This window comes from Haloglomus halophilum, assembly GCF_024298885.1.
GTDB lineage: Archaea > Halobacteriota > Halobacteria > Halobacteriales > Haloarculaceae > Haloglomus > Haloglomus halophilum.
Genome location: NZ_CP101166.1, coordinates 1,009,625 through 1,236,268, shown reverse-complemented (window position 1 = coordinate 1,236,268; position 226,644 = coordinate 1,009,625). Strand labels below are relative to the sequence as shown.

Here is a 226,644-nt window from a genome sequence, read left to right as displayed (position 1 = left end):
CGGCGACGAGCTGCGGACGGTCGACCCCTCGCTCGCCCCCATCTCGACCGCGGTCGGCGTCCTCGGGATGCCCGGCGTCACCGCGTTCTACGGCTTCACGGAGAAGGGCGAGCCCCAGCCGGGCGACACCGTGGTCGTGAGCGCGGCCGCCGGCGCGGTCGGCAGCGTCGTCGGCCAGCTCGCGGGCGCGCAGGGCTGTGACGTGGTCGGCATCGCGGGCGCCGAGGAGAAATGCGACTGGCTGACCGACGAGCTGGGCTTCGACGCCGCGGTCAACTACAAGAAGGAGGACGTCCGGCGTGCGGTGGCCGAGGCGGCGCCCGGCGGCGTCGACATCTACTTCGACAACGTCGGCGGCCCCGTCACGGACGCGGTGTGGCCGTCGCTGAACGACTTCGCGCGCGTCGTCGCCTGCGGGCAGATCTCGCTCTACAACGCGACCGAACTCCCGACCGGACCCCGCAAACTGACCGACGCGGTCCAGAAGCGCCTGAAGATAGAGGGCTTCATCGTCAGCGACTACGACCGCTGGGCCCACGCGCTGGGGCGGCTGGGCGGCCTCATCGCTGAGGACGAACTCCGGTACCGCGAGCACGTCATCGAGGGCTTCGAGAACGCACCCGACGCGTTCCTCGGGCTGTTCGAGGGCGTCAACATCGGGAAGACGCTAGTGCAGGTCGGGGAGGAGCCGTAGCACGACGGAACGGATACCGGCCGCTCACCGACTCGAGTGCGCGCCGCCCCGGCCTCGGGAGGCGGCGGCGAAGAGAAGGGGTGGTTTCCGCCGGGGTCGGCCGCGGGTCGGCTACCGGCCCAGTTTCTCGCGGGCGACCTTCATCCCGCCCGGCGTGATGATGACCTGGTCGTCGTCCTTCTGGACGACGTCGCCGCCGACCTCGTTGGCGACCTGCTTCAGTTCGTCGTAGATGTGCTCCATCGTGCGGTCGGAGGTGGTGTGCCGGGTGATGTCCGCGATGACCAGCCCGCCGTCGTAGACGGCGTCCTTGATGTCCACGACGTCCTGCTTGTCGCTTATCTCGGCGATGTGGACCTGGGTGTTGGCCTCGCTCGGACCGGCGTCGAAGTCGTCGATGTCGAGTTCGACGTACTCGTCGGCACTCCGCTGTCCTCCCCCGATGAGTTTGCTCATCAGTCCCATGACAACGGGACGGTCCCCATCGGGCTTAAATCCGCGTCAGACACGCGTCACATCGGCGTTCCACGGCGTTTCGGCCGAGGTCGCTCCCGGCGGATGCCCGTGTGTCCGGTGTCGCGCCACCCGACTTTTTGCGCCCACCGTGCGTTTCCCCGTCCATGACCTTCAGCATCTGCGTCCACGAGTCCTACACCGACGACGAGGGGGAGGAGCAGGACCGCTTCGGCGTCGCGGTCACGACCCGGCTCGCCGGCGTCGGGACGCTCTGTCCGTTCGTCAACGAGCACGGCGCGGTCGCCACCCAGTCGCTCGTCAACGTCTCGCTGGGGGAGCGCGGCGTCGCGTACCTCGCCGACGGCCTTGCGGTCGAGGACGCGCTGGAGGCGCTCCTCCGGGCGGACGACGGCCGCGAGACGCGCCAGCTCCACGGCGTCGACGGCGATGGCACGTTCGCGTTCTCCGGTGACGAATGCGGTGACTGGTACGGCGACCGCGAGGGCGAGGGCTACACCGTCGCAGGCAACCTGCTGACGGGGCCCGAGGTGCTGGACGCCGTTGCCACGACCTGGGAGGCGGCGGCCGACGACGACCCGCTGCCCGCCCGTCTCATCGCGGCGCTCGCCGCCGGCCACGAGACGGGCGGCGACAAGCGCGAGGAACTCACGGTGCAGAGCGCCGCGCTGAAGGTGGTCGACACGGCCCACCCGGACCCCGCGACGGCCCCGTACCAGCACGACCTCCGCGTCGACGCCTCGGAGACGCCCATCGCGGACCTCCGCGAGACGTACGAACTCGCGGTCCAGAGCCACGAGACCGCGATGGAACTGTACGAGGACTCATACGAGGACGACGCGATGGACGAGGCCGAAGGCGTGGAGTGAGCGGGCGGGCGCCCCGCTGTCCACTACACCGGCCGCCAGCCACGGAGGAACGCCACGCACAGGCCCCCGGCCCCCAGCCCGAACGGGATGGTCGCCGTGCGGAGCACCAGCACCGCGGCGGCCGCGGCCGCGCCGGCCGCGCCCGTCACGAGCGTCAGCGCGCCCGCGAGCAGGAGGTCGTAGGCACCCAGGCTCGCGGGCACGGGGACGACGCTCGCGGCCTGGGGCAGCGGGATGACCACGACGATGGGGAGCCACGCGACGGGCGCGCCGGCCCCCGAGAGCGCGACCCACAGCGCCGTCGCCGTCAGGACCTGTTCGAGCAGGCCACCGAGCGCGATGAGTCCGAGCAGGTCCGGGCGGTCGCGGAACAGCCCGACCCGCTCGCGGTAGCGGCCGACAGCGGCCTCGACGGCAGCGCGGTCCAGCGGCTCCGCGCGCCACAGCCCCGAGACGCGGACGACGACTGGCGCGAGGAGGGCGACGAGGCCACGGGAGAGCTGGTGGCGGAGGACGACGAGCACCACGCCGAGGACGAGGATGACCCCGAGCGCCCCCGCCAGGGTCAGCAGGACGACGCGCTGGGAGCCCCCGCCCAGCAACAGTGCCGCGCCCAGCGCCAGCGAGACACACACCTGCGAGCCCGACTTCACGTACTTCGCGACCGAGCGCACCGCGAGCGCGCCGCTGTAGGTGGTGTCGGTCGTCACGCCGATGAACCGCGCCATGATGGGTTCGGAGGTGACCGGCCCCGCCGGGCTGAGGGTGTCGAAGAAGTCACCCGCGAGTGCGAACTGCACCCCCTGGGCGGGCGTGAGTCCCTCGCCCAGTGGCCGGACGGAGGCCCACACGCCGATACCGTCGGCGGCCCCCTCGAGGACGACGAGCACCGCGACGACCGCCGCGGTCGCGAGCGTGATGGCCGTCAGGCGGTCCACAACGGTTCCGACCCCGACGAACAGGAGGTAGGCGACGAGCGCCGCCGCTCCGAGGCCAGCACCGACGGCGAACCGGACGTAGCCGCGCACGCTCGCCGCGTCGGGTGGTCGGCGCAAAAGGACATCGGCCGACGGCGAGCAGCCCCGGTCCGGGAGTCGAACTTTGTACCTCCCGCTTGCAGGGCCGGTATGCCCTCGATTCCGGAGGACTACCACGACCTGTTCGAGAAGCCGACCATCGCGCACCTCTCGACGCTCCTGCCCGACGGCTCGCCCCACAGTGCGCCGGTGTGGGTCGACTACGACGCCGGTGCCGACCGGTTGCTGGTCAACACCGAGCGCGAGCGCCGGAAGGAGAAGAACGTCCGCGAGGACCCGCGTGTCGCCGTCAGCATGACCGACCCCGAGGACCCTTACCGGATGCTCGCGCTCCGGGGCGAGGTCGACGAGCTGACGACCGAGGGCGCCCGCGAGCACATCGACGAACTGGCGCGGCGGTACACGGGCGACGAGTACCAGATACCGATCCAGACCGAGCGGGTCGTGCTGGAGATCGCCGTCGAGCACGTCTCGCGGATGGGAGAGTAACCACCCACGCGTCCCCCGGAAGCGGGCTATCGGGCCCGCGCTATCGAGAACGCCGATGGGGGGTCTCTCCGTCGGCCTCCGAGACGCCGGCTCACGACACTACTTAGTGTGGTGGCGAGTACTGTCGGTCGACGGATGCGCTGGATTGGTCCCCGACACGAACGCACCGGCCGCCGCCTCCTCGGGATACTCGCGCTCGCGCTCGTACTCCTCCTGGCGGCGAACCCGACAGCACTCCTGCTCGCGCCCGAGCACTCGGGCGTGGCAGCGGCCGCGACGCCCGGCCAACAGGTCGCTGGCGACCCGTGTGCCGGGCAGTGCTATCTCCCCGGCGGGGTCTCCGCCGCTTCGATATTCCCCCTCGGGAGTGACCGGCGGGTGCCGGAGCGGTCGGATCCGGAGGTGGTCGACCTGACGGACGACCGCGCCGGCGACCTGTTCGACGTGCTCTCCTCGGAGACCGCGAGGACCGTCCTCCAGCGGCTCGTCGAGGAGCCGCTGACGGCGTCCGAACTCGCCGACGACGCCGATACCTCCCTCCAGAACGTTCACTACCATCTGGAGAACCTGCGCGAGGCGGACGCGATCGCGGAGATCGGCGTCGAGTACTCCGCACGGGGTCGGGAGATGTCGGTCTACACGGCGACCCAACAGCCCCGCGTGCTCATCTACGATAGCACGCAGGAGGCCGGGCAGGAATCAGACTAAAACAGCGACTGAGACTGGAACACCCTCTCTTCCATCGGGCACCGACGACCGCTCATGCCCGCTATCGGCCTGGGACTGGCGGCCGTCCGCGAACACTGGCGGACCCTGTTGCTCGTCTCCCTGTTGCTGACGAGTACGGTCGCGGTGTTCGTCCCGCTCGGCGGTTCGGAGACGGACGGCCCGACGAACCTCCAGTACGGCCTCGAACTCTCCGGTGGGACCCGTGTCCGGGCGCCCCTGGTCGGCATGACCGCCGAGGTCGATCTCGCGGACGGCACCGGGCGCGAGGTCGAGACGACCGTGGCGAGTCGGCTGAACGTCTCCCGGACGGACGTACAGGTACACGCCTCGGGAGCTACGGACACCGTGGAGGTGTTCGCCGACGCCGACAACGGCAACGTCACCCGGGAGGAGTTCGCCGCGGCGCTGAATGCGGCCAGCGTCGAGGTCTCGACCGACGACATCCGTGACGGCGTCACCCAGCAGACCCGGCAGACCGCCGTGACGGTGCTGGAGAGCAAGATCAACGGGCTCGGGCTCTCGGGCGGGGCCGTCTCGACGACGACCACGCCGACCGGCGAGACGTTCGTCCTCGTCGAGGTGCCCAGCGCGAACCAGTCGCAGGTCCTGACCCTCATCAGATCGCCCGGCCGTGTCGAGCTGGTCGCGCACTTCCCCCAGCAGCGCCAGAACGAGAGCGACAACGGCACCCGGACCGTCTACCGCGACGTGTCGCTGCTGACACAGGAGGACTTCTCCAACCGGAACTTCCAGGCCAGACAGGCGGAGGGTGGCCGTCCGCCGCGTGTTCGGGTCGCGCTGAAGGACGAGCCCGCCCGGAACTTCTTGAACGCGATGCAGACGTTCGGCTTCACGAGTCCCGAGGGTGTCGACAACTGTGGCTACCAGCCCTCCTCGGGCGAGGACCCGGACACGTTCCCCGGCTACTGTCTCTACACCGTTCGTGACGACGAGGTCGTCTACGGCGCCTCGATGAGCGGCGGGCCGGACGGGTTGGCGCCCACGATCCGGAGCGGGGACTTCGTGAAGGACCCCACCTTCGTCATCACGGCCAACAACTACAGCGAGGCCCAGCAGCTCGCCATCGACCTGCAGGCCGGCGCCCTGCCGACGACGCTGGACATCGAGGGCGAAGGAACGACCTACTACGTGGAACCGGCGCTGGCAGAGGAGTTCAAACCCCTCTCGCTGGTCACCGGGCTCGTCGCGATGGGTGCCGTCGCCGTCGTGGTGTTCCTCAGGTACGGCGAGCCGGGGGTGGCGGCGCCGATGGTGCTCACCGCGGGTGCCGAGGTGTTCCTGCTGCTCGGGTTCGCCTCCGCCGTGGGCCTGGCCCTGGACCTCTCGCACATCGCGGGGTTCATCGCCGTCATCGGCACGGGAGTGGACGACCTCGTCATCATCGCCGACGAGATCCTGCAGTCGGGCGAGGTCAACACCTCCCGCGTCTTCGAATCGCGCTTCCGCAAGGCCTTCTGGGTCATCGGCGCGGCCGCGGCGACCACCATCATCGCCATGTCGCCGCTCGCCGCCCTCTCGCTGGGCGACCTGCGGGGCTTCGCCATCGTCACCATCGTCGGCGTGCTGCTCGGCGTCCTCGTGACCCGCCCCGCCTACGGTGACATCCTCCGCAACCTCGTCCTGGAGGACTGACGATTACGGGCCATGGGTCGTCGCTGGCGAGGCTCCATCCTTCCCGCGGGCGTACTTCCCTCGCACAGGGTGGAAACAAATCCACAAGGTGGCTCGAAAAACGAATGACCTGGAATACTGCGATTCTACGGATCTGTCCAGGCTGGCGGTGTGCGTGCTGTCGGCCATCCTCCCGGAACGTGGACTGGTTGGTCCAGTTCTTCCCACTGCCCGAGAACCGAGTCACCAGTAGATGCCGCGCTAACGCCTCTGTACGTACGCTATGGACGTTCGCAACTGGATATCCGAACACCGGCTTGTCAGCTTCATCGCCGTGACTTACGCCTTCACGTGGACCGTCCACGGGGCGCTCTTCCAGCTCGGCCTGCCGCAGTCGTGGACCTTCTCTATCCTGGCCGGGCTGGGCGCGTACGGGCCGGTCGTGGGCGCGGCGGTCGTCGTCTGGGCGAGCGACGGCGACCTGCGGTCGTGGGTCATGCAGGCGTTCCGCTGGCGCGTCCACCCGGCCTGGTGGGCTGTCGCCCTGCTGCTCCCGGCGGGAATCATCGTCGGCGCGACGGGTGTCTTCGTCCTGCTGGGCGGTGAGCTCGTCGTCACCGGCCTCGAGACGCTCGTGGTCTACCCGTTCCTGCTCCTGTACGTCCTCGTCATCGGCGGCGGCCAGGAGGAGCTGGGGTGGCGCGGGTTCGCCCAGCCGTACCTGCAGGAGCGTTACGGCGCGCTCGCGGCCGCGCTCGGAATCGGCGTCATCTGGGCGACGTGGCACGCACCCCTGTTCATCATCCCGGGGGCGACCCAGAGCGGGTTCGATTTCGCGCTCTACTTCGGTGGCATCCTCGCCGAGTCCGTCATCCTCGCGTGGGTCTACAACAACACCGGCGGGAGCGTCCTCCTGGCCGGGCTGTTCCACGCCGGTAACAACGTCGCGATGAACTGGTACCCCGTCAACAACGTGCTGTTCGTCGACGGCATTCAGGACGAGTGGGTCGCGTCCACGGGGCAGCTGGCCGCGTTCGTGGTGCTGGCGCTCCTCGTCGTCGCCATCGTGGCCGCGTACGGTACCCGGCGGCTCTCTCGCCACCCCGTCCCGACGCCGCCGTTGTGGGGTGAGTCACCGGCGCCGGCGACCGCTCGCGAGCACCCGCCGGACTGAGCACGGAGAGCGACGGAACGGTCTGTGTCCCTACAGACCCAGGTCGTACAGCTTCCCGTACTTCTCCCGCACGTAGTCGAGGAAGTAGTCGGCGGTGAACTCCTCGCCGGTCGCCTGCTTCACCAGTTCGTTCGTCTCGTACTTCGCGCCGTGGCGGTGGACGTTCTCGGTGAGCCAGTCGTGGAGGTCCTCGAACTCCCCACGCGATATCTTCCCCTCGAGGTCGTCGATGTCCTCCGCGGCGGCGGCGTACAGCTGCGCCGCCATGACCGAACCGAGCGTGTACGTCGGGAAGTAGCCGAAGGAGCCGTGCGACCAGTGGATGTCCTGCAGGCAGCCCGTCGCGTCGTCGTCCGGGCGGATGCCGAGGTACTCGTCCATCTTGTCGTTCCACACGCCCGGCACGTCCGCGACGTCGAGGTCGCCGTGGACGAGGTCCTGCTCGATCTCGTAGCGCAGGACGATGTGCATGTGGTAGGTCAGTTCGTCCGCCTCGACCCGGATGAGGTTGTCATCGTACACCTGGTTGGCGGCCTCGAAGGCGTCACGCGGGCTGAGGTCCTCGGCCGACGGGAAGTGCTCCTGGAAGGTCGGGAGGAAATGTTCCCACCAGTGCTCCGAGCGGCCGACGTGGTTCTCCCAGAGCCGGGACTGTGACTCGTGGACCGAGAGCCCCCGATGTGAGCCCAGCGGCGTGCCGTACTCGTCGTCGCGGAGGCCGAGCGTGTAGGTGGCGTGGCCGAACTCGTGGATGGTCGAGGAGAGCGCGTCGACGGGGTCGTCCGGGGCGAACCGCGTCGTGACGCGCGCGTCGAACTGGTTGCCCGTCGAGAACGGGTGCGTCGAGCGGTCGAGGCGGCCGTGGTCCCACGGGTAGCCCAATTCGTCCAGCGCGTCGCGCGCCACGTCCTCCTGGATGTCGGGGTCGTACTCGTCGTCGAAGGCGTCCTCGGCCAGCGTCACGTCCGAGTCGGCGATGGCGTCGATGATGGGGACCAGTTCCTCGCGCAGGCGGGTGAGGACGCGGTCGGCCACCTCCAGGTCGAGGTACGGCTCGTAGTCGGCGAACAGCACGGCGTACGGGTCGGCGTCGGGGTCGATGTGCTCGGCGTACTCGCGCTTGAGCTCGAGCAGCGTCTCCACCTGCGGGGCGAACCGCTCCCAGTCGGACTCCTCGCGGGCCTGCTCCCAGACCGGGAGGGCGTTGCTGGTCTCCTCGGAGATGCGCTCGACCAGCTCTCCCGGAACGGCGGCCTCGCGCTCGTACTCGCGGCGGATCTCGCGGACGACGGCGGCCTGGTCCGCGGTGAGGTCGGCGCTCTCGACCTCGTCCAGCAGGTCGCCCACTTCGTCGGCGGTGAGTTTCTCGTGCTGGACGCTGGAGAGCGCGGACTGCTGTTTCGAGCGGGCGGGCGTGCCGCCCTCGGGCATCATCACCTGCTGGTCCCACGAGAGGAGCATCCCGCTGTCGTTCAGGTAGGTGACCTGTCGGTAGCGGTCCAGCAGGTCGTGGTACGCGTCGGGAGCGCCCGCGTGGGGGCTCTCGCTGTCGGCGTCCGCATCGGAGGGCTGTTGCTCGGTCGCCATACCCGGCTGGACGGCCGCGTGGGGTATCAACCTCCCGGCAGGGGAAGCTCGTGTCGCGCCCGGGGACCCGGCCTCACCCGCCCTCGAACGTCTCCGCGACGCCCCGATAGATGCGGTAGCAGCGGTCCAGCACGGCCAGCGAGACGGACTCGTCGGCGGTGTGGGCCTCGCCAGGCTCGGCCGCGCCACAGACCACGCAGTCGGTTCCGGCGCGGTCGGCCAGCCACCCGGCGTCCGTGGCGTGGGGCTTGACGACGTGCTCGGGCGTCGCGCCGGGGGCGGGGTCGTCGCCAGCGAGCGGGTCGTTCGCGTGCCCGTGCGCCGTGCGAGCGGCCGCGAGCGCGACGCTCGCGAACCGCTCGTCCCGGCAGGCCATCGGCGGGAGGTCCTGGTCGACCTCCCAGTCGATGGACTCGCCCGCCGCCCGCCCGATGTCGGCGCGGTCGCCCGGCACGGTGCGTTCGTCGATTGTCACCTCGCAGCGTTCGGGGATGACGTTCCACGCGTCGCCGCCCTCGATGCCCGTGACGGCGACGCTGCCCGCGAGGTCGTGGCCCAGCACGGTCGCCGTGGGTGCGTCGAGGTCGCGGACGGCGTCGACGGCGTCGGCCGCGCGGTAGACCGCGTTGTCACCCTGCTCGGGCTCGCTCGCGTGCGCCGCCTGGCCGTGTGCGACGAGCGTGGACGCGCGCCGGCCCTTGTGCGCGACCGCAACGTCGGTCACGCCGTCGGCGGAGTAGCCGGTCGAGCCCTCGCCGACGACCGCCCAGTCGGGCGCGAACCCGTCCTCGATGGCCGCCCGGCAGCCCTCGCCGCCGACCTCCTCGCCGACGAAGGAGGCGAAGACGAGGCGTGGGCCGTCGTCGGGGAGCGCCGCGTCGCGGAAGGCGACCGCGAGCGCCGCGAGCGACCCCTTCATATCGGCGCTCCCGCGGCCGTACAGGCGGTCGTCGCGCTCCTCGAGGATGTACTCGGTCCCCTCGCCCCCGTCGTCGTCGACCACCTGCGAGTCGTCCGGCGGTACCACGTCGTGGTGGCCGACGAGCGCGAGTGTCGGTCGGTCGGCGGCCGATTCGGAGGGCGCCACCGGGTCGCTGTCGGGCGCCCGGGCCGCGAGGACGTTCCCGTGGTCGTCGCGGGTCACGGTGGCGTCGGTCTCCGTGCGGAGCCACGCCTCCAGCAGGTCGCCGGCGGCGGTCTCGTCCTCGTGGCTGGGCGTGGCGACCAGTTCACGGGTCAGTGTCCGAACCTCCCCGGGGGCCTCGGGCGCCTCGCCGGGGGGAGTACCGGCCGGTTCGGTCATGTGTGGCCCTGCCGGCCGGTACGAACAAAACGCTCCCGGCATCCGGAACCGGCGGGTGTCGAACGGCTCGCTCCGGAGCCGTCCCGTGTGATCGATTCACGAACTGCCGCGGTCACAAACGTTTTGGCACGGCGTGACATACCACGGCTCGTATGGCGACCGCCGATGAGAGCGTTTTCGACGACTTCCTGGCGGACCGTGGACACGAAACCGAGAGCGCTGGCTGGGAGCGCGACTATAACAAGAAGCGCTGCCCGGAGTGTTCCGGCATCCACGACCTCGAGGCGTCGACCTGTTCGGTGTGCGGCTGGACACCCACCTGACGGAAGCCGACCCGCACCGCGGACGGCTGCTCGGCCGCCCCACCTGGGTGGACCGAACCCTGTCTGTTCACCGGGCGCGTAGCCCCTTGCTACTTCCGGGCGCGTAGCGCCCTTCCACTGACGAACAGCGTTATACAGGAGGGGGGCCTGTGCCCGATAATGAGTCAGCCCCACGTAACTCGCCTCTTCGGTGGTCCCGGGAGCGGGAAGACCACCGCCTTGCTCGACAAGGTCGACGAGATGCTCGACGAGGGGGTCGACATCCGCGACATCCTCGTCGTCTCCTACACCCGGGCCGCCGCCCAGGAGGTCCGCGAACGGCTCGCCGAGCGGCTCGACCGCTCCCCGAAATCGCTGAAGGGCAACGTCTGTACGATGCACGCGAAGGCGTACGAGCTGCTGAATCTCTCGCGTGGCGACGTCGTCGGCGAGGAGCACAAGGAGGAGTTCTGCGAGGACTACGGCATCGAGTTCGAGGACGAGAACGACAGCGGCCGCCGCCGGTCGGCCCGGTCGACGACCATCGGCAACAAGATCATCGCCACCTCGCAGTGGCTCCAGCGGACCCGCCGGGACGTGGCCGACTGGTACGACGTCCCGTTCCAGTGGGACGAGGAGGAGGTCCGCCTCCCGCCGGACATCGACGAGAAGGCCCAGACCGGCAACAAGTACACGCCGACGTGGTCGAGCGACGACGACCGTATCGACGTGCCCGAGGCCATCCGGGCGTGGCGCTCGTTCAAGGGTGAGCAGGGCGTCGTCGGCTTCGCCGACATGCTCGAGCGCGTCCAGCAGCGCTCGAAGGTCCCGAGCGTCGACCACCTCGTCATCGACGAGTTCCAGGACATCACGACGCTCCAGTACTCGGTGTACGAGGAGTGGCGCCCCCACATGGACTCGGTGCTCATCGCCGGTGACGACGACCAGGTCGTCTACGCGTGGCAGGGGGCCGACCCGAACCTCCTGCTCGACGAGCAGGTCGACGACGACAACGTCCTCCCGAACTCCTACCGGCTCCCCTCGCGCATCCTCAACGTCGTCAACCGGCAGATCCGCCACATCGAGAAGCGCCAGGAGAAGGACCTCAAGCCCCGGAAACAGGGCGGCTCCTTCGAGGCCGTCCGGAACCCCTCCATCGTCGAACTCTCCCGGAACGTCCGCAACACCATCGAGGAGGACGAGGAGGGCACCGCGATGATTCTGTTCCGCGCGCGCTACCAGATGTTCCAGTTCGTCGATGAGTTCATCAAGCAGGGGATGCCGTTCGTCTCCCTGACGGACACGCGCCTGTGGACCGACCGCCTGCAGGGGTACGTCTCTGCCGTCGAGAAACTCGACGAGGACGAGCACATCACCGGCCTCGAAGCCCGGCGGCTCGCGGAGATGCTCGCGGACTCGGCGTTCGGCACCGGCGGCCGCGACGAGATGTTCGACGCCATCGACGACCTGCAGGAGCAGAACGGGGTCGACGACCTCGAGGAGATGCAGGTCGCGCCCGACTTCATCCAGGAGCACGCGCCGTTCGCGCCCGGTCCGGCCAGTGCCGGCGACATGCTCACGCGCGTCTCGAACTTCCAGGAACGCTCCGTCGAGTCCTACTTCAAGGGCGGCTACCGTGGGATGGACCCGAACCGCATCCGCGTGGGCACCATCCACTCCGCGAAGGGTCGCGAGGCCGACCACGTCTTCGTCGGGACGGACCTCACGGAGAAGGTCGTCGAGCAGATGTCCGCCTCCGTCACGGAAGAGGAGCTCCCGCCGGGCGTCTCCTTCGACAAGCGTGCGGACCCGGTGCCGGTCCTGACGGACAACGAGCGCCGTGTCTTCTACGTCGGGATGTCCCGGGCCCGCGAGCGCCTGGTCATCATGGAGAACCTCATCAGCGGGGCCCCGACGCTCCCGCTGGACGTCCTCATCGAGAACCAGCCCTCGGACCTGTCGCTGGGCGAGCTGGTCGAGCAGGCCCAGGAACCGCTTGCAGAGCCGGCCGAAGCGGAGTAAGGCGGTTTTCGGCTCTTTTCCACCAACCACGTCGGCAGCCGGATTGTTTCCGAAGTTCTCCTGTTCTCTGGTGACGACTGCGGCGACAACGGGAACCGCTACGAAGCCCTCGCGCTCTCTCGGGACGGCGACAACAGGGATACCTACGAAGGGCGAGCGCTGGTCAGTCGGGCCGTGTGAGCCTCACACCTCCCCAACCGCCTGCGCTTCTCGCTCTCTGCGGTCGCTGCGATGCTCGCCCCTCGCGCGCTGGGCGGCGGCTGGCCTGCGGCACAGCCGCCAGCGCGCGCCCGTTCGACTGACGACGGTTCGCGACCCGCCACAATCCACGGGCCGGGAGCGCGTGGCCGAACGAAGTGAGGCCCGCGCGACCTGGGGAAGGGCAGGGGTGCTGCGCCCGTGACACAGCCGGACCCTGGCGGACTCGAAGGGCGAGCGGGCTCAGCGCGGCCCCGGCGACGTAAGGACCGCAACGGAGCGAGCGAAGCGAGCGGAGTGAGGACCGCAGCGAGCCGCGGCCGCCTGAGCGCGCGAGGGCTTCGAGGGTAGTCCTCTGGTTGTCGCTGTTGCAGTCCTCTGGTTGTCGCTGTTGCAGTCCTCTGGTTGTCGCTGTTGCAGTCCTCTGGTTGTCGCTGTTGCAGTCCTCTGGTTGTCGCTGTTGCTGTAGACCGCGCGAGCGTTAGTGCCACTCCCGCAGATTCCCTACTCCTCTAGCCGGCCTTCGATGAACACCCAGGGCTCGCTCTCGTCGTCATCGTCGAGGCTGTCGGCGGCGCCCCACTCGCGCTCGACGGTGAACCCGGCCGTTCGGAGCTGTTCCCGCGTCGCCTCGGCGCCGGCCAGCTCCCACGACATCTCCACGCCCGAATCGAGCCAGTCGGGGTTCTCACCGACCCACTGCTCGCGACCCTCGCAGACGAGGGCGCGGCCGCCGGGGCGAAGCACTCGCGCGAACTCATCGAGGACGGCCTGATGCTCGTCGAGCGGAACGTGGATGAGCGACCAGTACGCCACGACCGCGTCGACCGCGTCGTCGCCGAACGGGAGCCGCGTCATGTCGCCCTGCAACAGGGGCGTCTCGGGGACGCGCTCGGCGGCGAGAGACAGCTGTTCGCGCGAGATATCCAGTCCCACGGCCGCCGTCGCCGCGTCGAGTCGCTCGAGAACGGGCCGCCCCGGCCCACACCCCGCGTCGAGTACCCGGTCCGGGTCGGCTGCCTCGAGGACCGCGTCGAGGGCCGTCAGCCCGCCCGAGTCACGCTGGGCCCCGTAGGACGCCCCGAGTTCGTCGTACGCCCGGCGAACCGCTTGCTTCTCGACCATCACCCGGAGCGGGTCGCGCTGCCGGTATGGGTCTTCGGGAGGCGTGGGGTGGCAGCTCGTGCAGGTTTCGGCGCCCGATGCAAGTATTGAATGTCGGAAGTTTCTCACCAGTAGTTCTGATTTCAGGCCTATTGCGAATATCTAGAAAATATCGGCCGCTATCTGCCTTTCTTCCCTTCCGCGTCGGGGATCAGCGGCTCGTCCTCGGTCGCGCCGTCGTCGCCCCCTGTTTCCGGTCGAGCGTCCTCTGCACCGGTTCCGGTGTCACCCGCGTCGCTGCCATCGTCGGGCTCTTTCACGGCGGTGCCGAGCACCTTTCCGGCGATCTCGCCGGGCAGGTCCATCGGCGTGGTGACGTACTCCTGGATACCGACCATCAGGGCGGCGAGCGCGAGGAAGAGCAGCCCCTGGTTGGTCTTCCCGTCGAGGAGGAACTCGACGCCGAGGTACGCCACGGGGAGGGCGAAGGCCAGCGTGAGCGCGAGGCCGACGGTGCCGAGGATGCTCCGTGCCATGCGAGCGGGTGGGAGGTCGGGGCGTTTCGGGCTGTCGGTCCGGCGGCCGGCCGTGACCGCACCCTGACGGTCAGTCCTCGCGGTCGGCGAGGATTCGGTCGATGGCGTCCTCGGCCGCCTCGACCACGTCCTCGGGCGGGCGGGTGGCGTCGATGCGGACGAACCGCTCGGGTTCGGCCTCGATGAGGCGCTCGTAGTTGGCCTGCACGGCGGCGAGGTGGCCGGCGGTCTCGAACTTGTCCGAGGCCCCCGCGCGCTCGGCGCCGCTGCGCGGGTCCACGTCGAGGTAGAGCGTGGCGTCGGGTGGCCGGGTGAACGCCTCGTGGATGCCCCGGACGTACTCCATCGGCCGCGCGATGTCGGTCTCCTCCAGCGCGGCGCCCTGGTAGGCGTAGCGCGAGTCGACGTAGCGGTCGGAGACGACGACCCGCCCCTCGTTCAGCGCGGGCCGGACCACGTCCGCGAGGTGGTCGGCGTGGTCGGCGGTGTAGAGGAACAGCTCGGCGAGCGGGTCGGCGCCGTCGTCGCCGAGCGAGCGCCGGACGGCCTCGCCGTACCACGACTCCGTCGGTTCGCGGGTGAAGACGGCGTCGGCGAGGGCGTCGTGGTCGCGGAGCGCCTCGTGGACCGTGGACTTCCCGGCGCCGTCGATCCCCTCCAGCGTGACGAGCATGGCCGGACGGTAGCGGGGGGTGGGCGAAAAGCCACCGCTCTCCCGGTCGCATAAGGCACCGGATATAGTGGCCATAATCCCCTTGTGACGTGCTGTGCCAGTACTGGTAGATGGCAGCGTCTTCGGATCGTGGCGGCTCGGGCTGGCTCCGAGCCGCGCAGGGGTCCCAGGTCTCCGAGGTGCTCGCGAGGGGCGGTGACCCGCTCGACGCGGCGGACCTCTACCGCATCCGGTCGGTGCTGCGCGGGGGCATCGTCGGCGCGGCGGTCGCCGCCGACGCGCTGGCCGTGCTCCTGTTCACCGGTGAGGTGCTCACCGGCCGTGTCGCGCTCGTCGCCGGCCTCGCCTGCGTGGTGGCGTTCCTGGCCGGCTACGCCGTGCAGATCCGGGCGATCGCCCGCTGCTACCGGACGCTCCCGGGCGGCGTCTCGCCCATCGCGGTCGCGACCGCCACCCTCCCCGCGGGCGTCGCGCTGGGTATCCTCTCGGCGCTCGCAGTCGTCGTCCCGTTCGGCGTGGTCCGGACGCTCCTCCTGCTGGGCGTCGGGGTGGGCGCCGCCGCGCTGGCGACCTGCGTGGCGCTGGGCGTTGTCTGTCAACGCGCGGCCGTCCGGCAGACCCGGCGGCCCAGCGAGGGCCCGACAGGTTCGGGCGGGCCGTCATCGCCGGTGGACGACTAGCGTACGGGGCCGGTCGTCCGGGGGGTACCGCTTCGCGTGCCTTTACGTCGCTTGCGGACGTACTCGGGGACATGAACGTGCTTGTCACCGGCGGCACCGGCTTCGTCGGCCGGAACCTGACGCGGGAACTCGCCGAGCGGGGCCACGACGTGACGGCGCTCGCCCGGACGCCCGGCGAGGTCGACCTCCACCCGGACGTGGAGACGGTCGTCGGCGACGTGTCCGCGTACGACTCCATCGTCCCCACGTTCGAGGGGCAGGATGCGGTGGTGAACCTGGTCGCGCTGTCGCCGCTGTTCCAGCCGAAGGGGGGCAACGAGCGCCACATGGAGGTCCACCTCGGCGGGACGGAGAACTGCCTGCGGGCGGCCGAGGAACACGGCGTCGAGAAGTTCGTCCAGATGAGCGCGCTCGGTGCGGACCCGAACGGGTCGACCCACTACATCCGGGCGAAGGGCGAGGCCGAGCAGGCCGTGAAGAACGCCGACGTGGACTGGACCATCTTCCGGCCCTCCGTCGTCTTCGGCGACGGCGACGAGTTCGTCGGCTTCACGAAACTGCTCGCACCGCCCTACTTCACGCCGCTGCCGGGCGGCGGGAAGACGCGCTTCCAGCCCATCTGGATCGGTGACCTCGCGCCGATGCTGGCGATGGCCGTCGAGGGTGAGGCGCCCGACGACGAGGACGAGGCCGACGGGCCGACGCCCGCCGTCCGGCGCGTCGAGGAGGCCGAGGCTGCGCGCGCGGACCCGCACGTCGGTGCGACCTACGAGATCGGCGGCCCTGACGTGCTGACGCTCGCGCAGGTCGCGCGGCTGGCCCACGCCGCCGACAACAAGCCGGTCAGCGTCGTCGACATCCCGATGCCGCTCGCGGGGATCGGCCTGAAGACGCTCGGGGCACTCCCCGGTGCGCCGATGGGCGGCGACCAGTTCCGGTCGCTGAAGTTCGACAACACCACCGACGACAACGACGTGGCCGTCTTCGGCTACGACGAGGCGGACCTGCGGACGCTGGCTGACTACCTCGGTGTCGACCCCACCGTCGCCGACGGCGACGGTCGTGTGACCGCGTGACCTGGGTGACGGAGTGACACGGCTGCTGGTCCGCCCTCGGGCGTGCTGTGGCCGTCCGACGCCTGACGCACGCTTGGAGCCGTAACACCCCCGTCTCGGCCGAAAACTTATCCTACGCCGGCGCCCCCCTGTGAGGTAGTGACCGTCAGATGAAACTCGCGATGATCGGCTTCGGTCAGGCGGGCGGGAAGGTGCTCGACCGCTTCCTCGAGTACGACCGCGAAGAGGGAAGCGAAATCGTCCGCGCCGCCGTGGCCGTCAACACCGCGAAGGCGGACCTCATGGGCCTGGACAACGTCCCGGAGGAGAACCGCGTCCTCATCGGGCAGGCGCGGGTCAAGGGCCACGGCGTCGGGGCCGACAACGAACTCGGCGCCGAGGTCGCCGAGGAGGACATCGACGAGGTCCAGTCCGCCATCGACAACATCCCCGTCCACGAGGTCGACGCGTTCCTCATCATCGCGGGGCTGGGTGGCGGGACGGGTTCGGGTGGTGGCCCCGTCCTCGCGAAGCACCTCAAGCGGATCTACACCGAACCGGTGTACGCGCTGGGTATCCTCCCCGGCTCGGACGAGGGTGGCATCTACACGCTGAACGCCGCGCGCTCGTTCCAGACGTTCGTCCGCGAGACGGACAACCTGCTCGTGTTCGACAACGACAACTGGCGCCAGTCGGGCGAGTCCATGGAGTCGGGATACGCCGACATCAACCGCGAGATCGTCGAGCGGTTCGGCATCCTGTTCGGCGCCGGCGAGATCAAGGAGGGCGGCGAGGTGGGCGAGTCCGTCGTCGACTCCTCCGAGATCATCAACACGCTCGCCTGCGGCGGTGTCTCCACGGTGGGCTACGCCAGCGAGACGCTGGACCGCGACCACAAGAGCGGCCTGCTCTCGCGGTTCACCGGCGAGGAGGAGGAGATCGATTCCACCTCGACCACGAACCGCATCACCTCGCTCGTCCGGAAGGCCACGCTCGGGCGACTCACGCTTCCGTGTGAGGTGGGTGGGACCGAACGGGCGCTCCTGGTCCTGGCGGGCCCGCCGAAGTACCTCAACCGGAAGGGGATAGAGCGCGGGCGGAAGTGGCTCGAAGACGAGACCGGCTCGATGGAGGTTCGGGGCGGGGACTACCCGCGCTCGAAGGACGACAAGGTCCGCTCGGTGGTTCTGCTGTCGGGCGTGACCAACGTCCCGCGCATCAAGGAGCTCCAGCAGGTCGCCGTCGAGGCCCAGGACAACATCGACGACCTCCGTGACGCCTCCTCGGAGAACCTCGACCGCCTCGTCCACGACGACGACGAGGAGCTCGAACCGCTGTTCTAAGGGGCCGCGGCTCCTCCCCTCGCCCGCGTGACCGACGCCGACCCCCACGTGCTCGTCCCGTTCGACCCGAGCGCACCCAAGACCCGCCTCGCGCCCCTGTTCGACGAGCGCGAGCGCCGCGCGTTCGCGGCCGCCATGCTCGAGGACGTGCTCGCGACCCTCGAGGCGCTGGACCTCCCGTACACCGTACTCTCGAAGACGGCCCACGACGCGGTGCTGGAGCGGTCGGCCGCCGTCGTCGTGGACGACCGGCCGCTGACGACCGCCGTCAACGCACGGCTCGCCGGCGACCTCGTGGGCGAGGCGGAGCCTCCCGTTCCCTCGCGCGAGCGGCCGGTCGCGGTCGTGATGGCGGACCTGCCGCTGGTGACGCCGGACGCCCTCGGACGGCTCCTGTTCGCCGAGGTCGACGGCCGCCACCCGGACGTGACCATGGCGCCGGGACTGGGCGGCGGGACGAACGCGCTCTGTGTCCGGGACGGGTCGTTCCGGGTGGACTACCACGGAGCCTCCTGCCGCGACCACCGCGAGGCCGCCCGTGAGCGGGGGCTCGACCTGGCCACGGTCGACTCGTTCCGGCTGGCGAGCGATATCGACGAGCGTGCCGATCTCGTCGAGGTCTTGCTCCACGGCGAGGGGACCGAGACGCGTCGTTACCTCCGGAACGCGGGGTTCTCGCTCACGACCGGTGACGGGCGCGTGCGGGTCGCTCGCGGCGGTGACGGCTCGGCGTGACGCCGGCCGACGCAGGGACAATCATTTTGATGCCTCCGAACCAACATAACACTGCGCGAGCCGTGCTCGCGCGGTGTATCCGGGCAGTGGCACGGGGGCGGTTCACGAGGAGGGCACCCTGCTTCCCGGGCCACCCGGGCATCCCGTTCTGCGAGTACCTGGCCGATGGTGACCAGCGGCACCGCTCCTCTGGTCGGTGGGTGTAGGGGACGTAGTTGGAGGGAGATGCAGAGACCGGAATTACGAATAGAGCTGTGTTGGAAGCCCCTGGTCGCTCGACCCTCCGGAGCCCGGAGCGCTCGGGGGCTTTCCAGAAGGTCAGGGAAGCGCTGTCGTCAGAGAATCCGGCGGAGCAATCCGATAACCACGCAGGACATCGTCAACACCGACCCGCCTCCACCCGATGCGCTCTGCCGAACCGAACGCTCTTGTCGGTCGCCCCCCCAGAGCGCGCCGTGGTATCGATACCCGGGACCGAGGAGTACGGGGTCGAGGTCTCCATCAGCGACCGCGCCGTCGAGGACCTGCTGACGACGACGCCGGCCGACGTGGCGGCGGCCCCGGAACTCAGCTTCGCGCGGAACGTCTTCCTCCCGCTGACGACCGCGTGTCGGTACACCTGCACCTACTGTACCTACTACGACCCGCCCGGGGAGGCGAGCCTCATGTCGCCCGCCGAGATCCGCGAGACGGTCGAGCGCGGCGCCCGCGCGGGGTGTACGGAGGCGCTGTTCACCTTCGGCGACGACCCGGACGACCGCTACGACGAGATCCACGCCCAGCTCGACGAGTACGGCCACGACTCCATCCACTCCTATCTGCGGGAGGCGTGCGAGATCGCGCTGGATGCCGGGCTCCTCCCACACTCGAATCCGGGCGACCAGACGCGTGAGGAGATGGCCGCCGTCGCCGACGTGAACGCCTCGATGGGGACCATGCTGGAGACGACCGCGGACGTACGCGCCCACGGCGGGCCGCGCGCGAAGAACCCCGGACAGCGGCTCCGGACCATCCGCATCGCGGGTGAACTCGGGGTGCCGTTCACGACCGGAATCCTGGTCGGAATCGGCGAGAGCCGGCGCGACCGCGCGGTCTCGCTGCTCGCCATCCGTGACCTGCACGAGCGGTACGGCCACGTCCAGGAGGTCATCGTCCAGCCCGTGAGCGAGAACGAGCGCTGGCGCGGCGGCGAACCGTCGCTCGAGGAGCTCCGGGAGGCCGTCGCGATGGCGCGTCGCTGTCTCCCAGAGGCGGTGAGCGTGCAGGCGCCGCCGAACCTCGCGCCGGTCCGCGACCTGCTCGACTGTGGTATCGACGACCTCGGCGGCGTCTCGCCCGTCACCGTCGACCACGTCAACCCGGACTACGAGTGGCCCGAGCTCCGGCAGTTGGAGCACCTGGCCGACGAGGCGGGCGTCCCGCTCCGCGAGCGCCTGCCGGTGTACGAGCGGTTCCTCGAGGACGGCGGCCGGGCGTGGGTCGCGCCACCCGTCCGCCGGGCGCTCCGGGCCGAGGACGATGCCGGCGCGCGCTACCGGGCGGTCCTCGGTGGGGAGGCCACCGAAGCCGCCGGGGACTGAAACGCGAATGGAATCAGAGTTATTGGCATCTCACTGGTGTTTGCCCTCGAAAATCAGGTTTGGTCTATTACCGTTCCAATTCGGAAGATGTCTGGCGGATTACTCGGTGTGCGACGTAACCTCGACAGCCGTCAGTCGTCGGCGCTGGCGGCCTCGCCCGAGGTGTCGCGTTCGGCCGGGCGCAGGAGTGGCGTGCCGTCGGCCTGCGGGCCCAGTTCGGGGCCGTGTGGTCCCTCGCCGTCGAGGACGCGGCGCTGCTCGTAGTCCGTCGAGCGCTCGACCGGGACCCGACCGACCGCACGGACCATCCGCGCGTACTCGTCGAACGAGCGGAACTCCCCGTGTCCGCCGCCCGCGCGCTTCGTGATCTCCTCCGAGAGGATGGTGCCCATGAAGTCGTCCGCCCCGCAGGAGAGCATCTTCAGGCCCTGCTCGTCGCCGTACTTCACCCACGAGGACTGGATGTGGTCGACGTTGTCGAGGTAGAGCCGCGAGACCGCGATCATCAGTTCGTCCTCGGTCGTGGTCGCCCCCCCATCGACGACGCCGCGCTCGTACAGCGGCGTCGTCTCGTGGACGAACGAGAGGGGGACGAACTCCGTGATGGCGCCGGTCCGGTCCTGCAGGTCCCGGATGCGGTCCAGATGCAGGGCGCGGTGGGCCTCGTTCTCGACGTGGCCGTACATGATGGTCGCGGTCGTCGGCAACCCGGCATCGGCGGCCGCCTCCATCGCGTCGAGCCAGTCGTCCGTGCCGATCTTGCCGGGGCAGATGACATCGCGCACCTCGTCGACGAGAATCTCGGCTGCTGTCCCCGGAACCGAATCGAGGCCCGCGTCGCGGAGCCGGCGGTACGTCTCGCGGTAGGAGCGGTCCGTCCCGCGTTTGGCGTGGTAGGCCTCCTCCGGGGTCATCGAGTGGAGGTGCGCGCCGTCGACCGACATCGCGCGCATCTGCTCGACGTACGTGCCGGGGTCGGTGTCGTATCGCTCGGGGGGCTTGTAGTTCACCTCGCTCGCCGGGTCGTCGTACGCGGCGAGGGCCTCGTGGTGCTCGGCGTCCAGCGCGAACGCCGGGTGCAGGCCGGAGACGGAGGTGACCTCGTAGATGCCCCGTTCGAGGGCGTCCCGGACGATGGCGCGGGATTCGGCGGGCGTCTTGGTGAAGCCCGCGTGCTCGACATCGCTGTCGGTCTCGAAGTTCGCCGCGGTGTCCTTGAAGTTGCAGAACAGACAGCCCGTGTTGCACGCCGTGGTGACGTTGTTGTTGAGGTTCGCGACGAACGTGACTTCCTCGCCGACGACCTCGGCACGCCGGCGGTCCGCGGCCTCGAGGACGAGTTCCTTGCGGGCGTGGTCGATGCCGTCCGTCGCGGTACCCGTCGTGAGGAGTTCGATGGCGTCGTCGACATCGAGGCGCTCGCCCGCGCGGGCCTTCGCGAGCGCGTTCTCGAACGACTGGTCCGTGACCGGCCGGTGGTCGAACCCGAACCGGCCACGGGGGACGCCCGTGTCGGCGGGCGCCTCGAACGTGTCCATGCCCCACCCTCCCATGCGGAGGTACAAAGGCACAACGGGTGCGGCGGAGTGGGGGTGGTTCCGGGGACGGCACCGCGACGGCGTCGCCGCTGCCGCGGAACTGGTCGGACCGGCTACCGGACCTTCGAACTGGTCGCGCGCGAGAGCATGTAGACGGCGACGGCCCCGAGGACGAGGTCGAGTGCGCCCAGCACGGCCACCGCGGGGACGATGGTGTCGAGGGCGGCGCCGTAGCCCAGCGACACGTCGATGACGGTCATCACGTCCGCATCGAGGATGATGGCGCGGGCGGCGTCCACGCCGTACGTCACAGGGTTGAGCGTGGCGACGGTCTGTATCCACCCCGGCAGCGCCTCCAGTGGGAGGAACGCCGAGGAGAGGAAGAGGAGCGGGAACTGCAGCAGGTTCGCGGCGATGATGGTCGACTCCTGGTCCTTCGTCACCACGGCCAGCGTGTTCGAGAAGGAGATGAACCACAGCGAGAACAGCACCCCGACGGCGACGATGCCGAGCGCGCCGGCGACGCCGGTGGCGACCTCCGCGCCGAGCGCGACGCCGAGCACGAGGATGATGCAGATCTGGATGCCAATGCGGAGCAGTTCGGCCAGCGTCTTCCCCAAAAAGACCGCCGTCCGGTTCATCGGGCTGACGAGCACCTTCTCGAACATCCCCTCCTCGATGTCGTTGACCAGCCCCACGCCGGAGGTGACAGCGGCGGCCAGCGACACCTGGATGGCGATGGCCGGGACGAGGTAGGTCTCGTAGGAGATGCCACCCGGCAGGGCGCGGCCGGCGATGTTGCCGAACACCTGCGTGAAGAGAACGAGGAAGATGATGGGCTGGACGAGCGAGACGACCAGCACGAACGGGTTGCGGACGGCCTTCAGGTTCCAGCGCTTGAAGTTGGTCCACACGTCGCCGACGAACGTGTTTGCCGAGCGCTCCAGCGTCGGCCCTTCGGCCGCAGTGGCCGCGGCGGTCGTGCCGCCGTCAGAGCGAAGCTCTGACGAGGCTCCGCCTTCGGCGGAACCGCCGTCGGTCGCCGCCGGGCCGTCGGAACCGCCATCGCCGGTCGTGCTCATGTCGTCACCTCCGCGGCCGCGGCGTCCTCGTCGGCCTCGTCGGCCTCGTCCAGCTGCTCGCCGGTGATGGCGAGGAACACGTCGTCCAGCGTCGGCGCACGGATGTTGAAGCCCGTTACGCCGATGCCCGCGTCCCGGAGCGCCACCAGCAGGTCCGTCCCGTGGGCGCGGGCGTCCTCGGCGGTGACGGTGAGCCCCTCCGCCGTGGTCTCGACGGTCGCGTTCGTGAACAGGTCCGTCTCGCGGGCGACCGTGGCGGCCCGCTCGCGAGGGCCGGCGTCCGCGTCCGTCCCGTCACCGTCGCTTCCGGCGTCGACACCCTCCGCGCCGGCGAGTTCGATATCGAGGATCTCGCCGCCGACGCGGCGCTTGAGCTCGTCCGGCGAGCCGGTCGCGACGATCTCGCCCTCTGCGATGACCGAGAGGCGGTCACAGAGCTGGTCGGCCTCCTCGAGGTACTGCGTCGTGAGGAAGACGGTCGTCCCCTGGTCGTTGATGCGGCGGAAGTAGTCCCAGAGGCGGTTGCGCGCCTTCGGGTCCAGCCCGGTCGTGGGCTCGTCGAGGAAGACGAGCGGCGGCCGGTGGACCAGGGCGGTCGCGGCGTCCAGTCGCTTCTTCATCCCGCCGGAGAACTCGTCGGCCTCCTTGTCGGCCACGTCGGCGAGATCCGCCAGGTCGAGCAGCTCGTCGATTCGGTCGGCCCGCTCGCTACGCGGAACCCCGTACGCCTCGCAGGAGAACCTGATGTTCTCGCGGGCGGTGAGTTCGGGGTCGACGCTGGTCTCCTGGGCCATGTAGCCGATGGATTCCCGCACCTTCCGGGCCTCCGCCGAGACGTCGAACCCGTTGACCCGGACCTCGCCGCCGGTCGGCGAGAGCAGCGTCGCGAGCGTCTTGATGGTGGTCGTCTTCCCGGCGCCGTTCGGGCCGAGGAAGCCGAAGAACTCCCCGCGCGGGATGTGGAGGTCAACGCCCCGAACCGCGCGGGTACCGTCGCTGTAGGTCACCTCGATGCCCTCGCCGGCGATGGCGTACGCCTGTCCGCCGTCGGCTGCCGGTTCGGGCCCCGTTCCTCGCCGCTGTCGTGGCTCGTGGCTCATTCGTGTGGTGGAGAGCTGCCGCGCGTGACGCGGGCGGCGCGCGTGATTGGTGGTGGTCGGTAGAGGGGCGCCGGCGGGTTATAGATGGGCGTTCACGACCGATGCCCCGCTACGAGGTCGTGAACTGTGTGCGGCCGGGCCGGTCGGTCCTCACCCGCCTCGGCCCCGTGTCCGTCGTCTCGTCGCCTTTCGCCCCGCCCGATTCGGCCGGTTCGCTACGCCCCGGGAATGAACGCCAGCACGCCGAACGTCTCCAGGGCCATCCAGGCGATGAAGCCGACGTAGATGAGCAGGAGTACGTACGACTCGGTGGTCGAGAGCGTGAGGTCCGTCCGGAGGAAGCCGAAGACGATGACGGTGGCCACCGTCAGGAAGCCCATCAGCGGGACGGCGACGCCGAAGTTGATGGGAACCGCGCCGACCAGCAATACGCCGACCGGAACCGCCACCAGCAGGTCGAAGATGTTGCTTCCGAGGACGTTCGCCAGGGAGGTCTCGCCGCGGCCGTCCCGCGCCGCGCGGACCGAGACCAGCGTGTCCGGCAGCGACGTCCCCGCGGCGATGACGGTCAGCCCCCAGAGGAACGATGGCGTCTCGAACAGGTCCCCGAAGCCGACCGCCGAGTGGACCAGCCCCTCGACCGCGACCGCGATGATGGCGAGGCTGAGTGCCATGAGGCCCCACTGTTTCGGGACGTTCATGTCGTCGGGTTCGGGTGCGTCGAAGTCGGTGGTATCCTGGTACTGCGTGAAGACGTAGACGCAGTACAGGAGCACGGGGATGACCGCCAGCGGCCGGGTGACGGTGCCGACGAGTCGGTCGTCGGGGACGGGGTAGTAGATGACCGCCAGCGCGAACATGATGACGACCGCCGACACGGCGACCATGTAGAACTGGGCCTCCTTGTAGACGATGTCCCGTGACGCGGACACCTCGTCGGAGAAGATCCCCGACGCCGCCGGGATGACCAGCAGGTTGAACGTCGCGGAGCCGACGACGGCGCTCACGCCGAGGTCGAACTCGCCGGCGCCGAGGGGCGGCGGCGCCGTGCTCAGGATGACGCTCACCAGTTCCGGGAACGAGGAGCCGATGGCGACGACGACAGCGCCCTGCACCACCGGCGGGAGGCCGTAGTGGCTGGAGAGGTTCTGGGCGGCCGACTCGAGGATATCGCTCCCCTTCCAGACGGCCACGGTGGCGACGATGGCGATGCCGAGCAACTCCGCGACTTCCACCAGCATCGCCCGGTGGTTGCGGTGGGGGGGCAAAAACTTCGGGGGTGTCCGGCGTCCGCTGCCGTCAGCACAGCCTGGTTCGCTCAGCTACCGGTTCATATCGCCGAATTCGGCGCTACTGCACGGTAGTCGGTTTCCGGCAGTAACCTTATCCCGAGTGGTGCGGTAGGCGGGGGCATGAGCGGGAGCGACCCGGCGGAGCACGAGCGCCTGGAGGTCTGGTGCGCGGGCGAGGACTGGTGTCCCATCACGTCGACCGCCACCATCCTCGGGCGGAAGTGGCACCCCGTCATCATCCATCGGCTGCTGCAGGAGGGGCCGCTCGGATTCAACGCGCTGAAGGAGGCGGTTGACGGCGTCTCCTCGAAGGTTCTCTCGGACTCGCTGGAGGACCTGGACGAGCACGGGCTCGTGACCCGCGAGATCGTGAGCGAGAAGCCGTTCCGCGTGGAGTACTCCCTGACCGAGCGCGGGCGCTCGCTGGAGCCCATCATCGTCGCGATGCGGGACTGGGGGCAGGAGTACCTCGCCGCGCCGGCCGAGGGCTGAGTACGGCCCCGGCCACTCGCCTGGGGCGTTCCCGGCCGAATGCTCTTGCCGGGGGCCGGCATACGCCCCGTCAATGGCGACCGAAACCATCGAGCAGGGTGAGTGCGACGCCGAGGAACTACTCGCCACCATCGAGGACGGGACCCGTGTGGTCGTCCGGACGAAGTCGTTCGGCGGCGAGCACGACGTGACGCTCCGGTTCGACGGCGACACCTACTACTGCGACACGCCCACGCGGCTCCACAAACACGACGACCGCGACGAGATGCTGAAGTGCATCCGGAAGTACGGCTACTGCGAGACGTAGGGAGAAGTCCTAAAAAGGCCTCATATTGACTGTGGCTGGCCATTTTTCTAGAAGGTGTGGGCATGGCAGATTTCATTCGCGAATTGGGATAATATCGCCATCATCCAGGAAGCCCCGACGGGCTCGACCGTCCGGGGCTCGCTGCGCGCTTCCCTCGCTCCCGTTGGTCGCTCGGTCCAGTGCTTGCGTCGCCCGGGCCGGGTCGAGCCCGTCGCCCCTTCCACTCCCACCCGTGGATAGTTTGCCGCACGGAGCGGTGGCCCTGCCCTTCCCCAGTTCACGCGGGCCTCGCTGCTCGCGGCTGCCGCCGCTCGCGGGGGCGCGGAGCGCCCCACACCGCTCGGCCACGCGGCTCACGGCCGGGTAGCGGTTGGTCGGTCGGCCGGTTCCGTGAACAGGAAGCGCGCGAGCGCCACCCGTGGCGAACCGCGAACGTAGTGAGCGTGTTCGCCGACATCCGACGGTGCTCGCGCGGGGAGGTGTGGGGGCACTAGCACTCCGACGGAACCACCACGCCTGAACGCTCGGTGCCACAGGCAACGGGGCGGGACTAAAAGGGGCCGCCCGCTCGACGAAGCACGACGACGCAAGCACCGCAGCGAACGAAGTGAGCGAGGAGCGCAGCGAGTCGCGCGAGTCGAGCGGGCGGGGGCTCTCGAGGTGATTCCGTCGTGGCTGTCGCAATCGTGGCTGTCGCAATCGTGGCGAGAGCGTGAGTGGCCGTTCGAGGTGAGTCTGCGGTCGCCGCGACCGTGCACACCTTAGCCATCCTCGGCTTTGTGGGGCGGCAAGACCTGCCAGGTTTAATGCCCGCCCCCGCACGAACCGTGGTATGGTCGTCGGAGACATCTCCACCGGAACGGACCTCCTCGTCGTGGGCGCGGGCCCCGGCGGATACGTGGCCGCCATCCGCGCCGCCCAGGAGGGTATCGACACGACGCTCGTCGAGAAGGACGCGTACGGCGGGACCTGCCTCAACGAGGGCTGTATCCCCTCGAAGGCGTACATCACGGCCGCCGACCGCGCCCACGGCGCGGCCAACGCCGAGGACATAGGTATCCACGCCGACCCGGCCGTGGACATGGCCCGGCTGAAGGGCTGGAAGGACGAGGTGGTCGACCAGCTCACGGGCGGCGTCGAGAAGCTCTGCAAGGCCAACGGCGTCAACCTCGTCGAGGGGCGCGCGGAGTTCGCGAGCGAGAACAAGGTCCGGGTCGCCCACCAGGGGGAGGGCCAGGGGAGCGAGTCCATCGAGTTCGAACACGCGATCATCGCCACCGGCTCGCGCCCGACGGCGGTTCCGTTCGACTTCGACGGCGAGCACGTCATCTCCTCGACGGGCGCGCTCGCGCTGGACGAGGTGCCCGAGCGCCTGCTCGTGGTCGGGGCCGGCTACATCGGCATGGAGCTGTCGACGACGTTCGCGAAGCTCGGCGCCGACGTGACCGTCGTCGAGATGCTGGATTCGGTCCTGCCGGGCTACGAGGACGACATCTCGCGCGTCGTCCGCAAGCGCGCGGAGGAACTGGGCGTCGAGTTCCGCTTCGGCGAGGCTGCCGACTCCTGGCAGGAGACGCCGACCGGCCTCCGGGTCACGACCGTCGACGAGGACGACACGGAGACGGAGTTCGACACGGACCTCGTCCTGCAGGCGGTCGGGCGCGAGCCCGTGACGGACACGATGAACCTGGAGGCGCTGGGCATCGAGACGGACGACCGCGGGTTCATCCCGACCGACGACCAGTGCCGGACGGCGGTCGACCACGTGTTCGCTATCGGCGACGTGGCCGGCGAGCCGATGCTGGCACACAAGGCCTCCAAAGAGGGTGAGGTGGCCGCCGAGGTCGTCGCCGGCGAACCCGCCGGCCTCGATTACCAGGCGATGCCCGCGGCCGTGTTCACGGACCCCGAGATCGCCACGGTCGGCATGACCGAGGCCGAGGCCGAGGAGGCCGGCTTCGAGCCCGTCACTGGCCAGATGCCGATGAACGCCTCCGGCCGCGCGCTCACGCTGAACGACCCCGAGGGGTTCGTCCGCGTCGTCGCCGACGCGGAGTCGGAGTTCATCCTCGGCGCGCAGATCGTCGCGCCCGAGGCATCGGAACTCATCGCCGAGTTCGCGCTCGCCATCGAGATGGGCGCCCGTCTGGAGGACGTGGCCTCCACCGTGCACACGCACCCGACGCTGGCCGAGGCGTCGATGGAGGCCGTGATGAACGCGCGCGGCGAGGCAATCCACACGCTGAATCGGTAACCCCTCCCGCAGTCGGAGGCGGGCTCAGACCCACCCGAGCGTCACGAGCAACATCCCCGTCCCTGGGGTCGCGAACCCGAGGCCGAACACGACGTACGCCGCGACGGAGACGAGGTTGTTCCCCTTCTCGAACTGCTCGGGCGACTCGTTGCTGAAGTCGGTCGTCACGCCACCCGAGCGGAAGCGGTGGGTAGCGTCGGCCCGATGGTCCCCCTCGAACGTGCCCACGCAGCAGGCGTCGTCGCCGTGCTCCAGCCGCACCTCGGTGAGTCGCTCCCGGGTGAGCGAGAGGTTCTCGTCGTCCATGAGCCCCGTCTCCCGGACCGACTCCGGGATGTCCGACTCGTCCTCGACCCGCTCTTTGGCGTAGTTGACCTGGAACGGGTACTCGAACATCTCCGGATGGGCCGCCAGTATCTCGGGCTCGAAGCGGATGCGGGCGTCCCCCTCGTCGACGATGAACTCGTTGGTCGTCCGCACCTCGCTGACATCCGTGTAGCCGCCGTGGTCGCCACCAGAATCCCGCTCCAGTTTGAGCACGTAGTTGACGCAGGGCTCGCCCGACAGCGGTCCGACCTCGCAGTTATCGGTCGCGACCGTCCCGGTGCAGTAGACCTGCTTGCCCTCGTTCCCCATCGGTGTCTTCGGTCCACGGGCGATGACCCGGCCCCGCGCGTACGTGACGAGGCCGAACGTGATCATCAGCAGGCCCCCCAGCGCGAACAGCCCCCCGAATGCCAGTTCCGCGAGCATAGCTAGCGAAGTTCGAGTATCTGATAAAAATCTAGGCTCGAACGGTCGTTCAGGCCTGCTGCGGCCCGAATTCGCGGTGCAATCAGTCGATGAGCCCGTACCCACGCCGGAACAGCGCCACGTTCGCCGCGATGACCGCAATCGTCAGCCCCGTCAGCACGACCAGCGAGGCGTTGGGGTCCACGTCGGCGTAGCCGAGGAAGCCGTAGCGGACGCCGTTGACCATGTATATCATCGGGTTCAGCAGCGACAGCGTCCGGTAGAGCGGCGGGAGCACGTCCAGCGAGTAGAAGACGCCGCCGAAGAACACGAGCGGCCGGAGGATGAACTGGTTGAGGACCGTCAGGTAGTCGAAGTCCTCGGCCCAGAGCCCACCCATCACGCCGAAGGAGGCGAACAGGGTCGTGACGACGAGCATGAACGCCACGAGGTAGAACGGCCGCTCGATGGGGACGAACGACCGGTCGATGGCGAAGGGCAGGAAGACGAGGCCGACGCCGACGATGATGAACCCGACCATCAGCCCCCGGAGCATCGAGGCGAGCGTGTAGGCCGCGACCTGCTCGCGGTACGACAGCGGCGAGGTGAGTACCTCGTGGATGTAGTCGTTCCATCTGCCGTGGAAGATGGAGAACGCGGAGTTCTCGAAGGCGTTGGAGATGGCGCCCAGCACGACGAGGCCGGGCAGGATGAAGAGGATGTAGTCGAAGCCGGCGATCTGGTCGATGCGGCCGCCCAGCACCACGCCGAAGACGGCGAAGTAGAGGATGTTGGTGATGGCCGGTGGGAGGAAGGTGTTGCGCGGCCGCCGGACGAACCGGAGGATCTCCCGCTTCAGCAGCGACCGGAAGCCGACGCCCCGGCCGCCCCGCTCGCTCGGGGCCGTGTCCGTGCTCACGCCGAGCGCACCACCGTCGGGCCGGGTGTCCGGGTCGTCACTCATCGTGCAACCCTCCGTCGGCCGCGGCGATTTCGCGCTCCGCGTCGTGACCGTTCTCCGCCCCGTCGCCTCCCTCGTCCCGTCGGGTCATGGCGACGAACACCTCCTCCAGCGAGGCCCGCCGGATGTCGATATCGACGACCCGGTGGCCCGCGTCCTCCAGCGTCCGCATCAGGTCGGGCGCGACGCGGCCGCCGCCCGCGGCCGTCACGGAGAGGCCGTCGCCGTCGAGGGTGGCATCCTGCACGCCGTCGATGGCCCGGACCGCGCTCGGGACGGCGGCGGGCCGCTGGGCCAGCGTCAGGCGGACGGTGTCGGTCCCGCGGGCCCGGAGCTCGTCCGGCGTCGCCACCTCGACCCGGCGCCCCTCGTCCATGATGGCGACGCGGTCACAGAGGCGTTCGGCCTCCTCGATGTAGTGGGTGGTCAGGAGGATGGTCGTCCCGCCGGCGTTGAGCCGCTCGATGAGTTCCCACAGGTCCCGCCGCAGTTCGACGTCCACGCCGGCCGTCGGCTCGTCGAGGATGAGCAGGTCCGGGTCCGTCACGAGCGCGCGGGCGAGCAGGAAGCGCCGCTTCATCCCGCCCGACAGCCAGTCGAACCGGGTGTCGCGCTTGTCGTAGATGCCGACGGTGCGGAGCGCCTCGTCCGCGCGCTCGGAGGCCTCGGCCGGCGGGACGCCGTGGTAGCCCGCCTTGTGTTCGAGCACCTCGCGGATGGGGAAGAAGCGGTCGACGTTGAACTCCTGGGGGGCGAGGCCGATGCGGTTGCGGGCCTCGCGGTAGTCGTCCGCCACGTCGTGGCCGAACACCTCGGCGGTCCCGCCCGTCGCCCGCGCGAGGCCGACCAGCGTGTTGATGAAGGTCGTCTTGCCGGCGCCGTTGGGGCCGAGCAGGCCGAAGAACTCCCCCTGCTCCACCTCCAGCGAGAGGCCGTCCAGCGCCCGGACGTCGCCGTAGTCCTTCACGAGGTCCTCGGTCCGGATGGCCAGGGTCATTAGCGAATGGAGGCCGCGAAGCCGGTTAAGCGGCCCGGAAACGGCATTTCGTCGTGTGTCGTGTCATCGAGACTCGGGCTCGTGGGACGCGCTTGAACGGCCGTCGTGTGACGGCAGCGGGCCTACGCTGGTGTCCACACAGGGTGGGGTATGCACGACGACAGGAACGGTATCGCACGACGTTCGGTCCTCCGGACGGCCGGCACGCTGGTCGGCCTCGGGGTCGCCGGCTCGGCGGCGGCCGACCACGGGAGGACCGACGCCCCGCCGGCCTGCGGTAGCGCGGACAACACCTCGCCCCGGCCCGGGCCGAGCGTTCTCTACGACAGCCCGGCGGTCGCGCCGCAGTTCGAGAACGGCCCTGGATGGAGTGCCGACCCGCTGCTCGTCTCGGGCGCGACCGGCTACGAGGACGGCGAGTTCCGCTACCAGGACTGGGTCTACGACGACCACGGCGCCGACACCAGTCCCACCCGAACCCCGCCGACGGCCCAGCCCTCGAACACAGTGTACGGGGGCGCGACCGGCGACTACGTCTATCCCACCGACGACGAGGTCTACCGCCACAACGCCGCCGACCTGCTGGAGGTCCGCTGCCGGGTCGTCGACGCGCCGGCCGACAGCGACCGCGACGAGGAGGTCGCCTACCGGATCACGCTGAACACGATGGTCGAGCCGGATGCCGCCATCGTCGCGCTCGGTATCGACACCGGCGCGGACAACGTCACCGTCAGCGGCAACGACGGGGCGGTCGAGGACTGGGGCTACGGCCTGGGCGACCTGGGCGCACCCGTCGAGCACCGCGTCGTGACGTGGGGGACCGGCGCCGAACTCGACGGGGAGGCGCTCGGCGACGACCGCGTCTCCGTCGACACGGAGCGCAACCAGATCGAGGTCCGGGTCCCCATCGAACCGCCCGCGACCGACGGCAGCGGCGTCGGTGGCGGTGGCGAGAGCGGCGCCGCCTGGCGCCACTACTGCGTCACGGGCATCCACGACGGTGACGGCGCGTTCGCGCCCGTGGCGAACCGCCCCTCGGCCGATCAGCCCGGCGGCGTGAACGGGAGCGACGCGCCCCCCGTCTTCAACGTCGGGTTCCGCAGTCCCGACCAGGAGCCGATGGGCGCGCCCCAGTTCGACGAGGATACCGGGCCGGGCGACCTGCTCGGCGAGGTCGAGGAGACACAGCTCAACGGCTCGCGCGCGGTCGGGTTCGGCCACTGGCGCGAGCACGGGCAGGCCAAGGCGCTCGCGGACCGCCTCCTCCTCGGGTTCCACGCCGACATCGACTTCGCGAAGCTCCGCGAGGGGGTGACCGAGGTCGACGTGCCGACGGAGGGGTTCGTCGACCGGCTGTACGCCTCCCGCGTCGACCTCGAGGGACTCGACTCGGGCACCGGAGCGGGTCCGTACGAGTACGGCGAGGGCATCGAGGACCGCGCGGGCAACACGGACCAGTCGGTCGCGGGCCGTGATTTCGAACTGGCCAGTGCCGGCCACGAGGACGTGCTCTCCGGGCGCGTCCAGCCGTACTCGGTGTACGTGCCCTCCGATTACGACCCCGACGAGGGCGCGCCGCTGCACGTCCACCCGCACTCGCTGTCGGGGACGTACAACCAGTACGAGGTGTACTCGCCGGACCTCATCCAGGAACTGGGCGAGGAACGCGGTGCGATGATCCTCACGCCCGAGGCCCGCGGTCCGGGTCAGTGGTACCACGACGTGGCCGAACTCGCCGTGTTCGAGGCGTGGGCCGACCTCCGGGCGCGCTACACCGTGGACGAGGACCGCGTCACCGTCGGCGGCTACTCGATGGGCGGCTACGCCACCTACCGGTTCGCCTCGCACTACCCGGACCTGTTCGCGAAGGGGTTCGCCACCGTCGGCCCGCCGGACGAGGACCCCGCCGGTGGCCCGACCGACGACCTCGTCGGCAGCCGGCACAACGTGATGCAGGTCAGCGACAACCTCCGGCACGTCCCGCTGCTCATGTGGAACGGCGCCAACGACGAACTGGTCCCGGTGACGGGCCCGGTCAACTACGCCCAGCAACTGCGCGACCACGGCTATCCACACGAGCTCGACGTGTTCCCGGGCTACGACCACTTCCTGTTCGCGGTGCGGGACAACTGGGAGCGGGGCAAGCGGTTCCTCGACGGGGCGTTCCTCGGTGACGGGACCGTCACGCGCGCCCCCGAACGCGTGACCTACCGCGCGGTGCCCGCGATGGACGCGGTGGCGCCCGAACTTCGTGACCTGGGGCTGGTCCACGACGGGGCGTACTGGGTCCACGACATCACGCCTCGCGAGGATGCCGGCTCGGGGCTGGTCGACGCCATCTCCCGGGTCGAGGGCTACGCCGAGCCGCTGGCCGAGGACTTCCGTGGCTTCGGCCGGGACCCCGACCCACATCTGAAGCGTGGGACCCGCGTTCTCGGGCGGCCGGACGCGGGCGCTGGCGCGAACGAACTGGACGTGACCCTGGAGGGAGCGGGGGAGGCGACGGTGTACGTCGAGGAGGCCGGCCTCGACCCCACGCAGCCCCTGACGCTCGTCGTCGAGAGCGACGGGCCCGCCACGCTGACGCTCATGGGTTCGTTCGGCGAGCGGGCGGTCGAGGTCGATGCCGGTACCACGGAGCGGACGCTCCGGCTCTGTGCCCGTGGTCAGGGCGGTCCGGGCGGCGGCGACGAGAACCGAGCCGCCGCCGACCTCCCGGTCGAGCCGCCCGGGGTGCCAGCGGACGAGGGGGCGGCCGCGGACGGGGGCCTGCTCGGCGGTAGCCCCTTCTGACTCTCTCACCCCCCTCGGACGGCCACAGAGGACTGGCTGTTCGTCCTGCGTGGGCCGGGCTGTCTCGCGTCACTGGGTGGCGCAGCCGCTCGACGTGCGTGTCGTGGGCGCCGGCGGCGTTCGCACGCCGCCGGTCAGCCCGTGAGCCAGTCCCGCAGGCGGGCCAGCGGTCCCCGGTTCCGGGACCCCGCCGCCGGTCGCTGGTCGATGATGGACTCGTACTGGTCGATGACCCGCTGGACGCGGTCGTGGCTGCGGTCCAGTTCGGCCTCCAGTTCGGCGACCCGTGCGCGCAGGTGACGCTGGCGGTCCTCCGGGGGCCCTGTCGCTGGGTCCCGGTGTGCGGTCGCGGTCGGTTCCTCGTCGTCGTCGTGCCCCCATCCGTCCCCAGCGGCCTCGGGGGAGCGTGACGCCATCCGCCCGTCGGTATGGTACGGTGTGACAAGAACCCCCGTCAGACACGCGACGGACGGCTGGCAGCTACCTCTCCGACGGGGTCGGGTTCAGAAGAGGTCCCGCAGGCGGTCCAGGAACGAGCGCGACTCCAGCGACTCGACGCGGGCCTCCAGCGACCCGACGCGGTCGCGCTGGGCCCGCAGCTCGCGGTCGAGGAACTCCGCCCACTCCTCGGCGTTCTCGAGGTCCTCGCGCGCCGCCTTCAGGTCGGCCTCGCGCTCGGCCAGCGCCTGCTCGCGCCGGTCGAGTCGGTGGCGCAGGCGGGCGATCTCCTCGTTGCGCTCGGCGAGGACGGCCTCCTTGCGCGCGAGCTCGGACTCCAGGTCCGCGACCCGGGCGCGCAACCGCGTGCGCTCGTCGGTCGGTCGCTGCTCCTCGAGACCCGTCGTCCGGACGAACTGCGTCTCGGACTCGGGGTCGGTCTCGGTCGAGGCCATGCGGGGTCGCGGGTACCCCTGTTACAAGTACCCACGGGAGGCGTCAGACGCCCGTCGGCGCTCCGCACGCCATCGTTTCCGGTAGGGCGCGCCGGCCGTGGGGCGTACTCGGGACCCGCGCCTCAGAACAGGCCCTTCAGCCGCGCGAGCAGGCCCTCCGCGTCCCCGCTTCCGCCGGCCGCGACCGACTCGCCCGCGAGGTGTGCGAGGATATCGTCCGTGTCGTTCGGGACCGGTTCGGGGTCCGCGCCCGCTTTCGCGGCCGCGTCGGGGTCCTTCAGGAGGTGGCCCGTCGTCAGGCAGACCACGTCCTCGCCGGCGTCGACCTCGCCCTGCCGGCGGAGTTTGCGCAGGCCCGCGACCGACGCGGCCGATGCGGGTTCGACGCCGACGCCCTCGCGCGCGAGGTCGCGCTGGGCCGTCGTGATCTCCTCGTCGCTCACCGAGACCGCGGTGCCGCCCGTCTCGCGGATGCCCGGGAGCGCCTTCGGGGCGTTGACCGGGTTCCCGATGCGGATGGCCGTCGCGATGGTCTCGACGTCCTCCCAGCGGCGAGTGTCATCGAGTCCCTCCTCGATTGCCTCGACCATCGGCGCCGCGCCCTCGGCCTGTACGCCCGTCAGTTTCGGCACGTCGCCGGGTGCGAGGTCGCCGCTCCGGACCAGCTCGCGGAAGCACTTGTACAGCGCCGCGGTGTTGCCGGCGTTGCCGACCGGGAGGCAGATGCGGTCGGGGAAGCGGCCGTGGTCGTCGTAGAACTCCTCCAGTATCTCGAGGCCGATGGTCTTCTGCCCCTCCAGCCGGAAGGGGTTGAGCGAGTTCAGCAGATACGCCTCGCCGCGGTCCGCGAGGTCCTGCACGCGGTCGAGGCAGGCGTCGAAGTTCCCCTCGACCTCCAGGATGCGCGCGTCGTGGAGCGCGGCCTGGGCGATCTTCCCGGCGGCGACCTTCCCGGCCGGCAGGAGCACCAGCGTCTCCAGGTCCGCGCGGCCGCCATACGCCGCGAGCGCGGCCGAGGTGTTCCCGGTCGAGGCACAGGCGAGCCGGTCCACGCCCAGACGCTCTGCGACCTTCACGCCGACGGTCATCCCGCGGTCCTTGAACGACCCCGTCGGGTTCATGCCCTCGTGCTTGATGCGGAGGTTGCGGACTCCGAGGTCGTCTTCGAGGCGTGGGACGCGGTGGAGTGGCGTCCCGCCCTCCGGGAGCGTCACCCCCTCGGAGAAGGGAAGCGCGGCGCTGTAGCGCCACACCGACTTCGGGCCCTCGAAGTCGTCGAAGCCGGGGTACGAGTCGTAGCGGGCCTCCAGCAGTGCTCCGCAGTCCGGGCAGGTGTAGATGATATCGTCGAACGGCGCGTGCGTCTCGCCGCAGTCGATGCAGGTCAGCCAGACGCCGTCCGTGGCGACATCGGGAACCTCGGGCTCGGCCGGGAGCGACAGGTCGGTCATGCCCGAGATTGTGCGGCACGCGTGGAAAAACCGATTGGTACCGGTGGCCGCGGCTCTTGTCGTGGCTCCCTCGCCGCCGACCCGGCGGCGCGGCGACAGGCTAGTCGTTTCGTGCCCCTGTATTGACCGTTCATTTAAATCGCCGGTGGGTCCCGGCACTAACTACACGGTCAATCACCATTGCTGGTAGTATGTATCATGGACCGCACACGCGTCCGGATGATGGCAACAGCAACGATAACCGCACTCGTGGCCCTCGGGCTCCTCGCGAGCCCGGCCGCTGCTGCGGGCGACGATGGCGGCCTCGGAATCGGTGACGGGCTCGGTATCGCCGACGGTGGCGATACCGGCGGCGTCGCCGACGGTGTGGTGAACGTCGACGGCGGGGCTGATGGCGTGACCGTCGAGGTCGCCGGCGGTGGCGGAACCAGTCAGGGCGGCGCGGACGGCGGCGTGACGGTCGCGGCCGGCCCGTCCGGTGGCAACGGTGAGGGCGGCGTCTCCGTCAGTGGCGGCCCGGTCGCGGCCAACGCCAACGGTGGCGGCGGTGTCGACGCCGAGGCCCAGGAGGGGACCGTCGGTGGCGGCGGCAACGTCTCCGTGGCCGGCAACACCGTCGGCGGCTCCGTCGAGTGTACGCTCCCGCCGGAGGGCGCGTCGAACCCCTGCGAGACGGCGACCGAGAGCCCCGGTGGCGGCGGCGCCCCCGGTCTCCCGAGCCCGCCGATCTCGCCCAGCCCGCCGGAGGACCCCGGACTCCCGAGCCCGCCCGAGGCCCCTGGTCTCCCTGGTGACGAGCTGCCGGGTCTCCCGGGCGACGACCTGCCGAGCCTCCCCGGTCCGGGCCTCCCGGTCTGAAGTCGGTACTCCCCGATAGAACTCCGAACGGCTATCCCTTCTTCGCGAACGCCGCATCCGATAGCGACGGGAGCCGCGTTCGGCCCGAGCCCGACGCGTCGGCTCAGTCGCCGTCGAGCGCGAGCGACGCGAGCAGCGCCTCCAGCTGGATCTGCTCGTTGGCGCCCGCGGTGATGCGGTAGTCGGCCTCGCCGACCCGGTCCATCAGCCGGACCGCGGCCTCATCGTCGATGTCGAACTCCCAGACCGACCGATGGAGCTGGTCGATGATGTCGCCGCCCGCGATCCCCGACTCCGTGAGCAGCTCGTCGAGTTTCGACCGCGCGGCGGTGAAGTCCCCGTCGAGCGCACGCTGGACCATCCCGTTGATCTCCTCCGGGCGCGCGGTCGAGGTGATGGCGTAGACGGCCTCCTCGTCGACGGTCTCACCCATCACCGCGGCGGCCTGCAGTCCGTTGATGGCCTTGCGCATGTCCCCGCCCGCCGCGTAGACGAGCGCGTCGAGGCCGGCTTCCGTAAGTTCGATGTCCTCGTTCTCGGCGATCTGCCGGATCTGTGCCTCGACGGCGTCGTCGCCCAGCGGCGAGAACCGGAAGACGGCACACCGGGACTGGATGGGGTCGATGATCTGCGAGGAGTAGTTACACGAGAGGATGAAGCGGGTGTTGTTGGAGAACTGCTCCATCGTCCGCCGGAGCGCGCCCTGGGCGTCACTCGTGAGCGCGTCCGCCTCGTCCAGAAATATCACTCGGTAATCATATCCACCGAACGACGCGCGCGCGAAGCTCTTGATGCGGTCCCGGACCACGTCGATGCCGCGCTGGTCGCTGGCGTTCAGCTCGAGGAAGTTCTCGCGCCAGTCGTCGCCGTAGATCTCCTTGGCGATGGCTACCGAGGCGGTGGTTTTTCCCACACCTGCCGGGCCCGCAAAAAGTAGGTGGGGCAAATCTTGCCGGTTGATGTACGATTTGAGCCGCTCGACGATGGTGTCCTGGCCGACGATGTCGTCCAGCGACTGGGGGCGGTACTTCTCGATCCAGACCTCCCGGCCGCGCTCGGACGCGGCGGGCGCGTCGGCGGCGGGCTCCCCGGGTTCGCTCATACCTGTCCCTCGCCGGCCCCGGACTTCAATTGTCCGAGCGAGGCGCGACAATCCAGAGGCTGGGAGCGCATGGGTCGCGGCTCGCCCGCGACCCTGGGCGACCCGGGGAAGGGCAGGGCGACGCGCTCGTGACACGAACCCCGCTCCTGGCGGAATCGAAGGGCGAGCGGTCTCGGCCCGGTGAGACGAAGTAAGCACGCGAGCGGAGCGAGCGCGCGCAGCGAGTCGCAACCGGTCGAGAGCGCGAGGGCTTCGGTAGCGCCTTCTGTGCCGCTCAAACTGGCGGATAAATCCAGAATATCTGACTTATTTCGATAGTGGATACGATCTGGGCTATATCGCGTGTTCTAAGCGACCTTCTCCTCGCCGTCCCACTCGGCGGAGTTGTCCTGCGGGTCGTAGCCGAGGGCCTCTTTCGCCCGCTCCAGCGAGTAGTACTTGCGGTCGTTGTCGGAGATGCCGTAGACGATCTCGTAGCCGTAGTCGGCCTCCAGCGCGCACGCGTGCAGGTGCGCACAGTCGGGATAGGACAACCACATCGCCTGCCCGCGCTCGTAGTCGATGGGGGGGTGACCTTTCGTGAGGTTGCCGATGCGGATACAGCAGACGGAGAGGTCGTGTTCGTCGTGGTAGAAGCGGCCGAGCGTCTCGCCGGCGGCCTTGGAGACGCCGTAGAAGTTGCCAGGGCGGGGGAGTTCGGTGCCGTCGAGGCGGAAGTCGTCCTCGGGCTGGTAGAGGTCGGGCTTGCGCTCGGTCTCGAAGTGGCCCACGGCGTGGTTCGAGGAGGCGTAGACGAACTTCTCGACGCCGGCCTCGAGCGCCGCGTCGAACATCACCTTCGTCCCGTGGATGTTGTTCTCGAGGACCGAGTCCCACGGGGCGTCGGGGCGGGGGTCGCCAGCGAGGTGGATGACCGCGCCGACACCCTCGCAGGCCTCCCTGGCGTCCTCGGGTTCGGTGATCTCGCCGACCATGTAGGGGTGATCGGGCTCCTCGGCCGGCGGGTTGTGATAGAGGAGGCGCCAGTCGTACTCGTCGCCGATACCGTCCAGGATTGCGCCACCGACGTACCCCCCGGCGCCGGTCAGCAGCACGGTGTCGTCCATTCGGTCGAGTCGTGGCGTGGCCGGAGTAAGTAACGTGTGGTTGGCGTCCACGCCCGTGCGCGACCGCCAGCCCCGTGTCCGGGGCGACTACAGGTCCGCACCGACGGCGTCGGCCACCGAATCGAAGCCGTCGCGGTCGAGCAGGTCGAGCAGGCCGCGGTTGATATCTCGCGCCAGCGTCGGGCCCTCGTAGACGAGGCCGGTGTACAGCTGGACCACGCGTGCGCCCGCCCGGATCTTCGCGTAGGCTCCCTCCGCCGAGGCGACGCCCCCGACGCCTACAACCGGGACATCCGTCCGCTCGGCGACGAAGCGGACCGCCTCGGTGGCGTGTCGTTCGAGCGGCGCGCCCGAGAGCCCGCCGTCCTCGGTCGCGTTCGGAGAGCGCAACGAGGCCGGCCGCCGCGTGGTGGTGTTGGTCGCGACGATGCCGTCGAGGTCGAGGTCGTTCACCACGCCGATGGCATCTTCGATGGCTCCCTCACCCAGGTCCGGGGAGAGTTTCACGAGGAGCGGGTCGGCGCCCGCGTCGCGGAGGGTCCCGAGGATGCTCGCGAGGCGGTCACGGTTCTGGAGGTCGCGCAGTCCCGGCGTGTTCGGGCTGGAGACGTTGACGACGAAGAAGTCCGCGTCCGAGACGCGCTCGTACGTGTAGCGGTAGTCGTCCTCGGCCGTCTCCAGCGGTGCGGATTTGGACTTCCCGATGTTGGCACCCAGCGGAACGTCCAGTGTGGCCGCGTGCGCCGAGACACGCGGGCCGATGGCGTCGGCGCCGTCGTTGTTGAAGCCCATCCGGTTGATGATGGCGTGGTCCTCGGGCAGGCGGAACATCCGTGGCCGGGGGTTGCCGGCCTGCTGTTCGGCGGTGACGCCGCCCACCTCGACGTGGCCGAAGCCGAGCGCGGCCAGCGCGGGGGCGACGCGAGCGTTCTTGTCGAGGCCCGCGGCGACACCGACCGGCGAGGGGAACGACTGGCCGAACGCCTCGACGGAGAGTCGGTCGTCATCGACCGTCAGCTGGCGCCGAAGGAGCGACTCGACCGATGTGTCCTGGACAGCCGCGAGACCACGCAGGGTGATCTCGTGGGCCGTCTCCGGTGGGAGCGAGAAGAGGAGCGGCTTCGCGATGTCGTAGAGCGAGAGTCCCATCGGTCGTTGGGCGGCGTGGCGCGAGAATAAGCGCGGCGGTCCGCGTCGCTTCGGTGGCGTGGCTCAGAACTCGTGTTCGACCTCGTCAGGGTCGGCCTTCTGGATGATGATTTTCCCGTCGCGCACGCGGACGAACACCTCGTCACCGATCTCCATCCCGGCGACCGCGAGTTCGTCCTCGTGCAGATTGACGTGGACGTTGTGGTACTCCCCGTTCTCGTCCTTCGCGCCACTCGGAGAGAGCTTCTTCTTGCGAACCATCGAGTACGTGGGCCAAGTTCACCACACGGCATACATAAGTGTACCGTGCCCCGCCCCTGGATTCGGCTCTCTTCACATCCACGTCCCTCGCGTGCCTGCACGCGCGTGCGAGCCGGGGGATGGAGCAGGGCAATCGCGGACGCCACGAGCCGGGGTCGGCGCAGCCACCTGACCTGGTGTCCCGGATGTGGCAGTCGCCCCACCGAGCCGCCGATCTCTGGGCTGAAATCGCCCGCCGAGCGGCGGATTCGGGGGGTATATTTATATTTGGTGGTGTTGACATCCCGCATGGAGGTCACAACCAATGGTCGAAGACGACAAGCGGAACTTCGCGCTCCGGGACGACATCGGCAACGAGACAAGCGTGTTCTCCGGACGGACACCACGGCAGGCCGCACTGAAGGCGGCCCGACGGCTGGACCCGGCCAAGAGTGAACAGCAGGCCGAGCATCACGAGCTCCGGCTCCGGGAGAAAGGTACCAAGAAGGTCCATATCTACGACGGCTGGGCGTGGACCGAGACCGCCCCCGACGACAAGCCCGGCTGGATGCCGACCGAGATCACCGAGGCCAACGTCTCGAAGAAGGGTATCGAACACCTCGACTCCATCTGATCCTCGCCGTCTCCTCTCCGGCGAACTCCCGAAGGGCTAACCCGACAGCGGCCGCACCGTCGAATGCGCGGCCCTCATCCGGCGGGACGGCGTGCCAGCGCGGGATGACCGCCCGGCCTCCAGCCGCGTGACATCACCTTCATACCAGCTGGTGAACATATGAGTCGCCCCCTCGTGGGGGTGGCGCGCGCCAGCGTGCCGTGGCGGCATGTGCCGTGTAACGCCGGCACACGGCGGGTTCACTCCGACGGGGTTAAGTGTAACACCGGCTTCGAATGGAATGCGAAGCGCCGCGGGGCACTCACCCTGGACTCGTTCCCGGGCTGCCCCCGTGGTCGGCCGGAACGTTCCGACGCCCTTATGGGGCACAGGGCGTTTCGGTTGAAGTACGCACCCGCCGCCCGAATCGACACAGGGCGGCGGGAGGCCATCGACGCCCTTATATGATAATGGGCGTTCGGTGGTAATGTGAACGGGGCGCCCTCACGGGCGTCCCGGACCTGAACGAGGTCCGGTGGGTTTATGACCCATCCCGGACAACGTTCAGGTCCGAAGAAGATGAGGATTCCACCCCTGCGGTCCGCCGTCAAGATGGAATCTGATGTTAGCCTTGACAGTTCGGTGACACTCGGTCGATCGTCACCGAACGTCCGATAGCATCCCGCCTTAACCCGCCTCGCCTCGTGCGAGGCACATTCCGGTTGATCCTGCCGGAGGCTATTGCTATCGGTGTCCGATTTAGCCATGCGAGTCGTGCGGGTTCAGGCCCGCGGCGAACTGCTCAGTAACACGTGGCCAAGCTACCCTCTGGAGACGGATAACCTCGGGAAACTGAGGCTAACCCGTCATACCGCTTCCGAGCTGGAGTGCTGGAAGCGGGAAACGCTCCGGCGCCGGAGGATGCGGCTGCGGCCGATTAGGTAGACGGTGGGGTAATGGCCCACCGTGCCGATAATCGGTACGGGTTGTGAGAGCAAGAACCCGGAGACGGACTCTGAGACAAGAGTCCGGGCCCTACGGGGCGCAGCAGGCGCGAAACCTTTACACTGCACGTCAGTGCGATAGGGGGACACCGAGTGCGAGGGCATAGAGCCCTCGCTTTTCTGAACCTTAAGGTGGTTCAGGAATAAGGGCTGGGCAAGACCGGTGCCAGCCGCCGCGGTAACACCGGCAGCCCGAGTGATAGCCGATATTATTGGGCCTAAAGCGTCCGTAGCTGGCCGGGGAGGTCCGTCGGGAAATCCACTCGCTCAACGAGTGGGCGTCCGGCGGAAACCCTCCGGCTTGGGACCGGAAGACCGAAGGGGTACGTCCGGGGTAGGAGTGAAATCCTGTAATCCTGGACGGACCACCGGTGGCGAAAGCGCCTTCGGAGGACGGATCCGACAGTGAGGGACGAAAGCTAGGGTCTCGAACCGGATTAGATACCCGGGTAGTCCTAGCCGTAAACGATGCTCGCTAGGTGTGGCACAGGCTACGAGCCTGTGCTGTGCCGTAGGGAAGCCGTGAAGCGAGCCGCCTGGGAAGTACGTCCGCAAGGATGAAACTTAAAGGAATTGGCGGGGGAGCACTACAACCGGAGGAGCCTGCGGTTTAATTGGACTCAACGCCGGACATCTCACCAGCCCCGACAACAGTCATGACGGTCAGGTTGATGACCTTACCCGACGCTGTTGAGAGGAGGTGCATGGCCGCCGTCAGCTCGTACCGTGAGGCGTCCTGTTAAGTCAGGCAACGAGCGAGACCCGCACCTCTAGTTGCCAGCAGTATCGCGAGATAGCTGGGTACACTAGGGGGACTGCCGCTGCCAAAGCGGAGGAAGGAACGGGCAACGGTAGGTCAGTATGCCCCGAATGGGCTGGGCAACACGCGGGCTACAATGGTCGGGACAATGGGACGCGACACCGAGAGGTGGAGCTAATCTCCTAAACCCGATCGTAGTTCGGATTGAGGGCTGAAACTCGCCCTCATGAAGCTGGATTCGGTAGTAATCGCGTGTCAGCAGCGCGCGGTGAATACGTCCCTGCTCCTTGCACACACCGCCCGTCAAAGCACCCGAGTGGGGTCCGGATGAGGCCTGGGTTGCCAGGTCGAATCTGGGCTCCGCAAGGGGGCTTAAGTCGTAACAAGGTAGCCGTAGGGGAATCTGCGGCTGGATCACCTCCTAATGACCGGGACCCACCCATCGTGGTGGGCCCACCTTTCGCTTCGGGCGTTCGACGAGGGTCGACCGAGCACCTAAGAACTGTCAAGGCTAACGAAGGGCCCATAGCTCAGTGGTAGAGTGCCTCCTTTGCAAGGAGGATGCCGCGAGTTCGAATCTCGCTGGGTCCATGTTTGCGGGGAAGCAAAGCGATGCCCTCAAGTGGCATCCTGCGCTTTCCCGTAACAGACCGATGCACCACTCCGTGCAAGCGTGAGTGGGAAGGGTTGATGCAGCTTGCCCACCCGCAACGCTGCAGATGAGATCGCGTGTACGTGTGATTTCCAGGCGCACACTGGACCCGTTCACAGGGTCCGAGTTATAGTCATCGTGGCTACTGTGCTGCCTGGTGGATGGCTCGGCTCAGACGCCGACGAAGGACGTGCCAAGCTGCGATAAGCCCTAGGGAGCCGCACGGAGGCGAAGAACTAGGGATGTCCGAATGGGAATCCCCACCGCAATTGCTTCGCGCAATGGGGAACGCACCGAATTGAAACATCTCAGTAGGTGCAGGAAGAGAAATCAACCGAGATGTCGTTAGTAACCGCGAGTAAACGCGATACAGTCCAAACCGAAGGCTTCGGCCAATGTGGTGTTCGGACTGACCCTCATCCAGCGACCCTCGACGAGAAGTCTCCTGGAACGGAGCGTGAGACAGGGTGACAACCCCGTATCGTCGTGCAGTAGCTGGTGCGTCAGCTCCAGAGTAGCGGGGATTGGAAATTCCTCGTGAAGCTGGCAGACATCGTCTGCTAAGACTAAATACGTTCTGAGACCGATAGCGAACAAGTAGCGTGAGCGAACGCTGAAAAGCACCCCGAGAAGGGAGGTGCAATAGGGCCTGAAATCAGGTAGCGATTGAGCGATGGGGCACGAAAGGCCCGACGGGAAACGACCTACCCGCGAGGGTACAGTAGAAACCTTCGGGAGCCGCTGTCTCATCGTGCGTTTTGAAAAACGAACCAGGGAGTGTGTCTGTTTGGCGAGTCTAACTGGAGTATCCAGGGAGGCGTAGGGAAACCGACATGGCCGCAGCATTGCGAGGGCCGCCGTATTCAAGTGCGGGGAGCCAAACGGACACGACCCGAAACCGGGTGATCTACGCGTGGGCAGGGCGAAGCGTGGCGAAAGCTACGTGGAGGCCCGTTAGAGTTGGTGTCCTACAATACCCTCTCGTGACCTACGTGTAGGGGTGAAAGGCCCATCGAACCCGGAAACAGCTGGTTCCGACCGAAAAATGTCGAAGCATTACCTCTTCCGAGGTAGTCCGTGGGGTAGAGCGACCGATTGGGGGCACCGACTCCGAGAGGAGTCGGACCTCCTGTCGAACTCCGAACTCACGGACGCCGTGGACGAAGGGAGTCCGCTGCGCGGGGTAAGCTTGCGTAGCGTGAGGGAGACAACCCAGAGCTGGGTTAAGGTCCCAAAGTATGGACTAAGTGCGATCGAAGGTGGTCCCGAGCCCTAGACAGCCGGGAGGTGAGCTTAGAAGCAGCTACCCTCTAAGAAAAGCGTAACAGCTTACCGGCCGAGGTTCGGGGCGCCCAAAATGATCGGGGCTCAAGTCCATCACCGAGACCTAGCCGCACGATTCACATCGTGCTCGCGTAGGTCGGCACTCCGGTTGGGTGGAAGCACGGGCGAGAGCTCGCGTGGACCGACCGGTGAGGAAAATCCTGGTCATAGTAGCAGCGATAGTCGGGTTAGAATCCCGACGGCCGAACGAGTAAGGGTTCCTCGGCAATGTTCGTCAACCGAGGGTTAGCCGGTCCTAAGTCACGTCGTAATTCGAGCGTGACAAATTGGGAAGCTGGTTAATATTCCAGCGCTTCTGTACATCGAAAGCCGACGCCTTGGGGTCGACCGGGCCACGCCTTCGCGTGGTCGAACTGTCAAAATCCGTGGAAGCCGTAATGGCACGAAGCGGACGAACGGCAGGATAGCGCAAGCCGGTTCAACCTAGGGCCCGTGAAAAGGCGAGTACAGAATCCGTACCGAGATCCGACACAGGTACTCGTGCCAGCGAAAGGCAAGGCCTGTCGGGAATAACCGACGTTAGGGAATTCGGCAATCTGGTCCCGTAAGTTCGCGATAAGGGATGCCTGCTCAGGAGATGAGCAGGTCGCAGTGACTCGGACGCTCCGACTGTCTAGTAACAACATAGGTGACCGCAAATCCGCAAGGACTCGTACGGTCACTGAATCCTGCCCAGTGCGGGTATCTGAACACCCAGTACAATGGGACGAAGGACCCGTCAACGGCGGGGGTAACTATGACCCTCTTAAGGTAGCGTAGTACCTTGCCGCTTCAGTAGCGGCTTGCATGAATGGATCAACGAGAGCGTCGCTGTCCCAACGTTGGGCCCGGTGAACTGTACGTTCCAGTGCGGAGTCTGGAGACCCCCAGGGGGAAGCGAAGACCCTATGGAGCTTTACTGCAGGCTGTCACTGAGACATGGTCGCTGATGTGCAGGATAGGTAGGAGTCGTTACAGAGGTACCCGCGCTAGCGGGCCACCCAGACAACACTGAAATACTACCCGTCAGTGACTGTGACTCTCACTCCGGGAGGAGGACACTGATAGCCGGGCAGTTTGACTGGGGCGGTACGCGCTCGAAATGATATCGAGCGCGCCCTAAGTCCACCTCATTCGGGTCGGGAACCCGAAGAAGAGTGCAAGAGCAAAAGGTGGATTGACAGTGTCGTTCCTAACGAGCGACGCTGACACGAAAGTGTGGTCTAGCGAACCAATGAGCCTGCCCGATGCGGGCCATTGACGACAGAAAAGCTACCCTAGGGATAACAGAGTCGTCACCGGCAAGAGCACATATCGACCCGGTGGCTTGCTACCTCGATGTCGGTTCCCTCCATCCTGCCCGTGCAGAAGCGGGCAAGGGTGAGGTTGTTCGCCTATTAAAGGAGGTCGTGAGCTGGGTTTAGACCGTCGTGAGACAGGTCGGCTGCTATCTACTGGGGGTGTACGGTGCCTGACGGGAACGATCGTATAGTACGAGAGGAACTACGATCGGTGGCCACTGGTGTACCGGTTGTCCGAGAGGGCATGTGCCGGGCAGCTACGCCACACGGGGTAAGAGCTGAACGCATCTAAGCTCGAAACCCACCTGGAAAAGAGGCACCGCTGAGGGCGCTCGTAGAAGACGAGTTCGATAGACTCGGGGTGTACGCACCGAGGCAACGAGGTGTTCAGCCCGCGAGAACTAACTGCCCAAAGCCACCAATCATACCTTCGGACTCCGTGAACGGGTCCAGGCGCTAACTGGAAATCACACATTCAATACACGCGATCTCGCCACCGATATTGGCATTACGACGGTTCGATTCCGTCGATCGGCGTTAAGGCGGCCACAGCGGCGGGGCCACACCCGTACCCATCCCGAACACGGTAGTTAAGCCCGCCAGCGTTCCGGCCAGTACTGGAGTGCGCGAGCCTCTGGGAACACCGGTTCGCCGCCTGCCATTCATTACTCACGGTGAGAGGCCTCTTGGCCTCTCTCCGGTTCATCACACGCCGAGTGACGACTCCGTCACTCGGTTCTCCGTCCTTGGTGAGCGACAGCTATGTCGTTCGTCGTTCTCGGCCGAACAGTGGCAACGCTCGGCTCGGGCGTGGCCGCCCGGAAACACTACCGGCGTTGTTAGTTGCGAAACTTTATAGAACACGCAGACCTGCGTGCGTATGTGACAACCACACAGTCCACACCCCCTGCGTTCGAGGAGACGGCCGAGCTGGACATGATCCGTCAGACGGCCCGCGACGTGGCGGCCGGCTACGACGACGAGTACTGGTTCGAGGTCTCCGAGGGGAAGAAACCGGAGGAGTTCTGGAACGACTGTGCGGACGCCGGCTTCCTCGGCGCCGCTATCCCGCAGGAGTACGGCGGCGAGGGGATGGGGTTCTGGGAACTGAGCGCCATCGTCGAGGAACTCTGCACCCAGGGCTGTATGGGTGCGGAGATGCTGTTCGTCGTGAACGTCTGCTTCGGCGGCATCACGCTCGTCGAGAACGGGAGCGAGGAGCAGAAGGAGGAGTGGCTCCCGAAGATCTGCAACGGTGACGCCAACTGGGCGATGGCCCTGACGGAACCGGACGCGGGCCACAACGCGCCCAACATGACGACGTTCGCCGAGAAGGACGGCGACGAGTACGTCATCGAGGGGACCAAGCAGTGGATCTCCGGCGTTGACTACGCCGACCGGATGTTGACGGTCGCGCGCACGGATTCGAAGGACGACGCGGCGAAGATGCAGGGGGTCACCCTGTTCCTCGTCGACCCGGACGACCCGAACCTGGAGAAGCGCGAGCTCGACGTCGGCATCCCCACGCCGGAGAAGCAGTTCGAGCTCTCGTTCGACGGCGTCCGCGTCCACGAGGAGGATGTCGTCGGCACGCCCGGCATGGGCCTCTACCAGCTGTTCGACACGGTCAACCCCGAGCGGCTGCTCGGCTCCGCGGGTGCCATCGGCACGGGCAAGTGCGCGCTCAATCGCGCCATCGACTACGCGAAGGAGCGCGAGGTCTTCGACCAGCCCATCGGCGCGCACCAGGCCATCCAGCACCCCATCGCGGACTCGTGGACGAAGCTCGAGGCGGCCCAGCTCCTGCTGCGCAAGGCCGCGTGGATGGTCGACAACGAGCCGGACCCCAAGAAGACCGCCGAGATCTCGAACATGGCGAAACTCCGCGCGACGGAGGTCGGCCACGACGCCACCGACGTGGCGGTCCAGACCCACGGTGGCAACGGCTTCTCGCGCGACTACGCTGTCATCGAGATGTGGAAGGGGTCGCGCCTCGGCAAGGTCGCGCCCGGCAGCACCGAGATGATGCGCAACCACGTCGCCGAGCACACGCTCGGCCTGCCTCGCTCGTACTAGAACGAACGTTTCCGTCGCTCGTCGTCGGTGTCGCTCGACGTCTTGCGGACCGCTACGCTTTTGCCGTCCGTTGGACTAGGCACGCTTGCGGGCCATGGTGGCAGAGTCCGGCCGAACGCGGCGGCCTGCAGAGCCGCATATCGCCGGTTCAAATCCGGCCCATGGCTCTTCTCGGGAACGAAGTGAGCGTGAGAGCCAGCAGTCGGTTCGAACCCGTAGGCTCAGTACCCAGTACGACATTCTCTGGGCATCCGTCCGCTTCCTCGGGAGCGGCCGCTTCGGTGGTATCCAGGTAATCCCTCAGGCACGCTGGCCCAGCCAACTATGGAAAAATCACCAATACGAGAAGCAGCAGGAACACTAGCACCATCAGAAATCCGATAGCCTCGGCGGGTGCGGGGTTGGATTCTCGCATATTGGGCGTAGTTTATCAATTTGTATAATATTTTCTACAACGAATAAAAACTGCCGCACCGGAATCCGTTCCCCGGACTCGAGGTCAGCGCCTTGCTTCCGACGAGCGACGGCACCGCACGGCGCGGGCTACGCCGACGGCCGATGTGGGCGGTACGGATGCGACCGCGCGGTGGCGACGACCCGGCCCTGGTGTTCCGCGTCGCCCCGAGCAGCAGCGGCATCGCAGCCTTGCGTTACAGATCGATAATCGAGGGGATTATCGTTCCATCTGGCTGAGAGCTGGTCGATAGCGGAGATATAGTGGTTATCTCTCGTCCGTGTCGGTTCTGTCGACCTGGAACAGCGACTCGACGCCCTTCAGCGCGAGCCGGGGTCCGAGCGTGCCGAGTTCGAGTGCGAGGCGGCCGGGGTCGCTGGTCGTGACGCTGGCCCGCCGACTGCTGGAGGCGTTCTCGACGGCCTCGCGAACGTCGTCGGCCGACGCGACGTCTGGGTCGACCGTCAGGACGGTCTCCTCGTCGCCGTCCTGGATGGTCACCCGGACGCCGTCGGTCGGCTCGTCGGCCTCCTCGCCGTCGTTCGTCTCCTCGATACCGTCGCCGAGATGTGCGTAGCGGTCTTCCTTGGACATGTCAGTCGTTCACCACTGCCTGTCGTTCGTCCGTGCCGTGCGCCGCGACGATCTCCGCGAGGTCCTCGTACGCCTCGAGGAGCGACTCCTGGTACGCGCGGAGGCCGTGCGCGTCCGCGTAGCGGAAGATGTCGAGCCCCTCGTCCCAGGCCTGCGCGAGGACGTTGTAGTCCGGGACCGTCACCGGGAGGACCCGGACGCCGTCGGCCTCGGCCGCGAGCGTCTCGCGGACCTGCTGGTTGAGGCTGGAGCCCTCGACCTTGTTCGGGAGGACGCCGATGACCTCGAGTGCGAAGTCGGGCTGGGCGCGCTGGAGCTGGGATTCGAGTGCCTCGACGGTATCGAGGACGCCGCCGATGGACTGTTCGCCCTTGCGCGTCATCTCCATCGGTACGAGGACGTTGCCGGTCGCGATGAGCGCGTTGTCGACAAGCAGGTTCAGCGTCGCCGGCGGATCGATGATGACGTGGTCGTACTCGTCCGCGACGGGTGCGAGCGAGGAGCGCAGCAGGAACTCCGCGGTGGAGATGCCCTCCGCGCGCGCCGTACTCTCCAGCGAGGCGAGCGACTCGTGGCCCGGGACGAGGTCGAACGGCTCGTCCTCGATGACGAGTTCGCGCAGGTCGCCGTCGTCGAGTAACACGTCAGTGATGGTCGTCCCGTCGGTGGTCTTGGCTTCGGCGTGGCCGGCCGCGGCGGTGAGGCTCGCGGGCTGGGGGTCCAGGTCCACGAGTAGCACGTCGTCGCCCCGGCGCCCGAGCGCGGCGCCGAGGTTGATGGCCGTGGTCGTCTTGCCGACACCCCCGCTCTCGGACCACGTCACTAGCTCCGTCATTCGGGCGGACGTTCTGCGAAGGAGGCCTAATAGCTTGCCCGTTCACCCGAACAGCGCGACGATGACCCAGTCGGCCAGTCCGACCGCCAGCAACAGCACGCCCTCGGCTCGCGACAGGGCCCGCCTGCTCACCGCCAGTCCCACGGCGAGGAGGGTGACCGCACAGAGCCCCAGCGAGGCCTCGACGGCGACCGCCGAGAGGGCGAGCGGCCGCAGCGCCGCGGCGAGCCCCAGGACACCGAGCAGGTTGACCACACAGGAGCCGAAGATGTTGCCGGCCGAGACCTCGAACCGGCCCTGACGGATGGCGGCGGCGCTCGCGACGATCTCGGGTGCGGAGGTGCCGAGGGCGACCACTGTCTCGCCGATGAGCCAGTCCGAGACGCCGGCCGCGCGCGCGATGTCGACGGCGCCGCCGACGAGCAGGTCGGCCCCCACCACGACCGCGACGAGGCCGACCAGCACCCGAAGAACATCGACGGCCGCCCGGCGCTCGGTGATGGCCGCGTCGACTGCGAGGCTCGGACCGGCCACGCCCCGGTACGCCAGCAGCGCGAGGTAGGCTATCAGGAGCGCCATGAGCACCGCCCCCTCGAGGCGGCTGAGCCGGAGGTCGACGACGAATGCCACGACCAGCAGCGTCGCCCCGACGAGCACCGGCCCGTCCCGGCGGACGATGTCACCGGGTGTCGGGAGCGCGGTGAACACGGCGCTCCCGCCCAGCACGATGCCCAGGTTGACGACGTTCGACCCGACCACGTTGGCGACGGAGACGTCCGTCCGGCCGGCGAGCGCGGCGCCGATGGTGACGGCGAACTCCGGTAGCGAGGTCCCGATGGCGACGACGGTGAGCCCGACCACCAGCGGCGGGATGCCGGCGCGCGCGGCGAGGTCGCCCGCCCCCGCGACGAAGCGGGAGGCTCCGAGCCACAGCGCGACGATGCCCGCGGCGACCGCGCCGGCGTCGAGGAGCAGTCCGGTGGCGACCACACCACCGCTCGGCGTGGGCACCGCTTAGTGGTGGTGTTCCGTTACGCGTACGCCGCGAACTCCTCGCCGGCGACGAGGAAGTAGCCCGTTCCGAGGAGGCCGACGATGGTGGCGAGGCCGAACGCGACCGTCGGGCCGGCGAGCGCGGTCCCGGCGACGGTCACGCGGTCGAGGCCGTAGATGATGCCGCCGAGCAGTGCCGACGGGATGACGACCGTGTTCCGCACGAGGTAGTACGACCCGGTGACGCGGCCGCCCGCGTCGCGCTCGGCGGGGCCGACGATGAGTGCCTTGTGCGCGGGGAGGCCCGCGAACCGGAGCCCGGAGAAGGCAAAGAGCGCGACGAGAACGAGCTGGTCGGGTGGTGCGGCGATGAGCAGCACGGGGAAGACGGCGTACACCGCGAACCCGACCGCGACGACGGGCTTGAGGCCGACGTGTTCGGCCAGGCGCGCGACGGGGGCCATACTGAGCAGTGCCACGACCATCTCCACGCCGAGCAGGACGCCGAAGAACGCCGCGGGGGTCAGTGTGATGGGGCCGAGCGAGAACCCCCCCAGCGACAGCGCCGGAATCCGCAGGCCGACCGACAGGAAGTCCGTGATTACGATGACGAAGAAGACGTACACCATCCCGTTGGCGAACCGGACCAGCGTGTCAGCGACCAGCAGGGGCCGCAGGGGCTCGGGCAGCGACCCGAGGTCCTCGATGACGGCGCCGACCCCGGCGAACGAATCGCCGACGGTGTCCTCGCCCGCGTCGTACAGCAGATGCTGGGCGACGGTGGCGACCGCGCCGAACGCGACCGCCAGCCACAGGACACGCTGGAAGCCGTCGACGAAGCCCGTGGTGAGTGCCAGGATGCCGGCCGCGAGGAGCGGCCCGACGAGGAAGCCCACCCGGCGGAACGTCTCGGTCGCCGCGAACCCCGCCGCGAGTTCCGCGTCCGGGACCGACTGCCGGACGACCGCGAAGGTCGCGCCGAGGCCGAACGACTTCCACGCCTGCGCGAGGAACAGCCCGACGAACACCCACGCCCACGCCGGTATCACGAGTCCGCCCACCGCGAGTTCGAGTGCGGGCGCGAGCGCCCACAGCCCGAATCCGAGCGTGGCCACGACGCCGAACAGGGTGAGGGCCAGCCGTGAGCCGATGCGGTCCGAGAGCGCCCCACCGGGGTAGGGATAGAGCGCCCCGATGAGATTGCCGACGCTCCCGTACAGGCCGACGACGGCTGCACCGGCGCCAAGCGTCCGCAGGTACTCCGGGACGTACCGGCCGGTCATCTGGAACGCGAGGCTGAAGGCGAACATCGCCAGCGACAGCGTCAGCACGTCTCGCTCCAGCGCGAGGAACTGGCGGAACGCTGCCAGCGCATCCGGCCCCCGGTCGGTCGCCATACCGCGTGGTCGGGCGGGGGGGCCGTAAGCGATACTCCGGAGCACTATGTACGCTCCGGAGGCCAAGCCGCCTCCGGCAGTGGCCGTCGGAACGGCGGAAAACTGTCGAATCCACCGGATACGTCTGGAGCTCTCGGAACTATCCCGGAGTCTCGGATATCAGGCGATACTGCCGCCGAGAACGAGCGCCGAGCCGGGTGGAAAGCGGGTGTTCCGCGTTACCCGCCGAGGTAGGTCTCGCGGATGTAGTCGTCGCCGCGGAGTTCCTCGGGGGTGCCGGTCTTGACGACCTCACCGTTCTCGAGGAGGTACATCCGGTCGGCGTGGTCGAGCGCGAACGTGACGTTCTGCTCGGTCAGCAGGATGGAGACGCCCTGCTCCTGGATGGGGTCGATGGCCTGGCTGATGTCCTCGAGGATGACCGGCGCGAGGCCGATGGTCGGCTCGTCGAGGACGAGCAGGTCCGGGTCGCCCATCAGCGCGCGGCCGATGGCGAGCATCTGCTGCTCACCGCCGGACATCGAGCGCGCGTTCTGGTCGGTCCGCTCCTCCAGGCGCGGGAAGAGGTCGTAGACGAACTCCAGCTGCTGCTCGACGTAGCTCTCGTCGTCGATGGCGTACGCGCCGAGCCGGAGGTTGTCCTCGACGTCCATGAAGCCGAAGAGGTCCCGCTCCTCCGTGCAGTAGATCATCCCGCGGTCGACGAGCTCGTCGCGCGAGACACTGCTGACCTCGGTGCCGCGGAAGCGGACGCTCCCGCCGAACGGGAGGAACCCGTTGACGGTGTCACAGAACGTCGTCTTCCCGGCGCCGTTCGGGCCGATGAGCGAGACGAGTTCGCCCTCTCCGAGTTCCAGGTCGACACCGCGGAGTGCGGTGACCTTCCCGTAGGAGACCTGCACGTTCTCGGCCTCGAGGACCATGTTGCCGCCGCCGGCAGCGCCCGCACCGGCACCCGCTCGGGACTGGCTGCTCATATCTCATCACCACCGAGGTATGCTTCTTGAACTTTCGGGTCGTCCGTGATCTCGTCGGGTGACCCCTCGGCGATCTTCGCGCCGAACTGGATGACGAACGCGCGGTCGATGAGGTTGAGCAGGCCACGCATGTTGTGGTCGACCACGATGAGGGTCATTCCGTTGTCCCGGAGGCTGAGGAGCACGTCCGTCAGCTCCTGAACCTCGCCGCTGGAGAGGCCGGCGAACGGCTCGTCGACCAGCATCAGGTCGGGGTTGGTCGCGATGGCCTTGGCCAGCTCCAGCTTCAACATCCCGGCGTGCGGGAGTTCGCTGGGCGTCTCCTGGAGCTGGTCACCCAGCCCGACGCGCCGGCAGATCTCCTCGGCCAGCCGCGTCGTCTCGCCGCCCACGCCCGCGAGCGTGAACAGCTTGTCCGGCGCCAGCGACAGCGCCACGTTCCGGACCACCGTGCGGTCCGAGAGCGGGGCGAAGTCCTGGAAGGTGCGGGCCATCCCCGCCTGGACCATCTCGTGGGAGTCCAGCCCGGTGACGTCCTCGCCCTTGAACCAGACGGTGCCGTCGGTCGGCTCGTAGAAGCCGGTGATGCAGTTGAACGTGGTCGACTTCCCGGCGCCGTTCGGGCCGATGAAGCCGAGGATCTCCTGTTCCTGGACGGCGAACGACAGGTCGTCGACCGCTGTCAGTCCGCCGAACTCCTTCCGCAGGTCGTTGGCGACGAGGACGCCGTCCTGGGGGCCGAGACCGCTCCCCGTGGGCGTGGCGCGCTCGCCGCTCTGTTGTCCGTCAGTGCTCATTGTTATCGACGCTCGTCGATGATCTCACGCAGTTCCGCGCGGTACTTCTCGATGATCTCCCCGAGGGCGGAGTCGCCGTCGCCGCCGACCGACTGGCCCTCGTACTCCTCGCCGCGGGCGGAGGCCAGCACCATCCGGCCGCCACGGATACTGGCCCGGAGGATGCCACCGGGTGCGAACACGAGGACGGCCATCGCGGCCGCCAGCAGCGGGAGCGGCCGCAGGTTGGCCAGATCGAAGCCGATGAGCGGATCGATCAGCCCGATGACGATGCCGGTCATCGCGTACACCACCGCCCCCACGATGGGGCCGACGATGGTGCCGGTCCCGCCGAGGATGGAGATGATGATGAGGTTGATGCTCTGCTGGATATCGTCCTGGCCGAGGATGCCCAGCGGCGTCGGGGTCTTGATCGTGTGGACCCAGATGGCACCGCCGAGCCCGGCGACGAGCGCCGAGAGGACGAACGCGAACAGCTTGAACTTCGCGCCGTCCAGGCCCGCGGCCGCGACGGCATCCTCGTCCTCGCGGATGGCGGTGAACACCGACCCCGCCGACGACCGGGTGACGCCTATCAACACCACCAGCACCACGATCATCAGCGCGAGCGCGAAGTAGTAGTTCGCGAGCGCGGTCTGCTGGATACCGGAGTAGCCCGAGGCCAGCTCGACCACGGCCCCACTGCCGTCGATGCCGAACAGCTGGGTCGGGAGTCCGGGCCCGTTCCGGCCGCCGAGCCCCTCGGGCGCGATGGGGATACCCAGCGGCGTGAAGCTGTTGTTGAACAGCGTGAACAGCTTCGACAGGATGATGGGGACGATGAGCGTCACCAGCGACAGGTACGGGCCCCGCAGCCGGAGCGCGGGCAGTCCGACCAGGATGCCGCCGATGCCCGCCACGATCATCCCGACGGGGATGCCGATGACTGGCGTGATGCCGTGCTGGATGTCGAGGACGGCGGTGGTGTAGCCGCCCAGCGCGATGAAGAAGGCGTGTCCGAACGAGAGCTGCCCGGTGTACCCCGAGACGACGTCCCACGACATCCCGAAGATGGCGAGGAAGATGAGGGTGGTCGGGCCACCCATCTGGTCGGGGTAGAGCTGTGTCGGGAGCAGCACGAACAGCAACAGCCCCAGCAGCCCGATCTGGAACCGAAGGGGCATCGCGATAGGGTTGAGCTTCTCGAGCACCGCCTGCCGGCGCTCGGCCGATGTCGAACCGCCGATGATGGATTCGTTTTCCGTGGACATTATTCAGCAGCCTCCCGCCCGAACAGGCCTTCGGGCTTGACGAGAAGGAACACGATCAACAGGACGAGCGCGGAGAACCCCTGCAGTGAGGAGTCGATGTACTGGGTGGTGATGGTCTCGGTGAACCCGATGATGTAGGCCCCGACGACGGAGCCCTTGATGGAACCGAGGCCACCCAGGATGACGATGGAGAACGCCAGGATGAGCGGCTGGGTACCCATCGTCCAGGTGCCGGTGTTCTTCATCGTGAGGAGCACCCCCGCGATGCCGGCGAACGCGCCCGCCAGGAGCCACGTGACGAGGTTGATCTTCCGGGCGTCGATACCCACGACCGCCGCGCCCTTGTCGGACATCGACACCGCGAGGATCGCCTTCCCGGTCTTCGTCCGGGAGACGAACACGCCCGTGAGGACGACCAGCAGCATCGACAGCACGAAGATGAACACGCTGATGTTCTGGACTCCGATGCCGCCTAGGTTCGTACTACCGCCGACGATCAGGTCGACGGAGAAGTTCCCGGTGCCGGTCAGGAACACCCGACAGGCGTGCTGGATGAAGAAGCCGATGATGAACGTGAGGATGAGCAGCGTGACCGGTTCGTCCTCGACGAACCGGACGACCCCGAGGTAGAGGGCGCCACTCACGAGTGCGGCGGTGATCATGCCACCGATGAGCCCGACAGCAGGGTTGAGCCCCAGTTCCAGCGGGGAGCTGCCCCCGGAGATGAGCCACGAGGCTTCCGCCCCGATGGTGATTAGCGCGCCGTGCGAGAAGTTCAGGACCCCACCAACGCCGAAGATCAGTGTGAATCCGATCGCGATGATCGCGTAGAGGGAACTGATCGAGATGGCGTTGATGACGACGTTTGCGAGACTGACCATGTGTTGTGTGTGATTCTGTTTGGTTCGTGTCGTGGTTCTCTCGTGTGTCGAGCCTGTGATGCGTGATTATCCCGCCGCTCTCACTGGTTGGCGGGGTGATCGCTGGGGTAGTCGATCCAGTCCGGATACGAGTAGTCGGAGGTCTTGTTCTGCTCCGGCGCGAACGAGTGCATCACGCCGTAGTCCTCGGCGATTTCCTCGTCGACCTGCCACTGCTGCCAGACCGGGACGCCCGTCTCCTTCATCGAGGTCCAGGCCGGCTCGTGGGCGTAGTCGGCCTCCGGCGGCGTGAACTTGATCTCCGGCAGGATGGTCCCCTGGTCGAACTTGTACGTCTCGAGGGCCTCGACCATCTCCTCGTTGGTGGGGATGCGGTCGAGATCGTTGTCGAGGACGTAGCGGGCCATCGCGACGGCGTAGGCCTTGACCGCGTCGAAGGTGATGGGGCCGGAGTAGACGGGGTAGGTGTCGTACGTCTTCCGGTACCGCTTCATGAAGTCCTGGGTGCGCGGCGTGTTGGTGGTCTGGGGCGTGACGGCGTTCATCGTGAAGATGTACTGGCACGCGCCCGAGACCTCCTCCCAGAACTCGTAGATCTGCGCGGGCAGGCTGATGCCGCCCATCTCGAACGAACGGTTCTGGTTGGCCCACTGCTTGACCGCCGCGGTGCCCGTCAGCGCCTGTGCGATGAGGTTCACGTCGGCACCGGAGGACTCGACCTCGTCGAACAGGGGCGTCCAGTTGGTCGTCCCCGAGGAGGAGCGCTTGAACACCGGCACGTCGTCGAAGAACTCGCCGATGTTCGGCTCGAGCAGTTCCGCGAAGGGGTCGAACGGAGCGATGTTCTCGATGAGGACCGCGGCGGTCTTCCAGCCGAGTTTGTCCGCGTAGAGGTTGAGGAATTCGAGTTCCGCGCGTGCGAGGTCGAAGGAGTTGATGGGGCCCGCGCGGAAGTGCCACTTGAACTCGTCGTAGCGCTCGTGGACGATGCGACCCGGCTTCGGCCCCGCGGCCGCGGTCGTGATGTGGACCGTCTGGGTCGCCTTCATCGCGTTGAAGCACTGGAGCGTGACCTGCGTGAGGAAGGTGCCGAAGGTGGTCTTGCAGCCTTCGGCCTGGACGAGGCGGTTGAACTCGTTCAGCCCGGTCCCGGGCGAGGCCTCGGTGTTGCCCGAGACGGCATTCAGCTTCGCGCCGAGGATCCCGCGGCCGCCGATGCCGGGCACGCCGTTCTTGTTGATGTCGTCGACCGCCAGCTGCATCGAGTTCCACATCGATTGCCCGACGGGGAAGCTCTCGGGCTGTGGGGCCAGGCAGCCGATGTTGATGCTGTTGCCAGCGAGGGGCTGTGGCGGTGCGGTCCCGCTGCCGGTACCGTTGCCGGTGACGGTGTTCTCGAAGCCGCCGCTGGCGCCTGGATTCTCTCGTGTCTTACAACCCGCTGCCAACGCGGCGGCCCCACCGGCCCCCGCGTATTTGAGGAACGAGCGACGGCCGCTCCCGTCTCCCGTATCTCCTGTTTCCTCTGCCATGCTGTCTGTCATTGTTTACTGTTTCCGTTAAGCCGTTTCGCTGGGCAAGCCCGGCCGTTTAATAGGTCTATGCGGCCTGTTGCCACTCCGCCCGGTCCCATGCGATTCGACGGTTCGGGCTTCCGTCCGCCCGCCCATCGGTCGATACTCGCGAACTGTCCGCTGTCCATGCGGGTGACCAGCCGTGGGTAATGAGAGCACATAAATCCTCCCTGATTACCGAACTCCGACCCATAGCGCCGTATCCGCCAGCTGTCGGGGGGTCTCCCGGTCTCGGGCCGACTGAACATTCCGTCGATACGCGGCTCTACTCTATCTATTGACAGAATATTCAGTAAGCGTCCTCTACCCCCGATTCGAAGTAGAGTTAAGAATATACCTTCCTCTGATGGGGCATAATATAAATAACCGCGTACTCCCAGCAGAGCGATTAGGTGAATCGCGTCTACCCTGACGAGTACATGACACGAAATGCGACCGTTGCTCTCGTCGGAGCGATCGCTGTGCTACTCGCCGTCAGCGCCCTGACTGGTGGGGTGTGGGCCTCCCCGACCGCCGACAGCAGCCACGGCGTGGAGAACGGGAACTACACGGTGAACCTCCCGTTCGCGACGGACCACTACCCACGGGATAAGAACCCCGGCGGCACCCACAACGCCAGCATCAACCACTTCGCCGCAGCGACCCCGGAGCTGTTCGAGAAGAAGGACGTCCCGGAGGGACTCGAGGAGGTTGACTTCATCATCATCTCGAACCAGGATATCGACTTCTCGCAGTGTTCCACGTCGAACACGGCGGCGTTCGGTATCGACCGGGACAACGATGACTCCGGGACGAAGACCGACGTCGGACTGCTGGCCTACCGGAAGAACTCCGAGTTCCGCGACCACAGCATCGTCGTCGAGTTCTACAACGACGACGACCTCGGCGCGAAGAGCCGGGAGGACAAGGGCGGCAAGGAGGCCGGCCGCGAGGACGGTGACAAGGACCCCGAGGTGTACCCGGACGACGAGATCGTCGCACACCAGGGATACAAGTCCGGGGGTGGCCCCTGCTACGGGATGCCCAGCGAGCCGGGCTGGTACCAGATCACCGGGTTCATCAACGGGACCGGGTTCAGCGACAACTACGCCGACGTGACCATCCCGTCACACTACTTCTACATCTGCGAGTGCCAGTCGGAGGAGGAAGCATACGACCAGCTCGGCGCGCCGCCGGGCCAGGAGAACCCCTACGCGGACGGGAGCGAGGGCGGCTCCGGCTCCGGTTCGACAGCGACGGCGACCGCGACGCCCGACTCGGGTGGCTCCGCGGGTGCGTCGACGCCGACGACCACGCCCGACCCCACGCCGACACCGACAGCCACGCCCGACCCCACGCCGACACCGACGGCCACGCCGACCCCGGACGACTCCGGCGGTGGTGCGAGCGCTGGCGGGTCGGCCGGTGGTGACTCCGGCGGTGGCGGCGCGAGTGCCGGCGCCGATTCCGACGGCGGCGGTGCGAGCGGTGGCGGCAGTACGGGCGGTGGGACCGCGACGGCCTCGGCCACCGTGAGCGGCAGCTCAGATGGGGGCCAGCAGGCCCAGCAGAACCAGCGGGGAGCCGGCCCGATGACGCCGACGGCTGGGTCCGGTCCGGGCTTCGGTCTCGCGGCGGCGCTGGGCGGCGTGCTGGCGGCGGCACTGCTCGCGCTCCGGCGCGACTAGCACGGCCATCCTCGATTTCCACCGGTACTTGAATGCCGAGTCAGTCGGGTGTCGACTCTTCTCTCGTCTTCTCGGGTTTCGGGGGCTGGAACGCGTGTTCTCGTCGCTGTAGACTGTCCATTCATTCACTTCATCCATTATAAATCACCCTGTAATACCCGCAGCAGGGCTATGCTGGTATTATCTCTGGAACGGGGCATATGATCCAGCAACGGACGGCGGTCGTCCTCGCGGCAGTCGCCGTCATCGGGGCGGTCGCGGTGCTGTCCGGCGCCGTCGGCGCGGCGCCCTCGGGGGAAACCGTGGACACCGACCACGGTGTGGAGAACGGGAACTACACGGTCGACCTGCCGTTCGCGACGGACCACTACCCGCGGGACGAGAACCCGGGCGGGCCGTACAACGCGAGCATCAACCACCTCTCGGCGTCGACCCCGGAGCAGCTGGAGGCGGCCGGCGGGAAGAAGGGTATCGAGCAGGCCGAATTCATCATCGTCTCGAACCAGGATACCGACTTCTCGCAGTGTGAGACCTCGAATACGGGGGCGTTCGGTATCGACCGGGACAACGACGACGGCGGAACGGTCACAGATGTCGGACTGCTCCAGTACCGTGAGAACTCGCGGTTCAAGAAGCACAGCATCGTCGTCAACCTCTACGAGGGCGACGAACTGGCCTCGCCGAGCCCGAGCGACAAGGGTGGCCCCGGCGAGAACCCGGGCGAGAAGGGCCAGGGTCGCGAGGACGGTGACGGGAACGCCGAGGTGTACCCGGACGACGAGATCGTCTCGCACCAGGGGTACAAGGCCGGCGGTGGGCCCTGCTATGGGATGCCCACCGAGCCCGGCTGGTACCAGATGACCGGGTTCCTCAACGGGACCGCGTTCAACGGGAACTACGTCGAACTGACCCTCCCCTCGCATTACTTCTACATCTGCGAGTGCCAGTCGGAGAAGGAGGCGTACGACCAGCTCGGCGCGCCGCCGGGCCAGGAGAACCCCTACGCTGACGGGAGCGGGAGCAGCGACGGCCCGTCCCCGGAGGCGACGGCCACGGCGACCGCGACGCCCGAGTCGTCCGGCGGCGTAAGCGAGTCCAGCGACGCGACGGCCACGGCGACAGCGACGGCGCCCCCGACGGCGACGGCCACGGCGACCCCGACGCCCGAACCAGCCGATGGGGACGGCGGGTCGACGGCCACGGCGGAGTCGTCGGGCGGAGCGGCCTCGACGGTCACGGCCACGAACACGGCAGCCGGCGGTGGTGGCGGCGGTGCCGGCGGTGCCGGCGGTCAGTCCGGCGGGCAGCAGGCCCAGCAGGCCGGCGGTGCTGGTGGGCAGTCCAGCGGCGGGCAGGCCCGACAACAGCAGGCTGCAGGGGTCACGACGCCGACCGCTGGGTCCGGTCCGGGTTTCGGCCTCGTGGCGGCGCTGGGTGGCGTGCTGGCGGCGGCACTGCTCGCGTTCCGGCGCGACTGAACGACGAGCCGACGGACGGCTCGCTGACGGCTCCTCCTCGTTGCCTGTCGCCCCGATATATGAAATACCCGTTCAGTACAAGCGAAATATATAAATAGCCGTTCAATCCCTGCAACGGGGTTAGGGGGGCACAGTAGGAGATACAGGGTACATGACACGACAGCGCACGGCGGTCATCCTCGGTGCAGTAGCGATCCTCGCGGTGGTAGCGGGGGTATCCGGCGGTGCCGGTGCCGCTCCCTCCGCGGCGTCCGGCGGTGTGGGTCACGGCGCGGAGAACGGGAACTACACGGTGAACCTGCCGTTCGCGACGGACCACTATCCGCGGTCGAAGAATCCCGGCGGGCCCAACAACGCGAGCATCAACCACTACGCGGCCGGGACGGAGGAACTGTTCGAGAACGCGGGTGCCTCCAGGGGGGTCGAGCATCTGAAGTACATCCGAATCGGCAACCCGGACGTGGACTTCTCGCAGTGTTCGACCTCGAACACGGCGGCGTTCGGTATCGACCGCAACAGCGACGACCCGGGGACGAAGGTCGACGTCGACCTCCTCCGGTATCTGGAGAAGAACTCGTTCAACGACCACTCCATCGACATCTACCTGTACGAGGGTGACGAACTGGCCTCACCCAGTCCGAGCGACAAGGGCGGCGCCGAGACCGGCAAGGAGGACGGCGACGGCAACGCCGAGCTGTACTCGGACGACCAGATCGTCGCCCACCAGGGGTATCAGTCCGGTGGCGGCCCGTGCTACGGGATGCCCACCGAGCCCGGGTGGTACCAGATCCAGGGCTACGCGAACGGGACCTCCTACAGCGGTAACGAGGTCGAGGTGAACCTGGTCTCGCACTACTACTACATCTGTGAGTGCCAGTCGGAGGAGGAAGCGTACAACCAGCTCGGCGCCCCGCCGGGTCAGGAGAACCCGTACGAGAGCGGCGGCGGCGGTAGCGAGTCGACGGCGACCGCGACGCCGGAGCCGACAGCGACCGAGGCGGCCGGTGGCGGCGGTAGCGAGTCGACGGCGACGGCCACCGCGACGGCGACGGCCACCGCGACGGCGACGGCCACCGCGACCGCGACGCCGGAGCCGACAGCGACTGAGGCGGCCGGTGGTGGTAGCGGTGGCGGCGGTGGTGGCGGCGCCGGCGGTGGCGGTGGTAGCGGTGGCGGCGCCGGCGGCGGCGCGGCCGGGCAGACGGCGACGGTGACGGCGACGGCGGGGGCGAACGGCGGTGCCAACACCGGTGGTTCGGGCGGCGGCCAGCAGGTCCAGCAGAACCAGCAGGGTTCCGGTCCGGTGACGCCGACGGCCGGTGCCGGGCCGGGCTTCGGCCTCGTGGCGGCGCTGGGTGGCGTGCTGGCGGCGGCACTGCTCGCGCTCCGGCGCGACTGAGCCCCGGCGGCGTTCCGCCTTCCTGTTCCCCCTGATCACCGGTAGTGGCGCGCCCGCGAGGACCGCCCCACATTACTCGAAAGCCGTTCATGCTGGCAGCTTTATACCATATATTCAATCGTATTCTGGTATTTTTGCATGAACTGCTGTAACATGGCCGCTGTTCGGTGGTAAGCCGTAGAACTTTTCAGCTTCAAACAGTTCGGTCTGGTTATGCGAACCTCGACGCTCGTCGTCGTCGCGGCGGTGGCGCTCGCGATGGTGGCGGTCGGCGGTGGGGCCGCCGCCGGTGGCGCGGCCTCGACCGGCCACGACAACGGTATCGGGTCGAACTACACGGTCGCCCTGCCGAACCAGGCGGACCACTACCCAGGCACCCAGGGTGGCGCGGCGAGCATCTGGCATCTCGCTGCGGCCGGCGACTCCTTCGAGGCCACCTCCTCGCCGGAGGGGCTCAAGCGGATGGACACGCTGACCATCAGCAACCAGGATATCGTGTTCGGCGGCTGTACCACCGAGAACACGGCCGCGTTCGGCCTCGACTACGGCAACAACAACACCGGCACGAAGACCGACGAGGGACTCCTGCAGCACCGACAGAACTCGGCGTTCAAGGAGCACGCCATCTTCGTGAACTTCTTCGGTCCGGACTCCATCGCCGGGTCGCCCGTCCGGTACAATGCCATCGACCAGATCGTCGCGGTCCAGCAGGACTGCTACGAGATGCCCAGCGAGCCGGGCTGGTACCAGATCAACTCGCGCATCAACGGCACCGGCTACAACGGGAACTACATCGACAGCAAGGACCAGGGCACCATCCGCTCGCACTACTTCTACATCTGTGACTGTCAGAGCGAGCAGGAGGCCCGCGAGCAGCTCGGGCCGCCGCCGTCCGACGACGGGGGCAGCGGTGGCGACGGCGGTAGCGGTGGCGAGTCGACGGCCACGGCGACCCCGACCGCAACCGCGACGACGACCGAGGCATCCGGCGGCGGTGGCGGTAGCGAGTCGACCGCGACCGCGACGGCGACCCCGACCGTAACCGCGACGGCGACGGCCACGGCGACCCAGGCCCCGACCGCAACCACGACAGCCACCGAGGCATCCGGCGGCGGTGGCGGTGGCGGTGGCGGTGGTGGCGGTGCAGGTGCAGGCGGCGGCGCCGGCGGTGGTGCGGCCGGGCAGACGGTGACGGTGACGGCGGGGGCGAACGTCGACACCGACCCCGGCGGCTCGGGCGGTGCGCAGCAGCAGAACGACCAGCCGGGTTCCGCTCCGGGGACGCCGACCGCCGGGGCCGGCCCGGGATTCGGACTGGCGGCCGCGCTGGGTGGCGTGCTGGCGGCGGCGCTGCTCGCGTTCCGGCGCGACTGAACGGCTCGTTCTGGGGCGTCCAGCCGCCATGAGACGGTCGGTTTTTGTCCCTGTGTGGGAACGAAGGGTTTTATAGCTCCATCCGTTTCCTGGGATAAGAATCCGAATGGCGGCCAGAAACCAATTCAGCGGCGCGTTAACGGTTGCAGTTATCATGTTAGGCGCTCTCGTGGTGGTGGGTGGCGTGGGTGCTGCCGGCACCGGTGGTGCCGGAACGAACCACGGCGCGACCGGGAACTACGAGGTGTTCCTCCCGGAGGAGGTCGACCACTACCCCGGTGACCAGAACCGGGCGAACGCGAGTATCCAGCACCTCGCCGGCCTGGAGGGAACGTTCGACGGAACGCCCTCCCCGAAGGGGTACGAGGTGACCGACTTCCTCATCATCGGGAACGAGGATATCGACTTCTCGGAGTGCTCGACCGAGAACACTGCGGCGTTCGGCGTGGACCGCGGGAACGACGACAGTGGAACGGAGACGGACGAGTCGCTGCTGGCCGCCCGGAAGAACTCACAGTTCAACGAGCACGAGATCGTCATCGAGTTCTTCGGTGAGGATGACCTCGCCGGCGACCCGATCGCCATCAACGACGTCGACGAGGTCGTCGCCGTCCAGAACGAGTGTTACACGATGCCCAGTGAGCCGGGCTGGTACCAGATCAACGGCTTCCTCAACGGGACCGGCTACAACGACAACCAGTTCGAGGTGACGCTGGACTCGCACTACTTCTACGTCTGCGAGTGCGGGAGCGAGGAGGAGGCCCGCGAGCAGCTCGGCCCGCCGCCGAGCGAGGACGGTGGCGACGAGTCGACGCCCGAGCCGACGGCGACCGCAACGGCGACGGCCGAGGCCACGGCGACGGCAACGGCTGAAGCCACCGCGACGGCAGCCCCCGAAGCGACGGCGACGGCGACGGCAGAAGCCACCGACACCGCGACGGCGGCGCCCGAGGCGACGGCGACGGCCGAAGCGACGGCGACGGCGACGGCAGAAGCCACCGCGACGGCGGCGAACGACGACGGGAACGGCGGTGGTGGTGGCGACGCGACCGGCGGCGGGTCGACGGCCACGGCGACCCAGGCGGCCGCCCCCGGCGGCGCCGGACAGGCCCCGGCGACGCCGACGGTCGGTGCGGGGCCGGGCTTCGGCCTGGTGGCCGCGCTCGTCGGCGTGCTGGCGGCGGCGCTGCTCGCGTTCCGGCGCGACTGAGCGGTCGACAGCACGGCGCTCGCGGGCGGCCGGGGGCGTACACCCCGGGCGCCCGTGAAAGACAACGCCTATTTGCGGCCGCGGCAACCGCCCACATATGCAACGACGAGTCGCGGCGATATACCTCGTCTTCTTCGTCGTCATGGGGGCGAGTGCCTATTCGGTCATCGCGGTGGCACAGCAGCCTACCATCGACCTCGACAGCGAGGGACTCGCAGTGGGCGATTCCATGACGGTCGACGGACAGACGTACACCGTCTCGAACATCTCCGAGCAGAGCAGCGGCGGTGGCGGCCACGGCGGCGGGGGTGGCACGACGCTGGTCGGCCAGCTCTCGACCACGAACGACTCGTTCGTCTACAGCGCCGAGCTGTCGAACGGGACGGCACTCTCCCCGACCAACTCCTCGTGGACGGGCAAACAGGGTGCGTTCTCGGCCACCATCCAGGACGGCGATTCCGTCCAGTACAACGGCACCCAGCAGACCGCCAACGTCTCCGGCGGTGAGCTTTCGCTGGTGAACGCTACCGGCAACACCACGGCTTCGTTCGCCGTCGGCGACACCCTGCCGTACGAGAACGCCACCGCCACGGTCACCGAGGTCGGCAACACCTCGGCCACGCTGGTCTGGGGTGACAACTACGAGGTCGTCATCCCGAACGGGACCGACGTGAGCGCGTTCCACGCGGTCCAGCGGTTCAACGTGACCGAGCGGCTCCGGGGCGATCCGGATGTCGAGAATCAGGTGTACAGCGGCGACGACGGACAGTTCGTCCGCTACCGCAACGGTACCACCCAGCCGCTCGACGCGTACCTCCCCGAACCCGCGAGGACGACGTTCACCGAGGGTGACACGCTCACCTACCGTGCGGCCGAGGACCTCTCGGTCCCGGCCAACGAGACGACCGTCGCGAACATCTCCAGCGACCGTGTCCTCATCGAGTGGACCGGGCCCCGGACCACGAGCCAGGAACTGACCGAGGGCGCCAACGTCACGCTCGCCGGGCAGACCCATGTCGTCCACTTCGCCAACCCCAGCACGGTCGTCATCTCCTCCGATATCGGGAGCTATCAGGACCAGGTCGAACAACAGGACTACTACCACGAGCGGGTGAACGGCCTCTGGGGCATCTCCATCCTCTCCGGCTTCGGCGCGCTGATGATCGTCGCGCTGGCCTACCTGCCGACCCGCGGCTGAACCCCGAACCGGCCGCTCCGCGACTCGTTTCTCTCTCGCACTCCACGGCCGAAGAGCGGCCGGACCGACGGTCGTCGCCACTGCTGCTCGTGTTCACTTCGTCCGAGAATTCGGGTACGGGCCGAGAGGGATTTGAACCGGAGCGGGACGTGCTCGTTCGCTCCGCTCACTGCGCGCGACTCGCAGGGTTCAAATCCTTCTCTGCCGGTTCGTGGTTCTCTCACTTCGCCCGAGAACTCCGGCACGGGCCGAGAGGGATTTGAACCCCCGACCGTCTGGTCTCTCCCGCAGGGTCCCGGGGAGACCGGGGCGCCACGTTAAAAGCCAGACGCTCTGCCGGGCTGAGCTATCGGCCCTCGCCCGTAGTTGTGTTCGAGTCCGGGGTAACGGTTTCGGTCAGGGCGCGCGTCAGATGCGGTCGAAGTTACTCGACACGGCTACAGCCGCTCGAAGTAGTCGACGAGTGCGGCCTCGACGACCTCCGAGGGTTCCACGTCGTCCAGCGCGGCGCGCCGGCGGAGCTCGCGGTAGACATCGGGCTCCAGCGAGACGGTCAGCTGTCCGAGCTCGACGCCCACCTCGGCGAGCGCCGCCTCGACGCTCATCCCCTCGTTCACCCGCGAGGCGGCGGCCCGGACCTCGCGCACCGTGAGGCCGTGGTCGAGGGTGGCCCAGGCGAGCAGGAAGCGAGCCTCGCCGGAGACGCGGGCGATGTGCTTCGCGGCCGTCGGGGCGATGCGCCCGAGCGCGACGTAGCGCCGGACCGAGCGCGGGAGGTCGTGGACCCGTGCCCACTTGCGGATGAACGCGACCGTGGCCTCGCCGCCGGCACGTTCGGCGGCAGCCTTGTACGAGCCCTCGCCGCGGACGAGCGCCGCGCAGGCCGCGGCGCCCCGGAGCATGAAGACGTTGTCGTCGGCGCCGGCGGTGTTCTGCGAGAACCGCCGGACCACGTCTGCCGCGAGCTCGAGGCTCTCGGGGTCCGAGGGGTCGAAGCCGACCGCCTCGTCGCCGGCCACCTCCGGCTCGCCCCGGATGACCGGCTGGCCCACCGGTGACTCCCGGTCGGCCGATGGCCCTTCGTCGTCGCGTCCCCGTCCTGTCATTGGAGTCCCGTAGGTGGAACCGGGGCAAAAACCTCCCGCCCGCGTGTATCGGCCGCGAGAAGGGATATCGAACGGTTCAGTCGTCGGCTTCGGCCGCGCCGTCGCGGCTCTCCGAGAGGTGCTCCCAGACCTCCGCACAGCCACAGCCGTCCTCGACATCGTCCAGGTGGCTCGTGTCGACCTCCTCTTCCTCCTCGACGGTGGCGGCCTCCTCACTCATCACTGCCCTCCGATTCGACGAGCTCCGGCGCGACATCCGCCGCCGGTGCGACATCGCTTGGTTGGCGATCGGTCATCACTCCCCCGTATGCCGGCTCACGGTATAAGGCCGTGCGCCCGGACAAGCCTGTCCCCCACTCCCAACTACCGGATTCTGTTGCCGGTAGTGGCGACGGGACTGTTCCGTTGAATCCGGGTGCAGTCGGGTGGTTTCCGCGGTCACGATTCGTCACCACGTCGAACGACGCCCGGCGAGCCTCGCGAGGGACGACACGGTTACCTGCGCCGGCGCGTTCTTGCCCGTGTGGTCACCAGTATCCACCAGCTCGACGACGGGGCGTGGATCAGCGTCAACGACTCCCGCGAGGTGAACGTGAGCGACCTGTGGTGGCTCGCGCGCCACGACTTCTGTGGGTGCGAACTGGCCGACTTCCTCGCCGAGGGGTTCGTGGAGGTCGGCGTCGACCCGCCGAACGTGACGGCCCGTATCGCCGGTCAGTGCATCGCCTGCGGCGAGAGCGGGGTCACCGACTGGTTGGTCGTCGGCCGGGTCGACCCGGACACCGGCATCTTCCGGGGCGTCGACGCGGAGAGTGTTCACGTACCCCGCCGCCGGACCCGCCTCGCGTCCCCGCCCGACGAGTGACTCCTCCCTCGTGGCCGTCCCCCGGCTACGCCCGGGGTGCGTGATTCCACCTCCAGGGCGCGTGAACCCACCTCCGGACGGCCCCGTGAACCCGGCGAGACCTGCCACGAACTACCGGCAACATATTCTGGTACCCGGAAGCACCGGGGACGCTTGGCGAGAGAGGCGTGCCTATACGTGGGCGCGTGCTGGTCGTGGATATGCCGAGCAAGGTCGAAGGGTGGAAAGACGAGATCTACGGGAACGAGATCCGTGATCACCTCTTCGAGTTCGCCGAGAAGGGCTGGGACGCGATCCCAGAGGACGAGCAGGACGCCTGGTTCGAGCGCTTCAAATGGTGGGGGCTGTACCACCAGCGGAAGGGCCAGGAGAGCTACTTCATGATGCGTATCGGCACCCCGAACGGGGTGCTGGAGCCGGGTCAGCTGCGTGTCGTCGGGGAGATCACCGACGAGTACGCCCGCGGTCCCGTCGACAACCCGGAGTTCGGCGGCGCCTACGCCGACTGGACTACCCGCCAGAGCATCCAGCTCCACTGGATCAAGCTGGAGGACATCCCGGAGATCTTCGAGAAGCTCGAGGCCAACGGCCTCTCGACCATCCAGGCCTGCGGGGACTCCTGGCGGAACATCGTCGGCTGTCCGGTCGCCGGGAAGGACGAGCACGAGCACGTCGACGCCTGGCCCGTCGCGCGCCAGCTCCACGACGAGTTCAAGGGCAACGAGGCGTACTCGAACATGCCCCGGAAGTGGAAGGTCTCCGTCACGGGCTGTGACGAGGGCTGTGGCCAGGGCGACATCAACGACCTCGCGTTCGAGCCCGCGGTGAAGGAGGTCGACACCGACGGGCCGAGCCCGTCGAGCAATCGAAATCCGGAGGATTTCGATGACGGCGAGGAGGTCACCGGCTTCAACGTCCGCGTCGGCGGCGGCCTCTCCCGCAAGGAGCCCCGCTTCGCCCGCTCCATCGACGTGTTCTGCACGCCCGAGGACGCGCCGAAGGTGTCCGCGGGCATCTCCGCGCTGTTCCGCGACCACGGCGACCGCGAGGACCGCTTCAACGCCCGCATCAAGTTCCTCATGGACGAGTGGGGTCCGGAGAAGTTCCGCCAGGTCCTGCAGGACGAGTACATCGACTACGAGCTGCCCACGGCGGGCGAGGACCTCCGCGAGGAGTACACGTACAACGCCGGCGACGGCGAGCACGGCGACCACGTCGGCGTCTACGACCAGCCCGACGGGAAGAACTACGTCGGCCTCTCGGTCCTCACCGGCCGGATGGGCGTCGACGACGTGCTGGAACTGGCCGACCTGGCCGAGGAGTACGGCTCCGGCGAGGTCCGCCTGACCCAGCGACAGAACATCATCGTCACGGACGTTCCGGACTCGGAACTCGAGGCGTTCCTCGACGAGCCGCTGCTGGAGGACTACTCGCCCGACCCGCACCCGTTCATGCGCGGCTCGCTGGCCTGTACGGGGACGGAGTTCTGCTCGCTCTCCATCACGGAGACGAAGAACCGGATGGTCCGGTACGCGCGCTGGATGCGCAGCAACGTCGACGTGCCCGAGGGCGTCGAGGACTTCCACGTCCACCTGTCGGGCTGTACGGCCTCCTGTGCCCAGCCCCAGATCGCGGACATCTCCCTGCGCGGCATGAAGACGCGCAAGGACGGCGAGCCGGTCGAGGCGTTCGACATCGGCCTCGGCGGCGGACTGGGCGAGGACCCGCACTTCGCCGACTGGGTGGAGATGCGCGTCGCCGCCGACGAGGTGCCCGGCTACATCCAGAACCTCCTCGCCGACTACGAGGAGCGCCGCGAGGAGGGGCAGTCCTTCCGCGACTTCATCGCCGCACACTCCGAGGAGGAGCTGCAGGAGATGGGCGAGCCCGAGGAGACCTCCTACGAGGACCCCTACATGCACAACACGAAGATGACCTGGTACCCCTACGCCGAGGAGGACGACATGGGGTCCAGTCCCGCGCCGACGGACGGCGCGGGCGAGTCGCTGCCCGCCGACGACTGAGAGCTTTTTTCCGACTCGGGTACCGCTTGCGCGCCGGCGAAGCCGGCGCGCTGCGGGTACCGGCTGGCGGCTACGCCGCCAGCTAATAGATTGTCGGCGCAGCCGACAATCCACTCGTCGCAAAAAACATTCAGAAAAAAGGCCGGCCTCCGCGCCCTGCGGGCGCTTCGGCCGGTGAACCGCTCGCTCCGCTCGCGGATGCAGCCGATATCTGGCCGGGAGCGCGTGGCCGAGCAGCGGGGCGGCTTCGCCGCCCCGGCAAACGGCGCGTAGCGCCGTGCGCGCGAGGCCCGCGCGACCTGGGGAAGGGCAGGGCCGCCGCTCCGTGCTACGTTCTATGTCCTGGTGGACTGGAAGGGCGAGCGCGCGAGGGCTTCGTAGGCGTCCCCGTCGCCATCGTTAATGCCGAGATAAGTCGGAAAAGTCTGCCCAATTCTGTTAATAGTTTACTTTTTATATTTGTGCGAGGATTTAGTGACAAATGGGGCATCGTCCCCGTCTAGCCGTTCCGGTGCCGAACGTTTACGCCGGCCGGCCCACCACTCCCGGTATGTTCGACAAGTCGACGTGGATACGCCTGCCCCGGAACGTGGTGGTGGGGCACGGCGTCCTCGACCAGGTTGGCGAGGCGGTCGACGACCTCTACCTGAGCGGGACGCCCCTCCTCGTGACCTCGCCGACGCCGGCGGAACTCGCGGGCGACCGGGTCGCCGAGCAGTTCGCGGACCGTGGCACCACGCCCGAGACCACCATCGTCGAGGAGGCTTCCTTCGGCGCCGTGGAGCAGGTCATGGCGGCCGCCCGCGAGGCCGACGCGGACTTCCTCATCGGCATCGGCGGCGGCAAACCCATCGACATCGCGAAGATGGCCGCGGACGAGCTGGACCTCGCGCTGGTGTCGGTTCCGACGGCGGCCAGCCACGACGGTATCGTCTCCGGGCGTGGGTCGGTTCCCGAGGGCGACACGCGCCACTCCGTCGCCGCGGACCCGCCGCTCGCGGTCATCGCCGACACCGAACTCCTCGCGGCGGCGCCGTGGCGCCTGACGACGGCGGGCTGTGCCGACATCATCTCGAACTACACCGCGGTCAAGGACTGGCAGCTGGCCCACCGGCTGAAGAACGTCGAGTACAGCGAGTACGCCGGCGCGCTGAGCCAGATGACCGCCGAGATGCTGGTGGGCGCGGCCGACTCCATCAAGCGGGGACTGGAGGAGAGCGCGTGGATCGTCGTGAAGGCGCTGGTCTCCTCGGGCGTGGCGATGTCCATCGCGGGCTCCTCGCGGCCGGCGTCGGGCGCCGAGCACCTCATCTCCCACCAGCTCGACCGCATCGCCCCCGGCGCGGCACTCCACGGCCACCAGGTCGGGGTCGCCTCGCTCGTCACGGAGTACCTCCACTCCGGCGAGGACGGGGAGTGGCGCAACGTCCGCGCGGCGCTGGAGAACCTCGGGGCGCCGACGGACGCCGCCGAACTCGGCATCGACGACGAGGACTTCCTCGAGGCGGTGACGACCGCTCACACCATCCGCGACCGCTACACCATCCTCGGCGACGGCGTGAACGAGCGCGCCGCGCGCGAGGCCGCGACGGTGACGGGTGTCGTCGGTCGAGATTGAGCGAGCGGTCTCGTCTCCTCCCGGCTCAGGCGTCCGGGTAGCTCCAGGGGTTCGCGGCCTCGTACGCGGCCGCCAGCGACAGCAGGCGCTCCTCGTCGTAGCGGTGGCCCACCAGCTGCAGGCCCACGGGGAGCCCGTCGTCCGTGAGCCCGGCGGGCACCGTCACGACGGGGTGGCCGCTCATGTTGAACGGCCAGGAGAGCATCCAGTCCATCGGCAGGCCGGCGACGTTCTCACCGTCGATCTCGTTGGGGAACTCCCCCTCCAGCGGCAGCGGCGGCGTCGCCAGCACGGGCACGGCGAGCGCGTCCCGGCCATCCAGGGCGTCCTCGACGGCGTCGTAGAACGCCGTCCGGCCAACGTTGGCGTCCAGGTAGTCGTCGGCGCCGTGGCCCCGGCCCATCCCGAGCGTGTTGAGCAGCGTGGGCGAGACCTCGCCCGCGTGGTCGCCCTCGATGTCGAGGTCGGGGTGCTCGTCCTCCAGACGGTCGACGATGGTGGCGAAGAAGGCGGTGGCCTGCTTGCCGTAGTCGAATGTCATGTCGCCCTTCGGCGGGCCGCCGACCGCGGTGTCCTCGACCGCGGCGCCCGCGTCCGCGAGCGCGTCCACGGCCTCGCGGCACGCGTCGCGCACCGACTGCTCCACGGCGAACCGGTCGAGGTCCGGCGAGTAGCCCACGTCGAACTCGTCGGCCGGGACGCCGCCCGCCGCGGCGGCGGCGTAGTCGCCCTCGGCGGGCACGGAGAACGGGTCGATGTCGTCCTGGCCGGCGAGCACGTCCAGCATCAGCCCGGCGTCCTCGACGCTGCGGGCCATCGGCCCCAGCACGGCGAACGGGGAGTGCGAGTTGAACCCGTCCGGGCGGGTCTCCTTCGGGACCAGCCCGTACGAGGGTTTGACGGAGACGACGCCACAGCAGGAGGCCGGATTGCGGAGCGAGCCGCCCACGTCGCTCCCGGTCGCGAGGACGGTGAGGCCGTCGGCGAGTGCGGCCGCCGAGCCGCCCGAAGAGCCCCCGGCGTTCCGTTCGAGGTCGAACGGCGTCGCGGTCGGGCCCTGTAGCTCGTTGTAGGTGAGCGGCGTGTGGCCGAGTTCCGGCGTGTTCGTCGTCCCGACGACGACCGCACCCGCGGCCTCCAGCCGCCGGACGGTCACGGTGGTGTGGTCGGCGACGTTGTCCGCGAGCGGTTTCAGCCCGTGCGTGTTGGGGACGCCCTCGATGGTCTCGGTGAGGTCCTTCACGGCGAGCGGGACGCCCGCCAGCGGGCCGGGGTCCTCGCCGTCGGCGACCTGCTCGTCGACGGCAGCGGCCTGCTCGCGGGCACGCTCGTCGAGAACCGTCACGAGGGCGTTGGTGGGGTCCCCGCGGTCGGCGATACGCTCGAGGAACGGCTCGACGGTGTCGACGGCAGACCGGTCGCCCGCACGGACCTCGCGGGCGATGGCCGCGGCCGACTGGAACGTGTCTGTCACGCCACCGCGTGCGGGCGGTCGGGGCTTAGCTCTAGGGCTCCGGTGTCGACACGCTCCCGGCGTCGCCGCGCTGGCCAATCACTAAGTAGAACACCCATCTAGGTCGAGACGTACTGACATGGTCCCCGAACGCCTCCTCCACGGGGTGGGTCGATGAGCCGCTGGACTGCCGGCGCCCTGCAGCGCGGTCGGTCGCGGATACTGCTCGTGGCCGCGTTCTCGCTGTCGGTCCTGCTGGCAGCGCTCGCAGGGTCGGTCGCGGTGGGAGCCGCGACCGCCCAGTCCGATGGCGACCCCCACGTCTCGATCCCGAACGTCACCGTCACGCCCGAACAGCCGACGCCCGGCCAGCGAACGGAGATACGGACGACCGTCCGTGTCGCCGAGAGCAGCCCCGACAGCGTCGAGGTGAACGACATCTACATCCGTCGCGCGGGTGGTGACGACATCCGGGAGTACGCCCGGGCGGAGGACTTCGGCACGGTGACGCCGGGCGGGTCGCTGACGGTCCCGCTGTCGGTGTCGTTCTCCGAACCGGGCGTGAAGGACCTGCGCGTCTACGTCCGCGGCGAGTCCGACGACGGCGATCGGGTCCGGCTCCAGTACCCCGTCACGGTCAGCGTCAGCGAGGGTGGCCTCCGGATGAACGTGGTCGGGTCCGGGGCGACGGTCGGCGACGAGGCGCCGCTCGCGGTCAACGTCTCGAACGGCGACCGGTCGGAGTTCCGTGACCTCGAGTTGACCGTCGACGGAACGGCCCTCGAGGTCGACGACCCGCGGCGACTCGACGCGACGCTCGCACCCGGCGCGGACCGGACGTTCACCTACGCAGCGACGTTCACCGAGGTCGGCGACCGGACCGTCGACGCGACGCTCCGGTACACGACCAGCACCGGGGAGACGCGGACGCTCCGCGACAGCGCGACCGTCGACGTGGGGACGGGTGTCGGCCTCGATGTCGCGGTCCGGAACGCGAGCGTCGGCGGCGAGACGCCGGTCGCCGTCACCGTCGCGAACGGGCGGCAGGCATCGCTCGGCGACATCGAGGTGGTGGCGAACGGCTCGAACGTCCGCGTCGAGAGCCCCCGCCGGTTCGCCGCCGACCTCGGGGCGGGCGCCGAGCGGACGTTCACCTACGATACGACCTTCCCCGATCAGGCCCGGAGCACGGTCTCGCTGACGCTCCGGTACACGACTCCCGGTGGCGAGCGCCGCACCGTCCGCGAGACGACCACGGTCGACCTCGGGCGGGGCGGTGCCCCCGTCGAGCGGCCGCAGGTCGAGGTGACCGTCGCGGACGCCGTCCCCGGCGCGACACGGCCGGTGAACGTCACCGTCGCCAACGGGCTGGAGAACGAGATCCGGCAGGTACGGGTCGTGGCCGACTCGCCCGAGGCCGAGTTCGAGGTGACCGAGCGGGTCCGCTCGACGCTGGAGGCCGGGGGGAGCGCGACGTTCAGCTACCCGGCCAGCGTCGCCGAGCGCGGCAGCTACCCGGTGAACGTGACGCTCGTCTACACCGACGACGGCATCCGCCGGCGCATCACCCGCCAGTTCGAGGCGTCGTTCGGCGCCCCCGCCAACCCCGGCGAGATAACGCTGACGGGCGTCGAGGCGGTCGAGACCGGCGCCGGCCTGGAGATCTCGGCAACCGCCAGCAACGTCGGGTCCAGCGACGTGGAAGCGGTCGTCGTGTCGGTCGACGGCGAGCAGGTCACCGCCGCCGACTACTTCGTTGGCGGCGTCGACGCCAGCGACTTCGCCTCGTTCACCCTCTCGACCGCGGTCGACGGCAACGTCTCGACGGCCCCGGTCCGGGTGAGCTACGTCGTCGACGGTGTCGAGCGGTCGTTCACCACCGACGTACCCGTCCAGCAGGCCGCTCCCGAGCCGAGCCGCGGCGGCGGTGGCGGCGGGCTCCCGCTGGTGCCCATCGTCGTCGTCCTCGTGGTGGTGGGGGCCGCCGTGGCCGTCTACCGCTGGCGGCGGGGGTGACCGCCGTGGAACGTGACGCCGGCGACGGCCGCTCTGCCGACCCACGCTCGGACCCGCGCTCGGACCCGCAGTCGGGCTCGTACATCCCCGAGAACGCCATCATCCGGGGCGAGGATGTCGTCAAGGAGTACGAGACCGGTGACACCGTCGTCCGGGCGCTGAAGGGCATCGACTTCGGTATCGGGCCCGCGGACTTCGTCGCGGTCGTCGGGCCCTCCGGCAGCGGGAAGTCCACGCTGTTGAACCTGCTTGGGCTGCTCGACGTGCCGACCAGCGGCACGGTCCGACTCCGCGACGAGGACGTGGCGACGTTCTCCGACGCCCGGGCGACCCGCGAGCGCAAACGGACCATCGGCTTCGTCTTCCAGCAGTTCTACCTCATCCCGACGCTGACCGCGCTGGAGAACGTGGAGATGCCCCGGATGCTCGACCGAACGCCGAAACGGACCCGTGAGCGGGCGCGGACGCTGCTGGAGCGGGTCGGGCTCGGCGAGCGGCTGGACCACTATCCCGACGAGCTGTCGGGCGGGCAGAAACAGCGCGTCGCTGTCGCCCGCGCGCTCATCAACGACCCTGCCATCCTGCTGGCCGACGAGCCGACCGGCAACCTCGACCGGGCGACCGGCGACAGCATCCTCGACCTGTTCGACGAGCTCCGGGCCGAGGAGGATGTCGCCGTCGTCACCGTGACCCACGACGACTACGTCGCGGCGGCGGCCGACCGGGTGGTGAATCTCGTCGACGGTGAGGTCCGCGACGACGAGCCCATGGCGACCGACCCGGGTGGTGGGGCGTGAAGCCGCTCCGCCGGCTCGCCGTCCAGTTCCCGACGCTGGTGCTGGCCCGTCGGAACCTCTCGCGGGCCACGGCGCGGACGGTGCTGGCGGTGGTCGCCATCGTCATCGGGGTGGTCGCCATCGGCGCCATCGGCACCGGCGGCGAGGCGTTCAAACAGGACCAGCTGGAGGCCTACGAGGGGTTCGGCGGAACCGCGACCGTCGACCCGGTGTTCTACCCCGAGGAGGGCGGTGAGCCCGACACGACGTTCACCGACGCGGAGATCGGCCGGATGCGGCGCGCCAGCGGCGGTGCGACCGTCCTCCCCGTCGTGGAGCCGGCGGGGTCGTTCGTCCGGTCCCCCGAGGGGGACCCGCTACTGACGGTCCAGGTGCGGGGACTGGGGGACCCGGGGGCGTTCTACGACGCGCGGGCCGGCACGATTCCGGCCAACTGGCGGCGGAGCATCATCGTCGGGAGCCGGGTCGCCAACGACAACGACATCCAGCCGGGCGACCGGATGGCGGTCCTCGTGAACGGCGAGTTCGAGCGCTCGTTCCGGGTCGCGGCCGTCCTCGAGCCACAGGGGTTCGCCGACCCGCTGAGCGCCGACCAGACGGTGTTCGTCCCGCTGGCGCAGTTCGACGACGGCGAGTACGGGCGCGCCATCGTCCGGGTCGACCCGCAGGTCCGGTCGGTCGACGACGCGGCCGCCGGCATCGAGGCCGAGTTCAACGACCGTCGCCGGACGGTCGACGTCAGCACGGTCCAGGACCAGCGCCAGCAGTTCGAGCAGTTCTTCGCCACCGTCAACCAGTTCCTCATCGGCATCGGCGCCATCTCCCTGCTCGTCGCGGCGGTCACCATCGCCAACACGATGCTGATGTCGGCCATCGAGCGCGAGGGGGAGATCGGCGTCTTCCGGGCGGTGGGCTACCCGAAACGCGCGGTCATCAGCCTGCTCGTCGCCGAGGCGACCATCCTCGGCATCGTGGGAGCCGCCATCGGCGCCCCCGTCGCGCTCGGTATCGGTGCGGTGGTCAACCAGGTGCTCGTCGGCGACCCGCTGGCGTTCACCGACGCCGGCCTGCGGTACGTCGGCCTCGGGGTCGGCTTCGGCATCGTCACCGCGCTCGTCGCGGGTATCTACCCCGCGTGGAAGGCGGCCAACCGGCCGCCCGTGGAGGTGCTCGGGTGATGGCCGGGGGCGCCCACCCGGCTACTCCAGGGGGTGTGTTCGCGTGAGCTGGCTCTACCGCCTCACCGGCCGGTTCCCGTCGGTCGTCATCGCCCGGCGGAACGTCTCGCGGGCGAAGGCACGGTCGGCGCTGGCCGCCGCGGCCATCCTCATCGGCGTCGTCGCCATCGGCACCATCGGCGCGGGCGGGGCGGCGTTCAAGCAGAGCCAGCTCAACTCCATCCAGGAGCAGGGTGCTACCAACGTCTTCGTCGCGCCCGGCTTCGACAAGCCCGAGCGCTACTTCGACCGCGAGGACCTGCTCGCCATCGAGGAGACGGTCGGGCCGGCGGGGGTGGTCGCCACGCAGAGCGCCTCGCGGGAGGTGGTCGGCCGGGCCGGGCGCCGGGCGCCGGTGTCGGTCACGTTCATCGAGGACGTGCGGCCGCTGTACACCGTCGAGCGGGGGGCGATTCCGGAGAACTGGCGCCGGAGTGCGGTCGTCTCCGCCGGATTCGCGGCCGAGCGCGGCCTCTCGCCGGACGACCGCATCACGCTCGTCAGCCAGGAGCGGACCGGTGGGACGACCGTCGAGCGGGAACGGACCTACCGCGTCAGCGCCGTGCTGACCGAGACCCAGGGCTTCGGCTCGACCGGCGTGTATCTCCCCATCGAGCAGGCCGAGAACCGTCGGTACAGCCAGGTCCGGGTCACAACCGGGTCGGCCGACGAGGCCGAGGCCGCCGCGACGGCGCTTCGGGAACGGTTCAACGACCGGAAGGAGCTACTGCTCGTGTTCGAGCTCACCTCGCTCCTCCGCCTGCTCAGGACCATCATCGACGGTATCAACGTCTTCCTCGCCGGACTGGGGTCGCTCTCGCTGCTGGTCGCGGGCGTCGCCATCATGAACACGATGCTGATGGCGGTGCTCAAGCGGCGCGAGGAGATCGGCGTCCTCCGGGCGGTCGGCTACACGCAGCGCGATGTCGTCCGCATCCTGCTGGTGGAGGCGGCGATGCTGGGGGGCATCGGCGCCGTCCTCGGGCTCGGCCTCTCGCTGCTCGTCGTACTGGCCGCGAACGCCATCTTCCTCGGGGACCCCTTCGCCTTCACCGCCGAGTCGGCCGGATACCTGGTCGCGGCCGTCGGCTTCGGCATCCTGACGAGTCTCGTCGCCGGAGCGTACCCGGCCTGGCGTGCGGCCCGCGAACGGCCGGTCGAGGCGCTACGCGGATGATACGGCGAGACGTGTGGGCAGGAGGGCGGTCGCCGCGGTCGTCGTTCAGAAGCCGCCCGGGACGAGGATCTGCCCTTCGGCGATGAGCGTGCCGCCGGTGAAGAGGATGGCGGCGGCGCCCAGGCCGAGCACGAGCAGCAGGAAGATGACGATCCACGTCGCACTGATGTCCGTGTTCTCGGGCACGCCGGGGTCCGAGTCCGAGGTCGACATATCCGGGCGTGAGGGAGTCGCGGGTAAATGGGTTCCGAGTTACGGCTCCGTCCCCTCCCGGACCTTCACGGCCATCCCCGTCTCGAAGTCGGCCATCCCCACGGCAGGGAGCTCCGCGCGGCCGACGGCGAGCAGACGCTCCGCGGCGTCGACGCCGGCCTCGCCGGGCGCGTCCGGCGCGTCGAGGTCGACCCCTGTGCCGACCGTCGGCCCGCCGTGGACGACCAGCACCTCGTCGCCCGGGCGGACATCGGGCCCGACGCCGACGACGAACTTCGCGAAGGCGTTCTTCCCGTCGCTCACGAACGGGACGGACTCGCTGTTGACGGCCACGCGGTTCGCGGGCGCGTCGAGGTCCTGGAGCCGCCGGCCGCCCGCCACGCCCAGCGTGAATCGGCCGTCCGTGCCGAAGGAGACGAGCCGCCGGCTCTCCGCGGCGGTGGCGACCTGCCGCGGTCGGTCCGAACTCGTGCGCTGGACGCCCTCGCCACCCCGGAAGAGGTCCTCGGCGCCGGCGCCGAACTGGTAGGCAGCGACCCGCCGGAGCCGGGCCAGTTCCTCATCGGTGATGGAGCCGTCGGTGCCGACGTGGCCGGGGCGTCGGGCGGGGTCGTCGGCGTCCTCGCTCATACCCCGACGGGCGGGGCCGCCGGGCAAACGCCTTTCGACACCTCGCTCCGCACGTCGTCGGCTACGGTGGCGCGCCCGGTCGCGAAAGCGGGACTTATTTTCCCGAGACTCCTCCGCCCGGTATGGCCTCGGACTGGCGGAAGGTCGCGCTCGGAGTGGTCCTGCTGGCGGTCAGCAGCGTCGTCGTGGTCGGCTACGGGCTGCAGAACGGCCCGATTCCGCCGGCTGCGGCGGCTGCCGCCGCGGTCGGCGTCGTCGCCGGGACGCTGCTGCTGGGGCTGTCCGAAGAGGACGCGAGCGTCTAGTTCGCCTCGAACGGTCGGAATTATAGAGGAAAGTTTGGAACAGCGTTGAAACATCGACTATAGTAGATATCTCTCCTCGTTCTCGCTCATGTCGACGAACGAGTCGGCAGCCTCGATGAGTTCGTCCGCCGTTGACTCGCCGAAGCTCATCACCTCGACGCGGGTCCCCTGGTGGCGGACGTGCGAGCAGAGCCGGGAGAAGTCCCCGTCGCCGGAGGCGAGGACGATGGCGTCGACGTGCTCGGCCAGCGTGATGGCGTCGAGCACGATGCCCACGTCCCAGTCGGCCTTCTTCGAGCCGTCGCCGAAGGTCTTGATCTCCTTGATCTTCGTCTCGAAGCCGATGTCCCGAAGGGCGTCGAAGAAGTCCTCCTCTGCCGGCGAGTCTGCACGGATGACGTACGCGATGGCGCGCACGAGTTCGCGGTCCAGCCTGGCGCCGTCGAGGAGCGCGGTGTAGTCGATGTTCCGGGAGTAGAGGCTGTGGGCCGTGTGGTAGAGGTTCTGCGAGTCCGCGAGCACGGCCACCCGCTGACTGTCGTGGATGGGGGGCATAGCGTGGTGTCGTGTGGGCGGGGACGAAAGCGTGTCGGGACGGCCGTCCGGCTCGGCCCCCGGCGGCGCGCTCGACGGTTGGACCCCGGGAAGACCCAGGCGGACGGTTCCACCGGGATTTTCCCACTGGCCGAACACACGCCGGACGATGACCCCGCTCGAAATCACGCTCCGCCTGGTCGCCGGGACGCTGCTCATCCTGGCCAACGGGTTCTTCGTGGCCATCGAGTTCGCCCTCACCCGTGCCCGGCAGTTCACCGAGGAGGAGTTCGTCGGCGACCGGCCGTCGCTCCAGCGTGCCTGGGAGATGACCGACGACCTGGAGCTCTACCTGACGACCTGTCAGGTCGGCATCACGGCCTCCAGCATCGCGGTCGGTATCGTCGCCGAACCGGCGCTGGCGGCGCTGTTCGAGCCGCTGTTCAGGGGGACCCGCCTCGCCGCCATCGGCTCCGGCGCCATCATCGCCTTCCTCATCATCAACCTCGTCCACCTGACCCACGGGGAGCAGACCCCGACCTACCTGGGCGTGGAGCGCTCGCGGTTCGTCTGCCGGTACGGCGCCGCACCGCTGTACTACTTCCACAAGCTCATCTCGCCGATCATCGCGCTCGGCGACGGCGTCGCGAAGGGGACGCTGAAGCTGTTCGGCGTGGAGATGACCGGCGCCTGGCTGGAGACCGAGGAGGATGTCATCGAGTCCCGGGCGGACCTGCGCAACCGGCTGGGAAGCGTCCTCCGGGAGGGTGACCTCGCCGACGAGCGCCGGGAGGAGGTGCTGAACGCGCTCCGCATCGGCGAGCAGCCCGTCCGCGAGCTGATGGTTCCGCCCGAGGAGATCATCGCCCTGTCGACGGCCGACTCCGCCGAGGAGAACCTCGACCGGATGGCCGAGCGTCCACATACCCGCTACCCGCTGGTGGGCGAGGACCTGACCGACTACCGCGGTATCATCTACTTCCCGGTGCTGGCACGGCACCGCGACGAACTGGCTGCCGGCGAGGTCGACTTCGAGGGACTGGCGGCTCCCCCGATGACGCTCTCGCCGGACACCGACGTCAGCGACGCTATCGACCAGTTCCAGCTGGAGGGGCAGGAGCTCGCGTTCGTCGTCGAGGACGGCGAGGTGGTCGGGATGGTGACGGTGACGGACCTGCTCGAATCGGTCACGGGTGACATCGAGGACCCGCTGGACCGCGAGGAGCGGCCCGAGACCGAGGCCGGCGACCGCCAGCCGCCCGGAGCCTGAGCGCGGCCGTCCCTCCCACGCCTACATCGATTCCGGCGCCGCGACCCCCAGCATCGCGAGGGCGTTGGCGACCGTGTGCCGGGAGGCGGCCACGAGCGCGAGCCGGGCTTCGCGGACCGCTTCGTCCTCGGCGTTCAGCACCGGGCACTCCCGGTAGAAGGCGTTGAACGTCTCCGCGAACTCGCGGGTGTAGGTGGCGACGCGGTGGGGTTCGAGGTCGGCGGCCGCGCGGTCGACGACGCCCTCGAGTCGGGCGATGGTGTGGAGCAGGTCGCGCTCTTCGGGCGTGTCGAGGACGCTCGCGTCCACGTCGCCGACTGCGGTGTCCTCGATGGTGAGCCCTGCCTCCTCGAGGATGCCACAGCAGCGCGCGTGGACGTACTGGACGTACGGCGCGGACTGGGCCTCGAAGTCGAGCGCGCGGTCCCACTCGAAGGTGATGCCCTTCGTGGGCTGCTTGCTGACGATGTCGTAGCGGACGGCGCCGATGCCGACCTGCCGGGCGATGCGCTCGACGTCCTCGGCATCGAGGTCGTCGTCGCGCAGCCGGCCCTCCAGCCGGGACTCGACCTCCTCGCGGGCCCGCGCGATGGACTCGTCGAGCAGGTCGTCGAGGTCCACGCCGGTCCCCTTGCGCGTGCTCATCCCGCCCTCGGGCAGGTCGACGTAGGAGTAGATGACGTTGCGGAGCTGGTCGGTGTCGTTGCCGAGCAGGTCGAGCGCGGCGCGGAGCTGGCCGGCCTGGAGCTTGTGGTCCTCGCCGAGGACGGTGACGGCGCGGTCGTAGTGAGAGAACTTCCACTCGTGGTGGGCGAGGTCACGCGTCGTGTACAGCGAGGTGCCGTCCGACCGGAGGAAGACGAGGTTCTTCTCGAACTCCGGGAGGTCCAGTTGCCAGGCCTCCTCCTCGTAGACCGCACAGTCCAGGTCCTGCAGGCGCTCGACCACGTCGTCCGTGTCGCCGTTGCGCATGAACCGCGTCTCCTTGACGAACTCGTCGAACTCGGCGGGGAGGCGGGCGAGGCACTGCTGCATCCCGCCGAGAACGGTGTCGACGACCTCGCTCACGCGCTCGTAGACCTCCTCGTCACCCGCCTCGAGGCCCTGCAGGATGGCCTCGATCTCGGCCTCGGCCTCGTCGACTTCGGCGGGGTCGGCGTTCTCGAGGAAGTCGTTGCCCTTCCGGTAGTAGCGGACCATCTCGTACTCCGCACGAGGCCGCTCCGGTTCCGGGAGGTCGTCCTCGTCGAACGTCTCGTACGCCCACGTGAAGACGGCCATCTGCCGGCCGGCGTCGTTGACGTAGTAGTGCCGGTCGACGTCGTAGCCGGCCGCGTCCAGCACGTTCGCGACGGCGTCGCCGATGATGGGGTTGCGCGCGCGGCCGACGTGGACCGGCCCCGTCGGATTGGCGGAGGTGTGCTCGACCACGACCGATGTGTCACGGTCGGGGAGGTGGCCCCAGTCCGGCGCCGTGGCGCCCTGCAGGGTGTCGGCGAGGTAGGCGTCGTCGGTGAAGAAGTTGAGGTACGGGCCCTGCGCGCGGACTGCCGCGACGTACTCGTAGTCTGCGGCGTCGATGGTTTCGGCGAGTTCGGTGGCGACCTGCGGCGGCGGGGCCTGTGCCTCGCTCGCCAGCCGGAAGGCGACGCTGGAGGCCAGCGTCGCGTCCACCCCGTCCGGGGGGTCCTCCACCCCGAGGTCGTCGGTCGGGTAGCCCGCGGCGTCGAGCGCGTCCGCGACGGCGTCGCGGACGGACTCGCGGAATGCCAGGTACATACCGTCCGTTGCGGCGAGCGTCGGTAAATGGGTTTCCGAACGGCGGCCGGGGGAATCGCTCCGCAGGTCCACGGCCGTTGCCCGCCCTGCCGGCCCTCAGCGGAGGTTCTCGACCTCGCCCGTCTCGATGGCGTCGAGCGCGTCCTCGACGGTGAACCGCTCGCCGTCGATCTCGCAGGGGTAGAGCCCCGTCAGGGTCCCCTCCCGTTCGATGGCGAGGCAGGCCGGCGGGTACACGACGGTGCGGCTCCCGTCGGGGTTCGTCCAGCAGCGGAAGAACGGGTCGAGCCGCACTCCGAGGCGGCCCGCGACGGCCCGGTAGTGGTCGAACGCCTGTAGCGCGGCCGTCTCGACCATGGTCCCGGGGTCGGTGACATGGTCGGGGCACTCGTGGACGGTCGTCTCGACGCCCGCCTCGGCGAGGGCCGTCACGCGTTCGCGGAGGCGTGTCTGCTGTTCGTCTGCCTCCTCGTCCGCCTCCGGCGTGGTCGCGCGGACCCAGAGGGTCACCGTCACGCCCTCCGGGAGCGGCGGGGTCTCGGACTCGGCCTCGGGCGCCAGCCCTGCGGTCAGTGGACTCGCGGTCATGGTCGAGAGAAGGCGGTCCCCCATCAAGTAGTGGTTCGACGGCTCCCAGTTGCTGGGTTTCAGTCCGTCGTGCCCGGCAAGATTATCGGAGCGATGGGTCAGCGCGGCCCGGGCGGCCCTCAGCGGAGGTTCTCCGCGCCCCCGTCCTCGATGGCCGACAGTCCGTCCTCGATGGCGGCGTGGCCGCCGTCGACGTAGCAGGGGTAGAGGCCGGTGAGGTCGTCGTCGCGTTCGAGCGCGAGACACGCGACCGGGAAGCGGATGGTCCGGCTCCCGTCCGGGTTCGTCCGGCACTCGAAGAACGGATCCAGTCGAACGCCCTGCATCCCCGCGACGGCCCGGTAGCGGTCGAACGCCTCGACCGCGGCCCGCTGGCGGTCCGTCGACGGGTCGGTCACGGTGTCGGGCCACTCCCGAACCTCGGTCGTCACGCCCGCCTCCGCGAACGCGGCGACGCGGGCCTCGATCCGGTCCTGGCGCTCCCGCGCCACGCTCGGTGCGGACCCGCGAAGCCACAGCGTCACCGTCACACTCTCGGACAGGGCCGGCGAGGCGTCCGCCACCGGCTGGTCGTCGGGAGCGGGCGCCATCCGCTCGGAGTCCGCGCTGTTCGCTGCCATACACTCGGCAACGTATCTCCGCCATAAATAAGGTCGTAATAGGGGTAAATATATGGTAGTAGTAGAAATACCTGGACGATTGATTCGAAGCATCTCTTTCCTTGGCTAGAGTGGGATATTCTGTGGCGTGGAAGGGCTAATGCGGATGGCGGGTAGAGGGGTTCCTATGAGTGACGTCGATTCCGGCCCGCGGCCACTGGTCCGACGCGCCGGCGAGGTCGAATACGAGTCCGTGAGTGCCGCCGAGGGGATGCACAAGGGCGTCCTGGTCGGCGAGGACGACGGCGCGCCGAACCTCGCCATCCGCCGGTTCGTCCTCGACCCGGGTGCCGAGGTTCCGAAGCACACCAACGATATCGAACACGAGCAGTACGTCCTCGAAGGCGAGTACGTCGTCGGTATCGGGGAGGAGGAACACGTCGTCAGCGCGGGCGATTCCCTGCTCATCCCCGCCGGGACGGTTCACTGGTACCGCAACGAGGGTGACGCGGAGGGGGCGTTCATCTGCGCGGTCCCGACCGGCGACGACAGCATCGCCCTCGTCGACGAGTGATGCACACACCGTCGTTTCGAGGCGACGACGCCCGGCCGAGCAGCCGACACGGGTGGGACTGAAAGCGACCGGGGGCGTTCGACAGGGTTCCGTCGGTAGCGGCGTTCAGAACCGCACTGTCAGAAGCTCACACGCCGTGCGGACTCCGAACGCTGAAATCCCCCCTTCCCCTACCGATAGCCGTGTCACAGCAGGTCGCGTCGGTGGATACGCTCTTCCTCCACCAGCGGGACGAGGACGACTTCACGGTCGCCGCCATCCGTGACGGCGAGCGCGTCTTCCGCGGGCGGCTCCAGCTGAAGGAGACCAGCGCGGGCGCCCGGCCGGGCCGGTTCCGAGTCCTTCGCGGGGACGACGAGGAGCCCCGCTCGCCGGACCAGTTCGTCGATATCGCCCGGCGAGCGACGCGCATCCGCATCTCCGAGCAGACCGCACCCGAAGCGCGCGAGCGGCTGCGCGAGCTGTTCGCCGGCTATCAACTCGACGACAAGACCAAGGCGGTACGGACCTGCCGGAAGTGCGCGAGCGCGGGCCGGTACTCCCCGCTCACGAGCGAGCGGCAGATCGAGACGGACAACGAGTACATCTGTCCGGACTGTGCGATGCGGGAGCTAGAGCGCGAGGCCGAGTACCGTGGGCTCCGGTCGGGTGCCCGCGACCGGCTGGAGGAACTGCTCCTCGACGTGGGCGACCTCGAACGCATCCGGAACCTCCTCTCGGGCAATCTGGACCCGGACCTGACGAAGTTCGACGAGATATCGGCGACCGTCGACGAGGTCGACCCCATCCCGGTGGACTCGCTCGGGCTCCATCCCGGGATGCAGTCGAAGCTGGAGGGGCGGTTCGACTCGCTGCTCCCGGTGCAGTCGCTCGCGGTCGCCAACGGCGCCACCGAGGGACAGGACCAGCTCGTCGTGAGCGCCACGGCGACCGGGAAGACCCTCGTCGGCGAGATGGCCGGCATCGACCGCGCGCTCAACGGGAAGGGGAAGATGCTGTTCCTCGTGCCCCTCGTGGCGCTGGCGAACCAGAAGTACGACGATTTCCAGGACGAGTACGGCGACGTGGTCGACGTGACCCTCCGGGTCGGGGCCTCCCGCGTCAACGACGACGGGGAACGCTTCGACCCCGGGGCCGATGTCATCGTCGGCACCTACGAGGGTATCGACCACGCGCTCCGGACGGGCCGGAACCTGGGGGAGATCGGGACCGTGGTCATCGACGAGGTCCACACGCTCGGCGAGGAGGAGCGCGGCCACCGGCTGGACGGCCTCATCTCGCGGCTGAAGTACTACACGGAGACGCGGAACCAGGACACGCAGTGGGTCTACCTCTCGGCGACGGTCGGCAACCCCGAATCGCTGGCGAGGTCGCTGCAGGCCACCCTCATCGAGTTCGAGGAGCGGCCGGTCCCCATCGAGCGCCACGTCACCTTCGCCGACGACCAGGAGAAGGTCGACATCGAGGACCGGCTGGTCAAGCGCGCGTTCGACACGAAATCGAGCAAGGGGTATCGCGGACAGACCATCATCTTCACCAACTCGCGGCGGCGGTGCCACGAGGTCTCGCGGCGGTTGCAGTACGATTCGGCGCCGTACCACGCCGGGCTCGATTACAAGCGCCGCAAGAAGGTCGAACGGCAGTTCGGCGACCAGGACCTCGCCGCGGTCGTCACGACGGCCGCGCTCGCAGCCGGGGTCGACTTCCCCGCCTCGCAGGTCATCTTCGACTCGCTGGCGATGGGCATCGAGTGGCTCTCCGTGCAGGAGTTCTCGCAGATGCTCGGGCGCGCAGGCCGGCCGGACTACCACGACAAGGGGACCGTCTACCTCCTCGTCGAGCCGGACGGCTCCTACCATAACTCCATGGAGATGACCGAAGACGAGGTGGCGTTCAAGCTCCTGAAGGGCGAGATGGAGCCGGTCGTGACGACCTACGACGAGGGTGCCGCCGTCGAGGAGACGCTGGCCAACCTCGTCGTGGGCGGCGACCAGTGCAAGCGGCTCAACGCCCGCATGGTCGGCGAGGTGCCGACGAAGCACGCCCTCGGGAAGCTGCTGGAGTACGACTTCATCAGCGGTCTCGAGCCGACCGATATGGGGCAGGTCGTCTGCCGGCACTTCCTCGCGCCCGACCAGGCGTTCACGATGCTGGATGGCATCCGGAAGGGTCGCGCGCCCGACCAGCTCGTCGCCGACATCGAGCTGATGGACGAGCACTGAGCTCGAGCGGTCGCCGCGCCATCGGCTGATTCTGCCCGCTGCTCGGGGACGGATTGAAACCCGTCCCGTCCCAAGGTCTGGTATGAAGCTCTGCCCGTGCAAGCGCAGCGACCGCGGCGCCCGCTACGGCGCACAGACCGGCGCGTACCTCGGGACCAAGGTCGGTTCGAAACACGGCGGCCCCTTCGCGACTGGGTTCAACGCCGGGCTCGGGGCCGCGCTGGGCTACGTCGGCGGCAGTCTGCTCGACAGCGCCAGGCAGCAGGCGAAACCGACGATCGTCCCGGACGGTGGCGAGGTCGTCGACGACGCGGCCCGGCCGACCGACGCGGCCGATGCGACCGGCGGGCCCGACGACGGCCCGACCGACATCCCGGTCACCGAGGGGTCGTTGTTCGAGTAGGCGAGCGCAAGGGCTTCGGCGCTCGCGCACGCACGTCGATTCGTGTCAGCGGACGCCGCCCCCGACCCGCCCGAGTCGTTCCGCGTCGCCGCCGAGCAGTGCGCCGACTACTGGGACGACTACCCGCTCGACTTCACGCCCCAATCGCTCCGCCACCTCGACTCGCTGGTCGACACGTACTACGGGCCCGAAGATGCGGCCGACGCCGCCGACAGCGACCCCGAGGCCCTGTCGGGCGTGGCCGTCCAGTTCGGGAGCTACTTCGGCGAGACGCTGGTTCGGAGCCACGACGGCGAGTGGCAGCAGGGTCGGCTGAACTGGTCGGTCGCACTGGAAGGGCCCGACGGCGAGGCCACCGTGAACGTCTTCGGCGTCGCCGCCGGCGCACTGGCCGAACCCGCCGCCTTCTACGAGACGTACCGCGAGGTCGCGAGCGAGATCGGACTGGTGTAGACACGTCTCCGGCCCGGGCCGTCCCGCTCGTGGTCCGTGACTCCATCACACGGCGGCACCAGAGATATATCGGATGCGGCTCTGCGTCCGCGTGAAGCGTTCTATGACCCACCGGTTCGCGTGTCGTCCGGTGTTCGATCCCCTCTCGCCGCCGGCCGCGCGGCGGGCCCGATAGCTGCAGCACCCGGGTTCGCCTCGCTACGTCCTGTAGCCGCAGTTCGTCGATCGAACACACACGCATATGTCGATCTTCGACGGGTCGCTGGCACACCGCCAGGCCCCGACCGACCACGACTCGCCGTCTGAACACGTATCGCCGGCCGACCACGTACCGCCGACCGAACAGCGGCATCGCCCGCCGTCGTCCGGGCCGCTCGACCCACCGGTACCGACCGACGGAGGTGGTTGTCGATGACCACGGCCGACACGGCCGAGCCCGCTGATACGGCCGAGCCGGTCGACACCGCCGACGCGGCCGGCACAGACGGGCAAGCACCGTCGCTGTGGCGGAACCGCGACTTCCGGCGGTTCTTCGCCGGCCAGTTCGTGACGAACGCGGGGGACAGCCTCTACTCCGTCGCCGTCCTCTGGCTCGTCTTCGAGCTCAGCGGCTCGACCGCGCTCACCGGCGTCGCGAGCGCGTTGCTGTTGCTCCCGTGGCTGCTGCAGGCGCTCGCCGGGCCGGTCGTGGACCGGCTCCCCCTCCGGCCCGTCCTCGTGGGGTCGCAGGTGGTGCAGGGGGTCGTCGTGCTCGTGCTCCCGGTCGCCGCGGTGACCGGGCAGTTGAGCGTCCCGCTCCTGCTCGCGGTCATCCCGGTGCTGACGCTCGCGACGCTGCCGATGGCGCCGATGCAGGCGACGCTCGTTCCTCGCATCGTGGACGACACGCGGCTCTCGCGGGCCAACTCCGCGCTCGCGACCGTCACGCTCGGGCTGGACATGGTGTTCGACGCGCTCGGCGGCGCCTTCATCGCCGTCTTCGGCGCGACGACGCTGTTCCTGCTCGATTCGGTGACGTTCGCCGTCGCCGGCCTGCTGTTCGCCGGAATCGCCATCCCGACCGTCGGCGCCGGTGACGGACCCTCCGGGCAGCACGCGGAGTCGACGGAGGCCGACGGGTCGATGCTCGGCTCGTACGTCGCCGACCTGCGGGAGGGGGTCGACGCCCTCCGGGGGACCGTCTTCGTCGAGCTGGTGCTCCTGACGGCGGTGGCCAACCTGGCGACCGGCGTGACGCTCGCGGTCCTGCCCGCGTTCGGTGACGGGCTCGGCGGCCCCGCGGTCTACGGCCTGCTACTCGGTGCATTAGGGGTCGGCCGACTGGTCGGCTCCCTCGTCGCGCCGTACCTCGAACGGGTCGCGTACGGCCGGCTGCTGCTCGTCGGCCACTCGCTGGGCGCCTGCTGCTGGCTCGCCGCGGCCTACGCGCCGTCGGCGTGGCTCACCGTCGTCCTGTTCGGCCTCGCGTGGGTGCCTGCGGGCACCAGCGGCGTGCTCACGGCGACGCTGAACCAGACGGTGTTCCCGGCCGACCGCCTCGGGCGCGTCTCCTCCATCAAGGGGACCGCCTCGGGCGCGACCCTGCCGCTCGGCTCGCTCGTCGGTGGCCTCGTCGGGGAGCTACTGGGCACCACGACGACGATGGGGCTGGCCGCGTTCGGGTTCGGGTTCACGGGGCTGTACGTCCTCGTGCGCCCGCGGCTCCGGCGGCTCCCCGCGGTCGCGGACGCCGACCCCGCGGCGTTCGACGTGTCGGCGTCGCCGGACGAGGCCTGACCCGACGCCGCTAAACGCCCGCCGCCCCAACGGCGGCCATGCCCACACTGGGGGACGCCATCCTCTCTCGCTACCCGCGGTTCTCGCTGTACAACTCCCCGTACCCGGCGCACGACCGCGGCTGTGCGGTCGACCTGTACCCCGACCGTGACGACGACCTGGCGCCCTCGCCGGTCGCGGGGACGGTCCTCGACATCCAGGAGCGCCGCGTCCCCGAGCAGGCGTACGCCGAGGCCACCGACACGGTCCTGCTGGTGGCGGTCGACGGCGAGGCGACGCCCGGACTCTCACTCGACGGGAACGAGTACGACGAGGAGTGGGTCGCCCGCATCCTCCACGTCGACCCGGCCGTCGCCCCGGGCGACCGCGTCGAGCCGGGGGAGCCGCTCGGACGGCTCGTCCGTTCCGGGTTCTTCGCGCCGTGGGTCGCCAACCACGTCCACCTCGAACTCCGGCATCGCGGTGCGGACCTCCTGCGTGCGCGTGGCTCCCCCCGGCTCGCGCTCGCCGATGAGGTCGGTATCGAGCCGGTCACGTGGAACGGGCACGGCACCGTCGTCGAGGCCGGTGAGACGTACGTCCGGCTGGACCGTCCCGCGCACCCGGGTGACGGCTGGGCGGCGCTCGCGAGCGACGAGGGGCGCCCGCTGGATGGGGGGCTCCGTCACTACACCGGCGGGGGTCGTTTCGGATCGAACGCGCCCGCAGCCGGCGGCCCGGACGACCCCGTCACCCTGCTCGGCCAGCGCGTCGGTATCGCCCGGGACCGGGATGTCCGCTGGGCCGACGTGGCCGTCCGGCTCGACGGCGAGCCGGTCACGGGCCTGTCGCTGTTCGTCGGCCGCGAGGAACTGGGTGCGAAGGTGGTCGCTCGCGGACACGACCACGCCATCGGCGATGAGGTGCGCGTGGATGTGGTGCCGACCGACGACGCAGTCCGGCTCGGATAATTGGCAAAAATCCAGAATAGTCTGATTAAATGTGAGGCAAAATGAATATAATCCGGGTCTACCTACTATTCTGGGCTCTCAATCGATGAGGCACTCCGTGGCCTCGATATCGCTGACCGACGCCAGTCCCGCCAGGACGCCCGCACATTCCTCGCACAGCGGCTCCGTGACCGTTCCACCGTTGTGGACCGAGTACGTGCAGATGAGGGTCGCAGCCCCGGAACAGTTCTCACAATCGTCGCTCACAACGTCTCTCCGGGTCGATAGGTGATGTATGCACGTACGATTCCCGACCCCCGGGAAACATCTCGGAACGGTCGCGGACCCCCGTGTCGGGGCGTCGTCCGGGGGTCGTGGGCGTCTCAGTCGTCGGCGGGGGCGGCCTCCTCCCGCTCACCGCTCCCCCCGTCCAGCGTCCGGATCTCCGTCGACAGTCGGCCGAGGTCGTAGTCCGCGGGTGCGACCTGCGTCGCGAGCGCCGCCAGTCCCAGCGAGACGACGGCCGCCCCGAGGAAGCTGTAGAGGAACGACGCTTCGGGGAGCGCGCTCGCGCCCGGGAGCCCCGCGAGGACGCCGCGGGCGGTGGGGAAGAACAGGAGGCCGACGAGGAGGCCCGCCACGCTGGAGACGAGCAAGCCTCCGCCGGACAGCCGCGGGGTGTAGAGCCCGGCCAGCAGCGGGCCGAACGTCGCCGCCGCCAGCAGGTCCGCCGTGAGGAAGATGGCCAGCACGCTGTACTCCTGTGCGCCGATGACCGTCGCAGCGAGCGCGACGACCGCGGTCAGCCCGCGGGCGGCCGCCGTGAGCCGGTCGCCCGAGGGGTCGTCCAGCAGCCGCGGCAGGTCCGACGTGACGAGACTCGCGATGGCGTTGAACAGCGTATCGGCCGAACTCGTCACCAGCAGCACGGCGACCAGCACGACGACCAGCACGACCCAGTCGGGGAACGACTGCTGGAGCAGGACGAAGAAGGCGATGGAGGCCTCGCCCTCCGCCAGCGCGCCCGTCCCGGCGGCGAAGACGCCGAACAGCCCCGCGAACAGCACCATCGGAATCACGAGCGCCGCGCCGAGGCCGAAGCCGCGCCGGAGCGAGGTGTCGTCCGCGGCGGCGTAGACCCGCTGCCACCACGCCTGGTTGACCAGTTCCGCGCCCACGACGGCGACCACGACGTAGACGCCGAACTGGAGCCCGGGGAGGAAGCCGAGGTCGAGGAGGTCCGGGTTCGAGGCGGCCGTCTCGCGGACGAGTTCGGCGGGCCCGCCGAGCGCGAAGACGGCACCCACGAAGCCGACGGCGATGAGCGGGAGCAGGACCGCCGTCTGCACCGTGTCGGTGACAATGCTGGCCCGGAGGCCGCCGTAGCCCGTGTACAGCAGGACGAACCCGCCGATGAGCGCGGCGGTCTGCCAGGCCGGGACGCCAGCGACCAGCGAGAGCGCCCCCGCGATGCCGGTGAACTCGGCCGCGAGGAAGACGAACATGTAGGCGACGCTCACGACGAGCACGTACGCGTAGGCGACCGGCCCGTACCGGACGTAGGCGTACTCGGTCAGCGAGTGGCCCTCCGGAATCAGTTCGCGGATGCGTGGCCCCAGCTTCACGTACGCCAGCAGCGCGAGCGCGCTCCCGAGCGCGTAGCCCGCGACGGCCGTGATGCCGCCGAACGCGGCCCCGGCCTCGGCCGGCGAGAACAGTATCCACGCGCCCATGCTCGACGCGAGGACGGTCGCGCCCATCCGGTAGCCGCCGACGCTGCCGCGCGCGCTGATGAACGACTCGACGCTCCCGTCGCCGCGGCTGTACCGGATGCCGATGGCCGCGAAGACGGCCAGCGTGACGACGGTCGCGCCCAGCGCGACCGTGCTGCTCACCACGACCGCTCACCTCGCTGGCTCGAATCGGGTGCCTGCATGCCCGACCGTCCGGTTCACGCTGGCTAAAATCTGGTGGTATAATCGAGTTATATCCTGCCGGGGTCACTCCTCCGCCGCGTCCGTGAACCCGAACTCCGTGCGCAGTTCGCGCTCGATACCGGCGACCAGGTCGTCGAGCACGGCCTCGAACTGCTCCCGGTCGCCCGGTTGCCCCGCCCGCTCGTACGGGTCGTCGGGGAGTTCGACGCGGAACTCGCCGTCGCCCTCGTAGAACGGCTCGCTCCCGGAGAGGACCCGGCGGTCGATAGGGCGCAGGATGCCGGAGTCGACCTCCCCGTGTAGCTCCTGATAGGCGGCCGTGTACGCCGACTCCAGTTCCTCGAAGTAGTGGACGTACTTGGCCTCGAACTTCTCGGGGTCGAACTCGGTCATGGGGCCGTCGAGGGAGGCCGTCGGGTAAACGGCTTCGCCTGTCGCTACCGGTGTACGTTGAACAGCGTCCAACTGGCGATTACCGCCGCACAGGAGGGCGCCGTGATGGCACCCAGGAGGGAATAGGACGCGAGCTTCACCAGTCCGTTGCGGTCCACTGGGAGGAGGTCGAATCCGAATGAGAAATTCCCGACAATGGCGGCCACACAGAACAGTGCAGTCAGTATCGTGAACCCGAACCCCGCGGCCGTCGCCAAGTAGATGGCTTCGCTGTGGTCGTCGCTTTCCTCGATGGACTGCTCTACACGCTCCTCCAATTCCCCGATGAGGAACGAGGATCCGGCGAAGACCAGCGTCGTCGCGGTGAGGAGTGAGGTGGCCGTGGTTACTGGGTCCATTGCTGACCGGCTCTCCCTGGGACGACTTCAGAGTTCCCGGATGCAGCTACTACCCCACCTACCGGCCGAACCGCCGCTGGCGCTCCTGGAAATCCCGGACTGCCCGGAGGTAGTCGCGGTAGCGGAAGTCCCGCCAGTTGACGTCCGTGAAGTAGAGTTCCGAGTAGACGGACTGCCAGATCATGAAATCGGAGAGGCGCTCTGCGCCGGTCTTCAGGACGACATCCGGCGGTTCGGGGAAGACGAGTCGGTCCTCGATGTCGGCCTCGGTGATGTCCTCGGGGTCGAGGTCGCCGGCCTGCACCTCCTCGGCGACGCCCCGGACGGCGGCGGCGAACTCGTCTCGGCCGCCCAGCCCCATCGAGACGCGGATGGGCGCGTCGGCCCGCTCCTCGTCGCCCGGGCCTCGGACCGCGACCTCGCGAGGGGCCTCGACCTCGTCGAACGCCCGACGTAGCGTCGGGACGGCGTCCTCGTCGATGACGCTCACGTAGACGGTGACGCGTTCGGCGCCGAGGTCGAACGCCCAGCCGAAGAAGTCCGCGAGCGTCCCGTAGGCCCCCGGCTCCAGCAGGTCCCGCTCGGTGATGACCAGCGCGACGTGAGCGGGCCGGTCGGCGTCGCTCATCCTGACCCGCGCCTCGAGATACCGGTCGTAGATGCCCACACCCGGGGGTAGCCACCGCCGGCCGTAAACCGTGTGCTTCCGGGTCGGAGTGATACGGTCGGGCGGCTCACACCCTGGCGCAGGGGACGGGCGCCGGACGTGGGGTGCGCCGGGCGTGGGATGCACCGGATGTGGGGCATCGGCCGTCCGTCCCCCGACTATGGGCCATCACTTATCCGTCAGCGCCGCTGATACCGACCAGTTTCCGAGGATTCGAATGAGCGCCATCGATGATACGGTTCACGTCCTCCACGTCGACGACGAGCCGGACCTGGCCGATCTGGTCGCGACGTATCTCGAACGCGAGGACGACCGGCTCACGGTCCGGACCGCGACGAGTGCCGACGAGGGGCTGGACGTGCTGGCCGCCCACGACATCGAGTGCATCGTCTCGGACTACGATATGCCCGGCCGGAACGGCATCGCGTTCCTCGAGGCGGTCCGGGGGGAGTTCCCCGACCTCCCGTTCATCCTCTACACCGGGAAGGGGAGCGAGGAGGTCGCGTCCGCGGCCATCTCGGCGGGCGTCACCGACTACCTCCAGAAGGAGAGCGGCATCGACCAGTACACCGTCCTCGCCAACCGGATCACCAACGCCGTCGAGTCGTACCGGTCACGGCGGGCGCTCGCCGAGCGGAACCGTGACCTGCGCCGGTACGAGCACATGATCAACTCGATGCAGGAGGCCGCCTGCATCTACGACGCGGACGGCCGGTTCGTGGTGGTGAACGAGTACCTGGCGGACTGGTACGACACGACACGGGAGGCGCTCGAAGGGGAGACGAGCAACCTCATCCCATCGATCCGGGAGCGGGGCGACGAGGACCCGTATCGGGCGCTCCTCGACGGGCGGCGCGAGCAGCTCTCCGGCGAGGTCGAGGCGGAGTTCCCCGGACACGGCTACGCCGTGCTGGAGTACCAGCTGACCCCGCTGCTGGTCGACGGCGCCGTCGAGGGGGTCGTCGGCGTCGCCCGCGATATCACCGACAGCAAGGAGCGCCAGGAGGAGCTCCACCGGAACGAGCGGGCGATGGACGAGGCGCCGGTCGGCATCACCATCTCCGACCCCACGCGGGAGGACAACCCGATCATCTACGCGAACGACCGGTTCGAGGAACTGACGGGGTACTCCGAGGCGGACGTCCGCGGGCGGAACTGTCGGCTCCTCCAGGGGGAGTACACCGACCCCGAGCCGGTCGCCGCGATGCGGGAGGCGATCGGCGAGGAACGCCGCGTGACGGTCGAGCTCCGGAACTACCGGAAGGACGGGACCGAGTTCTGGAACCGCGTCTCCATCGCCCCAGTGCGTGACGAGGACGGGACGGTCGTGAACTACGTCGGGTTCCAGCAGGACATCACCGACCGCAAGGAGCGCGAGCGCGAGCTCAGCCGGACCGAACGCCGCTATCAGGCGGTCTTCGACGACCCGAACATCCTCGTCGGGCTGCTCGACACGGACGGGACCGTGCTCGACATCAACCGGACCGCGATGGAGTACGTCGATGTCACGACGGACGAGCTCGTGGGCACGCCGTTCTGGGAGACGCCGTGGTTCGCCCATTCGGCGTCCGTCCAGGAGGAGGTCCGGGAGTGGATCGACCGCGCGCTGCGGGGCGAGTACGTCGAGTTCGAGGCCGATCTCGTGCGGCCCGACGGCGAGCCCTACACGATAGAGGGTGTGTTCAGACCGGTCACGGACGACGACGGGGATGTCGTCTCCCTCCTCATCTCGGACCGTGATGTCACCGAGCGGAAACAGCGGGAGCGCGAACTGGAGCAGTACGGCGCGTACCTCAAGGAGTCGACCGATATCATCACCGTGCTCGACGGGTCGGGGGTGATAGAGTACCAGAGCCCCGCCGTCGAACGGGTCCTGGGCTACGAGCAGTCAGAGCTGGTCGGCCAGGACGGGTTCGACCTCATCCATCCCGACGACGTGCCACGGATGCGTGCGGCGTTCACCGATCTCGTCTCCGACCCCGACTCCACGGTCACCGTCGAGTGTCGGTTCCGGGCGGCCGACGACGAGTGGCGCTGGCTCGAGGTCCACGGCACGAACCAGCTCGACCACGACGCCATCGGGGGCATCGTGACGAACAGCCGGGATATCACCGAGCGGGTCGAGCGCGAGCAGGCCGTCCAGCGGGAACGCGACCGGCTCGACGAGTTCGCCGGCGTCGTCAGCCACGACCTCCGGACCCCCCTGAACGTCGTCGAGGGCCGGCTGGAGATGGCGCGGGCGGAGTACGACAGCGAGCACCTGGACGCCATCGACACCGCGGTCGACCGGATGGGGCGCATCATCGAGGACGTGCTCTGGTTGGCCCGCAAGGGGCGGGAGGTCGGGTCGATGGACGCCGTCGCGGTCCAGGGCGTCGTCGACGCCGCGTGGGAGCTGGTTGCGGACGAGGCGGACCAGGCCGAGCTTCGCTTCGCCGACGAGAACCCCGCCGGAGTCACCATCGAGGCCGACCGCGACCGCCTCCGGCAGCTCATAGAGAACCTGCTGCGGAACGCGCTCGAACACGGCGGTGACGACGTGACCGTCACCGTCGGTACGCTGGACGACGGCTTCTATATCGAGGACGACGGTCCCGGTATCCCGGCGGCGGCGCGCGACGACGTGTTCGCCGCCGGCTACTCCACCGGTGAGGAGGGGACCGGCTTCGGCCTCACCATCGTCAAGCAGGTGGCCGACGCCCACGGCTGGGCGATCCGCGCCACCGAGGGCACAGACGGCGGCGCCCGGTTCGATATCACCGGCGTCACGTTCGTCGCGGAATAGCCGGCTGTCGGGGTCCGTCAGCCGCCGGTCGATGGGCAACCGCTTCGGCAGCTGGTCGGGAGGACCAGCCTGTTGTAAGGTGGTCCGTCGCACCCCTTTCGGAAGCTGGTGCGTCGCACCACCCCCTTCGGGAGCGTTAAGTGCGCGTCGCGGGAACGGGCGGGTCGTGACGGGGAACGTGCGGCGGGCGGGGGCGTACGCCCTCGTCGGCTCGCTGGCGCTGGTGGTGCCGGTACTCGCCGGACGGGGGCTCGACCCCCTGACCACCGCCGGTGCTGCGGCACTCCCCTTCGTCGCAGTCGGCCTGGCCGCGCTGTACGTCGTCGACGAGGGGCCGCTGTTCGACCTGCTGGCGCGTCCCGGCGACTACGAGGAGGGCCGGCTGTTCGGCCTCGCGGCCTTTGCCTTCGCCTGCGCGGGCCTCGCGCTGCTGGTCCCCCTCCGGCAGTTCGGCCTCCCGCCGACGGCGTTCGTCGGCAGCGTGGCCACCCTGGTCGTCGGGAACGTGACCGCCGAACTCGTCCGGCTCCGGACGACCGACCAGTTCGCCGTGACGACGGGGTTCACGCTCGGCGGGCTGGTGGCTGCGGTGGCGGCCTTCCTCGCCGTGGGCGAGATCGCCGGCGGCCGGCTCGCGCTCCCGCTCGTCGCCTTCCTCGCGGCGGTCGCCGCGCTCGCGGCGGCGCTCCTGCGGGCCGCGCTGTTCGAGCGTGACGACCCGCTCGTCCTCGTCTCCGTGGCACTGCTGCTGTGGGGCTTCCTCGAACTCGGCATCGCCGCGCCCACCGTACGCGTCGGCGTCGGTATCGGTGTCTCCGCGCTGCTGGGCTACGTCGCGTTCGCGCTCGGAACCGCCTCGCTCACCGGGATGCTGACGGGCGTGCTGCTGGCGCTGCTGGCCATCGTCCTCGGCGGCTACGGTTGGTTCGCGCTCCTGATAACGTTCTTCGGGCTCGGCGGCCTCTCCTCGAAGTTCCGCTACGAGGAGAAGGCCGCACGCGGCATCGCCGAGGACAACGAGGGCGCCCGCGGCGGTGGGAACGTCCTCGCCAACTCGGCGGTCGCGCTGGTCGCCGTGGTCCTGTTCGCGGCCTCCGCGCGGGTGGGGATGCCGCCCGAACTGTTCCGGTACGCGTTCGCGGGCAGCGTCGCCACCGCGATGGCCGACACGCTCTCCAGCGAGATCGGCGGGCTCTTCGACGAGCCGCGGCTGGTCACCACGTTCGAACGCGTCGAGCCCGGCACCGACGGCGCGGTCACCTGGCAGGGCCAGGTCGCGGGGCTCGCCGGGGCCGGCATCATCGCGGGCATCGCCGCGGTCTTCTTCGAGCTGGGTCCGGTCGCGGCCGGCATCGTCGTCGTGGGTGGGTTCGTCGGCACGCTCGCCGACAGCCTGCTCGGGGCCACGCTGGAGGGGCCGGTGCTCGGCAACCAGGGGGTCAACCTGCTCGCCACGCTCGCCGGCGCTATCGTCAGCGCGGCACTCGCGCTGGGACTGGTATGAGCGACGACCCCGACGCGCACGTGCCGGCGGCGGCCCCGACGGTTCGCGCCGCCCGGGACGAGGACCGCACGCGGCTGCTGACCATCCAGGCAGCGGCGTTCCCCGACCCACAGCGGACGCTACTGCGGAACGCCGTCCGCGCGGGACTCGCGCTGGTCGCGGTCGACGGCCCGGTCGCGTCCGGCGGCGTCGTCGCCGCCCCGGACCCGGTCGGTTACGCGCTGTTCACGGCCGACGAGGCGTCGGTGTACGTCGCGGAGCTGGCCGTGGCCCCGGGCCATCGGCGCCGGGGGCACGGCGGCCGGCTGCTGGCCGCGGTGGCCGCCCGTCACCCGGACCGCGAGCGACTGCGGCTCACCACCCGGGCCGACAACGAGGCCGCGCGGTCGTTCTACGCGTCGCTGGGCTTCCGTGCGGTCGAGGAACTGCCGGGGTACTACGGGGACGAGGACGCCGACGGCCCCGCCCCGGCCGACGGCGTGTTACTGGTCCGCGACCTCGAGTAGGTCGTCGATGGTGCGGACGCGGACGCCGGTCGGCCGCTTGACGAGGTCGCCGAGTGTGGACGCGACCACCTGGTCGACACCCCGCTGTGCGCACACGTCGAGGAGGCGCTGGCTCAGTTCGCCGTCGAGAACGACGGCGGTCGGAACCGGGTCGGCGTCCTCCACGCGGTCGAACGCCTCGTCGACGGGCGCGACCGCGACCGCTCCGAAATCCCGGTCGAGCAGCCGGACCTCGCCGGTACCGACGGCGGCCCGGACGTGCCCCCGGAGCGTCTCCGGTTCGTCGGTGTCGCTCTCTACCTCGGCCTCGGTGTCGTCGTCGGTCGCGTCTTCGGTGTCGGTCGTCGCTTCGGCGTCGGCAGCTTCCTCGCCGGCCACTCCTTCGCTGGCCGCCGAACCGGCGCCACTCGCCTCGTCCGTGTCCGGGCCGGCGGCGGGTGACTGGCCGACCTCGGTGGTCGCCCGCTCGTTCGCGGGTGGCCCCGTTTCGAGATCCGCCGGTGCCTCCGGAACCGACTCGTCCGGCGGGGACGGGGCTGTCGGCGGCGTGTCCGGGGCGGGCGTCGTGCCGGCCGCGTCGTCGCTGCCGGGGGCGGGCCGGCTCGACCCGTCCGTGGCGGCGACCTCGTGGGCCGCCCCGTCCGCGCGGTCGGCGATGGTCTCGTAGGGGACCTTGTCCCGGAGCGCGGCCATCACCTCGTGGCGCGAGAGGTCCTCGACGGACTGGCCCTCGGGGGCGAACGCGACGTAGTCGACCTCGCCGACCTGGACCAGTTCCTTCAGGATGAGGTCCCCACCGCGGTCGCCGTCGAGGAAGGCCGTGACGGTCCGGTGCCGGGTCAGGTCGGCCACCTTCTCGGGGACGTTCGTCCCCTCGACGGCGACGGCGTTCTTGATGCCGTAGCTCAGCAGCTGGGTCACGTCCGCGCGCCCCTCGACGACGATGACGGCGTCGCTATCGCCGACGTTGGGGCCGGCCGGGTAGCCCTCGTACTCGGCCATGTCCTCGACCCGGATGGAGCGGCGGACCTCCTCGACGAGTTCCTCCGAGGACATCATCGCGCCCTCGAACGCCTCGCCCAGCAGCTCCTTCGCCCGGTCGACGACCTCGCGGCGTTTGGCAGCCCGGACGTCCTCGATGCTGGTGACCTCGAGGTCGGCCCGGCAGGGCCCGACCCGGTCGATGGTCTCCAGCCCCGCGGCGAGGATGGCCGTCTCGACCTTGTCGAGGCTGGTGGCGATGGTCAGGTGGCCGAACGACTGGCCGCCCTCGGAGTCGATCTCGACGTCGATGCGGCCGACCTTCGAGGACTCCTGGAGGTCCCGGAGGTCGAGGTCGTCGCCCAGGAGGCCCTCGGTCTGGCCGAAGACCGCCCCGACGACGTCGTTCCGTTCGACCACTCCGTCGGCGCTGATGCGTGCGTGGATGAGGTACTTGGCTGTATCCGGCATGTGCGAACTGCCCCGGTGTGGGGCTGGTTGGTGAACCGCGTCTCGGCGAACCGCGTGTTGGTGAACCGCGTGCTGATGAACCGCTGGATGGTGATGCGCCCATGAGTGGCCCCATGTGCAACTGTTCGTCATGCACCGAACGCTTAAAAGGGTCGGCACGATGCCCTCGCCGCGAGAATCACGGCTCGTGGGTCCGAGGCCAGGCTCCCCTGCCGTCGCCCGAACGCTCTTGTGCCGACTCCGCGACGCCGCGGGCATGGGCATCGAGGAAGCGGATATCGACCCGGAGAGGTTCCTGGAGGACGTGGAGATGCGCATCGGCACCGTCCGTTCGGTCGCGGAGTTCCCGGAAGCGCGCAAGGACGTGTACAAACTGGAGGTCGACTTCGGCTCCGAGGTCCGCCAGTCGGCGGCCGGCCTGACGGACAACTACACGACGGCCGAACTGGAGGGTCGACAGGTCGTCGCCGTCGTCAACCTCGGGGCCGTCACCATCGCGGGGTTCGAATCGCAGTGTCTCGTGGTCGGCGTCGACGACGGGGACGGCGACGTGGTCCACCTGCAGCCGGAGCGGGAGGTGCCCGACGGGACCCGCGTCTACTGAGTCGGCGAGTCTGCCTCCCCGTCAGCCGCAGTCGGGGCACTCGAACACGACGGCGCTCGGGCCGTGCGAAACCCACTCCTTGTGGCTCCCGCAGTCCGTGCACACGCTGGCCCGTTCGCGGCGGGTCGACTCGTCGCCACAGCCACAGTTGACGCCGGGTGCGTCCTGCATACGCCCGCCATGTGGCTGGAGGTACGAGTACGTTCGTCAGACATCGGTCGAGCCGGCGCCCTCTCGACACCCGACGGCTTTTCACCCGGTCCGGCGAAGAATCGCCCATGCAGACGCACATCGTCCCGGTCGGGTTCGACTACGACCGGCTCGACGGTGTCGCTGCGCTCAGGCCGGGCTTCGGAGCCTGAGAATGCCAAATTCGCTCGAACCCATTTCGCCGGACGAAGCCGTACAGTTCTACCTCAACAATCGTCAGACCGAGTTGGCGGACGGAACGCTGGAGTCGTATCGGTACAAACTGACCCACTTCGTTGAGTGGTGCGAGGCCGACGGCATCGAGAACCTGAACGAACTCTCCGGGCGCGACATCCTCCGGTTCAAGCAGTCACGGCAAGACGACCTCGCTCCCGTCTCTCTGAAGGCGCAGATGGACGCACTCCGGGCGTTCATTCGCTTCGCGGAATCCATCGATGCGGTGGAACAGGACCTCCACAGCAAGGTGCTGTCTCCCTCTCTCGACCGCGGAGATCGGGAACGGGACGTGCTGGTTGAGGAGGAGCAGGCAGAGGCTGCTCTGGACTACTACCGCCAGTTCCACTACGCTTCCCGGCAGCACACTACGTTGACGCTGCTCTGGAAGTGCGGGGCACGGACCGGCACTCTCCGAGCCTTCGACCTCGGCGACTATGACCCCGAAAATGCACGACTGCTCGCCAAACATCGGGACGGAACACCGCTGAAGAACAAGCAGGACGGGGAACGTCTGATTGCGTTGAGTGACGACACCTGCCAGGTACTCAACGACTACATCCAGCATCATCGAGAGGACGTAATGGATGAAAACGGGCGGGACCCACTCCTGACGACAAAGCACGGCCGCGTCTCAAAGCCGACAATCCGGGCAACCTGCTACCGGGGGACCCACCCCTGCCGGTACAACGGAGGTCACTGCCCCCACGGACGCGACCCAGACGAGTGCCAGGCCCTGAACCCTCCCGAAAAGGCTCCATCAGTCTGCCCCTCAACGCGGAGTCCCCACGCTTGGCGTCGAGGCGCAATCACGTATCATCTCACCGAGGACGTACCCATCGAGGTCGTCAGCGACCGGATGAACGTCAGCCCGGACGTGCTGGAAGCCCACTATGACCGTCGCTCGGAGGAGGTGAAAGTCGAACAGCGGCGTGAGTACTTGGAGGGAGTGTAGGGGATTCTGGCTGTTTCCTCTCCGTTGAGGGGAGAGAACCGTGGCAGGTTTTTTCTTGATAGATGGTTTTCATACTATATGCTACAGAAAGCCAGGGACAAAATTCGAAACCTGCCCCTCCTCAACGTGGTCAGGCGGACGTGGACAGAAACGTCGATGCTCGAATTCGGTCTGCTGTTCGTCGCTCTACCTGCTCTCCTGGCCGCAATCGAAACGCTCCCACAGACCGTGCAGGACTCGCTGACCCTCCACATTGAGTCGCCTACCCTCTGGGGTGCGTATCTCTCGAACTTCGTCCACGGTGGAACCAGCCACCTTGTCGCGAACATCGCGAACTATGTCCTCCTGATGGCGGTCCTACTTTCCCTGGCGATCTACGCTAACTGGGAGCGCGAGCTGTACCTGACGACCATATTCTTCCTGACCGTACTGCCGCTGATTGTCTCAGCGTACTCGGTCTGGACGCTCCAGGGGTCAGGTGTCGTTCGAACCTACGGATTCTCTGGCATTGACGCGGCGTTTCTTGGTCTACTTCCTGTAGCGACTTTCGCGTTCCTGCGGCGAGAGGTAAGTTCGAACATTCGCCTTCACCACAGCTTGGTTCTCGTTGCGGTGGAAATGGCGCTGATACTCTTTGGCTGGGGAGGTCTATCGATTTCTGTTATCGGACTCTCTGTTCTGGCCATTCTCGGCACGGGTTTGCTCTACTGGGACACCCGAGGCGAGTGGGGAACCCTAATCGATACTCCAGAGTACCAGACACTGCTGTTCATCGCTATAGCCTTCTTCCTGATACTACCCTTCCAGAATCTGGTCAACGTTGAGACGGGGACGAATGTCTACGGCCACCTCATCGGATTCGTCGTGGGATTCCTGTTCCTATCCGTCCTTTCGCTCGTAATCGATCTCCGACGACAGGCTACGGAGATTCAGGAGGAGTTCGCGTTCACTCTGTGATTCACTCTGCTGAGGAGAGGACTTTTCGTGATAGAATCTCATCATAAAATATGGCGGAAGAACTGGCTTCCTTGCGAGAATTGGTCGAGCGATTGGGACCGGGAGACTACCTCGCGTGGCAAGCTGAAGGTGGGAAGGATACCGAACGGACTCGCCCGAAGACAGTACGCAATATAGACACAGAGGGCGAGGTATATCGGGTTGAAGCCAAAGGTGCTGGGAACGCAGAGGGCAGAGGCGACTACCACTTCACAGTGAATCGAAACGGGACCTGCGAAGCGTACTACCACGATGGGGATACCACCGAGGAGTTGGGGGAGTTAGTTTACGCTGAACTGACCGACACTGACGACTTGGTCACAATCAAGCGTGGATGGTACGATAGCAGACGTGGAGACAACTGACCCTCTCGTTTTCTCTCAAGAGTGACCGACGAGTACCTCGACCTCGGCCAGCAGATCGATGAGATTGAGAACTTCCACGAGGAGTGGGTCAAAGTCGAGGAATACTACGACCAGGGCAACCACGGCGAGTTCGACGAGCCGCCCCACGAACGACTCTGCCGGAGAGCTGAGGCGCTGATTGAGGCGAGCTTCGAGCATCTAGAACTTCGCGACCGGAGTACGATGGGCGATGCCTCCCCGAACGAGGTCCATCTACTGCTACTTGCAATCGCGGCCGAAGTCGCGCTCAACGCAGTGATGATGCGCGAGGACTGGAACTACTTCGCGGAACGGGCCTCCGTTGAGGAGGGGAGAACGCCGAGCCTTGACGAGGGCATCTCTTGGGTGATGCCCCAGCTCCCGGAGAGTTTCGGGAACGAGGAACGCGCCCGGGTCGGACAGATTCTTCGCCTGCTTCGAGTCCACCGGAACAACTCGGCCCACTTGGGCTACCAGCGGTTTACCAACTGGCGTCACTATCACGAAATCTATCGGGTGCTGGCGTTCCTGTTCGACCACTACTTCGAGGATTCAGAAATCACTGGAGAGCTGGCCCAGAGAATGGCCGACCATCGAGAGCATATCTCGCCAGACGCCCTGGATTATCCGCCGGTTGACCTCGGCGTGGACTCTCCGCGTTGAGCGGGCGAGGGGCGACCGTCCACTCCGTCAGCCTCCTTACGGCCCGTATTACTTCAGCGAATGATTGGCGAATTGAGGGGGCGGACCTGACCTCAGAGCCACATTCTATTGCGCAAACTTACCAATATATATGAAATATAGGGCCGGTAATGTTCTAACTGGGGGGTTCCCTCGCCTCTCGATCTGCGGCTCTCAGCCCCGCCAGCCAGGACCCAAGCAGGGCGGCACAAATTTTGGCGCTCTGGCGGAAAATCTCGGCCTTCTCATCGACTTTACACCGTTCCAAGTAGTGCGCATCACGATTTCCGAAGCACGCTCAGAACGCCGCTCTCGGAATCGACAGACCACACCTCGATCTCGCCCCCTGCCGGCCGCTCGCGCCCCCGCGCTCTTTCCGGTTTAGCCTAACTGTTTTCGACTACGTTGAGGGGGAGTATTGGGGTTAATCAGGTATCAAGTAGTATTCCCCAACATTACTGGCCAATCTCTACTATCTCCTTACTACAGTATATACTATATAATATATACTAACTACAGTATAGTCGCGTACGCGAGGCCCGCCCCCGGGTCCGGGCGGGGGAGCGGCCGGGGTAGCGGCTGGGGGAGGGGGCCGGGCTGGCCAACAACGGGAAGTCATCAATATCACACTAATAGTGTCAAATAAATATTTTATTACTATAGATAATTGGGTGGGTGGATGCACCATTAGGATGCTTCCAGGCGGTTAGGGACTCCGTTGAGCGGGGGGGAAGACGAGCTGAGTCTGGTTCGGTTTCGCTCCGATGACAACCGCCCCCTCAACGGAGTCTCATTCCGGGCGGTCAACCCTCCCACAGTGCGAGGGAGAAAGGAGATCTTCTGACTCTCTGCTTGCTTGCCGGAGTCAAGAACGTGAGTCAGACACCGCAAGTCGGGGAAGTTCGTTCCGAAGTCATCCTCCCTCCCTCCGCCTCAACGCGGTCGGAAGCTGCTAAGTAAACCCGTCAATAGCTGTGATGAATCTCACTCTCCCGATACAACTTACCCAAAGCGAACGACCAGAACCCGGACACAGCGCGACCACCACAGCGAATAAGACCGTGGTGCGAAAGGAGTCTGTAGATGGTCGATAATTTCAACGAGAAGGCTGATTTCATATGGTCTATCGCTGATCTTCTCAGGGGGGACTACAAGCAGTCGGAATACCAGAAGGTCATTCTCCCGATGACCGTTCTCCGGCGACTTGACTGTGTGACCGAGCCGACCAAAGAGGAGGTGCTGGAGAAGCACGAGCAACTCCAGGAGCAGGGCATCGAGAACGTCGCCCCGGCTCTCAAGCGAGTCTCTGGAGAGGAGGTCTACAACACGAGCGAGTACACCTTCGACAAGCTCCGCAAGGATCCTGACCAAATCGCCGAGAACCTCCAGTACTACATCAACTCCTATGACGAGGAGACGAAGGAGATCTTCGACAAGTTCGACTTCGACCACCAGATTCGGCGACTGGAGGAGGCCGAGATTCTCTATCAGGTCGTGCAGAGCTTCGCCGAGATCGACCTCCACCCTGACGCGGTTCCCAACGAGGAGATGGGGTACATCTACGAGGAGCTAATCCGGAAGTTCAACGAACTCAGCAACGAGACGGCTGGGGAACACTTCACGCCGCGCGAGGTCATCGAGCTGATGGTGAACCTCATCTTCGACGAGGACGACGAGGTACTCACCCAGCAGGGGGCTGTCCGAACTGTGTACGACCCCGCGTGTGGGACTGGAGGGATGCTGAGTGTCGCTCAGAACCACGTTCGCTCCCTCAATGAAGGCGCGAATCTCCACGTCTTCGGCCAGGAGTTGAACCCCGAGAGCTACGCTGTCTGCAACTCTGATATGCTGATCAAGGGGCAGGACCCAGACAACATCGTCTACGGAAACTCATTCACCAATGATGGATTCTCGGACAAGCGGTTCGACTATCTGCTCTCTAATCCGCCGTTCGGCGTCTCGTGGAAGAAGGTCAAGGAAGAGATCGAGAAGGAACACGAAGAGCAGGGTTACGCGGGTAGGTTTGGGGCGGGAACTCCCCGTATAAACGACGGCTCGATGTTGTTTCTGCAGCATATGATTAGCAAAATGAAGCCACCTGAGGAGGGTGGCTCCCGGATTGCAATCGTGTTCAACGGTTCTCCCCTGTTTAATGGAGGCCCGAACAGCGGAGAGTCGGCAATCCGGCGCTGGATTTTGGAGAATGACTGGCTGGAGGCAATCGTCGGCCTGCCAGAGAATCTCTTCTACAACACGGGAATTCGAACGTACATCTGGGTCTTGTCGAACGACAAGCCAGAGCATCGTGAGGGGAAGACCCAGCTCATCGACGCCCGGGAGATGTACGAGGAGATGGACGAGAGCCTTGGGGAGAAGCGACACAAGCTCACCGAGGAGCACATCAACGAGATCACGCGTATCTTCGGCGACCTGGAGGCCAACGGCCGGTCGAAGGTCGTGGACAATGAGGAGTTCGGCTACCGCCGCATCGTCATCGACCAGGCGCTAAGGCTCCGGTTCGAGGTTTCCGAGGAGAACATCGCGGCGCTCGACGACGAGCGGGCCTTCACCAATCGCGACGAGGAAATTCAACAGGGTATCAAGGACGCGATCTCCGAGATGGACCACGAGAAGGTCTGGATGGACCGTGAGGTGTTTATGAACGACGTTGAGTTGCAGTTGAATATGAAGGGGTTGGATGTGCGGAAGAGTGTGTACAACGCCATCGAACGGGCGTTTGGTGAGCAGGACCCCAATGCGGAGATCTGTCGTGATGGGAACGGAAACCCAGAACACGATAGCGATTTGCGACGTAGAGAACGCATACCGCTAAACACGGATGCTCACGACTACTTTGAGTCTAAAATACAGCCACATTTAGAGAATGCTTGGGTCAACGATAGTAACAAGTACTGTGATGAGAAAGATGGTAAGCCCGGGATTGTGGGATACGAAATCTCGTTTGATAGGAAATTCTTTGAGTACTCTACTGTTCGAAATCCTTCCGAAATAGAATCAGAAATTCAGAGATTAGCGGCACAGATAGAAGAAATGGTCAACAGCAATATCTGAATAATGCCGGTAGATTCATCGCCAAGCTGGCTTTCTGGCGTACCAGACAGTTGGGATGTAGGAAAGATTGGATGGCACTACGACATACAGTTGGGCAAGAAATTGGAAAATGAAGATAAGTCTGGAGGATATATGCGGCCATATCTAAGAAACCAGGATGTTAAATGGTGGGATATAAATACTGACGATTTAGCGATGATGAATTTCCCGCCGAGCGACCAGAGGAAGTACGAACTAAGGGAAGGGGATATACTTGTATGTGAGGGTGGAGAAGCCGGGAGGTGCGCCATCTTGGAGAGTGACAAGGATTGTTTCTTTCAGATGGCTTTGCATAGAGTACGGCCCCGCTACGAAGACTACGACCCCCGATATTTTGCCCATTTTATGGAGTTCGCAAAGAAGTCGGGTATATTGTCTGCTGATGCAAACAGAGCTACAATTGAGCACCTGTCAACGGAGAAACTGAGTGAGCAGACGATTACAATCCCACCTGCCGATGAACAAGAGAAGATAGCCGATTTACTGGACAATAACAGGCGAAAGGCTGAGAAGCTGACAGAGCAATTGTCGAAATTGTCCTCAGAGGTCGAGGAATTACTAAATAACCGAATATATCAATCTGTCACTACTGGGGTCTATAATGATGCAAATCTGACTCAAAGTGGTGTTGGGTGGATTGGTGAAGTGCCCGAACACTGGGAGGTAGTCCGTACTCGATTCATCGCCCGTCTGGAGTCAGGCCACACCCCTAGCCGCTCCAACGATGAGTACTGGGAAGACACGGACATCCCGTGGGTGACGACCTCAGACATCAAGCCGTTCCGTGATGGCAGGAAGGTGTACCTGGACGAGACGGAGAACCAGATTAGTCAACTCGGGCTGGAGAACTCGGGGGCGAGACTCCTGCCCGAGGGGACGGTGTTCCTCTCTCGGACTGCCTCAGTCGGATTTTCCGGCATTATGGGCAAGGAGATGGCGACCTCACAGGACTTCGCCAACTGGGTCTGCGGGGATGAGATTCTCCCCGAATACCTTCTCTACGTGTTCCGCTCGATGGACCAAGAGTTCGACCGGCTCACGCAGGGGTCCACGCACCAGACTATCTATATGCCCGATATTCGCTCCTTCAAGACCCCCCTTCCGCCGCTTGAGGAGCAACGGGAGATTGTAAATCATATTGAACACGAGAGGGAGCGGTTATGGGAACTTATCAACAAGGTGGGGCAAACCATCGACCTTCTCGAAGAGAAGCGGCAAGCGTTGATTACGGCTGCAGTTACGGGCCAGATTGATGTGCAAGAGTCACGAGGTGATGAAATAGAATCGACTCTATGAGTTCTGGCATCTACGACGAGGCCAGCTTTGAGGACGCGATAGCTGCTCACCTCGTCGAGAAGGGGGGATACGAACGGCTGCCATCCGAGGAGTTCGACCAAGAGCGGGGAATTTTCCCGGAGGTCGTCGTCTCGTTCGTCAAGGAGACGCAGCCGAGCAAGTGGGAGAAGCTGGAGACGGCGTACAAGGGTAACGCCAAACAGCGATTTCTCCAGGAGCTTACGAGCGCTCTGGAACGACTGGGGACGTTGGAAGTCCTCCGCCACGGATTCCGAACGACTGGCACCACCATCGATCTCGCAGCGTTCAAACCTAACACAGGACTCAATCCTGAGGTACAGGAACGGTACGATGCCAACCGTCTTGGCGTCACACAGCAGTTCTACTACTCAACGACTGAGCCGAAGAAAAGCATCGACCTTGCCCTCTCCCTCAATGGAATCCCGGTCGCGACGGCCGAGCTGAAGAACCCATCCACCGCCCAGACTGTCGAAGACGCGAAGCGACAGTACGAGCAAGATCGGGACCCTGGTGAGCCGGTCCTTCGATTCAAACGGGGGGCACTAGTTCACTTCGCTCTCGACAAGCGGGAGGTGGAGTACACGACTGAACTGGATGGCGACGATACCCACTTCCTCCCGTTCAACCGGGGACACGAGAGAGGTGCTGGCAATCCGCCTCACGAGTCCGGGCACCGGACGGCCTATCTCTGGGAAGACGTGTGGGAGAAGGATTCCTGGATGGATATCATCCAGCGTTTCATCCACATTGACGAGGAGGAGATTCGGCAGGACGGCGTCAAGGTCGGAGAGAAGGAGACGATAATCTTCCCGCGCTATCACCAGCTGGAGTGCGTCCGCCAGCTCGTGGCGAGTGCGAAAGTGCAGGGCGCTGGCGAAGACTACCTCATCCAGCACTCAACAGGGAGTGGCAAGAGCAAGTCCATCGCGTGGCTCGTCCACCGCCTCACCTCGCTCCACGACGAGAATGATGAGAACGTCTTTGACGGGGTAGTGGTCGTCACGGACAGGACAATCCTTGACGAGCAGCTACGGAACACGATCTACGAACTCGATCACAAGACCGGCGTTGTCGAAGCGATCAAGGGCGAGAACCAGTCGAAGTCCCAGGAACTCGCTGGGGCGCTGGAGGCGGGAAAGCCGGTCGTCATCACGACGCTCCAGACGTTCCCCTACGTCATCGAACACACACAGGGCCTCCCGGAACGGGACTACGCTGTTGTCGTTGACGAGGCCCACAGCAGTCAGACCGGGGAGATGGCGAAAGAGATGAAGCAGATACTCTCCGGTGGCGATATCGACGAAGACGACGACTGGGAGGACCTATTGGCAAAGAGTGCAGAGGCACGGGGGAATCAGGAGAACCTCAGCTTCTTCGCGTTCACGGCCACTCCGAAGGGGAAGACGCTGGAAGCATTCGGGACCGTCCCGGAAGATGGCGACAAGCCGGAGCCGTTCCATCTCTACTCGATGAAACAGGCCATCGAGGAAGGATTCATTCTCGATGTGCTGCAGCACTACACCACCTACGAGACGTTCTACAATATTGCGAAGGTCATCGAGGAGGACCCGCAGGTTCCCCAGAAGAAGGCCGTCAAAGCCGTCTCGAAGTTTCTCAAGCTGCATCCCCACAACATCGCGCAGAAGGTCGAGATCATCGTCGAACACTTCCGCAATCACACCCAGCACAAGATCGGCGGTAAGGCGAAGGCCATGATTGTCACCTCCTCCCGGAAGGCCGCAGTCCGATACAAGAACGCGATTGACGACCACATTGAGGAGAACGGATACGACCTCAACGCGCTCGTTGCGTTCAGTGGGACCGTCGAGGACGACGGGATGGAGTACACCGAGAAGGGGATGAATGACGGTATCAAAGAATCGGAGTTGCCGAGTAAATTCGATACCCCGGAGTATCAGGTTCTCGTCGTCGCCGACAAGTATCAGACCGGCTTCGACCAGCCGCTGCTCCACACGATGTACGTGGACAAGAGGCTCTCTGGTGTCCAAGCTGTGCAGACCTTATCGCGGCTCAACCGGACGCATCCCGGCAAAGAGGATACCTTCGTCCTTGACTTCGAGAACGACCGTGAGGACATATTCAGCTCGTTCCAGCCGTACTACGAGAAGACCACCGTTGAGGAAACCTCGAACCCGCAGCACCTGTACCAGCTTGAGAACGAGCTGAAGGGACTCCAGATATTCACGCAGCAGGAAGTGGACAAATTCGCGGAGGAGTTCTTCAGCCCGGAGAACAAGGGCACGGAGAAAGCTCACGCGAAACTGAGCAGCCACGTTGAGCCGGCCCACGACCGATTTATGGTAGCTGACGAGGAGAAACAGGACGATTTCCGGTCGAAGCTCCGGTCATTCCTCCGACTCTACAAGTTCCAGTCGCAGGTGGTCAACTACGAGGATACGGAGTTGGAGAAGCTCTACACGTTCGGCCGATTCCTCTACAAGGAACTCCCCCGAGATTCTACCGGGCCGCGTGTGGAGTTCAACGACGAGTTGGCTCTACAGTACTACCGGCTGGAGAAGGCAGAGGAAGGTGGTATCGATCTCGGGGCTGGAGGGGAGGGTGTCTCCGTACCGACTGAAACAGGGACTGGCGGACGGGATGATGAGGAGGTCGAACTATCATCCATCATTGAGAAAATCAACGAGAAATTGGGGACCGACTTCACCGAGGCTGACCAGCTATTCCTCGATCAGCTGAAGGAAGATGCTCTGGAGGATGACCACCTTCGCCAGTCGGCCCGGATGAACAGCGAGGAGAACTTCTCGCTTGAATTCGATGACGCTCTGACCGATATGTTCATCGACCGGATGGACCAGAATCAGGAGCTATTTGCGAAGTTTATGGACAACGACGAAGTGCAGGAGGCGATTACGAACCATCTCCGTCAGGCGGTCTATGAGGAGGTTCAGGAAGCGAGTAGTTAGCCCGAGGTAGGAGACTGCATTGAGGAGGGGAAGTCACTTCCCCTTACCAGCAATTGCACCGGGACAGGCCTCTTTCAGAGCCTCTCTGGAGGGTAAATCCTGGTTGAGAGCTGATTCAACGGTCTGATTCTCAACTGCGCTCCCGGCCTGATTTAGTACTGATTCACCCTCCTCGGCCACGTCACCGAGTCCGATGCCTCCATTCTCTCCACTGTCTTCGACTTCATTGACGGCGGTGCGAACTGAGCTTCGAGTATCCGATACACATTCGGACAGCCTCCCGAAGTCGAGATCAGAGTTTGCGAGATACTTCCCCGGGTCGTACCCCTGCTCCCTCAATGCGAACCGGACATCCTCTTTGGAAAATTCGATTCCCATTTTCACAGCCTTACTCCCGAGATTGCTGGTCAAGCCGAGCATCGTCCCTCGCATAGCCCAGTGAACCTCGCTCATCGCAAGCGCCCAACACCGGTTCCCGCAGAGGTAGCGGAGTCGGTAGAGGCCGAGCTTACTCGCGCTATTCGCGACGAACCGGGTCCCTGCAAAGGCCGGCTGGTAGTAGACCGTCCCTGCCACCAGGGCGGCGTCAACACCGAACATCAACGCCGCAATGTGGAACTCCTCGATGGACTCGTTGGTTCGCTCCTTTGAGGCGAGGCAGGCCTTCTGAGCGAGGTCGTTGTAGCTCCCGAGGAGAGGAACGTACTTCGTGACCTTCCCGACGCCGTCACGCAACTGGTTGAACCCTGTCTGCTCGACACTACCACCCATCTCATCGATGACTATCTGCGCTGCGAAGTCCAGTCGTCGGGTAGTGGTCTTAGCCGTGGAACCGCCTGCTTTGAGGGCGGAGGCCTTCGCCTGCCCCTTGAATCCTCTATCGTACTCACAGAGTTTGTTTGCGGCATTGAGGCTGGCTTCCCGCCGCTTGCTCTGGTTCCGTGAGAGGTTGTAGAACGAGACGACTGTCTCCCGGACTCTTGCCTGTTGCTCCGAGGTGAGGCCTGCCCGACCAGCCCCGGCACGTTCGGTATGGACGTACTCTGAGAGGTTCAGGGCCGTCGCTTCCGGTGGAGCTGTATTCCGAGTTGGAGTCGGCTCCTCGATCTGCTCTCCAGCAGGAGGAGCTACATTCGGTTCCTCGGATAGGTCAGCCGTGGAACACCCTGAGAGTACCAACAATAGCGCCAGCGCCGCACTCAGCAGGTGTGTTCTGGTGTTTTCTTCGTCGAACACATACGTATTTTTAGAAGGAGATATTTGAATGGTGGGGCGCGGCCGTATCCGACTACGTTGACGAGGCGATATCAAAACAGATGGAGATTATTGGGTAATATTATCTAATGGTTATCAGTTTAGAATATTGCCCCCCTCCGCCTCAACGTAGTCGAATATTGCCCAGCCGAATAGGCCAGCGATTCAGGTCCAGGTTTTCCGGAAATTTCACGTATATAGATTATACGTCAGAGTTCCGAAAAAGACCTCATATCTCCGTGTGCCCGAATCGATTGAATTCCTCTATGCAAATATCTGACCAGTGATACGCATTCCCACGTCCTCCCCTGCGGTATGTCACATATCCCATTTCGCTGAGTTCTTTCATCAGGTCCCGAACTCGCCTGGCGGTGATTGAGGTACGCTCCGCAATCTCGCTATTGGTGACCCCCCCACTGGGCCAGTCATCCATCTCTTGAATAGTTTCCACGACCTCCTCCATCCCATCTGACCACGTCTTGACCGATACCCGGTACTCCGGGTGGACCCACTTTGGGAGACAGGAGGTGTGAACGTACACGCGTGCCCACCTATCACCGTCATCATCTTCCTCACGTCCGAATCGGAGTACGGACTGAAGTACTTCGTTGTGGACGAAATGGTGGTAGAGAGCGTTCCCGAATGGCGAACCGAAATCCAGGTTTTCCCCTTTGCTGATTCCCTCCTCGTCTTCTACCCTACCTACTGCTTCCCCATTGAGGGCGCCCCATCGCTCAATGGTTTTGCTCTCGTTCGGGTGTGGCGCTCCGATTACGGCTCCAAGCCGTTTCTCAGAGTAGTCGTTCATCCCTTTGACCGCGCCGTAGTGATCTGATTCGTCGATGAATTCGTAGACTCCAGCTTCTTCGTACGCTTCTTCCGCTTCTGTCGTCGTGATGACGCTCGGTGATTCCTCGTGCCGGTTGTCAACTGCTTCGAGTAGCGCCCCATCCGATTCCACATTGATGTGATTCCCGCTATGATATGGTTTGGTGCCCGCCGAGGTCTGAACGATCTCCATCCCGAGCAACTCTCTGAGGTATTGGCGCTTCTTCTGGTAGGTGTCTGGAATCTCCTCGTGCTGGATGTACTCGCCTCCCAGAGCCAGCCGCCACATCCCGACAGTCGGTGTTCCATCGAGCGCAATCACACTCTCAGCGAGGTAGAATGGTGGTGGAACGAGAAATGCCCAGTCGTCCTCTGGACTCCGGACGGCCACTCGTCCCTGTCCAAGATCGGCATACTCCCACTGGTTATCGAGGAGTTCGAAATTGAACGCTGCTCGTATCATCAGCGGCGCCCGGGCGTGATAACCAGGAGAATTCTGATGCGACAGCCGCGTCTCTCTTGGGTCGTAGCTACTGGCCTCATCCTTCCACTCCTCAAACTGTTCCCGCGCTTCTGGATTCTCTGTGTTGCGCCAGAGTTCTTTCCAGTTATCGAAGGGTAGGTCTTCTTCCTTCTCTAAGTAGCTGCTAACAGCCCGTGCGACCGTATCGTGTGATGGGGTGAACAGGTAGCTATCCTGCGGGAATTCGTCAACGGCGACGTACCGCTCCTCAATGTAGTTCGGATTGTGGGCCTGGAGGTAGTGGCCGATGAGGACATTGTACTCTGCTGGGTCAAACTCGCGCTTCTCGATGTATGGACACCGGCCGTCCTGTTGGCAGGGTAGTGGTTCGCCGACGTAGCGTTCCGGGTGTTCGTGGATCTGCTTGCCGGTGATGCCTGTTCGGTAGACCTCGCCAATTGCTTGCTCGATCTCACCTTTCTCCCCTTCCTCACCAGACATAGTCGGACAGTCCTTGTGGAACGATGGGAGCTGGAGATGGGATAGCTCGGATTCTTCTGCCCAATCGGAATACTGGTCGTAGAGGCCGTGTCGGGAGGTGAGAACGGTGAGTGGTTTCCCCGATTTAGCGGCCCACTCTACGACATTGTGGCTTTTCCCCATCGCAGGGAGTGCTTCGATGAGTGTCCGCTGGTTCTCAGTAAAGGCGGTATCGATGGCCTCGAACAAAGCGTCCCTGAGATTCTGCATAGTGAGGTCATCGTCCTCACGTTGCGTCGATTCGGGACTCGTTTCGAACAGACTGCCTCCATCATCCGTCATTGGTTAGCGACGATTAGAGCAGAATAGCGGGAGTTGATAACCGGATGGATTTGAAGCCGATAGCTATCGCAGAGGAGTGTACCGTACCGGGGTTCTGAGATTCCGACTGCATTGAGGCGAGGGGGAAATGGTACGTATCTATGCCCTCTCTGAGGGATTAGGGGCCAGTATGACGGACGACCTCAAAGAAGACTATCCGGAGGCGGCGGAGTACATCCTGAAAGCGGTTGAGGACCACAGTGAGGAATGGGTCATCGACAACTACTGGAAGATTCGGCAGCTGGGAGTTGTGATGGACGTTCCAGACGTGGACGAACTCCCATTCTTCGACGAGGAGAAACACCACGCACCCACGGATGAAGAACTACGCGAGCAGGCTGAGGCGCTTTCACAGTACCGGGAGAACCTCAAAAAGGGCAGCAAGAGTGCTGACGACACCTGACTGCTTTGATGGAATGCAACCGGATTGAGATCGCGAATCAGTCCATTTCCCGGACCAACAGTTCCCGCTCCATCTCGGTCGCAAGTCGGTTTTCAAGCGGAGAGTTCACAATATCCCGAAGCGTTTCTTTGTCCATATCTTCCATATCTATCTCCTTCTGGCAGAGGATTGGTTCTGCATCGAATAGATGGACAAGGGCTGCTTCTTCGAGCATCGCTTTCTTTCCTTCAGAGTCAGCTTCTACGTAGGATTTTTGGAGGTCTTCCAGACTGTCAACCGGGACGGGGACTTCGGTGATACTCGGAATCAGATTGGCATCGTGAGGATTTGACTGAGCCATACATCAGACTCAGTAGCGCCAATAATATAAATTTTCTGACTGGAGGAATTAAAGATAGGGTTCTAAGTCTTTGAATCTCTGTATTACACCACATTTAGGAATACTCGGTTGACTGGTAGTTCTGCTCACACCCGCCTCAATGCAGTCAGGCCAACAGCTGGTCCTCGCGGTGGTGCAACTCGTCGGTAACGTGGGTGAGGATTTCCCGGGCGTCTTTCTGATCTGCGCCTGACCGGTTGTCGTTCTCGATTACGGATTCCATCTCGTGCTGGAGGAACGCGAGCTGTCGGTCAGAGAGATTCTGCATACAATAATAACTTATACCGAAGTTACTTGTTTGTTATGGCATCTTCGCACTCGCCGCTCAATGCTGTGGGGCTTTCGGTCAAACTCCTCGGTTCGTGCATCAGGTTCCTCCCTAACTGAGAAGTGGCAAGTGAGCCTGGAGGTCGAGCAGCTCACTCCAGGCCCTTCCTGAGGTGTCAGAGTCCAGAAGAATTATTGGACTCCACTTCAATGTATCTCAAGAAGTCCGGTACGGCGCGACGACGCACATCGGCGATGTGTGTATCTATGGTCAGAAGGCTGGTGGTTTTTATAAACGGCCGGCCCACGTACCACGTATGCAGACGCACATCGTCCCGGTCGGGTTCGACTACGACCGGCTCATCGCGCCGCTCGTGCGCGATCAACTCGATGTCGACCGGGTCGTCCTGCTGGAGGGGGCGGTGGGGAGCGAGGCCAACGTGGAGTACTCGCGGAAGCTCGCGACCAAGCTGGAGCAGGACTTCCAGAACCTGCTCGGGGCGAGTACGGAGCGGTTCGTCGTCGAGGACGTCTACGACTACGATGCGGCGTTCGAGACGGCGTACGCGCTCATCGAGGCCGAACTCGACCGGGGCGACGCCGAGGTGTGGGTCAACGTCTCCTCGATGCCCCGGACAGTGTCGTTCGCGTTCGCGACGGCCGCCCACTCCATCATGGTCGAGCGCGAGGGCGACCGCAACCGCATCCATACCTACTACACGGTCCCCGAGAAGTACCTGGAGACGGAGCTCGCGGAGGAGCTCCGGACGCAGGCGGACCTGCTGGAGGACCTGCTGGACGACGGGGCCGTCGACGACGTGGCCGACGAGCGGATGCGCGAGCGCCTGGAGAGCGCCCGCGACCTGCTCGGCGAGTTCGATGAGCGTGGGACGACCATCGGCGCGAAACGCATCGGGGATGCCCACATCGTCGAGCTGCCGGTCGCGTCGTTCTCGAACGTGAAGCCGTTCGAGGAGCTCATCCTGTTCACGCTGGGCGAGCACGGCGAGTTCGAGTCGGTGTCGGAACTGGCCCAGACGCTCGCACGCGAACTCGGCGAGGAGTACACCGACGCCTTCCGCTCGAAGGTCATCTACAACGTCGACCGGCTGGGTCCGGGCGGGAAGGGGTACGTCGAGCAGGAGTCACACGGGAAATCCTACCGGACGAGATTATCGCGCATCGGTGAGCTGTGGGTCCGGAGCCACGCCGACGACTCCGAGCGATTCGACTGGTAGCGGGGCGGCATCCGTCGGGAGTCAGTCCGCCAGCTCCGCCCGCAACGTCGCCGCCCGCGTCGAGAGCGCGAGGAAGACACAGGTGACGGTCAGCGCGATGGCGACGGCGGCCGCGATGTCGTGGGCCGGCACCGAGTGGTCGAACCCGTTCCCGAGGAACGGCTCGGCGTTCAGCACGGTGTGGTGGGGCTCGCCGACGACGGGGACGAGGTAGTCCAGCACGTCGTTCAGCGTGTACCACGCGGCTGCGACGGCCACCGCGCCCGCCGAGAAGGTGGCGTACCGGTGGACGAGGAACGCCTCGACCACCATCGCGAGGTGGCTGACCACGAGGAACCCGTACAGGCCGTACTCCCAGAGGAAGCCGAGTGTCCCGAGTGCGGCCAGCGAGCCGCCGGGGTACTCGACCGGGAAGACGGTGAGAACGACCGGCGTCCACGCGCCGAGCTTGATGCAGCCGAAGAAGGCCAGCGCGTGGAGCCACGGTACCCGGTCGGCGTAGCCCAGCTTCCACGACGCCAGCGAGAGGGCGATGAACAGCGTCGCCATCGGCGAGTCCGGCACGAACGGCCACATCACGGGCTCGGTGATGGTGAACTGGAAGCCGTAGAACCAGAAGCCGAAGGCGGTGCCGGCGAGGTTGACGAGGACGACCAGCCACACCAGCCGCAGGCCGAGGTCCTCCAGCCAGTCGGGGAGGGGGGCGACGAACCGCGGGAGGTCGCGCTGCTCGGGCAGGTCGTCCGCCGGGAACCACCGGTCGTAGGCCCGGCGGGCGCGGTCGGTGGCCGAGGCACCGCTCATGCTCGGGCGTGTGCGGGCCGCCGACACAAGCCTGCCGGTCGTGTGCGTCGGTCGCGGGGTCGGCCGGTCGTGCGAGGATGTCGCCCGCCGGGCCGAACGTCTTACTACGGGCGGGCGAACGCCCACTCCGTGACGACGACCCCGCCCGACGCGACGGCGGCCGACCCGGTCGCGCTCTCCCACGAGTTCCTCCGACGGGTGCGGACCGGCGAGTCCACGCACGCGGTCACCTCGCGGCTCCGTGACCTCGACCGGGAGACGCTCGCGGCGGGGCTCGACAGCGACGACGCCCGCCTCGCGTTCTGGGTGAACGTCTACAACGCCGCCGCCCGCGACCTGCTCGCTGCTGCGCCCGAGGTGTTCGACGACAAGTCGAGTTTCTTCGGTGCCGACATCGTGACCGTCGCGGGGCGGGCCCTGTCGCTGGACGACGTGGAACACGGCCTGCTGCGCGGCGCGCGGCCGAAGTGGGGGCTGGGCTACGTCCGGAACCCGTGGCCCTCGGCGTTCGTCGAGCGGTTCGGCGTGCGTGAGCCCGACCCGCGCATCCACTTCGCGCTCAATTGCGGCGCCGCGGCCTGCCCGCCCATCGCGGCCTACTCGCGCGAGGGCATCGACGACGAACTGACGGCCGCCACGGGCTCGTATCTGGAGCAGGAGGCCGTCTACGAGCCCGACGCCGATGTGGTGCGGGCGCCTCGGCTGCTGCTCTGGTTCATCGGCGACTTCGGCGGGCCGGGCGGGGCGAAGGAGTTCCTCCGCGAGCACGACGTGTTCCCGAGGACGGCCGACCCGAGCCTGCGGTTCCGGGACTACGACTGGTCGTTCGAACACGGTGAGTTCGCCGACCCGTCCGAGTGGTAGCCCGGCGGCCGCTCCGGAGCCACACGCTTTTCGCGCCGCGCCGTCCGAGTCCGAGTATGCAGACGCTCGCGTTCGATGGGGGCATGGGCGCCTCCGGCGACATGATACTGGCCGCGTTGCTGGCGGCGGGCGCCGACCGCGACGCCCTCGCGCCCGTCGAGGACGCACTCGATGTCCGCTACGCGGTCGACCGAACGACGAAGAACGGTATCCGCGCGACGACCGTCGATGTCCTGTTGACCGACGCTGGTGACGAGGCGGAGGACGGTGGCGGGGCGGACGAGGCGGAGGACGGTGACGGGGCGGACGAGGCGGAGCACGGCCACTCGCACGAGGATGGGGGAAACGACCACTCGCACGAGCACGACGGCCACTCACACGACCACACCCACGCCGAGGGTCACGGCCACACGCGCACCTACCGGGAGGTCGTCGACCTCGTCGACGAGCTGGACCTGCCGGGGGATGTCGCTCGCGATGCGCGCCGGATATTCACCATCCTCGGGAAGGCCGAGGCCGCCGTCCACGGGACCGACATCGAGGAGACTGCGTTCCACGAGGTCGGGGCCGACGACGCCATCGCGGACGTGGTCGGCGCCTGCCTCCTGCTCGACGACCTCGGCGTCGAGCGCGTCGTGACGACGCCGCTCGCGACCGGTGGCGGGACCGTCGAGATGAGCCACGGGACCTACCCCGTTCCGACGCCCGCCGTGGTCAACATCGCGGCCGAGGCGTCATGGGAACTGCAGGGTGGGCCCGTCGACGCCGAACTCCTGACGCCGACGGGGGCCGCCATCCTCGCCCACTTCGCCGAGGGTGTCGACTCGTTCCCCCCGCTTCGGGTCGAGGCGACCGGCTACGGCGCCGGTGGCTACACGTTCGGTGACCATCCGAACGTCCTCCGCGCGACGGTCGGCGAGCAACGCGGTGGCCTCGTCCGCGACGGCGTGCGGGTGCTTGAGACGAACGTCGACGACGCCGACCCCGAGTTGCTGGGCGGCTTGCAGACGCGGCTGAAGGAGGCCGGCGCACGCGACGTGACGGTCCTGCCGGCGACGATGAAGAAGTCCCGGCCGGGGCATCTGGTGAAGGTCGTCGTCCGGCCGGCCGACGTGCAGTCCGTGGCGCGCGTGCTGGCCGAGGAGACGGGGACGCTCGGCGTGCGCGAGACGAGCGCCGACCACCGGTGGGTGGCCGAGCGCCGCTACGAGACGGTCGAACTCGCGTTCGAGGGCGAGGACGAAGCCCACGAGGTGACGGTGAAGGTCGCCAGCGACGACGCCGGCGAGGTGTACGACGTGAGCGCCGAGTACGACGACTGTGAGGCGGTCGCCGGTCTTGTCGACCTGCCGACGCGGGAGGTCATGCGCCGCGCGGAGGCGGCGGTCCACGAGGATCTCGACGGCGACGGGGCCTGACTACTCCTCGTCCTCGTCCTCGTCCTCGTCCTCGTCCTCGTCCCCGTTCCCGTCCGCTCCGTCTCCCTCCCGGTGTTCGGCCAGCGCCTCGTCCACGTCCAGTTCACCGAGCGCGACCCGGCGCGCGAGGTCATCCGGGAGTTCGCGGTTCTCGGGGGAGACCTCCCGCGAGCGCGTCTTGACAACCCGTATCTCGCCGGGGGTCGGCTCCACGTCCCGCGAGTCGACGGGTTCGCCCTCGATGCGCGCGATGTTGACCGCCGCGAGCACGTCGCCCATCCCGCGGGCGCCCTGTCCGAGATAGGGGGTCGTCCCCGTCTCGTCGACGAGTTCGACGCGGACGTCGTCCGGGAGGCCGTCGATGATCTGCGCGCCCTGGAGTCGGGCGCCGTCGCCGACCCTGACGACGGGGTCCGCGCCGCCGGCCTCCGCCAGTTCGTCAGTCACCACGTCCGCCGCGTCAGCGAGCGGGACGGCGAACGCCGCGACCACGGTGTCGCCGGAGAGGACGGCGATGCCCGGCCGCTCGCCGGGGTCGACGCCGACGACGGTGCGCTCACCCCCACCGCGGAGGAGTCTGAGTGCGTGGTCCACGGCGGCCCGCGGGTTCTCGGGGTCCGCGCGGACGAACTCGACCGGGTCCTCGACGGCCACGTCGTCGTCGGGGCCGACGATGAGCGCCTGCGTGCCCTCCGGCAGGGGTTCGTCGCTGGTGGCATCGAGGGTGGTGAACGTCACGCCGCGCTCGCGGAGTTCCGTGACGACACCGTGGTACACCTCGAAATTGTCTGTTTTGACGACTATCATCTGGATTATCTGGTAATTCGCGGATTTGTTGTACTGTGTCGGGTTATCGGGTGTAATCCGCTGGTCGCTGGATGCTCGTACCTGGGTGCGTTCGCGCTTAACTCCGGCGGGTGCGGGGTGTTGTTGGAGACGTTGTTAGCGATGGGCAGGAGAACGGCTACGAAGCCCTCGCGCTCTCGGGTCGCGCGCCTCGCTGCGCTCCTCGGTCGCTCACTTCGTTCGCTCCCTGCGGTGCTTGCGTCGGCGTGCTTCCCCGAGAGCGCTCGCCCTTCGATTCCACCAGGGGCAGTGTTTCGAGTCGAGCGACGCACGTGGGGGTTCCACTGGGGTGCTAGCGTCCCCACACCTCCCCGCGCTCGCGCCGGGTCGACTCACCACGCTCGCGTTGCTCGCGGGTTCGTCGGGGTGGCGCGAGCGCGCTTCCTGGCCACGGAACCGGCCGGCCGAGCACCCGCTCCCGGGCCGGGAGCGCGTGGCGGAACGAAGTGGAGCCCGCGCGACCTGGGGAAGGGCAGGGCCATAGCGCCCGTGACACAGCCCACGGTCCTGGCGGACTCGAAGGGCGAGCGCGCTCAGCGGTTCCCGGACGACGCAAGCACCGCAGGGTAAGCCCGGAACGGCGGGTGAGCGAAGCGAACCCGCCGCAGGCCCGGACCCCGAGGAGCGCAGCGAGGCCCGGAACCCTGAGCGCGTGAGGGCTTCGTAGGTGCTGTTGTCGTGGGTGAGAGCGAGGGCGTCGTAGGTGCCGCTGTCGTCGCTGCACAGTGTCGACGTAATCTCCACCACGTCATTCCCTTGCTAGCGACCACCCGGAGTTTTCCGGGTGCCCCGTGACACCGACACCAAGCATGACCGACACTCGACGCGCGCTCCTCGTTGACGCGTTCACCGACACGCCGCTCACGGGCAACGCGGCCGGCGTCGTCCCGGACGCGAGCGGCCTCGACACCGAGCAGATGCAGGCCATCGCGACGGAACTCGGCGCCAGCGAGACCGCCTTCCTCACGCCCAGCGACGAGGCCGACCGGCGGGTCCGCTACTTCACGCCGAGCCAGGAGGTCGACCTCTGTGGACACGCCACCATCGGCTCGCACGCGTTGCTCGCGATGGAGGGGCAACTCGACGACGGCGAGCACACGCTGGAGACGAACGTCGGCGTCCTCGACATCGAGGTGGACGGCGCGACGGTGTGGATGACGCAGAAGCCGCCCGAGATCCGCGAACTGGAGGCGCTCTCGTACGAACGGGTCGCCGACGCGCTCGGCGTGCGCGAGTCCGCACTCACGGGGCTCTCGGCGGACCTGCCGCTGGCGCGCGCGACGACCGGGCTCCCGTTCCTCATGGTCCCCGTCGAGTACCTCGCGGACCTCAGCGAGATGGACCCCGACATGACGGCCATCGAGGCCCTCTCGGAGGAACACGACTGCGCGGGCGTCTACGCGTTCACCTTCGACACGCTCGACGCCGAATCGACGCTCCACGCACGGATGTTCGCGCCCGGCGCGGGCGTCCCCGAGGACCCCGTGACGGGGACCGCGTCGGGCGCCTGCGGGGCGTATCTCGACCGGTTCGGCGCGCTCGACCCGACGCCCGAGCGGATGCGCTTCGAGCAGGGCCACTTCATGGACCGCGACGGCATCGTCCACGTCGAGGCGAGCGACGCCACGACCGAGGGCCTGGTCCGCGTGGGCGGCGAGGCCGTCGTCGCGCTCGATGGGGGGGTGGCGGTGCCCGAACCCTCCTCCGACGACATCATCGAGGCCTGAGCCGGGGACCACGCCCGATACGCGACGCGGACTTTTTGTACCGGCTCGCGCTACCCGGGCGATAGATGCCCGCTGAAGCGTCCTCCGCTCCCCTCCATCGTCGCCGCTGCCGACCCGCTCTCCACCGCTCCCGCCGGCTCCCCGGCCGGCTGGTCGCGTCGTGAGCGACGACCCGCGCGGCCGTCCACGCGAACGCCTCGCGGACCGCCTCGACGGCCGCTGGACGGCCGCTCGCCTCGCGGTCCTCCTGCTCGCGGTATCGCTGGCCGGCACCGGTGTCGCCGACACGGCGGTCTACGACCGGCCGCAGGTCGCCCCCGGCACCATCGAGGCGCCGGCCGCCGGCGAGACGGTCATCGCCGTCCAGGGGGACAACATCGGCGGGGACGTGAACCCGAACAAGCCCGCGCGGCTCGTCGGCGTCGGCCCGCGTGGCGAGACGAACTGGCAGGTCGCACAGTCGGCGCTGAACGTCTCCTGGTTCTACGACGTGGACCCGCTGCCCGACGGCGACCTGCTCGTGGTCGGGACCGTCGACCGGCGGACGCGGGTCATCCGGCTGGATGGCGACACCCGCGAGCCCGAGTGGGTCGAGACCCTCCCGCTGTGGGATACCCACGACGTGACCCTCACCGCCGAGGGGAACCTGCTGGTCGCGAACATGCGGAACACGAACAACGGGACGAGCGACGACCGCGTCTTCGTCTACAACCGGACGACCGACGAGGTGGAGTGGGAGTGGCTGTTCCGCGAGCACTACCCCGCCGACACGGACGAGGGCGTCTCCGCGGGCGACTGGACCCACGTCAACGACGTGGACGTCATCGCCGAGGACCTCTACCTGCTGTCGCCGCGCAACTTCGACCAGGTCATCGTGGTGAACCGCTCGACCGACGAGATCGTCATGCGGCTCGGCGCGGACGGGAACCACTCGGTGCTCGACGAGCAGCACAACCCCTCGTACCTGCAGACCGAGGCCGGCGCGCCCGCGCTGCTGGTAGCCGACTCCGAGAACGACCGCGTCGTCGAGTACACCTGCGACCGGGCCGACCCGGACCACCCGCTCGACGGAGATATGGAGCCCAACTGCGACTGGGAGCGGACCTGGTCGGTCGGCGGGTTCGAGTGGCCCCGCGACGCCGACCGGCTCCCGAACGGCAACACGCTCGTCACGGACACCATCAACCACCGCGTGGTCGAGGTGACTCCCCGCGGCGAGGTGGTCTGGGAGTACCACGCCCCCTGGCTCCCGTACGACGCCGAGCGGCCCGTTCACGGCCGGGAGGCCGGTGGCCCGACGATGCACGATCTGAACGTCTCGGGGGCGTTCGCCGTCCACGACGCCGGGGCGACGCCCGTCGATACGGACGAGGAGTCCGTCCTCGCGAGGCTCCCCGGCCACGGGCTCGTCGTCGATGCCGGCGAGACCGTCCAGGGCGTGTTGCCGTGGCTCCGCCCGGTCTGGATGCCCCCGAGTGCCTTCCTCCTGTTCGCGACGGCCGGCCTGCTGGTACTGGGCTGGGGCGCCGTGGAGGCGTGGCTGGCGCGGGACCGGCTCCGGCGTCGACTGGCGGCGCTTCGTGGTCGTGACCGGGCCACCAAGTGAGCCGGCGGAGTCGGGCTCGTGTCGCCCGGGCGCTCACTCCTTCTCGGTGGCCTGGAACTCCTCGGCCGGGCTCACCAGCCCGTACGCCGCGCCGAGCGAGTGCAGCGCCACGACGACGGGGTTGAGGAGGAAGACGGGTAGCGTCCGGAGCGACGGGCCCTCGTAGTAGCGCCAGCCACGCCACACCCAGACGAAGGTGAACAGGAGCATCGCGACCCCGAGTGCCCGGAGGGGGCCGACGCCGGGCACCGTCTCGGGCAGGAGCCCGGCGAACGCGACCAGGAACGGCGACAGCGGCGAGAACGCCCACGCCACGTTCCGGAGGACGTACAGCACGCGGTACGGGAGCGGGAGGAGGTCCTCTCGCGCCAGCGAGCCGGATATCCAGCGCCGGCGCTGGGCGACCATCTCCCCGAGCGACGGCGGTGCCTGGTTCCGGAACTTCGTGTCCAGCACCTCGTAGTCGTACCCCTGCTCGGTCGCGAGCCACGCGAAGACCGTGTCCTCGATGAGCGTCTCGTAGTTCCACGTCACGTCGTCCTCGACCGACTGCCGGACCGCGATGCCGCCGCCCCACGCGTACAGCGGGACCGAGAGGCGGGCGAACGCCCGCAGCTCCGTCTGGTAGCCCATCCGGAGCACCTCGGCCCAGTAGGTCACCAGCGAGCCGGTGTACATCGGCCACTCCTGGAACTGCGCGATGTCGGCGTCGGGCAGTCCCGGGAAGTCGGTGACGATGGTGTCCTCGTCGAGGAACAGGACCCACTCGCGGTCACAGGCCACGTTGCGCCGGGCCCACTCCAGCGCCCGGCCCTTGTCGGTCGCCTCGCACGCGAACCCGTCGGGGACGACGTGGACCGTCGCGCCGTCGACCTCGATGGGGTCCTCGGCGATGACGTGGCGGTCGTCGAGCCGCTCGGGGAGTGCATCGACCGTCGTCTGCACCACGTCCTCGGCGGCGATGGTGAGGATGCGGACCTGCACGTCCTCGGGGCCGTAGACGAGCGGCGGCGGGTCGTAGCGCCGGGCGACGAGCGCCTCGACCGACCAGATGCACGTCGCGATGGCGTAGATGCCGACGAACGCCCAGAGGCCGACGTAGACCGCCCAGAGCGCCCACCCCCGGAGCGGTGCCGGAAACGTGAGGATGCGGGCGTAGCCCAGCGCCAGGAGGATGCCGCCGGTCCCGAGGAGGACGAACAGCGACGCGAGCAGCCGGTCCGGGGAGAACGCGCCCCGGCGCTGGACGCTGACGGGGAACGCGTCGGCCCGGGCGGGGGTCGGGAGCCAGTCACGGAGGCGTTCGAGCGCCGTGCCGGGTGCGGCCGCGGCGACCCGCTGGGTGAGCCCACGATACCGGGGACGGTGGTCCTCCTCGTCTCCCACATCTCTCGCGTCCCCCGTGTCCCTCCCGTTCCCCGAAGCCCCGTCCGTCCGGTGCTCGCGCTCGTCGTCGGTCATCCCCGTTGCTGGGCGTCTTCCCCGTCGAAAAGCAAGCCGGCTCCGCCGAACAATACGCTGCTTCTTGAGTGCCGTTGCCGGTTCAGTCCTCTTTCATCTCCTGGAGTCGGTCCAGGAGCTCGTCGGTTCCGGCGTCGTTCTCGAAGCTGACCTCGCCATCGTGGTCGTGCTCGTGGACGTTGACGGCCTCGACGTCCTCGTCGTCGGTGGATTGCTGCTGATTCTCCTGCTCGGATTCATCGTAGCTGCCAAAGCCCATACACCCGATGCACGGGACAGGGACGGATAAGTCGCGGGGGTCCGTCCGATGCTCGTGACCGCTTCACAGCCCGGCGATGTCACCGAGCCCGTCGGTCACCGGGCCGACAGCGCCCAGCCCGTCCAGCGAGTCACCGACGGGGCCGAGCCGTGTGGTCATGATGCCCTCGAGGTCCGCGATGGTGGCCGTCCGCAGGGTCTCGTCCGGGAGCCCCGCGATGATCCGGAGCTCGCGCTCCAGCCGCTTCGGCATCGCCGCCTCGGCCACCGCGTCGGGCAGCGCCTCGTAGGAGAGCTGGTCCTGGCCCGGGACCGCGGGCGTCGGGTAGCCCGGGATCCCCGGCTCGCTCGGGCGGTGTCGCCGCGGCGGCGCACCCGAGGTGGCGCTGTGGGGCCCGTGCGGCGTCGGGTAGATCCAGGCGTGCATCATCGGCGGCGTGTAACAGGGCAGCGTGAGGTCCTCGGTCTCGCCGCTCGCGTAGTCGCCCTCGTGGACCTGCCGGTAGTACCACCACGCGAACCGCCCGGGCATACCCGAGTGGGAGTGCCAGGGGATGCAGGTGCCACACTCGTTCTCGTAGCCCCAGAGCTGGCGCACGGCCTGGATCTCCTCGTCCTCGTCGGCCCAGACGCGGTCGCCGTGCTTCGTCGCGATGTACATCGGCCCCAGCGGCCGCCAGTACTGGTTGTCCATGATGACCGATTCGGGCTTCGCGGGATCGGCGTCGACGGTGCCGTCGTCGATGAACTCGGGGTTGAGCCAGTGCGAGACCCCGCCGTTCACGCCCGGCAGGACGACGTCGAAGTAGGGGATGAACCCCTTCGCCAGCAGCGTCCCCACGTCGTCGAAGTTGGTCGTCAGCGAGTCGCGGGACTCCCGGATTATCTCCTTCGTCGGCTCCGGCCAGTCCGTACAGTCCGGCCACTCCTCCGCCGTACAGGTCTCGGGGTCGAGCCCGTGGCTCGCCGGGCAGGCGCTCGACCCGCCGTTGGAGTGGCTACTGGTGTGTCCGGGGCCGGTCGTCGCGTCCGGATGGTTCGGACAGAGCTGCTGCTGGAGCTGGTCCTGGCTCCCACCGTGGTGCCCCCCGCCCTTCTCGGCGTTGCTGTAGTAGCCCGGACAGTTCGAGGTGCCGTGGCCTTCCTCGGCAGCGCCACGCCCGGCGAGTGCGAGCCCGGCCGTGGCGGCTCCGGTCGATTTCAGTACGCGGCGCCGCGAGACGCTGGTTCGGTCCTGCGTCATGTCACCATTTCACGGGATGCACCCGGGGGAGTAGTTTCGGTCTCAGATGTGAGCCCCACATCACCCGCCGTCAGCACCCGGCTCGGTGGCCCGAGTTATGTCCGCCGGCGCCGCGGGTTTCTTGCGGGTGGCCGATGAGCGGCGGCGTATGAGGGCCATCCGGGTCCGTATCCAGCCCGAGCGGGGGTGGTTCGGCCCGTTCCATCGTGCCGCCACCGAGGCCGACGATATCTCCATCCGGGCCGTTCACGCCCTGCGACTCCTGGCCGACGGCTCCTCGGTGCTGCTGTACGAGTACACGGGCGACCGGGCGGTGGCCGAGCGGCTCGCGGCCGACCGCCTCGACGGGGCGGTGAGCTGGCAGGTGACCGAGCTGAGCGGCCGGCAGCTGATGTACGCCAACACGACCCCGAGCGCGATGACGGCTGCCATCCTCGGGGTCCTGGACGAGTGGACGGTCGTCGTCGACTGGCCCATCCGGCTCGTCGACGACCGCGAGGTCGTGCTGACGCTGGTGGGCGACGACGCCGAACTGCAGGGCGCTATCGACGCGGTGCCGGAGGGGGTCCGGGTACAGGTCGAACGGACGGGGGAGTACCGGCCGGGGCCCGACCGACTGCTCGCGCGGCTGACGCCACGGGAACACGAGACGCTCCAGGCCGCCGTCGAGCTCGGGTACTACCGGAACCCGCGCGAGGCGACCTACGAGGACGTGGCGGCCGCCGTCGACTGCGCGGCGGGGACCGTTGGCCACCACCTCCGGAACGCGGAGACGAAGGTGATGGGGGCGCTGCTCGGCGACGGGTGAGCGACCGACCAGCACCCCGACGGGCCCTACTCGTCCGGGAGGAGTGCCCGGAGGTAGAGCCAGCGGTTGACCCACAGCTGGCGGGCCGTCGAGAGCGCGAAAAGTGCGAGGAAGACGCTCGCGATGAACATCGGCTCGATCGACGACAGGAACGGCGTCCCCAGGCCGGCGGCGACAACGGTCATCAGCGCGAGCACGCCCAGCGAGCGGTAGTAGTCCGCCCACGTGATGCCGTACTCGTTGACGACCTCCATGTGGACGTACACGTGACGCGCCCCCTCCTCGAGCTGGACCGTCTTCCGGTCCCGGTCGTACTCGATGACACCCCGCTCGTCGAGTTTCGGGAGATGCGTCTGGTGCAACGAGTTGTAGACGCTCTGCCGGACCTTGCGTGGTGGCGGCGACTCGCCGGCCTCGCGCTCGGCGATCGCCTCCGAGAGGTTCCGCAGCGAGACCGACCCCAGTTTCGCCCGGAGTACCTCGACCGTCGCGCGACGCCGGTCGTTCCGGAGTATCTCGTGCACCTCACCCCTGTCGATGCCGTTGTTGTATGTCGGTAGTACCTTCATCGTCCCCCCTCCCTCGTTCTGACGCTGACACTGGTGACGCTGGATGCCGCCGTGGCAGTCCGTGAGTATCGGGTGCGTTGGACACAGTATAAATCATGAGGACGTTTCTGAATATTCTTTCAGACGCTCGGCTGCATCCGCGGTTCGCGGCGGAGGGGGGCTCTCCCCCGCGTGACGGGACGATTAACCGATGCTTTCAGCGCGCTCAACGACCGATTCGAGTCGGATAACGACCCGAATGGGATCTCGAATTTGGGGTTAGAGCCGCCGAACCACCCGTTTCTCTTCGAGGGTGCGCCATTAGCTTAGTGGATGGGGGGTAGTGGCTTGGGCAAGTCCGGGCGCCCCGACGGGCCCTGGACCCGAGACCATGACAGACGAACGCTATCAACTGACGCGGCGGAAGGCGCTCGCGGGGCTCGCCACGGTGGGAGCCGCGGGGGCGGGCGCTGGACTGGGCACGAGTGCCCTGTTCAGTGACACCGAATCGTTCAACAACAACTCGATCCAGGCGGGGACGACGAACCTGATCGTCCAGGCGAAAGTCGCTGCTCTGTCGCAGGGTCTGGAGAGTAGTGATGGGGATGTGATTATTGAGGATGCTGATGGGGAGGTCGACGGTGATGCCGGTGTTGGCATCGTAGCGACGGACATCAAGCCCGGCGACTCGTTCGTCGTCGGCTTCAACGTCATCGTCGAGGACAATCCGATGTACGTCGCCGCGAGGGCGGCGAACGTGAGTAACGATCCGGGCGACACTACCGAGCCGGAGGAATCCGAGGGCCAAGACAACGGTGAGCTCGGGGCGAACATCAACACCGTCCTCGGTTACGACGGCGCCGCCGACGGTAGTGATGCCAACAACTACACGTGGGACCAGTCTGGTGCCGTGGCGCCCAACAATCCCGAAGCCGGGACTGGCGGTGGCCCGACGTTGGACTCATTCCTCGGTAGTCTAGAGAACGACGGATTCCTCTATCAAGATCCCGACAGCGGAGAGCCGTCGACTAACGGTCAGGGACACGGGAATGGCAGCCCGACGGAACTCGGGAACGGCGACAACGTCACCCACTGGCAGTACTTCGAGGTGCCGATCGGCGTCGGCAACGAGATTCAGGACGATAGCATCTCCTGGAACGTCACCTGGTACGGGGAGCAGGTCCGGAACAACCCCGAGCCGGACGGGCCGAGTGATGTCGTCGACGGTAGCGTGAACTCGACGTAGAACCGGCACCTGAATACTCGACCCATGTCGGACATCTCGGCGGTTCGACTCCGCCGGTGGGTCCTCCCCGAACGGGGGTACCACAGATGGACGACCGAATCAAGTTAACACGGCGGAAGGCGCTCGCGGGGCTCGCCACGGTGGGAGCCGCAGGCTTGGGCGCCGGACTGGGGACGAGTGCCCTGTTCAGCGACACCGAATCGTTCGACAACAACTCCATCCAGGCGGGCCGGTTGAACATGCAGGTGACCGTCGACAACATCCTGCACAGTACCGCCATCGTGCGGGACAATACGGCCATCTCACCGAAGGACACCGCTGACGGGAACTCGGTGACGATCACCGTTTCGGACCTGAAACCGGGCGACTGGCTCATCCTGGAATGGGAGGCCGAGGTGTTCTTCAACCCGGGATACGTCCAGGTCACCTCGGTTGACGGGGATTACGCCAACCAAGAGGGGGCCACACCGGAGTCAGAGACCGACACGTCGAGCCCGGGCGACCTTGGTGACGCGCTTCTCTCGACGGTGTGGGGCGACTACCAGCCCTCCGGTCCGAGCCGCGCAGACCTCGACTACCTCGACCCGACCACCGACCTCAACGATACCGGGCTCACCGACTACGAGATCCCGGACACGAACGGCGTGACGGCGAGCGGTGCCCACTACACGACGATGAACGAGGCACACGACGTGTACAAGACAGGTGTCCTCCTTCGGGATCGCACCACGGGGGATCCGCTTGAGGTGGGGCCAGGTGGCGGAAAGGATCCGGCGAGTTTCTGGCAACTGCTGGAACTGCCGACGGGCGTCGGTAACGACGTTCAGGGCGACGTGCTCACCTTCACGCTTCGGTTCGACGCCGAGCAGGTGCGCAACAATCCAACCCCGTTCAGCGGAACCTGAACCCATGACGATGAACGACCCACGCGGGTGCACGATGGCGGTTCGACTCCGCCGGTGGGTCCTGCCCGGAGGGGGCGACACATGAGCGACCGACAGATAGACATCACACGGCGGAAGATACTCGGGGCGCTAGGGGCCGTCGGTGCCGCCGGTGCCGGTGCCGGAATGGGAACGAGTGCCCTGTTCGGCGACACTGAGTTGTTCGAACAGAATACCCTGGCTGCAGGGGAGCTTGACCTGAAAGTCGATTGGGAGGAGCACTACTCCTACCCGCAGTTGTACGGGTTCAGCGATCCGACCGATGGGCTCGATATCACCCGGTCAGAACCAGAGGACACGAGCGACTACGTCGGTCTGCCGGATCCCGACGACCCTGTTGTCTGGGTCCATGAGGACGACCTCGGTGCCTACATGTCGAATACAGCCATCGAGGCGTTCCCTGACCCCGACAACGACGGAGAGCAGGAGGTCGAAACGGGTTCGTTCACCTACGAACCTTGTAATGACGGTGCGGATTTGCCATCAGGGCTCGAAAGTCTCCACTCTGGGGGGTCGGGGAACCCGGTCCGGACGAACAACGACGACACGACCGACGATGCCGGCAACGCCGAGCCGCTGATCAAACTGGAGGACGTCAAGCCCGGCGACTTCGGCGAGTTCACGTTCAGTTTCCACCTCTGTGATAACCCCGGCTACGTGTGGCTCCAGGCGGCGAACTTCAACGAAGATGGGGGCGCGAATCCGGAATCGGAAGGGGCTAACGAGGCCAATCTCGCCGAGAACATCCGGACGGTGTGGTGGTACGACGCCAGGGGCGACAATATCCCGCCACGGACGGACTGTGAAGAGAAACTCTATCTGACCGATACCGACAGCGACTACAACAACAATCAGACGGTCCTGTTCGAGGTTGACCTATCAGGTGGCACTGCGGAACTGACCGAACTGCTCCCCGCAAAGGACAGCACAATTAACAACGGGAATTTCGACGAGACGGACGCCATCGCAGCCACACCCAACGGGAACGAAGTCGTCCTATTCGACAAGGAATCTGAGCACATCGGCGTCTACGATGTCGGGAATGAGTCGTTCACCGACAATGGAGCCACCAGTGGCACGGTACCGGGTGGTGTCGTGCTGGCCGGCTACTCCCCGTCAGGGACGCTTTGGGCGGCAAGCCAGGACGACAACAAACTCTACACCGTCGACCCGAACACTCCATCCTTCACCGAGGAAGGCGATACAGGCATCAACCTCAGCGGGGCCGATCTCGCGTTCGCGTCTGACGGAACGATGTACCTCTGGTCCGGCGACCCCACGGCGAATGGCCTCTACGAGGTGGTCGACCCGGCCAGCGATACAACTGCCGTCGCCGTCGGTAGTGTCGGTGACAAGGATACGAACGTCACCGGAATGGCGATTCGTAGCGGCGGAAACGGAAACATCGTCGTTTCCAACAAGCAAGATGACGAAATCAGGGTAGTCGACAGGACGAATGGAAATCTCGGCGCTAGTTTCCCGACCGAATTCGACGAGGACGATGATGGGACGTTAGAATCCTGGGACCTCACGTCCGGCGATATGACTGCCGGCATACTCTGTGGCGAGGTGTTCCGCCGCGGGAATCCCGAGATCGAGGGGTCCCCCGAAAACCTGAAAGACGATATCACGGCCCTCGAGTCGTCTCCAGTGCCCCTCGACGGTAATCGGGCCACCGGATTCGATGAGTTCAGTGGATCCGGTGACGATGCGGACCGCGAGTGCTTCCCGGCCGGCGTGACCCACTACATCGGGTTCGGCTGGTGGCTGCCGGCGGATGTCGGCAACGAGGTCCAGGGTGACTCCGTCTCGTTCGATCTCGGCTTCTACACCGAGCAGTGCGAGAACAACGACGGGAGCTACAGCGGACCCTGATACAGGCACGACGCGTCGTCGCCCCCTCGCAGTCTTCACCCACGCTGGTGCGTCACGGCGGTTCGACTCCGCCGGTGGGCCTCTCCCGACTGGGGGGTAATCATGACAGACCGGGACTTCGAACTCACGCGGCGGAAGGCACTCGCGGGGCTCGCCACGGTGGGAGCCGCGGGGGCGGGCGCTGGGCTGGGCACGAGCGCCCTGTTCAACGACACGGAATCGTTCCTGAACAACTCGGTTCAGGCGGGGACGCTCGACCTCGTGGTCGACTACTACACCAGCACGGACCAGGGGTCGTTCGGCACCAGCAGTCAGAGCGGCGAGGTCAACGGCGACGGGGCAACGGTGTACGACTACACCGTCTCCGACGTGAAGCCGGGCGATAGCGGAACGCTCGCGTTCTGTCCGAAGATCGTCACGAACCGGGGCTGGCTCTGGGTCGGCTCGGCCGGGGTGACCGACTACGAGAACGGACAGACCGAGCCGGAGGGCGGCGTCGACGCCACGCCCGGCGGCAGCATGAACGGGACGAACGACGGCGCGGACGCTGGCGATCTGAGCTGTGCGATGGACGTGACGGTCTCGTATGCCGAGAGCGCGAGTCTCGACGGCGATCAGGTGGAGTGCAGCAACACCCGGGAGCTGAACAACCCCGCCGACTACACGCTGGCCGACCTCTCGAAGGATCTGGAGACCGGCTTCCCGCTCGACGGGGACGAGCCGGGGAACGACGATGGGACGGTGACTCCGTATCCCGGCTCCAGCGGCGCCGACGACCAGCAGGGGCCGTGTCTCTGCATCGAGTGGGAGGTGCCGACGGACGTCGGCAACGAGATCCAGTCCGACGCCATCGAGTTCGGGTTCCAGTTCGTCGCCGAGCAAGCACGGAACAACCCCGACCCGGCCAACCCGTTCGTCGACGCGATAGTCACGTCAGGCTCTATTCAGGACGCCATCGACGCCGCATCGGCGGGCGACGTCATCATGGTCAAACCCGGGACGTACGCTGAGCAGGTGACGGTCGACGTGCCGGACCTCCTGCTGTTCTCGCGGGACCCGGCCGCGACGACCATCACCGACCAGGTCGTCGTGAGCGCGGACGGGGCGACCCTCTGTGGGTTCACCGTCTCGCCGCCGGCTCCGACATCTAACGGGACCGGCGAGGCGCTCCGGATCAGTGATTCACCCGACGGCGTATCGATCTACAACAATATCGTCGAGGATATCGATGGAAGCAACCTCCCCACGTGGGAGGGGATGGATGCCATCGTGGCATTCGGGGGAAGTGCAAGCGATCCCATCGAGAACCTCACGATCGCCAACAACACCGCCCGTCGTATCCAGGGGCGGAACACCCAGGGTGGGGCCGCGGGTATCAGCATCCAAGGTAACGTCGACGGTGCCACGGTGAAGAACAATACCGTCACGGAAATCGGTCAAGAGACCACGAGCTGGGCGTTCGGCACCGTGATTCGAGGCACAGGGAATCACTCCGTTCTCCCGCGGAACGTCGACATCGTCGACAACGACATCAGTTCGGTCTTGGCGAATCCAGGGACTTCCCCTCTCGGCGTCGGCTTCGGCGTCGAGGCGGACGGGACGAACTACCTCGTCCGGGACAACACCATCGACGACGTCAACATCGGCGCCGAGGTCAAGGAGGCCGCGACGGAGCTGACCTTCGTCGACAACAGCCTGAGTAACATCGACACCAGCGTCAGCGGGTTGGAGCTCTACTTCGGCGAGAAGGACGGGGACGCCGTCTCACCCGTCGCGTCGATCATCGCCGACAACACGTTCGACCAGGCGGTGGGCTCCGGCGGAGGCGACTACAGCTACGATCAGACCATCCAGCCAGCACCGTGAGCTAACCGACACTCACCCACACCGGTATCGGGGCCTGCACCGTCGCGGTGTAGCGCACCCGGCACGGCCTCGCCGTGTTGCGGCGGTTCGATTCCGCCGGTGGGCCTCGAACGAGGCACAACACATGACACACGAATCGGCTGGCGGACGATGCCCGGCGGGACCGCACCCGTCGAGCGCGCAGTACCCCTGCCGGAGCAACAGGTCCTCCATGCCGAGAGACGCCCAGAGGGTCGAGAGTCGGCTCGGGCGGCCGACCTGTCTTCTGGATTACTGTTCAGGGGGTTTATGATGTTTGTCATCGAATGGCATGATAGGGCCGAACGACTGGGGGGTCCGACGCTCGGAGGGGGGATGAGATGAGCAACGACGACGGCGACCGGGGAATCGCCCGCCGGAAGGTACTGGCAGCTGCGGCCGGCGCAGGCGGGCTCGGGGTCGTCGGCGGCGTCGGGAGCGCGGCGCTCCTTCGGGACGAGGAGTCACTCAACGGACTGTTCCAGAGCGGCTCGTTAGAGCTGGATGTCGCCTGGGACACCACCGACGGCGAGAACCTGACTGCAACGCTCGAGGCGGGCAACACGAGTGGGCAGGACCTTCTGGAGCTCTCGCTCCCGGGCTCTGCGAACAACCCGGCACACGTCTGGTTCCAGCCGACCTGCCCGCCCGAATCAGCCGCCGGGCTCGCCGACGCGCTGGAACTCTCCGTCCGCCACTCCGACGCACAGGGGACGCCAGGCGACCACGTCCTGGACGCCGACGGGATGGCCATCGACAGCCGGACCCTCCGTGACCTCGCCGAACAGCCGGGAACGAAGCTCCAGTTCGGCGACGACGGATGTCTGGACGCGGACACGACTCGATACCTCCTCGTCGGGTGGGAGTACACCGAGGACTCCGCGGAGTTCGACGAGACGGACTTCGACCTGGAGTTCTTCGCCGAGCAGTGTCGCAACAACGACGCGCCGACGAACCCGTACGAGCCGCTGTCGTGTCCCGTGTCGTCGGGGAAGGATATCAGCTGGGTCGCGTTCTGCGCGGCGGACGGAGAGGCCCTGACGGACGGCGACCTGACGTTCACCGTGAGCGGGGACACCCTCGACCTGACGAGCGCACCGTCGACGCTGGAGACCGTGGTGCTGAAGTACGGCCCCGAGATTCGGGTCTTCACCGATCCCGGAACGTCGGGCACCTTCACCACGGCGACGGGCGGGACGACCTACGACAAGAGCGGCAACTCGTTCCCCGACAGCGGCCGGAGCAACTCGGTGCCGTGTCCCGGCACGTGCGGGCTGAAGTACGAGGGAACGTTCCAGACGCCGGAATCGAAGGGGTGCGAAGAATGACAGACACCGAACTCGAACGTGACGGCGGCAACGACGTACTCGAATCAGTACCCTGGCGGCGGCTACTGTCGGTGGTGGGGACACTCCTCGTCGTCGCCCTCGTCCTGCCGTTCGTCGTCTACGCAGTGCCGGGCGTGGTCGGTGCCGACGCGAGCTACGTCGTGCTCTCGGGGAGCATGGAGCCGGCGATGAGTGCGGGCGATGTCATCGTCGCCGAGGCGGTACCACCGTCGACCATCTCGGCGGGCGACGTGGTGACCTTCGCGGCGGCGGGCGAGACACGGCCGACGACCCACCGGGTCATCGAGGTGGTCGAGACCGAACAGGGGCTCGCGTTCCGGACCGCGGGGGACGCGAACGAGGATCCCGACCCGGCACTGGTGACTGCCGACCAGGTCCGCGGCGTGGTGCCGACCGTCGGGGGCCACCTGTTCGTCATCCCGCTGGTCGGCTACGTCATCCAGTTCGCCGGGACCACCACGGGAATCCTCACGCTCCTCGTCGCGCCGCTGGTGTTGCTGGTACTCTCGGAGGCGTACGTGCTCGTACGGTCCAGCCGCGGCGGGGACGGCGCCAGCGGGGAGCCGGGCGACCCCGAACCGGGTGCGTCCACCGAGCCCGACCCCGTAGCGACGGCCGGAACCGCGGCGGCGACAGCCGACAGGGACGCCGAGCCCGCCGAAGCGGCGGACGAGGATGGCGGGTTCACGCTGACCCCGATGGACCTCCGGCTGACGGTCGGGGTCCTGTTCCTGTTCACGGCGTACGCCGCGTGGGTGGCCTACGCGACCCTGGAGGTCTGGGCCGTGACGGGGGCTACGACCGTCGGCGCGACGCTCGTCCTCGTCGGGGCGATGTACCTGTTCGGGGGCTCGCCGCCCGAGGACGGCACGCGGTCGGGCGCTGACGCTCCCGCGACCGTCCCCGCCACCGCCGCGAGGACATCGGAGCGTCGTCACAAGGCGGTCCACGACGGCGGGACCGACCGGGCTGCCGTCCGAGACGCCGGAACACCCTGGACGGGGAACGACGCCCCCGTCCTCGGAGAACCGCTCGGTGGGGCGGCACCCGGAGAAGCAGTCCCGGGGCGAGACAGCGCCGATGTGGTCGTGCCCCGGTCGCCGACCGGGACCGCCGAACCGGCAGTCGCCGAAGCGGAGTCGGCCCCTGCTCCGGCAACAGTCGTCACGTCCGACCAGCTGGAACCGGCCATCGTGCCTGTCGACCAGGCCACGCTATCGAGTACGGCCGCTGACGGGCCCGTCGATAGTGATGTGACAGCCGAGGCGGTGGAGACAGGCCGCGGTGGGCCCCAGCCCCCGTCAGAGAACCCGCTTATCACGGTCCCGTTCGTCCTGCTCTACTACATCGGGTATGCGGTCGTGGAGCCGACCCGATTCGTCTATCGGCGACTGTCTGCCGTTCGTGGGGGTGGTTCCGATGACTGACCGCCGAAGGGCCGTTCTGGTGGTCGTGCTGGTGTTCGGGCTGAGCATCGCTGGCGGACACACCTACGCCGCGTTCACCGATGAGGAGGAGGTATCGGTCACCATCGACGCGTCCGCGCTCGGTGGGTCCGGCGGCGGCAACAGCGGTAGTTCGGACGTCTCGGTGTTCGGTGAGGAGTCGGGCGGTAAGGGTTCCTCCATCACCGCTCCGACTCCGACTCCACCCCCGGAACCACCGGCGACCGAGACGGGCACCGTGACAGCCGACACCGAGATGAAGACCGGCACGGCTTCCACCCGGACCACCAGTACGCCCACCGACTCGCCGACCCCCACGGCCACCGACTCGCCGACCCCCACGGCCACCGACTCGCCGACCCCCACGGCCACCGACTCGCCGACCCCCACGGCCACCGACTCGTCGACACCGATGCCGGAGTCCCCCGACGGTGGCGAGCAGACCTCCGAATCGGGCTGATCGCCGGATGCTCCTCCGGATTCCCCATTCATCCATCGCTTCCCTCGTCCCGGGGATGGCCCCTGGAACGCACAAGCGCAACGTGCTGGTGTTACTCGTCTATCTCCTCGTGTCGTTCGTCGTGGTGTCCGCGGCAGGCGTTGGAATCCCCACGATGCTACGCTGAGTAGCCACGAGCACCGGCAGGACGGTCGCGTCGATGTCCCTGCTGCAGGGAGGCAGGCGGACGGCCCTCGGGAACAGGGGTCCGAACATCAAGGGTCGGCCGGGAGTGACCTTTGTTATCCGGGGCCTAGCGGTCGCGTCGACACCCCTGACCACGAGGGGTTACGGACAGCCCTCTCCGTCCAAAGATTTCCGGTGCTTCGGGCACCGAGCCGGCAATATTCGGCGCTCTCGACCGACCTCGGCCACCGGCGAGTAACGAAGCACCTATCACCGGGGCTGGCAAGATAACGACCAAATGGCTACACCGGATTCGGGTGCGAACGAGTTCGTCCTCTGGCTGGACGAGATCGGGTCCGACGACCTCGATCTGGTCGGCGGCAAGGGCGCCTCTCTCGGGGAGATGACCGCTGCCGGCCTCCCCGTCCCGCCGGGGTTCGTGGTGACCGCGGGCAGCTATCGCGAGTTCATCGAGTCCACGGATATCGACGAGGAACTGTTCGAGGCCGTCGACGTGGACGCGGAGGACTCGACCGCGCTCGCCGAGGCAGAGGCCCACGCCAAGGAGCTCATCCTCGAGACGGAGATGCCCGAGGAGATGCGCCAGGGCATCCTCGACGCCTACGCCGACCTCGACGACGGCGAAGCGTTCGTCGCGGTGCGGTCCTCGGCCACCGCCGAGGACCTCCCGGACGCCTCGTTCGCCGGCCAGCAGGAGACCTTCCTCAACATCACCGGCGAGGACCTCATCGACCGCGTGAAGCGGTGCTGGGCCTCCCTCTTCACGCAACGCGCCATCTACTACCGGCAGGAGCAGGGCTTCGCCCACGACAAGGTCGACATCGCGGTCGTCGTCCAGCGGATGGTCGACGCCGAGAAGTCCGGCGTCATGTTCACCAGCCACCCCTCGACCGGCGAGCCGAAGATCATCATCGAGGCCGCGTGGGGGCTCGGCGAGGCCGTCGTCTCGGGGTCGGTCTCCCCCGACAACTACGTCATCGACCGCGAGACGGGCGAGGTGCTCGACGCCACCATCGCGGACAAGAAGACGATGATGGAGAAGGACCCGGAGACGGGCTCGACCATCGAGCGCGAGGTTGACGAGGAGCTGCGCGAGGCGCAGGTCCTCGACGAGGACGAGATCGAGATGCTCATCGACATCGGCGAGCGCGCCGAGGACCACTACGACGACCCCCAGGACGTCGAGTGGGCCATCACGGAGGAGGGCGTGTTCATGCTCCAGTCCCGGCCCATCACGACCATCAGTGACGCGAGTGCCGGGGCGGGCGCGGACGCGGCCGTGAGCGACGGCAGCGGGAACGGCGAGGACGACGACGTCCTGCTGAAGGGGCTGGGCGCCTCGCCCGGTATCGTGAGCGGCGCGGCCCGCGTCGTCCGCAAGCTCGATGGGCTCGACAAGGTCGGCGAGGGCGACATCATCGTCACCGAGATGACCACCCCGGACATGGTGCCCGCGATGAAGCGCGCCGCCGGCATCGTCACCGACGAGGGGGGGATGACCTCCCACGCCGCCATCGTCTCGCGCGAGCTCGGCGTCCCCGCCGTGGTCGGCACCGGTACCGGCTCGGAGGTGCTGGGTGACGGCCAGCTCATCACCATCGACGGAGACAAGGGGACCGTCACGGAGGGGAGCACCGACGAGGAGACCACCAAGGAGGACCGGCTGGAGGAGGTCCGCCCGCAGAACCCCGTCAAGCCGATGACCGCGACGGAGGTCAAGGTGAACGTCTCCATCCCGGAAGCGGCCGAGCGCGCGGCCCAGACCGGCGCCGACGGGGTCGGCCTGCTCCGGATGGAGCACATGATCCTCTCGACCAACGAGACGCCCGAGCACTACATCGAGAACCACGGCGAGGACGCCTACATCGACGAGATAATCAACGGCGTGCGCGGCGTCGCCGACGAGTTCTACCCGCGACCGGTCCGTGTCCGCACGCTGGACGCCCCGACCGACGAGTTCCGCCAGCTGGAGGGCGGCGAGGACGAGCCCCACGAGCACAACCCGATGCTCGGGTATCGGGGCATCCGGCGCTCGCTCGACCGGCCGGACGTGTTCGCCCACGAGCTGGAGGCGTTCCGCCGGCTCTGGGAGATGGGCTACGACAACGTCGAGCTGATGCTGCCCCTGGTCAACGACGCCGAGGACGTGCTCCGGGCCCGGAACCTGATGGAGGAGGCCGGCATCGACTGGGAGAAGCGCAACTGGGGCGTGATGATCGAGACGCCTGCCGCCGCGCTCTCGGTGGAGTCGATGGTCGAGCACGGCATCGACTTCGCCTCCTTCGGGACGAACGACCTGACCCAGTACACGCTCGCCGTTGACCGGAACAACGGCAACGTCGCCGATCGGTTCGACGAGCTCCACCCCGCCGTCCTCGAGCTCATCGCGGAGGTCATCGAGACCTGCCGCGAGCACGACGTGGCGACCTCCATCTGCGGGCAGGCCGGCTCGAAGCCGGAGATGGCGCGTTTCCTCGTCAACGAGGGGGTCTCCTCCATCTCGGCCAACATCGACGCCGTCCGTGATGTCCAGCACGAGGTCAAGCGCGTCGAGCAGAAGCTCCTGCTCGACTCCGTGCGCTAGGCGGCGCGGATTCTCCCCGTTCGCGCGACCTATCGGGCGGACAGAACGCCCACCACGAGTCACGAGGCTTTTACCGCGCCATCGCCGACCGGGAGCCATGCAACGGTCCCCGCTTGCGGCGGTGGCGCTCGCCGTCCTCCTGATGACGGCCGGTTGTAGCGGCGTGTTCGGCGGTGACGGCACCCCCTCGTCAGCCGAGCCGACGCCGGTCGACGGCGACGCGGCGAACACGGTGCCCGGCGTCGAGAACGGTCAGGTGACGAACGCGACGGCGTTGCTGGCGGCTCACGAGCGGGGCCTGGTGGCTGCGGGCTTCGAGAACCGGCTCCAGCTGAATGCGACCGTCGCGTACCGGGGTGAAGCGGTGAAATCGGCCCGGGAGAAACAGGTCATCACCGAGCCCGGGGCGAGCGCGTACCGCTTCCGGGTGGTCAATCAGCAAGGTGGTGGCGATGTCCGGTTCGACCACTGGGGCAACGAGACCGTCTGGGTCTCCCGGGGATTGCTCGGGGACCGGACGACCTACCAGGTTCGTGACCGACGGGCCGGCACGAGCGGGCTCACCGTCAGTGGCGTCATGGCCAACTACATCAACGGCTCGGAGGCGACCGTCACGAACGTCAGCGAGCGCGACGGCCAGACACTGGTCACCTTCGAGACGACCACGCCGCCGACGGACCCCGACGCCCTCCCCGACAACGCGACGAACGTCCGCGACTACCGGCTCCGGTTCGTGGCCGACTCGCAGGGGCGGATCCACGCGCTGGTCGCCCGGGGAACGTACGACATCCAGGGTGAATCCAGCAGCTTCTCCGTCGGCTACCGGACCGTCGGGCTCGGTGACCGGTCCGTGACCCAGCCCGACTGGGCGAGCCAGGCCCTGCAGAACGGGAGTGCGTGAAATCCATCCACTCGTTACGCTGACACCCCGGCGTGTCCATCGCGGGCCACTCCTCGGCAGCGATGGCTCCGTCCGGACCCGCGAGTGAACCACGCCAGCGGGGTTGTATACCCCCCGCCAGTCCGTGGCGCAATACCTAAGAGAACGCCTCCACTGGTAGGTGTCTAGATGCAGCGGGTCGAACAGGATCCACAGGACTTCGGGCAAGTTCTCTCGTCGATGTGTACGGAGCCGCACCCGGCTGCGCGGGACGCGGCCGAGCGGTTCCTCGCGACCAACCCGGGAGACCCGGGGACGTACGAGACCGTCGCCAAGCTGGAACGCCGCGCGGTGGACCTGCTCGGGGAGATCGTCGGCCTGCCCGATGTCGCGGGCTACGTCGCCTCCGGCGGCACCGAGGCCAACATCCAGGCGGTCCGCATCGCGCGCAACCGCTTCGAGACCGACACCCGCAACCCCAACGTCGTCGCCCCCCAGCACGCGCACTTCTCGTTCTGGAAGGCCGCCGACGTGCTCGGCGTCGAGTTGCGGACGGCGCCGCTGTCGAACTACACGGCCAACCTCGAGGCCATCAAGCAACAGGTCGACGAGGACACCATCGCTGTCGTCGGCGTCGCCGGCTCCACCGAGTACGGCCGCGTCGACGATATTCCGGCACTGGCCGACATCGCGGCCGACGTGGGCGCACTGTGTCACGTCGACGCCGCGTGGGGCGGCTTCGTCCTGCCGTTCACCAGCCACGACTGGAACTTCGCCTCCGCCGACGTGGACACGATGACCATCGACCCGCACAAGATGGGTCAGGCCGCCGTGCCAGCGGGGGGGCTGCTCGCACGGGGCCCCGAGTTCCTCGACGAACTCGCCATCGACACGCCCTACCTCGAATCGACCTCGCAGGTGACGCTCACCGGGACCCGCTCGGGCGCGGGCGTCGCCTCCGCCGTCGCGGCGATGGAGACGCTGTGGCCCGACGGCTACCGCGAGCAGTACTACGAGTCCCAGGCCAACGCCGAGTGGCTCGCGAAGAAGCTCCGCACCCGGGGCTGCGAGGTGGTGCCGCCCGTCCTCCCCATCGTCGCGGCGGACATGCCCGACCGCCTCATCGACACGCTGCGCGACCGTGGCTGGCGGCTCTCGCGTACCGGCACCGACGAGGCCCGGGTCGTGATGATGCCCCACGTCGACCGCTCGATGCTCCGGGAGTTCGTCAGCGATATCGACGACATCTTCGCCGAGTTCGATATCGGGCGGTAAGTGGACGTTCGAAACGACACGTTTCGACGGTTCTCCGGAACAGCCAGGTCGGCAGCCGTGTCCGGCACAGGATACATCTGGCCGAGCCAGTGGAGCGGGTGACCGTATCGAGGTGTTCTACCGACGCTCTGTTACCGCGTGCTGACTACGGAGCGTGAATCCAGCAGGGCATTCGGGTCGTTGACATCCTCCTCCGCGTGAACGCGGAGGAATTCATCACTGCAAATGGGTCGCCAGACGATACCGCGAGCGGATCTTGGCCCATTCACTCGCACTACGGCAAGCCCGTCGTTGAGTCCTGCGAGCGCCGATATCGGCTCGACAGGCCAGCCGGAGAGACTGCAGATCCCCCGGTTACCGAACACGGTTGATCCATACGCGCTGTCGGTTCACCAGTTGACGAGATCCGGAGCCGAATACTGTCGATCCGAGTCTGGGGCACAGGTGGGTCCATCGAACAACGTGCAACTTGGTTCTGAATCGAGCGGTTCGTCTCGACCACGATCGATGCGTATCGCATCACCAGAGCCGATACGCATCGCTCAGACAGTCCGATAGCAAACTGATTTGTTCCTCTGGGGTTCGTTATCTAACCAGAACATGCTCGGAGCTCACTCCCCGGCTCGGCGAAAGTGGTTCCCTTCGCCAAGCGGCAGCGTGCCCGATTCCAGTCAGCGGGGCAGCTCGGAATCGTGAACTCGTCCTCGATCCTCGATACTGCCAGTACAGTTCTCGTCGGCACAGCCAAGTGGACCGAGCAGCTCGAAAGGACACTCGAAACCAACACCGAGACCACCGTACGAACGGAGCGAACCGGCACCGCAGCACTCGACCTGGTCCGTAACGGAGGACCCGACTGCATCGTCGCCGACTACTCGCTTCAGGGGATGACAGGAATCGAGCTACTCGAAAACATCCGGGACGAAACGACCAGACTCCCGGTCGTGATGGTGACGGCCGAGGGGGACGAGACCGTCGCCAGTGAAGCCATCGGTGCAGGTGTCACCGACTATATCCCACTCTCGGATCCGGACGACGGGCGGCCCGACGAGCTGCTATCCCGTCTGGAACGCGCCCTCAGAGAAGCCCGACGGTCGATAGCCGAGCGAGACCGGGCCCGGCAGTTCGACGCCACCTTCGACGATTCGGACACCGCAACCTGGGTCCTCGATCCGGACGGCTCACTCACACGGGTTAACCGAGCCGCTCGCGAGATGATAGATGCCAGCGTAGACTCGATCATCGGGCGGCCGTTCTGGGCACTCCCGTGGTGGTCCCAGGCGGATACGGCTGTGGAGGACATCCAGCAACTCGTCGAGAAGGCGGCCACTGGTGCCTTCGGAAACGCGGTCGTCTCACAGCCGACGCAAGGAGAGCAACCCCGGATGCTGGACCTCTCGCTTCGTCCCGTCGAGAACGAGTATGGGGACCTCCGCTCGATCATCGTCGAGGGTGTCGATATCACCGACCGTGTCGCCCTGGAACGTGATCTCCGCCGTTCCGAGAAACTGCACCGGGTCACGCTGAACAATATGACCGACACAGTGTTGATCACCAACGAGGACGGTGAGTACACGTACGTCTGCCCCAACGTCCACTTCATCTTCGGCTACTCGGCCGAGGAGATCCACGAACTCGGGACGATCGACGAACTCCTCGGCGAGGACCTGTTCAACCGTGAGGAGCTCGCCGAGAAGGGAGTGCTGAAGAATATCGAATGTACGGCGACAGACAAGGTCGGGCGTGAACACACGCTCCTGGTCAACGTTCGTGAGGTCTCGATCCAGGATGGGACACTCCTCTTCAGCTGTCGTGACATCACGAAACGCAAACAACGTGAGGAGGCACTGGCGACGCTACACGAGACCGCCCGTGACTTCCTCTACGCCGAAACCCACCGGGCGATCGCGCAGCACGTCGTCGATGACACTCCCGGTGTTCTGGATCTCGAAGCCAGCGCCGTCTACCTCTTCGACGCCGACGCCAACGAACTCCAGCCCGTCGCGCGTTCGCCGGCGATGAAAGCGTTGAATGGACCGCTCCCCACGGTTCACACCGACGGCGAGACCCATCCGGGGCACAGTTTCGTCGAGAACGAGGCTCTGTTCTTCGACGACATCCACGACACTGACCGACTGGAGAACCGTGCGACAGATCTCCGGGGGACCGCGTACATCCCACTCGGTAACCACGGCGTGTTCGTCGCTGGGTCGGACCGGATCGGGGCCTTCGACGAGGTTACCCGTGAACTCGCCGACCTGCTCGCTGCGACCGCCGAGGCGGCGCTCGATCGCGTAACGCGAGAGTCCCGGCTTCGAGAACAGGATCGGAGGCTCCAGCAGCAAAACGACCGACTCACCGCGCTCAACCGGATTAACGAGACGATTCGAGAGATCGACCAGGCACTCGTCCAGGCCGAAACCCGCGAAGAGATCACCAGCGCCGTCTGCGAGTTACTGACGGCGGACGACCGCTTCGAGTTCGCCTGGATCGGGACCGTGGATCCGACGACCGAGTCGGTCGAGCCACACGCCTGGGCAGGTAGCGAGCAGGGATATCTGGACAGCCAGTCGGTTCCGGTCGCCGAGTCGGACGCGGAGCCAGCGGGCCGAACGGCTGCGACTGGTGACGTAACGATGGTGGGGAACGTCGCAGATCGGCTCCACGACGAGCCCTGGCGGAAGGAAGCACTCTCCCGGGACTACCTCTCGATACTGAGTATCCCCCTCGTGTACAACGACCTCACGTATGGTATCTTGACGGTCTATGCACCAACACAGGACGCGTTCGGCGAAACGGCGAAAGCGGTACTTGCCGAGCTCGGTGAAACCACGGCCTCCGCACTGAGTGCGATCGAACGGAAGAACGCCCTGCTCACCACATCGATCAGTCGTGTCGAATTCACGGTCGAAGACTCTTCGTTCGTCCTCTCACGGCTGGCCGAGGAGGCGTCCTGTACGGTGTCCTACCGGGGTGGTGTCCAGCAATCCACCGAGGGGAACGCCGTGTTCGTGACCGTCGAAGGTGCCCCCCTGGCCACCGTCGTCGCTACTGCAGCCGACCTCGTCGCAGTCGAGGATGTCAAGCGGATCACAACGGATGACGACGGGGGCGTGATCCGACTCCAGTTCACGCGGCCGTTCCTCGCTCTGGAGTTAGCTGATCACGGTGCGATCTTGCGAGAGGCCACCACTGATTCGCATGAGACGGCCCTCGTAATCGACATCCCGGACAGTATCGATGTGCGGACGATTACCCGACTGGTTCGCGAATCGTTCCCCGAGGTCGACCTCCGGTCGAAGCAGACCCTGGACCAGACCGAAGAGCACGACCTCTACTCGAAGATCATCGGCGAGCTGACCGACCGGCAGCTCGAGGTGATCCAGATGGCGTACTACAGTGGCTATTTCGAGTCACCGCGTGCACGGACGGGAGAGGATGTCGCCGAAACACTGGGGATCTCTCCGACGGCATTCTACCAGCATGTCCGAACGGTCCAGCGGAAACTGTTCGCGACCCTTTTCGACGAGAGCGGCTACCTGACCGCTACCGTTCTCCAAGGGGTTGAATAACGAACCCACCTCTGCAACTGATGTTTGGTATTGAACTGCCGGATACTGGGGTCCGGCGTGGATAGACCGGACTGGAGTGCCCCGATACCCCGGCGGCACTCGTGATTACCTGATGAGAGATGTTGAGTACGAGTCGGGGGAGGAATCGGCGTATGAATGTTTCGACTGTGGCAACATCACCCTCGCGGAGCTCAAGCCCAGCACGTGTCCCGATTGTGGCGGCCAGATGCGAAACCGAAGAATGCCGCTCGAGTAACGATGGCATCGACAGACGACACTACCCACCGAACGACGGACGACGAGACCGAGGGGTCGCCCGATCCGGGATCGGCGCTCAAGACGGCCCGCAGGCAACTCCGCCGAGCTGCCGATCACCTCGATATCGACCCGAACGTCCTCGAACGGCTGAAGCATCCGAAGAAAGTCCACGAGGTGACGGTTCCAGTTGAACGGGACGACGGAACGGTCGAGGTGTTCACGGGCTACCGGGCGCAGCACGACAGCGTCAGGGGGCCGTACAAGGGAGGCCTCCGCTACCATCCGGCTGTCAGCAGAGACGAGAGTGTCGGCCTCGCCATGTGGATGACCTGGAAGTGTGCGGTGATGGACTTGCCCTTCGGGGGCGCGAAGGGAGGTGTGGCGGTCAACCCGAAGGAGTTGAGTTCGGACGAGAAACAGCGACTCACCCGCCGGTTCACCCAGGAGATCCGGTCCGTCATCGGGCCGAAACAGGATATCCCGGCCCCGGACATGGGGACGGACCCACAGACGATGGCGTGGCTGATGGACGCCTACTCGATGCAGGAAGGAGAGACGATACCGGGCGTCGTCACCGGCAAACCCCCCGTCGTCGGAGGAAGCAAGGGACGCGAGAAGGCCCCCGGTCGAAGCGTCGCCATCGCCACGAAACTCGCCTGTGGCTATTACGACCGCGACCTGTCAGAGACGACCGTTGCGGTCCAGGGGTACGGAAGCGTTGGTGCGAACGCGGCCCGTCTGCTGGACCGGTGGGGAGCCACGATCGTCTCTATCAGCGACGTGAACGGCGCGATGTACGACCCGGCGGGGATCGACACCGCCTCGGTGCCCTCACACGATGAGGAACCGGAAGCCGTCACAACGTACGCCGATGACGTGATCTCGAACGAGGAGCTGCTCACGCTGGACGTGGACGTTCTCGTCCCCGCCGCTCTTGGTAACGTGATTACGAGAGCAAACGTAGACTCGGTGGCGGCCGACCTGATCATCGAAGGGGCGAACGGCCCGACGACGTTTGCGGCCGATTCAGCCCTCGAAGAGCGTGATATCGCCGTTATCCCCGACATCTTGGCCAACGCCGGCGGTGTTACCGTGAGCTATTTCGAGTGGCTTCAGGACATCAATCGCAGAGCGTGGTCACTCGAACGGGTCAATCAGGAACTCGAAGCCGAGATGAACTCCGCTTGGGATGCGATTCAGGCCGAATACGACAGGCGTGACGTGACATGGCGAGACGCGGCCTACATCGTCGCGCTCTCCAGAATCGCCGAAGGACACGAGGCACGCGGCCTGTGGCCATAGCTACAGTCTGTTTCACTCGCTGGTGACGACTCGCGTTCTGTATGCAGCACCGTTCTCCAGAGATAGCCGTCAGATGACATTCTCCCCTCGGTGCCCGCCTCACCCTCCCCCGTCTGTTTCAGGTCGAGACGGGGGGCGAACGACTCGTAGGCCTCGTCGCTCGAGACGATGGTGTCGCCGTCGGACTCGACGAGATGCAGCGCGTCGAAGGGGGTGAACCCGTGATTCTCGACGTAGGTCGCGGCGGCGACGACCGTGTCCACGTCACCGCGCACCTCCAGCAGGGCGGCCGCGTTGGTGACCACCCGATCGGTGTCGAGTCCCTCGCAGTAGGCGACCATGAGCAACTCGACGAGCGTGAACTGGGAGGTCCAGAGGTCGTCTCGGTGGTCGCGATACACCGTCTCGGCTGCGTCCCCGAACCAGTCCTCGTCCTTGATGAGTGCCAGCAGGAAGTCCGTCTCCGCGTACATTCAGCGCCCGGCCCCCTCCAGTGCGCCCTCGCGAGCGTCCGCCCGGAGTTCCTCGGCCGTCTTCTCGACGTCCGCGAACTCCGACCGGAGCGCATCCAGCGGATCGTCTTCGATCGGAATCAGCTTGATACCGTCGTGAAGCTGGACGATGCGGTAGTGGTCACCGTACCGCTCTCGGACCTCTTTCGGGAGCGTAAGACGGCCCCGACCGTCCAGCGTCGCCTCGGACATACACTGTGGTATGGTGGGTAGAGTCAAAAATTTCCCCCGCAGATTCTCGGTCTCCCACGAACCGTCCGTTCACCTGCTCGCACCGGGACCCGAACCACCCAGCAGTGGGACGTGAACGTGGCGCAGGTGGGTTGCAGATATGAGTTCAGTTCGGAATACGTCTGTGTATCCTCGTCTATGGCAGGTACGAACTCATCTATAACTCTATTCTCGGGTTTCTCGAACTGTTTCAGTCTCCCGCGGCGCTCGACAGTACGCCCGCGTCCCGCAGGTCGTCGCCGCCGACGCTCGTCCGCAGGTCCTCGGCGGCCATCCCGTCGTCCTGCGTGGCACCGAAGTTCTCGGCGTACAGCTTCTCGACGCGCTCCAGCTCCTCGGCGTCGAGTGCGGGCGTATCGGGCGCGGCGGCCCACTCGTCGATGTCGGCCTCGGTGCGGAACGTCGGCGTGACGCTCGCCATCTCGTCGAACGAGAGGAGCCACTGGATGGCGGCCTGCCCGAGCGTTCGTGCCCCATCGCGCTCGAGGAACCGGATGTTCTCGACCTTCTCCCAGCCGGCCTCGTACCACTCGGTGGGTCGGTGGCCGCGGTGGTCGCCCTCCTCCAGTTCCGTCTCCGGGGTCACCTGCTCGTTGAGCAGGCCCGAGGAGTGCGGGACGCGGGCCATCACGCTCGTGTCGGCGTTCTCGGCGCGGATGGTCTCGATGAAGTGCCGACCCGGCGTCTGCTCGAACATGTTGAAGACGGTCTGAACCACGTCGAACTCGTGGGCGACGGCAGCGTCCCCCTCGGCGAGCCAGCCGATGGAGGGGCCGAGCGCCCACCCCACCGCGTCGACGCGGCCCTGCTCGCGCTGCTGGTCGAGCCACTCCAGCACGTCTGCGTCGACCTCGTCGGCGTTGGGGTTGTGGAGCTGGAGCAGTTCGACGTGGTCCGTACCCAGGCGGTCGAGGCTCTTCTCGAAGGCCTCGTCGAGGTACTCGACGTCCAGTTCCTTCGGGAGCTCGCCGTGGCCGGCCTGGGGGTTGTTGTAGAAGTCGTAACCGACCTTCGTGCCGAGGACGACCTCGTCGCGGTGCTCGGCGAGCGCGCGCCCGAGCAGCCGCTCGGAGTCGCCGTGACCGTACACGTCGCTCGTGTCGAAGTAGGTGATACCCCGGTCCAGCGCGTGCTGGACCATCTCGACGGCCTGCTCCTCGGTGCGGTCGCCCCACCAGTCCGTGCCGACGACCCACGCGCCGAAGCCGACTTCGCTGACCTCGACCCCGGAGTTGCCGAGTTCTCGATGGTTCATACGCCCTGTTCGGGTGCGGTCGCACTTAGCGGATGCGGTCAGTTCCCGCCCCGTGGGGACGGTGGAGTCGCGCCGTCGGGACGGTGGGATGGCACCGTGGGGATGGCATAGCGCCGTTGGATGGCGGGGTTGCATCGTGGGGATGGCATAGCGCCGTTGGATGGCGGGGTTGCATCGTGGGGACGGCGTGGCGGCGTCCCGCCGCGAGCGCGGTCGTGTGGAAACCACGCCACGGCGCCGGTTACACCGACGTAACGGCAACCCCTATGCCGCCGGACCGACTACCGGGCGGGTATGACCAAACGTCACGTCCGCCTGCCGGTCGAGGCCGAGGAGGGCCTCCAGGCGTTCCTTGAGGACGTGGACCGGCGGCTCGGCGACCCCGAGGAGGACACCTGCGAGGTCGTCACGGAGACGCTCGTCGACCTGTTCGGCGACCGCGACGCCTACGACCGCTGGCAGGCCGGCGAGGAGGTCTCACCCGCCGAACGCGTCCGGCTCCAGGGGTACGACCCCTGCAACGCCACGCTCGAATCGGAGTACTACGCCGAGAAGGACGAGGACCGGTTCCAGGAGTCGAAGTACCTCCAGTGGCTCTGGCGCCAGTTCGACGCCACGCCGATGGCCGACAACGTGGAGTTCGCGCTCCGTTTCCGCCGGATGCTCGCGAAGCACCTCTTCGAGGACTGCGGGGAGAACTGCCGCTTCTTCAAGGGCATCTCGATGACCTACGGCCACAACATCGAGGTCGGGGATAACGTCGTCATCCACGACGACGTCCACCTCGACGACCGCGGGCAGCTGACCATCGGCGACCGCGTCTCCATCAGCGACGGCGTCCACGTCTACAGCCACGACCACGATATCGTCGACCAGACAGAGGTGACCAACTACCACACGGTCATCGAGGACGACGTGCGGCTCACCTACGACGCCGTGGTTCAGGCCGGCTGTCGGGTCGGCGAGAACGCCGTCGTCGGTTCGCGCGCCGTCGTGCAGGACGACATCCCCGCCCACCACATCGCCGTCGGGACGCCCGCCCGGAGCGTGAAAGTGAAGCCGGGCTGGGAGTCCGTGGCCGACCCGGTCGACGCGGACCACGAGCGCGGGAAGGACGACCGGGAGATCCCCTACGACCTGCCCGACGACCTCGACCAGTTCGACGAGTTCCAGCGCGACCTCCAGCCGCCGGACCGGCCCGACGCGACCGCCGACGCGGGCGACGACTGACGCCCGCCACCGCGACCCGTCGGCCGTCCATCGTCTATCGCCGTCCGTCACTCGAAGAGGCCGTACAGCCGCACGTCGCCGTTGCCCGACTCGCAGGTCAGTTCGTGCCCGCCCCCGACGAGTCGGCCAGTGATGCGGTTCCCGCTCCCCGAGCGGTTCTGCAGGTCGACGCCCTCGACGGTGATGTCGCCGTTCCCGACCGAGAGCTCCACATCGGCCGGGAGGTAGCTCGGGACGCCGACATCGACGTCGCCGTTGCCCGAGGAACAGGTCAGGGCCTCGAAGAGGGTGAACAGCTCGACGGCCACGTCCCCGTTGGCGCTCCGCGCGCCCGCCAGGCCGGTCGTCCCGGTCGCCTCGACATCGCCGTTGGCCGTCTCCAGTTCCGGGGCGCCGTCGATGTCATCGGCGGTGACATCACCGTTGGCCGACCGGAGCGTCGCGTCGCCCGCCACGCCCGAGACGGTCACGTCGCCATTGCCCGTGCCGGCGCCCACGAGCGGGTGGCCTTCCGGCACCCGGACGGTCAGGTCGACCGAGACGCGCCCCGAGGACAGGGCGCCCTCGTAGTCGGTCTCGAGTTCGAGCGTGCCGTCCTCGACCGCGGAGACGACGGAGACGCGGTCGAAACGGTCGCGGTTCCCCCGGGTGCGCTTCACGATGGCGACCTCCACGTCGTCGCCCTCGGGCAGCGGCTCGACGATGATGTCGCCGTTCGTGTTGGAGATGTCGATGGCGGTGTCGGCCGGGATGCTGTAGACGTTCGTCGAGCGCTCGATCTCCAGCGCCCCGGTGCCGAAGGCACAGCCAGCGAGCGCCGCCGTCGTGGCGACTGCCCCGGTGGCGAGGAACGCTCGGCGGGTCGACGAGTGGGTCGTGACGGTGTCGTGGCCGTGACCGGTATCGGGGCTGCGGTCGTCGGAGGGCATCTTCGAGTACCCCGGCACGCCCCGGCGGAAAACGGTTTTCGGTGGCTCTCAGGGGATGTCCGCGAACCAGCCGTCGCGGTACCCCTCCCAGACGAGTGCCACACCGGCGACGAGGCCGACGAGCCCCGTCAGGACCTCCATGATGCCGACCCAGGGCGGGAAGACGAAGCCGAGCCACGACTCGACGGTCGCGACCGTGTCACCGACACCACCCGTGGAGCGGCTCTGCAGTTCGCCGCCCGCCGGCACGTTGTCCGGCTCCTCGGGCAGCGGCTCGTCGCCGGTCCCGAGGCGGTCGGCCTCGTAGACGATACCCTTGCGGTCGGCCAGCGAGTGCGACCAGACGACGCTCCCGTTGGGGCCGACCTCCAGCACCCGGAAGTTCCGTGAGTCGGTGACGAGGGTGTTCCCGTTGGGGAGGCGGTCGGCGTCCCGCGGCCAGGCCAGCTTCTCACCCGACCCCGTCCCGTCGTACTCCCAGACGACGGAGCCGTTCGAGGCGTGGACCTCGACGACGCGGTCGTTCTCCGAATCCGCGACGAGCAGGGTATCGTGGCGCTCCAGCCGGTTGGGGTTGTGCTGCTCGTTCATCACCTCGTGGCGCGTGGGCGCCCCCACGACGCCGACGATGTCTCCGGAGGGACGCTCGACCTCGATGGTCGTGTCGAAGTTCCGGATGGACATCTGGAGGTTGCCGTTCTCGAGCAGGTCCACGTCGTTCATGTGGGTCCAGTCGCCCTCGGCGCCCTTCCGGCGGAACTCCTCCTGTTCCTCCTCGGGCAGCGGGGCGACGTACTCGTTCCAGAACTCGGTGCCCTCGGTGAGGTGGTTCTCGGCGTACCACTCCCACGTTATCTTGCCGGACTGGTCGACGGTGAACGTCCGGTCGTTGCCCATGTCGATGATGACCGTCTCCCCGCTCGGGAGCCGGTCGGCGTCGTGGACCTCGTGGTGGGTCGGGAAGGCGTCGTACCAGGAGTGCTCCCAGACGATCTCGTTCGTGTCGGGGTCCACCTCGACGACGCGGTTGTAGATGCAGCCGTTCTTGCCGGCCGGGCGCTCGCCGTTGTAGTACTCGTCCGGACACCGGACGTTCTCGGCGAGCGGGTTCTGCCCGAACGCGACCTGCACGTTCCCGTTGTCGAGGGCTTCCGCGTCGAACACGTAGGCGTGCGGCGGGTCGTACGTCCAGGTTCGCGTGCCGTTCTGGTCGACGATGATGGCCTGTCCGTTGTCCTCGGTGAACCAGCCGTACACCTGCACCGAGATGAGCGTCTTGCCGGGATAGGCGCCCTCGCCGCCCTCGGGGGCGTCGGGCGTTGCCGGCTGTACGCCGGGTGCGGGGGCCGTGGCGGCCTGCCCGACGAGCAGGGCCACCGAGAGGAGGAGAACGACCGCGGGGACCAGCAGGCGGCGGTTCATACACGCCGACTACGCGTCACCGCGCATAGGCGTGACGGTCACGGGTGACAGCGGCTCCCGGCCGCTACGGTCGCTACGCCGACCGACCCGATGACTCCATCGCGACGTAGGTCTGTGTGTCCTCGACGCCGTCGATGTTCTGGATGGCGTCGGCAGCGACGGTCTTGACCTCCGCCGGCGAGGGGACGTCCAGTGTCGCGATGAGGTCGACATCGCCCGCGACGACGGCCGCGTCGACGACGCCCTCGATGGACTCGATCTCCCGGAGCAGTCGGTCGGCCTCGCCGGTGTGGGCCTTCACCATCACGTAGGCGCGCACCATCCTCACTCACCTCCGGCGGCCGCGGCGGCCACCTGCTGTGCGTCGCTCCCGCCGACGATGAGGTGCCGGACGTCGCCCAGCACGTCGAACCCGGCGATGACGACGAGCCGGTCACCCTCCTCCAGCGACTGGTCGGGCTCGGGGATCTCGACCGGGCTGCCGGCCTTGCCGAACGCGAGCAGCCGGGAGTTGGCGGGCATCTCCAGCTCCGAGAGGGTGTACCCCCGCATCGGTGACTCCTCGGTCACCGTCAGCTCGACGAGCTGGACCTCCTGGGCAACGTCCGCGATGGCGTGGATGTTGCCGCCGAGCAGCGCGTTCTTCGCCAGCACTGCACCCAGTCGCTCCGGGTAGACGACCTCGTCCACGTCGCTGGCGTACTTCCGGATGACGTACTCGCGATAGTCGTCGTCGGCCCGCAGGACCGTCCGGCAGCCGTACTCCTTCGCGATCATGCAGGCGGTGAAGTTGACGACGAGGTCCGGCGTGAGCGCCGCGAGCCCGTCGATCTCCTCGAGATCGAGATCGAGCAGCAGTTCCTCCTGTGAGCCGTCCCCCTCGACGACGGCGAACCCCTCCTCGCGGAGGCGCTCGACCTTCGTCCGGTCCGGCTCGACGATGACCACATCGTGGCCCTCCTCGCGGAGCACGCGCGCCGTCCGCATCCCGACGCGCCCAGCACCGACGATAACGAATCGCATACGGACCCGTTCACCGGCCGCCGGCAAGTAGCTTTCTCCGGGGCGGAAGTCGCGTCCAGGGGAAGGGGTCACCGGAGGACCGCTACTTCCGGGAACGGTGGGGCCCCGAGGCAACGCTTATCCAATCGTGGGTACAACGTATGTACACGAAGCGATCGCCGATGGGAACCACACGTGTCAACTTCCGCATTCCGGAGGAGCTGGTCGAGAAGGCCGATGTCGCAGCGGAGCTGACGCACAGGAACCGGACCGAGATCGTCATCGAGGCCCTACGGACGTACCTCGACGAGATCGAGGACGAGGACGCGTTCCGCGAGGACGTGATCGAACTGTATCTCGACGGCGACATCGAGTTCGAGACGCTGCGGACGTTCATCGGTCGGCAGGACGCCGATTCCGTCCGGGCCTCGAAGGCGCTACTGGAGGACGGCGAGGCGCTGGCCGATGATCTGGCAGCGCTCGAGTGACCGATGCTCGTCGTGGATACGAGTGCGGTCATCTCGCTCGAACTCGCCGACGTTCTCGACTCGGTACTGGCCGAGTACGAGGTCCGAACGACGACCCAGGTGATGTCGGAACTCTCGGAGACGGCCGAGTACGACGACGTGCACGGTATGGCCGCTGAAACAGCTCCCGGCCGCCTCGCCGGTGTTCCGGTTCACGACAGCAGCGCCACGGACCTCCAGACCTCACGCGTCGACTCGGGTGAAGCGTCCTGTGCACGCCTGGCGACCGACCACGAGGCGGCGTTCCTCATCACCGACGACCTGCGCGCCCTCCCCGAGCTGCAACAGCTGACCGAGGCGCAGGTCGCGATCTCGCCGGTCCTCCTTCGAGCGCTGGTGAAGCGCGGGTGTCTCACCCAGGCAGAGGCGTCCGAGCGGCTCGAACGGCTCGCAGCGGACCGTGACTGGCTCGGGGCTCCGATCTACCGGCGGGCCCAGCGGCTCTTCGAGTCCTGAACGGTCGGGACTGGTGGAGCCGGTCGGCAGCTGACAGAAGTGGCCTGCTGCATAGAGAGGATGTAGTCAGCACCAGCATCCGCGCGAGCGAAGCGAGCGCGGTTCTCTGACTGCGAGGCCGGAGGCCGAGCCGTCAGCTTTTTTCATCGACGTTTTTGCGCCGAGTGGTTCGCCGGAGGCGAACCCGAGGCGGAAAAAGGTCGCGCTGTCTATGCAGCATGGCCCTTCGGAACCGTCACCAATCGAGAATTTGGTGAGCCAATATAATCTGGAAATCTCGAAGTTTCCGAATTTCTACCGATATAAATGAATATAATTTATATTTAGAGAGCTATCGGTCGGATATGGGCTCACGTCATATCGGCAGCCACCCGGCAATCGACACCGGCACGGCGGGGATGCTCGGGTCGAGTGCCCCGCTCTGTATCATCGAGTAGATGGGGAAGCCGTAGGCCAGCGCGACCAGCAGCAGGGCGAAGACCGCCCACAGCCGCAGGTCGTCGAGCACCTTCGGGGCGTCCTCGGCGCCCGAGAGCGGCTCCGGGAACTCGCTGTTGACCTCCAGCTGGCCGCCCTTGCCCGCGAGGATGGTGGCGAACATCACCGCGAGGAACATCACGAGCGCGACGAACAGCAGGGTGCCGCCGATGGCGATCTGGATGCGCATCTCGCCGTACCCTCCGACCGATTGCGCGTAGCTGAAGGCCTCGTACTGGGGTTCCGCGGTGCGTCGGGGGACGCCGATGAGGCCGGCCCGGTGCATCGCGTTCGACATCAGCGTCATCCCGAGGAACCACATGTACGGCTGGAGCGCCGCCACACCCCGCAACTGGAGGCGCTTGCCCGTTATCTGTGGAACGAGCCAGTAGGCCAGCGCCATCGCCGTCAGCGCGAACGCGGTGCCGACGGTGAGGTGGAAGTGGCCGGGAATCCAGATGGTGTTGTGGACGAGGTAGTTGATGTTCATCCCGGCGTTGATCATGCCGGAGAAGCCGCCGGCTGCGAACATCAGGGCCGCTAACGCCATCCCGGAGAACGCGGGGTTACCCCACGGCAGCGTCTTCAGCCAGCCGAATCGGCCGGTACCGCCCTGCTGGCGACCGGCGTGTTCGAGGCTGGCGACGACCGTGAACGCCGTCAGTAGCGACGGCAGCAGGAGGAACATCGTGTTCGTCATGGCGACGAACTTGAAGCCCTCGGGGATGCCGGGGTCGACGTACTGGTGGTGGAAGCCGACCGGCGTCGACAGCAGGACGAACAGGACGAACACGACCCGCGCGAGCGGGTCGCTGAACAGGCGCCCGCCCGCGAGCTTGGGCATGATGGTGTACCACCCGAGGTAGGCCGGCAGGAGCCAGAAGTAGACGACCGGGTGGCCGAAGAACCAGAACAGCGTCCGGGCCAGGATGGGGTCGACCGTCTGGATGAGCCCCAGCGACCACGGGATGAGGAAGACGACCACCTCGACGGCGACGCCGATGGTGGCGACGTACCACATGATCATCGTCGTCAGGACCATGAACGCCTGGAGCGGGATGCGCTCGTCCGGGTTGTCCGACCGCCAGGCCCAGAACCGTCGGAACCAGTCGACACCGACGGTCCACGAGCCGACGACGATGAGCGCGGCGCCCACGTAGAACGCGGGATGGGCCTGCAGCGGCGGGTAGAACGTGAACAGGACGTCGGCCGAGAGCGGCACGTTCGGGAAGAACCCGCCGATGATGGCGACCGCCGCCAGCACCGTCCCGACCAGCAGCATCGTGAAGCCGCTCCACGCGACGCGCCGGTCGACGCTCCCCCGCCCGAGCGAGCGGGTGATGGCCCAGTTGAAGAAGCCGCTGATGAAGAACGTCGTGAAGACGAGCGCCAGCAGGACGCCGTGGCCCGTCAGCACGGTGTAGTAGTCCGACGAGGAGACGAACCCACGGAAGGCCCCCGTCCGGTGGAGTGCCTGGATGAGGCCGAAGAAGCCCCCGATGCCCAGCGCGCCGAACGCGACGAGGAACGTCCAGCGGGTCAGGCGGGCCTCGTTCGGGAACTTGTCGACGAAGGCGTTGCGCTCCTCGTCGAGCAACGGTTCCTCGGTGCCGGTCTCGGTATCGGTCTCGTCAGGGGTGACAGTCGCCATTATCGCTCACCTCCGGCGGTCAGGGCCGCCCGGAGCAGCTCGCGGTCGTCGCTCGTCGCGTCGTGGTCGTACTGGGACTGCGGGACGACCTCGAAGGTGCCGGCCATGTCGTGGTGGCCGGCCCCACAGTACTCGTGACAGATGATGCCGTACGTTCCGGTCTCGTCGAACCGGGCGGTCATCTCCGAGACCTGCCCCGGGACGACCATGACGTTCACGTTCGTCCCGGCGAGGTTGAACCCGTGCGTGACGTCGGCCGAGGCGACGTAGAACGTCACCTCGCTCCCCGCCGGTATCCGAATCGGTTCGCCCGTTCCGGGGACGAACGCGAACCGCTGGGCGACGACGTAGATGTCGAAGCTGTTCTCGCCGGTCCGGTAGACCCCGGGTTCGCGGAAGTTGTCGACGGCGTCGTAGTTCTCGTTGGCGATGGGGTTCGCGCCGACCTGGCCGCCGGAGTCGTCCACCATCGCGATGCCGGGACCGACCGCGCCGTAGACGACCGTCGCGATGAACCCGACGATGAGCACCATTCCCGCGACGAACCACGCCTTCTCGTATCTGTGTATCTCCATGACTGGATCACCCGATGATGGTCGGACCGCCGAGGAACTCGACGAAGTACATCAGTATCCACAACACGACCAGGATGAGGAAGTACCCGACGAGTAGGGCGGCCGTCCCCGTCGGGTCGAACGCGTCGTGACCGATGGTCCGCTCGACGGTCTCCTCCTCGGGGGCCGACTCCACGGCCGGTCCCTCCACGTCGGTCACCTTCTCCTTCCAGGCGCCGTACGAGCGGTAGCCGTCGGCCCCGAGGATGGCCGCCCCGGCGAGGCCGCTCAGGCCGAGGAGGATACCCATGAACGTCAGCCCGAAGGCGCCGCCCGGCGGTTCGAACGGCTGCCCGCCGCCGCCGCCCAGTTCGACGTCGCCGGTCACGACGACGCCCTTCATCCCGAGCGCGCGGTGGGGGGCGCAGTAGTACTTCGTCACCCCCTCGCTCTCGAAGGTCTGCTCGAAGGTGTACCCGGCTTCGCTAGCGAGCTCGGATTCGAACGCGCCGTCGAGGTCGACGACGTTGTGCTGGTTCCCACGCCCGGTCCACTCCCAGACGACGGTCGTCCCGGGGTCTATCTGAATCGCCGGGGGGCCGAACCCGAACGGTTGCCCGCCGTTGTCGACGCCGACCCGGACCGTGACCTCGTCGCGGCCGGTCCGGTCGATGACGCCGTTGTAGTTCTGGACGTCGGAGAGCCAGCCGTCGAACGACGGTTGGGGCTGGGCCGCAGCCGTGCCCGCGAGCGCCGATGCGCCCGTGGCCGTGGCGGCGATGCCGGCCCCGCCCCGAAGTACCGCACGCCGACTGGGCCCTCGCTGTCCCGAGGTTCGCTTCGACATGACGGTCCTGCGGTTGACGGACCATCCCAAAAAAAGTATATGCGGTTCCGGGGTCCCGAGAACCGCCCCGACCGTTTATGTGGTGGCGGCCGAACGAGCGTGTAGCAATGCTGGACTCGCTCCCCGACTCGCTCGCGCCGCTCGTGGCACTGCTCGCACTGCCGTCGGTCGCGGTGTTCTTCCTGAGCCGTGGCCAGCCGTTCATCGCGGTCGCCGTGGTGAACGTGCTGCTCATCGGCGGGTTCCTGCTGTACGTGTTCACCCGTGAGGCGTCAGGCGGACACGGCGCGGCACACGCCTGACAGACTGATTCCCGCCCGGCTGCACGCCTGACCGGGCGATTCCCGCCCACCCAGTTCCGAACGAACCGCCGTCGACCGGCCGGCCGTACGGCCGACCGTGCATCGGAGTGCTACCCCGGAGTCCCAACCCATGTCATCCAGTCCGTTCGCCGGGTTCGTCCCCGAGGCCGGAGCCGGCGGCCTGGAGATCGCCGCGTTCTGCCTGCTCGGTGCGCTCGGCAGCGTCCACTGTCTCGGGATGTGTGGGCCGCTCGTCTCGACGTACGCCGATGGCATCCGCTCGCGCGGTCACGACGCCACCGAGTGGCCCGCCATCCGCCAGCACCTCCTGTTCAACGCCGGCCGGACCGTCTCGTACACGCTGCTGGGGGCCGTCTTCGGCGCGCTCGGGGCCGTCCTCGTCGATGCCGGCGGCCTGCTGTCGGCCGCACGGCTCGTCCGTGGCGTCGTCGGCCTCGCGGTCGGGCTGCTGGTCCTCGCGCTCGGCCTCGGCTACCTCGCCGCCGACAGCGGCGGTGGCCGCCTCGTCGGTGCCCTCGGCCGGCCGTTCCGCGCCGGCGGGGCGGCCCTCTCGGGGGTCGTGGCGTGGCTCCAGGCCCGCGCGGAGCGCTGGACTCGCGGCCCCCGTATCGTCGGGCTCGGCGCTGCCCACGGACTGCTGCCGTGCCCGCTGCTCTACCCGGCGTTCCTCTACGCGCTGGCGACGGCCTCGCCCGTTCGCGGCGGCGTCGCGCTCGCGGCGCTCGGGGCCGGCACCGTCCCGACGCTGTTCGCGACCGGGCTCGCGGTCGGATCACTCGGCCCGGAGACGAAACGGCGGCTCCACCGCGTCCTCGGCGCGGCGTTCGTCCTGCTCGCCGTGTTCCCGCTCCGGATGGGGCTGCGGAGTCTCGGCCTCGAACCGCTCGCGCTGCTGGGGGTCGCGTAGATGAGCGACCCGTCGACCGCCCCGGGCGGCGCCGACGACGCCGACGGCTGTGACCTCTGTGACCTGCCGACGCCGGACCCGCCCGTGACGGACGACGACGTACCAGGGGCGTACTGCTGTCAGGGATGTCTCGCCGTCGCACGGACGCTCGACGACCCGCTGGAGACGGACGCGGACGCCGCTCGCGAGGCCGTCCGCGACACCGGCGACCGCCCGGTCCCGGACGATGCCGAGACCGCGTTCGTCCGGGTCGACGGGATGCACTGCACCAGCTGTGAGGCGTTCCTCGAATCGCGCGCCGAGTCCGCGCCGGGCGTCCACCGCGCGGAGGCCAGCTACGCCTCGGAACTCGTCCGGGTCGCGTACGACCTCGACGAACTCGGCGGGGAGGGTGACGGCGACGGAACCGGTGCCGACGAGCGCGCCGCCAGCCTGCTCGACGCGCCGGGCTACCGGGCCCGGCCCGCCGACGAGGGACCGGCCGACGACCACGAGTCGCTGGGGCGGCTGCTCGTCGGCGGCTTCCTCGGGATGATGGTGATGGCGTGGTACGTCCTGTTCCTCTACCCGACGTACCTCGGACTGCCCTCCGAATCGCTGCTGCTCGATGTCAACGGTGGGGCGGGCGGGTACCTGCTGTGGAACGTCTGGGCGTTCGCGACCGTCGTGCTGGGGTACACCGGCGCGCCGATTCTCCGCGGTGCGCTCGTGAGTCTGCGTGCGGCCCGGCCGAACATGGACCTGCTCGTCGCGACGGCGGCCGTCACCGCCTACTGCTACAGCACGGTGGTTCTCCTGACCGGTGGCGTCGACGTCTACTTCGACGTGAGCGTGGTCGTGCTGGTCGCCGTGACCGTCGGGGGCTACTACGAGCGGCGCATCCGCCGGCGCGCGGCCGACCGCCTCACCGACCTGACGACCGAGCGCGTCGAGACCGCGCGGCGGGTGGTGGGCGACGGGGCGGGCGCGGATGGGACTGCGGACGCCGGCGCCCCGGCCACGGAGGTGGTCCCCGTCGAGGAGGTGTCCGCGGGTGACCGCCTCGTGGTCGAACCGGGCGAGCGGCTGCCGACCGACGGTACCGTGGTGAGCGGTCGTGCGGGCGTGGACGAATCGCTCGTGACCGGTGAGGCGGCCCCCCGTCGGGTCGAGTCGGGTGACGAGGTGCTGGGTGGGGCGCTCGTGACCGACGGAACGCTCCACGTCGAGAGCGACGGGACCAGCACCGTCGACCGACTGGCCCACCACCTCTGGGACGTGCAGGCCGCCACGCCGGGCGTCCAGCGAGTCGCCGACAGAGTGGCGGCCGTGTTCGTCCCGCTGGTCGTCGTGGTGGCGGTGCTGGCGTTCGGCGCGACGCTCCTGACCGGCGGCACGCCGACGGGGGCGCTGTTGACGGGGCTGGCGGTGCTGGTCGTCTCCTGCCCGTGTGCGATGGGGCTGGCGACTCCGCTCGCCGTCGCCGCCGGGGTCCGGGACGCGCTGGATCGCGGCGTCGTGGTGACGGACCCGTCCGTGTTCGAGACGGCCGTCGCCGCCGACACCGTGGTGCTGGACAAGACGGGGACGCTGACCGAGGCCAACCCGTCGCTGGTCGACCACGTCGGCGACGACGAGGCGCTGGCGCGGGCGGCCGCGGTCGAGACGCGGGCGGACCACCCCATCGCTGGTGCCGTGGTCGAGGCAGTCGACGCGCCCCCAGCGGCCAGTGACTTCCGCACGCATCCCGGCCACGGCGTCAGCGCGGTCGTCGATGGGGACCGCGTCTACGTCGGCGGCGCGGGGCTGTTCGAGGGGCTGGATGGCGAGTGGCCGATACCCGGCGACTGCCGGGACTGCTACGGGTCGGGCGACGAGCGCGGTATCGCGGCGTACGTCGGCTGGGACGGTGCGGTCCGGGGGGCGCTCGTCGCCGCGGAGCGCCCGCGGGAGGGCTGGGCGGACGCAGTCGCGGCGCTCGGCGACGGGCGGCGCCTCGTCGTGCTCACGGGCGACGACCGGGCCGCCGCCGAACCGTTCGCCGCCCATCCGGCCGTCGACGAGGTGTTCGCGGGCGTCCCGCCGGAGGGGAAGGCCGAGACGGTCGAGCGCCTCCGACGGGAGGGGACGGTCGTGATGGTCGGCGACGGAAGCAACGACGCGCCCGCGCTGGCGGCGGCGGACCTCGGGGTCGCGCTCCGCTCCGGGACGGCGCTCGCGGCCGACGCGGCCGACGCCGTCGTCACGGAGGGCGGCCTCGACCGGGTGCCGACGGTGTTCGACCTGACGGCGGGGACCCGGCGCCGGGTTCGGGAGAACCTGGGTTGGGCGCTGTGTTACAACGCCGTCGCGGTGCCGGCGGCGGCGCTGGGGCTGCTGTCGCCGCTGCTGGCGGCCGTCGCGATGGCGACCAGCAGCCTCCTCGTGGTCGTCAACTCCACGCGGTCGGTCCTCGGCGACGAGGCGAGCGGCGAGGCGGGCCGGCACGGTGGCCACGGTGGCGACCACGTCAGCGACCCGGACCCCGAGGGACCGTCGACCCCCACGCGCACGCCGGCGGGTGGCGACTGAACACGTTCCCAGAATCTGGGAGCGGAACGGGTGTTGATGCCCGGAGACGACCTCCCCTCCGCTGATGACCGCAACCGACACCACGGAGGGCACCGACGAGCGACCTATGGGCGACTCCACCGAGGACGACGACGGACTCCCGTTCGGCGTGAAGGTGATGATGCTCCTCATCCTGCTCGCCATCCTCGGGGTCGTCCTCGTCGACGTACTCCACTTCCTCGGCGCACTCTGACGCGTCACTCGCCGCTGCCGTCCGGCCTCGCCGACCGCCTCCAGCGAGGGGCGCGCTCGCACCGGCACGAGCAGTCCAATCAGTGTCTCGAGATGGTCTGTAATGGGTCTGGATGGTATCTGACCGATACCCTTTTGCCTCGGGGGGCACTAGCAGGGGGCAATGATCGAGCGACTCACGGACCAGGTCTCGAAGGAGGCTCGCGACCTGCAGATTCTGCAGGCCGTCATCGACCACCATCCTATCGGCATCGTGCGTATCTCCAAGGAGACCGGTATCCCGGAGCACAAGGTGCGCTACTCGCTGCGGATGCTGGAGAACGACGGGCTCATCGACCCGACACAGCAGGGTGCCGTCCCCGCCGACGACATCGAGGGGCGCGTCGCCGAGATCAACGCCGGGCTGGACGAGCTGGCCGACCGCGTCCGTGCGCTCGCCAGCGAGGCCGACGAGGTCGAGGCGACCGCCGAACACGAGGCCTGAGCGGCCCACCGTTTCCTGCGTTCCCCGTCCGTCGACCGTCAGGTTCACGCGACTCCGCTCCGTAGCCACGGGCATGCCCCTTCCGTCGGGTGCCGACTACGACATCGCCCTCCCCGGGTGGGCCCGGCTCCTGGCCGTCCTCGCGGGCGGCGTCGCCGTCTCCGGGATGGCCGATTTCGCGCTGACGCAGGCCGGCTACCCGAACCTCGCCACGTTCGTGTGGGCCAGCGGCTACGCCGGGACCATCATCGTCGTCTGGGTGGTCTGGGGCCAGCACCTCGAACTCGTGGGCGACACGGGCGTCGGCCACGAGGCCGACAGCGAGGAGAACCCGCCTGACGACGGCGACCGGTCGGACCCCTACTGAATCGAGCCCTCGCCGAGAACACCCGCAGGGGCCCCCTCGGCGGCGAACGGAATTGTTATGTGCGCGTCGTCGTGACTTCGGAGCAAGAATGTTCCCTGTCGCACCGTTGCAGCTCGTCGACAGTTTCCTGCTCAAGTACAACGTGGGGCAGGCCATCCTCTTCCTGTTCATCCTCACCACGCTCGGGGCGCTCCCGCTCAAGTCCCGGAAGATAATCGGCCTCAACACGGTCGCCTTCGGGGTGCTGTTCCTGCTGACCCCGACCCCGTCGATGCAGCCGGTTCACTTCCAGTTCCTCGGCATCGCGCTCATCTTCGTCGGCCCGTTCCTCGTCATCACCGGCCGGCAGTAAGATATCGTCGCTGTTCGGTGCGGAATTCTGCCTTTCGCCCGTAATAACTCGACTCCGTCTGGAATCCTCTCCGCAATTCCGCAATCTGTTTCCTATTCGTCGCCCTGGACCTTCGTCTGTCCCACGTGGCTGTTCCACTCCGTGAGCCCCTCGGCGAGCGCGTACTCGATGGCCTCACGGACCGGGACGATGCCGCGCTCGCCCGGCTCGACGCCCTCGTAGACCCCGCGCAGGAGTTCGTAGTCGTCCGGCTCGTCCAGCGCCAGTCGCACGTCGTGGCGGTCACAGGGGAGCGGCCGGTCGTACACCTCGTCCCACGCGACGTTCTCGCGGTCGAACCGGTCGGGGTGTTCGAGGTAGTACTGCGTGACGTGCTCGCGCTGGTGGGGGTCGTCGGAGGCCGCCTCGACACGGTCGAACGAGTCCATCGAGAACGCCTCCACCACCAGCCCCTGCGGGAACGTCCGGTCGATGGTGTTGGCGGCGTACTCGGCACCCGCGCGGACCCGTTCGACGCAGGTGTCGACGACGGCCGGCGCCACGAGGGGGTCGTCGCCCGTCGCCCGGACCACCACGTCGGCGCCGGCCTCGCGCGCGGCGGCGTGCATTCGCCCGAGCACGTCGTCCTCGGGGCCGCGGTGGACAGCCGCCCCTGCGCGCTCGGCGTAGCGCGCGACGATGTCGTCCCGACCCGCAGTGGAGGTGGCGACGACCACCGTATCGACCGTCCCCGTCGCCTGCAGTCGGCGCACGTCGTGGGTCAGGACGTGCTCGCCGGCGAGCGGGAGCATCACCTTCCCCGGCAGTCGGGTCGAACCCATCCGGGCCTGCACGACGGCGACGACGCGTTCGCTCATGGCTGGTCGTGGGCGCGAGCGATGGAAAAGCGGTCGGTCGGCGGTCGACGGAAGGCGGTCGGCCGGCGGGAGAGTAGTCGTTCGACGACCGGCGGAGGGACGGTCGGTGACGCCCGAGGCCAGGACCGGAGCTGCCGGGTATCAGGCGGTCTCGGGTTCCTCCTCGTCGTCGTGGTCGTCGCCGTTCTCCGCCTCCCGGCGCGCCCGCTCGCGCGCCAGTTCGCGGTCGATGGAATCGTCGCCGCCGAGCCCGGAGACGGACTCGACGGTGAGGACGTTCCCGCCGCCGGGGTCGACGACGAGTACCTCTTCGCCCTCATCGATGGTGCCGTCGACCGAGCGGGCCTGGAAGTACGGGTTGAAGCCGCCGCCCTCCGAGAGCTTCACCTCGCCGCCGTCGCGGGTGACGCGCTCGGTGACGCGTGCGGTCTTGCCACGGAGCGATCCCGAATCCGAGGTGCGCCCCCCGTCGGCCTCCCCGTAGATGCCGAGGTTGCGGTAGGCGTACAGCGCGCCGGCGCCGGAGACGAGGACGACCGCCGCGAGCAGGAGCGGGGTGAGCGGGCCGAGCACACCGCCCAGCAGTGTCCCGACCAGCCCGGCCGCCAGCAGTGCGACGCCGATGACGATGAAGTGTGCGCCCGGCGCCAGTGCCTCGAGCACGACGAGCCCGGCACCAGCGAGTAACAGTATCAGGGAGAGGGAGAGGCCGAACAGTTCGAACCCCCCCTGGAGGGGCACCACCGCGAGGGCGTCGAGCATACCCCCGACTACGACGCGCCCCGGAATAACGGTTGGCCCCCGAGGCCGCCCGTCGGCGCGGTCGCGGGGTCGGGTCCGGTCTCAGAAGCCGACCAGTTGTGCGAGCACGACGAGCGTGAGCACGACGCCGAGCAGCACGAACAGCGCGCCCTCCAGCGTCGGTGTCTCGGGCTCTACCGGTCCGAGGTCGGCACCCGGCGACGCGCCGGCCACGTTCCCGCTCTGCTCGTACTCGATCCCCTCGACATCGCGCACCGTCGACGCGACCGTCTCGTCGTCGTAGCGGGGGTCCTCCCCCGGCTCGCGGGACCCGGCGGCCGGCTCGCGAGGCTCGGCGGCGTACTTCCTGTGGCCGGACTCGTCGGTGGGTCCGTCGCGCGGATCGTCCGTCTCGTCCATACCAGCACGAGGGACTGGACGCTCAAAGGGCTACCGTCGATACCGAACGCCGTGTCCGCCCGGCGTCACGTATGCGGGTTACGGCGGCTCGGGCGCCGGCGGCATGTGGCGCTTGTGCTCGCTGCCGGCCACCAGCTCCGTGACACGGTCGATGGCCGGCTCGGGCACGTCGAGCGTCCGCATCGTCGCGGACTTCGAGAACGGGCCGTCGACGTGGAGCGCGAGGATGGCGTCCAGCGTGTCGTAGCCCAGGCCCATCTCCTCCTCGTCGGTCTGCCCCTCCCACATCTCGGCGCTGGGTGGCTTCTCGACGAACTCGTCGGGGACGCCGACGTGGCTCGCGAGCTGGCGGACCTGGCACTTGTAGAGGTTCCCGATGGGGTTGCAGTCGACGGCCTGGTCGCCGTACTTCGTGAAGTAGCCCGTCATCGCCTCCGAGCGGTTGCCGGTCCCGAGGACGATGCGGGACTCGGCGTTGGCGACGAAGTAGTTGAGCACCGCGCGCGTCCGGACCCGGACGTTGCCCAGCGCCATCCGGTCGTCGGCCGCGTGCTCGGGCGCGGCGTCGACGAACGACGCCACGATGGGCTCGATGTCGATGACGTCGTACGAGATGTCGAGCAGCTCGGCGACGCGCTCGGCGTCGCTCATGTTCGTCTCCGTGTTCACGTCGCTCGGGAGGACCAGCCCGTGGAGGCCGTCCTCGCCGAGCGCCTCGACGGCGAGGTACGCCGTCAACGTCGAGTCGATACCGCCCGACAGCCCGAGTACCGCGCCCTCGGCGCCAGCGTCCTCGACGACCTCCTCGATGAACGAGGTAAGGTGCTCGCGCCGCGTCTCCAGCTCCGCCTCCGAGAGCAGCAGGTCGACGTTCGTCCCCTCCAGAAGCGCCGTGGATTCTGTCATCACCGGAATCGTGGACCGCGACCGACTAATACCTCCTGTCCGGCGAGCGGAACTGGACGGTCGTCCGGTGGTGTGGGGCCCGCGGAAGCGCTACGTTCAAGTTGGCGACCGAGCAAGCAGTTCACGCGACCGCGGGTCGCGAGCCGTGGAGCGCGACGGACGGAAGCGCGCCGTTGGTGAGTAATCCCGAAGGGTTACGAGCCTCGGGGCGCGAGTGTAACGAGCGCGCCGTTGGTCCAGTGGTAGGACATAGCCTTCCCAAGGCTAGAGCCCGGGTTCAATTCCCGGACGGCGCATTTTCTGCTGAGCAAAGCGAGGCGAAAATCGCTCCCCGGGAATTGAACGTCGTCGTGGAGCGGAGCGGAACGACGGGAGTTCACTATTCCCGGACGGCGCATCTCTCGGACGCCGACGGGCGACGTTCCCGACGGTACATCCAGCCGCCGCCCGTTCGGCGTGGGCGTCCGAACCAGTCCCCACATACTTGTTCTCGCCGTCCCATCTGCCGACATGCATGGATTCGTCGGTGGATGAGCCGCTCCCCGAGGCACTCTCGGAGTTCATCGACGAGGTTCCCGAGACCGATACGTCTCTGGTGGTGCTGAACCGGACCGGACCGGAGCCGCTCGTCTCCCTCCTGGAGGAGGCCTTCGACACGCAGGACGTGACGGTCGCCGAGCGGCAGGTCCCCGAGGGGACGACGGACGTGGTACTGTTGCTTCGCGAGGGCGAGATCGTCGCGACCACGCCGATGGAGCGCCTGCAGAACACGTTCCTGCTCATCAACGCCGACCGGTACCGGACCGGCGCCCACGGGCTCGGCGAGGTCGACATGCCCGAGGTACTGACCGGCCTCGACGAGGTCGAGTTCGAGGTCCGCGGGTTCCCCGAATCGAACAAGGAGAAGCTGCTGCTGGTGCTCATCTCCCGGTTCATCGAGGGGCGAGCGCTCCAGGCCGGCGAGGGCCGGTTCGATGTCTCCTTCCAGCGGTTCTCGCGGCTCGACGACGAGTACGGCACCCGGAAGGTGTACCGCTGGCTCGGCGATTCGGCCGTCGACGTCCACGTCTACGGCGTCCGCGACGAGCCGGTCCCCGACTCGCTCGACGTGACGGTCCACGCGGGGACACACGACGAGTACCGCCGCTCCTGGTTCGTGGTCTTCCGCCCGCCCGACGGCGAGGACGGCCACATCGCCCTCGTCGCGCTGGAGACCGGCGACAACGTGTGGCGGGCGATGTGGACGTACGACCCCGGCCGCGTGGAGCGGATCGGCCGGTACGTCGCGCAGAACTTCTGACTGCGGGCCTCTCGGGCTCTCTATCCGTGAGAACCGGCGGCGGATATATGGTGCGTGGCAGGCGACAGCTAGCGTGGCGTATCATCAGGAACCGTTCGTCTTCGACGACCTCGCTGTCATCGGGGCGTACCTCACGTTGCTGGCCGCGACGGTGTTCCACGCGGCGGTTCTGCTGCCGGCGTACGACGTGCTCCCCCTGCACCGGAACCTCATCCTCGCGGTCTCTATCGGGCTGGTCGTGTTCTGTCTCCACGGTATCTGGATTCGGGTCCACTGGGCGGGAACCGGCGGCTAGTCGGCGCCAGTCGCGGCCGGGATGGCCCCCGGTGCCTTACAGGTCCTCGACCTGCCGCGTCCGCTCGCTCTCGTGTTCGCCCGTATTCAGCGTCCCGGCCGGCTCGAACAGGAGGACGTGCGCCTCGTCGCCGTCCGGGCCGATGCCCGTCCTCTCGGGCACGACGGGCCGGTGCTCGACGCCCGCGGGGACGACGTGCAGTTCGTTGGCCTCCAGGTGCACGTCGGGGGCGTCACGGCGCTCGATGTCCAGCGAGCCAGCCACGACGAGGAACAGCTCGTCGGCCTCGGCGTGATGGTGCCACTCGAAGACGCCCTGCAGCTTCGCGAGTTTGACGTGCTGGCCGTTGCACTCGGCGGCGAGTCGCGGCGCCCAGTGGTCGTTGATGCGGTCGAAGGCGTCGGCGAGCGAGACGGTCGTGCCGTCGCCGGGGTCGGTGTCGGTCACGGGTGGGCCTGTGGCCGGGGAGCAAGGAAGGTTGCGGGCACGCCCGCCAGCGGCCGGGGCTACGCCCCGAAACAGCGGTCCCACGCCCGTGTGTCGTGGATATCGAGCAGCTCCTCCGTGGCGTCGTGGTCGAAGCGGAGCGGCCGGCGCCACCACGGGCCCTTCCCGGAGTCCGCCGACAGGTCGGTGACGAGGCGGTTGGCCTCGCTCCCGGCCGTCCGCGAGGAGAGCGGAACGGCTGCGTCGTACAGCTCCGACCCCCACGCGTCGCCCTGCACGAGGACGCGCGCGTCGAACGTCTCGCGCTTGACGTGGGCGTTGTTGGCGAACGCGGCCTTCGTCGGCTCGCCGGCCGCCGCGAACGCCTCGGGCCCCAGTGGGTCCCGTGCCAGCCGGAAGTGCCCGACGAGGAAGGCGCCCCATCTCGGTGGCTGCCAGTCGGGGCGGTCCTCGCCCGGCGTATCCAGCGTCGCGTAGAAGAACAGGAAATCGCCCGCCTCCAGCTCCGAGATGGGGCCCGCCTTCGCCCCGTACGGGTCGCCGTAGGTGTACCCCTCGCAGAACGGGTAGTCCCCGAACTCCGGGTCGAGGTGGACCGGTACGTCGGCCACGTCGCTCACGTCGACGGAGAAGTCGAGCGCCTCGTCCAGCTCGCCGTACGTCGGGACGTGGATGTCCGCGCGGGTCGGCTCGTCCTCCGGGATGGGCACGAAGTCGAACTGGCCGTAGGCGTCGATGGGCGCCCGGAAGCCCGGCTCGTTCGTGTTCGCGCCGACGTTGATTGCGAGGCCGCGCATTCTGTACGAGACACTCCGACGGTGTGGCACATCAAGCCGCCGGGAACGTCGTGACGGTGGACGGAAATCCGGTCAGCGAACCGCGTTCAGACGTCCTCCAGGACGAGGTTGCGGAGGATGTCACCGTAGGCGGGCCGGGTCACGAGGACGCCGAGCAGGACGCCGACGATGGTGACGATGGCGAAGCCCTGCAGGTCCCCGAGCGAGAGGACCGCGAGCGGCGACATGGCGATGATGGTGGTCGCGGCGGCCGCGCCGATGACCCAGAAGGCCTTGCGGAAGCGCGACTCGAAGACGCGGGAGGTGTTGACCTCACCGCTCTGGAGGATCTCGTCGGCGATGATGATGAGGTCGTCCACCCCCGTGCCGATGACGGCGATGAAGCCGGCGATGTGAGACAGGTCCAGGGCCAGGCCGACCGCGGAGGCGAACCCGAGCAGCAGGAACACCTCCGCGCCCGCGGTGAGTATCATCGGCGCCGCCACTCCCGGCTCGCGGTAGCGCAGGAACACCATCCCCGCGACGGCGAAGACGGCGATGATGGCGGTGATCAGCGAGAAGAGCTTGAACTCGTTGGCCAGCGAGGCCTCGAGGAAGTAGGTCGTCCCCTCGCCCTGGATGTCGAGCGTCGTCGGCAGGGCGCCGGCCTGCAGGTCGATGGCGAGCTGCTGGGCCTCGCTGTAGTTGTTGGCCGTGATGACGAAGGTGGGGTCCTTCACGAAGTCCCCGCTCCGGATGGTCTCGGCGAGGCCGGGACTCATCGAGGCGCCGTAGACGACCTCGCCGTCACGGACCGTGTAGAGACAGTAGCCCGGGAACGTGTCCGGGTCCTCGCCGGAGGCGGGCTGGTAGCCGCAGTTGCTGATGCCCTCGTCGGTGAAGCCGAACGTCTGCATCGCGTTCGAGAAGTTCCGGGCGGGCTCGTCCTTCAGCGCGACCGGGACGCGGGCCGGCTGGCCCCCGTCGGCCGGCTGGGCCTGGAAGTTGCTGGTGGAGAAGTCCTCCTGTGTCAGCAGCGACACGTCGCGGTAGACGGTCCGGGTGCCGTTGTCGCTCTCGTTCTGGCGCTGCTGGGGGAAGTGCGCGACCAGCTCGACGCGGCCGCGCGAGGTGATGAGGTCCAGCACCTGCGAGCGGTTCGCGTTGGGCACCTCGACGAGGACGAACGTCTCGCCGGTCGGCGTGGTCGTCGTCGAGACGGTTCCACCCGAGAGCCCGACGGAGTTGATCTTGTTCGAGAGGACGCTCACGGCGGTCTGCCGGGTCTGCTGGGTGACGCCGTCACGGATGTCGTCGGTCGAGGCCTCGACACCGGCTGCATTCAGCGCGGCCGCGAACTCCTCCTGGGTGACGTTGCCGTTGTCGGCGTCGGCGAACACCTCCACGGTGTCCTGCCCGTTCTGGACCTGCCGGATGTTGACGTCCGTGCGGGAGACGTTGAGGCGGTTCGAGACCGTGGCCGCGAGCTCACGCGTGTTCTGGTTGCCGGTGTCGACCTCGGCGGTCATGCCGACCAGGGGCGCGCGGACGCGGGTCCCACCGGAGAGCTCGAGGCCGTACTGGAGGTTCGTCGGGCCGTCCGTGTCGGCGCCGCCCAGCGGGACGAACACCGCGACCGTACTCACCAGCATGAGGACGATGAGCAGGTAGATACGCCAGTTCTCGCGGGGTGAGAGGTTCATCTCGCCACCCCCTCGTACTTGTAGTAGCGCAGCAGCGTGACGTTGAGCATGTAGGTGTTCATCAGGTCGGCCGTCAGGCCGAAGACGAGTACCGTCCCGACCGCCGGCAGGAGCGGGATACCGAACAGGAACGCCGTGATGGCCATCACCGTCATCGCGGCGATGGAGGTGAGCGTCATCGTCACCCCGGTCCGCATCGCGCGGTAGGTGGACTCGTAGAAGCCACCCGACCGACGGAGGACGTGGTTGTTCAACAGGAGGTCGGAGTCGACCGAGTACCCGATGAGCATCAGGAGCGCCGCGACCGTTCCGAGCGTCAGCTCCATCCCGAAGATGTTCATCAGCGCGAGGGGGATGACGATGTCGGAGAAGGCGCTCGCGACGACGGCGATGGAGGGGATGAACGTCCGGAACAGGGCGAACACCAGGGCCGCCATGCCGCCGAAGGCGATGACGAGACCGATGAGGGCCTGGCTCTGGCTCTGTGCGCCGAACGAGGCCGACCGCCCCTGGATGGAGTTCACGTCGTAGCCGGCTCCCTCGGCCTGGGTCTGGATGGCGTCCGTGTCCGTCGACTGGAAGGTGACGATGAAGGCGTTCTCCTGGGAGCGGATGGGCTGGACCGACTCCACGTCGAACCCGTTGGACTCGAACGTGGACTCGATCTGGGCCGCGGTGTCGGTCGTCGTGACCTGCAGCTCGGTGCCGCCGGTGAACGCCAGTCCCGGCTGGACGGGCGACCCGGTGAGTACGAAGAAGCCGGCGAGGACCGCGAGCGCGAGTACGAGCACGACCAGCGGGATGGTGATGAGCTGCCGGTTCGTGTACCGCTCGTAGTCCACGTCGGGGAGGCTGAACGGGAGTTTCCCGGGGGCGTCGGCCTCAGCCACCGACGCTCACCCCCACGTGCGCGGAGTCTACCATGGCCACGGGTCGGAAACGGCGGCGAATAAGCCTTCTCACTTCGACGCTGGCGGGTTCTGTCGCCGACCGGTCCAGCGGGCTCCGCCCGCACTCCCCGGCGCGGCGCCGGCCAGCCCCGCGACGACCCACCCCCGCTGTACGCCCCACAACAGTTTACCCCTGCCAGGGCCCTACCCGCGAGCGAATGCCGACGCAGGTCGAGGCCGTCACGCTGGACATCGACCGGACGCTGTGCGAGTACCGGCGCTCGACCGCCGACCTGCTCGCCGAGGCGTTCGACACGGTCGGCGTCGACCCCTTCTTCACGGCCGGGGAGTACCGCGACCGGGTGTTCCGCTACGTCCCCCGCACCGACACGAAGGCGGAGCTCCGGGAGGCGTGCTTCGCGGACCTCGCCGCGGAGCGGGGCCACGACCGCGCCGTCGGGCGGCGGGTCGCCGCGGTCCACACGAACCTCCGCGACCACCGCGATGTGGAACCGGTGCCGGGGGCCCGCGAGGCGGTCGCGGCGCTGGCCGAGCGCTACCCGCTCGCCGTGGTGACGAACGGCGCGCCCGAGAACCAGGCGCCCAAGCTCGACGAACTCGGGCTCGCCGACCGGTTCGAGACGGTGGTCCACGCGGGCTACGACACGCTCGCGAAGCCCGACCCCGCGCCGTTCCTCGACGCGCTGGACGCGCTGGGGACCGCGGCGCCCGCGACGGTCCACGTCGGCGACGGCCGCGACGACGTCCTCGGGGCTGATGCGGCGGGGATGCGGACCGCCTGGCTGCGCCGGTCGGACGCGGAACTGGACGCCACCGGCCGGCCGGGGACCCGGCCGCACTTCGAGCTGGGGTCGATGCGGGAACTGCTCGACCCGCCGTGGGAGTAAGACGAACGTGTCACTGTGGCTGGTCGTGCCGCTCATCGCGCGTCGAGAGTCACGGGCAGCGCGAGGGAAGCCGAGGCGGTCAGTCGCTGCGTCCGGCGGCGTCCGCCAGTGGCGGCTCGGCGTCGGCGTCGCCGCGGGCGGCGGCCTCCAGCCGTCGCAGGAGTGCCGGTCGTGCGACGGCGTAGACCGTGTCGCCGGCGGCGAGTGTCCGGGTTCGGGAGGGGATGGCCTCGACGGCCCCCTCGGCGGGGCGGACGGCCGCGACCGACACCGCGAGGCCGCCGAGGCTCACACCGACCAGCGGGCTGCCCTCGGCGACGGTGGCGACGCCCATCGTCTCCTCGGCCGCGCGGAGGAGGGAGGCGAACTCGCGGTCGGCGCGCGCGGCGATGGGGAGCGTCGCGAGCCGATAGCGTGTCGTATCGTCGAACGCGTCGGCCTCGGCCTCGTCGACGGCCAGCGTCACCGTGTCGTCGGCGCTTCCGCGGACCTCTGCCGTCGTCACGCGTTCCGGGCCGCTCTCGCCGGCGGCGGGCCGGAACACCTGCACCACGTCGCCGGCCCGGGCCGCGTGGGGCGGGTCCGCGCGGACGGGGACCGCGGCGGTCCCGGGCGGGAGCGAGGGGCCGATGCCGGACTCGCGGGAGCCGACCGCGAGGTACTCCACGACGCCGTCCTCGTCGAGTTCCAGGTCCACCTGTCCGACGCCGTAGTCGGTCTTGAGGCGCTCGACCAGGCGTTTGCGGAGCTCCTCGACGGTCAGACGCCGGGGGAAGACGAGCGTCGCGCCCCCGAACTCCGCCTTCGTTTCGGGTGGAACCGGGTCGTACCCCTCGATGTCACCGATGTCCTCGGTGTCCGGGAGGTCGACGGTGACGACCCGCCCGACGGCCCTGACGACCTTCGAAACCTCGCGGTCGACGCGGTCGCCGCCGGTCAGGGCGAACGTGCCGGCACCGAGGCGGTCACCGGCGCGTCCCCCGGCCGCCGCGGTGAGGCCGGCGGCGAGGAAGACGCTGACGTTGAACACGGCCGTCTCGAGCGCCAGGATGGCGGTCTGGTCGTCGATGACCTGCGCGAGTGCGAAGTCGGTGTTGAGCGAGAGCGCGACGCCGCTCAACCCGACCAGCACGGAGAGCCCTTCGGGGACCGTCTGGTCGGCGTACCAGCGGTGGACGAGGCCGATGCCGCCGCCGAGCGCGAACGCCAGCACCGCCAGTCCGGCCGCGTTGACGAGCGACCGCACCGGGATGCCCAGCACCGAGCCGAGCCCGCCCATCGACTGGAGGAGGGTGTCGAACGCGGCGAGTCCCGTCATGCGACCGCCTCCGCGAACGCGTCGAGCGACTCGCGTGTCCCGATGGCGAACAGTTCGTCGCCGGGGGCGAGTTCCGTCTCCCCCGAGGGGGCGAACGCCCAGCCCTCGGCCGTTCGGACCGCGAGCACCGCCACACCGTACGTCTCCCGGACGCTCGCGTTTCCGATGCTCGCGCCGTCGAGGGCGCCGTCGGCACGGAGCGTCAGCCGCCGGATTCGTTTCCCGGCCCGGCGGAGCAGCGAGAGGAGTTCGAACTCGCGGCGCCGCCCCCGCGAGCGGACCACCACGCGACCCCGGTCGGCCGCCAGGAGGGTGTCCGCGTCGCTCCGCGGGACCGTGACCGTCAGCCGGCCGTCGCCGCCGGTGGTCGTCGGTGCCCGCGGCGGGGGCACTTCGGCGGCCTCGGCGACGGTCCCGCCGTCCGTCCGGGCGTCGTCGTCCCGTTCCTCGCGGCCAGCCGGCGGAGAGAGGTCACCGCTGGCGCTGGCGGCCGCGCCGGGGGGGTCCGGCGTCCGGGTCGGTGCCGGCGGCGTCCCGGTCTTCGCACTGAGGACGGTCCCGTCGACCGCGCCGCCGTCGGTGCGGACGGTGACGCGGTCGCCGCGTGCGAGGCCCGTCGGGAGCAGCGCGTCGACGGAGACGGCGCGGTGGCCCTCGGGGACGCGCTTCGAGAGGCCGGCCAGCGGCGGTGCGGCCGCGACAGTCGCCTGGCCGCGCTCGTCGATACTGACGGTCACCTCGGCGCAGTCGAACTCCGTCCGGAGGCGGTCGGCGAACCGCGATTCCAGTTCGCCGATGGGGAGATCGGCGGGGAAGGTCCAGTCCCCGTCGCGGATCTCGGCGCGGATGTCGTCCGGGAGCGGCGGGTAGCCCTCCATGTCGGCCACCTCGCCGACCACCGCGACCCGGACCTGTCCACGGCCGCCGACCAGTTCCACCACGTCGGCCGAGAGCGTCTGGTCGCGGAGTTTCTGGAGCGAGACGCGTTTGGGGAACGCCGCGCCCATCGCGTCGCCTTTCGCGTGGGCGTACAGCGACATCATCAGCACGACGAGGATGGCGACCACGACGACCGGGCCCGTGGCCTGCCTCGTGACGGTCTGGTCGGTCAGGGCCAGCAGGCCGCCGTTGACGCCCGCGATAGCGAGCGCGAGGACGACCACACCGAAGCCGGGGATGGAGACCCCGGTGACGTACTTGAAGATGAAGCCGAGCCCCCAGGCGACCAGTGCCGGGATGATGCCGGTGAGCACCCCCAGATAGATGCCGAGGACGACCTCGACGGGGAGTGGAGCCATGCGCGCTCCGATGGCGGGGACGGTTAAACGACTACCGGAGCGGTCCGTGGACCGGCCGCGCGACGCTCGGCCGGGCGGCGACGGTCCCCGGCGAGGCCCCCGGCCGCGACCACGGTAGTTTAGTCGGATGGGGGAGACTGCGCGTCCATGAGTGGCGTCGACGAGGAACTGGACGAGGCCCAGCGGTCGGTTCGGCGGGCCGGGCGGTCGCTGTTCCGGGTCCGTGCGGCCATCGGCCTCGTCACCGTCGTCGCTCTCCTCTCTATCGCCACCGGAATCATCAACATCGGTGGCACGGAGACGTCCGGACTGCTCTCGGCGTACGTCCCCCAGTCCGTCGAGCAGGCGTTCGGGTTCACCGGCGCGCTCACGGGCTTCATCCTCCTCGCCACCACTGCCGGCCTCCGCCGGGGGGTCCGTGTCGCCTGGGGCATCGCGGTCGTCCTGCTCCCCGTGACGGCGTTCCAGGGACTCGTCGGCTCCACCGGGGTGGCGGTCGCCGGCCGGACCATCCCCGTCGCGACACCGCTGGTCGCGCTCTCCGTGCTGTCGCTGCTCGGCCTGCTCATCAACTTCCGGACGTTCGACCGGGAGTTCGACCTCGGAACGACACAGCTGGCGGCGCTGGCGGCCATCGTCGGGGCGCAGGTGTACGGCACCGCCGGCGCGTTCGCCCTGCAGGACGGCTTCACCGGCGTCGACTCCCTGACCGACGCGTTCTACTTCGCCCTGGTCACCGCCTCCACGGTGGGGTACGGCGACGTGACCCCCGAGACCGAGACCGCGAAGCTGTTCGCGATGAGCGCGCTGGTCATCGGGACGGCGTCGTTCGCGGTCGCGCTGGGGACGCTGCTGACACCGGCCATCGAGGCCCGCCTCGCCGAGGCACTCGGAACCATGAACGAATCACGACTGGAACTGCTGGACGACCACGTCATCGTGGTCGGGTTCAGCGACATGACGGAACCGATCATCGAGGAACTGGGCCGGGTCGACTTCATCGTCATCACCCGCGACGAGGAGAAGGCCCGACGCCTCCGGAACCGCGACATCGACGTCGTCGTCGCGGACCCCTCCGACGAGGACCCACTCCGCCAGGCCGGTATCGAGCGGGCTCGTGCGCTGGTGGCCGCCACCGACGACGACGCGCAGGACGCCCTCGCGATTCTGACCGCCCGCGAACTCAACCCAGACCTGAACATCGTCGCGGCCGCCACGGAGCGGCAGAACGAGAAGAAGCTGAAGCGTGCCGGCGCCAACACGGTCGTCTCACCGGCTGTCATCGGCGGTCACCTGCTCGCCCAGTCCGCCCTCGGCGGCGCCGGGGTGGAGAACTTCGCCGCCCGCATCGCCCGGGCCGACGAGAAGGAGATCGCCGCGGCCGACGAGGAGCTGGCCGAGGAGGTCGACGTGGAGGGGCTCGAGGCGGAGGAGGAGACGGCGGACGCCGAATCGGACGACGAGTGAGTCGGTGTCTGCTGGTTGCCCTCCGAACTTTTCGATTGATGGTGAGGTATAGTTTGAATATGTCTATTAGTAGATTAATGGGCTAAATATCTCGACTATGGTGAACCGAAGCCGTCAGGCGAACGCCCGCAGCAGCCCCTGTCCGTCGGTGCCGGCGTGGAGGTCCGGCAGCGTCGCGCGCTCGGGGTGGGGCATCAGCACCGCGACGGACTCGCGCTCGCCCAGCACGCCGGCGACGTTCCCCTTCGAGCCGTTCGGGTTCGCGGCGTCGGTCACGTTCCCGTCGGCGTCGCAGTAGCGGAACAGCACGCGGTCCTCGTCGACGAGCGCGTCGTAGCGGTCCTCGTCGACCTCGAAGCGGCCCTCGCCGTGAGCGATGGGCAACTCGATGACAGCCCCCTCCTCGAACGCGCCCGTGAACGGGGTGTCGGCGCGCTCGACGCGGCAGTGGACGTGCTCGCACTGGAAGCGGGCGCTCCGGTTGGTCGTGAACGCACCCGGCGTGAGGCCGGACTCGGAGCCGATCTGTGCGCCGTTGCAGACGCCGAGGACGGGCGTCCCCTCGTCGGCGACCGCGCGGACCTCGTCCATGATGGGCGAGCGGGCGGCCATCGCGCCGGCCCGGAGGTAGTCCCCGTAGGAGAACCCGCCGGGGATGACGACGCCGGCGAGGTCGGCCGGGAGGCCGTCCTCGTGCCAGACGATCTCGGCGTCGACGCCGAGGTGCTCCAGCGCGCGGACGGCGTCGCGGTCGCAGTTCGAGCCGCCGAAGCGGATGACGGCGACAGTCACAGCGACCACCTCGCCGAACCGGGCGTCGCCGTCATGTGTGCAACCGTCACCGCTCCTCGACCTCCACGGTGTAGTCGTGGATGGTGGGGTTGGCGAGCAGTCGCTCGGCCATCTCCTCGGCGCGGTCGGCGGCGGCCTCGGACGACTCGGCGTCGAGGTCGACCTCGAAGCGGTCCGCCGAGCGGAGGTCGGCCAGCTCGAACCCCAGCCGTTCGAGCGCCTCCTGTGTCCGTTCGGCCTCCGGGTCCAGCACGCCGTGCTTGAGTCGGACCGTCACGACGGCGGTGTAGGCGGTCATGTCCGAGGGGCGGTGGCGGCCGGACAAAACGGTTCTGTTGTGCGGGGCGCGAGTCAGTCGCCGTCCGGGTCCTCGGTGGCGCCGTCCAGGTCCTCGGTGGCGCCGTCCGGGTCCTCGGTGGCGCCGTCCGGGTCCTCGGTGGCGCCGTCCAGGGCCGGCGGGTCGACCTGTCCGTCGATGACGACTGCCTGCTGGCGGGCCCACTCCTCGTCCGGGTGGGTGCGGACGTACTCGGCCCAGAACTTGACGAACTCGAGGCGCTGCTGGCGGTTGCGCTCGTGCTTGGCCTCGAGTTCGTCCAGGTCAGGCGTCTCTGAGTCGCTCATAGCTGTCGTTCACCTCGAAGCCGTCGACGAACCGTTCGAGTTCCTCGGTATCGAGTCTGTCGGCGAACAGGGTGTACAGGTGGAGGGCGTCCTCGAAGTACTTCTGCGACCCCAGGTGCAGTTTGTACGCAACCTGTAGTTCGAGCGGCCCGATCCGGAGCGTTCGACCGGCGAGTTCGGCTTCGATGGCCTCGGCGAGGGAGTGACGGTCGTACCCGTCCTGCGGGAAGACGACCTCGAAGTTCGGGATCACCTCGCCATCCGGGGCGACTCGGGTCGCGATGTCGTCGGTCAGTCGGTCGTACATGTGCTCCAGCGGCTCCTCGACGCCCCAGTAGCCGGCGTCATCAAGCGCCTCGGCGAGCGCGTCCGTCTCCGACTCGGAGAGCGGTTCGATGATGACATCCACGTCCTCCGTCGCCCGCGACCGGCCGAGTAGTATCGCCACGTAGCCGGCCACGACGACGTACTGGACTCCCGCTTGGTCCAGAACCTCGGTGAACTGGAGGACGAACTCGTCCAGGTTCGACAGGGTCTCCTTCTCGATGACGAGCCGGTCGCCGTCGTACTCCATTGGGAACTCGCTCACCGGGACGGTGGCGCGCGCCGGGTGATAAACCTCCGCACCCGGCCGCGCCGCCCTGGGCTCGCACCGAGAGCGGCGCGCTTTTGCCGGCGCGGGCGCTCAGGGCGGGTATGACCAGTTCAACGCCCGCCGAGGTGGTCGCGTGACCCGCCACTACACGGAGATCGTCGTCGTCGGCGACGACAAGAAGGGGCTCATCGCCCGGGTCACCTCGCTGCTATTCGAGCGCGGCATCAACATCGAGGACCTCGACCAGGCGGTCCGTGACGGCGTCTTCCGGATGACGCTCCACGTCGACACCGAGGAGATGGTCGTCACGGACGAGAAGCTCCGCGGCGACCTGACCGAACTCGGCGACGAACTCGGCGTCGACATCCAGGTCCGGTTCCCGAGCGACCGCCAGACCGACCGCATCGCCGTCCTCGTGACGAAGGAGTCCCACTGCCTGGAGGCGCTGTTCCAGGCCCGCGAGGAGGGGGAACTCGACGCCGAGATATCGGTCGTCATCGGGAACCACGACGACCTCGAACCGCTTGCCGCCGAGCGCGGCGTCGACTTCTACAACATCGGCGACGAGAAGGGCGTCCCCGACGAGAACCGCCTGCTCGACCTGCTCGCGGAGTACGAGGTCGACCTCGTGGTGCTGGCGCGGTACATGCGCATCCTCAGCCCGAACGTCGTCTTCCGCTACGAGAGCCGTATCATCAACGTCCACCCGTCGCTGCTCCCGGCGTTCCCCGGCGCCGAGGCCTACCGACAGGCCCGCGAAGAGGGCGTGCGTGTGGCCGGCGTCACGGCCCACTACGTCACGACGGACCTCGACCAGGGGCCCATCATCACCCAGCGCGTCTTCGACGCGCCCGCCGGCGCCGACGCCGAGGAACTCGAGCGCCGGGGCCAGCCACTCGAGGCGGCCGCGCTCGTCGAGGCCGTCCGGCTCCATCTCGACGACGCGGTGTCGGTCTACCACGGGCGCACGGAGTTCCGCGACGACGTGGACCGCTCGCAGTACCAGCTCGGGCTCCCCGAGGAGGCCGACGCACTCCGGCCCAGCGAGCCGCGTGACGGTGCGGGACTGGAGTACGACGTGGACGTTGATGTCGCCACGGAGTCGGCCTCGTCCGAGGACGACTGATCGGCCGAGCGAGGCGGTGACGGGGCGAGCGGACGAGGATTCAAATACGAACCCGCGCTAGCCGACGTATGAGCACCGGGCGCGAGATCCGCCTCGTCGAGAACGAGGACGGCTGGTGGACGGCTATCGACGAGCCGACGGGGGTCGCCAGTCAGGGTTCGACACGTGAGGAGGCGCTGGAGAATCTGGACGAGGCGGTCGAGTTGCACGAAGGAGGTGGAGAGCCCATCGAAGACGAGGACGCGTTCCTGCGGGAGCTTGGAATCGAGCCCGACGAGGTCAAGGAGACGAAGGACCTCCCCGACTTCATGCAGTGAGCCGGCCGACTGATTTCTCCGGGCGAGACGTAATCGCGGTCCTGCGGAAACACGACTTCCGGCCAGTCGGCCGCACGGGGAGCCACGTCCGGCTCCGATACGAGCACCCGGAAACCGACGAAGTGCGCATCGTCTCGGTTCCGATGCACGGTCGGATTCGAGAGGGGACGCTCCAGAACATCGCCGACCAGTGCGGCGCCAACGACTTCGACGCCTGGTGCCGGTGGGTCGACGAGCACCGCTGACTCGCTGCCCTACAGGTCCCGAACCTGCTCCACGGCGTCGGCCAGCGACGGCGCGTCGAACAGGTCCCGCCCGAGGTAGGCGTTCGCGCCCCCGCAGTACAGGTCGCTCATGGCCTCGACCACGTGCTCGGGGAGGGGTTCGGGGTCGCGCTCGCAGAGTTCGCGCCAGTCGGCCACGTCCTCGGCCTTCGCGCGTTCTTTCGCCTCGTCGACGGCCGCCACCCACTCGGGCTGTTCGCGCTTGTGGTACTGCCGGACGACCTCCTTCGAGACCTGCTGGCCGTCGTAGGAGAAGCGGTTCTCGTCGAACGTCCCCACCACGTCGGCGACGCGCACCTCGCCGCTCACGGTTTCGCCGTTCGCTCGGGGCGTCTGCGACGCCCCGCTATCGACGTAGATGCACTCTATCTTCCCGTCTTCGTGCTTGAGCCCGGCCTCGTCGGCACGCTCGGTGACGAGCCGGTTGACCGCGCGGGCGGTCGCCTCCAGGTCGTCGATGTCGGCGGCGCCGGCGATGCGGTCGGCCTCGTCCCGCGAGAGGTAGCGGTCGGACTCCTCGAACTTCGTGGAGAACTCGACCACGGGCTCGGGCAGGTCGACGGCCTCGTCCGGCCAGTCGTCGAACCCGAGGCCGAAGTCGGCCGGGCCGGCGCGCCTCCGGAGCGAGGAGCCGACGGGGACGGTGTTGCGGAAGACGATTTCCAGGGGGACCACGTAGTTCTCGCCCGCCTCGGCGTGGAACGCGTCGTAGTCGTAGGTGCGACCCTCGTGGGGGAGGTCCGGCACACGCGAGAGGTCGATGGCCATCTCGCGCGGCGGGTCGTCGGCCGCCTCCAGTTCGACGACCTCGCCGTCCGAGACGACGCCGCGGTAGTGGGTCGGGACGCCCTCGGCCTCGAGCAGTTCGAAGTTGGCGGCGCCCATCGCACACAGCGAGGCGCCCTTGCCGGGGATGGGGTCGGGCATCTTCCCCCAGTCGAAGACGGAGTAGTCGTCGGTGAAGGCGAACCGGCCACGACCCGTCCGTTCGGGCGTCGCGGCCTCCTCGATGACGAACTCCTTGACGCTGGTCATGCGCGGGGGGTCGCAGTCGGTCGGCAAGGGGTTTCCCCTTCCGGGCTGTCGGAAGGTTGTTGTCCGCTGGGGTTCCGCTCGGTCATATGTCCGGGGGTGGCAGACAGCTGTGGCGGTACGACGCGACCACGAATCGGGGCACGCGTACGGGGGCCATCACGCGTTCCTCGCCGACGGTCGTCGACGGAACGGTGTACGTCGGAAGCACGGACCGATACCTGTACGCCGTCGACACCACGACCGGCGACCGGCGCTGGCGGTACGGCCCCGGTGGAGCGGTCGAGACCGCGCCCTCGGTCGCCGATGGGGTCGCCTACGTCACCGCAGACGGTGACCTCCACGCGCTCGACGCGGCCACCGGGGACCGACGGTGGACGTACGCGGTCGGCGACGCGGTGGACGTCTCGCCCACCGTCCACGACGGGACGGTCTACGTGGGGAACTGCGGCGTCGGTGCCGACCGACTGGACGCGGTGAACGCAGCGACCGGCGAGAAGCGCTGGGAGTACGTGGCCGCGACCGGCATCCACCGGTCGCCGACGGTCGCCGAGGGGACCGTGTACGCGGGGAGCGAAGGGGTACTGTTCGCGCTCGATACGGCGACCGGCGAGGGACACTGGCGCGCCACCATCCCACCGGGACACTCCGCGCCGGCCGTCGGGGCGGGGTCGGCGTTCGTCGGGAGTCGTGCGGGTCTGTACGCGCTCGACGCGACCACTGGCGAGGAGCGCTGGTCCGTCCGCCCCGATGAGGCGTTCAGAGGGGCTCCGACCGTCGCCGACGGCCTCGTCTACGCGGGGAGTGGTGGCGACCGGCTGTACGCGTTCGACGCGGCGACCGGCGAGGAGCGCTGGCGGTTCGGAACCGGTTCGTCGGTGGCCTCCTCGCCGACGGTCGCTGGTCGAACGGTGTACGCCGGCGAGCGTGCCGGCGCCCTGGTCGCGGTGGACGCGTGGACCGGCGAGGAGCGCTGGCGGTTCGAGACGGAGGGGCCGGTGGACACCGCCCCGACGGTCGTCGACGGAACCGTCTACGCCGGCAGCCACGACGGCTACCTGTACGCGGTCGGGGCTGTCGGCGACCGCGACTGGTCGAGCCGTGACTCGCGCGTGCTGGCCGGAACGCTGGGTCACCACGACCGCCGTGACCCTGCCGGCCCGCCGGGGTCGCCCGATGACCACACCTCCGGGACCGTCACTCGGGTCCACGATTCCGGCGCCCCCGGGTGCTGTTCGCACTGTGGTACCGACCTGTCGGAACTGACAGCGCCATCGTTCTGTCCGGACTGCGGCGCGGCGCTCGGCGACCGCTGATCGGTCGGTACCGGGCGGCTTTTCGACCCGCCGCCCGTAGCCGGGGTGATGACCGACTCGGAGGCCGCCACGGCAGACGCGGGGCCGGCGACGGGTGCGGCGGACGACCCGACACCGGACGACGACGCCTACTCCGGGCTGTTCGGGGCGTTCCCGTACGCCTTCCGGGCGACCGACTCGCGGCTCTGTAAACTGTACGTCGCCGTCGGCGGCCTGCTCGGCGGCCTGCTCGCGGTCGGGTTCGGCTTCGCGTTCGTCGTTCAGGTCTTCAACACGCTCTCCGGAACGGGCGGGACGTTCACGTTCTCGCGGGCGCTGTTCCTGCTGGTCGGGCTGTTCGTCGTCGGGCCGGTACTGGCGCCCGTGCTGCTGGTCGCGCGGCGCCACCGCAGGACCGGGGGCGATACTCGATACGACAGCCTGCTCGCCGTGTCGGGCTTCCTGTTCCTGCTCTCGCTGTACCTCTTCGCGCTCGGTGCGTCGTCTCCGGGCCTCCGCGACCCGGCATCGGCCGCCGGGCCGTTCGAGCCGCTCGTCGCGGCGCTGTACGCACTCCCGTCGGTCGCGGCCTTCGTGTTCCCGCTCGCGGCCGCGGCAGTCATCTACGGCGCGCACCGATACGCGCGCTGAACTGCAGGCAGAACGGTTTACTGGCCCCGCCGGTACGTGACCAGCCATGCAGGACGACCTCCGGACCCGACTGCGGGCGGCGGGCCGTCGGCTCCGGCGGCTGGAACGGCGCGAGGTCCGGGGGTTCCGCGCGTGGCTGGAGCACACGAACAACCTCATCCACCTCTCGGCGCTCCTGTTCGTCCCGCTGTTGATGGGCGCCGTGACTTTCCTGTCCGGGGAACTGCAGCAGCTCTCCTTCCTCCTGTTCCCGCCGCTTGCGTCGGGGACGTACACACTGTTCTACGACCCGGACGGGACGTTCGCCTCGCCGCGGCGGTTCGTGGGTGGACTGACGTTCGGCGCGGTGGCGGGGCTGGTCGCGGTGAACGCCGCCGCCGCCCTGCAGGGGACGACCGTCGACGCGCTGCAGGTCACACCCGCGAGCGCCGCGCTGGCGGTGTTCCTGACGGGGGCGGGGACCTGGGCGCTGGACCTCGAGGAACCGGCGGCGTTCTCGACGGCGCTGCTGGTCCTCGTGACGGGGACCGACCGCCTGACGTACGTCGTGAGCGTCGCCACCTCCAGCCTCCTCGTCGCCGGCGTGTTCCTCCTGTGGCGCGAGCGGTTCTTCGACCGGCGGGCGCGCTACCTCTACACCTCCACCCGCGGCGACGACCGCGTCCTCGTGCCCATCCGGGGCGCACACCCGGGCGAGACCGCCCACCTCGGAGCGCGCATCGCCGCCGCCCACGAGGGCGCGAAGGTGGTGCTGCTCGGGTTGCTCTCCCCCAAGGAGTTCGAGGCCGCAACAACGGCGGACACGAGCGGCACTCCCGACGACGCCGTCGCCGTCCTCGGCGGGACGGACGGCCCCGGGCCGACGACGGCTGGCGGAACGACCTCCGGTGGCGGCCACGCTGCCGACGACGGCGACGCCGACGGCGGCACGTCGCCCGATGAGGCGACGGTGGACGGCGCCCACCCCGACGTGGCGGCCGACCCGCTCGCCGAGCAGCTCGCGACCGCCGCCTCGGCGATGGACCTCGAATCTCGTGCGGCCGACATCGAGGCGACCTACGGGGTCCCGACGGAGGTGCTGGTGGCCGAGACCACGCCCGAGACGCCCGGCAGCGCCATCGTGCAGGCTGCCCACGACACCAACTGCGACCTCATCGTCACGCCCTACGAGACCGAGGACGACCGGCTGGCGGGCTACATCCACGAACTGTTCCACAGCGACACGGACACGCTGGTCCACCGGTGTGTGGACCCCGAGAATCCGTCGGGGGGTGAGTGGCGCGACGTGCTGGTCCCGGTCCGGCGCGCGGGCGACGTGGCCCACAAGATGATCGATTTCGCAACCCGCCTGGCCGGCGACCGCGGCCGGGTGTCGGTCTGTAACTGCATCGACAGCGAGCGCGAGCGCGCCGACGCCGAACGGATGCTCGGGAACCTGGCTGAGACGGCCGATGGCGGCGTCGAGACGCGGGTCGCACGGGACGACATCACGGAGTTCCTCGCCCGCGCCTCGGCGAGCTACGACCTCGTCATCATCGGGTCGTCCTCGGACCGGTCGACCGCGTCGCGGTTCGTGTCGCGACCGACGTTCGAGCGCGTGGACGAACTGGACTGTGATTTCGCTATTCTGGATCGCAATTTCAAGTTGTAAGTTTATATGGCCACTTATTAGCCATTATAGCGCCATATGGAGCTATAATGGGAATTATTACCGAAGAACAGCCCGTTCCCTAAGCCCTCGTGCGCTCCGACGGCAACGACAACAGCGACGAGAACCTTTACGAAGCCCTCGCGCTCTCGACCGGTTGCGACTCGCTGCGCGCGCTCGCTTCGCTCGTCTCTCGACGTTCGCCTCACTCCGTTCGGCTCACCTTCGAGTCCGCCAGGAACGCTGTTCGTGGAGTGGGCGCTGTGACCCTGCCCTTCCCCGAGTCGCGCGGCACTCGGCCCGTCCGGGCCTCGGCACGCGCTCCCGGCCCGAGAGCGGTTGCTCGGCCGGCCGGTTCCGCCACCAGGAAGCGCGCGAGCGCCACACGGCGGAGGCCGCGAGCACGAGCGAGCGTGCCGGAGCCAAATCCGGCGCTCGCGCGGGGAGGTGTGGGGGCACGAGCACCCCGCTGGAACCACTACCCACGAATGCTCGGTGCAACCAGCTACAGGGCGGGACTGAAAGGGGCCGCTCGGCTGGCGGCTTCGCCGCCAGCTATACATTTCTCGGCGAAGCCGAGAAATCGCTCGACCCATCCCGGACGACGCAAGCACCGCAACGAGCGGAGCGAGTGAGGAGCACAGCGAGTCCCGGACGTTCTCGCGAGCGAAGCGAGCGAGAAGTCGTCAGAGCTTGCTCTGACGGAAGTCGAGCGAGCGGGGGCTTTCTACACGGTTCCGTCGCGGCCGGTATCGGTTCCACCCTCCACGCCTACACCTAGCACGCACTCGCAAGCGTTTAGTCCGCCCTGCACCCCCAACGAGGTATGAGCGACCAGTCGGACGACGCCGCGGCCGACGGCGGCCAGGACGAGACCGAGGCCCGCGCCGAACTCCTCGACCTGCTGTGCGAGAACGCCCGCTACAGCACCGATGACCTCGCACGGATGACCGGGCTCGACGCCGCCGAGGTAGAGGACGTCATCGCCGACCTCGAAGCGTCGGGCGTCGTCCAGGGGTACGCCGCGGTCGTGGACTGGGAGCGGGCCGAGTCCGTCACCCAGGCCGAGCACGTCCACGCGCTGGTCGAGCTGAACGTGGAGCTGGACCGCGAGACCGGCTACGAGGACATCGCCGACCGGCTGGCGCAGTTCCCCGAGGTGCAGGCGCTCCGGCTGGTCAGCGGCAACTACGACTTCGCTCTGGAGGTCGAGGAGGAGTCGATGAGCAAGGTGTCGCGCTTCATCAGCGAGAAGGTCGCACCCGTCCCGGAGATCACGCAGACGGTGACCCACTACGTGATGGACACGTACAAGGAGGCGGGCCACCGCTTCGAGGAGACCGGCGACGACGACCGGCTCTCCGTGACGCCATGAGCCTGGACTCCGACACCGAATCCGAGGGCGAGAACGGGGACGAGCGGGCCGACGGGAGCGAACAGGGCGACGGGGACGGGCCGCTCGTCCCGTCCCAGCGGGTGCAGAACACGCCCCCCTCGGGCATCCGCCGGTTCTTCGAACTCGCCGAGGAGATGGACGACGTCATCTCGCTGGGTGTGGGCGAGCCCGACTTCACCGCGCCGTGGAACGCCCGGGAGGCGGCCATCGCCTCGCTGGAGCGCGGGCAGACCTCCTACACCGCGAACCGGGGGATGCGTGAACTGCGCGAGCGCATCGCCGCCGACGCCGAGCGGTGGGACCTCTCGTACGACGCCGACGAGGAGGTCATCGTCACGGCGGGGGCGAGCGAGGCCATCGACGCGGCGTTCCGGGCGCTGGTCGACCCCGGCGATACGGTGGCGGTCGCCCAGCCGTGTTACGTCTCCTACGAGCCGGGGGTGCGGTTCGCGGGCGGCGAGGTGCTGCCGGTGCCGACGCGTGCCGCGGACGAGTTCAAATTGACTCCCGACGTGCTGCGCGACGCGGGCGCCGAGGACGCCGACCTGCTGGTCTACTGCTTCCCGAACAACCCGACCGGAGCGACCATGTCGGTCGAGGAGCTGGCGCCGGTCGCGGAGTTCTGCAAGCGCCACGACATCGGCGTGCTCTCCGACGAGATCTACGCCGACCTCACCTACGAAGGTGACCACGCCAGCATCGCCGCGCTGCCGGGGATGCGCGAGCGGACGGTCGTGTTCAACGGCTTCTCGAAGGCGTACGCGATGACGGGGCTGCGGCTCGGGTACGCGATGGGGCCGGCCGGCGCCATCGAGGCCATCAACCGGATCCACCAGTACGCGATGCTGTCGGCGCCGACGACGGCCCAGTACGCGGCTATCGAAGCGCTGGACTCCTGTGCGGACGAGGTGGCCGAGATGCGCCGGCAGTACGACCGGCGCCGGCAGTTCGTCCTCTCGCGGTTCGAAGAGATGGGGGTGAGTTGCTTCGAGGCGACCGGCGCGTTCTACGTCTTCCCCGAGGTCCCCGACCCGTGGACGGACGCGGAGACGTTCGCCGAGGACCTGCTGGAGGCCGAGTCGGTGGCGATGGTCCCGGGCGACGCGTTCGGAGCCGGCGGCGACGGTCATCTCCGCGCGTCGTACGCGACCGGATTGGACGACCTGAAGGCGGCGATGGACCGACTGGAGCGGTTCGTCGAGGATGCCGACTGACCCGGGGCGACCGGGGAGCCAGCCGGGTTCCGAGAGCGTGGGAGACGGCCGTGACCGGCAGGAATGGCGACCGGTAGCACGGCGGAACAGCAGTTAAATAATCCGGGTCTCCCCGGGCCAGCGACGGGAACTGAATTCCCGGTAGAACGGCCCTAAATGCCTCTATAGGGTGGTCCCTGGGAAGTTAAGGTGGGCGTAATTTATATCCCTACTCGGACCAACCCCTTGTTCAATGGCTATCGACGAGGCAGACGGCGGCGACGCGGAGGAGGCGGGGGAGGTCGCCGTCGACGACAGCGAGGCGTCCGAGGCGTCTCGCGCGGACGGCGCCGATAGCGCCGACGTCGAAACGGGAGGGTCGTCCGTGGTCGCCGGCACGTACGACTGGGACGCGTTCAAGGAGGAGTACTACTACGACGAGGCCGGCAACCCGCCGACGGACAGCAACGGCCAGCGGGTCGAGTTCGACCCCGCAGAGCATCTCGGCTTCGACCCCGAGCGGACGGAGGGCCAACTGGCGATGGCCGGGGACGTGGGGGATGTCCTCGCGGACATCGTCGAGGACCGGACCGTCAGCGTCAACGAGGAGCTCGACGAGGACGCCTTCTTCAGCGAACCGGACGGCTCCACGACCATCGTCACGCGCTACGACCTCGAGAAGGCCGTACCCCTGTCGAAGAAGACCCACTTCCGCGAGGTCGACCGCTACTGGGTGAACAAGCCGTACGCGTTCGTCATCATCTTCCACTCCGAGAAGGAGAACGAGAAGAAGTACTACCTCATCGAGCCGCATCTGACGCCAATCGAGGCGGACCTGCGGGAGTTCCTCTCCTCGAAACTGAAGACCGCCATCAAGTACTCCAGCGACGACGTCATCGTCGAGGGCAACGAGGACGCCCGTGCGAACGTCATCGAGAAGGAGACCGAGAACCTCCTGGAGCGCTACGACCTCTACGCCGAGGGCGCCCGCGACGCCCGCCGCAGCCACGGCGGTGACGGCGATGGCGGTGACGGTGACGGTGACGGTGGCGGTGACGGTGGCGGTGGCGACGTGATGTCCAGGGTCAAGGACGCACTTGGGATGGGCGGTGGCGGCGGCAGCGAGGACGCGGCGCTCGTCCCGGCCCGAGAGGTCACGGTCCGACCCGAACACGCCGTCATCGAGGAGGACGCCGAGACGCTCAACGGCTACCAGATAGACAAGATCCTCTACCTGCTGAAGCGGGACTTCATCGGCTTCGAGCGCATCGACGGCATCAAACACGACATCAACGTCGAGGACATCTCCGTCGACGGCTACAACTCGCCCGTCTTCGTCTACCACTCGGACTACGAGCAGCTCATCTCCAACGTCTACCACGGGAAGGAGGAGCTCGACGACTTCGTCGTCAAGCTGGCCCAGCGGTCCGGGAAGGGTATCTCGAAGCGCTCGCCGCAGGTGGACGCGACGCTGCCGGACGGCTCGCGTGCCCAGCTCACGCTGGGCAAGGAGGTCTCCGACCACGGGACCAACTACACCATCCGGCAGTTCAAGGACGTCCCGTTCACGCCGGTCGACCTCATCAACTGGAACACCTTCTCGCTCGACGAGATGGCGTTCCTGTGGCTCTGCATCGAGAACCACAAGTCGCTCATCTTCGCCGGTGGTACGGCATCGGGGAAGACGACCTCCCTGAACGCGGTGAGCCTGTTCATCCCGTCGAAGGCGAAGATCGTCTCCATCGAGGACACGCGCGAGGTCGAGTTGCCCCAGCGCAACTGGATCGCATCCGTCACCCGCCCCTCGTTCAGCGAGGGCGACAAGGGTGACGTCGACGAGTTCGACCTCCTCGAAGCGGCACTCCGACAGCGGCCCGAGTACATCGTCATGGGTGAGATCCGTGGTGAGGAGGGCCGGACGCTGTTCCAGGTCATGTCGACGGGGCACACGACGCTGACGACGTTCCACGCCGACTCCGTCGGCGAGGTCATCAAGCGGTTCACGACCGAACCCATCAACGTCTCGAAGACGATGTTCACGGCGCTGGACCTCGTGTCCATCCAGACCCAGACCCGTGTGCGCGGGCGCAAGGTCCGCCGGAACAAGTCGCTCACCGAGATCAACCACTACGACCCGGAGAACGACGAGATCAACGTCCAGGACGTCTACCAGTGGCAGGCCGAGACGGACACCTACCTCCAGATGGGCGAGTCCAACACCCTCGAGGAGATCATGTTCGACCGTGGCTGGACCCAGGACCGCATGCAGACGGAGATCTTCAAGCGGAAGGTCGTCCTCGCCTACCTCATCGAGAACGGCCTCAACACGTACACGCAGGTCGCGGCGAGCCTGCAGGCGTTCATGAACGACCCCGACACCATCATGGGGCTGCTGGCGGGCGACCGGCTGGAGAAGTCCCTCGAGGACCTCCGCGAGATGGAGTCCGTCGAGATCGACATCGACCCGGAGAAGGAGGAGATGGTCCCCCGGCCGGACGCCGGCGAGGAGATGCTCGAGGAGACGGCCGAGGTCCTCGACAACGCCGAGGACCTGCTCACGGAGTACCGCGGCCAGGGGTCGAGCGACCTCGCCTCCGCTCTCGACGTGAACGCCGATCCCGGTGAGCCCGCCGCCGCCGACGGCGGCGCGGCCGACGATGTCGACTTCGGCGGCTTCGCCTTCGACAAGGAGGACGACGAGAACGAGGGTGACGAGGAATGAGCCTCGACACCGCGGGTGGCGCGGGCGCCGGCGCGGGCGGGTCGTACGGCGAAGGCGGCACGCTCAGCGACCTGTTCTACCCGATGTACAAGCGGCTGTTCGACGAGGAGGGTGACTTCGTCTCGAACGTCGAGACGAAGCTGGCCGAGGCCCGGATGCCCGAGACCGTCGAGATCTACCTCTCACGGTCGCTCGCGGTCGGCGTGCTCGTGGGGCTGGTGCTGTGGCTCCTCGGCGTGTTCACCGGCTGGTTCGTCTTCAGCGTCGTCCTCACCGAGGTCCCCATCCTGCTCGGGCTGCCGGTCGGCGAGTCGACCGCGGCGTTCCTGAACGCCATCAAGATACCGGCGTTCATCATCATCACCGGCATCGTGATGGGGCTCATCGGGTTCGGCCTCGGCTTCGGGTCGATGGTCGCCCGTCCGTACATGACCTCGGGCGAACGCAAGCGCGAGATCAACGTCCTCCTCTCTGACTCGGTGTCGTTCATGTACGCTCTGTCGGTGGGTGGGCTGAACCAGCTCGAGATCCTCGAGGCGATGGCGAAGGCCGACGACACGTACGGCGAGGTGTCGAAGGAGTTCCAGTCCATCGTCCTCGAGACGGAGTACTTCGACACGGACTACCGGACGGCCATCCGGAACCAGGCGATGGAGACGCCCTCCGACGAGCTGAGCCAGTTCCTCACGGACATGCTGTCGATCATCAACTCGGGGGGTGACATGGAGAAGTTCCTGGCCGACCAGAAGGAGAAGCAGATGCGGACCTCCAAGCAGGAACAGGAGATGGTGCTGGAGACCCTGGAGCTGTTCGGCGAGATGTTCATGACGCTGTCGCTGTTCCCGCTCCTGCTCATCATCATCCTCGTCATCATGTCGATGCTGGGGGAGGCCCAGGACTTCCTGCTGTACGGGACCGTCTACGGCCTCATCCCGCTCATCGGCGCCGGGTTCCTCGTGCTCGTGTCGACGGTCGTCCAGGACGAGGTCGGTGACGGCTACCTCGACCCGGAGAACGCGGACGCGGCCGCGGACAACACCGCCATGTTCGACCTGGGCATCGTGAACAACTACACCGGCGAATACGGCCTGTTCGACCGTATCAAGTCCCGCGAGGGGACCTACGAGCTGATGGAGATCATGAAGGCCCCCCACCACTTCTTCCGGGACCACCCGCTCGCGGTGCTGGGGGTGACGCTGCCCATCTCGCTGGTCGTGCTGGCGTTCACGGCACTGTCCGGGATGGCGCCCACCTCGTGGGAGGGGATCAAGGCCGACCCCATCCTCGGGACGTTCTTCTGGCTGTACGCCCCGCTGTACATCAACTTCATCCCGCTGACCATCTTCTACGAGTGGAACGTCCGGTCGCGGCGGGCCATCACGGACAAGCTCTCGGACAACCTCCGGAAGCTCTCCTCGGCCAACGACACCGGGATGACGCTGCTGGAGTCCATCAAGGTCGTCTCGGACACGTCCTCGGGCAAGCTCTCCGACGAGTTCGAGACGATGTACGCGAAGGTGAACTACGGGACGAGCCTGAAGACGGCGCTGGTCGATTTCAACAACAAGTACCACATCCCTCGGCTCGCCCGGACGATGAAGCTCATCTCGAAGGCCCAGGAGGCATCCAGTCAGATCACGCAGGTCCTCTCGACGGCGGCGCAGGCCTCCGAGAACCAGGACGACATCGAGCGCGACCGCAAGTCCCGCACCCGGATGCAGACGGTAATCATCATCATGACCTACATGACGCTGCTGGGCGTGATGGCCATCCTCAAGGTGAAGTTCCTCGACGTGATGGCGGGGCTGGCCCAGCAGGCGTCGGGCGGCGGTGGCGGTGGCGCCGGCGGCGGTGGCTTCAGCGGCGGCGTCGACGTGAACATGCTGAACATGCTGTTCTTCCACGCCGTCACGCTGCAGGCCATCATCAGCGGGTTCATCGCCGGCTACATGCGTGACGTGAGCCTGATGGCCGGGCTGAAGTTCGCCGTCATCCTGCCGACGTTCGCACTGCTCACGTTCATGTTCCTCTGAGGCCAGCATGCAGGCCAAACCCCCCACGTTCGACGCGCGCGGAGACACGCCCGGTCCCAGCGACGGTGATGGGCGGAGCCGCGGGCAGACGACGCTCGATTTCGCGGTCGGGATGAGCCTCTTTCTCATCTCGGTCGCGTTCGTCATCTCGTTCACGCCGAACCTCGTCCAGCCGTTCGCCGACAGTGGCACGGAGGACACCATCATCGCGAACCGCGTGGCAAGCCAGCTCGTCGAGGGGACGCTCGTCGACCCCAGCGAGCCGTACGTGCTTGACAAGGCGTGTACGATGGCGTTCTTCTGGCCGGGAAATCTCGATTCGTCGAACTACGAGAGCCTCCAGTCGTACGACGACGTTACCACCAAGTCGTTCTGGGACGGGAGCTGCAACTTCGAACCGACGTATCTGCACGAACGTCTCGGTGTCGCCGGAATCGGCGACGGCGGCAACATCGACCGGGCGCTGTCGCCCGGGCTACAGGTCGAGATCCGGGCGGACAACAACTCCGATAGCGTCACGAAACTGCTGTGTCTGGACGCCAACAATCGCTCCACCTCGGACGCCGAGGTCATCGACCCGCTGGTCGATGCCAACGGCCCGGTCGGAGGGCCGTGCGACGTGAGTGGCGCCGACCAGGATATCCCGTTCGTGGCTGGTGGGGACCCACCCGAGGACTCCGGGTCGGTCGTCGTGGCCCGTCGCATCGTGACAATCGACGGTATCCGGGCGACCGTCTACGTACGGGTGTGGTGATGAGGTACTTGTACAGTCGCCCCGAACCGTCAGCCATCGTGCGTTCACTGGAGGTACTGGGATGAGCCGGGACCGCGGGCAGGCCCACACGCTGGAAGGCGTCGTGGCGGCCATCCTGCTGCTGTCGAGCCTGACGTTCGCCCTGCAGGTGACGGCCGTAACGCCGCTATCCGCCAGTACGTCCAGCCAGCATATCGAGAACCAGATGCAGTCCGTCGCCGACGGCGTGCTGGCGGTCTCCGCGGAGAACGGCCATCTGAAGGACTCGGTGCTGTTCTGGGGCGACAAGGACGGCGACGACGAGTTCAATTTCTACGGCGCCCCCGGCGTCTACTACACGAACGGGCCACCGGACAACGAGTTCGGCGAGGCGCTCTCGATGGCGTACGGCGGTCGCGCCATCGCGTACAACGTCTACGTCTCCTACCAGAGCGGCAGCGGGTCGTGGGTGACCCAGCGGATGGTCTACCGGGGGCGGCCGAGCGACAACGCCATCAGTGCCTCGCGGACGGTGACGCTGTACGACAGCGACTGCATGCTGAACGAGGACGAGACGACCGACGAAAGCCGGTGCCTCGACGACGGCGACCCCAGCGACGGGAACGACTGGACGAAGAGCGACTTCTACGCGCCCGACCTCCCGGACTCGGACGGACTGTACAACGTGGTACGCGTCGAGGTGGTCGCGTGGCGGATGTGACGGCGCGGTCCGGCCGACGGGATTCCGCCCGAGGCCAGTTGCTCCTCCTCGGTGGCATCGTGCTCGCGATGATATTCATCGGCATCGCGCTGGTGCTGAACGGCTCGATCTTCGCCGAGAACCTCGCGACGCGGCAGAGCGGCGGCGCAAGCGCCGACATCCAGGAGTTCCGTAGCACGGTCGCCGATGGGGTCGGAGACGCCATCGGAAGCACGAACCAGGACGGTGCCGGCGAGTCGTTCGACACGCTCAGGGACAGCCGTTACCAGCCCCGGGTCGAGACACTGGCCGACCAGCTCGCCAACCGTCGGTCGCTCGACGGCGAGGCCATCCAGCTGACGACCGACGGGAGCCGTCCGGGCACGCAGGTGGTCGACGCCGACGCGAGCACCGACTTCACGCCCCGGGACGCGACGACGACCACCGGCGACTGGACGATGGTCGCATCGGCCCACGTCCGGGCGTTCGAGCTGACGGCCGACCCGACGGCGTCGGACTCGACGAGCGAGGTCACCACCCAACTGACGGGCGGAACCGGTGACGCGTTCGAGGTGACGCTGACGGCCGCGACGGGGACGGCCCACGAGGTGGCCGTCTACGAGGACAGCGACGACTCGACTGTTCGGGTCGCGGTCAGCGAGGTCGGCTCCGGTGCCGTCCGCGAGTGCGACGCCGAGGGCGGGGCCGCCACCGTCTCGCTGACCGGGCGACCGACCGTCGACGGCGCGTACTGCGATGCGCTCGGTCCGGTGGCCGAGACGAGCGGCACGTACGAGGTGAACGTCACCAACGGCGACCTGGCGCTGGGGACCTACCGGCTCGTCGTCGACCGGCTCGACGGGCCGTCCGCCTCCGAGGAATCCCTCGACGAGCAGGTCGACCACGTGAACTACGGCGCCGCCTGCAGCGGGACCACGTACGCCGACACGGTCGGTGACGACCCGTACAGCGTGCCCGCCATCTACGCCGGGACGGTCGACCTGCGCTACCGGAGCCACCAGGCCACGACCGACGCGACGGTACAGGTCATGCCCGAACAGGCCGGTGACTCCCTGGATACGCCGCTGGTCGCCTCGCTCGACGTGACCGACAACTCCGCCACCGACGGGGACGCGTCGTTCACCGTCGACTGGACCGTCGAGGATCCGAACGGCGACCTGAGCAAGGTCACCCTCGAACTGGTCGACGGCGGCACCGTCGTGGACACCGCCGAGGACACCAGTATCGGGGGCGAGTCGGCCGGTGGGCTCCTCTCCGTCTCGGAGACCGACGGTGGTGGCAACACCTATGACCTGGCCGTGACCGTCACCGACGGGATGGCCGAGCGTACCCGGACGGTGACCCACGACGCCGACGGCGATACCGACACCAGCGGGGCGTGCCCGTTATGAACCGCCGGTTATCGCCAGTACGGCCGAAAGGCATATCGGCTCGAAGTGCAATCTCAGCACGAACCAGCTATGTGGGACGTTCGCGAGCGACGGGAGAACGGGCAGCTCATCCTCGTCGGAGCGCTGTCGCTCGCGATCGTTCTCGTGGGTATCGCACTGGTGCTGAACGCCTCCATCTACGCGGAGAACCTCGCGACCCGCGCGAACCAGCAGGAGAGCGGTCAGATCGTGACGCTGGAACGGGAGGCCGCACAGGGTGCCGGCGTCGCGATGGAACATCTCCATCACGACCTCGACTCGCACACGTCGTATACGGATCTGGAGAGCAACTTCGACGACGCCATCGACAACTGGTCGGACTGGACCGTCCGCGACAGCGCTCGCGAGGGGCAGTACGTGGATGTGAGCGTGGTGGATACCGACCCGTACACGCGTGGGACGCGCATCACGCAGGACGACGGTGGAACGTTCGAGCCGAACGAGTCGGACGCGGTACTGGAAATCGACCTTCTGTCGAGTCTCACCGGCGATCTCGTTGTCGACTACTGGAGTGTTACCCCTGGCTCCTCCAGGGTCCGAGATTTCAGTATGACCGTCGACCACGACCAGCTGGGGAACGAAGGAGGTTCACTGCTGCAACTCGAGGTGGGGGTGGTGGGCGACTACCTAGCGGACCTGCGTCTCGATGGCGGCACGAACCTAGAACTGGTGGACTCCCTGTCGCTCGACGGCGCCCCGTTCACCGCTGTCTACGATGTCGGCGACGACGGCGACATCGACTACTCCTTCGCCATCTATCCGTCAGACGACGACCCGGACGACGTGAGGGTGACGTCTCGGAACTACGACACGGGAGTGACGCGTACCTGCACAATCGAGAATGTCGACAGTACATTCACGGTCGATGTCTCCAACGGGCGGGTAGAAGGTGCCGATGGCGCCTGCAGCGACGTGTTCGCCTTCCAGTCGAGAATCTCGGACCCGTACCAGCTGATTTTCGTCGAGGGCGACCAGATCGGTGGCGACTACGAACTGGTCGTGGACGAACCGACCGACACGTTCGACGACGATTACGACGCTCTGGACCTGCTGGACGTGAGCCTGCTCGGCCTGTCCGACCCCACGTTCGACGACTTCTACCAGTCCCACCCGGACCCATCCGCACACACCTCACCGTACAGCACGGAGAGCCCCTACATCGAGCCGGCCCTCTACGACGCCACCGTCTCGCTGGACTACCAGTCGGACTCCATGAGCTACGAATCGACCGTGACGGTGGCGCCGAACGAGCCGTGAGCGCGGTGGGGGTGGACCACGATGCGTGAGTTCGACGACCGGGCCGTCTCGACGACCGTCGGTTACACCCTCTCGCTCGGCATCTCGGCGCTGCTCATCTCGGGGCTGCTCATCGCCGGCGGCGGGTTCCTGCAGGACCAGCGCGTCACCAGCACCCGCTCGGAGCTGACGGTCATCGGTCACCAGATCGCCGCCGACATCGCCTCGGCGGACCGGCTCGTCGGCACGGACGCGTCGAACATCCGGGTCCAGCGCAACCTCCCGGACCGGGTGACCGGGTCGGCCTACACGGTGGAGGTGGTGACGAGTGGAGAGACGCATCTCCTGTTGACCTCGGCCGAGCCAGAGGTGACGGTCCGCGTCGATGTCCAGACGCAGTTCATCTCGAACGGGCTCGAGGCGACCAGCGTCGACGGGGGTGATATCCAGGTGGCGTTCGAGGAGAACGACCCGGCCGACGATACCGACAACACGCTGGTGGTGAGCAATGTCTGAACGGTTCGGAGCCCGCTGCGAGTCCGGTGCTGCCGGGCGGACCGCCGCCGACCGTGGCGTGAGCGAGGTCATCAGCTTCGCCCTGGTCTTCTCGCTCATCGCCGCGACGGTCGCGCTGGTGTACGTCTCCGGTATCGGCGGGCTGGAGAACACCCGCTCGTCCGAGCAGGTGAACAACGCCGAGCGCGCGTTCGACGTGCTCGCGGACAACATCGGGGACATCCACCGGCAGGCGGCGCCGAGCCGGGCGACCGAGATCAAGGTCTCCGACGCGCAGATGGAGTTCGGCGACCGCGTCCGGGTCAACATCACGATACGGAACAAGATGGGGGGGAACGTCTCCGTCATCGAGTACCAGCCCATCGTCTACTCCGCCGACGGCGGGACCGACCTCGTCTACGCGAACGGGGCGCTGTTCCGGGAGGACCGGAGCGGCACCGTGATGGACAAGAACCCGCCGTTCCTGCTGACGCTCGACGAGGGGCCCGACGACACCGCCGGCACCGCGGACGACGAGAAAACGCTCATCCTGCCCGTCATCGAGACGCGGAACGTGGGTCCGGAGAGCACGGGGAGCCAGCGGACGGTCCTCGTGCGGACCCTGCTGGCCATCCGGGAGGTCACCATCGCCGAGGACGACCCCGGAGATGTCGACACCAGCGTGTTCGCCAATCCCCGCGACGACAACCCTGACGGGACCACCGGCACGGAGTACAACGTCACGGTCCGTATCCAATCCTCGCCGGATCGCAACGAGATTTGGCACGACTACATCGAGGAGCAGGTCGCCGAGGCCGGCGGCAACTTCGATGCACGCGCCGGGTCCTCCAGCGCGTGCGATATCATCGACGTCGGCGGTACCGAGACCGTCGAGTGCAGCCTCGCCGCCGAGAACGTCTACTCCACGGCGACGCGCATCGACGTCATCTACCGATAAGGAAGTGGACGCGGTACATCGTCAGTCCCGCACTCGTGGCTGCCGGCCCCCTGCTCAGTCGATCGTGACCTCGACGTCGTTCTTCGAGATGTGGATGAAGGTGATGAACTCGTCACCCCCGGCGTACTCGATGTTCCCTGCCGAATCGCTCTCCTGGACGGAACTGCCACTCTTGTCGTCGACGACCAGGTCGAACCCCGGCCCCAGCAGCGAGAAGTAGTGGTTGACGAGGCCGTCGGTGGTCTCCTCGCTCGGGTTGGTGTCGTCGCTCGTGTCGGCGTCGTACGTGATGGATTCCCAGCCCACCCCACTGGCGTGCTGGTCGAACGTCGGTGACGCGATCAGGTCCCGGTCGCTCGACCCGCCCACTCCGAAGTGGATCAGGTCGTTGCTGCTGAGCGAGGTGTAGGTGAGGTTGAAGTCGTTCTCGCTGGCATCGCCCGGCTCGCGGGGTTTGCCGTCGTCATCCTCGTCGTCGACGAAGTGCGGGTTGAGGCGGATTTCGTCGTCACCGTCGCCGTCGAGGTCGGAGCACTGCTTGAACGAGTCCATGTTCTCCTGTTTCCAGCCGTGGTAGTCGTCGGTACCCGCCGGGGAGTAGAAGATGACCAGCGTGAACTCCTGGTTCGAACACGAGCCCCCCCCGTCCGACCGGAGGTGCATCTCGAACTCCTTGCCGCCGTCGTCGACGTACATCGACCACTGGAGGTTGTTGAAGCTCGCCTGATCATTCGTGTCGGGGGCGACGGTGATCTCGAAGTCCGTCATCGAGTGGTCGCTGACCCCGGAGACGCCGAGCGAGGAGCCCTCACCGGGCATCGCGAACGTGCCCGTCTGTCCGGTACTGACGAGTTCGACAGCGACGACTTGGCCGTCGTTCCCATCGCCAGCCGGATCGGGGTTCGCGTTGATGAGCGCGCCGCCGGTGTCGCTGGTCTGGATGGCCCCGTCGGTCCGGTCCTCGAAGTACTCGGCCCACGCCTTGTAGTACTCGCTCTCGATGTAGACGACGACCGTTCCGTCCTCGGAGGGATTGACGTAGGCGCCGCCGTCGCCGTCGTCGTCGTCGTCGCCGGGGTTGTCGGCATCGACGAACCCGTCACCGTCACTGTCGGTGTCGGGGTAGCCCGAGTTCCTGTCGGGGAAGATATCGACCGGCTCGCCGGACTGCGAAACCCGGAGGTCGACGGCGCCGCCGCCGCTCTGTACGGAGTTGCTGTCCTGGTTCACGCGGACGATGGGGAAGGTGAGCGTCGAGCCGCGATAGTGGAACTCCGGCGGGGAGACCATCCGGCTCTGACCGTCGCCGGTCTTCTTCCAGACGCCGCCGGACTGGTAGGCGACGGCCGTGTCACCGCGCTCGTAGCTGACGGTCCCCAGTTTCGTCTCGTAGATGACGTGGTCGTTGGGGTCGCCAGGGCCGTTGTTGACCCCGTCGAAGTTCTGGTGGACGACCTGGACGTAGCCGGCGTCCGGGTCGACCTGATAGCTGCCCGCGGTCTGCCCGACGCTGACGGTCTGGGTGTTCGAGTCCCCGAGGGCGACCTGGGAGGTCTTGGAGTCGAACTGCGTCATCGCCTGCTCGGCGGCACCGGTGCCCGACGAGGTCTGGATATCGGTCAGGGCCGTTGCGCCGAGTGCCACCACGGTCACGACCCCGATGAGGGCGATGCCGACGATAAGCGCGAACCCGATCGTCGCCTGCCCTCGCGAGGGTCTTCCGTTCATCGTCCCCGACGAGGGGTCCACGAGGCATAAACTGCGTGGCCATCACGGGTCTCGGCCGGTAGCTGCCGCCACGATGCCCGGTTTCAGCGGATGTGCTGGTCGTGCCCGTCGCGGCTCCGCCGGGCCATCGTAGGCGGTCGCTACTCCATCCAGGAATGGGTCGGTGACGCCTCGCGGCTGGAACGTCACTGGAGGTCACCTGCTGACCATGCCCATTCCCACACTGCCTGAACGCCCGTTCTACATCGACATATGGTATATTCGAAACTGGAATATCGAATATAAGTGTCAGATGTTGTATTGCGTTGGATCATTCTCTCCATTATGGAAATATATGTATAGTATAAGGTGTCATAGGTGGTTCCAGCAAACCCTCAAATAGCTGGCTCGTGCTACTGTGTCTCACAATGAGTGCCAAGAAGCCGACTCTGAAGGACATCAGCCACACACCCCCGACCGGCGAGCCCGTCCGGGTCTGGGAGCGGGGCCGGAAGTCCACCGACGACGAGTAAGCGGCGACCTCCGTTCTCGGCGGCATCTACCACCACGAGCAGCTGCTCCGTGAGCGTTAAGCACCCGCCGGACGCTCCTCCACCGATGGCCGACGACCAGGCGACGCTGGGCACCTTCGCCGACAGCGACGGCGACGAATCGGACGACGAGGGCTCGGCGAGCGATGGCCCTGGCGCCGACCCGGACGGGGACGACGGCCAGTCGGATGGGCGGGACGGGGCGGCGACGGGGACCGACGCGCCGGCTGACGACCTCGTCTGTCCGTGGTGTCTCGCGCCCGCAGCGGCGTTCGTCGAGCGCGGGCTCACGGGGCTGGCCTGCGGCCGCTGCTCGGCGGCGCTCCCGACCGGAGCCGAATGGTTCCGCGACCGCGATGTCGTGGCCCGGCGGCCGATGTACGAGGTCGGGGAGTAGTCACCTTCGGGACCGTTCTCTGGTTCGGAGAACGCCACGAGGGCTCTTATTGCTGGTGTCCGTCCGTGAACGTATGTACCGCGTCCAGAAGGCGCTCCTCTTCGTCCTCTGTCTGCTGGTCGTCGCGCTCGTCGTCTCGGCGGTCGCCGCCACCGGGCTGGGGTTCGCGCCCTGACCGGGACGGTGGTCAGTTCTCCTGCGGTCGGTCCCGTCGTCCGTGCCAGCGGACGATGCCGACCGTCGCCATCAGCGCCGCGATGCCGCCGGCGAACAGTGCGCCGCCCAGCAACCACTGTGCCCGGAACCAGCCCAGCAGGAGCCCCAGACTCGCCGCGAACAGGCCCGCCTGCGCGAGCAGGAGGGCCACGACGAACGCCCGGAACGTCGTTGTCGACAGCGACCCCACCCCTTCGGCCAGCTCCTCGCCCGCGTCGTCATCCTCCCCGGCGACCACCGAGAACGGGTCCATCGGCCGTCGCTAGGGGGGAGCGAGGGATACTCCTTCCGGCGCTCACCGTCCCGGAACCTGGCGACGGCGGTCGGTAGCTGTCGTGTCAGTCGGTTACCTGGCCTCATCGTCATTCCGTCCCACGAACGTTTATGTAGGGACAGCTAGAACCGCAGGACGAACGCGTCCGAAATCGAGGACGCCGGTCCCCGTTCCCTACCCGCGTGACTGCTGTCACGTCTCCGGGGACCTGCCGTGTAACCACGGGGTCGATAGGTGACAATACAATGGATGACGCAACTCCCTCCGCGGGGTACTGGCGACGGGTGGTTGTTGCACTGGTCGCCCTGCTGATGGTCTCGAGTATGGCCATCGGTGCGGGTGCCGGTGCTGCAGTCGCGGCAGCGGACGACCCGGCCCAGCAGTCCCTCCAGGAGGACGACGACAGTACCGGCAATCAGACACTCGACGTCGCCGATGAGGTCTACGTCAAGGAGAACGGCGACGCTATCCTCTACTACGAGGACGAGAGCGAACAGGAGACCGGCACGGAGTCCGAACTGACGAACGGCGAGTACGGGCTCCACGTCGGGCAGGGCATCTTCTACGGGCTCATCGTGAGCGACCTCGAGGAGACGCCGAACGCGACGGGGTCGGCGCAGGCGGTGCTCGAGCCCGGTGCCCTGACCGCCCAGGGTGAGCTGACGACGGTCCGCCCGCAGGCCATCGAGGACCTGAGCCTCACGGTCGACGCCGTCCGGACCCAGGAGAACAACCGCTTCGACGCGGACGGCCGGGTGGCTGTCGCCACGCGGAGCGCCCCGTCGCTGCGGCTCGTCGAGTCCGCCGACACGTCGCTGCAGGCGACGGTCGCGCCGGACTCGTTCGACGCCTCCGGGAGCCTGAACGCCCAGACGTCGACGCAGCTCGGGCAGCCGATGTCGGCCTCCTTCGAGCTGGTCGAGGGTGAGGGCACGTACACGCTGAACGCGGCCCAGAACCAGACCGTCCGCGAGTTCTCGAAGGACCAGTGGGACACCGAGGAGCGCGCCCGGCAGACCATCCGACAGCGCTACGCGAGCGTCGCCGAGCAGCTCGGTGGTAGTGCCACGGTCACGCTGAACTCCTACGCCTTCGCCAACGCCAGTCAGCGTGGCGTCTACCGGCTCGACGTGGACTACACGGTCGAGTACGAGGGCGTCGACGAGGGGCTGGAACGGCAGGCGGCGGCCTACCTCGCCAACTCCGAGCAGTTCAACCTCTCGCGCGAGGCCGCATCGGGCATCGCCGCGAACGTGACGCAGCTGGAGATCGAGCGCATCGCGGCCGACTACCGGATGCAGGCCCAGTCCGTCGAGGGCAGCTTCGACGTCCAGCTCGAGAACTACAACGACGCTCTGCTGGCGGGCATCGAAGCGGCGGCGGCCTACTCGCCGCCGGAGCAGGAGGTTCCCGTCCAGACGGCACAGCTCGAGGACCTCCGCGCACAGATCGAGGCCCAGCAGGCGGCCGACCTGACGCGGACGTACTCGCTGAGTGCCTCGCACTCCCTGGAGTCCAGCTCGCTGGCGGTCATCGAGCTGCAGGCCCAGTCCCGGACGGAGAACTGGCAGGCCTACGTGAGCGAACTCGAGAGTCGAGATATCCCGGTCGCGAACCAGGAGTTCTCGCTGGCCGCCGATACGTCCGGTGACCAGATCGTCGCGAACGGGTCGCTCAGCGTCGAGCAGGAGGACCTCGTCGACACCGCCGTCGACCAGTTCCTCAACGCGACGGAGACCCAGAATGCGACCGACGAGGACACCGAGCAGGCCCGACAGTTCGTCCGCGCCTTCCGCGAGGCTGGCTTCCAGAAGGCCCGAACGGACATCAGCGTCAGCGAGGGGAACGTCACCTTCGAGGCCGGCGCGAAGTTCGAGGACATGGCGGCGTTCCGCGACGTGCTCCAGCAGTCCGGCCGACTCGACCTCTCGGTCAGTCAGGTCGTCGGCCGGTCCAACGAGAGCGGCTCGCTGAACCAGTACGTCTACGTCACGGGTGCAGTCGAGGCCGGCGCCAGTGAGAGCGCCGTCCGAGAGCTCTCCGTGGTCGACGAGGACACCACGGTCCACATGCCCGGTTCGTACGACCGCTCGTTCCCCGAGATGGAGACCGAGCGAGCGTACGACTACCTCGGGCTCGAGGCACCGACGCCGACGCCCACCGCGGGCGGCGGTGACGGCGGCGACGGTGGTGACGGTGGCGACGGCGGCACCTCCAGCGACGGTCAGCCCGGCTTCGGTGCCGTGGCGACTCTCGTCGCGCTCGTCGCGGCGGCACTGCTCGCCCGTCGCCAGCACTGAGCGGCTAACCGATCCTTCTCACTTCTTTCGGGCGCCGAGCCCCGCGTCTGACGTACGTCGTGCGGTGTGGCAACATTTAACGAGGCCGGGGTCGAGGCCCGGTGCAGGGAGTCCGAGACAGATGTCCAGTAGTTCACGGGACGGCGAGGGTGCGGGCGAGATGGAGCGCTATCCGACCGTCGGGCCGGGTGCGGCGGCCTACGAGGGGTACGAGTCCCGGGAGCACGAGGGCGAGGTCCGGATCTACGAGTCCGGACGTGAGGAGTCGGGCGCGTGGCTCGCCTCGACGGTGGCCATCTCGCGGTCGAGCCTGCGGTGAGAAGGAGGACGCGTATCGCGCCGGCGCAGTCGCCGAACCGCCGGATGCAGTCACGTCGCTCCGCTCGCGACGAGGCCGCCTACCGGTCGTCCGACCGCCGGACGCCGTCACTTCGCTCCGCTCGTGACGAGCCCGCGTTCGCGCCGCTCACGCGGACGCCGGGGTTGGTGACGGCACCGTTCGCTGCCGAATCGAAGGCGAAGCCGTACTTCGCGAGGACACCGCTGTCGTAGGCCGGTTCGGGCTGGTCCCAGTCCTCCAGCCGCTGCTCCAGTTCCTCGTCGGTCAGGTCGACCTCGATGGTGCGGTCCGGGATATCGACGGTGACCACGTCCCCGTCCTCCAGCGCGGCGATGGGGCCCCCGACGAACGCCTCCGGGGCGACGTGGCCGATCATCGGGCCGCGGGTTCCGCCGGAGAAGCGGCCGTCCGTCAGCAGCGCCACGTCGTCCTCGTGGCCGGCACCGACGACGGCGGCCGTGACACCGAGCATCTCGCGCATCCCGGGCCCGCCGCGGGGCCCCTCGTTCCGGATGACGATGACATCGCCCGACTCGATGTGGCCCTCCTGGACGTAGCGCATCGCGTCCTCCTCGTCCTCGAAGATGCGGGCGGGCCCCTCGTGGTGGAACTCGTCCTGGCCGGTCGCCTTCAGGACGGCGCCGTCGGGAGCGAGGTTGCCCGTGAGTATCTTGATGGCACCCTCCGGGTACTTGGGGTCGTCGACCGTGTAGAGGAACTCGGCGTCGATCTCCTCGTCGTCGGGCAGGTCCAGCTGCTCGAGTTCCTCGGCGATGGTGCGGCCCGTGACCGTCTGCTGGTCGCCGTGGAACAGGCCCGCGTCGAGCAGACGGCGGACGACCACGGGGACGCCGCCGACCTCGTGGAGGTCGTTCATCACGTGCGTGCCGCCGGGCGAGAGGTCAGCGATCTTCGGCGTCTGCCGGCTGATGCGGTCGAAGTCCTCGATGTCGAGGTCGACGTCGGCCTCGGCAGCCAGTGCGAGCAGGTGGAGGACGGCGTTGGTGGAGCCGCCGATGGCGGTCTGGAGCGCGATGGCGTTCTCGAACGACTCCTTCGTGAGGATGTCGGAGGGGCGGCGGTCCTCCTGCACACACTCCAGAACGAGGTCGCCGGCGCGCTCGGCCACGTCGTAGCGCTCCTGATCCTCGGCCGGGGCCGAGGCCGAACCCAGCGGCGCGAGGCCGAGCGCCTCGCTGATGGAGGCCATCGTGTTGGCGGTGTACATCCCGCCACACGACCCGGCGCCGGGGCAGGCGTGCCGTTCGAGGTCGTCCAGTTCCTCGCCCGACATGTCGCCTTCGGCGTACGCGCCGACCCCCTCGAACACGTTGACGATGGTCACGTCGCGGCCCTCGTGCTGGCCGGGCATGATGGAGCCGCCGTAGAGGAAGACGCTGGGCAGGTCCGTGCGGATGGCAGCCATCATCATCCCGGGGAGGTTCTTGTCACAGCCCGCGACGGTGACGAGGGCGTCCATGCGCTCGCCGAACGAGACGAGTTCGACCGAGTCCGCGATGACCTCGCGGCTGATGAGCGAGGCCTTCATCCCCTCGGTGCCCATCGAGATGGCGTCCGAGATGGTGATGGTCCCGAACTCGATGGGCATCCCGCCGGCGGTGTCGATGCCGTCGACCGCCGACTGCGCCACGTCGTCGAGGTGGACGTTGCAGGGCGTGATGTCGGCGGCCGGGTTGGCGACGCCGACCATCGGGGAGGTGAGGTCCTCGTCGTCGAACCCCATCGCGCGGAACATCGCGCGGTGGGGCGCCCGCTCGGCGCCCTCGGTCACCTCGCGTGACCGCAGGTTCTCCGGTTTCTCGTCGTCGGGGCCGACCGCGTCGTCGTCCTCGGTGCGGCGGGGGCGTTGCTGGCTCATGCCGGTCGATTGTCGCGCACGGGGTTAAGTTCCGCGAGAGGGGGCGAGTTCTGCCCGTACGTCGGACGGTCGAAAGTCGCTTGTCGGCGGGCCGCCCACGCCCGGACGATGCGGGCAACCGTCTCGACCGGCGCACGGCTCCACGTCGGCTTCGGCAACCTCTCGCTGGCGCACGAGCGCCTCTACGGGGGAGTCGGGCTGGCACTCGCGGAGCCGCGGGTTCGGCTCTCGGCGACGCCGGCGGAGACGGTGACCTGTCGTGCGAACGGTGACGGGGTCGATACCGACGAGGTCCGGGCGTACGCGACGACGGCCTGCGAGCTGCTCGACGTTCCCGGTGCCGAACTGGCGGTCGAGGCGACGCTCCCGCGGCACGCGGGCCTCGGAAGCGGGACGGCGACGGCGCTGGCGACGCTGGCAGCCGTCGCGCGGGCGCACGACCGGACGGTGCAGCCCCGGAAGCGGGCGCCGGAACTGGGCCGGGGCGGCCGGTCGGGTGTGGGTGTCGCCGCGTTCGAGCGTGGCGGCTTCGTCGTCGACGCGGGCCATCCGACCGAGCGGTTCACCACCCGGCCGCCCGCGCAGGGCGACTGGACCGTGCCGGCGGTGCTGGCGCGGCACACGCTTCCGACCGAGTGGCGCGTCGTCCTCGCGCTCCCCGACGCCGAACAGGGGCGCCACGGGAGCGACGAGGACGACAGCATGCGTGCGGTCGTGGAGTCGGCGGACCCGTCGGTGGCCGACGACCTCGCGGCGCTGACGGTCCGGCGGCTGCTCCCCGCGGCGGCCGAGGGACGACTGGGGGCCTTCGGCGACGCCATCGCGGAGTTCGGCCGTCTCAACGGGGCCTGGTACGCCGACGAGCAGGGTGGCGTCTACCGACCGCCAGCCGGGCAAGTGGTCGAGGAACTCCGCGAGTCGCCGGCGGTCGCGGGCGTCGGCCAGTCGTCGTGGGGGCCGGCCGTGTACGCGCTCACGGACGCCGACCGGGCCGACGACGCCGACCGGGCGGCCCACGCAGCGCTCGACGCGGTCGGGAGCGATGGCGACGTGCTGGTCACCCGACCGCGGAACGAGGGCGCCGCTATCGAGGTCGAGTAGCGAACAGGCGGTGCGGCCGCAGCGTCGCGTGCTCGTGAGGGCGGGCTCCGAGCACAGTGCGACAGGGTTCCGGACCGGGCACCGCACTGGTCGAACCGGTCGGGAAGTGGCGTTCTCCCCGCCCGGGCCGGCGGTCCGGAGCGACTCGTCAGGGCATGGGGTCGCTGGTCCCGGTCTCGTACTTGAATCTCGTGTCCCCGTGGGATGTCCCGAGACTAGCTCGCCTATTGGTCGAAATGCAGAGATCGGTCTGGACCTTCGGAGGGATACGGAGGGATACGGAATCCGGGTTCGTGCCGGTCTCAGAACTCCAGCATGAGCCCGTAGCCGGCACCGAGGAAGCCGCCGTAGAGGACGAACCCGAGCAGCGTGCCCCCGTCGAGGTTCGGGGCGGGCCCCATCGAGAACGCGGTGAGGTTCTCGACCAGCAGCGGCAGGCCGACCGCGCCGAGGACGACCGCGAGCGCGACACCGTAGGCCAGGCCGACCGCCGTCGCGGTGGTGGTGACCGAGGCCTGCTTGAGTGCGGGCTGGAGGAGCTGGCGCAGGTCACGGTTCCGCGAGGTCGTCATGATGAGGCTGTTGACGTAGTCGTCGAGCTTGTTCCGCAGGAGCGCGACGAACAGGCCGCCCATCACCAGCGAGAGGATGAACCACGCGACCCACGCCATCTCGAAGCTCCCGCCCAGCTTGAACAGCGAGCCGATGTAGCGCATGTACACCGGGCCGCCGAGGTGGTAGATGGTGAGCCCACCGACGAGGCCACCGAACGTGGAGCCGAACAGGTAGGCGCGGGCGCGGCGTGAGCCGACGCCGGCACCGACGGCGTCGAAGTCGGTCTGCGGTTCACCCAGCGGGAGGCTGTCGCGGTAGACGGCGGCGAACACGAAGCCGAACACGACGTACGCGAGCAGTCCCAGACCGACGTACGGCGCGGGATACGGCTGGAGCGGTGTCACGCCATCGATGACCGTGGGCACGAGCGCGGCGCCGGCGACGATGGCGTACACGAGGCCGTAGATGAGGCCCGTGGTGCCGGCATCGAGGCTGCTCGTTCCGGCTTCGAACCGGCGTCCCGGGACCGCCGCGATGATGACCGCGAGCGGCAGGCAGACGATGAACCACGCGAGGAACCCGCGTCCGGTGGACCCCGACCGGAGGATGGTGCCCAACCAGAGGAGATGCGGCAGTGCGAGGACGTAGAGCAGCACGCCGCCGACGGTGCCGCCGGCCAGGAGTCCCTTCAGGGTCGCGGTGCTGCGGATATCGGTGACGAGGTCGATCTCGCGGCGCCGGAGCAGGCCATACGAGGCCGCCGTTCCGAGCCCGAACAGGAAGTAGCCGAAGGCGATGGGGAAGTAGCCGATGGGCACCTGCAGCGGCCAGCCACCGATGGCGCTGACGAGCGCGGGCACGACGAACAGGCCGAAGACGGTCATGCCGATGCCGGCGAAGACGCCGGTCGAGAACGGCGCCTGCTCGGCCCGCACGCCGGCCACACGCGAGATGGTCAACGTCAGCAGCAGGCCGACGAGAAGGAGGAAGATCAGCCCACGCTGTTGCGTGCCACTGGCGATGATGGTGCCGACGAAGCGGAGATGCGGCGGGCGGATGATGATGAGCGCGAGGCCACCCAGGTAGACGCCGGCGAGCGAACTCGCGACGGCCCGGGTCCCGTTCCGGCGGACGTACGCCGGGAGCACCGGCTGCTCCGAGAGGACGCTCGCGTATGTCGTCCCCATCACGAGGCCGAAGACGGCCCAGCCGAGGACGACACCGGTCGGTGCCGGGTCGATACTCGACGGGGTGCTCCCGATGAGCGCCGGCACGACGAAGAGGCTGAACAGGCCGCCGAGGATGCCCCCGAAGGCGAGCCCCGTCGTCGCGCTCCGGCGGACGAACCCGCTGCCACGGCCGACGAACTTCGCGCCGGTGACGGTGTAGAGGCCCGTCAGCGCCAGCGCCACGATGCCGAAGAGGAACATCCCGCGGGTCGGTGACCCGCTCTGGAGGATGGTCCCCATGTACCGGAGGTGGAGCGCCGAGACGAAGTACGTCGTCACGGCCCCTGCCAGCGCGCCGGTCAGTCCGGCGTACGCCGTCGCGCGGCGCTTCCGGTTACCTGTCGCACTCTGCGTCCCGCTGCTCATGGCCATTCCGGACCCCGCCGTCAGGACTCCCTCCATCCCGTCGGGTGCGGAGACGACGCCCGTTGCCACCAGCACGGCCAGCGCTCCCGCGAGGAGGCCCCCGAGGAGCGCGAGCACCACCCGGCCGTCCGCTCCGCGCCCGGGATTCCCACCGACCCCGGCGCGGCCAAACACGTTGCTGTGCGTCACTGTCTGTCTACAAGCGTTTGTAAACCCAACCTAATAAAGCGTTGCGGGGGTGCTCTCCGGCGGTTTATACCGGCTACTCCGCCGGTTTCCGGCGATTCCGACCGACCCGACCTGCCCTGCTCGAACCGCCCGCTGCGCGCGCTCGGTCCGACTCCGAATTAAATGATGCGTCGTATGAAGGGCCGAACCTTTAATCACGGACCACGCGTGCGGTCCGTCGAACATGACGGAGGAGCTCGATTTCCCCAGCGAGGAGTGGATGAAGGAGTACAAGGAGCGCGTCAACGCCAGCGAGAGCTACGCCGAGACGGGCGCGGGGTGGGGTGTCGACTTCAACGGCGACTTCCTCTACGTCATCGAGGCCGACGACCGCCTGCCCGAGACGCGGTACTTCTTCATCGGGCTGGAGGACGGTGAGGCCACCGGGGCGATGGAGGTCGACGACCCCGACGAGGTCGACGCCGGGTTCGTGCTCCGGGGCGCCTACTCGGACTGGATCGACCTCAACAACGGTGATATCGGCGCCGTCGACGGGATGATGTCCGGCGTCTTCGAGCTGGAGGGCGACATGCAGAAGGTGATGCAGTACACCGAGGCCGCGGTCGACCTGACGGATATATCGAGTTCGATTCCGACGAACTATCGACACTGAAACGAGCATCTTTCCGCCTCGGGTGTCCTCGCTTGCCAGCGCCTTCGGCGCGCGTATGCGAGACGCTATGCGACCTCCCGGACCTCTATTCCGGTCGCCCGAACGTACACCCGCAGCTGTGTGGACCGATATGGCGCGTACCCGTAGCTTTCCTCCTGTCCAGCGTCCGTGCTGAAATCGTAGGCGTAGAGCTGGTCGCGTAGTTCCGGAATCGTATCCTCTACCGCGTGTTCCCTCTCGGAGCGGGGTGCCAGCTCGTACGAGCGTTCCATGACCGACTCTCCCGATTCCTCGTCGGTGACGGACATCCGAAGGGTGACCTCCGCGTTCGTCTCGTTAGAGAATCGGAAGTCCTCCCGACGTTCCGAGTCGGGGCGTCCGGTCTCCGTGGGTGGGGACCCTCCAGTGGAGGTGCATCCGGCGCTGAGAACACCGATGCCTCCGGCACCGGCAGTCAGGAGGAGTCGCCGACGAGGTATCGGAGACACGTCTGGCGGCATGAACGTCCGCAGTAAACGTCTTGTGGGGTTCGTCGCCCGGGCTGCCAGTACTACCGTGGAGGGACGATGCCGGTGTCGGTCACACGCCGCGGCCCTGCAGCTTCTCCTCCTCGGGCATGTCGACGTTGGAATCGCCCTTCATGCCCTTGCCGACGTTGGTGGCGATCTCGGCGAGGCGCTCGGGGTCGTCCCAGTTGTTGACGGCCTCGACGACCGCCCGGCCCATCGCCTCGGGGTTCTCGGCGCCGAAGATGCCCGAGCCGACGAAGATGCCGTCGCAGCCGTGGTGCATCATCAGCGCGGCGTCGGCGGGCGTGGCGATGCCGCCGGCCGCGAAGTTGACGACCGGGAGCCGACCCATCTCGGCGGTCTGGTGGACGAGGTCGGCGGGCGCCTCGTGCTCGCGGGCCCACTTCTCGCGCTCCTCCTTCGTCGTGCCCTCCAGTTCGCGGATGGCGGACTTGATGGCGCGCTGGTGGGTGACGGCCTGGTTGACGTCGCCGGTGCCGGCCTCGCCCTTCGTGCGGATCATCGCGGCGCCCTCGTCGATGCGGCGCAGCGCCTCCTGCAGGTTCCTGGCGCCACAGACGAACGGGGCCGTGAACTCCTCCTTCTCGATGTGGTACTCGTTGTCCGCCGGGGTGAGCACCTCGGACTCGTCGACCATGTCGGCGCCGGCGGCCTCGAGGATCTCGGCCTCCTTCGTGTGGCCGATACGGGCCTTGCCCATGACCGGGATGGAGACCTCGTCGATGATCTCCGTCAGGCTGGCGGGGTCGGCCATCCGCGCGACGCCGCCGCGCTTGCGGATGTCGGCGGGCACCGCCTCGAGGTTCATGACGGCGACTGCGCCCACGTCCTCGGCGATGCGGGCCTGCTCGCGGTTGACGACGTCCATGATGACACCGCCCTTCTGCATCTTCGCGAACCCGCGCTTGACGAGTTCCGTGCCGCGTTCGAGTTCCTCGAGATCGGTGGCCTCGCTCATGGGAAAACGTTGGGTCCGGACCCACTTAACGCGTGTCTTTGCGTGGGGATAGCTGCCGTGGCGGCCGGAGCGGGGCGCCGGCGCCGGGTCAGAGGTGCTCGGCTACTGCGGGGGCGACGCTCACAGACGACGACGCTCGCTCCAGCGTGTCCGTGCCGTAGACGGCCTCGATATCCGCCCGTTCGAGCCGGGTCCGTGCGCTCGCCGCGAGCATCGGGTGGACGCAGGTCACGAAGACGCGGCCGACGGCGTGGCCGTGGAGCTGTGCGATGGCCTCGCTCATCGTTCCGCCGGTGGCGATGATATCGTCGACGAGGACCACATCGCGGCCAGCGGCGTCGACCGCGGACGGCTCCATCTCGACCTCGCCGGTCTCCCGGTCGCGGTGCTTCTCGAAGTGGTCGGTCTCGCCGGCGCCGTAGGCGTCCCGGACCGTCGCCGCGAGGTCGGTGGCCCCCGCGTCGGGCGCGAGGAACAGCGGCTCCTGCAGGTCGTCGGGGAGCGGCTCGGCCAGGCGGGCCGACGCGTCGACGGCCTCGAACGGCACGTCGAAGAACTCGCCGACGTCCGGCTCGTGGGGGGTGACCACGAGGACGCGGTCCGTTCCCGTGGAGATGGCCCGTGCCATCGCCCGCGCCGAGACCGGCTCGCCCTCGCGGAACCGCTGGTCCTGTCGGCCGTAGCCCATGTACGGGACGACCGTCACGACCTCGTCGGCCCGGTCGGCGACGGCGTCCTGCAGCTGGAGCAACTCGACGTGGGCGTCGCTGGAGTCCGTGCTCGCCACCACCACCGCACGGGACCCCTCGAAGTCGGGCACACGGGCGAGGAGCTCGCCGTCCGCGAACCGCTCGAACTCGACGGGGGCCAGGGGCTCGTCGAGGGCGGCGGCCAGCGACGCCGCGAGCGACTGCGACCCGGACCCTGGGACTATCATGACTGCGGCTCCCTCGTGCAGGGTAACAAGCGTTTCCGTCGGCAGGCGTTTGCAGCGAGGTCGGGGATGGCGGCGAGGTTGGCTACGAAGCCCTCGGTCGCTCGTGGTCGTTCCAGCCGAGCAGGGTACCCCCACACCTCCCCGCCCGCTCGCCGGCGTGGCTCCGCACGGCGCTGACGCGCCGGCTCCGCCTGATGGGGCGAGCGGGCGCTTCCTGTGGTGGAATGGGCCGGCCGTCGCTTCCGGCTGATTACTCCAGCGAGACGCCGGGGACGGCCAGCCGCCGTGCGCCGGGGAGGCCGAGCGAGCGGTCGCGCCAGCCGTCGCCCGCGTTCGCCAGGACGGTCCCCTCGGCAGTGACGGCGTAGGTCGCCTCGGGGCCGTACGCCACGTCGACGACGTGGCCGGCCACCGGGAGGTCGGTCTCGACCCAGGCGGCCTCGTCGTACCCCTCGCTGGCGGGCGAGCGGGCGTACAGCGCGTCCGGGGTCGCGGCGTGGGCGCGGCCGTCGGGCGCTGCGGCCACGGCCCGGAAGTCGCCGGCGAGCGCGTCCATCCAGCCGTTGCCGAGGTAGTAGAGCCCGTCGCCGGTCGCGGCAAGCGGGCCCGCGGGCGCCACGTCACGGACATCCGCGAGGCCGAGGCGGTCGCCGTCGAGGCGGAACAGACCCTCGGCACCCGCGACCATGTCGTCGACGATGGCACGCACCTCGCCCACTTCGGCAGTGGTCGTCCAGGAACCCGGCGCGGGGTCGTCGGTGTCGCCGACGGTCGGGTCGCCGTCGGGGTCGAACCGGAGGACACGGTCGTCGCCCGCGGCGTGGAGCGCACCGTCGTGCCAGCCGACAGCCGTCGCGTCGCCGAACCCGGTGGGGCGGAAGGTGTCGCCGGTGCCGAGGCGCACGTCGTCCTCGCCCGCGAGCGCGAGGTTGCCGTCCGCGCCGGCCACGTCGTGGACGCCGCCGCGGTGGGCCAGGCCGAACTCGCCGACGAGGTCGTCCGAGATCTCGACCCGCGCGAGCCCCGCACCCGTGGCGACGAACACGGCCGTCGTGCCCGTCTTCGCGCCGTAGACGCGCTTCTCGTCGATGGAGATGTCGTCGTCGCTCATATCCGAACGCCGACGGCCACGCCCAAAGCGGTTGCCGTGCGGCTCCGGCTCCCGGTGTGGGCGAGGGCGTCACGGGATAGCGACGGCGGGGTGCTGTCCGGAACCCCTTTGACGCGACCGGACGGACGCCCACCCGAATGGAGGTGTTCGGTTCCAGCGGGGTCCGCGGTGTGGTCGGTGACCTGATGACGCCCGCGTTCGTCGGCCGGGTCGCGCGCGCTGCTGGCGCCGTCTGGCGCGAGGACGTCCCGGGTGACGACCGACCGGTGGCCGCGCTCGCTCGCGACACCCGCCGGACTGGCGAGACGTTCGCGGACGCCGCAGCCGCCGGCCTGACCAGCGTCGGCCTCGATGTCCACCGACTCGGTGTCGTCCCCACGCCGGGGTTGCAGGCGTACGCCGAGTGCAAGGGGGTCCCGGGACTGATGGTGACGGCCAGCCACAACCCGCCGGAGTACAACGGCGTGAAGCTCATCGGCGCCGACGGCATCGAACTGGACCGTTCGGACCTCGAACGCGTGGAGGCACACGTCCGCGCGATGCGCTCCGACGGCGCCGTCGGGCCGCCTCACGCCTCGTGGGACGAGACCGGCCGGAGCTACCGCATCGACAACGCCAGACGACAGTACGTCGAGAGCGTCGTCGACGCGGTCGACCGCGAGGCCATCGCCGGTGCCGACCTGACGGTCGCGCTCGACCCCGGTCACGGGGCCGGTGCACTCACCTCACCCGACCTGTTCCGCGAACTCGGCTGCGAGGTCGTCACCGTCAACGCGACGCCCGACGGCCACTTCCCGGGCCGCGACCCCGAACCCGTCCCGGACAATCTCGCCGACCTCGGGCGACTCGTCCGGGCCCGCGGCGCGGATGTCGGCATCGCCCACGACGGCGACGCCGACCGCGCCATCTTCTACGACGCCGCCGGCGACCCCGTCGAGGGTGACGCCACCCTCGCGGCGCTGGCCGCCGCGGACCTGGAACCCGGGGACGCCACCGTCTCCGCCGTGAACGTCTCCCAGCGGCTCGTCGAGGCTGCCCGGCGGTCCGACGCGGCGCTCGAACTCACGCCCATCGGGAGCACGCACATCATCACGCGCATCGAGGAACTGCAGGCCGAGGGGACCCACGTCCCGGTCGCCGGCGAGGGGAACGGGGGCGTCCTCTTCCCGCCCTACCGCCTCGCCCGCGACGGCGCCTACACGGCCGCCCGCTTCTGCGAGTTGCTGGCCGGCCACGGCGACATCGCGGGCGTCGCCGACGGCCGCCGGACGTTCCGGGAGGTGGTCGCCCCGTTCGACGGCTACGAGAACGTCCGGCTGAACGTGGGACACTCCGGCGGCACGGAGCGCGAGGCGATGCTCGAGGCCATCGAAGCCCACGCTGCCGCGGCGGACGCCGAGGTCACGACCATCGACGGCTACCGCCTCGACTTCGGCGACGCCTGGGTGCTGGCCCGGGAATCGGGGACGGAACCGCTCATCCGGGTGTACGCCGAGGCACCGAGCCGCGAGCGCGCGGAGGCGCTCGCCCACGCGATGCGGGACGATATCCTCGCGGCAGCAGACTAGTCCCAGAATATCTCGAATAGCCCCTCGATATCCATCTAACTCTGCTCGAAGAACTTATGTCTGGAATGTTCGCTGGTTCGGGACGAATCACGCCCCCACGATGAGCGGCCCCATCAGCACGCCCATCAGGTGTGACCGGCGTGCGCCGAGGCGAGCGGGCACCAGTCCCAGCCCCGCCGCGACGAGGAAGATGCCCACGCCGAGCACGCCCGCGAAGACGAAGGAGACGGCGGCGAGTCCCACGAGGACGGCGGCCGACAGCCGGGTGTAGTCGGTGTCACGGAGTCGTTCGAGATACCGGTCGCCCAGCACCGGGACCAGGCAGAAGCCGGCGACGGCTGCGAGTCCAGCAGCGGCCAGGAGCAGCGGCAGGTTCAGCGGGGTCTTCGCCTCCTCCAGCGCCACGAGAACGCCGGTTCGCGGGGAGCCGAGTGCGACGAGCGCGAACAGGGCGAAGACGGAGTTAGCGGTGTTGACGCCGCTCGTCGTGACGATGAACCCGCGGGCGCCGCTGCCGCCGACCGCGAGCAGGGCGACCGTCGCCGCGACCGCGCTGGAGACGCCGGGGACGTAGCCGACGACGGCGCCGGCGAGCGCGCCGACGGCGCCGAGCCGGGCGACGGCCTTCGGTCCGGTCGCGACGGTCGTGTCGCCCTGCGGGGGGACACCGCTCCCGCCGAGCGCGTCCACGAGGACTGGCGCACCGAACAGCCCGGCGAACAGCGGCGTCAGGACGCCGCCGACGGCGAGCGGCGCGGCGGGGTCGATGTCGAGGGTGAGCCAACCGAGCGCGCCGCTGGCGAGGAACGACCCCGCGCCCACGAGCATCCGGAACGGGTCGCGCTCGGTGAGGACCAGCACGAGGGCCACGCCACCGAGGACGAGCGGCAGATGTGCCCGCAGCGTCGGGTAGGCCGTGACCATCGCCCGCGTGACGGGGATGGCGAGCGGCACCGCGAGCAGGACGGCGAGGCCACTCCCGAGCGCGGAGAGTCGGAGGGCCTCCCGGCCCCGTCCTTCGAGCACGAGTCGATGGCCCGGCAGCGCGGAGGCGGCCATCGCGGGGTCGGGCACGCCCAGCGCGAGCGCGGGCACCACGTCGAGGAACGTGTGGACCACGCCGGTCGCCAGCAGCGCCGCGCCGACGAGCCGCGGCGGGCCGGGGACCGCGGGCGCAACGGAGGCCAGCAGGAGCGCCATGTTGTTCGCGTGCAGCCCCGGCGTCAGCCCGCTGACCGTGCCGAGGAGGACCCCACCCACCACGAACGCCAGTGCCGTGGCCGCCAACGCCGGGTCGAGCAGGAACCGGACGCCGGCGAGGTCGACGGCCGCCCGGAGAGGGAGCTGGCGCGGCGTCGGCGGCACGGACGGGAGCACGGGGAGCACGGTGGGCCGTCTGGTCCCGGCACCCTACTTGAACTCTCGTGCCGAGGCCCGGATTCGAGGGTCGAACCACGGCGCCTAAGCGCGCCGAACCCCAACCGCGAGGTGATGAAGCGACGGACGTTCCTCGCGACGGCTGGTGCCGCCGCCTCGGTCGGCCTCGCGGGCTGTGGGTCGAGCGCGGCGCTCTCCGACGACTCCTACGACGTGGGGATGGTCCACAACGCCTTCCGGCCCGTCGAGTACGAGGTGTCGGCCGGCGACACCGTCGTCTGGGGGAACGTCGGGAGCCGGGGCCACAGCGTCACGGCCTACGAGAGCCTCATCCCCGCGGACGCGACGTACTTCGCCTCCGGGGGCGCCGACTCCCAGCAGGAGGCGGTGGATGGGTGGCCGGGTGCCGGGAACATCCAGCCGGGGGAGACCTACTCGCACACCTTCGAGGTGCCCGGCGAGTATCAGTACTACTGCATCCCCCACGAGGCCGCCGGGATGAAGGGGACCGTCGTCGTCACGGAGTAGCCACTGCGGGAGCGAAAAGAGAACGGAAAAGCTCGGGTTCAGACCTCGACGTCCTCGTCCTCGACGGCGACGGCGGTCTCCTCCTCCTCGGCGACCTCCTCGGGGCGTGCCTCGAGGGTCATCTTCTGGACCTCCACCCGGCGGAGCGGGTAGATGGTCTTGGCCTCGGCGTAGATGGCCGAGGAGAGCTGGCCGTTGACGACCGCGTCCACGAGTTCCTCGAAGGTCCGGTCCTCCGCGGCCTCGCGGGTCAGGTCGATCATCGTCCGGCGGATCGCCTTCTCCTGGGAGTGGTCGGCCTTCTTGGTCGTGAACGCGACCGGCTGGATCTGGACGCGGTAGTCGTCCGTCGTCAGCACGGTCTCGTAGGTGGCGATCTTCGAGGAGCCACGGCGGACCAGCGAGCGCAGGTAGTCCCGGGTGAGTTCGTGCCGGATGAACTCCGTGTACGCCGAGTCCGAGCCGACGTCGTTGATCTGGAACGTCAGCTTCGTGTTGTTCTCGCTGGCGTCGTTCTCCAGCTCACCGAGCGTCGTCTCGATGGTGCGTTCGTAGAGCTGTTCGGGTTCGTCGGCGGGGGTGCGGCCGAGCTCCTGCCGGTCGAACTGCTCCGGCGCGAGCACGGTGTACCACCGCTTCTCCTGTTTCCGTCGGGAAACGCTTCGTTCGCTCATGTGTCGTGTGTGTCGTCTGTGGTGATGTCGCTGTCGTTCGTACCGCCCGATGCCTCCTCGCTCTCGTCCGCCGCGTCACCATCCACGGCCGCCGCGTCCCGGTCGTCCACCGCGGTCGTCGCCTCGCCCCGAGCGGTCGCCGCGACCTGCTCGGCCACGCGGAGGTTGACCACGTAGTCGTCGACGGTCGAGCGCAGGCCACCGGTCGTCGGGCGCTCGATGCGCGTGACGACGCGGTCCTCGGCCACTGCGGTCTCCATCGCGTCCGTGTTGTCCGGCCGGACCGCTCGGGCGACGACCGCGGGGTCGTCGTGGCGCGTCCGGAGGGTGGCACGCTTGCGGACGCCGTCCGCGCCGTCGCCGGCAGCGTCGGCCCCGCTCATGCCAGTTCCTCCCGGAACGCGTCGAGGAGTCCCGTCGGGTCGCTCGTGTCCAGCCGGGCGTACGCCGTCTCGCCGCGCGCGTGGCTCGTGCCACCGCCGGACCCGTCCGACGAGGCTCGCCCGCCGGACGGACCGCCAGCCGCCGCGGTCGCCCGCAGCGGCTCGCCGACATCGACGCCGTCGCCCGCGGCCGCGGCCTCCCCGTCACCGATGACGAGGACCGCGGGCTCGGGCGAGCGGAAGTCACGAACCAGTCGTGCGACCGTCTCGACGGGGCCGGTCCGCGTGACCACCGCGACACAGCCGTCGTACCGGCTGGTGTCGGCCGCGCGGAGCGCGTGGTGGGCGGCACTTGCGTGCTCGCGCCACGCGTCGAGCGCGGCCTCGCGGGCATCGTGCCCGAGTGCGAGCGCGACGCCCGTGCCGGGCGCGCGGCGCGCCGTCGCGTCGAGTACGTCGGCATACCCCTCGACCGTCGCGAACGGGCAGCGCGCGCCGGCGTGGGGCCGGAGCGCACGCTCTGCCGCGTCGGCCGCTCGCGGCGGCGCCTCGCCGGACCGGACGGCGTCGAACGCCAGCAACGACGCCAGCCGGCGGCCGGCGTCCTCGCGGGCCTCGCCCGCTGCGGTGTCGTCCTCGCTGGTGTCGCCGGTCCGCTCGGTGGGCAGGTCCCGCTCGGCGAGTGCCGCGCGGTACGCCTCGATGTCGCCAGAGTCGGGCGTGTGGACTAGCGTCGTGTGTGCCAGTCCGTCCGCGAGGTCCGCGGTCGGGACGCCCACGCCGGGCCGGCGGTCGCAGCCGGCGGCGGTGGCGTCGTCGGCGAGCGTCGTCGGGTCGTCGCCCGGTGCAGCGCCGGCCGCCAGCACGCCCGCGAGTGCGAGCGTCGGGTCGGCGGCGTCGGGCGCGATGTCGCGAGCGGCCGCGTAGGCCGCGGGGCTCGCGGGATGGCCGTCGAGCGCGACATCGCCGCCGGGTGCGCCGACGGTCACCGTCGCGTCCGCGTCCGTGCCGTCGCCGCGTGTCTCGGCCGGGAACGGGTGGACGGAGGCCTGGAACGGGATGCCGGTCGCCGAGAGCGCCCGCGCGAGGACACCCGTCGCGGCGAGCGCGTCGCCGTCGCTCGTCGCCACGAGCCGGACGAGGCCGGCTTCGCGGCAGGCGGCGGCGACGCTCTCACCGGGGGCGTGCCCGTCGGACGGGTCGGCGGCGGCCATTGGTGGACAGGGGGTTACTCGGTGAGCTCCTTCGCGAGCTCGTAGGTGTACGTGAAGTCCGTGTCCAGCTCGTCGCCGCGGTAGTAGTCGGCGAGCCGGCGGATCTTCGACTCCGTGTTCTGGAGCGCGCGCTTGTTCTGTGCGTCGCCGGGGTTCTCGTCCATGTGCTCGCGCAGGCGCACGGCGCGCTCGAGCAGGTTGTACAGGTCCTCCGGGACCTCGGGGGAGGCGTCGTGCTCCTCGAGGATCTCGGTGACCTTCTTGCCCGTGGCGAGCTTGACGTCGGGAATCGGCGTGCCTTGGACGCCCTCGTCGCGCAGCTTCATCCCGATCTGGGACGGGTCGTGCCCCTGCTCTGCGAGTTCGACGACGCGCTCCTCGACGGCGTCCTCGTCCACGTCGCTCCACTCCGGCGGTTCGTCGGTCGCGGGCTTGTCCGAACCGGACGAGCCGCGACGGCGGGTATGCATTCGTGCCATGTGTATACTCGTAGCTGTGTGATTGGAACCGCACGAGCCGCGTGCCCCCTCGGCAGACACCTCGGACGGTGTCGCCCGCGCGCCGACCGCGCGAGGGGCTGCGAGCGTGTGGCCGGGTGCGGCAACGCGCCGCTGTCGGCCTGCACTTCCGCACTCCCAAGCCGCCCGAACGGGCGGCGAGTCGGATATGCGGCTGTGCTGTTCCCACCCGTGCTGGACTCCTCAGCGACTAAACGGTTTCCGTTGCCCCCGCGCGTGCCATGCCGGGCCACGCGCGGTGGGATGACGATGGGTTTATGCCCGCGGCTGGACTCAGAATCGACTGCGCGGGCTCGTAGATCAGTGGTAGATCATCCCCCTGGCACGGGGAAGGCCCGGGGTTCAAATCCCCGCGAGTCCACTCACTTCGTTCGTTCCCTCGCGTGGTCTCACTCGCTCCGCTCGCGAGACCCCCGCGAGTCCACTTCCTTCCTCCTCCACTCGGTCAGTTGCTGGACTCGTGCGGTCCCCCTCGATTCGGCGCCGACCCCGTTCAGACGAACCACTACGCCGGTCGGTTGCCGTGGTATCGCGCATGGCGATGGAGGACTCCCCGTTACGGACTGGTGTGGGATCCAGTCTGATCTTCGCCGGCTTCCTCTGCTTCTGGGCCGGGACGGGGCTACACGGATTCGGCCGTCAGTGGGATGGTATCTATATCGACCTGTTCGTCGAACTTCTCGGGCTCCCGAACACACTCTTCGCACGCGCAACCGTACTACTCTCCGGGGTTCTGATAACGCTCGTCGGGGTCGGTATCGTCCCCGGGGAGGCGGAGTCCGACCGCACGAAGCACGATATCGAGTCCGACGAGGGGCCGTAGTGCGTCTCTGTGCCGCTCGGTGGAACCCCTGTGTTCCAGCGGGATGTCGACGGATCCGGGGACAGTCGTCACAGCCTAGGTTTATGCGTGTCTGTCGAGTCGCCGGAGCCGATGCGTGAATCCGAGAGCGGGGGAGAGGGACCCGTGCCCGGAACCGAGCAGTGGCGCTTCGAAGCCGGGGATGGAATCAGTTCCTCACCGACGGTGGTGGACGGAACGGTGTACGTCGTGAGTGGGGAGAACCTGTACGCGGTGGAGAAGGGCAGCGGCGACGGGCAGTGGCGCTTCGAAACCGAGGATACAGTCCGTTGCCCACCGACGGTGGTGGGCGGAACGGTGTACGTCGGGAGTGACGACGACTGTCTGTATGCGGTTGATGCACGCAGTGGGAGCGAGCAGTGGCGCTTCGACACCGAGGTCTCGGTTGCTTACCCGGTGGCGGTGGCGGATGGGACGGTGTACGTCGGGAACAGCGGTGGCTACCTGTACGCGGTGGACACGAGCAGCGGAAGCGAGCAGTGGTGTTTCGACACCTGGAGCTGGATCTCCTCCGCACCGGTCGTGGCGGATGGGACGGTGTACATCGGGAACAACGGTGGCTACCTGTTCGCGGTGGACACGAGCAGCGGAAGCGAACAGTGGCGCTTCGACACAGGCCACCGGGTCAAAGCATCACTGACAGTGGTGGATGGGATGGCGTACGTGGGGAGCAAGGACGGCCACCTATACGCGGTTGATGCACGCAGTGGGAGCGAGCAGTGGCGCGTCGACATCGGGGGGTCGGTCTATGCCCCGCCGGTCGTGGCCGACGGGACGGCGTACGTGGGGAGTACGGACGGCGGCCTGTACGCGGTTGATGCACGCAGTGGGAGCGAGCAGTGGCGCTTCGAGACTGAGGCCCCGATCCACGCCTCGCCGACCGAGGCCGATGGGACGGTGTACGTCGGGAGCGACGACGGGCGCCTGTACGCGGTTGATACGAACGGCGGGAGCGAGCAGTGGCGCTTCGACACCGGAGCAGCGGTACACTCCTCGCCGACGGTGGGTGATGGGACGGTGTACGTCGGGAGCGACGACGGCCACCTGTACGCGGTGAACACGGCTGGGTCGGATACGACAACACTCACTGGTTTCCTGTCCGGACTGTGGGACTGAGGGTGTGGGGTTCGAGCTGAATCGCGCCACCGAGTTGACCGACACGCTCCAGGCACGAGCCAGCGTGGGGGTACCGATGGGAGTGCAGCCTGCGCGAGTGCGTGCCGGTATCGGCTAGCCGACGGCACACCGCGCCACGAGACACGGAATACTTGCCTCGGCGACCGCAACACGGGCCAATGGCAGACGACCACGGGGGGTTCGAGGATGTCCGCGAGAACGTCGACGGGCATCCGATGGTGAGTCTCCTGTCCTACGCGCGGCGGTACTGGGTCCGGCTGGTCGTCGGCGTGCTCGCGTCGTTCGCGACCCGACTCGCACGGCTGGTGCCGCCGGTCATCGTCGCCGCGGCCATCGACCGGGTCATCCGGACCTCCGGCAACGCGGGGCTGCTGACGTGGGTCGGGCTGCTTCCGGCGGGCCGGATTACCGGGCAGGCAGCGAGGCTCGCGCTGCTGGAGCGGCTGGTCTGGATCGCCGTCTTCGCGTACGCGATCCGGTCGCTCACGCGGTTCGCGTCGCGGTATCTCCTCCAGTCGACCGCACAGAAGGTCCAGCGCGACCTCCGGAACGACACCTACGACCACCTCCAGCACCTCTCGATGGATTTCTTCGTCGACCACCAGACCGGCGGGATGCTGTCCATCCTCAACAGCGACATCAACCGGCTGGAGACCTTCCTCAACACCGAGTTCCGGCAACTCATCCGCGTCGTCGCCACCGTCGGCGGTATCGCGGCCATCCTCTGGTACTACTCGCCGAAACTCGCACTCATCGCGCTGGCGCCGGTCCCCATCATCGGCGTCGCGAGCGGGCGCTTCCTCACGTGGATCGAGCCCCGATACAGATCCATCCGGGAGACGGTCGCCCGACTGAACACCCGCCTCGAGAACAACCTCGGCGGGGCGGCCGTCATCAAGGCGTTCGACCGGTACGACTTCGAGCGCGACCGGGTCGCCGAGCAGAGCGAGCAGTACCACGACGAGAAGGTGGCCGCGTTGCGCATCCGCCGGGCGTTCTTCGCCAGTCTGCGGCTCCTCACGGGCGTCGTCTTCGTGGTGGCGCTCTACGTGGGTGGGCGCGATATCATCGGTGCCGAGACGGCCGGCGGCATCGCGCTGTCGACCGGCGGGTTCGCCCTCTTCTTCCTGCTTCTCCGGCGGCTCTACTCGCCGATGCGTCGGGTCGGGAAGTCCGCGAACAAGTACCAGCTGGCCAGGTCGAGTGCCGAGCGCGTGTTCGGGCTGCTCGGCCAGGAGCCGGCCATCACGTCACCCCCCGACCCCCACCAGCCCGAGGCCATCGACGGGCGCGTCACCTTCGACGATGTCACGTTCGCCTACGGCGACCGCGAGCCGGTCATCCACGACGTGTCGCTGGCGGTCCCGGCCGGGACGACGGTCGGCCTTGCGGGCGCGACCGGCGCCGGGAAGTCGACGCTGCTGAAACTCGTCGCTCGCTTCCACGATGTCGACGAGGGGGCGGTCCGGGTCGGCGATGTCGATGTCCGCGAGTACGACCTCCAGGCGCTTCGTGACGAGATCGCGGTCGTCGAGCAGAACCCGTACCTCTTCTCGGGGACCGTGGCCGAGAATATCTCGTACGGCGACCGCGAGGCACTCGAAGCCGAGTGGTACGGCCGGGAGCGCGGCGACTCCGCGAGTGGGGCGGAGGCTGGTGACGGGGACACGTCGACCCGTGACCGCATCCGCCAGGTCGCGAAGGCGGTCGAGGCCCACGAGTTCATCACCGACCTGCCCGAGGGCTACGACACGCGCGTCGGCGAGCGCGGGGTGAAACTCTCCGGCGGGCAGCGCCAGCGTCTCGCGATCGCCCGGGCCCTGCTGAACGACCCGTCCATCATCGTCTTCGACGAGGCGACCTCCGACGTGGACACGGAGACCGAGGAGCTGATCCAGGCGAGTCTCGACCGGCTGGTCGAGGACCGAACGGCGTTCGTCATCGCCCACCGGCTCTCGACCATCAAGGACGCCGACGAGATCGTCGTGCTGGACGAGGGTCGTATCGTCGAGCAGGGGACCCATGAGGAACTGCTCGCGACCGACGGCGAGTACGCCGACCTCTGGGGTGCGCAGGCGGATGCCGGACCGGCGCCGGCGGACGACTGAGGCGGCTGCTCACCCCGGCCGGGACGGACGCACCGCCAGCCGGACTCGACCGGGGCTAGATGATGAGCCCCGCGTGTTCGCCGGACTAACTATCGAGCCCCAACCGCTACCGTCGATTACACTGCAAGGACACGTATGGTGGGTTCGATAGCTCGAGACACAGGAACGCCGACCGTACTCGTCGTGGACGACGACCCGGATGTCGCGGCTGCCTACGAGATATGGCTCCGCGAGTCCGCGGAGGTGCGGACGGTGCATGGCGGGGAGGCGGCGCTCGACACGCTCGACGAGACGGTCGATATCGTCCTTCTGGACCGGCACATGCCCGGTCGGTCCGGTGACGCCGTCGCGGCCGACATCCGCGACCGGCACCCCGCGTGTATGATCGCGGCCGTCTCGGCTGCCGCCCCCAGTATCGACGCGACGGAGCCGCCGTTCGACATGTATCTCCGGAAACCGGTCTCCCGGGCGGACCTCGTGACCGCCGTCGAGACGCTCCAGGAGCGGGCGTCGTACGGCCGGACGCTCCGGACCCTCTGTGCGCTGGCCGAGAAGCGCGTCGCGCTCCAGGAGACGAAGACGAAGGCACAGCTCCGCGAGAGCCCGGCCTTCGACCAGCTGGCGACGGAGATCGAGCTGTCCTGGGCCGAACTTGACACCGAACGCTTCGAGTCGGCCGAACTGCGGAGGCTCATCGCATGAGGAAGGTCGACGCATGAGCCCCATCGTTGCCGACGCGGTCGTCCAGGCACTGCTCGGCGGGTTCGCCGTGCTGGTCCTCCTGTCGACGTACCCGTTCGTCGCGACCGCCATCGCCTACCGCCGTCGCGACAACGGGCTCGCCTACATCCTGCTCCTGATGGGGATCAGCGTCTGGAACGCGATGCTCGCCGCACAGCTCCTCTCCCCCCGGCCGCTGGTGAAGGGGTTCTTCCTCTCGCTGTCGGTCGTCGGGTCGCTGCTCGCCGCGCTCGGGTGGTTCCTCTTCGCCTGTACCGCGAGCAGTACCCCGAACGTCCCGCGCAGACGGCTGCTGTACGGCGGCGCGGCCGTCCTCACGGGCGTCGACGTCCTCCTGGCGATGACGGCGCCCGCCCACACCATCTACTGGGTGGTTCCCGAGCCGTCGACGCTGACGACCGGCTTCGCCGTCATCACGCCGAAACTGGGGTACTGGCTCCACATCCAGCTGCTCGTGGTGCTGCTCGGTGGGGGGACGCTCCTCTTCGCCGCCGCGTGGGAACGCGGGACCGACGTCCGGTTCACGCGGCTGTACACGATCGCGGGCACCGCGACCGTCGCCGGCGTCCTCTGGAGCGCGGTCGCTGCCCCGGGCGGAACCTCGGTTGCACCACTGCTGGCGGCATCGCTCAGTGCCATCGGGTGGCTCCAGGCCCAGCAGGTCTCCTGGTTCGCCGAACGGGAGTGGTCCGTGTGGCGAACGTTCGTTCAAGACTAGATTCTTTAGTCCCTGTGTGCGACCTTCTAGCATGCAAGGTCCGGCGAGTCCGGGGACGGCCATCGTCCACGTCGGTTCCAGCGACCTCCCCGAGCAGCG

General features: G+C 67.9%; 209 protein-coding genes, 5 tRNA genes, 3 rRNA genes and 1 pseudogene (2 of these 218 only partly in view). 123 read left to right on the top strand and 95 right to left on the bottom strand.

Translation table 11 applies throughout. The features are described from left to right. On the top strand, positions 1–694 hold the 3' portion of the coding sequence (locus tag NL114_RS06080) for an NADP-dependent oxidoreductase (protein WP_254823900.1). 314 nt of this gene lie to the left of the window's left edge; only the last 694 of its 1,008 coding nucleotides appear in the window; the start codon falls outside the window, past its left edge; the stop codon is at positions 692–694. A gap of 111 nt (positions 695–805) precedes the next feature. Here NL114_RS06080 and NL114_RS06075 read toward each other — a convergent pair whose 3' ends face one another. Further along, positions 806–1,159, bottom strand: coding sequence for a cell division protein SepF (locus tag NL114_RS06075; RefSeq protein ID WP_254823899.1), 354 nt, complete (start codon positions 1,157–1,159; stop codon positions 806–808). 155 nt (positions 1,160–1,314) lie between these two features. On the opposite strand from NL114_RS06075, the gene NL114_RS06070 reads away from it, so the two are divergent. Further along, entirely contained in the window at positions 1,315–2,037 is a 723-nt protein-coding gene (locus tag NL114_RS06070) for a DUF1028 domain-containing protein (RefSeq protein WP_254823898.1), read from the top strand. A 23-nt stretch (positions 2,038–2,060) separates the two neighbouring features. On the opposite strand, the gene NL114_RS06065 is transcribed toward NL114_RS06070, so the two are convergent. After that, positions 2,061–3,065: a lysylphosphatidylglycerol synthase domain-containing protein gene (locus tag NL114_RS06065; protein ID WP_254823897.1), complete on the bottom strand. Its 1,005-nt coding sequence runs from the start codon at positions 3,063–3,065 to the stop codon at positions 2,061–2,063. Positions 3,066–3,164: 99 nt separating this feature from the next. Here NL114_RS06065 and NL114_RS06060 point away from each other — a divergent pair, with 99 nt between their 5' ends. From NL114_RS06060 to NL114_RS06045, 4 genes are all read left to right on the top strand, one after another. After that, positions 3,165–3,563: a PPOX class F420-dependent oxidoreductase gene (locus tag NL114_RS06060; protein WP_254823896.1), complete on the top strand. Its 399-nt coding sequence runs from the start codon at positions 3,165–3,167 to the stop codon at positions 3,561–3,563. A gap of 135 nt (positions 3,564–3,698) precedes the next feature. Next, the gene (locus NL114_RS06055; RefSeq protein WP_254823895.1) at positions 3,699–4,271 is read left to right on the top strand and encodes an ArsR/SmtB family transcription factor; all 573 of its coding nucleotides are present in this window, start codon (positions 3,699–3,701) and stop codon (positions 4,269–4,271) included. 54 nt (positions 4,272–4,325) lie between these two features. Continuing rightward, positions 4,326–5,945: a preprotein translocase subunit SecD family protein gene (locus tag NL114_RS06050; RefSeq protein WP_286671099.1), complete on the top strand. Its 1,620-nt coding sequence runs from the start codon at positions 4,326–4,328 to the stop codon at positions 5,943–5,945. A gap of 262 nt (positions 5,946–6,207) precedes the next feature. Beyond that, on the top strand, positions 6,208–7,098 hold the full coding sequence (locus NL114_RS06045) for a CPBP family intramembrane glutamic endopeptidase (protein ID WP_254823894.1): 891 nt from the start codon (positions 6,208–6,210) through the stop codon (positions 7,096–7,098). Between the two features lie 30 nt (positions 7,099–7,128). Here the strand turns inward: NL114_RS06045 and NL114_RS06040 are convergent, their stop codons facing one another. Together NL114_RS06040 and NL114_RS06035 are read right to left on the bottom strand one after the other, a co-directional pair. Then, positions 7,129–8,685: a carboxypeptidase M32 gene (locus tag NL114_RS06040; RefSeq protein WP_254823893.1), complete on the bottom strand. Its 1,557-nt coding sequence runs from the start codon at positions 8,683–8,685 to the stop codon at positions 7,129–7,131. Between the two features lie 73 nt (positions 8,686–8,758). Beyond that, on the bottom strand, positions 8,759–9,988 hold the full coding sequence (locus NL114_RS06035; RefSeq protein WP_254823892.1) for a M20 family metallopeptidase: 1,230 nt from the start codon (positions 9,986–9,988) through the stop codon (positions 8,759–8,761). A 152-nt stretch (positions 9,989–10,140) separates the two neighbouring features. On the opposite strand from NL114_RS06035, the gene NL114_RS06030 reads away from it, so the two are divergent. Both NL114_RS06030 and NL114_RS06025 read left to right on the top strand, forming a co-directional pair. Beyond that, the gene (locus NL114_RS06030) at positions 10,141–10,311 is read left to right on the top strand and encodes an HVO_0416 family zinc finger protein (protein WP_254823891.1); all 171 of its coding nucleotides are present in this window, start codon (positions 10,141–10,143) and stop codon (positions 10,309–10,311) included. A gap of 159 nt (positions 10,312–10,470) precedes the next feature. Then, complete coding sequence (locus tag NL114_RS06025) at positions 10,471–12,312, top strand: UvrD-helicase domain-containing protein (RefSeq protein WP_254823890.1); 1,842 nt, start codon at positions 10,471–10,473, stop codon at positions 12,310–12,312. A gap of 702 nt (positions 12,313–13,014) precedes the next feature. Here NL114_RS06025 and NL114_RS06020 read toward each other — a convergent pair. The 3 genes from NL114_RS06020 to tmk form a co-directional block, all read right to left on the bottom strand. Next, positions 13,015–13,635: a class I SAM-dependent methyltransferase gene (locus NL114_RS06020; RefSeq protein ID WP_254823889.1), complete on the bottom strand. Its 621-nt coding sequence runs from the start codon at positions 13,633–13,635 to the stop codon at positions 13,015–13,017. A 158-nt stretch (positions 13,636–13,793) separates the two neighbouring features. Then, positions 13,794–14,150: a DUF7533 family protein gene (locus tag NL114_RS06015; RefSeq protein ID WP_254823888.1), complete on the bottom strand. Its 357-nt coding sequence runs from the start codon at positions 14,148–14,150 to the stop codon at positions 13,794–13,796. A gap of 70 nt (positions 14,151–14,220) precedes the next feature. Then, the gene (tmk, locus tag NL114_RS06010; RefSeq protein WP_254823887.1) at positions 14,221–14,823 is read right to left on the bottom strand and encodes a dTMP kinase; all 603 of its coding nucleotides are present in this window, start codon (positions 14,821–14,823) and stop codon (positions 14,221–14,223) included. A 110-nt stretch (positions 14,824–14,933) separates the two neighbouring features. Between tmk and NL114_RS06005 the strand changes: the two genes are divergently transcribed. From NL114_RS06005 to cofG, 5 genes are all read left to right on the top strand, one after another. Continuing rightward, on the top strand, positions 14,934–15,503 hold the full coding sequence (locus NL114_RS06005) for a hypothetical protein (RefSeq protein ID WP_254823886.1): 570 nt from the start codon (positions 14,934–14,936) through the stop codon (positions 15,501–15,503). A 71-nt stretch (positions 15,504–15,574) separates the two neighbouring features. Next, entirely contained in the window at positions 15,575–16,579 is a 1,005-nt protein-coding gene (locus tag NL114_RS06000) for a complex I NDUFA9 subunit family protein (RefSeq protein WP_254823885.1), read from the top strand. Positions 16,580–16,728: 149 nt separating this feature from the next. Further along, the gene (locus NL114_RS05995) at positions 16,729–17,901 is read left to right on the top strand and encodes a tubulin/FtsZ family protein (RefSeq protein ID WP_254823884.1); all 1,173 of its coding nucleotides are present in this window, start codon (positions 16,729–16,731) and stop codon (positions 17,899–17,901) included. Between the two features lie 27 nt (positions 17,902–17,928). Beyond that, on the top strand, positions 17,929–18,636 hold the full coding sequence (gene cofC / locus NL114_RS05990) for a 2-phospho-L-lactate guanylyltransferase (RefSeq protein WP_254823883.1): 708 nt from the start codon (positions 17,929–17,931) through the stop codon (positions 18,634–18,636). Positions 18,637–19,091: 455 nt separating this feature from the next. Continuing rightward, positions 19,092–20,216, top strand: a complete 1,125-nt coding sequence (gene cofG, locus NL114_RS05985; protein ID WP_254823882.1) for a 7,8-didemethyl-8-hydroxy-5-deazariboflavin synthase subunit CofG — start codon at positions 19,092–19,094, stop codon at positions 20,214–20,216. 131 nt (positions 20,217–20,347) lie between these two features. On the opposite strand, the gene cofH is transcribed toward cofG, so the two are convergent. The 4 genes from cofH to NL114_RS05965 all read right to left on the bottom strand — a co-directional run bounded on the left by cofH (position 20,348) and on the right by NL114_RS05965 (position 25,177). After that, the gene (cofH, locus tag NL114_RS05980) at positions 20,348–21,754 is read right to left on the bottom strand and encodes a 7,8-didemethyl-8-hydroxy-5-deazariboflavin synthase subunit CofH (protein WP_254823881.1); all 1,407 of its coding nucleotides are present in this window, start codon (positions 21,752–21,754) and stop codon (positions 20,348–20,350) included. Between the two features lie 113 nt (positions 21,755–21,867). After that, positions 21,868–22,836: an ABC transporter permease gene (locus NL114_RS05975; RefSeq protein WP_254823880.1), complete on the bottom strand. Its 969-nt coding sequence runs from the start codon at positions 22,834–22,836 to the stop codon at positions 21,868–21,870. Beyond that, positions 22,833–23,936, bottom strand: coding sequence for an ABC transporter ATP-binding protein (locus tag NL114_RS05970; RefSeq protein WP_254823879.1), 1,104 nt, complete (start codon positions 23,934–23,936; stop codon positions 22,833–22,835). The genes NL114_RS05975 and NL114_RS05970 overlap by 4 nt, the downstream gene beginning before the upstream one ends. Before the next feature lie 215 nt (positions 23,937–24,151). Then, on the bottom strand, positions 24,152–25,177 hold the full coding sequence (locus NL114_RS05965; protein WP_254823878.1) for a sodium:calcium antiporter: 1,026 nt from the start codon (positions 25,175–25,177) through the stop codon (positions 24,152–24,154). A 171-nt stretch (positions 25,178–25,348) separates the two neighbouring features. Here NL114_RS05965 and NL114_RS05960 point away from each other — a divergent pair, with 171 nt between their 5' ends. The 3 genes from NL114_RS05960 (at position 25,349) to lpdA (ending at position 28,281) form a co-directional block, all read left to right on the top strand. Then, positions 25,349–25,720: a winged helix-turn-helix transcriptional regulator gene (locus tag NL114_RS05960; protein WP_254823877.1), complete on the top strand. Its 372-nt coding sequence runs from the start codon at positions 25,349–25,351 to the stop codon at positions 25,718–25,720. 73 nt (positions 25,721–25,793) lie between these two features. Further along, positions 25,794–26,027: a DUF8001 family protein gene (locus tag NL114_RS05955; protein WP_254823876.1), complete on the top strand. Its 234-nt coding sequence runs from the start codon at positions 25,794–25,796 to the stop codon at positions 26,025–26,027. 832 nt (positions 26,028–26,859) lie between these two features. Further along, a complete protein-coding gene (gene lpdA, locus NL114_RS05950; RefSeq protein WP_254823875.1) occupies positions 26,860–28,281 on the top strand; it encodes a dihydrolipoyl dehydrogenase in 1,422 nt (473 codons plus the stop codon). Between the two features lie 24 nt (positions 28,282–28,305). Here the strand turns inward: lpdA and NL114_RS05945 are convergent, their stop codons facing one another. The 3 genes from NL114_RS05945 to NL114_RS05935 all read right to left on the bottom strand — a co-directional run bounded on the left by NL114_RS05945 (position 28,306) and on the right by NL114_RS05935 (position 30,971). Further along, the gene (locus NL114_RS05945; protein WP_254823874.1) at positions 28,306–29,034 is read right to left on the bottom strand and encodes a hypothetical protein; all 729 of its coding nucleotides are present in this window, start codon (positions 29,032–29,034) and stop codon (positions 28,306–28,308) included. A gap of 82 nt (positions 29,035–29,116) precedes the next feature. Beyond that, a complete protein-coding gene (locus tag NL114_RS05940) occupies positions 29,117–29,977 on the bottom strand; it encodes an ABC transporter permease (protein WP_254823873.1) in 861 nt (286 codons plus the stop codon). Continuing rightward, a complete protein-coding gene (locus tag NL114_RS05935) occupies positions 29,970–30,971 on the bottom strand; it encodes an ABC transporter ATP-binding protein (protein ID WP_254823872.1) in 1,002 nt (333 codons plus the stop codon). The genes NL114_RS05940 and NL114_RS05935 overlap by 8 nt, the downstream gene beginning before the upstream one ends. 150 nt (positions 30,972–31,121) lie before the next feature. Between NL114_RS05935 and NL114_RS05930 the strand changes: the two genes are divergently transcribed. Beyond that, the gene (locus NL114_RS05930; RefSeq protein WP_254823871.1) at positions 31,122–33,764 is read left to right on the top strand and encodes a prolyl oligopeptidase family serine peptidase; all 2,643 of its coding nucleotides are present in this window, start codon (positions 31,122–31,124) and stop codon (positions 33,762–33,764) included. 134 nt (positions 33,765–33,898) lie between these two features. Here the strand turns inward: NL114_RS05930 and NL114_RS05925 are convergent, their stop codons facing one another. The 3 genes from NL114_RS05925 to thrC all read right to left on the bottom strand — a co-directional run bounded on the left by NL114_RS05925 (position 33,899) and on the right by thrC (position 36,108). Continuing rightward, positions 33,899–34,180 (bottom strand): hypothetical protein, encoded by a 282-nt coding sequence (locus NL114_RS05925; RefSeq protein WP_254823870.1) that lies wholly within the window; start codon positions 34,178–34,180, stop codon positions 33,899–33,901. 87 nt (positions 34,181–34,267) lie between these two features. Beyond that, the gene (locus NL114_RS05920) at positions 34,268–34,657 is read right to left on the bottom strand and encodes a hypothetical protein (protein ID WP_254823869.1); all 390 of its coding nucleotides are present in this window, start codon (positions 34,655–34,657) and stop codon (positions 34,268–34,270) included. 122 nt (positions 34,658–34,779) lie between these two features. After that, a complete protein-coding gene (thrC, locus tag NL114_RS05915; RefSeq protein WP_254823868.1) occupies positions 34,780–36,108 on the bottom strand; it encodes a threonine synthase in 1,329 nt (442 codons plus the stop codon). A 198-nt stretch (positions 36,109–36,306) separates the two neighbouring features. Between thrC and NL114_RS05910 the strand changes: the two genes are divergently transcribed. Then, positions 36,307–36,966 carry a hypothetical protein gene (locus tag NL114_RS05910; protein ID WP_254823867.1) on the top strand — a complete coding sequence of 220 codons (660 nt, stop codon included), beginning with the start codon at positions 36,307–36,309 and terminating at the stop codon, positions 36,964–36,966. A gap of 103 nt (positions 36,967–37,069) precedes the next feature. Here the strand turns inward: NL114_RS05910 and NL114_RS05905 are convergent, their stop codons facing one another. The 4 genes from NL114_RS05905 to NL114_RS05890 all read right to left on the bottom strand — a co-directional run bounded on the left by NL114_RS05905 (position 37,070) and on the right by NL114_RS05890 (position 40,584). After that, entirely contained in the window at positions 37,070–38,068 is a 999-nt protein-coding gene (locus NL114_RS05905; protein ID WP_254823866.1) for a replication factor C small subunit, read from the bottom strand. Positions 38,069–38,415: 347 nt separating this feature from the next. Beyond that, complete coding sequence (gene azf / locus NL114_RS05900; protein ID WP_254823865.1) at positions 38,416–39,174, bottom strand: NAD-dependent glucose-6-phosphate dehydrogenase Azf; 759 nt, start codon at positions 39,172–39,174, stop codon at positions 38,416–38,418. Positions 39,175–39,261: 87 nt separating this feature from the next. Then, positions 39,262–40,323: a quinone-dependent dihydroorotate dehydrogenase gene (locus tag NL114_RS05895; protein WP_254823864.1), complete on the bottom strand. Its 1,062-nt coding sequence runs from the start codon at positions 40,321–40,323 to the stop codon at positions 39,262–39,264. Positions 40,324–40,386: 63 nt separating this feature from the next. Then, positions 40,387–40,584, bottom strand: coding sequence for a hypothetical protein (locus NL114_RS05890; RefSeq protein WP_254823863.1), 198 nt, complete (start codon positions 40,582–40,584; stop codon positions 40,387–40,389). Between the two features lie 304 nt (positions 40,585–40,888). On the opposite strand from NL114_RS05890, the gene NL114_RS05885 reads away from it, so the two are divergent. The 7 genes from NL114_RS05885 to NL114_RS05855 all read left to right on the top strand — a co-directional run bounded on the left by NL114_RS05885 (position 40,889) and on the right by NL114_RS05855 (position 48,459). Beyond that, on the top strand, positions 40,889–41,197 hold the full coding sequence (locus NL114_RS05885) for a non-histone chromosomal MC1 family protein (protein WP_254823862.1): 309 nt from the start codon (positions 40,889–40,891) through the stop codon (positions 41,195–41,197). A gap of 694 nt (positions 41,198–41,891) precedes the next feature. Then, positions 41,892–43,363: ribosomal RNA gene (locus tag NL114_RS05880) — 16S ribosomal RNA — on the top strand. Positions 43,364–43,459: 96 nt separating this feature from the next. Further along, positions 43,460–43,531 (top strand) — tRNA-Ala (locus NL114_RS05875). A 194-nt stretch (positions 43,532–43,725) separates the two neighbouring features. Next, a 23S ribosomal RNA gene (locus tag NL114_RS05870) occupies positions 43,726–46,640 on the top strand. A 114-nt stretch (positions 46,641–46,754) separates the two neighbouring features. Beyond that, positions 46,755–46,876 (top strand): 5S ribosomal RNA (gene rrf, locus NL114_RS05865). The 16S, 23S and 5S rRNA genes sit together here with 1 tRNA gene alongside, the layout of an rRNA operon. 222 nt (positions 46,877–47,098) lie before the next feature. Continuing rightward, entirely contained in the window at positions 47,099–48,292 is a 1,194-nt protein-coding gene (locus NL114_RS05860; protein ID WP_254823861.1) for an acyl-CoA dehydrogenase family protein, read from the top strand. Between the two features lie 91 nt (positions 48,293–48,383). Further along, positions 48,384–48,459, top strand: a tRNA-Cys gene (locus NL114_RS05855). Positions 48,460–49,013: 554 nt separating this feature from the next. Here the strand turns inward: NL114_RS05855 and NL114_RS05850 are convergent. From NL114_RS05850 to NL114_RS05810, 9 genes are all read right to left on the bottom strand, one after another. Then, a complete protein-coding gene (locus NL114_RS05850; RefSeq protein ID WP_254823860.1) occupies positions 49,014–49,340 on the bottom strand; it encodes a hypothetical protein in 327 nt (108 codons plus the stop codon). 1 nt (position 49,341) lies between these two features. After that, positions 49,342–50,175: a ParA family protein gene (locus NL114_RS05845; protein WP_254823859.1), complete on the bottom strand. Its 834-nt coding sequence runs from the start codon at positions 50,173–50,175 to the stop codon at positions 49,342–49,344. 42 nt (positions 50,176–50,217) lie between these two features. Next, entirely contained in the window at positions 50,218–51,165 is a 948-nt protein-coding gene (locus NL114_RS05840; protein ID WP_254823858.1) for a calcium/sodium antiporter, read from the bottom strand. Positions 51,166–51,206: 41 nt separating this feature from the next. Beyond that, positions 51,207–52,565: an MFS transporter gene (locus NL114_RS05835; RefSeq protein ID WP_254823857.1), complete on the bottom strand. Its 1,359-nt coding sequence runs from the start codon at positions 52,563–52,565 to the stop codon at positions 51,207–51,209. Between the two features lie 218 nt (positions 52,566–52,783). Further along, positions 52,784–53,542, bottom strand: a complete 759-nt coding sequence (locus NL114_RS05830) for an ABC transporter ATP-binding protein (protein WP_254823856.1) — start codon at positions 53,540–53,542, stop codon at positions 52,784–52,786. Further along, the gene (locus NL114_RS05825; RefSeq protein ID WP_254823855.1) at positions 53,539–54,339 is read right to left on the bottom strand and encodes an ABC transporter ATP-binding protein; all 801 of its coding nucleotides are present in this window, start codon (positions 54,337–54,339) and stop codon (positions 53,539–53,541) included. Before NL114_RS05825 ends, NL114_RS05830 begins: the two co-directional genes overlap by 4 nt. A gap of 2 nt (positions 54,340–54,341) precedes the next feature. Beyond that, positions 54,342–55,589, bottom strand: a complete 1,248-nt coding sequence (locus NL114_RS05820; RefSeq protein WP_254823854.1) for a branched-chain amino acid ABC transporter permease — start codon at positions 55,587–55,589, stop codon at positions 54,342–54,344. Next, positions 55,589–56,470 (bottom strand): branched-chain amino acid ABC transporter permease, encoded by an 882-nt coding sequence (locus NL114_RS05815; protein ID WP_254823853.1) that lies wholly within the window; start codon positions 56,468–56,470, stop codon positions 55,589–55,591. Before NL114_RS05815 ends, NL114_RS05820 begins: the two co-directional genes overlap by 1 nt. Positions 56,471–56,550: 80 nt before the next feature. Beyond that, positions 56,551–58,002, bottom strand: coding sequence for an ABC transporter substrate-binding protein (locus tag NL114_RS05810; protein ID WP_254823852.1), 1,452 nt, complete (start codon positions 58,000–58,002; stop codon positions 56,551–56,553). A 503-nt stretch (positions 58,003–58,505) separates the two neighbouring features. On the opposite strand from NL114_RS05810, the gene NL114_RS05805 reads away from it, so the two are divergent. From NL114_RS05805 to NL114_RS05780, 6 genes are all read left to right on the top strand, one after another. Beyond that, entirely contained in the window at positions 58,506–59,711 is a 1,206-nt protein-coding gene (locus tag NL114_RS05805; protein WP_254823851.1) for a hypothetical protein, read from the top strand. Positions 59,712–59,911: 200 nt separating this feature from the next. Beyond that, positions 59,912–61,189 carry a hypothetical protein gene (locus tag NL114_RS05800; RefSeq protein ID WP_254823850.1) on the top strand — a complete coding sequence of 426 codons (1,278 nt, stop codon included), beginning with the start codon at positions 59,912–59,914 and terminating at the stop codon, positions 61,187–61,189. A gap of 151 nt (positions 61,190–61,340) precedes the next feature. Further along, a complete protein-coding gene (locus NL114_RS05795) occupies positions 61,341–62,588 on the top strand; it encodes a hypothetical protein (RefSeq protein ID WP_254823849.1) in 1,248 nt (415 codons plus the stop codon). Between the two features lie 213 nt (positions 62,589–62,801). Further along, positions 62,802–63,962: a hypothetical protein gene (locus tag NL114_RS05790; protein ID WP_254823848.1), complete on the top strand. Its 1,161-nt coding sequence runs from the start codon at positions 62,802–62,804 to the stop codon at positions 63,960–63,962. Positions 63,963–64,116: 154 nt separating this feature from the next. After that, positions 64,117–65,172 carry a PGF-CTERM sorting domain-containing protein gene (locus NL114_RS05785; RefSeq protein ID WP_254823847.1) on the top strand — a complete coding sequence of 352 codons (1,056 nt, stop codon included), beginning with the start codon at positions 64,117–64,119 and terminating at the stop codon, positions 65,170–65,172. Between the two features lie 97 nt (positions 65,173–65,269). Next, positions 65,270–66,370 (top strand): hypothetical protein, encoded by a 1,101-nt coding sequence (locus NL114_RS05780; protein ID WP_254823846.1) that lies wholly within the window; start codon positions 65,270–65,272, stop codon positions 66,368–66,370. A 244-nt stretch (positions 66,371–66,614) separates the two neighbouring features. On the opposite strand, the gene NL114_RS05775 is transcribed toward NL114_RS05780, so the two are convergent. The 3 genes from NL114_RS05775 to NL114_RS05765 all read right to left on the bottom strand — a co-directional run bounded on the left by NL114_RS05775 (position 66,615) and on the right by NL114_RS05765 (position 67,696). Further along, positions 66,615–66,726, bottom strand: a tRNA-Lys gene (locus tag NL114_RS05775). An 81-nt stretch (positions 66,727–66,807) separates the two neighbouring features. Continuing rightward, the gene (locus NL114_RS05770) at positions 66,808–67,476 is read right to left on the bottom strand and encodes a DUF7119 family protein (RefSeq protein ID WP_254823845.1); all 669 of its coding nucleotides are present in this window, start codon (positions 67,474–67,476) and stop codon (positions 66,808–66,810) included. A gap of 76 nt (positions 67,477–67,552) precedes the next feature. Continuing rightward, positions 67,553–67,696 (bottom strand): DUF8595 family protein, encoded by a 144-nt coding sequence (locus NL114_RS05765; RefSeq protein ID WP_254823844.1) that lies wholly within the window; start codon positions 67,694–67,696, stop codon positions 67,553–67,555. A gap of 303 nt (positions 67,697–67,999) precedes the next feature. Between NL114_RS05765 and NL114_RS05760 the strand changes: the two genes are divergently transcribed. The 3 genes from NL114_RS05760 (at position 68,000) to NL114_RS05750 (ending at position 71,983) form a co-directional block, all read left to right on the top strand. Then, positions 68,000–68,341 carry a DUF8134 family protein gene (locus tag NL114_RS05760; protein ID WP_254823843.1) on the top strand — a complete coding sequence of 114 codons (342 nt, stop codon included), beginning with the start codon at positions 68,000–68,002 and terminating at the stop codon, positions 68,339–68,341. A 200-nt stretch (positions 68,342–68,541) separates the two neighbouring features. Next, positions 68,542–70,365 carry a nitrite/sulfite reductase gene (locus tag NL114_RS05755; protein ID WP_254823842.1) on the top strand — a complete coding sequence of 608 codons (1,824 nt, stop codon included), beginning with the start codon at positions 68,542–68,544 and terminating at the stop codon, positions 70,363–70,365. A 550-nt stretch (positions 70,366–70,915) separates the two neighbouring features. After that, the gene (locus NL114_RS05750; RefSeq protein ID WP_254823841.1) at positions 70,916–71,983 is read left to right on the top strand and encodes an NAD(P)-dependent glycerol-1-phosphate dehydrogenase; all 1,068 of its coding nucleotides are present in this window, start codon (positions 70,916–70,918) and stop codon (positions 71,981–71,983) included. A gap of 25 nt (positions 71,984–72,008) precedes the next feature. Here the strand turns inward: NL114_RS05750 and NL114_RS05745 are convergent, their stop codons facing one another. Beyond that, positions 72,009–73,457 carry an amidase gene (locus NL114_RS05745; protein WP_254823840.1) on the bottom strand — a complete coding sequence of 483 codons (1,449 nt, stop codon included), beginning with the start codon at positions 73,455–73,457 and terminating at the stop codon, positions 72,009–72,011. A gap of 153 nt (positions 73,458–73,610) precedes the next feature. On the opposite strand from NL114_RS05745, the gene NL114_RS05740 reads away from it, so the two are divergent. The 4 genes from NL114_RS05740 to NL114_RS05725 all read left to right on the top strand — a co-directional run bounded on the left by NL114_RS05740 (position 73,611) and on the right by NL114_RS05725 (position 78,643). After that, a complete protein-coding gene (locus NL114_RS05740) occupies positions 73,611–75,452 on the top strand; it encodes a COG1361 family protein (protein ID WP_254823839.1) in 1,842 nt (613 codons plus the stop codon). A gap of 83 nt (positions 75,453–75,535) precedes the next feature. Then, positions 75,536–76,249 carry an ABC transporter ATP-binding protein gene (locus NL114_RS05735; protein WP_254824682.1) on the top strand — a complete coding sequence of 238 codons (714 nt, stop codon included), beginning with the start codon at positions 75,536–75,538 and terminating at the stop codon, positions 76,247–76,249. Further along, positions 76,246–77,427, top strand: coding sequence for an ABC transporter permease (locus tag NL114_RS05730; RefSeq protein WP_254823838.1), 1,182 nt, complete (start codon positions 76,246–76,248; stop codon positions 77,425–77,427). Before NL114_RS05735 ends, NL114_RS05730 begins: the two co-directional genes overlap by 4 nt. A 43-nt stretch (positions 77,428–77,470) precedes the next feature. Next, positions 77,471–78,643 carry an ABC transporter permease gene (locus NL114_RS05725; RefSeq protein WP_254823837.1) on the top strand — a complete coding sequence of 391 codons (1,173 nt, stop codon included), beginning with the start codon at positions 77,471–77,473 and terminating at the stop codon, positions 78,641–78,643. A 45-nt stretch (positions 78,644–78,688) separates the two neighbouring features. On the opposite strand, the gene NL114_RS05720 is transcribed toward NL114_RS05725, so the two are convergent. Together NL114_RS05720 and NL114_RS05715 are read right to left on the bottom strand one after the other, a co-directional pair. After that, positions 78,689–78,856, bottom strand: coding sequence for a hypothetical protein (locus tag NL114_RS05720; RefSeq protein ID WP_254823836.1), 168 nt, complete (start codon positions 78,854–78,856; stop codon positions 78,689–78,691). Positions 78,857–78,895: 39 nt separating this feature from the next. Continuing rightward, entirely contained in the window at positions 78,896–79,486 is a 591-nt protein-coding gene (locus NL114_RS05715) for a PUA domain-containing protein (protein WP_350355401.1), read from the bottom strand. A gap of 122 nt (positions 79,487–79,608) precedes the next feature. On the opposite strand from NL114_RS05715, the gene NL114_RS05710 reads away from it, so the two are divergent. Next, entirely contained in the window at positions 79,609–79,791 is a 183-nt protein-coding gene (locus tag NL114_RS05710; RefSeq protein WP_254823835.1) for a hypothetical protein, read from the top strand. A gap of 57 nt (positions 79,792–79,848) precedes the next feature. Here the strand turns inward: NL114_RS05710 and NL114_RS05705 are convergent, their stop codons facing one another. Next, positions 79,849–80,346 (bottom strand): LabA-like NYN domain-containing protein, encoded by a 498-nt coding sequence (locus NL114_RS05705; RefSeq protein ID WP_254823834.1) that lies wholly within the window; start codon positions 80,344–80,346, stop codon positions 79,849–79,851. A 148-nt stretch (positions 80,347–80,494) separates the two neighbouring features. Here NL114_RS05705 and NL114_RS05700 point away from each other — a divergent pair, with 148 nt between their 5' ends. Next, positions 80,495–81,595 carry a hemolysin family protein gene (locus NL114_RS05700; RefSeq protein ID WP_254823833.1) on the top strand — a complete coding sequence of 367 codons (1,101 nt, stop codon included), beginning with the start codon at positions 80,495–80,497 and terminating at the stop codon, positions 81,593–81,595. A 21-nt stretch (positions 81,596–81,616) separates the two neighbouring features. Here NL114_RS05700 and argS read toward each other — a convergent pair whose 3' ends face one another. The 3 genes from argS to NL114_RS05685 form a co-directional block, all read right to left on the bottom strand. Then, the gene (argS, locus tag NL114_RS05695; RefSeq protein ID WP_254823832.1) at positions 81,617–83,374 is read right to left on the bottom strand and encodes an arginine--tRNA ligase; all 1,758 of its coding nucleotides are present in this window, start codon (positions 83,372–83,374) and stop codon (positions 81,617–81,619) included. A 96-nt stretch (positions 83,375–83,470) separates the two neighbouring features. Next, complete coding sequence (locus tag NL114_RS05690; RefSeq protein WP_254823831.1) at positions 83,471–83,962, bottom strand: HTH domain-containing protein; 492 nt, start codon at positions 83,960–83,962, stop codon at positions 83,471–83,473. 119 nt (positions 83,963–84,081) lie between these two features. Continuing rightward, entirely contained in the window at positions 84,082–84,582 is a 501-nt protein-coding gene (locus tag NL114_RS05685) for an HTH domain-containing protein (RefSeq protein ID WP_254823830.1), read from the bottom strand. A 166-nt stretch (positions 84,583–84,748) separates the two neighbouring features. Between NL114_RS05685 and NL114_RS05680 the strand changes: the two genes are divergently transcribed. The 6 genes from NL114_RS05680 (at position 84,749) to NL114_RS05655 (ending at position 90,939) form a co-directional block, all read left to right on the top strand. Further along, positions 84,749–85,135 carry a cupin domain-containing protein gene (locus tag NL114_RS05680; protein WP_254823829.1) on the top strand — a complete coding sequence of 129 codons (387 nt, stop codon included), beginning with the start codon at positions 84,749–84,751 and terminating at the stop codon, positions 85,133–85,135. A gap of 182 nt (positions 85,136–85,317) precedes the next feature. Next, entirely contained in the window at positions 85,318–87,357 is a 2,040-nt protein-coding gene (locus NL114_RS05675; RefSeq protein ID WP_254823828.1) for a DEAD/DEAH box helicase, read from the top strand. Positions 87,358–87,439: 82 nt separating this feature from the next. Beyond that, positions 87,440–87,760, top strand: a complete 321-nt coding sequence (locus tag NL114_RS05670; RefSeq protein WP_254823827.1) for a hypothetical protein — start codon at positions 87,440–87,442, stop codon at positions 87,758–87,760. A 42-nt stretch (positions 87,761–87,802) separates the two neighbouring features. Beyond that, a complete protein-coding gene (locus tag NL114_RS05665) occupies positions 87,803–88,213 on the top strand; it encodes a hypothetical protein (protein ID WP_254823826.1) in 411 nt (136 codons plus the stop codon). Positions 88,214–88,624: 411 nt separating this feature from the next. Next, positions 88,625–89,989 carry an MFS transporter gene (locus NL114_RS05660; protein WP_254823825.1) on the top strand — a complete coding sequence of 455 codons (1,365 nt, stop codon included), beginning with the start codon at positions 88,625–88,627 and terminating at the stop codon, positions 89,987–89,989. A gap of 38 nt (positions 89,990–90,027) precedes the next feature. Next, positions 90,028–90,939, top strand: coding sequence for a DUF8155 domain-containing protein (locus NL114_RS05655; protein ID WP_254823824.1), 912 nt, complete (start codon positions 90,028–90,030; stop codon positions 90,937–90,939). A gap of 78 nt (positions 90,940–91,017) precedes the next feature. Here the strand turns inward: NL114_RS05655 and NL114_RS05650 are convergent, their stop codons facing one another. The 5 genes from NL114_RS05650 to NL114_RS05630 form a co-directional block, all read right to left on the bottom strand. After that, the gene (locus tag NL114_RS05650) at positions 91,018–91,185 is read right to left on the bottom strand and encodes a hypothetical protein (RefSeq protein WP_254823823.1); all 168 of its coding nucleotides are present in this window, start codon (positions 91,183–91,185) and stop codon (positions 91,018–91,020) included. A gap of 116 nt (positions 91,186–91,301) precedes the next feature. After that, positions 91,302–92,816: a sodium:solute symporter family transporter gene (locus NL114_RS05645; RefSeq protein WP_350355400.1), complete on the bottom strand. Its 1,515-nt coding sequence runs from the start codon at positions 92,814–92,816 to the stop codon at positions 91,302–91,304. 102 nt (positions 92,817–92,918) lie between these two features. Beyond that, the gene (locus NL114_RS05640) at positions 92,919–93,248 is read right to left on the bottom strand and encodes a DUF5783 family protein (protein WP_254823821.1); all 330 of its coding nucleotides are present in this window, start codon (positions 93,246–93,248) and stop codon (positions 92,919–92,921) included. A 44-nt stretch (positions 93,249–93,292) separates the two neighbouring features. Next, entirely contained in the window at positions 93,293–93,646 is a 354-nt protein-coding gene (locus tag NL114_RS05635) for a hypothetical protein (protein WP_254823820.1), read from the bottom strand. Between the two features lie 58 nt (positions 93,647–93,704). Beyond that, a complete protein-coding gene (locus NL114_RS05630) occupies positions 93,705–94,313 on the bottom strand; it encodes an undecaprenyl diphosphate synthase family protein (RefSeq protein WP_254823819.1) in 609 nt (202 codons plus the stop codon). A 217-nt stretch (positions 94,314–94,530) separates the two neighbouring features. Between NL114_RS05630 and NL114_RS05625 the strand changes: the two genes are divergently transcribed. The 3 genes from NL114_RS05625 (at position 94,531) to NL114_RS05615 (ending at position 99,108) form a co-directional block, all read left to right on the top strand. Further along, positions 94,531–97,098: a PAS domain S-box protein gene (locus NL114_RS05625; RefSeq protein WP_254823818.1), complete on the top strand. Its 2,568-nt coding sequence runs from the start codon at positions 94,531–94,533 to the stop codon at positions 97,096–97,098. 166 nt (positions 97,099–97,264) lie between these two features. Continuing rightward, positions 97,265–98,602, top strand: a complete 1,338-nt coding sequence (locus NL114_RS05620; protein WP_254823817.1) for a DUF92 domain-containing protein — start codon at positions 97,265–97,267, stop codon at positions 98,600–98,602. Further along, complete coding sequence (locus NL114_RS05615; RefSeq protein WP_254823816.1) at positions 98,599–99,108, top strand: GNAT family N-acetyltransferase; 510 nt, start codon at positions 98,599–98,601, stop codon at positions 99,106–99,108. Before NL114_RS05620 ends, NL114_RS05615 begins: the two co-directional genes overlap by 4 nt. Here the strand turns inward: NL114_RS05615 and dnaG are convergent. Beyond that, entirely contained in the window at positions 99,085–100,560 is a 1,476-nt protein-coding gene (gene dnaG, locus NL114_RS05610) for a DNA primase DnaG (protein WP_254823815.1), read from the bottom strand. The genes NL114_RS05615 and dnaG overlap by 24 nt on opposite strands. Positions 100,561–100,816: 256 nt before the next feature. Here dnaG and NL114_RS05605 point away from each other — a divergent pair, with 256 nt between their 5' ends. After that, positions 100,817–101,164 (top strand): tRNA-binding protein, encoded by a 348-nt coding sequence (locus tag NL114_RS05605; RefSeq protein WP_254823814.1) that lies wholly within the window; start codon positions 100,817–100,819, stop codon positions 101,162–101,164. Between the two features lie 21 nt (positions 101,165–101,185). Here the strand turns inward: NL114_RS05605 and NL114_RS05600 are convergent, their stop codons facing one another. Next, a complete protein-coding gene (locus NL114_RS05600) occupies positions 101,186–101,335 on the bottom strand; it encodes a hypothetical protein (protein WP_254823813.1) in 150 nt (49 codons plus the stop codon). A gap of 193 nt (positions 101,336–101,528) precedes the next feature. Between NL114_RS05600 and NL114_RS05595 the strand changes: the two genes are divergently transcribed. The 7 genes from NL114_RS05595 to NL114_RS05565 all read left to right on the top strand — a co-directional run bounded on the left by NL114_RS05595 (position 101,529) and on the right by NL114_RS05565 (position 111,975). Further along, entirely contained in the window at positions 101,529–102,542 is a 1,014-nt protein-coding gene (locus NL114_RS05595; protein WP_254823812.1) for a tyrosine-type recombinase/integrase, read from the top strand. Between the two features lie 78 nt (positions 102,543–102,620). Next, a complete protein-coding gene (locus NL114_RS05590; RefSeq protein ID WP_254823811.1) occupies positions 102,621–103,499 on the top strand; it encodes a hypothetical protein in 879 nt (292 codons plus the stop codon). A gap of 50 nt (positions 103,500–103,549) precedes the next feature. Further along, positions 103,550–103,903 carry a hypothetical protein gene (locus tag NL114_RS05585; protein WP_254823810.1) on the top strand — a complete coding sequence of 118 codons (354 nt, stop codon included), beginning with the start codon at positions 103,550–103,552 and terminating at the stop codon, positions 103,901–103,903. A gap of 21 nt (positions 103,904–103,924) precedes the next feature. After that, positions 103,925–104,584 carry a hypothetical protein gene (locus NL114_RS05580; RefSeq protein ID WP_254823809.1) on the top strand — a complete coding sequence of 220 codons (660 nt, stop codon included), beginning with the start codon at positions 103,925–103,927 and terminating at the stop codon, positions 104,582–104,584. 1,101 nt (positions 104,585–105,685) lie between these two features. After that, the gene (locus NL114_RS05575) at positions 105,686–107,674 is read left to right on the top strand and encodes a type I restriction-modification system subunit M (protein WP_254823808.1); all 1,989 of its coding nucleotides are present in this window, start codon (positions 105,686–105,688) and stop codon (positions 107,672–107,674) included. A 3-nt stretch (positions 107,675–107,677) separates the two neighbouring features. Beyond that, positions 107,678–109,009, top strand: coding sequence for a restriction endonuclease subunit S (locus NL114_RS05570; RefSeq protein ID WP_254823807.1), 1,332 nt, complete (start codon positions 107,678–107,680; stop codon positions 109,007–109,009). Then, a complete protein-coding gene (locus NL114_RS05565; RefSeq protein ID WP_254823806.1) occupies positions 109,006–111,975 on the top strand; it encodes a type I restriction endonuclease subunit R in 2,970 nt (989 codons plus the stop codon). The genes NL114_RS05570 and NL114_RS05565 overlap by 4 nt, the downstream gene beginning before the upstream one ends. A gap of 33 nt (positions 111,976–112,008) precedes the next feature. Here the strand turns inward: NL114_RS05565 and NL114_RS05560 are convergent, their stop codons facing one another. Then, complete coding sequence (locus tag NL114_RS05560; RefSeq protein WP_254823805.1) at positions 112,009–113,211, bottom strand: hypothetical protein; 1,203 nt, start codon at positions 113,209–113,211, stop codon at positions 112,009–112,011. A gap of 247 nt (positions 113,212–113,458) precedes the next feature. After that, entirely contained in the window at positions 113,459–115,342 is a 1,884-nt protein-coding gene (locus NL114_RS05555) for a helix-turn-helix transcriptional regulator (RefSeq protein WP_254823804.1), read from the bottom strand. A 169-nt stretch (positions 115,343–115,511) separates the two neighbouring features. Between NL114_RS05555 and NL114_RS05550 the strand changes: the two genes are divergently transcribed. Then, a complete protein-coding gene (locus tag NL114_RS05550; protein WP_254823803.1) occupies positions 115,512–115,784 on the top strand; it encodes a DUF8110 family protein in 273 nt (90 codons plus the stop codon). Between the two features lie 37 nt (positions 115,785–115,821). Here NL114_RS05550 and NL114_RS05545 read toward each other — a convergent pair whose 3' ends face one another. After that, positions 115,822–116,124 (bottom strand): hypothetical protein, encoded by a 303-nt coding sequence (locus NL114_RS05545; RefSeq protein WP_254823802.1) that lies wholly within the window; start codon positions 116,122–116,124, stop codon positions 115,822–115,824. 145 nt (positions 116,125–116,269) lie between these two features. Next, positions 116,270–116,431: a hypothetical protein gene (locus NL114_RS05540; RefSeq protein WP_254823801.1), complete on the bottom strand. Its 162-nt coding sequence runs from the start codon at positions 116,429–116,431 to the stop codon at positions 116,270–116,272. A gap of 316 nt (positions 116,432–116,747) precedes the next feature. Here NL114_RS05540 and NL114_RS05535 point away from each other — a divergent pair, with 316 nt between their 5' ends. Beyond that, positions 116,748–117,668, top strand: coding sequence for an HFX_2341 family transcriptional regulator (locus tag NL114_RS05535; protein ID WP_254823800.1), 921 nt, complete (start codon positions 116,748–116,750; stop codon positions 117,666–117,668). Positions 117,669–117,689: 21 nt separating this feature from the next. Here NL114_RS05535 and NL114_RS05530 read toward each other — a convergent pair whose 3' ends face one another. Beyond that, entirely contained in the window at positions 117,690–118,472 is a 783-nt protein-coding gene (locus NL114_RS05530; RefSeq protein WP_254823799.1) for a DUF1405 domain-containing protein, read from the bottom strand. 129 nt (positions 118,473–118,601) lie between these two features. On the opposite strand from NL114_RS05530, the gene NL114_RS05525 reads away from it, so the two are divergent. Together NL114_RS05525 and larC are read left to right on the top strand one after the other, a co-directional pair. Next, on the top strand, positions 118,602–119,336 hold the full coding sequence (locus tag NL114_RS05525; RefSeq protein WP_254823798.1) for a DUF547 domain-containing protein: 735 nt from the start codon (positions 118,602–118,604) through the stop codon (positions 119,334–119,336). A 56-nt stretch (positions 119,337–119,392) separates the two neighbouring features. Continuing rightward, positions 119,393–120,754, top strand: a complete 1,362-nt coding sequence (gene larC, locus NL114_RS05520) for a nickel pincer cofactor biosynthesis protein LarC (RefSeq protein ID WP_254823797.1) — start codon at positions 119,393–119,395, stop codon at positions 120,752–120,754. Here the strand turns inward: larC and NL114_RS05515 are convergent, their stop codons facing one another. Next, positions 120,755–121,561, bottom strand: coding sequence for a hypothetical protein (locus NL114_RS05515; protein WP_254823796.1), 807 nt, complete (start codon positions 121,559–121,561; stop codon positions 120,755–120,757). A gap of 848 nt (positions 121,562–122,409) precedes the next feature. On the opposite strand from NL114_RS05515, the gene NL114_RS05510 reads away from it, so the two are divergent. After that, positions 122,410–123,327, top strand: coding sequence for a PhzF family phenazine biosynthesis protein (locus NL114_RS05510; RefSeq protein WP_254823795.1), 918 nt, complete (start codon positions 122,410–122,412; stop codon positions 123,325–123,327). A gap of 160 nt (positions 123,328–123,487) precedes the next feature. Further along, positions 123,488–124,933: an aryl-sulfate sulfotransferase gene (locus NL114_RS05505; protein ID WP_254823794.1), complete on the top strand. Its 1,446-nt coding sequence runs from the start codon at positions 123,488–123,490 to the stop codon at positions 124,931–124,933. A 33-nt stretch (positions 124,934–124,966) separates the two neighbouring features. On the opposite strand, the gene NL114_RS05500 is transcribed toward NL114_RS05505, so the two are convergent. From NL114_RS05500 to NL114_RS05490, 3 genes are all read right to left on the bottom strand, one after another. After that, a complete protein-coding gene (locus NL114_RS05500; RefSeq protein WP_254823793.1) occupies positions 124,967–126,394 on the bottom strand; it encodes a glycosyltransferase family 2 protein in 1,428 nt (475 codons plus the stop codon). A gap of 82 nt (positions 126,395–126,476) precedes the next feature. Next, positions 126,477–126,653 carry a DUF5786 family protein gene (locus NL114_RS05495; RefSeq protein ID WP_254823792.1) on the bottom strand — a complete coding sequence of 59 codons (177 nt, stop codon included), beginning with the start codon at positions 126,651–126,653 and terminating at the stop codon, positions 126,477–126,479. A 63-nt stretch (positions 126,654–126,716) separates the two neighbouring features. Next, positions 126,717–127,895 carry a hypothetical protein gene (locus tag NL114_RS05490; protein ID WP_254823791.1) on the bottom strand — a complete coding sequence of 393 codons (1,179 nt, stop codon included), beginning with the start codon at positions 127,893–127,895 and terminating at the stop codon, positions 126,717–126,719. Positions 127,896–128,043: 148 nt separating this feature from the next. Here NL114_RS05490 and NL114_RS05485 point away from each other — a divergent pair, with 148 nt between their 5' ends. After that, positions 128,044–128,703 (top strand): helix-turn-helix domain-containing protein, encoded by a 660-nt coding sequence (locus tag NL114_RS05485; RefSeq protein WP_254823790.1) that lies wholly within the window; start codon positions 128,044–128,046, stop codon positions 128,701–128,703. Positions 128,704–128,729: 26 nt separating this feature from the next. On the opposite strand, the gene NL114_RS05480 is transcribed toward NL114_RS05485, so the two are convergent. Continuing rightward, entirely contained in the window at positions 128,730–129,272 is a 543-nt protein-coding gene (locus tag NL114_RS05480; protein ID WP_254823789.1) for a DUF7344 domain-containing protein, read from the bottom strand. 370 nt (positions 129,273–129,642) lie between these two features. Between NL114_RS05480 and NL114_RS05475 the strand changes: the two genes are divergently transcribed. The 13 genes from NL114_RS05475 (at position 129,643) to gdhB (ending at position 148,511) form a co-directional block, all read left to right on the top strand. Beyond that, the gene (locus NL114_RS05475; protein WP_254823788.1) at positions 129,643–130,497 is read left to right on the top strand and encodes a SipW-dependent-type signal peptide-containing protein; all 855 of its coding nucleotides are present in this window, start codon (positions 129,643–129,645) and stop codon (positions 130,495–130,497) included. Positions 130,498–130,583: 86 nt separating this feature from the next. Further along, positions 130,584–131,402 carry a SipW-dependent-type signal peptide-containing protein gene (locus tag NL114_RS05470; RefSeq protein WP_254823787.1) on the top strand — a complete coding sequence of 273 codons (819 nt, stop codon included), beginning with the start codon at positions 130,584–130,586 and terminating at the stop codon, positions 131,400–131,402. Positions 131,403–131,483: 81 nt separating this feature from the next. Continuing rightward, positions 131,484–133,316: an NHL repeat-containing protein gene (locus tag NL114_RS05465; protein WP_254823786.1), complete on the top strand. Its 1,833-nt coding sequence runs from the start codon at positions 131,484–131,486 to the stop codon at positions 133,314–133,316. Between the two features lie 102 nt (positions 133,317–133,418). Then, complete coding sequence (locus tag NL114_RS05460; protein WP_254823785.1) at positions 133,419–135,182, top strand: SipW-dependent-type signal peptide-containing protein; 1,764 nt, start codon at positions 133,419–133,421, stop codon at positions 135,180–135,182. 359 nt (positions 135,183–135,541) lie between these two features. Further along, positions 135,542–136,528: a hypothetical protein gene (locus tag NL114_RS05455; protein ID WP_254823784.1), complete on the top strand. Its 987-nt coding sequence runs from the start codon at positions 135,542–135,544 to the stop codon at positions 136,526–136,528. After that, the gene (locus NL114_RS05450; RefSeq protein ID WP_254823783.1) at positions 136,525–137,976 is read left to right on the top strand and encodes a signal peptidase I; all 1,452 of its coding nucleotides are present in this window, start codon (positions 136,525–136,527) and stop codon (positions 137,974–137,976) included. The genes NL114_RS05455 and NL114_RS05450 overlap by 4 nt, the downstream gene beginning before the upstream one ends. Beyond that, entirely contained in the window at positions 137,969–138,454 is a 486-nt protein-coding gene (locus tag NL114_RS05445) for a SipW-dependent-type signal peptide-containing protein (protein WP_254823782.1), read from the top strand. The genes NL114_RS05450 and NL114_RS05445 overlap by 8 nt, the downstream gene beginning before the upstream one ends. A 463-nt stretch (positions 138,455–138,917) precedes the next feature. Then, complete coding sequence (gene ppsA / locus NL114_RS05440) at positions 138,918–141,224, top strand: phosphoenolpyruvate synthase (RefSeq protein ID WP_254823781.1); 2,307 nt, start codon at positions 138,918–138,920, stop codon at positions 141,222–141,224. A 97-nt stretch (positions 141,225–141,321) separates the two neighbouring features. Then, the gene (locus NL114_RS05435) at positions 141,322–142,125 is read left to right on the top strand and encodes a DUF7537 family lipoprotein (RefSeq protein ID WP_254823780.1); all 804 of its coding nucleotides are present in this window, start codon (positions 141,322–141,324) and stop codon (positions 142,123–142,125) included. 168 nt (positions 142,126–142,293) lie between these two features. Next, positions 142,294–143,379, top strand: coding sequence for a tyrosine decarboxylase MfnA (gene mfnA, locus NL114_RS05430; RefSeq protein ID WP_254823779.1), 1,086 nt, complete (start codon positions 142,294–142,296; stop codon positions 143,377–143,379). A gap of 689 nt (positions 143,380–144,068) precedes the next feature. Continuing rightward, positions 144,069–146,951 carry a bacterio-opsin activator domain-containing protein gene (locus tag NL114_RS05425; protein ID WP_254824680.1) on the top strand — a complete coding sequence of 961 codons (2,883 nt, stop codon included), beginning with the start codon at positions 144,069–144,071 and terminating at the stop codon, positions 146,949–146,951. A 112-nt stretch (positions 146,952–147,063) separates the two neighbouring features. Further along, on the top strand, positions 147,064–147,207 hold the full coding sequence (locus tag NL114_RS05420; protein WP_254823778.1) for a rubrerythrin-like domain-containing protein: 144 nt from the start codon (positions 147,064–147,066) through the stop codon (positions 147,205–147,207). Positions 147,208–147,209: 2 nt separating this feature from the next. After that, positions 147,210–148,511, top strand: coding sequence for a glutamate dehydrogenase GdhB (gene gdhB / locus NL114_RS05415; protein ID WP_254823777.1), 1,302 nt, complete (start codon positions 147,210–147,212; stop codon positions 148,509–148,511). A gap of 116 nt (positions 148,512–148,627) precedes the next feature. On the opposite strand, the pseudogene NL114_RS05410 reads toward gdhB, so the two are convergent. From NL114_RS05410 to NL114_RS05400, 3 genes and pseudogenes are all read right to left on the bottom strand, one after another. After that, positions 148,628–148,984: pseudogene (locus tag NL114_RS05410) on the bottom strand (PIN domain-containing protein); the annotation flags it as partial. Continuing rightward, complete coding sequence (locus NL114_RS05405) at positions 148,985–149,215, bottom strand: AbrB/MazE/SpoVT family DNA-binding domain-containing protein (protein WP_254823775.1); 231 nt, start codon at positions 149,213–149,215, stop codon at positions 148,985–148,987. It lies immediately after the preceding pseudogene. Between the two features lie 229 nt (positions 149,216–149,444). Continuing rightward, on the bottom strand, positions 149,445–150,509 hold the full coding sequence (locus NL114_RS05400; RefSeq protein WP_254823774.1) for an aldo/keto reductase: 1,065 nt from the start codon (positions 150,507–150,509) through the stop codon (positions 149,445–149,447). A gap of 294 nt (positions 150,510–150,803) precedes the next feature. Between NL114_RS05400 and NL114_RS05395 the strand changes: the two genes are divergently transcribed. Continuing rightward, positions 150,804–151,739: an acyltransferase gene (locus NL114_RS05395; RefSeq protein ID WP_254823773.1), complete on the top strand. Its 936-nt coding sequence runs from the start codon at positions 150,804–150,806 to the stop codon at positions 151,737–151,739. A 47-nt stretch (positions 151,740–151,786) separates the two neighbouring features. On the opposite strand, the gene NL114_RS05390 is transcribed toward NL114_RS05395, so the two are convergent. From NL114_RS05390 to NL114_RS05375, 4 genes are all read right to left on the bottom strand, one after another. Further along, positions 151,787–152,668 carry a DUF4097 family beta strand repeat-containing protein gene (locus NL114_RS05390; protein ID WP_254823772.1) on the bottom strand — a complete coding sequence of 294 codons (882 nt, stop codon included), beginning with the start codon at positions 152,666–152,668 and terminating at the stop codon, positions 151,787–151,789. A gap of 48 nt (positions 152,669–152,716) precedes the next feature. Continuing rightward, positions 152,717–154,090 (bottom strand): aryl-sulfate sulfotransferase, encoded by a 1,374-nt coding sequence (locus tag NL114_RS05385; RefSeq protein ID WP_254823771.1) that lies wholly within the window; start codon positions 154,088–154,090, stop codon positions 152,717–152,719. Positions 154,091–154,163: 73 nt separating this feature from the next. Beyond that, positions 154,164–154,412, bottom strand: a complete 249-nt coding sequence (locus tag NL114_RS05380; RefSeq protein ID WP_254823770.1) for an Lrp/AsnC family transcriptional regulator — start codon at positions 154,410–154,412, stop codon at positions 154,164–154,166. A gap of 2 nt (positions 154,413–154,414) precedes the next feature. Next, on the bottom strand, positions 154,415–155,113 hold the full coding sequence (locus NL114_RS05375) for a potassium channel family protein (RefSeq protein ID WP_254823769.1): 699 nt from the start codon (positions 155,111–155,113) through the stop codon (positions 154,415–154,417). A gap of 161 nt (positions 155,114–155,274) precedes the next feature. Between NL114_RS05375 and NL114_RS05370 the strand changes: the two genes are divergently transcribed. Both NL114_RS05370 and NL114_RS05365 read left to right on the top strand, forming a co-directional pair. Continuing rightward, positions 155,275–155,580 carry a CopG family ribbon-helix-helix protein gene (locus tag NL114_RS05370; RefSeq protein WP_254823768.1) on the top strand — a complete coding sequence of 102 codons (306 nt, stop codon included), beginning with the start codon at positions 155,275–155,277 and terminating at the stop codon, positions 155,578–155,580. Positions 155,581–155,583: 3 nt separating this feature from the next. Then, entirely contained in the window at positions 155,584–156,075 is a 492-nt protein-coding gene (locus NL114_RS05365) for a PIN domain-containing protein (protein WP_254823767.1), read from the top strand. A gap of 355 nt (positions 156,076–156,430) precedes the next feature. Here NL114_RS05365 and NL114_RS05360 read toward each other — a convergent pair whose 3' ends face one another. Genes NL114_RS05360 through NL114_RS05350 form a run of 3 tightly spaced genes read right to left on the bottom strand, consistent with a single transcriptional unit; the run spans position 156,431 to position 159,604 of the window. After that, the gene (locus NL114_RS05360) at positions 156,431–158,203 is read right to left on the bottom strand and encodes a b(o/a)3-type cytochrome-c oxidase subunit 1 (RefSeq protein WP_254823766.1); all 1,773 of its coding nucleotides are present in this window, start codon (positions 158,201–158,203) and stop codon (positions 156,431–156,433) included. Further along, a complete protein-coding gene (locus tag NL114_RS05355) occupies positions 158,203–158,778 on the bottom strand; it encodes a cytochrome c oxidase subunit II (protein WP_254823765.1) in 576 nt (191 codons plus the stop codon). Before NL114_RS05355 ends, NL114_RS05360 begins: the two co-directional genes overlap by 1 nt. 7 nt (positions 158,779–158,785) lie before the next feature. Next, positions 158,786–159,604, bottom strand: coding sequence for a halocyanin domain-containing protein (locus NL114_RS05350; protein ID WP_254823764.1), 819 nt, complete (start codon positions 159,602–159,604; stop codon positions 158,786–158,788). A gap of 107 nt (positions 159,605–159,711) precedes the next feature. Here NL114_RS05350 and NL114_RS05345 point away from each other — a divergent pair, with 107 nt between their 5' ends. The 7 genes from NL114_RS05345 to NL114_RS05315 all read left to right on the top strand — a co-directional run bounded on the left by NL114_RS05345 (position 159,712) and on the right by NL114_RS05315 (position 164,818). Then, a complete protein-coding gene (locus NL114_RS05345) occupies positions 159,712–159,906 on the top strand; it encodes a DUF8131 family protein (RefSeq protein ID WP_254823763.1) in 195 nt (64 codons plus the stop codon). Between the two features lie 130 nt (positions 159,907–160,036). Further along, positions 160,037–160,834 (top strand): sulfite exporter TauE/SafE family protein, encoded by a 798-nt coding sequence (locus tag NL114_RS05340; RefSeq protein WP_254823762.1) that lies wholly within the window; start codon positions 160,037–160,039, stop codon positions 160,832–160,834. Continuing rightward, positions 160,835–163,384 (top strand): heavy metal translocating P-type ATPase, encoded by a 2,550-nt coding sequence (locus NL114_RS05335; protein ID WP_254823761.1) that lies wholly within the window; start codon positions 160,835–160,837, stop codon positions 163,382–163,384. 64 nt (positions 163,385–163,448) lie between these two features. Next, on the top strand, positions 163,449–163,616 hold the full coding sequence (locus NL114_RS05330; protein ID WP_254823760.1) for a hypothetical protein: 168 nt from the start codon (positions 163,449–163,451) through the stop codon (positions 163,614–163,616). Between the two features lie 162 nt (positions 163,617–163,778). Then, positions 163,779–164,099, top strand: coding sequence for a winged helix-turn-helix transcriptional regulator (locus tag NL114_RS05325; protein WP_254823759.1), 321 nt, complete (start codon positions 163,779–163,781; stop codon positions 164,097–164,099). A gap of 73 nt (positions 164,100–164,172) precedes the next feature. Then, entirely contained in the window at positions 164,173–164,466 is a 294-nt protein-coding gene (locus NL114_RS05320) for a DUF7996 family protein (protein ID WP_254823758.1), read from the top strand. Positions 164,467–164,554: 88 nt separating this feature from the next. Beyond that, complete coding sequence (locus NL114_RS05315) at positions 164,555–164,818, top strand: DUF8006 family protein (protein WP_254823757.1); 264 nt, start codon at positions 164,555–164,557, stop codon at positions 164,816–164,818. Between the two features lie 92 nt (positions 164,819–164,910). On the opposite strand, the gene NL114_RS05310 is transcribed toward NL114_RS05315, so the two are convergent. The 4 genes from NL114_RS05310 to NL114_RS05295 all read right to left on the bottom strand — a co-directional run bounded on the left by NL114_RS05310 (position 164,911) and on the right by NL114_RS05295 (position 167,742). Next, positions 164,911–165,675 carry a cytidylyltransferase domain-containing protein gene (locus NL114_RS05310; RefSeq protein ID WP_254823756.1) on the bottom strand — a complete coding sequence of 255 codons (765 nt, stop codon included), beginning with the start codon at positions 165,673–165,675 and terminating at the stop codon, positions 164,911–164,913. A 141-nt stretch (positions 165,676–165,816) separates the two neighbouring features. Continuing rightward, complete coding sequence (locus NL114_RS05305; RefSeq protein WP_254823755.1) at positions 165,817–166,437, bottom strand: NfeD family protein; 621 nt, start codon at positions 166,435–166,437, stop codon at positions 165,817–165,819. Positions 166,438–166,518: 81 nt separating this feature from the next. Continuing rightward, a complete protein-coding gene (locus tag NL114_RS05300) occupies positions 166,519–166,836 on the bottom strand; it encodes a DUF7312 domain-containing protein (protein WP_254823754.1) in 318 nt (105 codons plus the stop codon). A gap of 78 nt (positions 166,837–166,914) precedes the next feature. Further along, entirely contained in the window at positions 166,915–167,742 is an 828-nt protein-coding gene (locus NL114_RS05295) for an NAD+ synthase (RefSeq protein ID WP_254823753.1), read from the bottom strand. Between the two features lie 225 nt (positions 167,743–167,967). Here NL114_RS05295 and NL114_RS05290 point away from each other — a divergent pair. The 3 genes from NL114_RS05290 to NL114_RS05280 all read left to right on the top strand — a co-directional run bounded on the left by NL114_RS05290 (position 167,968) and on the right by NL114_RS05280 (position 169,337). Beyond that, positions 167,968–168,038: transfer RNA gene (locus tag NL114_RS05290), tRNA-Gly, on the top strand. 218 nt (positions 168,039–168,256) lie between these two features. Next, complete coding sequence (locus NL114_RS05285) at positions 168,257–169,042, top strand: DICT sensory domain-containing protein (protein ID WP_254823752.1); 786 nt, start codon at positions 168,257–168,259, stop codon at positions 169,040–169,042. Positions 169,043–169,115: 73 nt separating this feature from the next. Continuing rightward, a complete protein-coding gene (locus tag NL114_RS05280; protein ID WP_254823751.1) occupies positions 169,116–169,337 on the top strand; it encodes a hypothetical protein in 222 nt (73 codons plus the stop codon). A gap of 36 nt (positions 169,338–169,373) precedes the next feature. Here NL114_RS05280 and NL114_RS05275 read toward each other — a convergent pair whose 3' ends face one another. The 4 genes from NL114_RS05275 to secF all read right to left on the bottom strand — a co-directional run bounded on the left by NL114_RS05275 (position 169,374) and on the right by secF (position 173,153). Next, positions 169,374–169,784 (bottom strand): cupin domain-containing protein, encoded by a 411-nt coding sequence (locus tag NL114_RS05275; RefSeq protein WP_254823750.1) that lies wholly within the window; start codon positions 169,782–169,784, stop codon positions 169,374–169,376. 59 nt (positions 169,785–169,843) lie between these two features. Further along, entirely contained in the window at positions 169,844–170,581 is a 738-nt protein-coding gene (locus NL114_RS05270; RefSeq protein ID WP_254823749.1) for an Nmad3 family putative nucleotide modification protein, read from the bottom strand. A gap of 86 nt (positions 170,582–170,667) precedes the next feature. After that, complete coding sequence (locus tag NL114_RS05265) at positions 170,668–172,263, bottom strand: preprotein translocase subunit SecD (protein WP_254823748.1); 1,596 nt, start codon at positions 172,261–172,263, stop codon at positions 170,668–170,670. Next, positions 172,260–173,153, bottom strand: coding sequence for a protein translocase subunit SecF (secF, locus tag NL114_RS05260; RefSeq protein ID WP_254823747.1), 894 nt, complete (start codon positions 173,151–173,153; stop codon positions 172,260–172,262). Before secF ends, NL114_RS05265 begins: the two co-directional genes overlap by 4 nt. Positions 173,154–173,371: 218 nt before the next feature. Between secF and NL114_RS05255 the strand changes: the two genes are divergently transcribed. Continuing rightward, positions 173,372–174,061, top strand: a complete 690-nt coding sequence (locus tag NL114_RS05255) for an HAD family hydrolase (protein WP_254823746.1) — start codon at positions 173,372–173,374, stop codon at positions 174,059–174,061. A 79-nt stretch (positions 174,062–174,140) separates the two neighbouring features. On the opposite strand, the gene NL114_RS05250 is transcribed toward NL114_RS05255, so the two are convergent. Beyond that, positions 174,141–175,379, bottom strand: a complete 1,239-nt coding sequence (locus NL114_RS05250) for a TrkA C-terminal domain-containing protein (RefSeq protein WP_254823745.1) — start codon at positions 175,377–175,379, stop codon at positions 174,141–174,143. Beyond that, positions 175,376–176,677, bottom strand: a complete 1,302-nt coding sequence (locus NL114_RS05245) for a potassium channel family protein (RefSeq protein WP_254823744.1) — start codon at positions 176,675–176,677, stop codon at positions 175,376–175,378. The genes NL114_RS05250 and NL114_RS05245 overlap by 4 nt, the downstream gene beginning before the upstream one ends. Before the next feature lie 147 nt (positions 176,678–176,824). Between NL114_RS05245 and NL114_RS05240 the strand changes: the two genes are divergently transcribed. Further along, positions 176,825–178,144: an NAD-binding protein gene (locus tag NL114_RS05240; protein ID WP_254823743.1), complete on the top strand. Its 1,320-nt coding sequence runs from the start codon at positions 176,825–176,827 to the stop codon at positions 178,142–178,144. 114 nt (positions 178,145–178,258) lie between these two features. Here the strand turns inward: NL114_RS05240 and purQ are convergent, their stop codons facing one another. From purQ to NL114_RS05220, 4 genes are read right to left on the bottom strand one after another with little or no spacing between them, the layout of a single operon-like run. Then, complete coding sequence (gene purQ / locus NL114_RS05235; protein WP_254823742.1) at positions 178,259–178,936, bottom strand: phosphoribosylformylglycinamidine synthase I; 678 nt, start codon at positions 178,934–178,936, stop codon at positions 178,259–178,261. 46 nt (positions 178,937–178,982) lie between these two features. Continuing rightward, positions 178,983–179,234, bottom strand: coding sequence for a phosphoribosylformylglycinamidine synthase subunit PurS (gene purS, locus NL114_RS05230; RefSeq protein ID WP_254823741.1), 252 nt, complete (start codon positions 179,232–179,234; stop codon positions 178,983–178,985). A gap of 53 nt (positions 179,235–179,287) precedes the next feature. After that, positions 179,288–179,560, bottom strand: coding sequence for a DUF8150 family protein (locus NL114_RS05225; protein WP_254823740.1), 273 nt, complete (start codon positions 179,558–179,560; stop codon positions 179,288–179,290). Further along, positions 179,538–180,149: a hypothetical protein gene (locus tag NL114_RS05220; RefSeq protein ID WP_254823739.1), complete on the bottom strand. Its 612-nt coding sequence runs from the start codon at positions 180,147–180,149 to the stop codon at positions 179,538–179,540. The genes NL114_RS05225 and NL114_RS05220 overlap by 23 nt, the downstream gene beginning before the upstream one ends. 139 nt (positions 180,150–180,288) lie before the next feature. Between NL114_RS05220 and NL114_RS05215 the strand changes: the two genes are divergently transcribed. From NL114_RS05215 to NL114_RS05205, 3 genes are all read left to right on the top strand, one after another. Beyond that, on the top strand, positions 180,289–181,281 hold the full coding sequence (locus tag NL114_RS05215; protein ID WP_254823738.1) for a formyltetrahydrofolate deformylase: 993 nt from the start codon (positions 180,289–180,291) through the stop codon (positions 181,279–181,281). Positions 181,282–181,349: 68 nt separating this feature from the next. Continuing rightward, on the top strand, positions 181,350–181,598 hold the full coding sequence (locus tag NL114_RS05210; protein ID WP_254823737.1) for a type II toxin-antitoxin system HicB family antitoxin: 249 nt from the start codon (positions 181,350–181,352) through the stop codon (positions 181,596–181,598). Further along, the gene (locus NL114_RS05205) at positions 181,595–181,843 is read left to right on the top strand and encodes a type II toxin-antitoxin system HicA family toxin (RefSeq protein ID WP_254823736.1); all 249 of its coding nucleotides are present in this window, start codon (positions 181,595–181,597) and stop codon (positions 181,841–181,843) included. Before NL114_RS05210 ends, NL114_RS05205 begins: the two co-directional genes overlap by 4 nt. A gap of 9 nt (positions 181,844–181,852) precedes the next feature. Here NL114_RS05205 and NL114_RS05200 read toward each other — a convergent pair whose 3' ends face one another. Then, on the bottom strand, positions 181,853–182,917 hold the full coding sequence (locus tag NL114_RS05200) for a phosphoribosylaminoimidazolesuccinocarboxamide synthase (RefSeq protein ID WP_254823735.1): 1,065 nt from the start codon (positions 182,915–182,917) through the stop codon (positions 181,853–181,855). 86 nt (positions 182,918–183,003) lie between these two features. Here NL114_RS05200 and NL114_RS05195 point away from each other — a divergent pair, with 86 nt between their 5' ends. The 13 genes from NL114_RS05195 to NL114_RS05135 all read left to right on the top strand — a co-directional run bounded on the left by NL114_RS05195 (position 183,004) and on the right by NL114_RS05135 (position 199,425). Then, positions 183,004–184,230: an outer membrane protein assembly factor BamB family protein gene (locus tag NL114_RS05195; protein WP_254823734.1), complete on the top strand. Its 1,227-nt coding sequence runs from the start codon at positions 183,004–183,006 to the stop codon at positions 184,228–184,230. A 48-nt stretch (positions 184,231–184,278) separates the two neighbouring features. Then, on the top strand, positions 184,279–184,860 hold the full coding sequence (locus NL114_RS05190) for a DUF8056 family protein (RefSeq protein WP_254823733.1): 582 nt from the start codon (positions 184,279–184,281) through the stop codon (positions 184,858–184,860). 46 nt (positions 184,861–184,906) lie between these two features. Beyond that, positions 184,907–186,511 carry an HPP family protein gene (locus tag NL114_RS05185; RefSeq protein WP_254823732.1) on the top strand — a complete coding sequence of 535 codons (1,605 nt, stop codon included), beginning with the start codon at positions 184,907–184,909 and terminating at the stop codon, positions 186,509–186,511. 823 nt (positions 186,512–187,334) lie between these two features. Further along, on the top strand, positions 187,335–187,883 hold the full coding sequence (locus NL114_RS05180) for an Lrp/AsnC family transcriptional regulator (RefSeq protein ID WP_254823731.1): 549 nt from the start codon (positions 187,335–187,337) through the stop codon (positions 187,881–187,883). Next, on the top strand, positions 187,880–189,118 hold the full coding sequence (locus NL114_RS05175; protein ID WP_254823730.1) for a pyridoxal phosphate-dependent aminotransferase: 1,239 nt from the start codon (positions 187,880–187,882) through the stop codon (positions 189,116–189,118). The genes NL114_RS05180 and NL114_RS05175 overlap by 4 nt, the downstream gene beginning before the upstream one ends. Before the next feature lie 232 nt (positions 189,119–189,350). Further along, entirely contained in the window at positions 189,351–191,819 is a 2,469-nt protein-coding gene (locus tag NL114_RS05170; protein WP_254823729.1) for a type II/IV secretion system ATPase subunit, read from the top strand. Further along, positions 191,816–193,852: a type II secretion system F family protein gene (locus tag NL114_RS05165; RefSeq protein WP_254823728.1), complete on the top strand. Its 2,037-nt coding sequence runs from the start codon at positions 191,816–191,818 to the stop codon at positions 193,850–193,852. The genes NL114_RS05170 and NL114_RS05165 overlap by 4 nt, the downstream gene beginning before the upstream one ends. A 7-nt stretch (positions 193,853–193,859) precedes the next feature. Then, the gene (locus NL114_RS05160) at positions 193,860–194,606 is read left to right on the top strand and encodes a DUF7287 family protein (protein ID WP_254823727.1); all 747 of its coding nucleotides are present in this window, start codon (positions 193,860–193,862) and stop codon (positions 194,604–194,606) included. 61 nt (positions 194,607–194,667) lie between these two features. Next, entirely contained in the window at positions 194,668–195,306 is a 639-nt protein-coding gene (locus tag NL114_RS05155) for a DUF7288 family protein (protein ID WP_254823726.1), read from the top strand. Beyond that, positions 195,294–196,697 carry a DUF7261 family protein gene (locus NL114_RS05150; RefSeq protein ID WP_254823725.1) on the top strand — a complete coding sequence of 468 codons (1,404 nt, stop codon included), beginning with the start codon at positions 195,294–195,296 and terminating at the stop codon, positions 196,695–196,697. The genes NL114_RS05155 and NL114_RS05150 overlap by 13 nt, the downstream gene beginning before the upstream one ends. Positions 196,698–196,766: 69 nt before the next feature. Further along, on the top strand, positions 196,767–197,993 hold the full coding sequence (locus NL114_RS05145) for a DUF7261 family protein (RefSeq protein WP_254823724.1): 1,227 nt from the start codon (positions 196,767–196,769) through the stop codon (positions 197,991–197,993). 21 nt (positions 197,994–198,014) lie between these two features. Continuing rightward, a complete protein-coding gene (locus NL114_RS05140) occupies positions 198,015–198,488 on the top strand; it encodes a DUF7266 family protein (RefSeq protein ID WP_254823723.1) in 474 nt (157 codons plus the stop codon). Continuing rightward, positions 198,481–199,425 carry a DUF7289 family protein gene (locus tag NL114_RS05135; protein ID WP_254823722.1) on the top strand — a complete coding sequence of 315 codons (945 nt, stop codon included), beginning with the start codon at positions 198,481–198,483 and terminating at the stop codon, positions 199,423–199,425. Before NL114_RS05140 ends, NL114_RS05135 begins: the two co-directional genes overlap by 8 nt. A 54-nt stretch (positions 199,426–199,479) precedes the next feature. On the opposite strand, the gene NL114_RS05130 is transcribed toward NL114_RS05135, so the two are convergent. Then, the gene (locus NL114_RS05130) at positions 199,480–201,153 is read right to left on the bottom strand and encodes a DUF7289 family protein (RefSeq protein ID WP_254823721.1); all 1,674 of its coding nucleotides are present in this window, start codon (positions 201,151–201,153) and stop codon (positions 199,480–199,482) included. A gap of 407 nt (positions 201,154–201,560) precedes the next feature. On the opposite strand from NL114_RS05130, the gene NL114_RS21865 reads away from it, so the two are divergent. Both NL114_RS21865 and NL114_RS05125 read left to right on the top strand, forming a co-directional pair. Continuing rightward, positions 201,561–201,665 carry a DUF7989 family protein gene (locus NL114_RS21865; protein WP_491536941.1) on the top strand — a complete coding sequence of 35 codons (105 nt, stop codon included), beginning with the start codon at positions 201,561–201,563 and terminating at the stop codon, positions 201,663–201,665. An 85-nt stretch (positions 201,666–201,750) separates the two neighbouring features. After that, positions 201,751–202,080, top strand: a complete 330-nt coding sequence (locus NL114_RS05125) for a hypothetical protein (RefSeq protein WP_254823720.1) — start codon at positions 201,751–201,753, stop codon at positions 202,078–202,080. A 187-nt stretch (positions 202,081–202,267) separates the two neighbouring features. Here the strand turns inward: NL114_RS05125 and NL114_RS05120 are convergent, their stop codons facing one another. Further along, entirely contained in the window at positions 202,268–202,549 is a 282-nt protein-coding gene (locus NL114_RS05120) for a DUF7322 domain-containing protein (RefSeq protein WP_254823719.1), read from the bottom strand. A gap of 266 nt (positions 202,550–202,815) precedes the next feature. On the opposite strand from NL114_RS05120, the gene NL114_RS05115 reads away from it, so the two are divergent. Both NL114_RS05115 and NL114_RS05110 read left to right on the top strand, forming a co-directional pair. Beyond that, the gene (locus tag NL114_RS05115; RefSeq protein WP_254823718.1) at positions 202,816–204,870 is read left to right on the top strand and encodes a PGF-CTERM sorting domain-containing protein; all 2,055 of its coding nucleotides are present in this window, start codon (positions 202,816–202,818) and stop codon (positions 204,868–204,870) included. 121 nt (positions 204,871–204,991) lie between these two features. Next, positions 204,992–205,189, top strand: a complete 198-nt coding sequence (locus tag NL114_RS05110) for a hypothetical protein (protein ID WP_254823717.1) — start codon at positions 204,992–204,994, stop codon at positions 205,187–205,189. Between the two features lie 79 nt (positions 205,190–205,268). Here NL114_RS05110 and ilvD read toward each other — a convergent pair whose 3' ends face one another. Next, positions 205,269–207,089 carry a dihydroxy-acid dehydratase gene (gene ilvD / locus NL114_RS05105; RefSeq protein ID WP_254823716.1) on the bottom strand — a complete coding sequence of 607 codons (1,821 nt, stop codon included), beginning with the start codon at positions 207,087–207,089 and terminating at the stop codon, positions 205,269–205,271. A 108-nt stretch (positions 207,090–207,197) separates the two neighbouring features. Here ilvD and NL114_RS05100 point away from each other — a divergent pair, with 108 nt between their 5' ends. Beyond that, positions 207,198–208,190, top strand: a complete 993-nt coding sequence (locus NL114_RS05100; RefSeq protein ID WP_254823715.1) for a beta-ribofuranosylaminobenzene 5'-phosphate synthase family protein — start codon at positions 207,198–207,200, stop codon at positions 208,188–208,190. Between the two features lie 302 nt (positions 208,191–208,492). Here the strand turns inward: NL114_RS05100 and NL114_RS05095 are convergent, their stop codons facing one another. Further along, a complete protein-coding gene (locus NL114_RS05095; RefSeq protein WP_254823714.1) occupies positions 208,493–210,514 on the bottom strand; it encodes a hypothetical protein in 2,022 nt (673 codons plus the stop codon). A 238-nt stretch (positions 210,515–210,752) separates the two neighbouring features. On the opposite strand from NL114_RS05095, the gene NL114_RS05090 reads away from it, so the two are divergent. Continuing rightward, the gene (locus tag NL114_RS05090; protein ID WP_254823713.1) at positions 210,753–211,181 is read left to right on the top strand and encodes an SCP2 sterol-binding domain-containing protein; all 429 of its coding nucleotides are present in this window, start codon (positions 210,753–210,755) and stop codon (positions 211,179–211,181) included. 65 nt (positions 211,182–211,246) lie between these two features. Here the strand turns inward: NL114_RS05090 and NL114_RS05085 are convergent, their stop codons facing one another. The 4 genes from NL114_RS05085 to NL114_RS05070 all read right to left on the bottom strand — a co-directional run bounded on the left by NL114_RS05085 (position 211,247) and on the right by NL114_RS05070 (position 214,717). Then, entirely contained in the window at positions 211,247–211,489 is a 243-nt protein-coding gene (locus NL114_RS05085) for a hypothetical protein (protein ID WP_254823712.1), read from the bottom strand. 271 nt (positions 211,490–211,760) lie between these two features. Continuing rightward, complete coding sequence (pdxS, locus tag NL114_RS05080) at positions 211,761–212,669, bottom strand: pyridoxal 5'-phosphate synthase lyase subunit PdxS (protein ID WP_254823711.1); 909 nt, start codon at positions 212,667–212,669, stop codon at positions 211,761–211,763. Positions 212,670–212,757: 88 nt separating this feature from the next. After that, entirely contained in the window at positions 212,758–213,606 is an 849-nt protein-coding gene (gene prs, locus NL114_RS05075) for a ribose-phosphate diphosphokinase (RefSeq protein ID WP_254823710.1), read from the bottom strand. 250 nt (positions 213,607–213,856) lie between these two features. Further along, positions 213,857–214,717 carry an HVO_0234 family beta-propeller protein gene (locus tag NL114_RS05070; protein WP_254823709.1) on the bottom strand — a complete coding sequence of 287 codons (861 nt, stop codon included), beginning with the start codon at positions 214,715–214,717 and terminating at the stop codon, positions 213,857–213,859. Positions 214,718–214,854: 137 nt separating this feature from the next. On the opposite strand from NL114_RS05070, the gene glmM reads away from it, so the two are divergent. Then, positions 214,855–216,285: a phosphoglucosamine mutase gene (gene glmM, locus NL114_RS05065; RefSeq protein ID WP_254823708.1), complete on the top strand. Its 1,431-nt coding sequence runs from the start codon at positions 214,855–214,857 to the stop codon at positions 216,283–216,285. Between the two features lie 87 nt (positions 216,286–216,372). Here the strand turns inward: glmM and NL114_RS05060 are convergent, their stop codons facing one another. Continuing rightward, complete coding sequence (locus NL114_RS05060) at positions 216,373–217,587, bottom strand: tripartite tricarboxylate transporter permease (RefSeq protein WP_254824679.1); 1,215 nt, start codon at positions 217,585–217,587, stop codon at positions 216,373–216,375. 189 nt (positions 217,588–217,776) lie between these two features. On the opposite strand from NL114_RS05060, the gene NL114_RS05055 reads away from it, so the two are divergent. Continuing rightward, complete coding sequence (locus NL114_RS05055; protein WP_254823707.1) at positions 217,777–218,190, top strand: plastocyanin/azurin family copper-binding protein; 414 nt, start codon at positions 217,777–217,779, stop codon at positions 218,188–218,190. A 38-nt stretch (positions 218,191–218,228) separates the two neighbouring features. Here NL114_RS05055 and NL114_RS05050 read toward each other — a convergent pair whose 3' ends face one another. From NL114_RS05050 to NL114_RS05035, 4 genes are read right to left on the bottom strand one after another with little or no spacing between them, the layout of a single operon-like run. Further along, the gene (locus NL114_RS05050; protein ID WP_254823706.1) at positions 218,229–218,864 is read right to left on the bottom strand and encodes a 30S ribosomal protein S3ae; all 636 of its coding nucleotides are present in this window, start codon (positions 218,862–218,864) and stop codon (positions 218,229–218,231) included. Beyond that, on the bottom strand, positions 218,861–219,247 hold the full coding sequence (locus NL114_RS21735) for a KEOPS complex subunit Pcc1 (protein WP_350355399.1): 387 nt from the start codon (positions 219,245–219,247) through the stop codon (positions 218,861–218,863). The genes NL114_RS05050 and NL114_RS21735 overlap by 4 nt, the downstream gene beginning before the upstream one ends. Then, on the bottom strand, positions 219,244–220,461 hold the full coding sequence (locus NL114_RS05040; RefSeq protein WP_254823705.1) for an exonuclease RecJ: 1,218 nt from the start codon (positions 220,459–220,461) through the stop codon (positions 219,244–219,246). Before NL114_RS05040 ends, NL114_RS21735 begins: the two co-directional genes overlap by 4 nt. Positions 220,462–220,475: 14 nt before the next feature. After that, the gene (locus tag NL114_RS05035; RefSeq protein WP_254823704.1) at positions 220,476–220,940 is read right to left on the bottom strand and encodes a 30S ribosomal protein S15; all 465 of its coding nucleotides are present in this window, start codon (positions 220,938–220,940) and stop codon (positions 220,476–220,478) included. A 328-nt stretch (positions 220,941–221,268) separates the two neighbouring features. On the opposite strand from NL114_RS05035, the gene NL114_RS05030 reads away from it, so the two are divergent. The 7 genes from NL114_RS05030 to NL114_RS05000 form a co-directional block, all read left to right on the top strand. Next, positions 221,269–221,340: transfer RNA gene (locus NL114_RS05030), tRNA-Ala, on the top strand. 174 nt (positions 221,341–221,514) lie between these two features. Beyond that, positions 221,515–221,802 carry a hypothetical protein gene (locus NL114_RS05025; protein ID WP_254823703.1) on the top strand — a complete coding sequence of 96 codons (288 nt, stop codon included), beginning with the start codon at positions 221,515–221,517 and terminating at the stop codon, positions 221,800–221,802. Positions 221,803–221,913: 111 nt separating this feature from the next. Further along, entirely contained in the window at positions 221,914–222,957 is a 1,044-nt protein-coding gene (locus tag NL114_RS05020) for an outer membrane protein assembly factor BamB family protein (protein ID WP_254823702.1), read from the top strand. A 179-nt stretch (positions 222,958–223,136) separates the two neighbouring features. Then, positions 223,137–225,086 carry an ABC transporter ATP-binding protein gene (locus NL114_RS05015; RefSeq protein ID WP_254823701.1) on the top strand — a complete coding sequence of 650 codons (1,950 nt, stop codon included), beginning with the start codon at positions 223,137–223,139 and terminating at the stop codon, positions 225,084–225,086. 183 nt (positions 225,087–225,269) lie between these two features. Further along, complete coding sequence (locus tag NL114_RS05010) at positions 225,270–225,788, top strand: response regulator transcription factor (protein ID WP_254823700.1); 519 nt, start codon at positions 225,270–225,272, stop codon at positions 225,786–225,788. 13 nt (positions 225,789–225,801) lie between these two features. Next, complete coding sequence (locus tag NL114_RS05005) at positions 225,802–226,545, top strand: histidine kinase N-terminal 7TM domain-containing protein (RefSeq protein WP_254823699.1); 744 nt, start codon at positions 225,802–225,804, stop codon at positions 226,543–226,545. A gap of 31 nt (positions 226,546–226,576) precedes the next feature. Beyond that, positions 226,577–226,644, top strand: the 5' portion of a protein-coding gene (locus NL114_RS05000; protein WP_254823698.1) for a PAS domain S-box protein. 2,308 nt of this gene lie beyond the right edge of the window; only the first 68 of its 2,376 coding nucleotides appear in the window; its start codon is at positions 226,577–226,579; its stop codon lies beyond the right edge, outside the window.

Bases quoted from the DNA above. Each gene is read 5' to 3' on its own strand.
- NL114_RS06075 (WP_254823899.1), bottom strand. From the start codon at position 1,159: ATGGGACTGATGAGCAAACTCATCGGGGGAGGACAGCGGAGTGCCGAC.
- NL114_RS06070 (WP_254823898.1), top strand. From the start codon at position 1,315: ATGACCTTCAGCATCTGCGTCCACGAGTCCTACACCGACGACGAGGGG.
- NL114_RS06060 (WP_254823896.1), top strand. From the start codon at position 3,165: ATGCCCTCGATTCCGGAGGACTACCACGACCTGTTCGAGAAGCCGACC.
- NL114_RS06055 (WP_254823895.1), top strand. From the start codon at position 3,699: ATGCGCTGGATTGGTCCCCGACACGAACGCACCGGCCGCCGCCTCCTC.
- NL114_RS06050 (WP_286671099.1), top strand. From the start codon at position 4,326: ATGCCCGCTATCGGCCTGGGACTGGCGGCCGTCCGCGAACACTGGCGG.
- NL114_RS06045 (WP_254823894.1), top strand. From the start codon at position 6,208: ATGGACGTTCGCAACTGGATATCCGAACACCGGCTTGTCAGCTTCATC.
- NL114_RS06040 (WP_254823893.1), bottom strand. From the start codon at position 8,685: ATGGCGACCGAGCAACAGCCCTCCGATGCGGACGCCGACAGCGAGAGC.
- NL114_RS06035 (WP_254823892.1), bottom strand. From the start codon at position 9,988: ATGACCGAACCGGCCGGTACTCCCCCCGGCGAGGCGCCCGAGGCCCCC.
- NL114_RS06030 (WP_254823891.1), top strand. From the start codon at position 10,141: ATGGCGACCGCCGATGAGAGCGTTTTCGACGACTTCCTGGCGGACCGT.
- NL114_RS06025 (WP_254823890.1), top strand. From the start codon at position 10,471: ATGAGTCAGCCCCACGTAACTCGCCTCTTCGGTGGTCCCGGGAGCGGG.
- NL114_RS06020 (WP_254823889.1), bottom strand. From the start codon at position 13,635: ATGGTCGAGAAGCAAGCGGTTCGCCGGGCGTACGACGAACTCGGGGCG.
- NL114_RS06015 (WP_254823888.1), bottom strand. From the start codon at position 14,150: ATGGCACGGAGCATCCTCGGCACCGTCGGCCTCGCGCTCACGCTGGCC.
- tmk (WP_254823887.1), bottom strand. From the start codon at position 14,823: ATGCTCGTCACGCTGGAGGGGATCGACGGCGCCGGGAAGTCCACGGTC.
- NL114_RS06005 (WP_254823886.1), top strand. From the start codon at position 14,934: ATGGCAGCGTCTTCGGATCGTGGCGGCTCGGGCTGGCTCCGAGCCGCG.
- NL114_RS06000 (WP_254823885.1), top strand. From the start codon at position 15,575: ATGAACGTGCTTGTCACCGGCGGCACCGGCTTCGTCGGCCGGAACCTG.
- NL114_RS05995 (WP_254823884.1), top strand. From the start codon at position 16,729: ATGAAACTCGCGATGATCGGCTTCGGTCAGGCGGGCGGGAAGGTGCTC.
- cofH (WP_254823881.1), bottom strand. From the start codon at position 21,754: ATGGACACGTTCGAGGCGCCCGCCGACACGGGCGTCCCCCGTGGCCGG.
- NL114_RS05975 (WP_254823880.1), bottom strand. From the start codon at position 22,836: ATGAGCACGACCGGCGATGGCGGTTCCGACGGCCCGGCGGCGACCGAC.
- NL114_RS05970 (WP_254823879.1), bottom strand. From the start codon at position 23,936: ATGAGCCACGAGCCACGACAGCGGCGAGGAACGGGGCCCGAACCGGCA.
- NL114_RS05965 (WP_254823878.1), bottom strand. From the start codon at position 25,177: ATGCTGGTGGAAGTCGCGGAGTTGCTCGGCATCGCCATCGTCGCCACC.
- NL114_RS05960 (WP_254823877.1), top strand. From the start codon at position 25,349: ATGAGCGGGAGCGACCCGGCGGAGCACGAGCGCCTGGAGGTCTGGTGC.
- NL114_RS05955 (WP_254823876.1), top strand. From the start codon at position 25,794: ATGGCGACCGAAACCATCGAGCAGGGTGAGTGCGACGCCGAGGAACTA.
- lpdA (WP_254823875.1), top strand. From the start codon at position 26,860: ATGGTCGTCGGAGACATCTCCACCGGAACGGACCTCCTCGTCGTGGGC.
- NL114_RS05945 (WP_254823874.1), bottom strand. From the start codon at position 29,034: ATGCTCGCGGAACTGGCATTCGGGGGGCTGTTCGCGCTGGGGGGCCTG.
- NL114_RS05940 (WP_254823873.1), bottom strand. From the start codon at position 29,977: ATGAGTGACGACCCGGACACCCGGCCCGACGGTGGTGCGCTCGGCGTG.
- NL114_RS05935 (WP_254823872.1), bottom strand. From the start codon at position 30,971: ATGACCCTGGCCATCCGGACCGAGGACCTCGTGAAGGACTACGGCGAC.
- NL114_RS05930 (WP_254823871.1), top strand. From the start codon at position 31,122: ATGCACGACGACAGGAACGGTATCGCACGACGTTCGGTCCTCCGGACG.
- NL114_RS05925 (WP_254823870.1), bottom strand. From the start codon at position 34,180: ATGGCGTCACGCTCCCCCGAGGCCGCTGGGGACGGATGGGGGCACGAC.
- NL114_RS05920 (WP_254823869.1), bottom strand. From the start codon at position 34,657: ATGGCCTCGACCGAGACCGACCCCGAGTCCGAGACGCAGTTCGTCCGG.
- thrC (WP_254823868.1), bottom strand. From the start codon at position 36,108: ATGACCGACCTGTCGCTCCCGGCCGAGCCCGAGGTTCCCGATGTCGCC.
- NL114_RS05910 (WP_254823867.1), top strand. From the start codon at position 36,307: ATGGACCGCACACGCGTCCGGATGATGGCAACAGCAACGATAACCGCA.
- NL114_RS05905 (WP_254823866.1), bottom strand. From the start codon at position 38,068: ATGAGCGAACCCGGGGAGCCCGCCGCCGACGCGCCCGCCGCGTCCGAG.
- azf (WP_254823865.1), bottom strand. From the start codon at position 39,174: ATGGACGACACCGTGCTGCTGACCGGCGCCGGGGGGTACGTCGGTGGC.
- NL114_RS05895 (WP_254823864.1), bottom strand. From the start codon at position 40,323: ATGGGACTCTCGCTCTACGACATCGCGAAGCCGCTCCTCTTCTCGCTC.
- NL114_RS05890 (WP_254823863.1), bottom strand. From the start codon at position 40,584: ATGGTTCGCAAGAAGAAGCTCTCTCCGAGTGGCGCGAAGGACGAGAAC.
- NL114_RS05885 (WP_254823862.1), top strand. From the start codon at position 40,889: ATGGTCGAAGACGACAAGCGGAACTTCGCGCTCCGGGACGACATCGGC.
- NL114_RS05850 (WP_254823860.1), bottom strand. From the start codon at position 49,340: ATGTCCAAGGAAGACCGCTACGCACATCTCGGCGACGGTATCGAGGAG.
- NL114_RS05845 (WP_254823859.1), bottom strand. From the start codon at position 50,175: ATGACGGAGCTAGTGACGTGGTCCGAGAGCGGGGGTGTCGGCAAGACG.
- NL114_RS05835 (WP_254823857.1), bottom strand. From the start codon at position 52,565: ATGGCGACCGACCGGGGGCCGGATGCGCTGGCAGCGTTCCGCCAGTTC.
- NL114_RS05830 (WP_254823856.1), bottom strand. From the start codon at position 53,542: ATGAGCAGCCAGTCCCGAGCGGGTGCCGGTGCGGGCGCTGCCGGCGGC.
- NL114_RS05825 (WP_254823855.1), bottom strand. From the start codon at position 54,339: ATGAGCACTGACGGACAACAGAGCGGCGAGCGCGCCACGCCCACGGGG.
- NL114_RS05820 (WP_254823854.1), bottom strand. From the start codon at position 55,589: ATGTCCACGGAAAACGAATCCATCATCGGCGGTTCGACATCGGCCGAG.
- NL114_RS05815 (WP_254823853.1), bottom strand. From the start codon at position 56,470: ATGGTCAGTCTCGCAAACGTCGTCATCAACGCCATCTCGATCAGTTCC.
- NL114_RS05810 (WP_254823852.1), bottom strand. From the start codon at position 58,002: ATGGCAGAGGAAACAGGAGATACGGGAGACGGGAGCGGCCGTCGCTCG.
- NL114_RS05800 (WP_254823850.1), top strand. From the start codon at position 59,912: ATGATCCAGCAACGGACGGCGGTCGTCCTCGCGGCAGTCGCCGTCATC.
- NL114_RS05795 (WP_254823849.1), top strand. From the start codon at position 61,341: ATGACACGACAGCGCACGGCGGTCATCCTCGGTGCAGTAGCGATCCTC.
- NL114_RS05790 (WP_254823848.1), top strand. From the start codon at position 62,802: ATGCGAACCTCGACGCTCGTCGTCGTCGCGGCGGTGGCGCTCGCGATG.
- NL114_RS05785 (WP_254823847.1), top strand. From the start codon at position 64,117: ATGTTAGGCGCTCTCGTGGTGGTGGGTGGCGTGGGTGCTGCCGGCACC.
- NL114_RS05780 (WP_254823846.1), top strand. From the start codon at position 65,270: ATGCAACGACGAGTCGCGGCGATATACCTCGTCTTCTTCGTCGTCATG.
- NL114_RS05770 (WP_254823845.1), bottom strand. From the start codon at position 67,476: ATGACAGGACGGGGACGCGACGACGAAGGGCCATCGGCCGACCGGGAG.
- NL114_RS05765 (WP_254823844.1), bottom strand. From the start codon at position 67,696: ATGAGTGAGGAGGCCGCCACCGTCGAGGAGGAAGAGGAGGTCGACACG.
- NL114_RS05755 (WP_254823842.1), top strand. From the start codon at position 68,542: ATGCCGAGCAAGGTCGAAGGGTGGAAAGACGAGATCTACGGGAACGAG.
- NL114_RS05750 (WP_254823841.1), top strand. From the start codon at position 70,916: ATGTTCGACAAGTCGACGTGGATACGCCTGCCCCGGAACGTGGTGGTG.
- NL114_RS05740 (WP_254823839.1), top strand. From the start codon at position 73,611: ATGAGCCGCTGGACTGCCGGCGCCCTGCAGCGCGGTCGGTCGCGGATA.
- NL114_RS05720 (WP_254823836.1), bottom strand. From the start codon at position 78,856: ATGTCGACCTCGGACTCGGACCCCGGCGTGCCCGAGAACACGGACATC.
- NL114_RS05715 (WP_350355401.1), bottom strand. From the start codon at position 79,486: ATGAGCGAGGACGCCGACGACCCCGCCCGACGCCCCGGCCACGTCGGC.
- NL114_RS05710 (WP_254823835.1), top strand. From the start codon at position 79,609: ATGGCCTCGGACTGGCGGAAGGTCGCGCTCGGAGTGGTCCTGCTGGCG.
- NL114_RS05705 (WP_254823834.1), bottom strand. From the start codon at position 80,346: ATGCCCCCCATCCACGACAGTCAGCGGGTGGCCGTGCTCGCGGACTCG.
- NL114_RS05700 (WP_254823833.1), top strand. From the start codon at position 80,495: ATGACCCCGCTCGAAATCACGCTCCGCCTGGTCGCCGGGACGCTGCTC.
- argS (WP_254823832.1), bottom strand. From the start codon at position 83,374: ATGTACCTGGCATTCCGCGAGTCCGTCCGCGACGCCGTCGCGGACGCG.
- NL114_RS05690 (WP_254823831.1), bottom strand. From the start codon at position 83,962: ATGACCGCGAGTCCACTGACCGCAGGGCTGGCGCCCGAGGCCGAGTCC.
- NL114_RS05685 (WP_254823830.1), bottom strand. From the start codon at position 84,582: ATGGCAGCGAACAGCGCGGACTCCGAGCGGATGGCGCCCGCTCCCGAC.
- NL114_RS05680 (WP_254823829.1), top strand. From the start codon at position 84,749: ATGAGTGACGTCGATTCCGGCCCGCGGCCACTGGTCCGACGCGCCGGC.
- NL114_RS05670 (WP_254823827.1), top strand. From the start codon at position 87,440: ATGAAGCTCTGCCCGTGCAAGCGCAGCGACCGCGGCGCCCGCTACGGC.
- NL114_RS05660 (WP_254823825.1), top strand. From the start codon at position 88,625: ATGACCACGGCCGACACGGCCGAGCCCGCTGATACGGCCGAGCCGGTC.
- NL114_RS05655 (WP_254823824.1), top strand. From the start codon at position 90,028: ATGCCCACACTGGGGGACGCCATCCTCTCTCGCTACCCGCGGTTCTCG.
- NL114_RS05640 (WP_254823821.1), bottom strand. From the start codon at position 93,248: ATGACCGAGTTCGACCCCGAGAAGTTCGAGGCCAAGTACGTCCACTAC.
- NL114_RS05635 (WP_254823820.1), bottom strand. From the start codon at position 93,646: ATGGACCCAGTAACCACGGCCACCTCACTCCTCACCGCGACGACGCTG.
- NL114_RS05625 (WP_254823818.1), top strand. From the start codon at position 94,531: ATGAGCGCCATCGATGATACGGTTCACGTCCTCCACGTCGACGACGAG.
- NL114_RS05615 (WP_254823816.1), top strand. From the start codon at position 98,599: ATGAGCGACGACCCCGACGCGCACGTGCCGGCGGCGGCCCCGACGGTT.
- dnaG (WP_254823815.1), bottom strand. From the start codon at position 100,560: ATGCCGGATACAGCCAAGTACCTCATCCACGCACGCATCAGCGCCGAC.
- NL114_RS05605 (WP_254823814.1), top strand. From the start codon at position 100,817: ATGGGCATCGAGGAAGCGGATATCGACCCGGAGAGGTTCCTGGAGGAC.
- NL114_RS05600 (WP_254823813.1), bottom strand. From the start codon at position 101,335: ATGCAGGACGCACCCGGCGTCAACTGTGGCTGTGGCGACGAGTCGACC.
- NL114_RS05595 (WP_254823812.1), top strand. From the start codon at position 101,529: ATGCCAAATTCGCTCGAACCCATTTCGCCGGACGAAGCCGTACAGTTC.
- NL114_RS05590 (WP_254823811.1), top strand. From the start codon at position 102,621: ATGCTACAGAAAGCCAGGGACAAAATTCGAAACCTGCCCCTCCTCAAC.
- NL114_RS05585 (WP_254823810.1), top strand. From the start codon at position 103,550: ATGGCGGAAGAACTGGCTTCCTTGCGAGAATTGGTCGAGCGATTGGGA.
- NL114_RS05575 (WP_254823808.1), top strand. From the start codon at position 105,686: ATGGTCGATAATTTCAACGAGAAGGCTGATTTCATATGGTCTATCGCT.
- NL114_RS05570 (WP_254823807.1), top strand. From the start codon at position 107,678: ATGCCGGTAGATTCATCGCCAAGCTGGCTTTCTGGCGTACCAGACAGT.
- NL114_RS05565 (WP_254823806.1), top strand. From the start codon at position 109,006: ATGAGTTCTGGCATCTACGACGAGGCCAGCTTTGAGGACGCGATAGCT.
- NL114_RS05555 (WP_254823804.1), bottom strand. From the start codon at position 115,342: ATGACGGATGATGGAGGCAGTCTGTTCGAAACGAGTCCCGAATCGACG.
- NL114_RS05550 (WP_254823803.1), top strand. From the start codon at position 115,512: ATGACGGACGACCTCAAAGAAGACTATCCGGAGGCGGCGGAGTACATC.
- NL114_RS05545 (WP_254823802.1), bottom strand. From the start codon at position 116,124: ATGGCTCAGTCAAATCCTCACGATGCCAATCTGATTCCGAGTATCACC.
- NL114_RS05540 (WP_254823801.1), bottom strand. From the start codon at position 116,431: ATGCAGAATCTCTCTGACCGACAGCTCGCGTTCCTCCAGCACGAGATG.
- NL114_RS05535 (WP_254823800.1), top strand. From the start codon at position 116,748: ATGCAGACGCACATCGTCCCGGTCGGGTTCGACTACGACCGGCTCATC.
- NL114_RS05530 (WP_254823799.1), bottom strand. From the start codon at position 118,472: ATGAGCGGTGCCTCGGCCACCGACCGCGCCCGCCGGGCCTACGACCGG.
- larC (WP_254823797.1), top strand. From the start codon at position 119,393: ATGCAGACGCTCGCGTTCGATGGGGGCATGGGCGCCTCCGGCGACATG.
- NL114_RS05515 (WP_254823796.1), bottom strand. From the start codon at position 121,561: ATGATAGTCGTCAAAACAGACAATTTCGAGGTGTACCACGGTGTCGTC.
- NL114_RS05510 (WP_254823795.1), top strand. From the start codon at position 122,410: ATGACCGACACTCGACGCGCGCTCCTCGTTGACGCGTTCACCGACACG.
- NL114_RS05500 (WP_254823793.1), bottom strand. From the start codon at position 126,394: ATGACCGACGACGAGCGCGAGCACCGGACGGACGGGGCTTCGGGGAAC.
- NL114_RS05495 (WP_254823792.1), bottom strand. From the start codon at position 126,653: ATGGGCTTTGGCAGCTACGATGAATCCGAGCAGGAGAATCAGCAGCAA.
- NL114_RS05490 (WP_254823791.1), bottom strand. From the start codon at position 127,895: ATGACGCAGGACCGAACCAGCGTCTCGCGGCGCCGCGTACTGAAATCG.
- NL114_RS05485 (WP_254823790.1), top strand. From the start codon at position 128,044: ATGAGGGCCATCCGGGTCCGTATCCAGCCCGAGCGGGGGTGGTTCGGC.
- NL114_RS05480 (WP_254823789.1), bottom strand. From the start codon at position 129,272: ATGAAGGTACTACCGACATACAACAACGGCATCGACAGGGGTGAGGTG.
- NL114_RS05475 (WP_254823788.1), top strand. From the start codon at position 129,643: ATGACAGACGAACGCTATCAACTGACGCGGCGGAAGGCGCTCGCGGGG.
- NL114_RS05470 (WP_254823787.1), top strand. From the start codon at position 130,584: ATGGACGACCGAATCAAGTTAACACGGCGGAAGGCGCTCGCGGGGCTC.
- NL114_RS05465 (WP_254823786.1), top strand. From the start codon at position 131,484: ATGAGCGACCGACAGATAGACATCACACGGCGGAAGATACTCGGGGCG.
- NL114_RS05460 (WP_254823785.1), top strand. From the start codon at position 133,419: ATGACAGACCGGGACTTCGAACTCACGCGGCGGAAGGCACTCGCGGGG.
- NL114_RS05455 (WP_254823784.1), top strand. From the start codon at position 135,542: ATGAGCAACGACGACGGCGACCGGGGAATCGCCCGCCGGAAGGTACTG.
- NL114_RS05450 (WP_254823783.1), top strand. From the start codon at position 136,525: ATGACAGACACCGAACTCGAACGTGACGGCGGCAACGACGTACTCGAA.
- NL114_RS05445 (WP_254823782.1), top strand. From the start codon at position 137,969: ATGACTGACCGCCGAAGGGCCGTTCTGGTGGTCGTGCTGGTGTTCGGG.
- ppsA (WP_254823781.1), top strand. From the start codon at position 138,918: ATGGCTACACCGGATTCGGGTGCGAACGAGTTCGTCCTCTGGCTGGAC.
- NL114_RS05435 (WP_254823780.1), top strand. From the start codon at position 141,322: ATGCAACGGTCCCCGCTTGCGGCGGTGGCGCTCGCCGTCCTCCTGATG.
- mfnA (WP_254823779.1), top strand. From the start codon at position 142,294: ATGCAGCGGGTCGAACAGGATCCACAGGACTTCGGGCAAGTTCTCTCG.
- NL114_RS05420 (WP_254823778.1), top strand. From the start codon at position 147,064: ATGAGAGATGTTGAGTACGAGTCGGGGGAGGAATCGGCGTATGAATGT.
- gdhB (WP_254823777.1), top strand. From the start codon at position 147,210: ATGGCATCGACAGACGACACTACCCACCGAACGACGGACGACGAGACC.
- NL114_RS05405 (WP_254823775.1), bottom strand. From the start codon at position 149,215: ATGTCCGAGGCGACGCTGGACGGTCGGGGCCGTCTTACGCTCCCGAAA.
- NL114_RS05400 (WP_254823774.1), bottom strand. From the start codon at position 150,509: ATGAACCATCGAGAACTCGGCAACTCCGGGGTCGAGGTCAGCGAAGTC.
- NL114_RS05395 (WP_254823773.1), top strand. From the start codon at position 150,804: ATGACCAAACGTCACGTCCGCCTGCCGGTCGAGGCCGAGGAGGGCCTC.
- NL114_RS05390 (WP_254823772.1), bottom strand. From the start codon at position 152,668: ATGCCCTCCGACGACCGCAGCCCCGATACCGGTCACGGCCACGACACC.
- NL114_RS05385 (WP_254823771.1), bottom strand. From the start codon at position 154,090: ATGAACCGCCGCCTGCTGGTCCCCGCGGTCGTTCTCCTCCTCTCGGTG.
- NL114_RS05380 (WP_254823770.1), bottom strand. From the start codon at position 154,412: ATGGTGCGCGCCTACGTGATGGTGAAGGCCCACACCGGCGAGGCCGAC.
- NL114_RS05375 (WP_254823769.1), bottom strand. From the start codon at position 155,113: ATGCGATTCGTTATCGTCGGTGCTGGGCGCGTCGGGATGCGGACGGCG.
- NL114_RS05370 (WP_254823768.1), top strand. From the start codon at position 155,275: ATGGGAACCACACGTGTCAACTTCCGCATTCCGGAGGAGCTGGTCGAG.
- NL114_RS05365 (WP_254823767.1), top strand. From the start codon at position 155,584: ATGCTCGTCGTGGATACGAGTGCGGTCATCTCGCTCGAACTCGCCGAC.
- NL114_RS05360 (WP_254823766.1), bottom strand. From the start codon at position 158,203: ATGGCGACTGTCACCCCTGACGAGACCGATACCGAGACCGGCACCGAG.
- NL114_RS05355 (WP_254823765.1), bottom strand. From the start codon at position 158,778: ATGGAGATACACAGATACGAGAAGGCGTGGTTCGTCGCGGGAATGGTG.
- NL114_RS05350 (WP_254823764.1), bottom strand. From the start codon at position 159,604: ATGTCGAAGCGAACCTCGGGACAGCGAGGGCCCAGTCGGCGTGCGGTA.
- NL114_RS05345 (WP_254823763.1), top strand. From the start codon at position 159,712: ATGCTGGACTCGCTCCCCGACTCGCTCGCGCCGCTCGTGGCACTGCTC.
- NL114_RS05340 (WP_254823762.1), top strand. From the start codon at position 160,037: ATGTCATCCAGTCCGTTCGCCGGGTTCGTCCCCGAGGCCGGAGCCGGC.
- NL114_RS05335 (WP_254823761.1), top strand. From the start codon at position 160,835: ATGAGCGACCCGTCGACCGCCCCGGGCGGCGCCGACGACGCCGACGGC.
- NL114_RS05330 (WP_254823760.1), top strand. From the start codon at position 163,449: ATGACCGCAACCGACACCACGGAGGGCACCGACGAGCGACCTATGGGC.
- NL114_RS05325 (WP_254823759.1), top strand. From the start codon at position 163,779: ATGATCGAGCGACTCACGGACCAGGTCTCGAAGGAGGCTCGCGACCTG.
- NL114_RS05320 (WP_254823758.1), top strand. From the start codon at position 164,173: ATGCCCCTTCCGTCGGGTGCCGACTACGACATCGCCCTCCCCGGGTGG.
- NL114_RS05315 (WP_254823757.1), top strand. From the start codon at position 164,555: ATGTTCCCTGTCGCACCGTTGCAGCTCGTCGACAGTTTCCTGCTCAAG.
- NL114_RS05310 (WP_254823756.1), bottom strand. From the start codon at position 165,675: ATGAGCGAACGCGTCGTCGCCGTCGTGCAGGCCCGGATGGGTTCGACC.
- NL114_RS05305 (WP_254823755.1), bottom strand. From the start codon at position 166,437: ATGCTCGACGCCCTCGCGGTGGTGCCCCTCCAGGGGGGGTTCGAACTG.
- NL114_RS05300 (WP_254823754.1), bottom strand. From the start codon at position 166,836: ATGGACGAGACGGACGATCCGCGCGACGGACCCACCGACGAGTCCGGC.
- NL114_RS05295 (WP_254823753.1), bottom strand. From the start codon at position 167,742: ATGACAGAATCCACGGCGCTTCTGGAGGGGACGAACGTCGACCTGCTG.
- NL114_RS05285 (WP_254823752.1), top strand. From the start codon at position 168,257: ATGGATTCGTCGGTGGATGAGCCGCTCCCCGAGGCACTCTCGGAGTTC.
- NL114_RS05270 (WP_254823749.1), bottom strand. From the start codon at position 170,581: ATGCGCGGCCTCGCAATCAACGTCGGCGCGAACACGAACGAGCCGGGC.
- NL114_RS05265 (WP_254823748.1), bottom strand. From the start codon at position 172,263: ATGAACCTCTCACCCCGCGAGAACTGGCGTATCTACCTGCTCATCGTC.
- NL114_RS05255 (WP_254823746.1), top strand. From the start codon at position 173,372: ATGCCGACGCAGGTCGAGGCCGTCACGCTGGACATCGACCGGACGCTG.
- NL114_RS05250 (WP_254823745.1), bottom strand. From the start codon at position 175,379: ATGACGGGACTCGCCGCGTTCGACACCCTCCTCCAGTCGATGGGCGGG.
- NL114_RS05245 (WP_254823744.1), bottom strand. From the start codon at position 176,677: ATGGCTCCACTCCCCGTCGAGGTCGTCCTCGGCATCTATCTGGGGGTG.
- NL114_RS05240 (WP_254823743.1), top strand. From the start codon at position 176,825: ATGAGTGGCGTCGACGAGGAACTGGACGAGGCCCAGCGGTCGGTTCGG.
- purS (WP_254823741.1), bottom strand. From the start codon at position 179,234: ATGACCGCCTACACCGCCGTCGTGACGGTCCGACTCAAGCACGGCGTG.
- NL114_RS05225 (WP_254823740.1), bottom strand. From the start codon at position 179,560: ATGAGCGACTCAGAGACGCCTGACCTGGACGAACTCGAGGCCAAGCAC.
- NL114_RS05210 (WP_254823737.1), top strand. From the start codon at position 181,350: ATGAGCACCGGGCGCGAGATCCGCCTCGTCGAGAACGAGGACGGCTGG.
- NL114_RS05200 (WP_254823735.1), bottom strand. From the start codon at position 182,917: ATGACCAGCGTCAAGGAGTTCGTCATCGAGGAGGCCGCGACGCCCGAA.
- NL114_RS05195 (WP_254823734.1), top strand. From the start codon at position 183,004: ATGTCCGGGGGTGGCAGACAGCTGTGGCGGTACGACGCGACCACGAAT.
- NL114_RS05190 (WP_254823733.1), top strand. From the start codon at position 184,279: ATGACCGACTCGGAGGCCGCCACGGCAGACGCGGGGCCGGCGACGGGT.
- NL114_RS05185 (WP_254823732.1), top strand. From the start codon at position 184,907: ATGCAGGACGACCTCCGGACCCGACTGCGGGCGGCGGGCCGTCGGCTC.
- NL114_RS05180 (WP_254823731.1), top strand. From the start codon at position 187,335: ATGAGCGACCAGTCGGACGACGCCGCGGCCGACGGCGGCCAGGACGAG.
- NL114_RS05175 (WP_254823730.1), top strand. From the start codon at position 187,880: ATGAGCCTGGACTCCGACACCGAATCCGAGGGCGAGAACGGGGACGAG.
- NL114_RS05170 (WP_254823729.1), top strand. From the start codon at position 189,351: ATGGCTATCGACGAGGCAGACGGCGGCGACGCGGAGGAGGCGGGGGAG.
- NL114_RS05165 (WP_254823728.1), top strand. From the start codon at position 191,816: ATGAGCCTCGACACCGCGGGTGGCGCGGGCGCCGGCGCGGGCGGGTCG.
- NL114_RS05160 (WP_254823727.1), top strand. From the start codon at position 193,860: ATGCAGGCCAAACCCCCCACGTTCGACGCGCGCGGAGACACGCCCGGT.
- NL114_RS05155 (WP_254823726.1), top strand. From the start codon at position 194,668: ATGAGCCGGGACCGCGGGCAGGCCCACACGCTGGAAGGCGTCGTGGCG.
- NL114_RS05145 (WP_254823724.1), top strand. From the start codon at position 196,767: ATGTGGGACGTTCGCGAGCGACGGGAGAACGGGCAGCTCATCCTCGTC.
- NL114_RS05140 (WP_254823723.1), top strand. From the start codon at position 198,015: ATGCGTGAGTTCGACGACCGGGCCGTCTCGACGACCGTCGGTTACACC.
- NL114_RS05135 (WP_254823722.1), top strand. From the start codon at position 198,481: ATGTCTGAACGGTTCGGAGCCCGCTGCGAGTCCGGTGCTGCCGGGCGG.
- NL114_RS05130 (WP_254823721.1), bottom strand. From the start codon at position 201,153: ATGAACGGAAGACCCTCGCGAGGGCAGGCGACGATCGGGTTCGCGCTT.
- NL114_RS21865 (WP_491536941.1), top strand. From the start codon at position 201,561: ATGAGTGCCAAGAAGCCGACTCTGAAGGACATCAGCCACACACCCCCG.
- NL114_RS05125 (WP_254823720.1), top strand. From the start codon at position 201,751: ATGGCCGACGACCAGGCGACGCTGGGCACCTTCGCCGACAGCGACGGC.
- NL114_RS05120 (WP_254823719.1), bottom strand. From the start codon at position 202,549: ATGGACCCGTTCTCGGTGGTCGCCGGGGAGGATGACGACGCGGGCGAG.
- NL114_RS05115 (WP_254823718.1), top strand. From the start codon at position 202,816: ATGGATGACGCAACTCCCTCCGCGGGGTACTGGCGACGGGTGGTTGTT.
- NL114_RS05110 (WP_254823717.1), top strand. From the start codon at position 204,992: ATGTCCAGTAGTTCACGGGACGGCGAGGGTGCGGGCGAGATGGAGCGC.
- ilvD (WP_254823716.1), bottom strand. From the start codon at position 207,089: ATGAGCCAGCAACGCCCCCGCCGCACCGAGGACGACGACGCGGTCGGC.
- NL114_RS05100 (WP_254823715.1), top strand. From the start codon at position 207,198: ATGCGGGCAACCGTCTCGACCGGCGCACGGCTCCACGTCGGCTTCGGC.
- NL114_RS05090 (WP_254823713.1), top strand. From the start codon at position 210,753: ATGACGGAGGAGCTCGATTTCCCCAGCGAGGAGTGGATGAAGGAGTAC.
- NL114_RS05085 (WP_254823712.1), bottom strand. From the start codon at position 211,489: ATGTCCGTCACCGACGAGGAATCGGGAGAGTCGGTCATGGAACGCTCG.
- pdxS (WP_254823711.1), bottom strand. From the start codon at position 212,669: ATGAGCGAGGCCACCGATCTCGAGGAACTCGAACGCGGCACGGAACTC.
- prs (WP_254823710.1), bottom strand. From the start codon at position 213,606: ATGATAGTCCCAGGGTCCGGGTCGCAGTCGCTCGCGGCGTCGCTGGCC.
- NL114_RS05070 (WP_254823709.1), bottom strand. From the start codon at position 214,717: ATGAGCGACGACGACATCTCCATCGACGAGAAGCGCGTCTACGGCGCG.
- glmM (WP_254823708.1), top strand. From the start codon at position 214,855: ATGGAGGTGTTCGGTTCCAGCGGGGTCCGCGGTGTGGTCGGTGACCTG.
- NL114_RS05055 (WP_254823707.1), top strand. From the start codon at position 217,777: ATGAAGCGACGGACGTTCCTCGCGACGGCTGGTGCCGCCGCCTCGGTC.
- NL114_RS05050 (WP_254823706.1), bottom strand. From the start codon at position 218,864: ATGAGCGAACGAAGCGTTTCCCGACGGAAACAGGAGAAGCGGTGGTAC.
- NL114_RS21735 (WP_350355399.1), bottom strand. From the start codon at position 219,247: ATGAGCGGGGCCGACGCTGCCGGCGACGGCGCGGACGGCGTCCGCAAG.
- NL114_RS05040 (WP_254823705.1), bottom strand. From the start codon at position 220,461: ATGGCCGCCGCCGACCCGTCCGACGGGCACGCCCCCGGTGAGAGCGTC.
- NL114_RS05035 (WP_254823704.1), bottom strand. From the start codon at position 220,940: ATGGCACGAATGCATACCCGCCGTCGCGGCTCGTCCGGTTCGGACAAG.
- NL114_RS05025 (WP_254823703.1), top strand. From the start codon at position 221,515: ATGGCGATGGAGGACTCCCCGTTACGGACTGGTGTGGGATCCAGTCTG.
- NL114_RS05020 (WP_254823702.1), top strand. From the start codon at position 221,914: ATGCGTGAATCCGAGAGCGGGGGAGAGGGACCCGTGCCCGGAACCGAG.
- NL114_RS05015 (WP_254823701.1), top strand. From the start codon at position 223,137: ATGGCAGACGACCACGGGGGGTTCGAGGATGTCCGCGAGAACGTCGAC.
- NL114_RS05005 (WP_254823699.1), top strand. From the start codon at position 225,802: ATGAGCCCCATCGTTGCCGACGCGGTCGTCCAGGCACTGCTCGGCGGG.